The organism is Massilia litorea (assembly GCF_015101885.1).
Taxonomy (GTDB): Bacteria; Pseudomonadota; Gammaproteobacteria; order Burkholderiales; family Burkholderiaceae_D; genus Telluria; species Telluria litorea.
Genome location: NZ_CP062941.1, coordinates 1649937 through 1879871 on the forward strand (window position 1 = coordinate 1649937; position 229935 = coordinate 1879871).

Here is a 229935-nt window from a genome sequence, read left to right on the forward strand (position 1 = left end):
TGCCCTGGCAGCGAAAAAAGGCGAAGGTTCGGAAGCTGCTCCTGCAGCCGAAGAAACCGCTGCAGCGTAAGCGCAGCCCTTTTTCTCAAGTAACTGATCTGTACTACAAACACACACAAATCTGGAGTTTCAAATGGCAATTAGCAAAGACGATATCCTGAACGCAGTGAGCGAAATGTCCGTCATGGACCTGAACGAACTGGTCAAGGCATTCGAAGAGAAGTTCGGCGTGTCGGCAGCTGCAATGGCAGCACCGGCAGCTGGCGGCGGCGCTGCTGCTGCTGCTGTCGAAGAGCAGACCGAGTTCAACGTTGTTCTGACCGAAGTCGGCGCGAACAAGGTCGGCGTCATCAAAGCCGTCCGTGAAATCACCGGCCTGGGCCTGAAGGAAGCCAAAGACGTCGTCGACGGCGCTCCGAAGACCGTGAAAGAAGCCCTGCCGAAAGCTGACGCTGAAGCCGCCAAGAAAAAGCTGGAAGATGCTGGCGCCAAGGCCGAACTGAAGTAATCAAAAGCAATGGGCATCGCAAGGTGCCCAAAGCCGGAGTCAAAGCTTGCAAGCCCCGCCGGAAGGCGGTGCTGCGGCTTTGGCTCTTTTGTCGTCCCTGCGGCAAACGTAATACCCGGCAGTACGCGGTACGCAACACCGAACAAATCGTAGCACAGCAGTCGCTTGTCCTTTTCATCTGACGGAACAGCAAGAGAATTGAGGCCTTGTATGTGGTCGCTCCACCACTGGCAATCTCTGAATTCTCATCCTTTCTGTCACTCACGGAGTGTCCATGCACTACTCATTTACTGAGAAGAAACGCATTCGCAAGTCGTTCGCGAAGCGCGCCAACGTTCACAACGTTCCATATCTTCTGGCTACCCAGCTTGAATCCTACGAGAATTTCCTGCAGGCGGACGCTGGTCCTACCGTCCGCAAGAACGAAGGCCTGCAGTCGGCTTTCAGCTCGATCTTCCCGATCGTGTCGCACAACGGCTTCGCGCGTCTCGAATTCCTGTCCTACGTGCTGGGCGATCCTGCCTTCGACGTCAAGGAATGCCAACAGCGTGGCCTGACCTTCGCTTCTCCACTCCGTGCCAAGGTGCGTCTGGTGATCCTGGACAAGGAATCGCCAACCAAGCCGGTCGTCAAGGAAATGAAAGAGCAGGAAGTGTACATGGGCGAATTGCCGCTCATGACCGCCAACGGTTCGTTCGTTATCAACGGTACCGAGCGTGTGATCGTCTCGCAGCTGCACCGTTCCCCGGGCGTGTTCTTCGAGCACGACCGCGGCAAGACGCACTCGTCCGGTAAGCTGCTGTTCTCGGCACGTATCATTCCTTACCGCGGCTCGTGGCTGGACTTCGAGTTCGACCCGAAAGACATCCTGTTCTTCCGCGTCGACCGCCGCCGCAAGATGCCGGTGACGATCCTGCTGAAGGCCATTGGCATGACGCCGGAACAGATCCTGGCGAACTTCTTCGTGTTCGACAACTTCAACCTGCGCTCCGAAGGCGGCGAACTCGAGTTCGTCTCCGAACGCCTGCGCGGCGAAGTTGCGCGCTTCGACATCGTCGATCCGAAGACGGGTAAAACCATTGTCACCAAGGACAAGCGCATCAATGCCAAGCATGTGCGCGACATCGACGCGGCCGGCATCAAGGCCATCTCGGTTCCTGAAGACTACCTGATCGGCCGTATCCTGGCCCGCAACATCGTCGACGCCGACACCGGCGAAATCATCGCGTCCGCCAACGACGAGCTGACCGACGAGCTGCTGGGTAAGCTGCGCGACGCCAACGTCGACGCAATCCAGACCCTGTACACGAACGACCTGGACCAGGGCGGCTACATCTCGCAAACCCTGCGCACCGACGACACCGCCGACCAGATGGCCGCGCGCGTGGCGATCTACCGCATGATGCGTCCTGGCGAACCGCCAACCGAAGAATCGGTCGAAGCCCTGTTCAACGGCCTGTTCTACAGCCCTGAGCGCTATGACCTGTCGGCCGTCGGCCGCATGAAGTTCAACCGCCGCATCGGTCGCGACGAGCTGACCGGCGCGATGACCCTGTCGAACGACGACATCCTGGCCGTGATCAAGATCCTGGTCGAGCTGCGCAATGGCCGCGGCGAAGTCGACGACATCGATCACCTGGGTAACCGCCGCGTGCGTTGCGTGGGCGAACTGGCCGAAAACCAGTTCCGCGCCGGCCTCGTGCGCGTTGAGCGCGCCGTCAAGGAACGCCTCGGCCAGGCCGAAGCGGACAACCTGATGCCGCACGACCTGATCAACAGCAAGCCGATCTCGGCCGCGATCCGCGAATTCTTCGGTTCGTCGCAGCTGTCGCAGTTCATGGACCAGACCAACCCGCTGTCGGAAATCACGCACAAGCGTCGTGTTTCCGCCCTCGGACCTGGCGGCCTGACCCGCGAACGTGCCGGCTTCGAGGTGCGCGACGTGCACCCGACCCACTACGGCCGCGTCTGCCCGATCGAAACGCCTGAAGGCCCGAACATCGGCCTGATCAACTCGCTGGCTCTGTACGCCCGCCTGAACGAATACGGCTTCCTGGAAACCCCGTACCGCAAGGTCGAAGGTTCGAAGGTCACCGACAAGATCGACTACCTGTCCGCCATCGAAGAAGGCCGCTACATCATCGCCCAGGCGAATGCAGCGATCAACGAAGAAGGCCAACTGGTCGACGAACTGGTCTCGGCACGTGAAGCCGGCGAAACCATCCTGGTGTCGCCAGAGCGCATCCAGTACATGGACGTCGCGCCTGGCCAGATCGTCTCGGTCGCCGCTTCCTTGATTCCGTTCCTCGAGCACGATGACGCGAACCGTGCACTGATGGGCGCGAACATGCAGCGTCAGGCCGTTCCCTGCCTGCGTCCTGAAAAGGCGCTGGTCGGTACCGGTATCGAGCGCACCGTGGCAGTCGACTCGGGCACCACCGTGCAGGCTGTGCGTGGCGGCGTCGTCGACTACATCGACGCAGGCCGTGTGGTTATTCGTGTCAACGACGACGAGGCGCAAGCCGGTGAAGTCGGTGTCGACATCTATAACCTGATCAAGTACACCCGTTCGAACCAGAACACCAACATCAACCAGCGTCCGATCGTGCAGGTTGGCGACCGCGTTGCCCGTGGCGACGTGATTGCCGACGGCGCATCGACCGACCTGGGCGAACTGGCCCTGGGCCAGAACATGCTGGTGGCGTTCATGCCGTGGAACGGTCTGAACTTCGAGGACTCGATCCTGATCTCGGAAAACGTCGTCAAGGACGACCGTTACACCTCGATCCACATCGAAGAGCTGTCGGTTGTCGCGCGCGACACCAAGCTGGGCGCGGAAGAAATCACCCGCGACATCTCGAACCTGGCTGAAAACCAGCTGGCGCGCCTGGATGAATCGGGCATCGTCTACATCGGCGCCGAAGTCACCGCCGGCGACGTGCTGGTCGGTAAAGTCACGCCGAAGGGCGAGACGCAACTGACGCCGGAAGAGAAGCTGCTGCGCGCGATCTTCGGCGAAAAAGCGTCGGACGTGAAAGACACCTCGCTGCGCGTGCCTTCGGGCATGGTCGGCACCGTGATCGACGTGCAGGTGTTCACCCGCGAAGGCATCACCCGCGACAAGCGTGCACAGCAGATCATCGACGATGAGCTGAAGCGTTTCCGCCTGGACCTGAACGACCAGATGCGTATCGTGGAGGGCGACGCCTTCCAGCGTCTGGAGCGTATGCTGGTGGGTAAGGTCGTCAACGGCGGCCCGAAGAAGCTGGCGAAAGGTGCGGTTATTACGTCGGAATACCTGGCTGACCTGGACAAGTTCCACTGGTTCGACATCCGTCCAGCCGACGACGAAAGCGCCAACGCACTCGAAGCGATCAAGGAATCGATCAACGAGAAGCGCCACCAGTACGACCTGGCCTTCGAAGAGAAGCGCAAGAAGCTGACGCAAGGCGACGAGCTGCAGCCTGGCGTGCAGAAGATGGTCAAGGTCTACCTGGCCGTCAAGCGCCGCCTGCAGTCGGGCGACAAGATGGCAGGTCGTCACGGTAACAAGGGTGTAGTCTCGCGTATCGTGCCGGTGGAAGACATGCCGTTCATGGCGGACGGCACCCCGGCCGACGTCGTGCTGAACCCGCTGGGCGTTCCGTCGCGTATGAACGTCGGCCAGATCCTCGAAACCCACCTCGGTTGGGCGGCGAAGGGCCTGGGCCTGCGTATCGGCGAAATGCTGCAGAAGCAGGCAGCCGTCGAAGAAGTCCGTGGCTTCCTGGGCAAGGTCTATAACGAGACCGGCAAGAAGGAAGACCTGGACGGCTTCAGCGACGAAGAAATCATGGGCCTGGCCGGCAACCTGAAAAAGGGTGTGCCGTTCGCAACGCCAGTCTTCGACGGCGCGCACGAGACCGAGATTCACCGCATGCTGGACCTGGCTTACCCGGACCACATCGCAGCGCACCTCGGCATGACGCCATCGAAGAACCAGGTCACGATGTACGACGGCCGCACCGGCGAAGCGTTCGAGCGCAAGGTCACCGTCGGCTACATGCACATGCTGAAGCTGCACCACCTGGTCGACGACAAGATGCACGCGCGTTCGACCGGTCCGTACTCGCTGGTGACGCAGCAGCCGCTGGGCGGTAAAGCCCAGTTCGGTGGCCAGCGCTTCGGTGAGATGGAGGTGTGGGCACTGGAAGCGTACGGCGCATCGTACGTGCTGCAGGAAATGCTGACTGTGAAGTCGGATGACGTGAACGGCCGTACCAAGGTGTACGAGAACCTGGTCAAGGGTGACCACGTGATCGACGCCGGCATGCCTGAATCGTTCAACGTGCTGGTCAAGGAAATCCGCTCGCTGGGTATCGATATCGACCTCGAGCGTAACTAAGAAGGTAAGGGGAGGGGAGCCTTTCCTTCCCCGCATTACCCGATTGGTTTGGGACGCTTTAATTTAAAAGCGGCCCGAAATAGAAATTTAGTCACCTCTGGAGTGATACATGAAAGCACTGCTCGATCTATTCAAGCAAGTACAGCAAAATGAAAGCTTCGACGCCATCAAGATTGGCCTGGCGTCGCCCGAAAAAATTCGTTCGTGGTCGTTCGGTGAAGTCAAGAAGCCCGAGACCATCAACTATCGTACCTTCAAGCCTGAGCGTGACGGCTTGTTCTGCGCCAAGATCTTTGGCCCGATCAAGGATTACGAATGCCTGTGCGGCAAGTACAAGCGCCTGAAGCACCGCGGCGTGATCTGCGAAAAGTGCGGCGTCGAAGTCACGCTCGCCAAAGTGCGCCGTGAGCGCATGGGCCACATCGAACTGGCCTCGCCAACCGCGCACATCTGGTTCCTGAAGTCGCTGCCGTCGCGCCTGGGCATGGTCCTGGACATGACGCTGCGCGACATCGAACGCGTGCTGTACTTCGAAGCATATGTCGTGACCGATCCTGGCATGACCCCGCTGAAGAAGTGCCAGATCATGTCGGAAGACGATTACGCCGCCAAGTACGAAGAGTACGGCGACGACTTCACCGCCTACATGGGCGCCGAAGGTATCCGTGAACTGCTGCGCTCGATCGACATCCACCGCGATGCCGAAGCCCTGCGCGTGGAACTGAAGGAATCGAAATCCGAAGCCAAGATCAAGAAATACGCCAAGCGCCTGAAAGTGCTCGAGGCGTTCCAGCGTTCGGGCATCAAGCCTGACTGGATGATCATGGAAGTGCTCCCGGTCCTGCCGCCGGAGCTGCGTCCGCTCGTCCCGCTGGATGGCGGCCGTTTCGCGACCTCCGACCTGAACGACCTGTATCGCCGCGTCATCAACCGTAATAACCGCCTGAAGCGCCTGATGGAACTGCGCGCGCCGGAAATCATTACGCGTAACGAAAAGCGCATGCTGCAGGAAGCGGTCGACTCGCTGCTGGACAACGGCCGTCGCGGCAAAGCGATGACCGGCGCCAACAAGCGTCCGCTGAAGTCGCTGGCTGAAATGATCAAGGGTAAGGGCGGCCGTTTCCGTCAGAACCTGCTGGGCAAGCGCGTCGACTACTCGGGCCGTTCGGTCATCGTGGTCGGTCCGCAGCTGAAACTGCACCAGTGCGGCCTGCCGAAGCTGATGGCCCTGGAACTGTTCAAGCCGTTCATCTTCAACAAGCTCGAACTGATGGGTCTGGCGACGACCATCAAGGCGGCCAAGAAGCTGGTCGAAATCCAAGAACCGGTGGTCTGGGACATCCTGGAAGACGTCATCAAAGAACACCCGGTCATGCTGAACCGTGCACCAACCCTGCACCGTCTCGGTATCCAGGCGTTCGAGCCGGTCCTGATCGAAGGTAAAGCGATCCAGCTGCACCCGCTGGTCTGCGCGGCGTTCAACGCCGACTTCGACGGTGACCAGATGGCAGTCCACGTGCCGCTGTCGATCGAAGCGCAGATGGAAGCGCGTACCCTGATGCTGGCGTCGAACAACATCCTGTTCCCGTCGAACGGCGAGCCGTCGATCGTGCCGTCGCAGGATATCGTGCTGGGTCTGTACTACGCGACGCGCGAGGCGATCAACGCCAAGGGCGAGGGCATGCTGTTCCCGGACGTGTCGGAAGTCATCCGCGCCTACGACAACAAGGAAGTCGAACTGGCGACCCGCATCACCGTGCGTATCGTCGAGTACCCACGTGTTGCCGGCAGCGATGAGTTCGAGCGCACCGTCACGCGTTACGAAACCACGGTTGGCCGTGCCATCCTGTCCGAGATCCTGCCAAAGGGCCTGCCATTCAGCGTGCTGAACCGCGCCCTGAAGAAGAAGGAAATCTCGAAGCTGATCAACACGTCGTTCCGCAAGTGCGGCCTGCGTGCGACCGTCGTGTTTGCCGACAAGCTGATGCAGTCGGGCTTCCGCCTGGCGACGCGCGCCGGTATCTCGATCGCCGTCGACGACATGATGATCCCGGACGTCAAGAAGGGCATGATCGCGACCGCCGAAGCGGAAGTGAAACAGATCGAGCAGCAGTACAGCTCGGGTCTGGTCACGGCCGGCGAGCGTTACAACAAGGTCGTCGACATCTGGGGCAAGACCTCCGATGAAGTCGGCAAGGCGATGATGGACCAGCTGAAAGTCGAGCCGGTCACCCGTCGTGACGGTACCGAAGGCACCCAGGAATCGTTCAACGCGATTTACATGATGGCCGACTCGGGCGCCCGTGGTTCGGCAGCCCAGATTCGCCAGCTGGCCGGTATGCGCGGCCTGATGGCGAAACCGGACGGTTCGATTATCGAAACGCCGATTACCGCGAACTTCCGCGAAGGCCTGAACGTGTTGCAGTACTTCATCTCGACGCACGGCGCCCGTAAGGGTCTGGCCGACACCGCGCTGAAGACCGCAAACTCGGGTTACCTGACCCGCCGCCTGGTCGACGTGACCCAGGATCTGGTGGTGATCGAGGACGATTGCGGCACCACCAACGGCACGCACATGAAGGCGATGGTCGAAGGCGGTGAAGTCATCGAAGCGCTGCGCGACCGTATCCTCGGCCGCGTGACGGGCACCGATGTCGTCAATCCTGAAACCCAGGAAACCGTGTACCCGGCCGGCACGCTGCTGGACGAAGACATGGTCGAAGAGATCGAGCGCCTCGGCATCGATGAGGTGAAAGTCCGTACGCCGCTGAACTGCGACACCCGTTATGGCCTGTGCGCACATTGCTACGGCCGTGACCTCGGCCGCGGTTCGATGGTGAACAGTGGCGAAGCAGTCGGCGTCGTGGCAGCCCAGTCGATCGGTGAGCCGGGTACCCAGCTGACCATGCGTACCTTCCACATCGGTGGTGCGGCATCGCGTGCGGCAGTGGCCTCGTCGGTCGAAGCCAAGTCGAACGGCACGATCCGCTTCACGGCGACGATGCGTTACGTCACCAACGGCAAGGGTTCGCAGATCGTCATCTCGCGTTCGGGCGAAGTCCTGATCACGGACGACCATGGCCGCGAGCGCGAGCGCCACAAGGTGCCGTACGGTGCGACCCTGATCGTCAAGGATGGCCAGCAAGTCAAGGCCGGTACGGCCCTGGCAACCTGGGATCCGCTGACCCGTCCGATCATTACCGAGTACGCCGGTACGATCCGCTTCGAGAACGTGGAAGAGGGCGTCACCGTCGCTCGCCAGGTCGACGAAGTGACCGGTCTGTCGACCCTGGTCGCGATCGATCCGAAGCGTCGTGGCTCGGCCGGTAAAGTGCTGCGTCCGCAGGTCAAACTGCTGAACGAGCAGAACCAGGAAGTCAAGATCGCCGGCACCGAACACGCCGTGACGATCGGTTTCCAGGTCGGCTCGCTGATCATGGTGAAAGACGGACAAGCTGTCTCGGTGGGTGAAGTGCTGGCACGTATCCCGACCGAATCGCAGAAGACCCGCGACATTACCGGTGGTCTGCCGCGCGTTGCCGAACTGTTCGAAGCACGTTCGCCGAAAGACGCGGGCATGCTGGCGGAAGTCACCGGTACGGTTGCCTTCGGTAAGGAAACGAAGGGCAAGCAGCGTCTGGAAATCACGGACATGGACGGCAACAAGCACGAGTTCCTGATCACCAAGGACAAGCAAGTGCTGGTCCACGACGGTCAAGTCGTGAACAAGGGCGAGATGATCGTCGATGGTCCGGCCGATCCGCAGGACATCCTGCGCCTGCTGGGTATCGAAGCGCTGGCGCGTTACATCGTCGACGAAGTGCAGGACGTCTACCGTCTGCAGGGCGTCAAGATCAACGACAAGCACATCGAAGTCATCGTGCGCCAGATGCTGCGCCGTGTGGCGATCGTCGAAGCCGGCGACACCGACTACATCGTCGGCGAGCAGGTGGAGCGTTCGGAGCTGCTGGAAGAGAACGACCGCATGGAAGCCGCGGGCAAGCTGCCGGCAACCTACGAAAACGTGCTGCTGGGTATTACCAAGGCATCGCTGTCGACCGATTCGTTCATCTCGGCCGCATCGTTCCAGGAAACCACCCGCGTGCTGACCGAAGCGGCGATCATGGGCAAGCGCGACGGCCTGCGCGGCCTGAAGGAAAACGTCATCGTCGGCCGCCTGATTCCTGGCGGTACCGGTTTGGCATTCCACCGCGCCCGCAAAGAGAAGGAAGTGTGGGAGGCGGAAGAGCGCCAGGCACTGCTGCAGCAGGAGAAGGCGAATATGGCTGCCGAACTGCAGGCGATGGAAGACCAGCAGAATGCGGCGGCTCCGGCTGAGCATCATGGCGACGCCGAGTAATCGGTAGTTGGCTGACAAGACGGCACCTTCGGGTGCCGTTTTTTTTCGTCCATCGTCAGGCCGGTAAAGCGCTACCCGCAGTGGATGGCCTTCCGTCCAGATGCACGCTACACTGCAAAGATAGTTGCCTGATGTGCATTTAACGACCAGCCGATCCGCGATGACTCTCCCCAGTACAATCCGTCCCGCCACTTCCGCCGATGCCGAGCGCATCTGCACCATCTACAACCACTACATCGCCACCACGACGATTTCCTTCGAAGAAGAACCGGTAGAACCCGCCCAGATGGCCCAGCGTATCGCGGACGTCGCCTCTGCGAACCTGCCCTGGCTCGTCATGGAGGAAGGAGAGAAACTGATCGGCTACGCTTATGCCACCAAGTGGCGCGTCCGCGCCGCCTATCGTTTTGCCGTCGAAAGCTCGGTGTATCTCGACCCGGACCACGCCGGGAAGGGCGCCGGCACGCTGCTGTACCAGGCCCTGCTGGCCGAGCTGCGCCAACGCGAACTGCACCTCGTCATCGGCGGCATCGCCCAGCCGAACGAAGCGAGCGTGCGCCTGCACGAGCGGCTGGGTTTTACGAAGGTTGCGCACTTCAGCGAAGTGGGACTGAAATTCGGGCGCTGGGTCGATGTCGGCTACTGGCAGCTGAAACTCAACTGATCCACCAAGGACCCATGAACAAACCCTGCCTCATCATCATCGACATGCAAAAGGGCATGGCCGATCAGGCCGCGGGCCGCCGCAACAACCCGCAGGCGGAAGACAACATCGCCCGGCTATTGCAGGCCTGGCGCAAGGCCGGAGCGCCGGTCGTCCACGTGCGCCACATCTCGCGCTCGTCGACTTCCCTGTTCGCGCCCGGCCAATCCGGCGCCGAGTTCCAGGAAGCGTTGACACCACTGGCGCATGAACACGTGGTCGAGAAGAACGTCCCGGACGCTTTTATCAACAGCGCGCTCGAGCGCTGGCTGCGCGTGCGCGGGCTGAACGAGCTCGTGCTGGCCGGCGTCAGCACGAATAACTCCGTGGAAGCGAGCGCCCGCACGGCCGGCAACCTGGGTTTCAACACCATCGTCGTCTCCGACGCCACCTTCGCCTTCGCGCTGCGCGATTACGCGGGCGTGCAGCGCAGCCCGGATGAGGTGCACGCGATGGCGCTCGCCAACCTGATGAGCGACTACGCGACGATCAGGGACACCGACAGTGTGCTCGACGAACTCGCGAGGGCGCTGCACCAGTAAACCTCGCGCCGCGCGTGGGCGCCCCGTCCTACACTGCTCCTGCCGACGCGACGAAGGAGGGCGGCAATGAAGGACCGAGGCCATCTCAGCACGACTTATACAACGCGCAACGCCCACCCGCCGCCGTTCGAACCCGGCCTGCAAAAGCTTGGACTGGGCAGCCGGCGCGACAGTTATATCTATGTGCCGCCGCATTACCGCCCCGAGCTGCCGCTGCCCCTGGTGCTGCTGCTGCACGGCGCCGGCGGCCATGCCCACGACGGTTTGCGCATCCTGCTGCACCTGGCCGACAAAGCCAATTTGATCCTGGTGGCGCCGGCCTCGCACGCCTCCACCTGGGACATCATCGCCCGCCGCGCCTACGGAGCCGACCTCGCCCTGGCCGACCGCTCGCTCGACTATGTGTTCAAGCACTATGCGATCGACCCGGCGCATATCGGCATCGGCGGCTTTTCGGACGGCGCCTCGTATGCGCTGACGCTGGGGCTGGCCAATGGCGACTTGTTCACCCATGTGCTGGCGTTCTCGCCCGGCTTCATCGGCCCCATCGACGAGCGGGGCCGGCCGCAGATTTTCGTGTCCCACGGCGCCGGCGACACCGTGCTGCCGATCGACCCCTGCGGGCGCCGGATCGCGCAGCAGTTGCAGGCTGCGGGGTATGGCTTGACCTACCGCGAGTTCGAAGGCGGCCACGTGATTCCGCCGGAGGTGGCGCTGGAAGCGGTCGCCTGGTTCACCGGAGTGCGTCCCGATCGCTGAGCCGGTGCCGTGAGCCGGACTCCCTCATCGGTTCGAATGCACTACACTGATCCGGTTGGCCCGTTTCGTTCAATAACCGGATGACTGAAAGGGAGTGACATGAAAGCTCAATGGATCTGCGCATTGGTACTCTGCTCGAGCTACGCGGCGGCGGCCGTGCATGCGGCCGAGATGCGCGCGACGATGAATGCGGTGTCGGAGGTCGGCGTCGGCAAGTCGAGCGGCACCGTGACGATCAGCGAATCGAAATTCGGCCTGGTGTTCACGCCGGCCCTGACCGGCCTGCCGCCGGGTATTCACGGCTTCCACGTGCACGAGAACGGCAGCTGCGCCACCAACCAGAAGGATGGCAAGCCGGTGCCGGCAGGAGCGGCGGGCGCGCACCTGGACACGACGGGCAGCAAGAAGCATGGCCTGCCATGGGGAGATGGACACATCGGCGATCTGCCGGCCCTGTATGTCGAAAGCTCGGGGGCGGCGAACAATCCGGTGCTGGCGCCGCGCTTGAAACTCGCGGATGTGCGCGGCAAGGCGCTGATGGTGCACGCGGGTGGGGATAATCATGCGGATCATCCCGCGCCGCTCGGCGGGGGCGGGGCGCGGATTGTGTGCGGAATTATCGAGTGAGATAAGTAATCCGCGCGGCGCAAACAACAACGCCCGGTCAGCGATGACCGGGCGTTTTTAATTCAAACGAGCGGAATTACTTCGCCGCCGCGCGCACCCTGCCGAAGGCGTCGCCCGCTTTCCAGGCCGGCATCTTCGGCGAGTCGGCCACCATGCGGCCCAGGTTCAGCGTGAACTGCGCCTGCTGCACCATGCCGCTTAAATCCCAGCTCGGATCGTATTCGTCGTTGACCTGGTGGTAGCGAGCCCGATAGGCCTTGGCCTTGGCGTTGTTGGCCTCGACATCCTTGACCCAGGCGCTGCCGCCGCCCACCGAGAAGGCCGGGATGCCGGCTTTGGCAAAACTGAAATGGTCGCTGCGGAAGTAGCCGCCGGCCAGGTCCGGCTTGGCCGGCGCCACCGTCAGGCCCATCGCTTTTGCGGTCGCTGCCGCCATCGCGCCCAGCTCGGTGCGCTCGCTGCCGGAGACGCCGATGTCCTTGGCCGCTCCGACGAAATTCAGGCTGTCCAGGTTCAGGTTGGCGGCGGTTTTTTCGGCCGGCCACAGCGGACGGGCGGCGTAGGCCGCGCTGCCCAGCAGGCCTTGTTCTTCGGCCGCGACCCACAGGAACATCTGCGAGCGCTTGCCGGGATGGCGCGCCGCTTCCTGCGCCATCGCCAGCAGGCCGGCCGTGCCCGAGGCATTGTCGACGGCGCCGTTGAAAATCGTGTCGCCCTCGGTTCCCTGCTTGCCCATGTGGTCCCAGTGGGCGCTGTAGATGACGACTTCGTCCTTCAGCTTCGGGTCGGTGCCCGGCACAATACCGGCCACGTTGTATTCGTTCAGCGTACGCACCGCGGCGCGGGTCTCGCCTTTTACGCGCGCGTTCAGGGACACCGGTTTGAACGATTTGTCTTCAGCGGCGGCGCGCAGTTTGTCGAGGTCCTGGCCGGCAGCTGCAAATAATTTACGGGCGGCGGCGTCGGTCATCCAGCCCTGCATGCCGGTGCCGAGGTCGGCGTCGGCAAGTTGAAAGCGCTCGGCGGCGGCCCAGCTGTTCTGCACCACGCTCCAGCCGTAGGAGGCCGATGCATCCGTGTGGATCAGCAGGACGCCGGCCGCGCCCTGGCGCGCCGCCTCCTGCAGTTTATACGTCCAGCGGCCGTAATAAGTCAGGCCGGCGCCGTTGAAACGCTTCGGTTCCGCTGCGGTGGGTGCCGGATCGTTGACCATCATGACCAGGACCTTGCCCTTCGCGTCCAGGCCTTTATAGTCGTCCCAGCCTTCTTCCGGGGCCGTGATGCCGTAGCCGACGAAGACCAGTTCCGCGTCCATGCTGTGCTCCGCTTTCGCGTCGCCCGGCGCCCAGACCCAGTCCGCGCCGAAGCTCATCGGCAGCGCCTGGCCACCGGCAACGATCGCCACATTGCTTTGCTGCGGCAGCGGACGCACGCCTGCAATCTTGACCTCCTGGCGGTAGCTGCTGCCGTTGGCCGGCTTCAGGCCGGCGGCCATCGCTTGCGATTCCAGGTAAGTCACGGTCAATTCCCCGCCGCGCTGGCCGGTGCCGCGGCCCTCCAGGGCGTCGGACGCCAGGAAGGACAGGTGGCCGCGCAAGGGCGCTTCTTTTACCACGGCGGCTTGTGCGCTGGCGGGGGCGGCGTGGACGGGATAGGCGACTGCCAGGCTGCTGGCGAGGGCGGTGAGGGCGACGGCGGAGACGATCTTGTACATGGAATCCTGCTGCGGTGGTTGATGGGCGCGCACGGTCGGTGCGCGCTGTATTGTAGTGCAAGCGTGTAGTCCAGGCGGCCTCAGTAAAACCACAGCGTATCGGCCGCGATCGATTGCCCGCTCAGTGGCACCAGCGGCGTGGCCGCCGGTCGTGGCGGCAGCAGCCGTTCCGGCAACCCGGGCAGCACTTCCTCGATGCGCACCGCAAAAATCGGATCGGACAGCACCTCGATCCGGAAGTGCAGCAGGGTGTCCTCCATCCCGTACAGCACCATCGTCAGCGTCTTCGCTTCCTTGTCGAGCAGGGGGCGTCCGTTGACCGTCACCCGCGTCGGCCGCGCACCGGTCACCATCAAGCGCACCTGCGGTGCGCGGTTCTGCGATACCAGCGTGAAGTCGGCGTGGCGCTGCGGCGCCTTGCCGTTGCGCAGAATCCGCACGAAGGGGAACTGCAAACCGTCGCGCGGCGCCCAGGCATACCACTGGCGCGGACTGTCCCAGCCGAAGACGTTGACGAATGTGTAGGGTTCCTTCAGGTTGGCGAACAGCTGCCGCTCCCACGGGTCGAGTTCCCCCGCCGGATGCAGCCAGTAGGCGTCCCAGCTCGGCATGTCCTTGTAATAGACCAGTGCATTCGCCCGCAGCGGCGCCGGCTCCTCGATTTCATCTGCGCTGCCGGCCAGCGCCAGGCCGCCGAGGCCGCAGAGCAGCAGGGTGCGCGCCAGGTAGCGCCGCGCGCCGGACAGCAGCAGGGTCGACACGCCCAGCACCAGGGCCAGCATCGCGACCGGCACGTTCATGCGCTGCGGCGAGAGCACCAGGTAACTCTCGCGCAGCACCGGCAGCACCAGCACCACGGCCGGCAGCACGCCGCCGACCAGCACGGCCAGCCGCGCAACCCCCGGCCATGCCGCGACCCGGCGCGAATGCAGGGCGATGAACGAGGCCAGCGCCGCCAGCACCGGCCACAGGACCAGGTAGCTGGCGCCGGGCGCCAGCCAGCTCGCCAGCACCAGCACCAGCACGAGGCAGGCGAGGCCGGCCAGCATCGCCGCCGCCGTACCGGTCAGCCGCGCCAGTTGCCGCTGGGCGGCGATGAACACGGCGGCGCACAGCGCGCACACGGCAGCCAGATACAGCAGGGCATGGCGCGCAGGTTCGGGTGTAGCCGGATGCCAGGCGCGGTGCAGTTCCGGCACCTGCATCCACAACTGCCAGGCGCCGATGCCGAGCGCCACCGCGAGCGAGGGGACAATGAAAAAGGCCTGCAGCAGGGCCGGATAGCGCACGCCGGAGCGTTGCATCGCGATGCAGACCGCGCCCACCAGCAGCAGGCAGGTCAGGCGAGTCAAGGGCCAGACCAGCGCCCCGCTGTAATGCACGGTGCCGACGCCCGGCAGCGGGAAAACTACCTGGCCTGTCGCGGGCTGCGGATCGATGCGCCCGTGTCCATACTCGCGCGCCAGGCGCAGCATCGTTTCTCCCATCTGCTGCAGGGTTGCGCGTTCGTAGCGCTGCGGCGTGTCGAGGGCGCCGTCGCCGCCGAACGGACGGCCCGTATGCGCAAACTGCAGCACCGGTACCCCCAGCAGGCCAAGTGCGCGGATGCGCAGCGCGCCGGGCGCCAGCTGGTGGACCTCGTGCATCAGGGACGAGCCCTGGACCTCGGGCGCCGCGCGCAGCCAGCCGTCGATCGCCGCGGTATTTGCGCCCAGGGTGTTATACAGCGCAATCGGCCCGCCGCTGCCGCCGCCATCGAAGCGCAGCGCCAGCCCGACCTCGCGCGCCCAGGGGTGCTGCTCGGCGAAGGCCTGCATGCCGAGGCTGCCCACGTGCTCGCCGTCGGCAAACAGCACCAATACGTCATTTTCGAGCGCGGCGCCGGCACGCAGGGCGCGCAAGGTCTCGACCAGCGCCGCCACGGGCGCCGCGCCGCTGGCGCCGAGACTGGCGGGATCGCTGTCGATGTGGGCGACCAGCAGCAGGCTGGGACGGCGCAGGCGGTCGGGCGCGGTGCCGGGCAGGCGCACCAGCACGTTGTGCACGATGCCCATCGTCGTCTCGTAATTGGCGTTGTAGTCGACATAGTTTTTTTGCACGAGGGCGCGCTGGACCTGCGGTTCGAGGCCGATGGCGCGCAGGCGTGCGAGCAGATACGCGCGTGCGGCGTGGTTGGCGCTGCTGGCGATCGGACGCGGTACGCGCGCCAGCTCGTTCAGATCCCCCACCGCGCGTGCCGCCGAAAACTGTGCCGCCGGCGCGTTCACGGGAGCGGGTGCCGGCAAGGACGGCTGCGTGGGACCGAGCGCCAGCCAGGCGAGAAAGGCAAGCAGGATGGATGCCGCAGCGAAGCCGGCGGAGGAAGGCAGGGCTGAATCGGAAAGCATGGACCGCATCCTTGTGTGATCGAGGGCCGAACAGGGGCCTGCCAGCGCAGGCACAAAAAAACCCGCCAGGCTGAAGGTTGGCGGGTAAAACGGAAACGATTTACATTATTCGAGCGACCAGACGTAGGCGATCTGCGCCCAGCCGGCTTCGGGTACGCCGTTGTTCATGCCCGGCTTGAACTGGCACAGGCTGAGGGCGTTGACGGCGGCCCGGTCGAGATCGCGCGAACCGCTCGACTTCTGCACCCGCGAACTCGTCACACGCCCGTCGGTACCGACCAGCAGGGCCAGCGTCACGGTGCCCGTCTCGCCGTTGCGGGCGGCATTCGCCGGATAGTTCGGCTTGGCGCAGCCGTTGGCATCGGCCAGCACGGCGCTGCGCATCGTGCCCGGGTTCGACGATGGATTAGTCGGCTGGGCCGGCGCTTCGGACTGCGCCGGCTGCGCCGGTTCCTGGACCGGCGCGACCTCGGTCCTCGCCTGCACCGGGTTCTCGACCGGCGGCGGCACCTCGACTTCGACCTTCGGCACCACGACGTCCGGCGGCGCAAGCTTCGGCTTCACGGTCGGGGGTTCGGGCGGCGGCGGCGGCGGCACGACCGGTTCCGGCGTCATGAACACGGTCAGGTCTTTCGGCAGCGAAGGCAGTGAAATGACCTTGTTGTTCATCATGTTGACGACGCCGGCCGCGATCAGGGCGTGCAGACCTGCGACCAGGGCGAACTTGCCGGCTTTGCTGCCGCTATTCGGGCGCATGTGCGAGAAATGCATGGCGATCTCCTTGTTGTTATGCCCGGCGGACGGCTGACCGGGCTTTTGCTTACGGAAAGTGCTGCATATGTCTAAGGTGTGGAAACAATATATGCCATTAGGTAGCAATGCGTAAAGCGTTTTCTTGGCAATCGTGTATGCCATCCTGGCAATGAGCGGAGGATTTGCGGGCGCGCTACGGGGCAAGGGAGTCCTCGCTTCCTCCGCCGTTGTATGAAATAATCAACCCATACCTGATCCGGCTTCTGTCGGCTGGCACACATAACTGCCAGACATTGGTAAGCGGATGTAAGAAACGGAGAGAAGAGTGACAAACCCAAAAGCAATTCGCGTCATGCTGGCCGACGACCACCCGATCGTGATGACGGGGTTTGCGATGTCGCTGGCGGCCGAAGGCATGGATGTCGTCGCCCAGGCGCGCACCCCGAGCGAAGCCGTGGCGCTGTACGCCGAGCAGCAGCCGGACGTCGTCGTGCTCGACATCCGCTTCGGCACGGAATTGACGGGGCTCGACGCGGCCCAGAACATCCTGCGCGCCGACCCGCAGGCGAAGGTGGTCTTCCTCAGCCAGTTCGACCAGGATAGCCTGATCAAGGAAACCTACCGCATCGGCGCCCACGCCTTCGTGACCAAGGATTGCGACCCGGCCGACCTGGCGGCGGCGGTGCGCCAGGCGAACGCCGGCAAGCTGTATTTCCCGCCGCAGATCGCCGAGCGGCTGGCCAGCATCGCGGTGCGCGGGGACGTTTCGCCGCAGTCGCAGCTGGACGAACGCGGGCTCGAGATTTTCAAGCTGATGGCCGAAGGCCTGACCAACGGAGAAATCGCCGAGAAGCTGAACCTGTCCACCAAAACCATCAGCAATACCAGCCAGTCGATCAAGGAAAAGCTGGGCGTCGAGCGCCAGGCCCACATCACGAAACTGGCCGTGAAATATGGCCTGATCCAGCCTTGACGCGATGCGCCCGGCCTTGACACGCCTGCGCTTCCTCGCCGCGGCGCTGGTGCTAGTCGCCGGCGTCGCCGTTGCCGCGCCGGTGACACCCGCCTCCGGCTACCGCTTCCAGATCTTCACCGGCGACGACAGCGGCCTTACCGTGCGTATCGCCGAAGATTTATATAAACGCCTGGTGCCGACCTTCGCCGCCTTCCGCACCGAACTGGCCCAGCGGCGGCGCATGGTCTATGTGGCGATCGGCCCGGACGCGCTGCGTGAAGCCGCCGCACGCCGTTGCGACTGCGTGGTGATCTCCGCCTTTACCTCGAGCCAGGTCTGGCATGCGATTGTCGATCGCCTGCCTGCCGCCCGTGCGCGCATGATGACCGCGGTGTACGCCGAGCCGGCGCCAAGCGACCAGGTGCGCCTGGCCGCGCTGCTGTACCGGCGGCCGGTGCGCGTGGCCGCCATCCTCGGACCCGATACCGCCTTCCTGCAACCGGCACTGATCGGCCAGGCCGAGGTTTTGCAGGCCGGGCGCGAGGACGACCTGGGCGACGTGCTGGCGCGTGTCAAACGCAGCGAAGTGCTGCTGGCGCTGCCCGACAGTGCGATCTACAACCCCGAAAACATCCGCAACATCCTGCTCTCGACCTACCGCCGCAAGCAGGCCGTGATCGGTTTTTCGAGCGACATGGTGAAAGTGGGCGCCCTCGCCACGACCTATTCCGAGATCGAGGACATCAACGCCCAGGTGGCCGAAATGGCGGCCAGTTTTGTCGCGACCGGAGATTTGCCGCCGCCGCAATTCCCGCGTTACTTCCGTACCGCGATCAACGAAGGCGTCGCCCGCTCGCTCGACATCGCCGTCAGCGACGAGGCGCGCCGCTTTGCGCGTGCGCGGCCATGAGTTTATATTTCTGGCGCAGCTGGAGCATCGGCCTGCGCATGGCGTTCATTACCATGCTGCCGGTGGTGTTCCTGTTCGCTGCCTTCATGGGTTACTCCTGGTATGCGCACCGGGCGCAGGTGGCCGAAGAGCTGAGCGAGCGTGGCCGCATCCTGGCGCGGGCGCTGGCCGAAACCAGCGAATACAACGTCATCTCCGGTAATCTCACCGACCTGCGCCTGACCATCAACGGCCTGGTGCAGTCCGATAAAAGCATCTACCGGGTCGACGTGGTCGACGCCAGCGGCAAGCGCGCGGTGCGCGTCACCTCGGAGACGGCGCAGGACGCCGAGCCGCATTATTACGAAGCGCCGATCCGCAAGCAGGTCGTGTGGATCAACCTGTTCACGGACAACGGCACCCCCCACGTCTCGGCCTCGAGTGAGGCGCGTCCGCCCACGCTGACCACGGAGATCGTGGGCGCGGTGCGGGTGCGGATGTCGCCTTCGAACATGCTGGACAAGCAGGGCCGGCGCTTCCGGATCGAGCTGGCGATGGCTGCGCTGGCGCTGCTTGCTTCCGGCGTGCTGGCCTGGGTGCTGGCGCGCTCGTTGACGCTGCCCTTGAAAGAAGCGATCGGCGCGCTGCGCTCGATTCGCGGCGGCAGCTACCGGGTCGACCTGCCGGTGACGACCGGCGGCGAAGTAGGGGAGCTGCAGGCCTCGATCGGCGAGATGTCGGTCGCGCTCGACCAGTCGACCCAGGACCTGGAAAACAAGGTGACCGAGCGTACGCGCGACCTGGTCGCGTCGCGCAACGAGGCGCTGCGCGCCGACGCGGATAAACGAAAACTGATCCAGAAGGTGAACAGCATCATCGAGGATGAACGAAAGAGCATCGCGGTCGAGATCCACGATGAGCTCAACGCGTCGCTGATCGCGGTGCGGCTGGAGGCACAGAGCATAGTCACGCTCGCTTCGAAAGCGCCGCCGGCGCCGGAGATCGAGGACATCCGGACTAAAGCGCAAGCCATCACCAGGCTCGCGCTCGACCTGTACGCCAACGGCCGCCGCCTGGTGCGGCGCTTGCGCCCCGAGGTGCTCGACATGCTGGGCCTGCACGGCGCGGTCGAGGAGATGCTGCGCCATTACGACAGTTCCGGCTGCCGCTTCTCCTTCCACTCGGAAGGCGATTTCTCAAAGCTCGGCAACGAGCTCGCGATTTCCGCCTACCGCATCGTGCAGGAGGCGCTGTCGAACATCATGAAGCACGCGAGTGCGACGTCCGCCGAGGTGACGCTGGTGCTGGACCCCGCCAACGACATGCTGCGCATCGGGGTCGAAGACAACGGCCACGGCTTCGATCCGGCCAGCAGCTCCGAGGGCATCGGCATCATCGGCATGCGCGAACGCGTGTATGCCTTGAATGGCATGATCACCGTCCGTTCCGCGCCCGAACGGGGCACGACGCTGGCCATTGCACTGCCACTCATTGCAGCCCACCCTTAGGCGCATCTGCGCGCATTTGCTGTATCGTAGCGCCTTGATTCAATCTCCCCCGTTACCGCCATGTCGAACCCTTTGATGACGCCCTACGAACTGGGCAACCAGAACCAGACCACCACCCTGGGCGAATGCATCGCCTGGTACGAAGACCTCGCGCGCCGCTACCCGAGTGTGCTGCGCTTCGGCGTCGTCGGCACCTCGGATGCCGGCGTGCCGATCCACGCGGGCGTGGTGAGCAGCGACGGCGTGTTCGAAGTCGAGGCGATCAAGGCGGCCGGGCGTCCGGTCTTTTTTAATAACAACGGCATCCACCCGGGCGAGCCTGAAGGCGTCGATGCCTGCATGGCGCTGGTGCGCGATTTTTGTACCCAGCCGGAGCAGCTGGCGGCGCTGGGAAAAACCGTGTTCCTGTTCGTCCCCTTGTACAACGTCGACGGCAGCATCAATCGCGCGAACACCTCGCGCGTCAACCAGGACGGCCCCGAGCAGTTCGGCTTCCGCGGCAACAGCCGCCACCTCGACCTGAACCGCGACTTCGTCAAGTGCGACACCCTGACGGCCCAGACTTTCAATAAACTGTTCGCGACCTGGGACCCGGACGTGATGGTCGACACCCATACTTCCAACGGCGCCGACTACAGCTACACGATGACCCTGATCCACACCCAGGCGGATAAACTGGGGAGTGAGCTGGGCGGCTTCCTCACCGGGACCATGCTGCCGGCGCTGTACGCCGAGATGGAAGCGCGCGGCTGGCCGACCTGCCCTTACGTGAACCCGGTCAAGGACAGCCCGGACCACGGCATCGCCGAGTTCCTGGAGACGGCGCGCTTCTCGACGGGGTATGCAGCCCTGCACCACACGATCGGCTTCATGCCCGAGACGCACATGCTGAAACCTTTTAAAGACCGCTACGAGTCGATGCGCGCCCTGGTCGAAACGGCGCTCGATTTCACGGTCAGGCATGCGGACCAGATCCGGCAGCTGCGCCGCGCCGCGAAAGCTGCGGGCCGCACCCGCGCCGAATGGCCGATCCACTGGGTGATGGACGAAGAGAACACGTCGACCTTCCGGTTCAAGGGCTACGAGGCCAGGTACAAGCCGAGCGTGCTGGGCGACTATTCGCGCCTGTACTACGACCGTTCGAGCCCGTGGGAGCGCGACATCACCTACTACAACCGTTTCAAGGCCGACGTGACGGTCCCCGCAGCGAAGGCCTATATCGTCCCGCAGGCCTGGCGTGAAGCGATCGAACGCCTGGAACTGAACGGCGTACAGCTCGAGCGCGTGACGCAAGACCGCATGCAGGATGTGGCGTACTACCACATCGCCTCGGTCTCTTCCCGCCCGAATGCCTACGAGGGCCACATGTTCCACGACGACGTCCAGCTGGAAAAGCGCCGCGGCGCCGTGCAGCTGCGCGCCGGCGACGTGATCGTCTCCCTCGACCAGGACAAGGCGCGCTACGTCGTCGAAACCCTCGAGCCGCAGGCCCACGACAGCTTCTTCCGCTGGGGCTTCTTCAACAGCGTGCTGGAAAAGAAGGAAGCGTATTCGGACTACGTGTTCGAGGACGAAGCGGAAAAACTGCTGGCCGAAGAGCCGGCGCTGGCTGCGAAGTTCGCCGAGTGGAAAGCGGCCAATCCGGCCCTGCTGTCGAACCAGGAAGCCGTCCTCGACTTCATCTTCGCCCACTGCGACAAGTACCGCGAACCGGAATGGCGCCGCTATCCGGTCTTCATGGTCGAGTAATTTCCCGATAACACGCTTATGAAAAACTATCTCACCGCGATTGCCGCCGCCGTCACGCTCGCCGCGACGGCAAACGCCGCCCCGACGGCCGGCCAAACCTATTTCGACCAGAACTGCGCCAGCTGCCACACGGTCGACCCAGCGCAAACCTCGCGTGCCGGCCCCGGTCTGTTCAACCTCATCGGCCGCAAAGCCGCCGCCGTCCCTGGTTTCAATTACACCGACGCGCTGGCGAAGGCCGGCGCCGCCGGCAAGACCTGGACGAAAGAGGAACTCGACGTCTTCCTGCGCGACCCGAACAAGGACGTCCCCGGCACCGCAATGCCGATCGGCGTCTCCGACGCAAAACAGCGCGCCGCCCTGATCGACTTCCTCGCCACGCAAAGGGGCAAAGCTACGGCCGCGGCTGCAGGCACGAAGACCGCCGCCAGCGACAGTGCCGCCTGGACCGCCGACAAACCCGGCGACCTGCACCACATCAAGCCGGCCGACCTGGCCGCACCCTTCGCCAGCGAGAGCGCCGGCAACGGCCCGAAACTGGCGCCGCGTCCCGACGGCGCCATGCCCGCCGTCCCGAAAGGCTTTAAAGTCGGTGTTTATGCCGACAATCTCGGCAAGCCGCGCCTGCCGCTGCGCGCGCCGAACGGCGACATTTTTATTTCCGAAGCCGCCAAGGGCCAGATCACCGTACTGCGCTCGCAGGGCGGCGAGAAAGCCGAGACCAGCGGCGTGTTCGCCACCGGTCTCTCGCGTCCCTACGGCATGGCCCTGTGGCCGGCCGGCGCGCATCCGACATACCTGTACGTCGCCAACGTCAACTCGATCGTGCGCTTCCCCTACAGCGTCGGCGACCTGAAGGCCAGGGGCGAGCCGGAAGTCGTCGTGGATAAAATCAGCGACACCAGCGGCGGCCACGTCACGCGTACGCTCGCGTTCTCGAACGACGGCAAGACCCTGTTCCTGTCCGTCGGCTCGGCGACCAACTACGCCTCGAAGATCGGAGATAAACCGCCCCAGCCGCTGGCGCAATGGGAAGCCAAGTATGGCGTGGGCGCCGCCTGGGGCGAAGAGACCGAGCGCGCCGCCGTGCTGGCCTTCGACCCCGACGGCCGCAACCGCCGGCCCTACGCCAACGGCCTGCGCAACTGCGTCGGCATGCTGGTGCATCCGAAGACGGGAGACTTGTTCTGCAGCGTGAACGAGCGCGACGAACTGGGCGACAACCTGGCGCCGGACTACGTCACGCGTGTAAAAGCGGGCGGCTTCTACGGCTGGCCGTGGTATTACATCGGCGCCAACGAAGACCCGCGTCTGAAGGGTATCCGTCCCGATCTTGGAACCAGGGTGCTGGTCCCCGACACCCTGATCCAGTCGCACTCCGCGCCGCTGGGCATGGTGGTGTACCAGGCGCCGCCGGGTGCGAAGCACGCTTTCCCGAAACAGTACGAGGGCGACATCTTCCTGGCCCTGCACGGCTCCTGGAACCGCGCCACCCGCACCGGCTACAAAGTCGTGCGCGTGATGATGAAGAACGGCGTGCCGACCGGGCAATACCAGGACTTCATGACCGGCATGGTGCTGAGCGACCGCGATGTATGGGGCCGGCCGGCGGCGGTGGAAGTGGCGGCCGATGGCGCGCTGCTGGTGGTCGATGACGGCGGTGGCGTGGTGTGGCGGATCACGCCGGAGAAATAAGACCGCGGTGGCCCTTCCGGTAATTCTCAATTCTTAAGAGTTCAGCAACGATATACTTTAATCGTTCAGCAAAACTAACTAAGTAAAAGGGGAAAACATGAAGGGACTCGCATTGAAGCTGATCAGCGCGGTCATCGTGCTGATCCTGTTATTCGCCCTGGCGCCCTTCGGCACCGTGCCGGCGGGCCACCGTGGCGTGAAGACGACCTTCGGTAGCCCGAGCAACGAGGTACTGAGCGAGGGCATCCACTTCCGCTTCCCGCTGGCGCAGAAGATCAACCTGGTCAACGTGTCGATCCAGAAGGGAGAAGGCGAGGGCGATGCCGCCTCGCGCGACCTGCAGATCGTGCACACGCGGGTGGCGCTGAACTACCACGTCAAGCCGGAAGGGGCGGTCTCCGTGTTCCGCGACCTGGGCAACGAGCCCGGCGAACGGATGATCATCCCCTCGGTGCAGGAAGCCGTGAAAGCGGTGACGGCGCGCTTCACGGCCGAGGAGCTGATCGCCAAGCGTACCGACGTGCGCGACCAGATCGTAGCCCAGCTGCGCGAACGGCTGGCGCGCCACGCGATCGTGGTCGACGAGTTCTCGATCGTGAATTTTAATTTTTCGAAGTCCTTCAACGAAGCGATCGAGGCCAAGACCACGGCCGAACAGCTCAAGTTGAAGGCCGAACGCGACCTGCTGCGCATCGAGGTCGAAGCGCGCCAACGCGTGGCCCAGGCGCGTGCCGAAGCCGAATCGCTGGCGATCCAGCGCCAGCAGGTGACGCCCGAATTGATCCGACTGCGCGAGATGGAAAACCAGAGGCTGGCCATTGAAAAATGGGACGGCAAGCTGCCCAACGTGTCGGGCGGAGCGGTCCCCTTCATCAACGTGAAATAAGCCGGGATGCGGGGCCGCGCGCGGCCCCGCATCGATCGGTCCGGCTTTGACCTTACTTGGGCATCAACACGCTATCGACGACGTTGATGATGCCGTTCGACTGGTAGACATCGTAGGTGCTGATATTGGCCGTCTGCCCTTTTTCGTCCGCGACGGTGATGTTGTGCATCCCGTTCATCATGAACTTCAGCTTGCCGCCACTGGCCGTCGTCAGTTCCGCCGTTCCGTTCTGCTTCTTGATGGCTGCGCTGAGCGCCATGAAATCGTATTTGCCGGGGACGACGTGGTAGGTCAGGATCTTCGTCAGCGTCGCCTTGTTTTCCGGTTTGACGAGCGTATCGACGGTCCCGGCAGGCAGTTTGCCAAAGGCGGCGTTGGTCGGGGCGAACACGGTGAATGGCCCTTTGCCCTTCAGGGTGTCGACCAGGCCCGCAGCCTTGACTGCCGCGACCAGCGTCGTGTGGTCGGCCGAATTGACTGCATTGTCGACGATGTCCTTACTGGCCATCATGCTCTGGCCTCCGACCATGACGTCGGCGGCATGGGCATAGGCGCCGGCGCTGGTGGCGAAAAGTGCGGCGATGAGCAGTGTCTTCTTGAATGTACGCATGGCGATTCCTCGGTTGTTATAGGTTGTGGGTGGTCTTGCTAACCTATATACGTTGGGAATCGCCGATCGGATTCAAACTCCGCTCAAGAACACTTGCGCGCCTGATCGATCACTTCGACGCCGCGATCCAGCGATCCACCTTCTTCTCCAGCAGCGCCAGCGGCAGCGTCCCTTCACCCAGCACGATGTCGTGGAAGGCGCGCAGGTCGAACTTCGATCCCAGCGCGGCTTCCGCCCGGTGGCGCAACTCCAGGATTTTGAGGGAGCCGATTTTATAACCCAGCGCCTGGCCCGGCCACACCATGTAGCGCTCGATCTGGGCCCGCGAATCGGCCTCGCTGTAGCCCAGCGTGTCGCTGAAATATTGAATGGCCTGCTCGCGCGTCCAGCCCTTGGTGTGGATGCCGGTGTCGACGACAAGACGCGCGGCGCGCAGCATTTCGTCGTTCAGGTGGCCGAAATAATCTTCCGGCTTGTCGAACAGGCCCATGTCCTTGCCCAGGGTCTCGGCGTACAGCGCCCAGCCTTCCGTAAACGCGTTGTTGCCGCCGAATTTGCGGAAATTCGGCAGGCCCAGTTCCTGCACCAGCGCGATATGGAAGTGGTGGCCCGGTTGTCCCTCGTGCAGGAACAGCGTGACCATGCCGGTGCTGCCGTATTGGGTCGGGTCGTTCACGACCGACCAGAACACGCCCGGACGGGTGCCGTCCACCGCCGGCGGGGTGTAGTGGTCGGAGGCGGTGGCGCGGCTCAGTTCAGGCTCGAGGCGCAGGTCGAGCGGCGACTTCGGACGCAGGTTGAACATCGACGGCAGCTTGGTGCGCAGCTGGGCGTCGAGCTTGCGGTAGACGTCGATGACTTCCTGTTCCGTTTTAAATGGCTTGAACTTCGCCTGCTGCGACACCCAGGCCGGCAGGCCGGCCGCAGGGCCCGTGTAACCCATCTTCGGGCCGATGCGGCCGTATTCTCCCTGGATGCGTGCCACTTCCTTCAGGCCGATCTCGTGGATCGCTTCCGGCGTCAGGTCGGTCGTCGTCTGGCTCGCCACGCGCACCTTGTACCAGGCGGCGCCGTTCGGCAGCGCGTTCCAGCCGGTGCTGGTGCGCGCGGCCGGAATGTAGTCCTTCTCGATGAAGGTCGCCAGGCGGTTCAATGCCGGATTCAGTTTGCCGCCGATCGCATCTGCATACAGCTTGGTGAGCGCGCGCTTGTCGGCGTCCGAGAAACCGGCCGGGAAGTTTTTAATCGGCGTGTAGTAGATGCTGGCCTCCGGCGTGCTTGCCGCCAGCTGCTTGAACTGTGGCAGGGCCGACAGCATCACCGATTTCGGGTGCACGATGCCGCGCTTGATCCCTTCTTTCATGTTGGCGATCGCCTGATCGACCCACGGCCCCAGCTGCGTCAGGCGGCTGGCGTAGGCGCGGTAGTCCTGCACGGTGGAGAGCGGCTGGGCGCCCTGGCCGCTGGCGTAGTTCGCCAGCGTGACCGGCATGCTGTCCATCTGGTTCAGCGGCAGCAGGTGCTCGGGGAAGGGCTCGAAGCGCAGCGCCATGCCGAGCTCATAATCGAGGATGTCGTAGCTGGTCTGGTCGCGGCTGTTCAACTGCGCCCGCTTGATCGCATGCAGGCGCTTCTGGAAGGCCTTGTAGCGCGCGAACTGTCTGCTGCGCTCGACCGGGGAAATCGACATGCCGATCTGGTCGATGAAGCGGTTATCTCCACTCTCGCTGGCCGAGACCGGGTCGAAACGCGCCAGTGCATCGTAGTACTCGTCGGCGAGGACGTTGAGCTTCTTGCCGGCTTGCGGATGGGCGGCGACCTGTTTCGTTGGCGCTGCGGCCTGGTCGGCGCCGATGGCCGGTGCACAGGCGATGAGGGCGGCGGCAGCCAGTGCGCCGAGCTTGAAATGTTGGTTCATGTGATTGCCTTAATAACTAGCCAGTGGCGCCAGTGCGCCATTTTTAAACGTGTAGACGGTCACCGCCGTCTTTTTCAGGTTGCCCTTGTCGTCGTAGCCGTAGCTGCCGACCACACCCTGGTGGCTCGAGCTGCGCAGCTGCTGCCCGACCGCCGCCGGATCGAGGCTGTTCGCGGCCTTCATCGCCGCGGCGATGAACATGGTCTGGTCATAGAACGAAGGGGCGTAGACGTCAGGCTCGCGCTTGAAGCGCTCCTTGTATTTGGCAAGGAAGGCGGGACCGGCGGGCTGTTTCGCGATGATGGCGCCGGCCTGGGCGCAGCGCACATTTTCTCCGACGGCCGCTCCGCCGAGTTTGGCCATCTCCGGGCTGCACAGGGTATCGCCGCCGAGCAGCGGCACGTTCAGGCCGAGCGCCTTCATCTGGCGCACCATCGGCGCGGCTTGCGGCGCATAGCCGCCGAAGAAGATGGCGTCGACCTTTTTCGCGCGCAGCGCGGTGAGGATGGCCGCGAAATCGCTGGCCTTGTCGTTGGTGAACTCGTGGCCGGCGACCTTCATGCCGGCCGCTTGCGCCTGGCGCTTGAATTCGGTGGCGATGCCCGTGCCGAAGGCGGTGCGGTCGTCGATCACGCCGACGTTTTTCAGCTTTAATTCACGCGCGGCGTAATTCGCCATCGCGCCGCCGACCTGCGAATCGCTGGCGACAATGCGGAACACGCCCTTGTAGCCGCTTTGGGTGATCTTGGGATTGGTGCCGACGGTGGACATCAGGGCGCCGGCGTCGTTGTAGACGCGCGACGCCGGAATCGCGACGCCCGAGTTGTACGGTCCGAGCACGAATTTGATGCCGCCGTCGACCAGCTTCTGGGCCACCGTCACGCCTTGCTTCGGATCGCCGGCATCGTCTTCGGATTGCAGTTCGAAGCGCAGCGTTTTGCCCGCCACCTTGATCTTCTGGGCGTTGAGTTCCTCGACGGCGAGACGCACGCCGTTTTCGTTGTCCTTGCCGGCAAAGGCATTCGCGCCCGAGAGCGGGCCGGTCACGCCGATCTTGACTGCTTGTTCTTGCGCGAGCGCGGCATCCGACGCGCACAGCAGCGCGGCCAGCGCCAGCGGCGCCATAATGAATTTCGATGGCATCAGCCTGTCTCCGTTGATATACGAACGGCCTGCATCATCGCATAGAACGAAGGCCCGGTGCAGCTCAGCTCAGGCAGGCAACCCGTGCGCAATCAGCTCCAGCGGCAGGGCAGTCGTGCACTTGATCTGCTCCATCGAGAAGGCCGACGAGACCCCGCTCAGCTGTGCGGTCTTGATCAGCTTCTTGTAGAAGCGGTCGTAGCCGGCGATGTCGGTGGTGGCGACCTTCAGCAGGTAGTCGACGTCGCCGCTCATGCGGTGAAATTCCAGCACTTCGGGCAGGGCGACGACGGCGGCGGCAAAGCGTTCCAGCCATTTTTCATCGTGTTCGGGGGTGCGCACGCTGACGAACACCGTGACCGGCAAGCCCACCTTCTGGCGGTTGACGATGGTGACGCGGCTTTCGATATACCCCTCTTCCTCGAGGCGCTTGACGCGCTTCCAGCAAGGCGTGCTGGAGAGGCCGACCTTGTCGCTCAGGCCCGAAATCGACAGGGTTGCATCGGCCTGAAGTGCGGCGAGAATCGCACAATCAAACTTGTCCAGTGAATTCATTTTAGTTTTTCGTCACTAATAGAACAACTATGCTAATAACCTAGTTTTTGATAGCTTATTTGGAACGTGCTTTCCATCAAACCTTTGTAACATATTGCTTAACAATAACACGATCTCCGTTCGTGTTTACGCTTTTTGCAAATTATTATGCATAGTGAAATCTACCTCGACGCGAACGCCACTTCTCCCGTCCTGCCGGCGGCAATCCAGGCCGCGCAGGGCGCACTGCTCGCGTGTTTCGGCAACCCGAGCAGCAGCCACGCTGCCGGCCTGCGCGCCCGCGCGCTGCTCGACGATGCGCGCAGCCGCGCACGCCGCGTGCTGGGCGCCCCGGATGGACGCCTGCTGTTCACCAGCGGCGCCACCGAGGGCATCCAGACAGCCGTTTTGTCGGCCCTGTGCGCAGTGCGCGAGCGGCGTGCGGCCGGACTGCCGTGCGGCGACCTGCTGCTGTATGGCGCGACCGAACACAAGGCCGTCCCGGAAAGCCTGGCGCACTGGAACGCGCTGCTCGGCACGAACCTGACCATCAAGGCGCTGCCGGTCGACGCCGACGGCCGCCATCGCCTGGACACGCTGCGTGCGCTGGCGCCGCGCGCCGCCTTGATTTGCACGATGGCCGCGAACAACGAGACCGGCATCGTCTCCGACCTGGACGGCATCGCGGCCGTGCTGGAGGAAACCGCCAGCCCGGCGCGGTGGATGGTCGACTGCGTGCAGGCGCTCGGCAAGCTGCCGCTGGCCTTGAGCAGCACCCGCATCGATTACGCGCCGTTCTCCGGCCACAAGCTGTATGCGCCGAAAGGCATCGGCATGCTGTATGTCCGCGCCGGCGCCCCGTTCACGCCGCTGATGTGCGGCGGCGGCCAGGAAGACGGCCAGCGTTCGGGCACCGAGAACATGGCCGGCATCGCCGCCCTGGGCGCGGTACTGCGCGCGCTCGAAGAAGGGCGTACCTTCATGAGCCACGCGCAGATGGCCGCCGCGCGCGCGCGTCTCGCCGCCGCCTTATGGTCCGCCTTTCCCGGCCTCGTCTTCAATGCGCCTTTCGAACACGCGCTGCCGACCACGCTCAATTTCACGGTGCCGGGCCGCTCCGGTAAAGCTTTGCTCGACCTGTTCGACGCCGCCGGCGTGCGGGTCAGCGCCGGCTCGGCCTGTTCGGCGGCAAAGGCCGCGCCGAGTTACGTACTGCTGGCGATGGGGCTGCCGGAAGAACGCTGCGCGAACGCGGTGCGCATGTCCTTCGGCCCGCTGGCCGACGAAGCGTTCATCGACGCCGCCTGCGCCCGCATCGCGCGCTGCGGCCAGGCGCTGGGCACATTGCCGCCAGCGCCCTGTCCGGTGACGGGATCCGGGGCCGGCGCCGGCGCCGGCGCCGCGCCGCAACCGGCGCCGGCATCGACGGGCCTGATCCCGTGCGGGCTGGACGGCAACGCGCTGCTACGCTTCCTCGACCGCCATCCGGACGCGCTGCTGATCGACGTGCGCGAAGCCTGCGAGCACGCGCTCGGCACGCCGCTGCTGCATGGGCGCGCGGCCTACAGCCTGCCGCTGTCGCGCCTGCCCGATCACGCCGCCTGGCTGTGCCGGGAAACGCGCCCGCTGGTGTTCTTCTGCCGCAGCGGCAAGCGCAGCGCCGAGGCGGCGCAGATCGCCCAGCAACTCGGCCACGGCAACGTGCGCCACCTGGCCGGCGGCCTGGCCCTGCTGGCACCCTGAGCGGCCGGCGCCGGCGCGGCGCCCGGTGGCAAGCGTGCAAGCATCCGGCCGCTGCGTTCGCGCCGCTGCGTTCGCGCCGCTGCGTTCGTTAACGCACAGTCCCTCGACCGATGACGTTCTAGCATGGCATGCGACGTGTTTCGCATGCACGCTCATCATCGAGGCTCCTGTTGAACGACGAATTGCACACCAAGGCCGACGCGCCGCGCGCGGGGCATCCGCCCGTTCGCGACGCCGACGCCGCGGACGGGGCGCCGCTGCGCGCCGAGCGCTTCGATGCCGCGCGCATGGCGCAGCACGGCCGCAGCCTGGCTGGCCGCCATGGGCTGTCGGGCGCGCAGGACGATGCGCGCGCCGAGGACCTGCTGGCGCGCCTGGCGGACAACGCCGCCGCCATCGCCGCCGCCTGCACCTCGCTGACCCAGGCCGCGCGGGACGGCCGTACGGCCCCGGCCGCCGAGCGCCTGCTCGACGCCTGGCGCCTGATCGACGGCCAGGTCCGCACCGCGCGCCGCCACCTGCCGCGCGCCTACAGCCGTGCGCTGCCGCGCCTGGCCGTGCCACGAGAAGTCGCCGGCCAGCCGCGGGTCCACGCGCTGGCGCTCGAAGTCGTCATGCATGGGGACGGCCTGATCGACGAACCGAACCTGGCGCGTTTTATCAACGCCTACCAGGAAGGTGCGCCGCTCACGCTGGGCGAGCTGTGGGCGTTCCCGATCATGCTGCGCCTGGCGCTGATCGACAACCTGCGCCGGCTCGCCGTGCGCCTGCACGCCAGCCTGCAGCAGCAGGGTCTCGCCCGCGACTGGGCCGCCCGCATGCGCGAGACGGCCGAACGCCGCCCCGGCGACCTGGTCCTGCTGGTGGCCGACATGGCGCGCACCAATCAGCCCTTGCAACCCGCTTTCGTGGCCGAACTGGCGCGCCTTTTGGAAGGGCAGGGAGAAGCGCTGGCCCAGGTGCTGCACTGGGTCGGCGCCCGGCTCGCCGACGAGGGCCTGACGGTCGAGGCGCAGGCGGCGCGCGCCACCGAAGAGCAGGCCCTCGACGCGGCCTCGTTCACCAACAGCCTCGACAGCCTGCGCCGGCTCGAGCGCATCGACTGGCATGCCTTCGTCGAGACCGCGAGCGTGGTCGAGCAGGTGCTGCGGCGCGACCCGGCGGGCGTCTACGGCCGCATGGATTTCGCCACGCGCGACCATTACCGCCACACCGTCGAGCGCCTGGCGCGCCAGTGCGGCCAGCCTGAAAGCGAGGTCGCGGCGGCCGCCCTGGCGCTGGCCGAAGGCGGCCTCGATCTGCGCATGCGACATGTCGGCCACTACCTGGTCGGCGATGGCTTGCCAGTGCTGCGCGCGCAACTGCCGCCCGCACGCGGCATGCTGCTCGCACTGCGGCGCGCGGCGCGGCGCCGACCCCTGCTGGCCTACCTCGGCGCGATCGGCGGCTTTACCTTGCTGTTTACGGCGGCACTGCTGGTGCACGCCTACCGGGCCGGCGCCGGCGCCGGCTTGCTGGTCGTGCTCGGCCTGCTGGTGTCCTTCGGCGCCAGCCAGCTGGCGCTGACGCTCACCGATTTGATGGTCGCGCGCCTGGTGGCACCGAAACCCTTGCCGCGCATGGATTTCAGTAGCGGCATCCCGCCGGATGCGCGCACGCTGGTCGTCGTCCCCGCGCTGCTGGACAGCAGCGAGAACCTCAGGTCGCTGTGCGAGGGGCTGGAGCTGCGCTACCTCGCCAACCGCGACCCGCAGCTGCGCTTTTGCCTGCTCACCGATTTCACGGATGCGCCCGAGGAAACGATGTTCGGCGACGTCGAACTGCTGGCAGAAGCCCGTGCCGGCATCGCGGCCCTGAATGCGCGCCATGCCGATCAACCCTTCCTGCTGCTGCACCGGCCGCGCGTCTGGAGTACCAGCGAGCACGCCTGGACCGGGTGCGAGCGCAAGCGCGGCAAGCTGGCCGACCTGAACGCGTATTTGCGCGGCGGCGCGCGCGAACGCTTCATGCTGGTCGAGGGAAATACCGGCGAGTTGGAGGGCATCCGGTACGTCATCACGCTCGATGCCGACACCCAGCTGCCGATCGACAGCGCGCGCCGGACGGTGGCGGCGATGGCGCACCCCTTGAACCAGCCGCTGCTCGATGCGAACGGACGCCGCGTGATCGCCGGCCACGCCTTGCTGCAGCCGCGCGTGGCGACTTCGCTGCCCCTGGAGCGCGCCTCGCGCTACGAGCGCATGTATGGCGGCGCGCCGGGAATCGATCCGTACACCCGCACCGCATCGAACGTCTACCAGGACCTGTTCGGCGAAGGCTCCTTCATCGGCAAGGGCATCTACGAAGTCGACACCTATGTCCGTGTGCTGGCCGGGCGCCTGCCCGACAATGCCGTGCTGTCGCACGACCTGCTGGAAGGCTGCTACCTGCGCAGCGCTGTGCTCAGCGATACCCAGCTGGTGGAGGCCTGGCCGGCGCGCTACAGCGACGACATCGCGCGCCGCCACCGCTGGATCCGCGGCGACTGGCAACTGGCCGGCTGGCTGCGCGCGCGCGTGCCGTCCCGGGACGGGCAGCGCGAAGCCAACCCTTTGAGCGCGCTGGCACGCTGGAAGCTGTTCGACAACCTGCGCCGCAGCCTGGTGGCGCCGACCCTCGCCGCCACCCTGGTGCTGTGCTGGTCGCTGCTGCCGGGGCCTGCCTTCTGGAGCGCGGCGGGATTGTCGGTCTTCTTCCTGCCGGCCTTTTTCAGGATAGGCGTCACCCTGGTCGACAAGCCGCACGACCTGCTGTGGCGCCAGCATTTCACTCGCTGGGCCCATGGCGCGGCGGGCAGCCTCGCCCATGCCGTGACCGGCACCGCTTTCCTGCCGCACGAAGCCTGGTACAGCCTGCACGCGATCGCACGCACCGGCTGGCGCATGCTGGTCTCGCGCCGCCACCTGCTGCAATGGAAGGCGTCGAGCCTGATCCGCTCGAGCACCGACGTCGAATCGGCCTGGCGCAGCATGTGGTTCGCGCCGACGTTCTCGGTGCTCGTCGCCGTGCTGCTGACCTTCCTGCATCCCTTCGCCCTGTTCGCGGCCGCGCCCTTGCTGCTGCTGTGGTTCCTGTCTCCGCTGCTGGCCTGGTGGGTCAGCCTGCCGTTCGAGCGGCCGCCAGCGAAGCTCTCGCGCGAACAGGTGCGCTTCCTGGACAAGCTCGCGCGCCGCAGCTGGGCCTATTTCGAAGACGTGGTCGGCCCGGACAGCCACTGGTTAACGCCGGCCGGCATCCAGGAGCGCCCCGAACCGGCCATCACGCAGTCGACTTCGCCGAGCCAGATCGGCTTGTCCCTGCTGGCCAATCTGACGGCCTGGGACTTCGGCTTCGTGCCGGGTGCCACCGTGCTGGTGCGGGTGCGTGCCGCCTTCGAGAGCATGGCCCTGCTCGAGCGCCGCCGCGGCCATTTTTATGCCGGCTACGACACGCGCACGCTGGCGCCCCTGCCGCCGTTGCGGGTCGATACCGTCGCCAGCGGCAGCCTTGCGGCGCACCTGCTGACCCTGGCGACGGGCCTGGAGGGCCTGCTCGATGCGCCCATCGCCAGCGTACGCGCACTGGAGGGATTGCGCGCCACGCTGCAGGTGGTGGAAGAACATGCGCAAGGCGCACCGTCCGTCGTGCGCAAGGCGCTGGAGAGCTGCCGCGACGCGCTGGCGCCCGAGCGCTGCCGCAATGGCGAGACGCTGCCGGGCCTGGCCGACTGCCTGGGAGCGGCCCTACGCGCGGCCTCGATGCTGCTGGCGACGCTGCCGGACGAGGCGGACGCCCAGCTGCGCGACTGGGCCACGCGACTTGACGCCGACTGCCGCGCGGCGCGCGACGACCTGCTGGTGCTGGCGCCCTGGATGCGCGCGGTGCAGGAATACGTGCTCGATGCCGGCCTGACGCGGGTCCCGACCCTGCGCGAACTGGCGACAATGAGCAGGCCGGCCGCCGATGCGAGCGAGGCCGAACAGGCCCTGGCGCAAATGGTGGAGGAGGGCGCCGCCACGGCGCAGGCGCGCCTGCGCGAGATCGCGACCCTGGCCGCATGCGCGCGCGCATTCGCCGATATGGATTTCGGCTGGCTCCTGCGGCGCGACACGAATTCGCTGGCGCCGGGTTATGACCTGGCCGCGGACCGGCTCGAAGACGGCGCCTGCGATGCACTGGCCTCGACTGCGCGCCTGGCCAGCTTCGTCGGCATCGCCCAGGGAGGGCTGCCGCAGACGCACTGGACCGCCCTCGGCCGCCAGCTGTGCATCGTCGGCAGGGAACAGTTACTCCTCTCGCCGAACGGCGCCATGGCCGACTATCTGGCGCCGCAGCTGGTGATGCCGGCCTACCGCGACACCCTGCTCGACCGCAGCTGCCGCGCGGCCGTGCGCGTCCAGATCGCGTACGCGGCGCGGCGCGACATCCCCTGGGGCATGTCGGATGCGCTCTGCAACCGTTTTGACGGCAGCCTGCGTTACGAACGCCGCGCCTTCGGTGTACCGGGTATGGGCCTGGCGCGCGGCCTCGGCGACGAACTCGTGGTCGCACCCTATGCTTCGCTGCTGGCGCTGATGGTGGCGCCCGAAGCGGCCTGCGCCAACCTGGAGCGCATCGCCGCGCTGGGCTGCACCGGCCGTTACGGTATGTATGAGGCGATCGACTACACCGGCGCGCGCCTGCCGCGCGGCCAGCGTCACGCGATCGTGCGCGCCTTTGCCTCCGACCACCAGGCCATGGGCTTGCTCGCCCTGTCCTCCTTGCTGCATGGGCGTCCGATGCAGCGGCGCTTCGAGGCCGATCCGCAGTTGCGCGCGGCGCTGCTCCTGTTGCAGGAACCGGTGCCGGCGAGCGGCGCCATCCAGTCCGCCGCCTTCGAACTCGATGCGCAGCAGGGCGCGCCCGAGGCGCCTTTGCCGGTCCGTTCGGTTACGCGCGCCGGTGTGGCCCAGCCGCAGCTGCAACTGCTGTCGAACGGGCGCTACCACGTGATGGTGACGAGCGACGGCGGCGGCTACAGCCGCTTGAACGAACTGTCCCTCACGCGCTGGCGGATGGACGCAACCTGCGACGACTGGGGCTTGTTCTGCTACCTGCGCGACCTGGACAGCGGCGCGCTGTGGTCCGGCGCCTGGCAGCCGACGCTGGCCCAGCCCGAGCATTACGAGGCCGTGTTCGCGGAAGAGAAGGTGCAGTTGCGGCGGCGCGACCACGGCATCGAGCTGGTGACCGAGATCGTGGTCGCGCCCGAGGACGATGTCGAGCTGCGCCGCATGCGCATCAAGAATCTGTCCGGGCGGCCGCGCCGCATCGAGTTGACGAGCTATACGGAACCGGTGCTGTCCTTGCCGGCGCAGGACGACGCTCACCCCGCTTTCAGCAAACTCTTCGTGCAGAGCGAAATCGTCGAAGATCGCACCGCCATCCTCTGCACGCGCCGGCCGCGCGCGGAAGGGGAAGCGACGCCCTGGCTGCTGCATGCGATGGCGGTGCACGGCGTCGAGGCCGAAGCGGCCTCGTTCGAAACCAGCCGCGCCGATTTCATCGGTCGCGGCAATCGCAACGCGCTGCCCGCTGCCATGGCGACCGACAGGCCGCTCGATGGCGCGGCCGGTGCGGTGCTCGATCCGGCGCTGGTGATCCGCCGCGTGGTGACGCTCGCGCCCGACGAAGAGATCACGGTCGACCTGGTGCTCGGCGTGGCGGGCGAGCGCGACGCCGCCCTGCACCTGGCCGCCAAGTATGCGCAGCGCCACTGTGTCGAACATACCTTCGAGCTGGCCTGGGCCCAGGGCCAGGCATTGCTCCAGTCCCTGCATGCGAGCGAAGCGGACGCCCAGCTGTATGCGCGTCTGGCGGGCGCCGTGCTGTATCCGCAGCGCGGACTGCGCGCCGATCCGGCGCTCATCGCGCGCAATACCCGCGGCCAGTCCGGCCTGTGGCCATATGCGATCTCGGGCGACTTGCCGATCGTGCTGGTGCAGATCCAGGACGCGGCCCGGCTCGGGCTGGCGCGCCAGCTGCTGCAGGCCCATGCCTGGTGGCGCCATAAGGGTTTATTGGTCGACCTGGTGATCTGGTGCGGGGAGGGCGGCAGCGCGCCCCGTTCGCTGCACGCCCAGCTCCTGGAGCTCATCGCCGCCAGCAGTGCGGCCGCATTGCTCGACCGCCCGGGCGGTGTGTATCTGCAGGTGCTCGAGCAGCTGCCGCAGGAAGACCGGGTCCTGATCGCGGCGCTGGCGCGCGTGGTGCTGGTGGGCGAAGGCGGCAGCCTGGCCGAGCAGCTGCGGCGTGCGCAGGCGGCGCCCGGCACCGGCATGCCGGCGCTGCGCACGGCCGCGCCGCAGCCCGCGGCCGCTCCTGTGCCGGAAGCCGAATCGGAAACCGAAGCGCCCGCGCTCCTGCTCGACAACGGCATCGGCGGCTTCAGCCCCGACGGACGCGAATATCTCATCCGTATAAAGCCCGGGCGGCCGACGCCGGCCCCCTGGTCGAACGTGCTGGCCAGCCCGGATTTCGGCTCGGTCGTCTCTGAAAGCGGCCAGGCTTATACCTGGAGCGGGAACGCCCACAACCTGCGCCTGACGCCCTGGGAAAACGATCCGGTGGGCGACCGCGGCGGCGAAGTGTTTTATCTGCGCGACGAAGCGAGCGGCGTGTTCTGGTCGCCGACCGCATTGCCTGCGCCATCGGGCGGCGACTACCTCACGCGCCACGGCTTCGGCTACAGCGTGTTCGAGCACAGGGCGCACGGCATCCGCACCGAACTGACGCAGTTCGTGGCACACGATGCGCCGGTAAAATACAGCGTGCTGCGGGTACGCAATGACAGCGCGGTGCCGCGGCGCCTGTCGGCGACCGCTTATGTCGAATGGGTGCTGGGCGAGCTGCGTGCGGCATCCAGCATGCACGTCGTGACCGGACGCGATCCGGCCAGCGGCGCGCTGTGCGCACGCAATGCCTGGAACAGCGATGGCGCGGAGCATGCCGCCTTCTTCCACGTCGACGCGCAGGAAGCGGGCTTTACCTGCGACCGCATGGAGTTCATCGGCCGCGGCAGGCATCTGGGCGCGCCGCAGGCCCTGAGCCGCGCGGGGCTGTCCGGCAGCAGCGGCGCCGCACTCGATCCGTGCGCGGCGCTGCAGGTCGCCTTCGAGCTGGCGCCCGGAGAACAGAAGGAGCTGGTGTTCGTGCTCGGTGCCGGCGGTCCGGAGCGGGCGGCGCGCCATGGCGGCAGTACGGCGGCCCGAGCGGCAATCGAACGGGTGAACGCGTACTGGGACGAGACGCTCGGCGCGGTACGCGTCGAGTCGCCCGACCCCAGCCTCGACGTGCTCGCCAACGGCTGGCTCGTGTACCAGACCCTGGCCTGCCGCATGTGGGCGCGCAGCGCCTATTACCAGTCGGGCGGCGCCTACGGTTTCCGCGACCAGTTGCAGGACGCGATGGCACTGGTGCACACGCGTCCGCAACTGCTGCGCGAGCACCTGCTGCTGTGCGCCGGGCACCAGTTCGTCGAGGGGGATGTGCAGCACTGGTGGCATCCGCCTGCGAACGGCGGCGTACGCACGCGCTGCTCGGACGATTTATTGTGGCTGCCGCTGGCCACCTGCCGCTACATCCGCGCCACCGGCGATCTCGCGGTGCTGGGCGAGTCGGCTCCTTATCTGGAAGGGCGTGCGCTCGCATTCGGCGAGGAGTCGTATTTCGACCTGGCGCGCGAGTCCAGCCAGCGCGCCGACCTGTACGAACACTGCGTGCGCGCGATCCGCCACAGCCTGCGCTTCGGCGAACATGGATTACCCCTGATCGGCAGCGGCGACTGGAACGATGGCCTCGACCGCGTCGGCGCCAAGGGACGCGGCGAGAGCGTCTGGCTGGGCTTTTTCATGATCGAGGTGTTAAGCCGCTTCGCCGAACTGGCCGACCGCCGCGCCGACTACGGTTTTGCCACCACCTGCCGCGCCGCCGCGCAGGCGCTCGGCACCCAGCTCGAAAACCACGCCTGGGATGGCGAATGGTACCGGCGCGCCTGGTTCGACGACGGCACCCCGCTCGGCTCGAAAGACAGCGACGAATGCCGCATCGACCTGGTCTCGCAAAGCTGGAGCGTGCTGTCCGGCGCCGCCGGCCCGGAGCGCGCGGCCAGCGCCATGGCGGCGGTCGACACCCACCTGGTGTGGCCGGAATCGCGCCTGGTCCGGCTGCTCGATCCGCCCTTCGAGGCCGGCAGCCTGCATCCCGGCAGCCTGCGTGGCTACGCGCCCGGCGTGCGCGAGAACGGCGGCCAGGCGACGCATGCGGCGCTCTGGGGCGCGATGGCCTTTGCGCGCATGGGGAACACCGAGCGCGCCTGGGAACTGTTCGACATGCTCAATCCCGTGCGCCTGGCGGCCACGCCGGACGACTGCGCGCGCTACCGCCTGGAGCCGTATGTTGTTGCTGGGGATGTACACGCGGCCGCTCCCCATGTTGGGCGCGGCGGCTGGAGCTGGTACACTGGCTCAGCCGGATGGATGTACCGGCTGGTCGTCGAATCGCTGCTCGGCATCGAGCGCGTCGGCGAGCGGCTGGTGCTGGCGCCGCAGCTGCCTTGCGGCTGGCCGGGCTTCCGCCTGCAGTACCGCTATCGCGCCACCACGTATGCGATCGAGGTGCGCGTGCTGGATGCCGCCGCGCTGCGGGTCGATGGCGTCGATGTCGGCGGCGACACGCTGCAGCTGGTCGACGACGGCCAGGTGCACCGCGTCGAGCTGCATGTCGCGCGCCGGCAGGAGCCGTCCAATCAGGCAAAACGCGAGCAACCTCAGTCCAAGACCATTACATGACCAATAAAATCCTGTGCGCCGCCGGCGCTTCCCTGCTGCTCACCTGTGCCGCCGCCGGCGCCGCCGACTGGAGCGACACCTCGATCAGCTGGCGCTACGGCACCCGCTTCGCCGAGCCGTTCAATCCGGAGCCCATCAAGAAGCACATCTTCGCGCTGACCCACGCCAGCGGCTACAAGTACGGCAGCAACTTCTTCAACGTCGACCTGCTGCAGTCGGATAAAGCCGATCCGGCCTCGCTGACGCAAAGCGAAGGCGCCCAGGAAGCCTATATCGTCTACCGCCACACGCTCGACATCGGCGCCCTGCGCGGCACCGAAATGCGCTATGGCCCGGTAAAGGGTGTCGGCGCCACCTTCGGCTTCGACTGGAACACCAAGAACGACGTCGGCTACAACTCGAGGAAGCGCATGCTGGTCGCCGGCCCGACCCTGATGTGGGACGTGCCCGGTTTCCTGAACACGAGCGTGCTGCTGCTGCGCGAATCGAACGCGCCGAGCGGCGCCTTCCCGCCGATCTCGAACGTGAACGGCCGCTACACCTACGACACCCACGCCGCGCTGTCGGTCAACTGGGCGATTCCCGTGGTCGAGCGCGTCTCGTTCGAGGGTTTTGGCCTGTTCATCGCCGCCAAGGGCCAGGATGAAGTGGGCAACGGCACCGGCGCCGAGACCAACATCGACATGGCGCTGATGTACGACCTCAGCTCCCACTTCGGCCAGGCGAAGAACCGCCTGCGGGTCGGCCTCGAGTACCAGTTCTGGAACAACAAGTTCGGCAACACGCGCGCCACCACCGGCGGCCGCGGCCAGCGCGCCAGCACGCCGATGGTACGCGCCGAATACCATTTCTGACGAGATGATGTATCGGCGCAGGTGCCGCCTTCGCGCCGGCACCTGCGCCGGCATCAGGCTGCACCCGGCTGTCCTTTTGTCAAAAAAGATATAGTTAAAGGCAACTAACGCCCGGCCTGGCGCAAGGGCTGATCATGATGTAATTGCAACAATTGCATCATGAAAACCTTTATCTCTACTCCCTCCTGCTTCGCCCTGTTTCTGCTGTGCTGCTGCGCTCCCGGCGCCTTTGCAGCCATCGACGAACACAGCGAATTCGAAGCCACCTTGTTCGCCCCGTATCGGGCGCTTGACCCCGGCAAGGGCGACGCGCGTACGTTTACCCTCGCCTTCGATTATCCGAATGCGCGCCAGGCGCAAGTCGTCGGCTGGCAGCTCGAGCTGATCGGTCCGCGCGAGCTCGTCGTGCGCCGCTGGCAGGGCAGCACGCCGCTGGCAGACCAGCCGGTGTCGGTGCAGGTGGAATGGTCCGGCCAGGATGCCGGCAAGCTGGCCGCCGGCGTGTACCAGGTGCGCCTGCGCGCCGCCAGCCGCGCTGCGCTCTCGCATGCACCCTCGGCCGACGTCCACGAGCAGACCTGGCAGATCGAGCTCGGGCCGCCGCGCCTGGCTACCCTGCCGGCCTTTGCGCCGCTGCCGGTCGGCAGGCCGGGCCTGCGCCAGCCGGGCGCACAAGCCTCCACGGCGGCGCTGCCCTACACGGTCTACTTCGGTAACCTGCACAGCCAGACCAACCACAGCGACGGCGGCGCCGAACTGAGCGACTGCAAGGGCGCCCAGGATCCTTTAACGGCGAAATACGGGCCGGACGCCGCCTTTGCCTACGCCAGGAACCACGGCCTCGACATCCTTGTCGCGTCCGAGCACAACCACATGTACGACGGTTCGGACGGCACCGAACCGAATGCCGACCCGGCCGCGGCCAAGGCCCTGTACCGCAAGGGGCTCGACATCGCCGCCGGCTTCAACGCCGCGCACCCGGATTTCCTGGCCGTCTACGGCATGGAGTGGGGCGTCATCAACAAGGGCGGCCACGTCAACATTTTTAACAGCGAGCAGCTGCTGGGCTGGGAAAAGAATGGGCAAGGCGAGCTGCTGGCCGATGTCGCCACGCCGCGCAGCGATTACGCGTTTCTATACACGCTGATGCGCGAGCGCGGCTGGGTCGGCCAGTTCAACCATCCGTCAGCCAGCGGCCAGTTCACGGTGAATGGCACCGCCCTCGGCTACACCGCGGACGGCGACGCGGCCATGGCCCTGTGCGAGGTAGTCAACAGCACGGCCTTTTCAAGCAACGACAAGGAAGCGGAAACCCGGAGAAGCAATTTCGAGGCGGCCTGCAACAAGGTGCTGGAGGCGGGGTATCACGTTGCCTTCAGTACCAATCAGGACAACCACTGCGCCAACTGGGGCACGGCCTATACGAACCGCACCGGCGTGCTGATCCCGGACGGCGAGCCTTTGAGCCAGGCCAGCTTCATCGACGCATTGAAGGCGCGGCGCGTGTTCGCGACGATGGATAAAAGTTCGCAGCTGGTGCTGACCGCCAACGGCCGCATGATGGGCGAGCGGTTGACGAATAGCGGTCCCTTGAACCTGGTGGCGCATTTCGCCAGCACGGCGGGCAAGCAGGTGGCGTCGGTGGCGATCATGGAAGGGGTGCCGGGACGGAACGGGGCCGTCACGCAAATGGCGAGCGAGGCGAACGTCAGTTTTACGCCGTCGGTGGGCGCGCATTTTTATTATGCGAAGCTGACCCAGGCCGATGGCAACATCCTGTGGTCGGCGCCGGTGTGGGTGATGCAGGAGGCGGACGGCACAGCCGCCCGCCGGTGAAACTGAAATCCTTACTCGGCCATCTGGCTCTGCAGGTAATTCTGGATCCCGACCTTCACGATCAGGTCGAGCTGGGTCTCGAGCCATTCGATATGCTCTTCGGTGTCCTCGAGGATCTCGAGCAGCAGGTCGCGCGAGACGTAGTCGGCCGCAAGCTCGGCGGCGGCGATGCCTTCCTTGACCGTGATCTGGGCGCTGCGCTCGAGTTTCAAATCGGCGGCCAGCATCTCTTCGGTGTTTTCGCCGATCAGGAGTTTATGCAGGGCTTGCAGGTTCGGCAGGCCGTCGAGCATCAGGATGCGGTCGATCAGCTTGTCGGCATGTTTCATTTCGCCGATCGATTCGTCGTATTCCTTCTTGCCGAGCTTGAAGAAACCCCAGTGCCGGTACATCCGCGCGTGCAGGAAGTACTGGTTGACCGCGGTGAGCTCGTTGGTCAGCTGCGCGTTGAGCAGCCGGATGACGTTGGGATCGCCCTTCATGATGTGCCTTATTGTTGGTGTGCGTTGCCACCATCATAGCAAAAGGGCAGCAGCGCGCGGCCGGAACCGCGGCGCAAGCAACAGGTGGGATCAGGCCAGCTGGGAGGAGCGGAAGCTCAGTTCGGTAACCACGGTCTTGCTGTCGAGGGCTTCGTGCAGCACTTCGCGTGCATAGCTGATGCATTTGCCGCAATCGGTGCCCAGGCCCAGTTCCGCGCGCAGTGCGGCGATCGAGGTGATGCCGAGGTCGACGGCCTGGCGGATTTCACGGTCGGAGATGTTGTTGCAGACACAGACGATCATCGAAGCAGTCCCTGAAGTTTTACCTGAGTTGTCACTCGAATAATGAGAATCGTTCTCATTCGTGTTCTATTCTGCGTAAAATTTTCGACGAACGCAAGCGGTTTTGTCGTGTGATCAAAGCTGCAAATAGAAATAATTCGCATTTAGGTTTATGATGCTAGTATCTGTCTCATCAGCGCTACACCACCGGAACGCCGCCATGACCCTAGTCCCCACTTTGACCACACTCGACGCCCTCAAGGCCGGACAGAGTGCGACCGTGATCCACCTTGCGCCGCACGCACTGGGCGGTCAGGACGTGGCGCGCCGCCTGATGGAACTCGGCTTCGTGCCGGGCGAACGCATCCGCATGCTGAAACGCGGGCTGCCGGGCGGCCCGGTTGCCGTCAAAGTCGGCGAATCGACCTTCGCCCTGCGCAAGTTCGAGGCCGCACTCGTCTCAATCCAGCCGGAATAATCGATGGGCGTCATGGAACAACAGGTGGCGGCGCGCTCGCCCCTGATCGCTTTACTCGGCAATCCGAACTGCGGCAAGACGGCGCTGTTCAACCGCCTCACCGGCGCGCGCCAGAAGGTCGCGAACTACGCCGGCGTCACCATCGAACGCAAGGAGGGCAGTTTTACTTCGCCCGCCGGACGCGCGCTGCGCGTGCTCGACCTGCCCGGCGCCTACAGCCTGTCCGCGCAAACCCCGGATGAAGCGATCACGCGCGACGTGGTGGCCGGCCTGCGCGAAGGCGAAGCGGCGCCGGACGCCGTCGTCTGTGTCGTCAACGCCACAAACCTGCGCCTGAATTTGCGCCTGGTGCTGGAAATCCAGCGCCTCGGGCTGCCGATGCTGCTGGCCCTGAACATGGTCGACGTCGCAAAAAAACGCGGCATCGAGATCGATACGGCGAAACTGTCGCAGGAACTGGGCATGCCGGTGGTCGAGACGGTCGCGATCCAGGCCGGCGGCGAACAGGCCTTGTTGGAAGCGCTCGACCGCATGCCGCTCGAACCGGCCACGCCGCAGCCTTTATCCAGCATCGACGCCGTCCCGGTCGAGCAGACCCAGCGCGAAGTGCGGCGCATTCTCGCCGCCACCACCAACTACGCGCACGACAAGGGCAACCTGTCCGAGAAGATCGACCACGTGGTCCTGCATCCGGTGGTCGGTCCGATCCTGCTGGCCGCGCTGATGTTCATCATCTTCCAGGCCGTGTTCAGCTGGGCCGAAGCGCCGATGGATTTCATCACCAGCACCGTCGAGGGCATCGGCAAGTGGATCGGCGGCACCATGTCCGAGGGACCGCTGCGCAGCCTGATCGTGGACGGCATCATCGCCGGCGTCGGCGGCGTGCTCGTGTTCCTGCCGCAGATCCTGATCCTGTTCTTCTTCATCCTGATCCTCGAGGATTGCGGCTACCTGCCGCGCGCCGCTTTTCTCCTCGACCGCATGATGGGCGGCGTCGGGCTGTCGGGGCGCGCCTTCATTCCCTTGTTGTCCTCGTTCGCCTGCGCGATTCCCGGCGTGATGGCCGCGCGCACGATCCAGAACCCGCGCGACCGCCTGGTGACGATCATGATCGCGCCGCTGATGACCTGTTCCGCGCGCCTGCCGGTGTACGCGCTGATCATCGCCGCCTTCATCCCCGACCGTAAAATCGGCATCGTCAACTTGCAGGGCCTGGTGCTGTTCGTGCTGTACGCGCTCGGTATCGTCAGCGCCATGCTGGTGGCCTGGTACATGAAACGCCGCAGCGGCAGCGGCCAGCATCCGCTGATGCTGGAACTGCCCGCTTACCACTGGCCGCACCTGCAGACCCTGGCCCTGGGCCTGTGGGAACGCGCCAAGATCTTCCTGATGCGGGTCGGTACCATCATCCTGACGCTGATGGTGCTGGTCTGGTTCCTGTCGAGTTTTCCGGGGGCGCCCGAAGGCGCAACCCAGCCGCCGATTTATTACAGCGTGGCCGGCATGCTGGGGCGCGCCTTGTCGGTCATTTTCGAGCCGATCGGTTTCGGCTGGCAGATCTGCATTGCCCTCGTGCCCGGCATGGCCGCGCGCGAAGTGGCCGTCGGCGCGCTCGGCACCGTGTATGCGCTGGCCGGCTCCGGCGACGACGTAGCGAACACCCTCGGCCCGCTGATCGCCGGCTCGTGGTCGCTGGCGACGGCCTTGTCTCTGCTGGCCTGGTACGTCTACGCGCCGCAATGCCTGTCGACCCTGTCGGTGGTGCGCCGCGAAACCGGCAGCGCCAAGTATGCCTGGATGATGGCGGGCTACATGTTCGCGCTGGCCTATATCGCTTCCTTCATCACCTACCGCGTCGCGCTGGCGCTCGGCGGGGGCTGAGATGTGGCAGGAACTCGTCGTCGCGCTGGTCGTGGTAGGTGCCGCCGTCTACGTCGGCGCGAAATACCTGCCGGCCGCGTGGCGCATCCGCATCGTCAACCGCCTCTCGCGTGGCGGCACGGATTCGAAGCTGGTGCGCTGGCTGGATACGGCCGACAGCTGCGGGGGCGGGTGCAAGAGCTGTAATACCTGCGAGACGCCGGAGGAACCAACTGCGCCCGCTGGAAGTAAACATCGAGTAATCAAGCTGCACGAAAAGTAGGGTGGGCACTTGTGCCCACGCCGTCTTAACCTTGGGCACATGGCACTGTCGTCGGAACTCCGCTCCCGATGCGTCCCGATTGATTTAACCCATCCTCACCTACATGGCGCCGCATTACGATGCCGCACCATGTCACTGTGCGTCAATCGGTGTATCCAGAGGATTGGGGCGCGACACCGGAGATCATCGACATGTTGATCGAGTAGGCAGTAGTGGTATGCCGGAGTACGACCGCGTGGGCACAAGTGCCCACCCTACAACCCCAGCGCCCTTATCAGGCGCTGCGCGTCATACGGCGCATGCACCTTGATATCGTTATCGAAGTAGCAGTACACATCCCCATGTTTGCTCCAGCCGCGGATGCGTTCGGCCCAGCGCTCGGTCGCTTCGTCGTCGTAGCCGCTGGCGTATAACTCCTTGTCGCCGTGCAGGCGGATGTAGACGAAGTCGGCCGTCACATCGTCCATGTAGGGGAATTTGCCGGCCGTGTCGGCGACGACGAGGGCGACCTTGTATTTCCGGAGCAGGGCGATGAAGCGTTCGTCCCGAAAACTCTCGTGGCGGACCTCGACGGCGTGGCGCATCGGGCGTTTGGCATCCATCGCCAATGACACTTTCCCTTCCATGCGCGACTGGTAGTGGCGCGCCAGCGCCAAAGCGGCTTCCGTGTCCTGCGGCAGGATGCTGAGGAAGTGTTCGAAGCGCTCGGGATCGAATTTGACCATCGGCGGGAATTGCCAGAGGAAGGGACCGAGCTTTTCGCGCAGCTCGAACACGCCCGAGGCGAGCACGTTGGCCAGCGGCGCGTCGATGTCCTTCAATTTGAGCATGTGCGTGATGAAACGGTTGCCCTTTACCGCGAAGACAAAGCCGGGCGGCGTCGCCGCATACCAGGCGGCGTAGCTCTCGGGGCGCTGCAGCGAATAGAAGGAGCCGTTGATTTCGATCGTCGGCAGCTGACGCGAGGCGTAGTCGAGCTCGCGCGCCTGCGCCAGGCCGGGAGGATAGAATTTTCCGCGCCAGGGTGCGTAGCGCCAGCCGGAGATGCCGATGTGGATCTTGCCCATGCAGCCCATCATAGTGGGCGGGCGCGCCCGGCTCGGTGCGGTGCCGAACCCTGCCGCCAGGCCTGCCTTTTTGGAAAGCTTCAACAATGCTAAGCTAACGGTCTTATCCTACCGGCATGCGCCCATGATCACCGTCCATCACCTGAACAATTCGCGCTCGCAGCGCATCCTGTGGCTGCTCGAAGAACTGGGCCTGCCTTACGAGATCAAGAAGTACCAGCGCGACCCGAAAACGATGCTGGCGCCGCCGGAACTGAAGGCCGTCCACCCGCTCGGCAAATCGCCGGTGATCACGGATGGCGACACGGTCGTCGCCGAGTCGGGCGCGATCGTCGAATACCTGGTCGAATGCTACGGCAACGGGCGCCTCATTCCGGCCGCCGGTACGCCGGAAAAACTGAAGTACACGTTTTTCCTGCACTTCGCGGAAGGCTCGGCCATGTCGCCGCTGCTGATGAAACTGGTGTTCGACCGCATCGAGAACGGCCCGATGCCCTTCTTTGCGAAACCGATCGCACGCACCATCGCGCGCAAGGTCAAGGGCGCCCTGGTCGAGCCGAACATCAAGAGCCAGCTCGACTACCTGGAATCGGAACTGGCCACGCGCGACTGGTTCGCCGGGAGTGACATGACGGCCGCCGACATCCAGATGAGCTTTCCATTGGAAGCGGCCGCCTCGCGCGCCGGACTGGGCGCAAACTATCCACGCCTGAGCGCCTTCCTGGCGCGCATCCACGCCCGTCCGGCCTATGCGCGCGCACTGGAACGCGGCGGCAAGTACGACTACGCAAGGTAAATCGCATGGCCAAGCTGCTCGCGATCGACGGACTGAACATCGTGCGCCGGGTCTACGAAGCCAGCCCGGAGCCCGACTCCGATCTCAAGGCCGGCATCGCCCTGCGCCACGCGTTCTCGTCGTTTCGCATCCTGCTCGAGACGCATGCGCCGACCCATGTGCTGGCCGCTTTCGACTACGGCGGCCAGACCTGGCGCCATGCGCTGTACCCGCGCTACCGCGAGCATCGCGCGCCGATGCCGTCGGTATTGCGGGAGGCCTTGCCGGAATTCCAGGAGCGCCTGCGAACGGCCGGGGTGCCGGTGGCGATGCTGCCGGAAGTCGAAGCGGACGATGTCGTCGCCACCTGCGTCATGCGCTGGCTGAACGAGAACCGGGGAGAAGCGATCGTCGCCACCACCGACAAGGATCTGCACGTCCTGATCGCACAGGGCGCCCTGGTGTGGGATCATTTTAAAAACGAGTGGCACGACGACGCCTGGGTACGCAACAAGTTCGGCGTGGCGCCGGAACTGCTGCACGATCTGCTGGCGCTGATGGGCGACGCCACCGACGGCGTGCCGGGCGTCTCGAAGATCGGCATGAAGACGGCGGCGCGCCTGCTGAATGCCTACGGCAGCCTGGACGCCGTCATGGCCGGCGCCGGCATCCTCAAAACGCCGCTGGGCGAGCGCCTGCGCGCCGAGCGCGACATCCTGTACCTGTCGCGCCAGCTGGTGCAGCTGAAGACCGACGTGCGCCTTGGGGTCACGTGGAAGATGCTGGCCTACGAATCGCATTGAACGAGAAGGATCCGGAATGCTCAAAGCAGTGATAGTCGATTCGAACGCGATTTCGCGCGGCTTGTTGAATACGGTATTGATGGACGGCGGCTACGAGGTCGTCGCCCAGGCGCACACCGGCCACAGCGCGCTGGTGCAGGCGGCGAAATACCGCCCGCAGATCATGTGCATCGCGCGCGAGCAGGTCGAGGACGGCAGCAATGTCGTCGAGCAGCTGCGCGCGAACCTGCCGAAAACCCTGGTCTTCATGGTCTCGGGCACGCTCGACGCACCCACCATCGAAGCCGCGCTGGCGCGCGGTGTGCACGGCTTCATCGTGAAACCGTTCAAGGCCGACGCCGTACTAAAAACCATCCGCAATACCGTCATCGCCGTGGTGCGCAAGCAGCAGGCGGGCGGTCCACCTAGCGCCGCCTGATCTCCTCGGCGGCGATGGCCGTCAATTCGCCCAGCGCGCGCATTTCCCGCTGGCGCAGGCGGCGCGGCTCGCGGTCCATGACGCACAGGGCGCCAAGCCGGAAACCCCGCGCGTCAAGCAGCGGGAAACCCGCATAAAAGCGCAGGTGCGGCGCGCCGACCACCAGCGGGTTGTGCCGGAAGCGGTCGTCGAGCAAGGTGTCGGGCACGACCAGCGGCCCGTCCTGGGCGATCGTATGGCTGCAAAAGGCGTCCTCGCGCGCGGTCTGCGGCAGGTGGATGCCGATCCGCGACTTGAACCACTGACGGCGCGCCGTGACCAGCGACAGCAGCGCGATCGGGCACTCCGTGATCTGCGCGGCGAGCCAGGTCAGGCGGTCGAAGACGGCTTCCGCTTCGCTGTCGAGCAGGCCGGTGGCGCGCAAGGCGTCCAGCCGCGCGTGCTCCTGGCCGGGCAGGGCGCAGCCGGCGCCGGGGACGAAGTCTTCAGGATCGGCGCTGCCTGCCGACGGCTCCAGACCGGCACGTGCGCGCAGCAGGGCGCTGACGTCGGACAGGCGCACGCGCCGGTGCCCGCCCGGCGTTTTCCAGGCCGGCAGCACGCCGTTTTCGATCCATTGCTGCGCCGTGCTGACGGCAATCCCGAGCAGTTGGCCTGCTTCGCGCGTGGTGAGGATCGGATCGTCCCCCTGGTCGGCGCTGGATACATCCATAATTAAAGTTCCACTCAAGCAATAATTGATGAGCATTCTACTTCAGGAATCCGACAAAATGCCGAAATTGATGATGACAAGACCGTTTTAATTGCGTTTCGCCCACAATATGGTGTATTCACGTGTCAGTTCAGAATAATTTAGTTGACTGATGGAAATTTGACGATCAGAATGGGTTAATTCATCATTTTCGTCATATCCTCATGAGCCAACCTCCGCCGGTCCTGCTGGAAGCAGCCCGCCTCGACGCACTGCGCAAGCTCGACCTGCTCGACACGCCTCCCAACGAAGCGTTCGACCGCATCACGCGGATGGCTGCCCAGCTGTTCGGCCTGCCGATTGCGGCGGTGTCGCTCACCGATGTCGACCGCCAGTGGTTCAAGTCGCGCGTCGGCGTCGCGCATTGTTCGATCCCGCGCGACAAGGCGCCCTGCGGCGAAGTGGCGAACACGGCACGCATGCTGGTCATCCCCGACCTCCTGGTCGACGCCTGCTACCGCGACAGCCACCTGGCCGCGAGCGGCGTGCGTTTCTATGCCGGCGCGCCGCTGGTCACGCGCGACGGTTACAGCCTGGGCGCGCTGTGCGTCCTCGGCACCGAGCCGCGCACGATCAGCGAGACCGAGCGCATCGGACTTGCCGACCTGGCCTCGATGGTGATGGCGCAGGTCGAGCTGCAGCACGCGATCGGGCGCATCGATCCGGTCAGCGGCATCCCGAACCGCAACCAGTTCGTCGACGACCTGCTCGACCTCGCGCTCGAGCGCCCGGCGGGCGAGGCGCGCCTGGCGGCGCTGGTGAACCTGGCCACGCCCGAGCAGATGAGCAGCGCGGTGCGCGCGATGGGCGCCGGCTTTTACGAGGACATTGTCGGCGACGCGGTGCGTACGCTGCGTTCGGCGTTGGGACCGGCGCGCAGGCTGTACCACGTCGGTCCGACCCAGTTCGCTTTCCTGGCCGCACCGGGCGCGGACCTGGCGCGCTTTTGCGACTGGCTCGGCGCCTGGGTCGCGCTGCGCGCCGACAGCCCGACTGCCCGTTTCGTCACCACCGCCACCGTCGGTGTGTCTCCGTTCACGACCGGCCAGGCGGCCCCCCTGGACCTGCTGCGCGACATGTACAGTGCCGCCCACGATGCGATCGAGGGCTCACACCGGGTGCGCGTTTTCTCGGCCGAGCAGAATGCCGTGTTCATGCGGCGCTTCCGGATCGCCAACGAATTCGGCGCCGCCTTGAGCGACGACAGCCAGCTGCGCCTCGTGTTCCAGCCGAAGATCGAACTGGCGACCGGCCGCTGCATCGGCGCCGAGGCGCTGCTGCGCTGGCGCCATCCGGCGCTGGGTGAGGTCTCGCCGGGCGAATTCATCCCCGTGATCGAGCAGACCTCGCTGGCCCGTGCAGCCACGCGCTGGGTGCTCGAGCGCGCGCTGCGCCAGCTCGCAAGCTGGCACCGTGCCGGGCTGGCGCTGCAGGTGGCCGTCAACGTGTCGGCCGTGAACCTGCTCGAAGCCGACTTCTGCGAGCACGTGCTGTCACGCCTGCGCGCCCACGATCTCGCCCCCGGCGCACTGGCGATCGAAATCACGGAGAGTGCCTTGATGAGCAAGCGCGCGCTGGCCGCCGCGACCCTCGAGGGCCTGGCCGCGGGCGGCGTGCAGCTGGCGATCGACGACTTCGGCACCGGCTACAGCAGCCTGGCCTACCTGCAGAGCGTGCCGGCGAAAGTGATCAAGATCGACCAGAGTTTTATCCGCGACCTCGACCAGGACGAACGCAAGCGCGCTTTGGTGGCGACCATGATCAAGCTGTCGCACGACCTCGGCCAACTGGTCGTGGCCGAGGGTGTGGAGACGGCGCCGGTGGCGCAGTTCCTGGCAGGCGCCGGCTGCGACCAGGTGCAGGGATATTTGTACGCACGGCCGCAGGCGCCGGAACAATTCGAAGAGTGGATTTGCGCCGAGTGGACGCTGGCGCGCCCGCGCGGGACCAGGCAGGCAGCAGCGCTGGCCTGCGCCTGACGGGCAGAGGGTAAAAAAAGAAGGGTCGGCAATGCCGACCCTTCTTTTTACTGCACGCGCTAGCGGCGCTACCCGTTCACGGCGCTGGCGCCGTCGATGATGCCGCCGCCCAGGCAAATATCGCCGTCATACAGCACGGCCGACTGGCCCGGCGTCACCGCCCATTGCGGTTCAAGGAAATCGAGCGCGAAGCGATCCGGGCCATCGGCCGCAACCGTGCAGGCGACGTCGGCCTGGCGGTAGCGTGTCTTGGCCGACAGCGGGCCCGGGGCAGGGGCTTCGCCCGCGACCCAGCTGGCCTGGCCCGCTTCCAGGCGAGCGGACAGCAACCACGGATGGTCATGGCCCTGCACGATGTACAGGGTGTTGTTGGCGATGTCCTTGCGCGCGACAAACCACGGCTCGCTGGTGCCGTCGGCATTCCTGTGCGATTTTAAACCGCCGATGCCGATGCCTTTACGTTGGCCCAGCGTGTAAAACGACAGGCCGATGTGTTCGCCCACGGTCTGCCCGTTGTCGAGCTTCATCGGGCCCGGCTTGTGCGACAGGTAGCGATTTAAAAAGTCGCGGAACGGGCGCTCGCCGATGAAGCAGATGCCGGTCGAATCCTTCTTCGCCGCGTTCGGCAGCTTCAACTTTTCCGCGATCTTGCGCACTTCGGTTTTCGGGATTTCGCCGAGCGGGAAGAGCGACTTCGACAACTGCGCCTGGTTCAGCCGGTGCAGGAAATAGCTTTGATCCTTGGTGTGATCGAAGGCTTTCAGCAACTCGAACTTGCCCATCGAATTTTCGCGCACGCGCGCATAGTGGCCGGTGGCGATCAGGTCGGCACCGAGCTTCATCGCGTGGTCCAGGAAAGCCTTGAACTTGATCTCGGCATTGCACAGCACGTCCGGATTCGGCGTGCGGCCGGCCTGGTATTCGCGCAGGAATTCGGCGAACACACGGTCCTTGTATTCGGCGGCGAAATTCACGGCCTCGATGTCGACGCCGACCACGTCGGCCACACTGGCCGCGTCGATCCAGTCCTGGCGCGTCGAACAGTATTCGGAATCGTCGTCGTCTTCCCAGTTCTTCATGAACAGGCCGACCACGTCGTAGCCTTGCTCCTTCAGCATCCAGGCCGCGACCGAGGAGTCGACTCCGCCTGACATCCCGATCACGACTTTTTTCTTGCTCATATCAATTCCGGTCCATTGTCAGCGTTTCTTCAAACACCGACGGGTGGGTGTACAGCAGCGCCAGGTCGGTGCGCCGGCCGGCCAGGTAATCATCCACGCATTGCAGGACGATCGGGCTGCGGTGGCGGGAGCTGGAGGCGGCGATCTCGTCGCGCGTCATCCACAGCGTGCGCAGGATGCCGTCGTCCAGCGGCTGGTCGTACTGCTTGCCAGCGGTGCCGCAGAAGGTGAAGCGCAGATAGGTGATGTCGGCCTGGCGCGACTTCGAGTAATAGCGCGACATGTACATCCCGACCAGGCCGGTGGGGATGAATTCGTGCGCCGCCTCTTCCATGGCTTCACGCACGACCGCCTGCTCGAGCGACTCGCTCGGGTCCAGGTGCCCGGCCGGCTGGTTCAGCTTGATGCCTTCGCTCGTCTCTTCCTCGATCAGGAGGAAACGGCCATCCCGTTCGATGATGGCGGCAACAGTGACTGACGGTCTGAAGGTATGGGTCATGCGCGTCCTCGACAAATGAGCCGATATTCTACAGCGGTGCGCAAAGGGTTGCTTGCAAGTACCTGTGCAGTGCAACAAAAAAGCCTTAATTGCAGCGATTTGCTACAAAAGCCGTCATCTTTGTGGCGCCGGTGTCTCGGATTGACCCCTGAAGCATACGGCTGGGGTAGCCGCAGGCATGTAATGACAAAAGGGCCATGTTTACGTGTTAGATTGTGAACAGAACACCAACATGAAGGAGGAATGCATGAGAATCGGCATTCCGGCCGAAACACGGCCGGGCGAGACCCGCGTAGCGGCAACTCCGGAAACGGTCAAGAAACTGGCGGCTAAACACCAGGTCGTGGTGCAGTCCGGCGCCGGCCTGCATGCGGCGGTAACGGATGAGGCCTATGCCGCCGCCGGCGCCACGGTCGGCAGCGCAGACGATGCGTTTGCGGCCGACATGGTCCTGAAAGTACGCGCCCCCAACGAATCCGAGCGTGCCCGCATGCGGCCCGGCACGGTCGTGGTCGGCATGTTGAATCCGTTCGACAGCGAGAACACCGCCGCCATGGCGGGCAGCCGCCTCACCGCCTTCGCGCTGGAAGCGGCGCCGCGCATCACGCGCGCACAGTCGCTGGACGTGCTGTCCTCACAGGCGAACATCGCCGGCTACAAGGCCGTGATGCTCGCCGCCAACACGTATCAACGCTTCATGCCGATGCTGATGACCGCCGCCGGCACCGTCAAAGCGGCGCGCGTGCTGATCATGGGCGTCGGCGTGGCCGGACTGCAGGCGATCGCCACTGCCAAACGCCTGGGCGCCGTGATCGAAGCCTCCGACGTACGCCCGCCTGTGAAAGAACAGGTCGAGTCCCTCGGCGCCAAGTTCATCGACGTGCCTTTTATTACCGACGAGGAGCGCGAGATCGCGCAGGGCGTGGGCGGCTATGCGCGTCCGATGCCGGCCGACTGGATGCGCAGGCAAGCGGAACTGGTGCATGAACGGGCAAAACTGGCCGACATCATCATCACCACCGCCCTGATCCCGGGGCGGGCGGCGCCTGTACTCATCAAGGAAGAAACGGTCGCCGCCATGAAGCCCGGCTCCGTGATCGTCGACATGGCGATCGAGCAGGGCGGGAATTGCCCGCTCACGGAACTGGGCAAGACCGTGGTCAAGCATGGCGTCTACATCATTGGCGAGCCGAACCTGGCCGCGCTGGTCGCAGCCGACGCGTCGGCCCTGTACGCGCGCAACGTGCTCGATTTTCTGAAACTCGTCTTCGACAAGGAGGACAAGTTCTTCATCGACCACGAGGACGAGATCGTGCGCGCGACGCTGCTCTGCCACGAGGGTGCGAATCTTCGTGAATCGCTGCGCAAATAAGGAGACGAACATGGACATCAGCCACACCATCATCAACCTGATCATCTTCGTGCTGGCGATCTACGTCGGCTACCACGTCGTCTGGACCGTCACGCCGGCCCTGCACACGCCGCTGATGGCGGTCACCAACGCCATTTCCGCCATCATCATCGTCGGCGCCATGCTCGCTGCCGGCCTGACCGAAGGGGTACTCGGACAGAGCATGGGCACGGTCGCCGTGGCGCTGGCGGCCGTCAACGTCTTCGGCGGCTTCCTCGTCACCCAGCGCATGCTGGAGATGTTCAAGAAGAAGGAACCGAAACGCTCCGCCGATGCGGCCGCGCCGAAGACGGCAACGAAGGAGGCGGCATGAACTACATCAGCATGAATGTGGTCACGCTGCTCTATCTGGTGGCCTCGGTCTGCTTCATCCAGGCCTTGAAAGGGCTGTCCTCGCCTTCGTCGGCGCGCATGGGGAATACCTTCGGCATGGCCGGCATGGCCATCGCCGCGGTCACGACGGTTGCCCTGATTTTTAAATTGCAGGCGGAGTTCGCGGCCTCGGCCAACGGCGCGCGCGGCGGCATGGGGTTTACGCTGGTGCTGCTGGGCGTAGTGGTGGGCGGCGCGATCGGCGCTTATGCGGCGAAAAAGGTCGAGATGACCAAGATGCCGGAACTGGTCGCGGCCATGCACTCGCTGATCGGCCTTGCTGCCGTGTGCATCGCGATCGCCGCCGTGTCGGAGCCCTGGGCGTTCAATATTGCCACGCGCGGTAGCGCGCTGCCCTTCGGGAACCGGCTCGAACTGTTCATCGGCACCTTCGTCGGCGCCGTCACCTTCTCGGGTTCCGTGATCGCCTTCGGCAAACTGTCGGGCAAGTATAAATTCCGCCTGTTCCAGGGCGCGCCGGTACGCTTCGGCGGACAGCACATCCTGAACCTCGTCATCGCGATCGCCATCATCGCGCTGGGCTTGCTGTTCTGCTTCTCCGACGCGGTGGAACCGGCCTGGACGCCGTTCGCCATCATGGCGGCACTGTCGTTCGTGCTGGGCGTGTTGATCATCATCCCGATCGGCGGCGCCGACATGCCGGTGGTGGTGTCGATGCTGAACTCGTACTCGGGCTGGGCGGCGGCCGGCATCGGCTTCTCGCTGAACAACTCGATGCTGATCATCGCCGGCTCGCTGGTGGGTTCGTCGGGCGCCATCCTCTCGTACATCATGTGCAAGGCGATGAACCGCTCCTTCTTCAACGTGATCCTGGGCGGCTTCGGCGGCGAGGCGACCACGGCTGCGGCCGGCGCGCAGGAGCAGCGCCCGGTGAAGTCGGGTTCGGCCGAAGATGCGGCGTTCATCCTGCAAAACGCCGAATCGGTAATCATCGTTCCCGGCTACGGCCTGGCCGTGGCACGCGCCCAGCATTCGGTGAAAGAGCTGGTCGATAAACTGACGGAGCACGGCGTGAACGTGCGCTACGCGATCCACCCGGTGGCCGGGCGCATGCCGGGCCACATGAACGTGCTGCTGGCCGAAGCCGAGGTGCCCTACGACCAGGTAGCCGAGATGGAAGACATCAACGGCGAATTCGGCCAGACCGACGTCGTGCTGGTGCTGGGTGCGAACGACGTGGTGAACCCGGCGGCCAAGGATCCGAAGTCGCCGATTGCCGGCATGCCGATCCTGGAAGCGTATAAGGCGAAAAGCATCATCGTCAATAAACGCTCGATGGCCTCGGGGTATGCGGGGCTGGACAACGACCTGTTCTACATGCCGAACACGATGATGGTCTTCGGGGACGCGAAGAAGGTGATCGAGTCGATGGTGAAGGCGGTGGAGTAGGGAAGATTCACCACCGGCCGTTGCGTAACGTAGGGTGGGCACTTGTGCCCACGCGGTGCAAGGCCTCCCGATCGAAATGCGGTTTCGACTGTCACATGCCGCACCGCGTGGGCTCAAGAGCCCACCCTACGTTACTGGACAACGACCTGTTCTACATGCCGAACACGATGATGGTGTTCGGCGACGCGAAGAAGGTGATCGAGTCGATGGTCAAGGCGGTGGAGTAGGGTGGGGCGTTCGGCCCGCGCGGATGCGGGCCAAGATACGTAGGGTGGGCTCTTGAGCCCACGCGGTTCATCGGTCGATTAGAGACAACATCGTTTGCACACGTAGCGTCGAATCAACCGCCGTACCGCGTGGGCATGAATGCCCACCCTACAAAACCTTATGCGGCAGCAGCGCCGATCCGCTGCGCCGGCCGTACATCATCAATTCCCCGAGCAGCGTACGCGCCGGCTGCACCACATCGAGCGCCGCCAATCCCAGCCCGAGCACCGATTGCAGCGGCCCGCTTCCGACAAAGGCGCGCGCCATTGCGTCGGTCAAGGCAATCGTCAGCTTGCGGTCCTGGGCGCGCTCGTCGAGAAAACGTCCGATCCCTTCCGGCCCCGGACAGCGCGCCAGCAGTCTCGCCAGCACGGCCGCATCGCGCAGGCCCAGGTTCAGCCCCTGGCCTGCCACCGGGTGCAGGGTCTGCGCCGCGTTACCGATGGCGACCGTGCGCGTGGTGGCGCGGGCGTCGGCGTTCAGGCCGAGCGGGTAGGAAAAGCGCCGAGACACTTTGGTAAAGCGCCCCAGGCGGCCGCCGAAGGCTTCGCCCAGTTCGTGTAAAAACCGTTCTTCTTCCATCGCTTGCAGCGCTTCGGCGCGTTCGGGCTGTACGCACCAGACCAGCGCATACTGAAAGCCGTCGGCGCCTTCCTGCGGCAGCAACGCCAGCGGGCCTGCATCGGTAAAACGCTCGAAAGCGCGGTGCGCGATCGGACTGCTCGTTGACACGCGTGCGATCACGGCGCTCTGGCCGTAGTCGCGCGTTTGTCCTTTGTCTTCCTGCTGGCCGAACACGCCGCCTTCGGCGCCGACCACGACCTGTGCGGTGACGGTACGGCCGTCGTCGAGCGACAGGGCGACGTGCTCCGCCGTTTCGTCGAGCGCGGCCACGCGCGCCGGGCGGATCACCTGCACGCCGGCGCGGTCGACCGCGCGCGCCAGCGCATCGACGACCTCGCCGTAGCGCGTGACATAACCGAGCGCCTCCAGTTTGTGCTCGCTGCGGTCGAGCAGGCTGCGGCCCAGCTGGCCGCGGCGCGAGACGTGGATGGTATGGATCGGCGTGGACGGGAAGGGCCAGGCCTTGACTTCCTCGAGCAGCTGGCGGCTGCCCCAGGCCAGCGCGATCGAGCGCGGGTCCGAGATCGCCTGGCCCAGCGCGCGCGCGTCGATCAGGGCGATCCGCGATCCCGCGACGCCGCGCTGCACCAGCAAGGCCGCAAGCGCCAGTCCCACCGGACCGGCGCCGCAGATCGCGACGTCGACATTGTCGATGTGCTGCTCATTGCGCTCTTCCATTATCGCTCCGCCATCAGGGTTTCGATCTCGCGTACCGTCTTCGGCGCCGAACCGGACAGCACCCGCGCACCGGCTTCGCCGACGATGACGTCGTCCTCGATCCGGATGCCGATGTTCCAGAAGTGTTCCGGCACGCCCGGCGCCGGACGCACGTAGATGCCCGGTTCCACGGTCAGCGCCATGCCCGGCACCAGGGGCCGCGAAGGCTTGCCCTCGATGCCCAGGTCGCGGTAGCTGCCGGTGTCGTGCACGTCCAGTCCGAGCCAGTGGCCGGTGCCGTGCATGTAGAAAGGAGTATAGGCGCGCTCGGCCAGCACGTTGTCGACGCTGCCGTATTTCGCCTTGTCGAGCAGGCCGACGTCGAGCATGCCTTCTGCCAGCACCTTCAATGCCGCCTCGTGCACGTCGCTGTAGGGACGGCCCGGCACGATGGCACGCAGCGCTGCATCCTGGGCCCGCAGCACCAGTTCATATAATACTTTTTGCGCGTCGCTGAAGCGGCCGTTCACCGGGAAGGTGCGCGTGATGTCGGCCGCATAGCTGTCGAATTCGCAGCCGGCGTCGATCAGGACCAGGTCGCCGTCCAGCATCTGCGCATTGTTGGCGCTGTAGTGCAGGACGCAGGCCTTATCTCCGCTGGCGACGATCGGCGTATAGGCCGGGAACTGGGCGCCATTCCTGCGAAATTCGTAGAGCAGTTCGGCCTCGAGCTCGTACTCGAACATGCCGGGACGGGCCGCGCGCATGGCGCGCAGGTGGGCGGCGCCGGAAATCGTGGCCGCGCGCAGCATCAGCGCCTGCTCGCTCTCGTCTTTTACAAGACGCATCTCGTCGAGCAGCGCCAGCAGGTGGTGGGTGCGTGCCGGCGCGGCCACGCCCGCGCGCGACTGGGCGCGCACCGCCTTCAGCCATCCCGCCACCTGGGCATCCAGGGAGGGATTGTGGGCGAGGGCGTAGTACAGGGCCGGAACGTCGGCCAGCAGGCGCGCCATCTGCGCATCGAGTTCGCCGATCGGGTAGGCCTCGTCGAAGCCGAAGGTTTCACGCGCGGCGGACGGGCCATATCTGAAACCGTCCCAGATCTCGCGCTCGACGTTTTTCTCGCGGCAGAACAGGATCGAACGTGCCGGCGTAGCGCCCGAAGCGGCCACCATGACCAATACGCTTTCCGGTTCCGTAAAACTGGTCAGATAATAAAAATAGCTGTCGTGGCGGTAGGGGTAGTCGCTGTCGCTGTTTCTCGCCACCTCGGGCGCGGTGGCCAGCACCGCCAGCGCGCCCGGTTCCATGCTCGCCGCCAGGCGTGCGCGGCGGGCGGCAAACGGGCTCACGCGCCGGCCCTCTTCGCCATCGGCGCGTTCAGTTCCTCCAGCTGTTCGACGGTCCCGACATTGACCCAGGGACCGTGATAGATCTCGCCGCCCACGCGTTTCTGTTCGATGAACTTGCGCATCAGGGGACCGAATTTCAGGAATTCGCCAGCCTTGATACCGTCGAACATGTCAGGGCGGTAGACCCCGATGCCCGCAAAATTCCACTTCGGGTCGCCGTCATTGGCCAGCGTGTACATGTCGAGAGCAAAGTCGCCGGTCGGGTTGTGCCACGGGTTCGGCGTCAGGTACAGCCAGGCGATATCGCGTTGGTCGAACGGGATCGGTTGGCCGACCGCGTCGTTGTCGGGCAGGGCCTCGAGCGCCTGCGAAAAATCGAAGTAGGGCGCGTAGATGTCGCCCGACACGGCGAGGAAAGGTTCGTCGCCCAGCAGGTGCAGGGCGTTGGCGATGCCGCCCGCCGTTTCCAGCGGCGTCGGCTCGTGCGAATAGACGATGCGCGCGCCATATCGGCTGCCGTCGCCGAGTTCTTCCTCGATCATGTGGCCGAGATGCGAATGGTTGATGACAATGTCGACCAGGCCTGCGCGCACCAGATTCAGCACGTGCCAGGTGATGAGGGGACGGCCGCGCACTTTCAACAGCGGTTTGGGGCAGGTGTCCGTCAATGGACGCATGCGCTCGCCGCGGCCGGCGGCGAAAATCATGGCTTTCATGGGCTTCCCGGAAAATAAACTGAGTGAGCTCAGAAGGTGTAGCCGACCTGCGGCGCCTTGTCCTCGAACGCGTCGAGCAGACGGATCAGCGGCTTGAGTTCGGTGTAGCGGTTGGCGGTCTTGCGCACGTAGTCCATCACGGTCGGCAAGTCGCCCATGTAGATCGCCTTGCCGTCGCGGTAGTTCAGGCGGCAGAAGATGCCGAGGATTTTCAGGTGGCGCTGCAGGGCCATGAATTCGAAGTCGCGGTAGAAGGCGTCGATGTCCGGATTGACCGGCAGGCCGACCTGCTTGGCGCTTTGCCAGTAGCGCACGACCCAGTCCAGCACGATTTCTTCGTCCCACTGGATGTAGGCATCGCGCAGCAGCGAGCCGAGGTCGTAGGTGACCGGGCCGTAGACGGCGTCCTGGAAGTCGAGCACGCCCGGGTTGCCCTGGTCCAGGAACATCAGGTTACGCGAGTGGAAATCGCGGTGCATGAACACCTGCTGCTGGGCCAGCACGTTGGCGGTAACCGCCTCGAACACTTTATCCAATTGGGCCTGCTGGGCCTCGGTGAGGGTCACGCCCAGGTGGCGGCCCAGGTACCACTCCGGGAACAGGTTCATCTCGCGCAGCACGAAGGCGCGGTCGAACTCGGGCAGCACACCCGGCTGGCTGTGCAACTGGAACTTGATCAGGGCGTCGACCGCGTCCGAATACATGAAGGCGGCGTTGTCGGAATCGAGGCGGGCCAGGTAGGTGGTGGTGCCGAGGTCGGACAGCAGCAGGAAGCCGCGCTCGACGTCGCGCGCGACGATGGCCGGCACCGTGACGCCGGCCTCGGCCAGCAGTCCCTGCACATGGATAAAGGCGGGCACGTTTTCGCGCTCGGGCGGCGCGTCCATCGCGATCAGGGTGTCGCCGAGTTTGCCGCGTAGCGCCGGCGCCACATCGAGGCGGAAATAGCGGCGAAAGCTGGCGTCCGACGAGGCCGGGCGGCGCGAACCGACTTCCACCAGGTCAAGCGAGCTCAGCCATTCGGTAAGGAGCGCGAGGCGCGCGTCCTGCTCGGCGGAAGTGGGGGAGTTTTGATACAAAGAAGACATGGAACGTCCAGCGGAAACCGGTTGAGGGGGACAATTCCCATATAATAAGGGATTCAATCCAAAAAATCGCCCTTTATGGTGCTGCCACAGATTCCATGAGCTGGTTTACGGCCCTACCATTCCCGCGGCGGCGGGCAGTTGCCCTGTCCGCCCTCGTCACCGTGGCCTCGGGGCCCTTGCACGCGCAAGTCGCGCCGCCCGCGCCCCATCCCGACGAACAAGACCTTCCCGTTACCGTTCAGGCCGAGGAAATCGGCGGCCGTCCGGACCGCGAAATCAACCTCAATCGCAACGTCGAGATCACGCGCGGCCAGACCAGACTGACGGCCGACACTGCCTGCTATCGGCTGGTCGAGGACGAAGTCACGGCCGAAGGTAAAGTCAACATGTGGCGTTTCGGCGACCGCTACCAGGGCGACGCCCTGCAGCTGAATATGTCGACCGGGCGCGGCTGGGTGCTCCATCCCCAGTACAAGCTGCAGGTGAACAATGCGCAAGGTCACGCCGACCGCATCGACTTGCTGGGCGAAGACCAGGCCCTGGTCGCGGACGGCACCTACAGCACCTGCGAAGGACCCGATCCGGACTGGTACCTGAAGGCGAGCACGCTGCGCCTCGATTCGGGGCGCGACGTCGGCACCGCGGGCAAGACCATCATCTATTTCAAGGACGTGCCGATCCTGGGCACGCCGGCGATGTCGTTCTCGCTCTCGGGCGCGCGCCGTTCGGGCTGGTTGCCGCCTTCGGTCGGCTTCGGCTCGAAGGGCAAGTTCGAGTTCATGGTGCCGTATTACTTCAATATCGCGCCGAACCGCGATTTGACGGTGTTCCCGCGCGTCATGTCCGACCGCGGCCTGCAGCTGGGCGCCACCGCCCGCTACCTCGGCCAGACGGAGCGCGGGCCGTACGCCGGCGAGACCCATGTCGAAGGCCTGCTCAACGACCGGATCACGAAGACCAACCGCTGGCTGGTCAACTCGACCCATAACCAGACGCTGGCGCCGGGCTGGACCTACGGCTGGAACCTGCACGGTGCGTCGGACGACGAATACCCGAGCGATTTCTCGCGCAACGTCGCGGCCAGCGCCGAACGCCAGCTGGTGCGCGAGCTGTACACCGGCTACGGCACCCAGTACTGGAGCCTGACCGCACGCGCCCAGAACGTACAAGTGCTGCAGGAGCCGGCGGCGGTGGCCAATCCGGCGCTGGCGATCCCGCGTCCGTATGACCGCCTGCCGCAGATTAATTTTCACACCGGCCGTTACGATGTGAAAGGTTTCGACTGGGCGATCGACGCCGAAGCGACGCGCTTTTCGCATCCCACCTTCGACACCGGCAACCGCCTGCTGGCGGTGTCCCAGGTCAGCTATCCGTTTATCCGCCCGGGCTACTACATCACGCCGAAGGTGATGCTGCACGCGACCAAGTACAGCATGGAAACCAATACCCGGGGCGCGACCAGCCTGTCGCGCGCGCTGCCGATCTTCTCGGTCGACAGCGGCATGGTGTTCGAGCGCGATGCCAAGCTGTTCGGCAGCGCCGTGACCCAGACCCTGGAGCCGCGCCTGTTCTATGTGCGCACCCCGTACAAGAACCAGGACGAGTTCCCGATCTTCGACACCAACGAGGCCGGCTTCAGCTACGCCCAGCTGTTCAGCGAGAACCGCTTTGTCGGCGGCGACCGCGTTTCGGATGCGAACCAGCTCACGGCCGCCGTGGTGTCGCGCTTCATCGAGGCCGACGGCGCCGAGCGCCTGCGCATGGCGGTGGGCCAGCGGTTTTACTTTACCGAGCCGCGCGTGCAGATGCCGGGCCGCACCCAGGACCGGCAAGGCCGCTCCGACCTGCTGCTGGCGGCGTCGGGCCGCATTGTCAATAACTGGAACTTCGACAGCAGCGTACAATACGATGCGACCAGCACCAGCCTGTATAGCCAGAACCATGGCGTGCGCTGGACGCCGGGTCCGATGAAGGTGCTCAATGCCGAATACCGCTACGTGCGCGACAGCTTCCGCAATGCCGACGTGTCGGCCCAGTGGCCGCTCTCGAAGCGCTGGTATGGCGTCGGCCGCGTCAGCTATTCGCTGCGCGACCGCAAGGTGATCGAGAGCCTGGTCGGACTCGAGTACAAGGCCGATTGCTGGATCTTCCGCATGGGCGCGCAGCGCTTCGTGACGGCAGCCCAGGCGACCTCGACGCCGATTTTCTTCCAGCTCGAGCTCAGCGGCCTGTCGCGACTCGGTTTTGGTACCCCGCTCGAGTCGTTTACGAGGAGTATTCCCGGCTATACGCGGCTGAACAGCAACGTCGGCCGACCATAATAGGGTATCCCAATGAGGTATCCTTCTTGGTGGCGCCCCCGCAGGCGCGCCTCCAAGATCCGAACCACGGATGATTTTTGACCTGAATGAGTGCTTCCCAGACTATGCGTACTACCCGTTTGCATCACCTTAAGCTCGCAGCAACGCTGCTGTGCGCGCTCACGGCCAACGCCGCCCTGGCACAGGGTGCCAAGCCCGCGCCTGCAGCGGCGCAAACCACTGCCCCCGGCAGCGGTTTCCTGCCGCCCGCATCGAGCAGCGCCAATGTCATCGATTCGATCCGGGTCGTCGTCAACGACGAGGTCATCACCCGCAACGAAGTGCGCGACCGCGTCGGCCAGATCGTGCAGCGCCTGCGTTCCCAGAATGCCCAGCTCCCGCCGCAGGCCGACCTCGAGCGCCAGGTGATCGAAGCGATGGTCGTCGAGCGCGCCCAGCTGCAGCTGGCCAAGGAGATGGGCGTGCGCGTCGACGACCGCACGCTCGACGCCGCGATCGGCCGCATCGCCGAAGGCCAGAAGATGACAGTGCAGCAGATGCGCAACCAGATGGAAAAGGAAGGCCTGACCTTCGCTGCCTTCCGCGAAGAAATCCGCGGCGAGATCATGCTGCAGCGCCTGCGCGAGCACGAAGTCGACAGCAAGATCCAGGTCTCCGATGCCGAGGTCGACACCTACCTCGCCGCCGAAAAAGCCGCCGCCGCCGACCGTGTCGAAATGGACATCGCCCAGATCCTGGTCGGCATCCCGGCCAACGCCACGCCCGAGCAGATCGCCGCCCGCCGCGCCCGCGCCGACGAAGTCATGCGCCAGCTGCGTACCGGTGCCGACTTCGCCAAGATGGCCGCCACCTATTCGGACGCGCCGGACGCATTGAAGGGCGGCGCCATCGGCTGGCGCGACCCGGACCGCCTGCCGGAACTGATTTCCGAGCCGCTGCGCAAGCTGAGCCCGGGCCAGGTCACGCCTGTCATCAAGAGCAATACCGGTTTCCACATCATCAAGCTGATCGACAAGCGCAACCAGCAAACGGCGCCGGAACAGGCCGCCGTGGTCCAGCAGACCCGCGCGCGCCATATCCTGATCAAGGCCACGCCGGCCATGCCGGCCGCGCAGGTGAAAGCCAAGCTGGCCGAGCTGCGCGCCAAAATCGTCAACAAGAGCGCCACCTTCGAGGACCTGGCGCGCCAGAACGGCCAGGACGGTTCGGCCGCCAAGGGCGGCGACCTGGGCTGGCTGCAGCCGGGCGACGTGGTACCGGAATTCGAGACCGCGATGAATGCGCTGAAGCCGGGCGAACTGTCCGACGTGGTCGAGACGCCGTTCGGCTTCCACCTGATCGAGGTCCTCGAGCGCAAGAGCGAAGACCAGGGCAAGGAACGCGAGCGCCTGCGCGCACGCCAGGTGATCCGCGAGCGCAAACTCGGTGAAGCCGCCGAGGACTGGGCGCGCGAAGTGCGCGACCGTGCCTACGTCGAGTACCGCGAAGAGGCATAAGGCCGTGGGTAACACCGTGGCCGCGCCGCAGGCAGTGCGCCCGACCCTGGCAATCACCGTCGGCGAGCCGGCCGGCATCGGGCCCGAGATCGCGATCCGGGCCGCCTGGGCGCTACGCGACCAGGCCAATTGCGTGCTGGTGGGCGATGCCGCCTTCCTCGCGCTCACCGCCAGCCTGATCGACCCGGCCATTCGCCTCGCCGCGCTGTCGACCCAGGCCTTGCGCAACGGCGGCCTGCCGCATTTCGGCCGTGATCGCATCGCCGTGGTCGACGTACCGCTGGCGGCCCATGTCGTGCCGGGCGTGCTGGACGCGGAAAACGGCCGCGCCGTGCTCGCCACGCTGGACCTCGCGCTCGAGGGAATACAAGCCGGCTGGTTCGAGGCCATCGTCACCGCGCCGCTACAGAAAAGCACCATCAACCAGGCCGGCGTCGCCTTTTCCGGGCATACCGAATACCTGGCCGAAAAAACGAACACGCCGCAGGTCGTCATGATGCTGGCCGGGCAGCCGGCCGGCAGTGAACCCTATCTGCGCGTGGCGCTGGCCACTACCCACCTGCCGCTGCGTGCCGTGGCGGACGCGATCACGCAGGACGGCCTGGGCCGCGTCCTCGACATCCTGCACGCCGACCTGCGCGCCAAATTCGGCATCGCTTCCCCCCGCATCCTGGTCACCGGCCTGAATCCCCACGCCGGAGAAAACGGCTACCTGGGGCGCGAGGAAATCGAGGTCATCGAACCCGCGCTGGCGCAGGCGCAGGCGCGGGGCATCGATGCGCGCGGACCGTATCCGGCCGATACCCTGTTCCAGCCGAAATACCTGAGCGAGGCCGACTGCGTGCTCGCCATGTACCACGACCAGGGTTTACCCGTGCTCAAGCACGCCACCTTCGGGCGCGGCATCAACGTCACGCTCGGCCTGCCCCTGATCCGCACCTCGGTCGACCACGGCACCGCGCTCGACCTGGCCGCCCAGGGCCTGGGCCTGGCCGACTGCGGCAGCATGGAAGAGGCGATCCGCGCCGCCATGGCGATGGTAATCGCAAGCCGCGCACATTAAATCAAACGAAAGCACGAATGAAACACGTAGCACGCAAGCGCTTCGGCCAGAATTTTTTGACCGACAAGCTGGTCCTGAACAGCATCATCGAAGCCATCGATCCGCGCCGCGGCGAGGCGATGGTCGAGATCGGGCCGGGCCTGGCGGCGATGACGGCGCTGCTGATCAAGCAACTCGACCACATGCATGTGGTCGAGCTCGACCGCGACCTGGTGGCGCGCCTGGAAAAGGCGTTTCCGCCCGAGAAGCTGACCATCCACTCGGGCGACGCCCTGAAATTCGATTACGCGTCCATTCCCGTGCCGGAAGGGCAGAAGCTGCGCATCGTCGGCAACCTGCCATACAACATCTCGAGCCCGCTGCTGTTCCACCTGGCCGAGTTCGCGCACCTGGTCGAGGACCAGCATTTCATGCTGCAAAAGGAAGTGGTCGAGCGCATGGTGGCCGAGCCCGGCACCAAGGCGTATGGCCGGCTGTCGGTGATGCTGCAGTGGAGATATGACATGTCGCTGCTGTTCATCGTCCCGCCGACCGCCTTCGATCCGCCGCCGCAGGTCGAGTCGGCCATCGTGCGCATGGTGCCGACCCGTCGCAAGCTCGCCGTCGACGGCCCGACTCTGGAGGCGGTGGTGCAGAAGGCCTTCTCGCAGCGTCGCAAGGTGATTCGCAACTGCGTGGCCGGCATGTTCACCGAAGCGCAACTGGTGGAAGCCGGGATCGATCCGGGCGTGCGGCCGGAAAACGTCAGCCTGGAGCAGTACGTGGCGCTGGCGAATATCTTAAAGCCGGTGTAGGGTGGGCATGCCCACGCGGTGATACGTGGCGGCAAGATCGCCGAGCACGATAACGGAGCCCGCTCGTATCACCGCGTGGGCTCGAGAGCCCACCCTACGGTGCACCGCCGTCTCGACCTCATCCTTCTGCACCGCACAATCGGCTTTTTGCGCGCTTCATCGCGCGCTTTCCGCGTTTCGTCGCACGCCGATGGAAGCGCAAAGGGCCGCTTGCTAATCTACTCCCATCGAAAGCCCGAACGCAGACGCAAACGGGCCACCAACCACCGAAGGGAGCCTGAAATGAACGTCCTCAAACACATGGAATCGCTGTTCCTGGTCGCCGCACTCGCCGTCGTCGGCACCACCTACGCCAGCGCCCAAAGCTACAAGGCGCAAGTGCGCGCCGACTCGATGGTCTCGGTCGGCAGCGAGAAAGTGGCCGTCGTCAAGGTCAGCGGCAAGCGCCTGCCGGCTGCCACCAAGTTCGGCTGAGCCGGCCCCACGAAAACGCGGGCAAAAAAAAGCCCGCCGTTGCGGGCGGGCTAAATCCAATTCTTTTCTGAGGAGAGTTGGAGGAGACAGGTGCAATTATGCTGCACCACAACATATACGTCTAATTTTCTTTCAGAATGATCGACATAGGTGTTGTGAATGTCTCCTTCAGCTTGCTCAGCTCGGGTTGTTGACGCAATTGACCGTAATCGTGTCGACTGCGTTGTCACCCATGGTGCCGGCGCCGTTGGTGACGGTGCAGGTCTGGGTAGCAGGCTGCTTGTACACGGTGACGCCATAGGTCTGGCCAAAGGTCACGACGGCTGGGAACACGAACTTCGTCGGATACGTTCCGTCGGTACCCTTGGCTATCGTCACCGAACCGCCGGTGCTGCCGTTAATCAATTGCAAGCCATCGCTCGCCAGGCCGGTGATCGTTCCGCCGATCGTATTCGCCACCAGCGAGCAGCTGATCACGGCGTTGATCGTCGTCAGGCGACCGGCCGTATCGGCAGTGCCGCCGGCCGGCGTGCAGGTCTGGTGCGCGGGGTTCGTTTTCACGGTGACGCTGTACGCTTTGCCGTAGTCGACCTCGCCCGGGAAGCTGTAGTTGACGTTCTTGACGTTATTGCCGGCATCCAGGCCCGCCGGCTTGACCGCCAGGTCGTTCGTCAGGTTGTTCTGAAGGACGAGACCGTCGTACTGCAGGCCGATGACCGTTCCATCTATCGTATAGCTCGAGGTGCCGCCGCCGCAGGCCGCAAGGCCGGCTGCCAGTGTCAGCGCGCACAGCGCCAGGATCGATTTCTTCAAAATACTCTCCACAGGATGTGATTAAGGCGCGGTGCAGGTGACGTCGACGGTCGCGCCGGCGGTGGTCATCGTGCCGGAGCCGTTCGCGATGGTGCAGGTCTGGCCTTCCGATTTCAGCACGGCCAGGCCGTACACGGCGTCTTCGGCAATCTCCGTCATCTGGACGGTCGCATCGGTCGGCGCAACCACCTTGCGGTCCGCGCCATTGACGAGTTCCAGGGTGCCCGGGTGCGGGCCGGTGATGCGGGCCGTCAGCGGATAGGTCTGCAGGGTGCAGACGATGCGCACGGTCGAGACGTTGAAGACCGCCTTGCCGGTACCGGTCCCCTGGACCACCTTGCAGCCATCGGTGCCGCCCGGCGTCGACGGCTTCGTATTCGGGGGCGAGGCGACGACCTTCACGTTGTACGTGGAATCGGTTTCGACCAGATCCTTGAACACGAAACTGGTCGCGCCGGCAGGAACTTCCAGGCGCGGACCGTCGTTGTTCGTCAGAACCAGACCCGCCTTGGTGTTGCCAACGACGCTGCCGCCGACATACAGATTGCCGCTGCTGCCACCGCAGGCGGACAGGCTCAGCGCGCAGGCCAGCGCAAGGCCGGCACGCAGGGGGGAACGAATCATAATTTCTCCAAAAAAGGGGAGGGACAAGGCGCGCAACCCGAGGCACCCAGTCGCATGGCAGAAGTTTGCCCATCATTTTAGTGCATTTGACAAGCCTCGGGCTCATTCGGCTTCGTATCAAGCTGTAACAGCACGCTGCAAGGGTGGGCGCACCGGCGGCGCGTTTGCATTTCGCCGCTGGCCTCGCTATGCTGGGCCTCCATACACGACCGCCGCCGATGAAGCCTTCCTACCGCCGCCCCTGGCCCAAAGCCATCCTGTTCGACCTCGACGATACGCTGTGGCCGATCGCCCCCGTCATCGTGCAGGCCGAGCAGACCCTGTTCGCGTGGCTGGCCAGCAACGCGCCGCGCGTGGCCGAACGGTTTACCATCGATAGCCTGCGCCAGGCCCGGCTCGAGCTGCTGGCGCGCCGCCCCGAATTCCAGCTCGACCTGGGCGCGCTGCGGCGCGCCGGCCTGATTGCCGCCTTCGAACAGGCCGGCGAGGATGCCGACAAGGTCGAGCTGGCGATGACCGAATTCTTCGCTGCCCGCAACGCCGTGATTCCCTACGACGACGTGCTGCCCGGCCTGCTGCGCCTGAAGGGGCGCGTCCTGATCGGGTCGGTCACGAACGGCAATGCCGACCTGCAGACGATCGGCTTGAGCCACCATTTCCACGCCTCGGTCTCGGCGCCCGGTTTCGGCCGCGCCAAGCCCGATGCGGCGATCTTCCATGCCGCCTGCGAAGCGCTCGGGGTGGCGCCGCAGGACGCCGTGCACGTCGGCGACGATTTGTTACTCGACGTGCAGGGCGCGCAGCGCGCCGGGCTGCGCGCGGTCTGGATGAACCGCACCGCCAGCCGCAGGCACCTGGAAGAGGGCGTGCAGCCCGATGCCATCGTGTCGAACATGGATGGCCTCATCGACTGGCTGAAACGCGAGCACAGTTAGCGCCAGGCGGCGCGCTGAGTTCCCACACCGCAGGCTGCAAGGTGCATAATAGCCGTGCAACCATTCTGCGCGCCACCACTCCCCATGCAACTTGAACCCCGAGCCCAAACCCTGCTGAAAGCCCTCGTCGAGCGCTACATTGCCGACGGCCAGCCGGTCGGGTCGCGTGCGCTCTCGAAAATTTCCGGCCTCGACCTGTCGCCGGCCACGATCCGCAACATCATGGCCGACCTCGAGGAGATGGGCTATGTCGCCAGCCCCCACACCTCGGCCGGCCGGGTGCCGACGCCGCGCGGCTACCGCCTGTTCGTCGACACCCTGCTGACGGTGCAGCACCTGGACGGCCAGCACGGCGTCGACGCCGAGCGCATGCGCTTGTCCGTCCAGCAGCCGCAAAAGATCATCGCCAACGCGGCGCAGATGCTGTCCTCGCTGACGCAGTTCGCCGGCGTCGTCCAGAGTCCGCGCCGCGAGTCGGTGTTCCAGCAGATCGAATTTTTGCGCCTGTCCGAAAAGCGCATCCTGCTCGTGATCGTCGATCCGCGCGGCGACGTCCAGAACCGCCTGCTGCTCACCGAAGTCGACTACACGCCGGCGCAGCTGATCCAGTCGGCCAATTACCTGAACCAGAACTTCGCCGGCCTCACCTTCGACGAAGTACGCCTGCGCCTGACGGGCGAATTGCGCCGGCTGCAGGAAGACATCGGCGGCCTGATGCAGACGGCAGTGGAGGCGGGCAGCGAGGCGATGGCCGAGGGCAGCGAAGAGATGGTGATCTCGGGCGAGCGCAATTTGCTGTCGGTCTCCGACCTCTCTTCGAACATGAGCTCCCTGCGCCAGATGTTCGAGATGTTCGAGCAAAAGACCGGCCTGATGCAATTGCTCGACATGTCGAGCAAGGCGGGCGGCGTGCAGATTTTTATCGGCGGCGAATCGAAGCTGGTGCCGATGGACGAGATGAGCGTGGTCACCGCGCCGTATGAGGTGAACGGCAAGATCGTCGGCACGCTCGGCGTCATCGGCCCGACGCGGATGGCGTATGAACGCGTGATTCCGATTGTCGACATCACGGCGAAACTGCTGTCGAATGCCTTGAGCAGCTCATGAAAAACGGCGCCATCGGCGCCGTTGTTCATTGCGGTTCGGCCGCGCTCAGCTGCCGCCGCGGTGCGGGCAGGCCGGCTTGATGCAATTGCCGTAGATCGCCAGCGCGTGCTCGGCGATTTTGAAACCGCGCTCGCTGGCGATCTTGTTCTGGCGCGATTCGATTTCTTCGTCGAAGAATTCCTCCACATGGCCGCAATCGAGGCAGACCAGGTGGTCGTGGTGCGAACCGGCATTCAGTTCGTAGATCGCCTTGCCGGTTTCGAAGTGGTTGCGGTTCAGCAGGCCGGCCTGCTCGAACTGGGTCAGCACGCGGTAGACGGTTGCCAAGCCCACGTCCATGTTCTCGGCCAGCAGGATTTTATAGACGTCTTCCGCCGTCAGGTGCCGCACTTCACTGTTCTGGAAAATTTCCAGGATTTTCAGGCGCGGCAAAGTGGCCTTCAGGCCGCTCGCCTTCAGGTCGGTGGGACTGTTACTCATGTTTGTTACTCGTAGATAGGCGGAGTGCTTTATGATATAGCGTTTTGGAAGCTCCCGCTTACGTTTTGAGGTTACTTATGCGCGTCTTTGATGCCGTTGTTTATCGTGTAGTGCATCGTTCCCATGCCCGGGCTGCGCTTGCCGCCGGCCTTGCCTGTACGCTGGTCCTGTCCGGCTGCGCCTCGTGGCGCAACCAGACCAAGCCGGCCGCGCCGGTGAACACCTCCCCGGCTGCCATGGCCTCCGATGCCGGCAAATCGGCTTCGCTGGCGAATGCCGGTGCGCAAACGACCGAAGGCACGCGGCTGCAGAAATTCCTGTGGATCTTCTCGCCTTACCGCCCGGACATCCAGCAAGGCAACTTCGTCTCGCAGGAAATGCTGGACCAGCTGAAAGTGGGCCAGACCCGCGAGCAGGTGCGCTTCCTGCTCGGCACGCCCCTGTTGATGGACATGTTCCATGCCGACCGCTGGGACTATCCGTTTTATCTCGCACGCGGCAACGGCGAGCTGACCACCAGCCGCGTCACCGTGTATTTCAAGGGTGACGTGGTCGAACGTTTCGAGGGCGGCAACCTGCCGACCGAGCGCGAATACATCGACCGCATCGCCGGCCCGGCCAAGAACGTCGTCAAGGAAGCGAAAAAAGCGGAAAATGCCGCCGCCTCCCGTCCGGTCGCGCCAGCAACGAACGCCACGCCCGCCACTTCCACGACCACACCGTAAGACAGCCATGACGCAACTGAAAATCGCGGTCGCCGGCGCCAGTGGGCGCATGGGCCGCATGCTGATCGAGGCGATCGCCGCCGCTCCCGACACCGTCCTCGCCGGCGCCCTCGACGTCGCGGGTTCTCCCTTCATCGGCCATGACGCCGGCGCCTTCTCGGGCCAGCTGACCGGCGTCGTGATCGAGTCCGACCTGGCGCGCGCGCTGGCCGATGCGGACTGCCTGATCGATTTCACGCGTCCCGAAGGCACGCTCGGGCACCTGGCCTTCTGCGCCGCGAACAATGTAAAAATCGTGATCGGCACCACCGGCTTCGACGAGGCCGGGAAGGCCGCGATCGCCGCCGCCGCCGAAAAAATCGCCGTCGTCTTCGCGCCGAACATGAGCGTGGGCGTGAACGTGACCCTGAAACTGCTGGAGCTGGCCGCCAAAAGTTTTAACGAAGGCTACGACATCGAGATCATCGAGGCGCACCACCGCCACAAGGTCGACGCGCCGTCCGGCACCGCCCTGAAAATGGGAGAAGTGATCGCCGATGCCCTCGGGCGTGACCTGAAGGAATGCGCGGTGTACGGGCGCGAAGGCGTGACCGGCGAGCGCGATCCGTCGACGATCGGCTTTGCCACCGTGCGCGGCGGCGACATCGTCGGCGACCATACGGTGTTGTTCGCGGGCACCGGCGAGCGCATCGAGATCACCCATAAATCGAGCAGCCGCGTGACCTATGCCCATGGCGCCCTGCGCGGCGCGCGCTTCATCGCCGACAAGGCGAACGGGCTGTACGACATGCAGGACGTCTTGTCCCTGAAAGGGTAAGCCATGGCAGTGGCAGAACTGAACGGCGCCGCAATCGTCAACGAAGCGACTTTCCTGGCCGAGAGCCGGCGCGCGTTCGGCTTTCATACGGCGACCGGCGACACCATCGACACCTGGGTCGATTGCCTGAGCTACCTGCGCGACGACGAGAACATGACCAAGTTCCGCCTGCAGCCGGACGAGGTGCTCGAAATCGTCATCACCGACAGCGGCGCCCTGCGTTCCCGCCTGCCGGACCTGATCGACGAGATCGTGTTCTGCGTCGGCGGCATCAACGATCGCTACGAGGACTACGGCGAGAAGCCGGCGCTCGAACTGGTACTTCGTTAAGCGGTCCGCCCCGGCGTGGCGTCTCCTTCCGACCTGACCGCGGCCGACCTGCAGTCGATCGCCCGCTACGTCATGCCGATCCTGCCGCTGCGGCCGGCGAAGCTCGGCTTCCTGTTCGGCACGCGCCACGGCGTCGAGGCCTTCTGCCGCGAGACCTACCTACTCTGGCAGCGCGGGATGTTCGAGCGGCTGCTGGTCTCGGGCGGCGCCACGGCGGGACAGGAAACGCCGGAAGCGCTGGTCATCGGCGCACGGCTGGTCGAACTGGGCATGCCGGCCTCGATCCTGATCCTCGAATGCGCAGCGACCAACACCGGCGAGAACGTGATCCTCGGCCGGCGCAAGGCCGCTGAAACGATCGACCTGGCACGGGTCGACAGCCTGCTCGTGATCGGCAAGGTGTGCGCGATGCGGCGCTACCTGATGACGCTGGCGCGCCACTGGCCGGGCGTATCCGTCTCCGCCTGCGCCATCAATTATTTTGGCCTGCCGGCCGAACGCTGGCACGAGCACGCCGAATTCCGCGCCCGCGTGCTGGCCGAATTCCACAAGATCCCGGCTTACCTCGAGCAGGATTTTTTGCGCGAACTGGACGGGCATCCGCCTTACCCCGTGCTGAGCGCCGGCGCATGAGGCGCCTCGCCAGGGCGCTGCTGGCGCTCGCCGCACTGCTGCTGGTCTACCTTGCCATCGTCGCCTGGTGGGCGGCGGCCTCGGTCGACACGCTGCTGGCGCATCAATCCGCCGACACGGCGCCGCAACTGTCGCAAAGCCAGCTCGCCATCCTGCTGCGGATCGAGGACCCGACCTTCTTTTCCCACCGCGGCCTGAGCCTGGCCGACGGCCAGGGCGTGGCGACCATCTCGTCCGCCGTCGCACGCGACCTGTTTTTATATGGCCCACCGCTCGACGGTCCGAAAGGCGTGCTGCAACGCGTCTACCGCGCCGTGTTCGACTGTTGCCGCAAGGTCGACCTCGGCCGCGACACGATGGCGCTGGTGCTCGACGCCAGCGCCTCCAAAGCGCGCCAGCTCGACCTGTATGCCGGCGGCGTCTACATGGGGCGGCATGAGGGGCGCCAGCTGCGCGGCCTGGAGCAGGGCGCGCAAGCGTATATCGGCAAGCCGCTGGCCGCGCTCGACGACGACGAGATGGCGCGCCTGGTTGCCCTGATCAAGGCGCCGAACGAACTCCATCCGCTGCGCAACCGCCAGGCCTACGAACGCCGCCTGGCGCGGGTAAAAGCAGTGCTGGCAGGGCGCTGCAAGCCGGACGGCTGGCTCGACACCAACTACGCGCATTGCGCCCCCTGAGCGGCGCCATTGCGGCATCCAAGCAACAGCTATATATTTCTTTGTAGAAATAATAATTGGCCTGTGAGAAACTCTCGATCATCAGGCCGCATCGTCTTTTCCGGGTAGCGGCACCGTCCATTTTCGGGAGGGCAGCATGTTCATCGTCTGGGGAAAGAAACCCGTTTATCGCAGGCTCGGCTATGTTGCCCACTTCTGTCCGATCTGCCGCGGACCGAAGCCGTTCGAGATCCGGCGCGTCGGCTCGGCCGGCCACCTGTATTACGTCAGCTTCGGTTCCGGCGAACTGGTCGGTTACGAGCGCACCTGCCAGGAATGCGGCACGGCGCTGCAGGCGGAACCAGCCGACCACGCGGCGATCGCGCAGCGCCTGGCGCCGCTGCCCGAGCTGATCCGCGCAACCTTCCCCCAGCTCGAGCAGGTGTTCGCGGCCAGGCTGGCGCTCGAGGAGCAGGTGCGCTTCAACCCGGCAGCGCTGTCGGCGGACGACCGCCAGGCGCTGATCCGCGGCCCCTTCCTCCTGATGTCCGCCAAGGTGGACCAGCGCTTCGCCCGCACCCATATGGACATCGGCATCGGCCTGGCCATTGCGGGCGCCATCGCCCTGACGCTTTTCGGGCCGGGGCTGGTCCATCTGATCGCGCCGTCCACGGACGGCGGCAACCTGGCCCTGTCCTGCCTCGCCGTCGGCCTGGCTGCCATCGTCTGGCAGGCGGTCGCCTCGCGCCCGCGCTTCGTGCGCCGCGCCGTGCTGCCGGTACTGGCCCGGGCCCTGCGGCCCCTGAAACCGACGCAGCACGAGCTCGAAGCCATCGTCGCCGAGCTTGGCCAGCTCAAGCACAAGATGGCCAAGCGCATCGATGTCGCGGAGCTGCAGGCGCAGCTCGGGCCCAGGGCAGGGGCTTGACGAACATTGGTCCGCTGCCTCGTCCGTAGGGTGGGCACCCCGTGCCCACGCGGATTCGACATGCCGGCAACAGGCAGGCAACAGCCCGATGGGTGCGTGCATGCGATTTCAGGCGCACAGGGGCTATTGCCTGTGCTTCAAGCGGTTGACGTGATCCGCGTGGGCACGGAGTGCCCACCCTACGAATGAGGCCGCAGACGCGCTCATCGCGCCATCCCGCGCTGCTTCGCCGCAGTGCAAGATGAAACAGTATAATGTTCTGCTCCACCCTCTCCAATTCCGTCCGCAGAACATCATGCAAGATAAATATAGTCCCGCCGAAGTTGAACAGGCCGCGCAGGCGTACTGGAAGTCGATCGATGCCTATAAGGCCGTCGAGAACGACCCACGTTTCCCGAAAGGCAAGTACTACGCCTGTTCGATGCTGCCTTACCCATCCGGCAAGCTGCACATGGGCCATGTGCGCAACTATACGATCAACGACGTGATGTACCGCTACCTGCGGATGAACGGCTACAACGTGCTGATGCCGATGGGTTGGGATGCCTTCGGCATGCCGGCCGAGAACGCGGCGATGGCGAACAATGTGCCGCCGGCCGAGTGGACCTATTCGAACATCGCGCACATGCGCGGGCAGATGGAATCGATGGGCCTGGCCATCGACTGGTCGCGCGAGATGACCGCCTGCAAACCCGAGTACTACAAGTGGAACCAGTGGATGTTCCTCAAAATGCTCGAAAAGGGGATCATCTACCAGAAGACCGGTACCGTGAACTGGGACCCGGTCGACCAGACCGTGCTCGCCAACGAGCAGGTCGTCGACGGCAAGGGCTGGCGTTCGGGCGCGCCGATCGAAAAGCGCGAAATCCCGATGTACTACGTGCGCATCACCGATTACGCCGACGAGCTGCTCGACTTCGTCGACAACAAGCTGCCGGGCTGGCCGGAGCGCGTGCGCACCATGCAGACCAACTGGATCGGCAAGTCGGTCGGCGTGCGCTTCGCCTTCCCGCACGTGATCATGGACGACGCCGGCGAACTGATCAACGAAGGTAAACTCTACGTCTTCACGACCCGCGCCGACACCATCATGGGCGTGACCTTCTGCGCCGTGGCGCCGGAGCACGCACTGGCCCAGCACGCGGCAAGGAACAATCCGGAGCTGGCCGCCTTCATCGCCGAATGCAAGCTCGGTTCCGTGATCGAAGCCGACATGGCGACGATGGAAAAGAAGGGCATGCCGACGGGTCTCTTCGTCACCCACCCGGTCTCGGGCGAGCAGGTGCCGGTCTGGGTCGGCAACTACGTCCTGATCACCTACGGCGACGGCGCCGTGATGGGCGTGCCGGGCCACGACGAGCGCGATTTCGAATTCGCCAAAAAATACGATTTACCGATCAAGCAGGTGGTCGAAGTCGAAGGCCAGGAATATTCGCTGGATGCATGGCAGGAGTGGTACGGCGACAAGGAACACGGCCGTACCATCAACTCGGGCAAATATGACGGCCTCGATTACACGGCGGCCGTGAATGCGGTGTCGGGCGACCTCGCCGCCCAGGGGCTGGGCGACAAGAAGGTCACCTTCCGCCTGCGCGACTGGGGCATCTCGCGCCAGCGCTACTGGGGCACGCCGATCCCGATGATCCACTGCCTTGAGTGCGGCACGGTGCCGGTGCCGGAAGCCGACCTGCCGGTCGTGCTGCCCGAGCACCTGGTCCCGGACGGCACCGGCAACCCGCTGAACAAGGACGAAGCCTTCCTCGCCTGCTCCTGCCCGAAATGCGGCAAGCCGGCGCGCCGCGAGACCGACACGATGGACACCTTCATCGATTCGTCCTGGTACTACATGCGCTATACCTCGCCGGGCTCGAACGATGCCATGGTCGACGCCCGCAACGATTACTGGATGCCGATGGACCAGTACATCGGCGGCATCGAGCACGCCGTCATGCACCTGCTGTACGCGCGCTTCTGGACCAAGGTCATGCGCGACTTCGGCCTGGTGAAATTCGACGAACCCTTCGTCAACCTGCTCACCCAGGGCATGGTCCTGAACGAGACCTATTATCGCGAAGACGCCTCGGGCAAGAAGACCTGGTACAACCCGGCCGACGTCGAACTGACCTTTGACGACAAGGGCCGTCCGCAGAACGCGGTGCTGAAGGCCGACGGCCAGCCGGTCACCATCGGCGGCACCGAGAAGATGTCGAAGTCGAAGAACAACGGCATCGACCCGCAGGCGCAGATCGAGCAGTACGGCGCCGACACCGCGCGCCTGTTCACGATGTTCGCCTCGCCGCCTGAGCAGACCCTGGAGTGGTCGAACAGCGGCGTCGAAGGCGCCAGCCGCTTCCTGCGCCGCGTCTGGGCCTATGGCTACGCACAGCGCGAGCGCATTGCCGCCGCGCTGGCCGCGGGCGAATCGACTGCGGGCTTCGACGATGCCCAGAAGACCCTGCGCCGCGAAGTGCACAAGGTCCTGCAGCAGGCCGACTACGATTTGAAGCGCATCCAGTACAACACGGTCGTCTCGGCCTGCATGAAGATGCTCAACACCCTGGAGTCGGCAAAGCTGGCCGACGGTGCGGCGTCCGACGCGGTCATTGCCGAAGGCTTCTCGATCTTCCTGCGTTTGCTGAACCCGGTCGCGCCGCATATCACCCACGCGCTGTGGCAGGACCTGGGTTATGCCGGCGTCCATGGCGACATCCTGAACGTGCAGTGGCCGCAAGTCGACGCGCAAGCGCTCGAGCAATCCGAGATCGAGATGATGATCCAGGTGAACGGCAAGCTGCGCGGCTCGGTGAAGGTGGCCAAGGACGCCGACAAGGCGGCGATCGAAGCGGCGGCACTCAGCTCCGAGGCGGTCCAGAAGTTCATCGAAGGCACGCCGAAGAAGGTCATCGTCGTGCCCGGCAAACTCGTCAACATCGTGGTCTAAGACATGCGCGCTCACACCTCCTACTTTGCGCGCGCCTGTGCGGCGCTGCTGCTGGTCACGACGCTGTCCGCCTGCGGCTTCCACCTGCGCGGTTCGGACGGCGCGTACAACATGCCGTTTTCGAGCATCTACCTGGCCTTCGGCGAGACTTCGCCGCTGGGCAATGAGCTCAAGCGCAACCTGCGCGCGATCGACAAGGTCGTCATCGCGACCACGCCGAAGGATGCGCAGGCGCGCTTCGAAGTGATTTCCGAAGCGCGCAACAAGGCGGTCCTGTCGCTGAACAACCTGGGCCGCGTGCGCGAATACCTGCTGACCTACACGCTCGTATTCCAGGTGCGCGACGCGACCGGCAACCTGCTGCTGGGGCCGACCGAGATCACGCTGCGCCGCAATCTCGCCTTCAGCGAGGAAGCCCTGCTGGCCAAGGAAGGCGAAGAAGCGCTGCTGTACCGCGACATGCAGTCCGACCTGGTGCAGCAGATCATGCGCCGCCTGGCCGCGCTGAAGCCACAGTGAGAGCGTAATGCAATTGAGGCCCGAGGCGCTCGAGCCCCATCTCGCGAAGGGGCTCGCGCCGCTGTATGTGATCACCAGCGACGAACACCTGCTGGCGCTGGAAGCGGCCGATAAGATCCGCCGCGCCGCGCGTGCGGCCGGCCATACCGAACGCGACGTGCTCACCGTCGAGCGCACCTTCAAATGGGGAGAATTGCTGGCGGCGAACCAGGCTTTATCGCTGTTCGGCGACAAGAAGCTGATCGAGCTGCGCATCCCGAGCGGCAAGCCAGGCAAGGACGGCAGCGCCGCCCTGCAGGCCTATGCGAAAGACCTCAGTCCCGACAACCTGACACTGATCACGCTGCCCAAGCTCGACTGGCAGACAGCCAAGGCCTCGTGGGTGGCCTCGCTGCAGCAGGCGGCGGTCTACATCGAGATCCCGAACGTGGAACGCGCGCAGCTGCCGGGCTGGATCGGCCAGCGCTTGAGTGCCCAGGGCCAGAGCGCGGACCGCACGGCGCTCGACTTCATCGCCGACCGGGTCGAAGGCAACCTGCTGGCCGCGCACCAGGAAATCCAGAAGCTGGGCCTGCTGCACGAGCCGGGCAAGCTGAGTTTCGAGCAGGTGCAGGATGCGGTGCTGAACGTGGCGCGCTATGACGTGTTCAAATTGTCGGAAGCGATGCTGATGGGCGACCCCTCCCGTCTGGCGCGCATGCTCGAGGGTTTGAAAGGGGAGGGCGAAGCCTTGCCGCTGGTGTTGTGGGCCGTCTCCGAAGAAATCCGCACGCTGTTAAAATTGAAGGCCGGGATGGCGCAGGGGCGGCCGCTCGGCGCGATGCTGAAGGAATACCGCATCTGGGGACCGCGCGAACGGATGATGGATCCGGCCCTGCGGCGCATCTCCCTGAGTACGCTGGAGGCGGCGCTGCAGGAGGCGGCGCAGGTCGACAAGATGGTCAAGGGTTTACGGGCCAGAGCCTTTGCGGGCGATGCCTGGGATGCGATGTTGCAGCTGGCCTTGAAGGTGGCCAGGTAGGGTGGGTATTCATGCCCACGCGGTACGACGTCGGCATACTGCATCATCTGTTTCATACTTTGCGCTGCATCCTCCCGCTAACCCAACGCTCAACGCAACTGGAATCGACACGATGGACATCACCGACTACATGCACACGCTGGGCCGCCAGGCCCGCGCCGCTTCGCGTGCGATGGCGCGCGCCGACGGCGCCACCCGCAACCGCGCGCTGATCCTGATCGCCGAGGCCATCGAACGCGAGGCCGCGCAGCTGTCCGCCGCCAACGGGCTCGACCTCGACGCCGCGCGCGCCGCCGGCCTGGCGCCGGCGCTGCTCGACCGCCTGGCCCTGTCGCCGTCCGCGATTGCGACCATGGTCGAAGGCCTGCGCCAGATCGCTACCTTGCCGGACCCGATCGGCGAGATCTCGAACATGAAGTCGCGCCCGAGCGGCATCCAGGTCGGCCAGATGCGCGTGCCGCTGGGCGTGATCGGCATCATCTACGAAGCGCGCCCCAACGTGACGGTCGATGCGGCCGGCCTGTGCATCAAGAGCGGCAACGCGGCGATCTTGCGCGGCGGCTCGGAAGCGATCCACTGCAACCGCGCGCTGGCGAAACTCGTCACCGAAGGTCTGAGCAAGGCCGGCCTGCCGCTGGAAGCGGTGCAGGTGGTCAACACGACCGACCGCGCCGCCGTCGGCACCCTGATCACGATGCCGCAGTATGTCGACGTCATCGTGCCGCGCGGCGGCAAGGGCCTGATCGCGCGCCTGATCGAAGAGGCCACGGTCCCGATGATCAAGCACCTTGACGGCATCTGCCACGTCTACATCGACGACAAGGCCGACATCGCGAAAGCGCTGCCGATCGCCTTCAACGCCAAATGCCACCGCTACGGCACGTGTAATACGATGGAAACGCTGCTGGTCGCCCGTTCGGTGGCGCCGACAGTCCTGCCGCAGCTCGCTGAGCTCTACAAGACGAAGGAAGTCGAGTTGCGCGCCGATGACGAGGCGCGCGCGATCCTGGCCGGCTACCCGCACCTGACTGCCGCCGTCGAGGAAGACTGGAGCACCGAATACCTGGCCCCGATCCTTGCCGTGAAGGTCGTCGCTGGCATCGAGGAGGCGATGGACCACATCGACCGCTACTCGTCGAAGCACACCGAAGCCATCGTCACCGAAGACTACAGCGCGGCCTTGCGTTTCCTGCGCGAAGTCGACTCGGCTTCGGTGATGGTGAACGCCTCGACCCGCTTTGCCGACGGTTTTGAATATGGCCTGGGCGCCGAGATCGGGATCTCGAACGACAAGCTGCATGCGCGCGGTCCGGTCGGGCTGGAAGGGCTGACTTCCCTGAAATACGTGGTGTTCGGCCACGGCGAAGTACGCAACTAAGCATAAGAACAACTACAGGAACCCCATGTACCTCTGGATCAAGGCCTTCCACATCGTCTTCATCGCCTCCTGGTTCGCCGGCCTGTTCTACCTGCCGCGCATCTACGTCAACCTGGCGCAGGAAACCGACGCCGCCGCGAGCACCCGCCTGCTCGGCATGGCGCGCCGCCTGTACCGTTTTACGTCGATGCTGGCGCTTCCGGCGCTGCTGCTGGGCCTCTGGTTATGGCTGGGCTTTGACATCAAGGGCGGCTGGCTGCATGCGAAACTGGCGCTGGTGCTACTCGCGATCGGCTACCATCATGCCTGCGGCTCGATCTTGAAGAAATTCGAGGCCGGCGTGAACCAGCGCAGTCATAAATGGTTCCGCTGGTTTAACGAGGTGCCGGTGGTGTTGCTGACGCTGATCGTGATCCTGGTGGTCGTCAAGCCGTTTTAATGTTCGACCGAGAGGTCATCCGCGAGACGCATCCGTGCGTTGGCCGCCGCATAACGTAGGGTGGGCTCCGCCCACGCGGTTCACCGCATGACCACCGTCGGCTCGTCCGCAAGAACGCACCGCACAAGAACCAACCGGCCGGCAGCGCAGGCGCTCCCGGCTTTTACTTTTTTAATCAACGGACAAAGGGTACCCCCATGACCTCCTATTTTTGCCCCTGCCCCCGCGGCATGGAAGCGGCACTCGCCGAAGAACTCACTGAAATCGCGGCCGCCCACAGCCCCACCCTGAAAGTCCACAACCAGGTCCCCGGCGGCGTGCACTGCTCCGGTACCCTGGTCGACGCCTACCGCGTCAACCTGCACTCGCGCATCGCCTCAAGGGTGCTGATGCGCATGGGCCAGCGCAGCTACAACAACGAAAACGACATCTACGACCTGGTGCTCGAGCAGCCCTGGGAAGACTGGTTCGGCGTCGAGCACACGATCCGCGTCGACGTCACCGCCGTGAAGTCGCCGTTGAAAAGCCTCGAGTTCACGACCCTGAAAATCAAGGACGCGATCTGCGACCGCTTCCGCGACATGTTCAACAAGCGGCCGTCGGTCGACACGCGCGAGCCGGACATGCGCATCGTCGGCTTCCTCGACCAGCGCAATTTCATCATCTACCTCGACACCTCGGGCGAGGCGCTCTTCAAGCGCGGCTGGCGCGAAGAGACGGGCGACGCGCCGCTGCGCGAGAACCTGGCCGCCGGCATGCTGCGCGTCTCGGGCTGGAAGCCGGGCGTTCCCCTGTTCGACCCGATGTGCGGTTCGGGCACGATCCTGATCGAGGCGGCGCAAATGGTGCAGGGCATCCCGGCCGGCGCCCGCCGCCACTTCGCCTTCGAAAAATTCCATGACTTCGAGCGCGAAGCCTGGCAAGAGATGAAGGCCGCCATCAAAGCCAATCCGCTGCCGGGCGAGCCGACCATCTTCGGCTCCGACATCTCGGGCGACATGGTGGAAATGACCCGCCACAACCTGAAAATAGCCGGCATCCAGTTCGACGTGCCCTTGAAGCAGATCGAAGCGCAGCACGTCAGTCCACCGGTCGACGGTCCCGGCATCCTGCTGACCAATCCGCCCTATGGCGAGCGGATCGGCGTGCGCGGCGACTCGACGATGGCGCCGGACGAGATGGCGGTGTCCTTCTATTCCGCGCTCGGCACCACGCTCAAGCAGCGCTTCGCCGGCTGGACCGTGTTCCTGTTCACGGCCGACCTGTCGCTGCCCAAACTGCTGCGCCTGAAGGAGGCGCGCAAGACGCCGTTCTTCAACGGCGCCCTGGAATGCCGCCTGTTCCGCTTTGATATGGTGGCCGGCTACAACCGCCGCGAGGAGGCCAAGCCGAAACAGAGCCCGCAGGAATAAGCGATGCTGCCGCCGACCGATCCCGACCAGCTGCCGAAAGACCCCGTGGTCCCGGTGCCGCTGCCGGCGCCGCACAAGATCGTCATGCTGTCGGCCGGCGGCCTGGCGACCCTGCTGGCGGGATTGTCGATGCTCGGCCCGTTTTCCATCGACGCCTACCTGCCGGCCTTCCCGCAGATCATGGCGAACCTGCACGCGTCGAGCATCCAGGTGCAGCAGACGCTGACGGCCTACATGCTCGCCTTTTCCGGCATGGTGCTGTGGCATGGCGCGCTGTCGGACGCCTTCGGACGACGCAACGTGATCCTGGTGGCGCTGGTCGTGTTCGCGATCGGCACCTTCGGCTGCGCGGCGGCATCGACCGTCCACTACCTGTGGGTGTTCCGGATCATGCAGGGGGTGTCGGCGGGGGCGGGCGTCGTGGTCGGGCGCGCCATCATCCGCGACCTCTATTCGGGCGCGGGCGCGGCGCGGCTGCTGTCGATGGTGACGATGATCTTCTCGATCGCACCGGCCATCGCGCCCGTGCTGGGCGGCTGGATCGTCACCTGGTTCGACTGGCGCGCCATCTTCCTCGCGCTGTGCGCCTATACGCTGGTGCTGGGCTGGGTGTGCTGGCAGCACCTGCCGGAAACGGTACCGCAAGCGAAGCGCCAGCCCTTCAATCCGCGCTTCCTGGCGCAGAGCTATGGCGCGATCTTCAGTTCCTTCCTGTTCCACATGAAGGCGGGCGTCACCGCCCTGAATTTCGCCGGCCTGTTCCTCTACATTACGGCCTCGCCCGTGCTGCTGCCGGTGCACCTGCATCTGGGGCCGTCGCAATTCGCCTGGCTGTTCGTGCCCACCGTGAGCGGCATCTTCCTCGGCTCGATGGCGGCCAACCGCATGGCCGGCAAATACACCTTCGCGCGCCAGATCGGGATCGGGTTTGCCTTCATGCTCAGCGCCGTCACCTTCAACGTCGTCTACCACCTGTTCCTGCCGCCGGCGCTCCCGTGGACCGTGCTGCCGATGTTCTTCTTCACCTTCGGCAGCTCGCTGATCGCGCCAGGCGCGACCCTCCTCGCGCTCGACCTGTTCCCGCACATCCGCGGCACGGTCGCGTCCTGCCAGTCCTTCGTCTCGACCCTGCTGGGCGCGATCGTCGCCGGGGTGATTGCGCCGGCGCTGTCGCATTCGGTGCTGGCGCTGGCCCTCGGCCAGGCCGGCTTTGCCCTGGCGGCGCTGGCCTGCTGGCTGACCTCGCGCCAGTACCGCCGGGTGCTGGCACGCAGGGCCAGATAAACGAGGGCGATCCTTGTTGGCATCTGGGCAATAAAATGTTTCTTGCGTACATCAATCATCTAGCAAAAGTACATACTTTTTACAGAAAGTATTGTTCCTGATCAGAAATGTATATATGCTAAGACGGCTTTTTGATCTGGATCAACATTAGAAATTGGCTTCTGTTCCAGAGATGCATGATTGTCATGAAGTGGTAGCCCAGTCCGGGAATGCCACCCCGAAACCTTCGTACCGTGGCGTCGCTTGAGACAATGCACCAACCAGACCAGGATATTCGCAATCGCCTGCTGATTGCCCGGCTGCCGGCCATGCCGCAGATACTCGTCAAACTGATTGAGCATCTGCAGGCCGACGACCTGGGCATGCCGGAATTGGCCGCCCTGATCGCGAACGACGCGGGCATGACGGGCAAGATGCTTGCCGTCGCCAGCAGCTCGGCCTACCACCGCACCGGCCGCGGCGTGAACCTCGAGCAGTCGCTGATGGCGCTCGGCACCGACATGATCAAGACGCTGGTGATCAGCGACTCCGTCTTCCAGACATTTAACAGTTTTCCGCACTCGGGCAGCACCGACCTGCGCGGTTTCTGGAAGAAGTCGCTGGCCGCGGCCGTGATCGCGCGCGACATCGCGCGCCGCATGGATTATCCGCACCTGGAAGAAACCTATCTTGCAGGCTTGCTGCACAATGTCGGCCGCCTGGCCCTGCTGGCCACCGCGCCGAAAGAATACGCCTTTAACTTCACCGCGCTCGACGACGAGGACCTGTGCGCTGTCGAGCAGCGCACGCTGCAGATCACCCACGCCGAAGCCGGCGCCTGGCTGGTCGAGCGCTGGCAGCTCGATTCCTTCCTGGCCGACGCCGTGCTGTATCACCACGAGTCGAGCGAGCGCCTGGAATCGGCGCATCCCCTGATCCGCATCGTACGCCTGGCGCACCTGATGTCGAGCCACCCGGACGACGCCGCCGCGCTGGCCGACGGCGCCGCCCTGTGCGGGCTGGATGCCGCAGAACTCGACGCCATGCTGGTGTCCGCCGCGCGCCAGGTCGACAAGGCCGCCGTCCACCTCGGCATCGACCTGGCCGGCGCCGACGACATCCCGACGCCGCCCGCCTATGCCGCGCCCGTGCTCGACCCGGTCCAGCAACGCCTGCAGGAAGAGGTGCGCAACCTGGTGCTGGTGTCGGAAGTGGGGCAGACCTTCGCCCGCCAGCAGGGAGAATCGGACCTGCTCGAATCGATGACGCGTTCGGCGCGCATCCTGTTCGACTTCGATAACACCGTGATCCTGCTCGAGAACCCGACCGGGCAGACGCTGGTCGGCGCCCCGGGCGCCACCACCCAGCGCATCGCCGAATTCGCGATCCCGCTGAACAAGGGCGGCCCGGTCGCCACCGCTGCCCTCGACCGGCGCCCGGCCTATATCCAGCGCGAAGGCCAGCCCCTGGGGATCGCCGAGGAGCAGCTGTTTCGCATGCTCGGCACCGACAGTCTGGTCTGCCTGCCGCTGGTGGCCGGCAGCCGCTGCCTGGGCGTGATGGTGGGCGGCGTCAAGGCCTGGCAGGTCGCGCACTGCCAGAAGCGCGAGCGCTTCCTGCAGTCCTTCGGCGCGCAGGCGGCGACGGCACTGGAAACGGCGCTCTCGGAACGCGGCAACGCGCGCCGCCAGCTCGCCAGCGTGGCCGACGAATACCGCGAAGCCTCGCGCCGCGTGGTGCACGAGGTGAACAACCCGCTGTCGATCATCAAGAACTACCTGAGTGTCCTCGACAGCAAACTGGCGCGCCAGGAACCGGTCGCCACCGAAATGTCGGTGCTGAACGAAGAAATCGACCGTGTCGGCCAGCTGATCGGCGGCCTGGCCGAACTCAAGCCCGAGACGGGCGGCCCGCGTCCGCTCGACGTGGCGAAGGTGGTCGAGGATGTCGTGCGCCTGTTCCGCGCCGGCCAGTTCGTGCCGAGCAGCGTCCAGATCGCCACCGCCATGGGCGAGGATGCGCGCCTGGTCGAAGGCGACGCCGACCTGCTCAAGCAGATCCTGGTCAACCTGGTGAAGAACGCGGTCGAGGCCCTGGCCGGCAGCGGCGGCGGACAGATCGAGATCGTCAACCGCGGCATTGTCCACCGCGAGCGCAAGCTGTACGTCGAACTGGCCGTGCTTGACACCGGGCCGGGCCTGTCGGCGGAGGTGATGGCGAACCTGTTCTCGAAAGTACGCAGCACCAAGGATGGTGCGCACCGCGGCCTCGGTCTCTCGATCGTGCACGGTTTGGTTAAAAAACTGAACGGCCAGATCGCCTGCCGCAGCGGCAGGGGCGGCACCGCATTTGAAATTCTGCTGCCGGCATGGTCCGGCGCCAGCGCAACGCCGGCCTTGACGGCGCGCGCTGTGGGTTCTGTATAAGGTCATGATGAACGAGTATCGCGCCAGTGGGGAAGCGGCCTTGCCCACCTTGCATGGAGAGAGCGTCAACCTGCCGCGCCTGTTGCTGGTGGATGACGAGCCGCGCCTGCTCGCCTCGCTCTACGAGCTGCTGCGCGACCGCGGCTTCGATCTCACCACGGCCAGCTCCGGCAGCGAGGCGATCGCCCACCTGTCGCGCAGCCGGTTCGACCTGGTCCTGCTCGATCTGCGCCTGCCCGACATCGGCGGCCACGAGATCATGGATTTCATGAACGAGCGTGCGGTCGACGCCGACGTGATCGTGATGAGCGGCGAAGTCGGCATCGACGCCGCCATCGGCGCCCTGAAACGCGGCGCCTACGACTACCTGCGCAAACCCTACAGCCGCGAAGAGCTGATGAAAACGGTGGGGAATGCGCTCGAGCAGCGCCGCCTGGCCTCGGCCAACACCCGTATCGCCCAGCAGCTGGAAAACTCCGAGAAGATGTACCGCTACCTGGTCGACAGCTCGCCGGACATCATCTATACGCTGAACCATGAAGGCCGTTTTACGTTCGTGAACGACCGCGCCTATCAATTGCTCGGTTTCTCGCGCGATGAACTGATCGGCAAGCATTACTCGATCCTGGTGCACGACGAAGACCTGGAGCGCGCGCGCTATGTCTTCAACGAGAGGAGGGTCGACGAACGCGCCTCGCGCAACGTCGAACTGCGCCTGAAGTGCCGCGGCGCCAGGAGTAACAGCGGCGACCGCACCTTCAACAACACCCTGATGACGATCTCGCTGAACTCGATCGGCATGCACGTGCCCGACAGCGAAGTGCAGAAGCTCGAGTTCTTCGGCACCTATGGCGTGGCGCGCGACATCACCGACCGCAAGCGCGCCGAAGAAGTCATCTCCTACCAGGCCTACCACGACATCCTGACGGACCTGCCGAACCGGATCCTGTTCAAGGACCGCCTCGGCCTGGCCGTCATCCAGGCCAAGCGCAAGCTGACCGAACTGGCCGTGATGTTCATCGACCTCGATCGCTTCAAACTGGTGAACGACACGCTCGGCCATGTCAAAGGCGACGAGCTGCTGCAGCAGGTCGCGGTCAGACTGAAAGACTGCCTGCGCAAGGGCGACACGCTGGCGCGCCAGGGCGGCGACGAATTCACGATCGTGCTGCCGGAACTGCGCGACCGCGACGACGCGCGCATCATCGCCGACAAATTCCTGGAAAGCCTGCACCGCCCCTTCGACCTCGATGGCCACGAGGTGCACATCTCGGCCTCGATCGGCATCGCGATCTACCCGGGCGACGGCGAGTCGATCGACGAGCTGCTGCGCCACGCGGACATCGCGATGTACCAGGTCAAAGCGCTGGGCAAGAACGGCCACAGTTTTTATCACGACTCGATGCTCGACGTGTCGCATCAGAAGATCGCGCTGGAACAGGCGCTGCGCCGCGCGCTCGAGCACAACGAGCTGGAGATGTACTACCAGCCGCAGATCGATTCGACCAGCGGCCGGATCGTCGGCGCCGAGGCCCTGATGCGCTGGAACCATCCGACGCGCGGCCTGCTGTCGGCCGGCGAATTCTTGCCCTTCGCCGAAGAGAACGGCCTGATGCTGCCGATCTCGGACTGGATGATCGGCGCCCTGTGCCGCGACATGCTGCAATGGAACCTGGCCAGCGGCCAGGCGGTGCGGCTGTCTCTGAATCTCTCGCCGCAATACCTCGACCGCGGCGACTTCTTCGAGAAGATGCGCGGCGCGCTGGTGCGCTACGGGATTTCGCCGGCACAGATCGAAGTCGAGATCACCGAGAACATCTGCATTCGCAATCCGCAGTACGCGATCGAGCAGCTGAACAAACTCTGCCAGCTGGGCGTGTCGGTTGCGATCGACGACTTCGGCACCGGTTACTCGTCGCTCTCTTACCTGCACCGGTTCCCGATCCACACGATGAAGATCGACCAGTCCTTCGTCAAGGAGATCCACGACGCGGAAGGGCACTATCCGGTGATCCTGGCGATCATCTCGATCGCGCGCGGGCTGAACCTGCACCTGGTGGCCGAAGGGGTCGAGACCGAGACGCAAGCGAACTACCTGCGTTCCAACGGCTGCGAGACGATGCAGGGCTATCTGTTCCACCGCCCGATTTCGCTCTCCAACTTTATCGGCGTGCTGCGGCTGCAGGGGCCGATCGCCGGACATACGGCCGTCTTCCCCCCACCGCGCGCGCTGAGCGCCTGATCGCCCACCATGGACAGCGCGACCGTGCCTGAATTGCGTGACGGCGAACGCCACACGGACGCGCGTCACACAGCTGAATTCCTGCGCGTGAAGGCACAGGCCGAGCGCGGCGTCGCCAGCGCCCAGCACAGCCTCGGTTTCATGTACGTGAACGGGCAGGGCGTGCCGCGCAATTTCGAACTGGCCGTCGACTGGTACCGCAAAGCCGCCGCCGCCGGCCTGGAGCAGGCCCAGTACAACCTCGGCGTCATGTACCAGAAGGGGCAGGGCGTCCCCCAGGACCACGCCCAGGCGTTGTACTGGTACCGGCGCGCCGCCGAACAGGGGTATGCGCCGGCCCAGTACAACCTCGGCTGGCTGTACGCGAAGGGACAGGGCGCCGGCGTCGACGTGGCGCAGGCGCTGCACTGGTTCGGCCAGGCCGCCGCCCAGGGCGATCCCGGCGCCCAGCACAACCTGGGCATGATGTACGAAGGCGGCAAGGGCATTCCACAGGACCAGGCCGAGGCGCTGGCCTGGTACCGGCGCGCGGCCGAGCAGGGCTATGCGCGCTCGCAGTTCGCGCTGGCGCTGCGCTACGACAGCGGGCAGGGTGTCGCGCGCGACCCGGAGCAAGCGCTCGACTGGCTGCGCCGCGCCGCGCAGCAGGGCCACGCGCCGGCCCAGTTCAACCTCGCGCTGCGCTTCGACAAGGGGCAGGACGTCGCCCAGGACAGCGTGCAGGCGGTCGAGTGGTACCAGCGCGCCGCGCAGCAGGGCCACGCCAGTTCCCAGTTCAACCTCGCCCTGATCTTCGACAGCGGCCACGGCGTGCCGCGCGACGAAGCGGCCGCATTGACCTGGTACCGGCGCGCTGCCGAACAGGGCCACGCCGCCGCCCAGGACAACCTCGGACTGCGCTACGAACACGGCCAGGGCGTCGAGCGCGACCCGGCACAGGCGGCGCACTGGTACCGCCAAGCCGCGGACCAGGGTCTGCCGGCCGCGCAATACCACCTCGGTCAACTGTACGACGCCGGCACCGGCGTCCCCCACGACCCTGCGCAGGCGACCCACTGGATGATGCAGGCGGCCGAGCAGGGCCATTTGCGCGCCCAGTTCGATCTCGGCCTGCGCCACGAGGCCGGCACCGGCGCGGCACGCGATGCGGCGCGCGCGCTGTACTGGTACCGGCGCGCGGCCGACCAGGAATATGCACCGGCCCAGCACATGGTCGGCGTGCTGCTCGAACGCGAGGAGACGAGCGACCCGCGCGAGGCCGCGGCCTGGTACCGCAAGGCCGCCGAGCAGGGTCATGCCCTGTCCCAGTTCGCGCTGGCGCTGCGCTACGACAGCGCCCACGGCGTCGAACGCGACTACGAGGCCGCTCACTTCTGGTACCTGTGCGCGGCGCGCCAGGGGCACGCGCGGGCGCAGTTCAACCTGGGCGTGATGAGTGCGACCGGGCAGGGGGCGCAGCGCGATCTGCTCGAGGCCCATGACTGGCTGGCGCGGGCCGCGGCGTCCGGCATTCCGGGCGCGGCGCCCTACCTGAAACGGATCACGGCACGCATGAATGCCGAGGAGCTGGCGCTGGTGCACGCAGCCGCCGATTACGGATTGTAGTAACGTAGGGTGGACTCCTGAGTCCACGCGTTCGTGTCCCTGAACACACCACGAACACTGCAGAGCGCCAGCATATGCCTGATGTGATCCGTTTCGGTTGCTCAACCGTGCGTAACGCGTGGACTCGGGAGTCCACCCTACGGTGCGCTGCCGTTCCGGGTTCAGTCGATGCCGGGATTGATTGGCCCGCCTTTGTCCCGCCCCTGCACCCTCCCGCGCGTCGTCCATACCCGGACTGGTTTATACTGTACACCCATACAGTTTCTCCACTCCGATGAAACTTTCCGACAAGCTCGAAATCCTGGCGGACGCCGCCAAATACGACGCTTCCTGCGCCAGCAGCGGGGCGCCGAAGCGTGCTTCCGACGGCAATGACGGCGGCATCGGCGCGACTACCGGCATGGGCATCTGCCACAGCTACACGCCGGACGGCCGCTGCGTATCGCTATTAAAAATCCTGCTCACCAATTTCTGCGTCTACGACTGCCAGTACTGCGTCAACCGCCGCACCTCGAATGTCCCGCGCGCACGTTTTTCGGTCGCCGAAGTCGTCAAGCTGACCCACGATTTTTACCTGCGCAACTACATCGACGGCCTGTTCCTGAGTTCCGGCATCATCCAGTCGAGCGATTACACGATGGAGCAGCTGGTCGCCGTCGCGCGCACCCTGCGCGAAGTCCATCACTTCAAGGGCTACATCCACCTGAAAACGATTCCGGACGCCGATCCGCTGCTGATCGCCGAGGCCGGCCGCTATGCCGACCGGCTGTCGGTGAACATCGAGCTGCCGACCCACGACAGCGTGACCCGCCTGGCACCGGAAAAGAACGTCCACACCATCAAACTGGCGATGGGTTCGATCCGGCGCAAGCTCGATGAAAAGGCGGAAGAGCCGAAGGGGCCGAGTTTCGCGCCCGCCGGGCAAAGTACCCAGATGATCGTCGGCGCTGACGCCAGCGACGACCAGACCATCCTGAATACGGCCGAAACCCTGTACGGCAGCTATAAACTCAAGCGCGTGTACTACTCGGCCTTCAGCCCGATCCCGCAGAGCCCGGACAGCGTGCCCCTCGCCCCGCCGCCGCTCTTGCGCGAGCACCGCCTGTACCAGGCCGATTTTTTGCTGCGCGGCTACGGTTTTACGGCGGGCGAACTGATGCCGGCCGCCGGCAACCTGGCGCTCGACGTCGACCCGAAGCTGGCCTGGGCGCTGGCGAATCGCGAGCACTTCCCGATGGACCTGAACCGCGCGGACGCCGAGATGATTGCGCGCGTGCCCGGCATCGGCCTGCGCAACGCCAAGCGCATCGTCGACCTGCGCCGCCTGCGCCGGGTGCGCTGGGAAGATTTATCGCGACTGCGCTGCAGCATGAAGAAGATCGCGCCTTTCGTCGTCACCGCCGACTACAAGCCGGCCCAAGGTCTTGCCAGTTCCGACCTGCTGCGGCGCCACCTCGGTGCGCCGCAGGAGCAGATGAACCTCTGGCCCGAGCTGAAGGCGGCATGAACGCGGCGGCCGCGGTTGCGATGGTTGCCGCCGGCCAGCCGCTGGTGGTCTCCAGCTTTCTCGAGTGGCGTGCCGTCGCGCGCGAACTGCTGGTGCATGACGTGGCGCCGGAACTGGTCACCTGGAACCAGGTCGGCGTGCTCGATGCCGACCTGTTCTCGGGTGCGCCGGACTCTGCCCCTTCTGTCGATAATGTTCCTGCCGGGTTGACCCCCACAAAACCGGCACCGCACATTCCTCGCGCGCTGATGGACATGCTGCAGTCCGCCGCCTGCTGCCGCGTGCCCGACCGCTGGGCCTTCCTGTACCGGGTGATCTGGCGCTGGCAGCATGGCGAGCACGACGTGCAGTCGCCGGCCGACGCCGACGGCGCCCGTCTGCATGCGATGGTCAAGGCGGTGCGCCGCGAGGAGCACGACATGCACGCCTATATCCGATTCCGCGAGCGGCCCATCGAGGCCGGTCCGCCGCAATTTGCCGCCTGGTTCGAGCCGCGCCACGACGTGCTGCCCCAGGTCGCCGAACATTTCAAACACCGCATGGGCGGCGTCACCTGGATGATCGGCACGCCCGAGGCCAGCGTCATGTGGGACGGCGCGAGCCTGCACCATACCGGCCCCCTGATGTCGAGCGCGGCCGACCTCGACGATGCCGGCGAGGCCCTGTGGCTGACCTATTACCGCAGCATCTTCAATCCCGCGCGCGTCAACGCCCAGCTGATGCAAAGCCATATTCCGTCGCGCTTCTGGAAAAATCTGCCGGAAGGCGCGATCGTCCCGGCCATGGTCAGCAATGCCGAACTCGGCGCGCGCAGCACCGGCCAGGCCCAGGCGGTGGGCCGGAAAAGCGGCGCCACGATCCCGATCGCCCCCGCCGACGCCCAGCCCGAACGCCAGCAACCGTCGAAACTCGACGAATGCCGGCGCTGCGACCTGTGGCAGTACGCGACCCAGGCGGTAGGCGGAGAAGGGCCGAAGAAGGCGCAGATCATGCTGGTCGGCGAGCAGCCGGGCGACCAGGAGGATCTGGCCGGCAAAGCCTTTATTGGGCCCGCCGGCAAGCTGCTCGACCGCGTGTTCGAGGCCGCCGGCCTGGAGCGGCGCGAGATCTATCTGACCAATGCGGTCAAACATTTCAAATGGGAGCCGCGCGGCAAGCGGCGCCTGCACAAGACGCCGGCCCAGCGCGAGGTCGAGGCCTGCCACTACTGGCTGGACAAGGAGCTGGCGTCGGTGAAACCGAAGGTGATCGTGGCGCTCGGCGCGACGGCGCTGAAATCGGTCATCGGGAATGGCAATGCGAAGCTGGGCGAGTCGCTCGGCAAGGCAATCCGCCACGAAGACCGCTGGGTCGTCACCGTCTACCACCCCTCGTATATCCTGCGCGTGCCGGACGAGGAGGCGAAACACCAGGCGTTCAAGGTGATGGTCGATGGCCTGAAGCTGGCGCAGTCGCTGCTGGAACGGCCGCCGGAAGAACCGCCGGCGTAAAGCGCCTTACCGTCCCGGCATCACCGCCACGTCGAAGCGCACCATGTCCCCGGCGCTGACCTGGCGCGCGGCGCCTGGCGGCGTCATGGTCCCGATCGCAAATCCCGGCTGCACCTGCACGATCGACACCGTCCCGACCGGCGCCTCCACGGTGCCGAGCGGCACCAGCGGATCGGCTCCATACACCTGCTGGCGCGGGTCGAGCCGGTAGACGACGAGCTGGTCGCCCGGCGTCACCGAGGAGGTGCTGCCGGCGTCGATGACGATCCGTTCGCCCTGCACCTGCACCACCTTGGCCATGAAGGGTAATGCCGCGATATCGGCCGTGATGCCGGCGATGCCTTCGTCGAGCGCGCGCAGGATGGCGCCGCCGAAAGGCGTGGCGGCGAAGCTGGCGCTGCCGAAGGGTTTATCGCGGCCGACGCGTCTTTCTCCGACCGTTTCCACCAGCGCCGTGCGGCGTGCCAGCAGGACGCCGGTCAGCCCATCGTGGACGAAAAATTCGATTTCGATGCGGCGCGCGTCCTTGTTGATCAGGCCATAGAACGCCGGCTTGTCGAAATTACCGGCGTCGACGATTTCGCCCGAGACCACGAACTGGCTCTCGTACATGCCGGCGATGCGACGCACGGCCGCTGTGTCCGTGCTCGGGCCCTTGCTGCCCGGCGAGATGACATACGGACTTTCCTTGCCGAGGAACTTGCCGCCGGCCGTCATGCGGCGCAGCAGCTCCTGGGGCAGGCGGATCGCGATGTCGTCGACGTCGTCGAGCTGGGGCGAGCGGCGCACGTGGAAAGGCGTGACGACGATCTTCTTTTTATAGGCGAGATTCACGCTGCCGCGCGGACGCGCGTCTTCTTCTTTGACGGCGATGCGCACGTGCAGCACCTGGCCGGTCTGCCATTCGCGCAGCACCGTGTAGCGGTCGAAGTCAAAGGCTGGCTGGACGCGGCTGCTCTCAACCGTCTTGCCGCGGGTGGCGGTGCCGGCGGCGACATCGACGCGGGCGCCGCTGCGCAGGCCGAGCTGTTCGAGCGCATCGCGGATCGCGGCCTGGCGCGCGCCGGCGAGGTTGCCGCCGGCGATCGCGGCGACGCCTTCGGCCTCGGCCGGCGCGGCGCACACGGGAATAGACAAGCTGAGCAGCAGCGCCAGCAGGGCGCCGCCGAACTGCCCCAGCTTACTGGGCATGGTAGAACGAGGCGCCATAGGCAGCGCCGGGACCGGCGTTGCCCACCATGCTGCGCGCGTTCTTTGCCACTGCCTGGGTGGCACGCGGGGGAGTCTGGGAGGGGGCCGCATTGGTATCGAAATCCATCTCCACGGTCGTCTCGTAGCTGCCGTCTTCGCGCTGGGCGACTTTCGTCACGCGCGCGCCACGGATGAAGGCGTCAATATACACCTTGAAACTGTCGTCCTTGAGCGCGAGCGAGCCAACCGTGCTGCCGCCTTCGACGCGCAGGCCATACACCTGTTCGGCCATCGCGCGGTAGGCATCCAGGCGCGCGGCGCGCATGGCGAGCAGCTTGCGCTGGGCCGGCGAGACGCGGTCGCACTCGCCATTGCAGGCGGCGGTGTTGACGGCGCCGTAGCCGGTGGCGTTCAGGGTGACGATGACCGGCTGCGGCGCGGGCGCCTGGCGGGTGAAGGGCGTGTGCACGGTGCCGCAGGCGGACAGCAGCGATGCGGCGGCAAAGGCGAGGACAGCGACGAGTTTCATGACGGATCCGGTGTTGGTGGGCGCGCGCGCTCAAAGCGCGCTATCAGTCTGGATAACGGACGCCGGCGCCGGATCTTGATGGACGTACGGAAATATTTATGTCAAAAACCCGGCAATCCGCAAGCGAATTGGCGGGTTATCAAGCGCGATGCTTGATTCGGCAAGCCGATCAGGACGAGGACAAGACGAACTGGTTGCCGTCCGGATCCTTCATGATGGCGTAGGTACCCCAGGGCTGCTTCTGCGGTTCCGACACGAACTCGACGCCGCGGCTCAAGAGCTGGCGATAGGTCGCCTCGACGTCGTCGCAGGCGAGCGAACCGTTGAACTGGCTACCGATGCGGTCTTCCTGGCCCGGCGGCGTGAACAGGACAAAGCGCGTATCCGAAGCGCCGACGCGCAGCTCGATCCAGCGCTGGGGGCCGAAGGGCTGGTCGGTGATGACGCGAAAGCCCAGCTTCTCGGTGTAGAAGGCGAGCGCCGCGTCCTGGTCGCGGGTCGGGATGCTGACGAATTTGATATGGGTGATCATGCACGCTCCTGGTTGTTTGCCCGGCATTCTCGCACGGGATACCGGGCAGCTATAATCATCGTGACTATACTCTTCATGATGCCAGTGACCACCTTCGATCCCTATGTACTCGATGTGCTGATGCCGGACCTCGTCGGCCACGAAAAAGCGCCTTCGGCTTTCCTGATCTACGTGTATTTGTGGCACCGGATCGAGGCGGCCGGCGGGCGCGCCGTACAGCTCAGCTATGCGACGATCGCGCTCGAGGCTGGCCTGTCGCGCATCACGGCGCAACGCGCGATCGCCTTACTGCTGCGTCGGCAATTGATCAGCGCAACGAGCGCCTCGCGCACGGCGGTGCCGAGCTATCTGGTCCTGCGGCCATGGGCGGCGCGCAAGCGTCCCAGTGAGAATTCGTGATATTCAATATACATATGGCTCTTGTAACATCTTGTTTCTTGCTTATATCGCTTTGTGGCAACACAATACCCTTCAGCTAACAACCCGAAGGATGCACCATGCTGACACTGAAACGCCTCGTCTCCGCGCTGACCCTGTGCTTCCTGAGCTTGCCTGTGCTGGCACAGACCGAAGCCGGGCCCGCATCGCAGCCCGCCGCGCCGGCGGCACCGGCCGCACAGGCCGCACCGGCCGCACCGGCGCCGGACGACGCGGAAGCTGCACCGCAAACCATCCTCGTTTCCGGCAGCCGCCCGGGGCCCGGCCTGTGGAAGGTCTCGAAGGGAGATCACGTGATGTGGGTCTTCGGCACGTATTCTCCGCTGCCCATCAAGATGGAATGGCGCTCGCGCGAAGTCGAGAAGGTGATCGCGCAATCCCAGGAATACCTGAAGCCGCCCGGCTCGGGCGTCAGCGTCGGCTGGGGCGCCGTGACGGCCCTGCCGTTCCTGATCGGGGTCAAGAAAAATCCGGACGGCGCCGAACTGAAGGACGTATTGCCGCCCGAGGTGTATGCGCGCTGGCGGACGCTGAAACAGGTGTATTTCGGTGACGACAACGGCATCGAGCGCGAACGTCCCGCGTTCGTCGCCGGCCAGCTGTCCGACCGTGCACTCAAGCAGGCCGGCCTCACGAATGCCGGCGAGGTCACCAGGACCATCGAAAAGATCGTCGACAAGCACCAGCTGAAGATTACCGACCCTTCGGTTCACGTCCAGGTCAAGAACCCGGGCCAGGCGGTACGCGACTTCAAGAAGTCGCCCATGGACGACGTCCCCTGCCTGGCCAAGACCATCGAGCGCCTGGAGAGCGACCTCCTCATGATGCGCGCGCGTGCCAACGCCTGGGCCATCGGCGAGTATGAGGACATTCGCAAGCTGAACTACGGCGACCGGGCTGCCTGCATGCAAGCCGTGACCAACAGTTCGCTCTCGAAGACCCAGCCGGAATTGCTGACCTTGAACGAGCGCGCGCTGGCCTCCTGGGTCGCCGCCGCGGAGAAGGCGCTGGCGACCAACGCCAGCACGTTCTCGGTGTTGCAGATCAAGGAAATCCTGGACCCGAAAGGCGTGCTCGCCACGCTGCAGGCCAAGGGTTATACGGTCGAGCCGCCGAAGTAAGCGGACCTTTGCGGGCATTGATGCAAACTTGTCACTGCCGCGCAAACTCGCGTAGAATGCGTCGAGTCGCGGGTGTAGCTCAATGGTAGAGCAGAAGCTTCCCAAGCTTACGACGAGGGTTCGATTCCCTTCACCCGCTCCAAATAGGCAACAGTAGGCCGCTAGTTTTCTGGGGCCCGGCGACCATGCTCATGTGCTCGCGCCAACAGTATATCAAACTGCTCTGCAAGGAGCTTCTCCTGCGCCTGATTCGCATGCGCTAACTGTTGCAAGATCCCTGCTTCCGGCTCAAGACGCTGCAACGGCCCCCCTTCGTCGAAATCGAACACCGGACTTTTCCACAGCATCCGCAACTGAGCGTTATAGCTATAGAAAGAACCGTTGGACCAGATACCGCCACTTCCGTTGTACCACTCGCCACCGAAGCGAATGCTCCGAGGCGCCGGCTTGGCTGAGGCCAAATCAGAACCTTGCGACTCGATGCGAGCGTGTGCATTCCCATAAGCGCAATGCAAGGTCGGCGATATGTCGACGTGGCTGGTCGGACGCGAGATGACGATGGAATGTGCCAAGCGGGGGTCATAAATGACGAGCGGGACATGATAAGACGCCTCGTTTAGCACCACTGTTTTTAGAAATCCCGCTTCCTGCCTGGTGCGCAGGCCGTGATCGGCCGTGAGCACAATAACGGTATTTTCGCGTACCCCATGACGCTCAAGAGCAGCAACCAATTCACCGAGACTGTCATCGACAGTCTTCAGACGTCGGTAACCCTCTTCGTACAATGCTTCCTTGCTTGCGCCGGAAGCAAGCCAAGGGCCATGCGTGAGTTGTGGCAAATACGCGTATATAAACGGAGTGGAGGACTTTGCGCTTGCACCGATCCGGTCGATGAGCACACCAAGCAAGGCCTTGTCCTTGGCCAGGGGATCGCTCTCAATGTCCGTCGACACCACATTACCGCCTAACTGCCGCACGGCCCAGTCATCGACAGGATAACGATGAGTGACCGGGTCAAACAGGGTGAAGTCATACCCTTGACCAACCAAGGAGGAGAATGCGCTTCTGTAAGGATTGGACCGGTCCAGCTTGACTGTTTTCTCCAAACGATAGGGTGGATAGAGGCCCGTCAAAATGGAAAACCGGGCGTAACTCGTAAAAGGGTAAGTCGTAAAATGCTGCTGTGCGACCAATGCCTTGCTCTCGAGTGCCTCCATATTCGGTAGGCCTTTTTTCTTACCGAAAGAATAAAGTTCGTAGGGGATGGTTTCCATAAGGAAAAGCACGATATTGGGCTTGCTGCTGGCAGAAGCCTTCTTGGTTGTAAGTAGGCTATCTCCCTCGCAGGTGTAGTCAATTCTGCCAGCGACGATATCCTTACTGAGCGACGCGCTGCTGTCGCTACCAAATATTTCCGTTACCATCCTTGCAGCGACTGGAGCGTGATACAGGCCGCGCGGCGTTTGGTCGATGAGAACAGCACATGCGGCGATTGCACTGACCGTCACAGCAAAGAAAATTGCTAGCGGAAAGGCGGCATCGAAGCGTACGAATAAAGAACGATGTCGATAATGGTACAAAATGACAATCGTCGTAACGATCGCAGCAAATTTGCAAAGTGACCGAATCGATACGTATTCAAAAATACTGCTCGGCCTTTCTCTTGCCCACGCCAACATAGGTGCGATCTGATCCCACGTCAGGAACTTCCCAGTGGACGCTAATACATTCATATGGAGGAAGGCCAGGGCAGTCGACGCAAGTGCCAATACGTAGACTGAACGGGTCGTACCTCTTTCTCCAACGAATCGATAAAGAATCACCAAGGCCAGTGGAATACCGAGCAACAACAACCACAGGTCGGTAGCGAAAAAGCTGAGTTGCCAGAGAAAATCGATGCTCGTGGCGTCACGTCCAATTATCCGGCCCATGATCCGGTAGCCACCGTCTTCGAGCAGGTTATTTTTGATTGTTATAAGAAACGCAATCGCAATGAAATAAATCATGACGATTGCTGAATTGAGAGTTGGGAGACGTCGGAGCATGTTGCTTCGTTACCAATTTTAGACATGGAGGAGAGTGTAGGCCTTATCCTACACGATCTCTTCAATTGATATGTCTATATAGTAACAAAAGTTCTGGTTGTGTAATATTCAGCGCCTGCGGTGTATTTTTTTGTACACAAAGTAGTCGGCAGTGAATGCCCGGCAGTAAATCGCTCAATACTGAAGCGCACATGGCATCGGGCTGAGAGGCGATGCACAGCATGTCAGAACGGTTATCCAGAAATAGCATGCTGTGCACCAGTCTGACGTGGGTACTTTATTCACCAGCTACTGTGTGCTGCGTCTTTTTGACTTTGTTAAAACGGCAGGGGCATATCGCGCTCGGGCGCAGGCAGCGAGATGTCGATCTCCTCGAAGGCCAGCGTCTCCAGCTGCAGCAATGCCAGCAGTTCCCCAGTCTGAAACGGTGCATAGGCCCGGAAACCGTTGGGTTCGAGCGATACCAGCATGACCGGTTGTGCCGGAAAATGTTCAGTGACCTTTTTCAGTACCGGCTCGGCGGCGCCGCGCACGGTGAACGGGGAGTCGACGAGCGCGACGATGATGGGCGAGCCGTGCGGCGCGAATTGCGTGACCTGTATCCGCATCAGATCCGGTCGCTTTCCTTGCGCACCACGCGCCCGATGATCAGGCAGCTGTCGCCCTCGCAGGCGCGGCGGTAATAGGTGCGCTGGTCCGGGTTGTCGGAGGCCAGCCACCAGCGGCCGCCATCCTTCTGCATGCGCTTGACGACCGGCTCGCCATTAAAATTGACGGCAAAGACTTCGCCGACTGCCGGCTTCCGGTCGGCGGTATTGATGACGACGATATCGTCCTCGTACAAGGTCGGTTCCATGCTTTCGCCCTTGACGACGATCGCGATCAGCTTCGCCGGATTCAGCCGCTTGCGCTCGATCCAGTCGCGCCGCATGCCGACCGTGCCGCCATCGTGGTATTCCGGCTCGGTCTGGAAACCGGTGACCCCGGCGGACAGGCGTAATTTCACCATCGGTACTTGCACAAAGGTGGCGTCGATGGCGTCCGACACGACCACGCGCATCGCGCCGGGGAAGAGGGCAGCCGGGTCCGTTCCCCGCAAGCCGTCGATGATGGCGGCCGGCAGGCTTTTACCGGTCACCCTGGCAATCGCCAGCAATTGCTGCAGGCTGGGACTGTGTTTTTCGGTCTCCCAATGCGAGATGTTCGCCTTGGTATGGCCGCGCGCCGTACCGAGCTCGAACGCGAGTTTCGTCCCCAGCGCTTCGCCCGACAGGCCGGCCTCTTGCCGTGCTTCTTTGATCCAGTTGGCGATCATCGTTTTAAGTTCCATCGTGAAATTGTATAGCAACCCGGTTCGCACAAGTATAGAAATTCTCTACTAAAAAGTATAGTATTACTATACCGAGCTGAGGTATCTCAATGTACTGATGAGAAGAGGACGAGCGATGAAATGGAAAATGGTGGAAATCTCGAGCATTGCTGGCGCGCTGGCGTCGATCGGCGCAGCGGTGACGCTGGAACGGGCCGGTGTCGCCTTCGGTATCGTGACCGGCTTGACGACTTGCCTCCTGAACGTGTTCTATATGCTCAGGAAGGACGCCCGCGAACAGCGGCAAGCCGAGCTCGCCATCCGCGAGACCGAAGCCCGGCTGGCGGCACTCAAAGCGAAGGAGTGAACATGCAGCGCATTTCCAATGAACGCAGGACGCTGTTGGGTGCGATGCTCGCCGGCAGCGCCTGCGCGGCTGTGGGCACTTCACTGGCCGCGGCGCCGAGCCCGCTTGTCACAAGCCCGATCCTCACGCGCCCGATCCCGTCCTCCGGAGAGTTGCTCCCCGTCGTCGGCCTGGGCAGCTGGATCACCTTCAATGTCGGCGACGACCCCGCCGCGCGCGCCGCCTGCACGCAAGTCGTGCAGGCTTTCCTGGCCGGGGGCGGGAGGATGATCGATTCATCGCCAATGTATGGCTCGTCCCAGGCCGTGATCGGCCATGCGCTGGCGCAGCTGAAGCATCCGCCGATGCTGTTCGCGGCCGACAAGGTGTGGATCGGTTCCGGCGCCCGCGGCCCGGCCCAAGTAGAAACCTCGCGCAGGCTGTGGGGCGTGCGGCGGTTCGATTTGCTGCAGGTACACAACCTGCTGGCCTGGGAAGAACACCTGGCTACCCTGCAGCGCATGAAGGCTGCGGGACAGCTGCGCTATGTCGGCATCACCACCTCCGAAGGCCGGCGCCATGACGAGCTCATCAAAATCATGGAAACCCGGCCGCTCGATTTTGTCCAGGTCAGCTATAACGTGCTGGACCGTGAAGTGGAAAACCGGATCCTGCCGCTGGCGCGCGAGCGGCGCATCGGCGTCATCGTCAACCGGCCGTTTCGCCAGGGCGAGCTGACGCAGGCGCTGGCCGGCAAGCCGCTGCCGGGCTGGGCGGCGGAGATCGGCTGTACCAGCTGGGCCCAGGCGCTGCTGAAATTCATCATCGCCGAGCCGAATGTCAGCTGCGCCATTCCCGCTACCTCGAACCCTGCTCACGCGCGCGACAACATGCTGGCCGCGCGTGGGCCCTTGCCCGACGGGACGCTACGCCGGCGCATCGCCGCGGACGTGAAGCGGCTCACATGAGCGAGTGGTGGACGTACAGGCCGTCGGACCTGCTGATGTTTTCGAAGGCGACCTATTTTCGCCTGTTCGAACTGCAAAACCTGGCGCTGTGGCCGATCCACCTGCTCGCGCTCGGCGCCGGGATCGCGCTGCTGGTCTGCCTGGCGCAAGGCGGGGCCAGGGCGGGAAGGGCCACGGCGGTCCTGCTGGCGCTGGCCTGGCTGCATGTGGCCTGGCGTTATTTTGTCGAGCGCTATGCGACGATCAATACCGGCGCGCCATACTGTGCGCTCGGGTTTGCGCTGCAGGCCGTGCTGCTGTTCTGGCTGGCCAGCCGGAAAGATGCGCCGCGCCTGACGGAACCCGCCGGTTCGCTCGGCAAGCTGGCGCTCGGCATCGGATGCGTGGCGCTGGTGGTGTATCCCCTGCTGGCGCCGCTGGGCGGCCGTCGCCTGGCCGGGGCCGAGCTGTTCGGCCTCGCACCTGACCCGACGGTGGCCATGACCCTGGCGGCCTTGCTGTTGTGGCGTTCCGGCCCCTTCCTGTGGATTGTGCCCCTGCTGTGGTGCGCAGTCAGCGGCGCGACCTTGATGGAACTGCGCGCGGGCCAGGCCTGGTTGCTGCCGCTTTTAACCGTGCTGGCGGTCGGCGCGCGGCTGCTGGCCGCCAGGCGCGCCACGAATAAAACCTAGGAGCCGAGCAGGTTGCCGGCGCGGAAAGCGGTCGTGCCGGCGATCTTGCAGACGTGCATGCCACGCAGCAGGTGGCGGTGCGCCGTGCTTGCGAACAAAACGCCAGCGTGTTTCGCCCGCACCGGCGTCACCTGGCCGCTCACCGGATTGACGATTTCGGCCACCGCTTCGCCGGCCTCGACCTTATCTCCCAATGTTTTCAGGAAGACCAGCACGCCCGCGTGGGGCGCGGACAGCGGCTCCACCGCTTCCAGCGGCGTCGGCGCGCAGCGCGCTTCCGGCAGCGGCGTGATCGGCAGGTCGAGCACGCCGTTGCGCGCCAGATATTGCAGCAGGGCCTCGGCATCCCGCTTGGCCAGTTCGTAACGCACGTCGTTCTCGCCGCGCAGCTCGACCGTGATAGCGACGCCGGCCGGCGGAATCGCGACCTCCGGCCCGAAGTGTTCCGCCAGGTCCCACCACAGGCGGCTGCAGGCTTCATCGAAGGGTTCTCCGCCCGACTCGCGCGCCAGCAACAGCGCACGCGCGCCCATCAGGGTCGCCAGCGGCTGCACGGCGTCGGCCAGCGGTTCGCCGGCATACATGTGCAGCACCGCTTCGTTATCGCAATGCAGGTCGAGCATGATGTCGGCGTCGATCGCCATCGACAGCAAGGTTTTTTTGAGCAGCCCGCCGCTCGTCGTCGGCGCCCATTCTTCCAGCGATTGACGGGCATGGGCGCGGATCAGGGCGACGTTCGCTTGCGCGTCCGTGCCCAGCTTTCCTTCGAGCGATTTCTTCAGGTCGCTCGCCACATGTTTATAGGCGCGGTTGAAATTCACCCCGGTGGATAAATCGTAGCGGCCGAAGGGCGTGCCGTGGATGGTCTGCGACAGCCCGATCGGGTTGGCGGCCGGCACCAGGATGATTTCTCCCTTGACGCGGCCCTCGGCATCGAGCCGGTCCAGTTCCTGGCGCAGGAAGTGGGCGACCAGCATCGCCGGCACCTCGTCCGCATGGAGCGAGGCCTGGATGTACACCTTTTTTCCATGGCCCGGCGTGCCGTAATGAAAAGAGGTCAATTGAAAGGTGGCGACGTTGTCTTCGATCGCGATCGGGTGTTTGGTCGAATGCATCGGCGGGCCTTGGGAAAGTCGGTATGAAGTCCGATTATGGCGCAGATTGCCTTTCTGATCACACGCGAATGCGTCAAGGGCGTAGGCTATAATGTCCGCCGTTCTCTCCTCACTCTCATTTCCCATGTCCGAAGACACGCCCAACAACGGCCCGGCCCGTACGATGCTTTACGACCCTACCGAACACCGCATTCGCAGTTTCGTCACCCGCGCCGGCCGCTTGTCGACGGGGCAGGCACGCGCGTTCGAGGAATTCGGGCCGCAGTTCCTGATCGAGTACAAGAAGGAGATGCTCGACTACGCCGCCGCCTTCGGACGCCAGGCGCCGACCATCCTCGAGATCGGCTTCGGCATGGGCGACACCACGGCGCACATCGCACGTCAGATGCCTGACAAAAATTTCATCGGCGTCGAAGTGCACACGCCGGGCGTGGGCAGCCTGCTGAAACAGATCGGCGAGCAGGGCATCCAGAATTTGCGCCTGATCCAGCACGATGCCTTCGAAGTGCTGCACCACATGATTGCCGACGGCTCGCTGGCCGGCGTGCACATCTATTTTCCGGACCCCTGGCACAAGGCGCGCCACAACAAGCGCCGCCTGATCCAGCCGGCGTTCGTGAAACTGCTGTGCGAGAAGCTGGTGACCGGCGGCTACATCCACCTCGCGACCGATTGGGAAGACTACGCGGTGCAGATGCTGGACGTGCTGGGCGCCGAGCCGGCCTTGGCGAACACGGCGGAAGGGTATGCGCCGCAGCCGGCGTACCGGCCGCTGACCAAGTTCGAGAACCGTGGCCTGAAGCTCGGGCACGGGGTGTGGGATCTGGTGTTTACGAAGAAGTAAGCACAACGGCCAATTGTCGGGCGGGCGGGTCTCCCGCCCACCCTACGGGTATGCCATACACGTCACCCGGCCGCGCGTGGCCGCCGCGCAAAGATTCCGAAGCACAGGATGATGGCGTAGCACAGCGCCGGCACCGTCAACGCCATTTTCAGGCCGACCGCATCGGCCGCATGTCCCGTGATCAGGGGCACGATCGCGCCGCCCACGATCGCCATGCAGATCAGACCCGACCCCTCCGCCGCACGTTCCCCGAGCCCTTCGCTGGCCAGCGAGAAAATGGTCGGGAACATGATCGAATTGAACAAGCCTACCGCCAGCAGCGCCCAGCCCGACACGAGGCCGGACATATTCGCCGACACCAGCAGCAGCGTGATCGTCATGCCGGCCGCGCAAGCGAGCACTTTACCGGGCGAGAACATGCGCAGCAGCGCCGCGCCGATAAACCGTCCGATCATGGCGCCGCCCCAGTACAGGGGCACGTGCTTGCCGGCGCTTTCCGCATCCAGTCCCAGCACGTTCGCTTCCATCAGGTAGTTGACGATCAGCGAACCGACTGCCACTTCGGCGCCCACATACAGAAAGATGCAGGCGGCGCCGAAGGCGAAGCGCGGCTGGCGCAGCAGTTCGAAGGCGCGCAGCATGCTGACCTTCGGCGCCTTCGCTTCGACCAGCTTCTTGCGGTTGTGCCAGACCATGGCCGCGACGATCGCCAGCGCAATGGCGAGCCCGATATAGGTTTTCACGACGACGCGCGTCTCGGCGGCGCGGTAGGCGTCGAGCGCCAGGCCCGACAAGCTGCGCGGATCGACGGTGGCGAGCGAACCGAGGATCAGGATCGCGCCCACATACGGGAACACGGTCGTGCCCAGCGAATTGAAGGCCTGGGCGAAGGTCAGGCGGCTGTGCGCCGTGCTCGGAACGCCCAGCAGGGAAATCAGGGGATTGGCCACCACCTGCACGATCGTGATGCCGGACGCGAGCACGAACAGCGCGACCAGGAAGGTGGCGAACATGCCGGATGAGGAAGCGGGAATGAACAGCAGGCAACCGGCCGTCATGGTCAGCAGGCCGACCACGGCGGTGCGCATGTAGCCGATGCGGCGCACGATGGCGGCGGCCGGAATCGAGACCAGGAAATAGGCGGCGAAGAAGGCCGACTGCACCAGCATCGCCTGGGCATAGGAAAGGGTAAATAAGTCCTTCAGCTTGGGGATGATGACGTCGTTCAGGCTCGTGATGCCGCCGAAAATGAAGAACAGGGCAAAGACGAAGGTTTGCAGGCTGGCGGCATTGGCCGGCACGCCCTGGTTGGCCGCGGCCGCTGGAGAGTCGATGTGCATGATGAAGAGTAAAACGTGCCGCGGCGGGGCGCTACAGCATCTCGTTGATGATACCGACGATCTCGTCGCCGTAGGAAACCAGTTTCTTTTCGCCCACGCCGGTCACGCCGCGCAGCTGATCGAGCGAAGTTGGTTTGACTTTGGCGATCTCGCGCAGCGTCGCATCCTGGAACACGACATACGCCGGCACGCCATGCGCGCGCGCGGTCTCGACGCGCCACCAGCGCAGCTTGTCGAAGATCGCCTGTTCGGATTTCGACAGCTCCATTTCCTCGTAACCTTTGGAGGAGGAAGCGAAGGCGCGCTTCGGCTTGACCGGCTTCTGGTACTGGCGCAGCTGCACCTTCTGCCCGCCTTTTAATACAGGCCGCGCGGCGTCGGTCAGTTTCAGGGAACTGTAGGCTTCGTGGTCGACCGTGATCAGCCCGAGGGCGATGGTCTGGCGCACGATCGCGCGCCACTCCTGCTCGCTGCGGTCGTTGCCGATGCCGAACACGGACAGGGCGTCATGGTGCCACTGGCCGATGCGGTCGGTCTGTACGCCGCGCAGCACGTCGATGACGTGGCCGGCGGCGAAGCGCTGGTCGACCCGGTAAATGGTCGAGAGCAGCTTTTGCACCGGCACGGTCGCATCGAAACTCACAGGCGGGATCAGGCAGGTATCGCAATTGCCGCATGGCCCCGAGGCTTCGCCGAAATAGTCGAGCAGGCGCATGCGCCGGCAGGACAAGGTTTCGCACAGCCCCAGCATGGCGTCGAGCTTCACCCCCAGCACACGTTTGAACGTTTCGTCGGCTTCGGATTCGTCGATCATCCGGCGCTGCAGCACCACGTCCTGCAAACCATAGGCCATCCAGGCGCTGGCCGGCATGCCGTCGCGGCCGGCGCGGCCCGTTTCCTGGTAATAGCCCTCGATACTTTTCGGCAGGTCCAGGTGGCAGACGAAACGCACGTCCGGCTTGTCGATGCCCATGCCGAAGGCGATCGTCGCCACCATCACGATGTTTTCTTCGCGCAGGAACCTGGCCTGGTTCTCGGCGCGTTTGGCGTACTCCATGCCGGCGTGATAGGCCATCGCGCGGATGCCGTTTTCGTTGAGGAAGTCCGCCGTCTCCTCGACCTTTTTGCGCGACAGGCAATACACGATGCCCGAGTCGCCCGGATGCTCGGTGGTAATGAAGTCGAGCAGCTGCTTGCGCCCGGTGGTCTTTTCGACGATCGAATAACGGATGTTGGGGCGGTCGAAGGACGAGACGAATTTACGGGCGTCGTCGAGCTGCAGGCGATGCGCGATCTCGTCGCGCGTCTGCTGGTCGGCCGTGGCCGTGAGCGCGATGCGCGGCACGTCCGGGAAACGCTCGTGCAGGATCGACAGGCGGATGTATTCCGGCCGGAAATCGTGGCCCCATTGCGAGACGCAGTGCGCCTCGTCGATCGCGAACAGGGAAATGCGCGAATCCTCGAACAGGTCGAGGCAACGCTGGGTCATCAGGCGCTCGGGCGCGACGTAGACGAGGTCGATCTCTCCGGTGCGCACCAGGCGTTCGATGCGCAGGGTTTCCTCGAAGGTTTGCGTCGAATTTAAAAAGGCGGCGCGGACGCCGACCTCTTCCAGCGCATCGACCTGGTCCTGCATCAGCGCAATCAGCGGCGAAATGACGACGCCGACCCCTTCGCGCAGCAGCGCGGGGATCTGGTAGCACAGCGACTTGCCGCCGCCGGTCGGCATCAGGACCAGGGCGTCGCCGCCGCTGGCGACGTGATTGACGATGTCGGCCTGCTGCCCGCGGAAGGCGGGATAACCGAAGACGGTTTGCAGCAGATGAAGCGCGCGCGCTTCCAGTTCGGTGGTCATGGGGTTGCCTTCAGCTTATTCCGCCCAGTTCACCAGCCCGTAATGCGCGGTGACGAGGACGATCACGCCGAACACAATACGGTACCAGGCGAAGATCGTGAAGTCGTGCGAGCTGATGTAGCGCAGAAGCCAGCGCACGCACAGGAAAGCCGACACGAATGCGGCCAGGCCGCCGATGCCGAACATCGGCAAATCCGCCATCGACAGCAGCGCGCGTTCCTTGTAGACCGAATACACGGTGGCCGCCAGCAGCGTGGGAATGGCAAGGAAGAACGAGAACTCGGTGGCCGCCTTGCGCGACAGGCCGAACAGCATGCCGCCGATGATGGTCGCGCCCGAACGGCTGGTGCCCGGGATCAGGGCAAAGGCCTGGGCGCAGCCGACTTTCAATGCATCCAGGACCGTCATCTCGTCGACCGTTTCGATGCGCGAAGCATGCGGCATGCCTTGCTGCTTCTGGCCTTTCGGACGGCGCTCGACCCACAGGATCACCAGGCCGCCGATGATGAAGGCGAGGGCCACCGGCACCGGCTTGAACAGCTCGGCCTTGATCGCCTTGGCAAACACGAGGCCGAGCACGGCGGCCGGCAGGAAGGCGACGACCAGGTTGATGACGAATTTCTGCTGGCGGCGCTCGGTAAACATTCCACTCAGCACGCGCGCGATGCGCTCGCGGTACTCCCAGATCACGGCCAGCATGGCACCGGCCTGGATCGCGATCTCGAATACCTTGACTTTCTCGCCGGTAAAATCGAGCAAGCTGCCCGCCAGGATCAGGTGGCCGGTGGAGGAAATCGGCAGGAATTCGGTAAAGCCCTCGACCAGGCCCATGATGATTGCCTTGATGGCGAGAAGGATGTCCATGTGTGCTTCAGTTAGTAGTGGAAGAGTAGGGGGATGGCGGAACTGCGAGCGTGTGAAAAAATCCTCCATGGCCGCGTTGCATCGATTCGCCGTACTAGCGTACTGTCTTCAACGATGCGCCTTGCCCTGGAGGCACCCGCAAAGCGGGTGTCGATTTAATTTTTCGCGCGCTCTGCGCGGGGTCGAAGCTTACCACGACCGGAGGTGCTGCCGTTGAGCCGGCTTGCACGATATCGGCGCGAACTGCGTCACGGCGCCGGATCACGTGCTAGACTGGATTCATGATTCACTCTGCCGTACGACGATGAGTATTGTTGCAATCCTGGTCTTGCTGGCGGTTGCATGGTCCGCCCTTGCCATCGGACAGATCCCCAATCCTTTCCGTGCACGCACTTCCCAGGCCCGCTTGTGGCGCCGCGCCTTTCCTTCGGCCTCCAAGCGCCAGATCGGTGAATTCCTCTCCCTGTTTGCCGACGCCTTTTCCTTCCGCGCTATTGAAACCCAGAAGTTCCGTCCCGACGACCAGTTGCTGGGCGTGTATCGTGCCCTGAATCCTGCGAAATGGATTCCGGAATCGAAGGAAGTCGAGCGCCTGGCGAAGGAGTTGCGCAAGCGCTACGGCATCGCGCTGGCCGACATCTGGGACGATCGCATGACCTTGGGCGCGCTGTTTGCCCACGTGCAGCAAAAGAAGCGCAGCGTCGGTCACTGAGCCGCAGCCCTAGTCCGGTGCCGTGGCCCGCTCCAGGGCGTCGAGCCAGACCATCGCCTGCGCGCGGCTCTCTCCGCACATTTCCAGTGAAGGCTGCAGGCCGCCGCAAAACGCAGGCCGCTCCGGCTTGCCGAATACGCGGCAACGATTCTCCTCGTCCAATTGCACGCAGCGCACGCCAGCCGGCTTGCCGTTGGGCATGCCAGGAATCGGACTGGTGATCGAAGGGGCGGTGCAGCAGGCACCGCAATGGTCGCGGCAATTCATGGGCGAGGCGAAGAGAATGAACCGCACAGTATATAACGCTGCGTGCCGGCATGGTAGAGAACGAACCCTGCTTGACTACCCCCGAGCCCGGGTCTATATTCGATGACTTAATACTAAGTTGTCGGACAGAAGCATGGAATGCCCCTTTGACACCAAGCCGCGCTGGGAGCGCCGCAAGGATGCTCGTCCGCAAGAGTTGCTGGCGGCTGCGATCGACTTGTTCGTCGAGCGCGGCTTCGCGTCGACCCGCCTGGAAGACGTCGCGCGCCGCGCCGGTGTCTCGAAAGGCACCTTGTACCTGTATTTCGAGAACAAGGAAGAGCTGTTCAAGGCAGTGGTGCGCACCAGCATCGTGCCCGTCATCGGCGAGGCCGAGTCCTCGGTCGCCGAGTTCGAGGGCCACAGCGCCGACCTGCTGCGCAAGGTGATGATGGACTGGTGGGAGCGGATCGGCGCCAATAAAGTGTCGGGGATCGTCAAGCTCGTCACCGCCGAGGCGGGTAATTTCCCGGAACTGGCCAAGTTCTACCAGGATGAAGTGATCAACCGCGGTACGCGCATGATTTCCAGCATGCTCGAGCGCGGCATCAAGCGTGGCGAGTTCCGCCAGGTGAATATTACCCAGATGACCCAGGTGCTGATCGCGCCGATGCTGATGCTCGTCACCTGGAAGCATTCGATCGGTCCCTGCGAGCGCGGCGACCTCGAGCCCCCGGCCTTTCTGGCCACCTTCCTCGACATGGCCCTGCACGGGCTGTTGCCGGCCTGCGCCACGGCCGAGCCGACGGCTGCGTGACTGCCGAGATCGGCCGGCGCCGGATTCCCGGCGTTCACCCCCCTCAAACTGCAGACTGTCGCAATTTCGCGCGATCTGTTTTTCATACCGATAAGATGTGCGTCCAGAGAGCATTTCACACGCTCCGAGGCAGTTCAACGATAAAATATCGGATTATTTCTCATCCACAGAGTATCAAGATGAATATCGAACAAGCCCGCTTTAACATGATCGAACAGCAGATCCGCCCATGGAATGTGCTGGACCAGGACGTGCTCGACCTGCTGCATGTGGTCAAGCGCGAACAGTTCGTGCCCCAGGCCTACCAGAACCTGGCCTTTGCCGACGTGGAAATCCCGCTGCCGGGCGGAGAAGCGATGTTCAATCCGAAGATCGAAGCGCGCATCCTGCAGGAACTGAACCTCAAAAAGCACGAGAACGTGCTGGAAGTCGGCGCCGGCTCGGGCTACATGGCCGCCCTGATGGCCCATCAGGCGCGTCACGTCACCACCGTCGAGATCTCGCCGGAAATCAAGGCCCTGGCTGAGCAGAACATCGCGAAAGCCGGCATCCCGAACGTGAGCGTGGTCGAGGGCAACGGCGCCAACGGCTGGGAAAAGGATGCACCCTACGACGTGATCGTCATCTCGGGCGCCCTCGACAACCTGCCGGAAACCTTCCTGAAACAATTAAAAGTCGGTGGCCGCATCGCCGCCATCGTCGGCCAGGCGCCGGCCATGCAATGCGTGCTGGTGACGCGCGTCTCGGAAGCAGCCTACGACACGGTCACTCTGTTCGAGACCAACGTCAAGCTGCTGTCGGGCGCGCCGGCCGTGTCGCGCTTCACGTTCTGAGGACGCGACAATGCAACACATGACCGCGCCGGAGCTGGCGCAACGCCTGGCGGATGAGTCCAAGCCGCGTCCGCTCCTGCTCGACGTGCGCGAGAACTGGGAATTCGAGACCTGCCATATTGCAGGCTCGACCCAGATCCCGATGCACCTGGTCCCGATCCGCGCCGGCGAATTGCCGGACGATCAGGACATCATCTGCATCTGCCACCACGGTGCGCGCAGCATGCAGGTGGCTGCTTTCCTCGAACGCAACGGGTTCGAGAACGTAACGAATTTGACGGGCGGAATACACGCCTGGGCCGTGCAGGTCGATCCGGCGATGCCGACATATTGATCTGCTTTCCAAACCTTTGATGACTCCGACGGAGACCGCAATGCAGAAACCCCTCATCGCCGTGCTGCTGGCCAGCGCTTTCGTGTCGCTCAATGCGCACGCGATCGACCTGATCCAGGTGTACCAGCAGGCCCTGGCCAATGACGCCACCTTCGCCAGTGCGCGCGCTTCGCTCGCAGTCGGGCGCGAGCGCGTTCCCCAGGGGCGGGCGGGGCTGCTGCCGACGGTCGGTTTGTCGGGTTCCTACGGCAAGAACGACAGCGATGTCTCCCAGTTCAACCCGACGCAAAACGCTTTTATTGCCGGCGGCTCGAACCTGCGCACCAACCAGTACACGCTGGCGCTGAGCCAGCCGCTGTTCCGCTGGGACCGCTGGCAGACCTATGAGCAGAGCAAGCTGGCGCAGGCGATTTCCGAAGCCCAGTTCGCGCAAGCCCAGCAAGACCTGATCACCCGCGTGGCGCAGGCCTATTTCGATGTGCTGTCGGCCCAGGACACGCTGGAATCGACGCGCGCCCAGAAAAGCGCCGTGACCGAACAGCTTGCCTCGGCCAAGCGCAACTTCGAGGTCGGCACGCAAACCATCACCGACACCCACGAGGCGCAGGCGGCGTATGACCTGGTGGTGGCGCAGGAGTTCGCCGCCGTGAACGACCTGGACAACAAGCGCAGCGCGCTGCAGGCGATCATCGGCACCGATCCGGGCACGCTGGCGCCGCTGCAGCCGGGCGTCACGCTGGCGCCGCCGCAGCCGGCCACGGCCGACCAGTGGATCTCCTCGGCCGAGACCCAGAATTACGGCGTGACCGCCGCGCAACTGGCGGTCGAGTCGGCCAGGCGCGATATCTCGAAGAGCCGCGCCGGCCACCTGCCGACGCTGGACCTGGTCGCCAGCTCGTCACGCAGCGACGTCAGCGGCCGCAGTGCGGGCTCGGGCGACACCCGCAACAACGCCATCGGCGTGCAGTGGACGGTGCCGATCTTCAGTGGTTTTGCGGTAACCAGCCGCGTGCGCGAAACGATCGCGCTCGAAGACAAGGCGAGGAACGACCTCGAAACGACCCGCCGCAACGCCGCCCTGCAGGCGCGCCAGGCTTTCCTGGGCGTGAACAGCGGCCTGGCGCAAGTCAAGGCCTTGCAGGCAGCCGAAGTGTCGAGCCAGTCGGCGCTCGAATCGAACAAGCTGGGCTACCAGGTCGGCGTGCGCATCAACATCGACGTCCTGAACGCGCAACGCCAGCTGTACTCGACCCGCACCGACCTGGCGCGCGCCCGCTACAACACGATCCTGAACGGCCTGCGCCTGAAATCCGCCTCGGGCTCGCTGCGCGAAGCGGACCTGGTGCCGGTGAACAACCTGCTGCAAAAGTAAGTCGCATGGACTTGCATCCCGATCCTCGGATGCAAACAAATACGGCGCCTGTGTGGCGCCGTATTTCATTGTGGGATGCCCAACTCAGGCCTGTTGCTTGCGCCAGGCGATCAGTTCGGCAATCGTGAGGATCGGGAAGCCGCGTTCCTCGGCAAAGCGTTCGATGTCTGCGCCGCGCATCATCGTGCCGTCCGGGTTCATCAGCTCGCAGAGGACGGCGGCCGGCTGCAGGCCCGCCATGGTGGCGAGGTCGACGGAGCCCTCGGTGTGGCCTGCGCGCGCCAGCACGCCGCCCGGGGTGGCGCGCAGCGGGAACATGTGGCCGGGACTGACCAGGTGTTCCGGTCTGGCGTCCGGCGCAATCGCGGCGCGCACCGTGGTCACGCGGTCCTGGGCCGAGACGCCGGTCGTGACGCCGTCGCGCGCCTCGATCGAGATCGTAAACGGCGTGCCATAGCGGCTGCCGTTGTCGAGCGCCATGGGCGGCAGTTCCAGGGAACGCACCTTGTCGGCCGACAGGCAGAGGCAGACGATGCCGCTGCATTCGCGGATCATCAGCGCCATCGTTTCGACCGTCAGCTTGTCGGCGGCGACGATCAGGTCCGCTTCGTTTTCGCGGTCGAAGTCGTCGAGCAGAATGACGGGGATCCCCGCCCGGGTCGCGGCCAGCGCTGCTTCGATGCGGCCGTCCAGGTCAGGACTGTAGAGAGTGTGAGTGTTGACTAACATGTGAAACGCTCCTCGCGGTCAGTTGGCGAAAAACGCATCAGGGCAAGCGAAGGCACGCATGGAACACGGCAGCCGGCCATCAGGCAGGCTTGTGCTCCAAGCGCAATAACGCACATCTTCTTTCATCCGGACTATGACCGTCGGCTCTGGCATCAGACCAGATCTGCTGACCCTGCACTCGGGAGAGAACAGGCGCTCGCGGGCTCGACCGTTGCCGGTCCTACCGCCGGTGGGGAATTGCACCCCGCCCCGAAGACGTATTTGTTGCCTGGGAATCAGGCTCGACGATTGTAGCAGCATCAAGTCGATGCCGCGTGGGCAGCTTAGTTGTTCAGGCCGCCTGGAACCCCGTCATCCTTGCGCTGGATGAATTCGATCTTGTAACCATCCGGATCGGTGACGAAGGCGATCACGGTGGAGCCGCCCTTGACCGGACCCGGTTCGCGCGTGATGTTGCCGCCGGCGGCGCGCACGGCGTCGCAGGTGGCGTAGATGTCTTCGGCCGAGATCGCGATGTGGCCGTAGGCGGTGCCCATGTCGTAGCTGTCGGTGCCGTAGTTGTAGGTCAGCTCGAGCTCGGCGTGCTCGGGATTGCTGCCGTAGCCGAGGAAGGCGAGTTTATATTTGTATTCGGGGTTGTCGCTGGTGCGCAGCAATTTCATGCCGAGGACCTTGGTGTAGAAGTCGATCGAACGTTCGAGGTTGCCGACGCGGAGCATGGTGTGCAGGAAGCGCATGGTTGTTCTTTCTTGATGAAACGGAAAGGGGAATTTTATGCGGTCGTGGGGAATCTTGCTGAGGGCGCTGCGGACGTGGAGAGAACGCGTGGGCGGGAAGACCCGCCCCCTACAACTGACGCTCCAGTAAAACTTAGTTTTCCAGGCGCGAGCTCAAGGTGATCTCGGCATTCAGCAGCTTCGACACCGGGCAGTTTTCCTTGGCGGTCTGGGCTGCCTTGTCGAACGCTTCCTGGCTGGCGCCCGGGATCTTCGCGACCAGGTCGAGGTGGACGGCCGTGATCGAAAAACCGCCTTCGACCTTTTCCATCGATACCGTCGCCGTGGTGCGCAGTTCCTGGGCCGTCATGCCGGCTTGTCCCAGCTGGCCGGACAGGGCCATGGTGAAACAGCCCGCGTGGGCGGCGCCGATCAGTTCTTCGGGGTTGGTGCCGGGACCGTCCTCGAAGCGGGTATTGAACCCGTACTGCGCATCTTTTAACACTCCGCTACCGGTCGAGACGGCGCCCTTGCCGTCCTTTAAACCGCCGCTCCAGACGGCACTGCCGTTACGCTTGATGGTCATGATTTCTGTCCTTGTTCGTTGCTGGGACGCGGAACGGGCCGCGCCGTATCGTGATCGCGCATCGATTCATGGCGATCGGGTTGCGGATTGGCCTGGCCGGTGGCGCCGGCCTTGGGTTCGACCGCTTCGCTGATGCCCGGCGTATTGCGCAGGTCGGTATCGACAAGACCCTGCGCCAGGTCTTCGGCGGCCTGCTTCATGATGCCGCGCGGTTCCTGGTCCTGGCCGTCGGGCGATTCGTCGCGCTCGTGCGGCTGGCGTTTGACGCCGTCGTTTTCGATCTTCGCATCGGTATTGACGAAGCGATCTTTGGTTTCGATAACCATGGGGTTCTCCTCTGCTGACTCTTGCATGAATCCTAACGCGTCGTATCGTGCGCAGTCGCGCAATTGGATGATGCTTTTTTGCAATTAAATAGTTACCATTGCACTATTCGCCATCCTTGCCCGGAATCGCCGTGAAACACGACCTTCAGTTAGACCACGCCATCCACTGCCCGAATTGCGGCACCTCGATTGCCGGGGCTTTCTGCCAGGGATGCGGCCAGCCGGCGCACCTGCACGTGCCGAGTGCGCGCGAATTCCTGCACGAATTCATCGCGCACTATGTGGCGCTGGAAGGCAAACTGTGGAAATCGGTGGCGCTGCTGCTGTTCCGTCCCGGACGCCTGACGCGCGACTACATTGAGGGCAAGCGGGTGCGCTATGTCGAGCCGCTGCGCCTGTACCTGACGTTCAGCATCATCTTCTTCGCGATTTTCAAACTCAGCGGCAATCACTTCGGCAATGGTGTGACGCAAGCGCCTGCCGAGCAGCGCGTCGAAGCGTCGGCCCCGGCCAGTCCCGGCGCGGCCGAGGGCAAGACGGCCGTGCTGGTGCCGAAGGACGACGACCTCGACGAGGCAGCGACCGCCGCGGGCAAGAAAGAGAAAAAGAAGCATGCCAGCCTGATCGAACTCGATGACGGCGACGATCGATGGGTGCAAAAGAAGGCGGCGGCGATCCACCCCGCGCTCGGCAAGAAGGTCGAGCATTTCAGCAGCCTGGCGCCCGAGCAGCGCAATGCCTCGATGCAGCGCTCCTTCTCCAGCTACGCGCCGTACGCGATCTTCGCGCTGATGCCGGTCTTTGCGGCGCTGCTGAAACTGCTGTACCTCGGCTCGGGAAGGCGCTATGGCGAGCACCTGCTGTTTGCCCTGCACACGAACGCGTTCGCCTTCCTCATGCTCAGCCTGCTGCTGGTGCTGCCGGATGCCATTCCCTTGCTCGGCACCGGATTGATGGTGTGGCTGGTGTTCTACCTGCCGACCGCCATGCGCAAGGTGTACGGGGGCGGGCGCGCCATGACCGCGCTGCGCTGGATCGTGCTGATGACCATGCATCTTTTCTGCATCGTGCTCGCGATGGTGGGTGCCGCCGCGCTGGCCGTGATCGCCTGATCTTGCGGTATTCGGCCTACCGCATCTATACTGTTCATCTGTACAGTATTTGATGCGCGGCCGGGTGGCAGCGGCCGGGATTATCGGTTAATCTCCAGCGTGTTCGCCCATCCATCGCCGAGAGACCCTATGCCCCTTACACCCGAATCGCAGTCGACTATCGCGCTGGTGGTGCGGCAGAACACGGCCGGCATCGAAGAACCGGTGGCGAGCGTGGTCGCCTTCCTGCAGAAAGCCGGGCACCGGGTCGTGTTCGAACTCGACACGGCCGCGCACCTGGGCATGCCGGGCATCGAATCGATGACGGTCCCCGAGATCGGCGAGCAGGCGCAGCTGGCCATCGTCATGGGCGGCGACGGCACCATGCTCGGCATCGCGCGCCAGCTCGCGAAATACGATCTCGCCCTGATCGGCATCAACCTCGGCCGCCTCGGTTTTATTACCGACATTCCGGTCGAGCGCATGCTGCCGGCGCTGGGCGAAATCCTGCAGGGCAAGGCGACGGCCGAGAAGCGCACGCTGCTGGAAGGGCGCGTGATGCGCGGCGGCGAGATGATCTTTTGCGGCGTGGCCGTCAACGACGTCGTCGTGGCGCGCGGCAGCGGCGCCGGCATGGCGGAATTGCGGGTCACGGTCGACGGCCATTTCATGTACAACCAGCGTTCGGACGGCTTGATCGTCTCGACGCCGACCGGCTCCACGGCCTACGCGCTGTCGGCCGGCGGCCCGCTGCTGCACCCGAGCCTGCAGGGCATCGTGCTGGTGCCGATCGCACCGCACGCGCTGTCGAACCGGCCGATCGCCATTCCCGACACCAGCGAGATCGTGGTCGAGATCGTCAGCGGGCGCGACATCTCGGTGAATTTCGACATGCAGACCTTCGCCAGCCTGCAGCACGGCGACGAAATTTTCATTTCGCGTTCCCCGAACACGATCACCTTCCTGCACCCGGAAGGCTGGAGCTACTACCACACGCTGCGCGAAAAGCTGCACTGGCACGAATACCCGTCGAATGACGGAAAACTCAAATAATCCAGAAACCCGGGAGACTCCTTTTTTCATGCTGCGCACACTGACCATCCGCGACTTCGTCATCGTCGACGCCATCGAACTCGAATTCGCCCGCGGTTTCTCGGTTTTCACGGGCGAGACCGGTGCCGGCAAATCGATCCTGATCGATGCCCTGCAGCTGGCCCTGGGCGGGCGCGGCGACGCCAGCATGGTGCGCGAAGGCGCGGCCAAGGCCGACATCAGCGCCGACTTTGCGCTGACCGAGGCGGCCACCAGCTGGCTCGACCAGAACGAGTTCGCCTGCGAGGAGGGCGGGGCGCTGCTGCGCCGCGTGATCGACAACGCCGGCCGCTCGAAAGCGTATATCAACGGCATCGCGGCCACCGCGAGCCAGCTGCGCGAACTGGGGGAAATGCTGGTCGACATTCACGGCCAGCATGCGCACCAGAGCCTGTTGAAAGCCGACGCCCAGCGCGCACTGCTCGACAACCAGATCGCCGTGCGCGACCCCGCAGCTGCGGCCGAGGCCCAGGAAGTCGCCGTCGCCTGGCGTGCCTGGCGCGCGTTGTCGCGCCAGCGCGAGGAATACGAAACAAACGCGAAGAACGTATTGATCGAGCGCGAGCGCCTCGAATGGCAGGTGAGCGAACTCGATAAACTGGCGCCGAAAGCCGGCGAGTGGCTCGAGATCACCAACGAGCACAGCCGCCTGTCGCACGCCGCCAGCCTGATCGAGGGCGCGCAGGAAGCGCTGGCCGCGATCTCCGAATCCGACCACCCGATCCTGTCGCAGCTGTCCTCCCTGAATACCAAGCTCGGTAAACTGGTCGACGTGGATGCCGAGTTGCAGACCGTGCTCGACTGCATGGAGCCGGCCCGTATCCAGCTGCAGGAAGCGGTGTATGCGCTGAACAGTTATATCGACAAGGTCGAGCTCGACCCTGCGCGCCTGCGCGAAGTCGACGCCCGCATGGATGCCCTGCACAGCGCCGCGCGCAAATACCACGTCACGCCGGAAGAGCTGCACGAAGAACACGCCACCTTGTCCGCCAAGCTGCGCCAGCTCGCCGACGCCAGCGACATGGAAGGATTGAAACGCCAGGAAGCGAAAGCGGAAGCGGCCTACCGCAAGGTCGCCGAGCGCTTGTCTGCACGGCGCGTAAAAGCCGCCCGCGCCCTGAGCGAGCAGGTGACGAATGCGATGCAGGAGCTGAGCATGGGCGGCGGGCGTTTCGAAGTCGGCCTGAACGCCGGCGAGCCTGGCGCGCATGGCCTCGAGGTCGTCGAATTCCTGGTCGCCGGCCACGCCGGCGTCGTGCCGCGTCCGCTGGCCAAGGTGGCGTCGGGCGGCGAACTGGCGCGGATCTCGCTGGCGATTTCCGTCATCACCTCGAACGCGACCACGACGCCGACCCTGATCTTCGACGAGGTCGACAGCGGCATCGGCGGCGGCGTCGCCGAAGTGGTCGGGCGCCTGTTGAAACGCCTGGGCCAGGAGCGGCAAGTGCTCTGCGTGACGCACCTGCCGCAGGTGGCGAGCCAGGCCAACCAGCACTTCCAGGTGGCGAAGGGCACGACCGGCGAAGGCCGTACCGTCTCGCGCATCGAAGTGCTGAACAACCGCGCGCGCGTGGAAGAAGTGGCGCGCATGCTGGGCGGGATCGAGATCACGGAGACGACGCGCAAGCATGCGCGCGAGTTGCTGGCGTCCTGAGCACAGGGCGGGGGGCTGCGCGGCGTCTGCCTTGACCTTATTTATATCCGCTCGTCATCCCCTGCAGGAGCGGCAGCTGGACGGGCTCGATTTCGTACGCCAAATCGACACGGGCTTCGGCCACGTTGATCGTCTGGCCTGCCGGCGGATTGTCGCCGTCGACGCGTATCCAGGAGATCGAGAGCGTCGAAAAGTCCTTGATCTCCTGCTGCAATAATAGACCGACCAGGTCGAATTCGAGCCGGCCCGGGCCATGGTGGGACACCGCCGCGATCTGGAAGGCCCCCAGGGTGCCAAGGAAGGATTTGTTATACGCAGTCTTCGAATCGACGACGTCCGGCATGTTCAGGTAGAGCGCATAGTAATAGCCGCCCAGGCGTCCCGGATCGCTCATCCGCGCGCTGTCGACCACGAATTTGACCGACCCCACCCGTCCCCCGCCCGCGCCCTCGTGTCCCATCCGCCGCGATGCAATGATGGCCGCAATTTCGGCCGCGTCTTTCTGGTTGAAGCTCAGGCTGGCGGTATAGGACTGTTCGTCGAAGCTGACCTGGGCGGCGCCGCCCAGCGAGCGCCGGCTCGTCGAGATCTGGCGCGGCGGCGCCGGCGTAAACCGCTTGGAGGGCGGCCGTTGATTGGACGGCACTTGCGGCGCCGCCAGTTTCATGGCCTGGGCAGTTTGGGCCGCCCCAGGACGCGGCGGCAGCGCGGTCGGCAGCGTGTTGTCGGCGTAATCATAGCCGAGCCAGCCGGGATGATAGGTTTTCCAGCGTTCGACGCTCAGGCCGGACGCGTACACGTTGGTTCCAGCCCAGTAGGGGCTGCTGTTGGTGGACGAATAGGGCCACGCGGTTGGTGGAATGCCTTTGCCGTCGGGGAGGGCCCAGGCGTGCGTCAAGCGGTCGATATTCGCGTGATGCAGATAAAAGATCGGATCGAAGGGCGATTGCATGGTGGCCATGACGCCGCCAATGAGGTTGTGCACGGGATTATGGGGCGCGTTCTCCATCCGCACCTCGAACGCATCCGTCGTCCCGCGCTGGAAATTGAAAACCTCCGGCCCAAACGGCCATAAGGTCAGCGCATTGTAGACATTGACGCCGGCGCGCTGGACATACAGCGGATTGCTGGGCGCCGGATCGGTGAATTCGGCCGGCAAGGTCGGGTAGGAATAGTAATCCCAATAGGGCAGGTCCAGCGTCGGATCGCCCGAGGACAGTCGAAGCTGCTGCTCGAAACAATACAGATATCCGCGGTGCCAGGAAATGAAATACGGCACATCGTGCGGGCAATATGTCTGGTGGACGTTGACCCAATAATGCAGCGAGCCGGGATCGGCAGGATTGGTATTCCGACGCATGGCGGAAATTGCGTTCAGGAAGGACTGGTACTGGCTGGTTTGCTTGAACTGCTGCCACTCGAGGCGGACGCGCGCGCCGGCCCAGGCAAAGGCGAGATCGGGAATGCCCTGGATGGCAACGGCTCCTAAAATTCCCTTCATCAACTGCCTACGGTGCTGATCCGCGCGTTTCATATGGTTTCCTTTGAGTTAGCAACTTATGAAAGATGGTTAGCTCAAGTGTAGGAGAACGCGCGCGTGCCGCTAGCGGGCACGACCATGAAGCTTAATCAGGCTCAATGCCCAGTCTGTTTATTATTGCTCCTTATTACTTGTTTTCCGGCCATTAACGGAATGCGCACGGGTATGCCCGCTACCCCGCGACTGCCACCTTGGGGGCTGGCCGCAGCGGCTGCAGGTCGCTACCGTTGCCGGGCACGGCGGTAACCGGCTCATCGAATTGATAACCGTCCGCCGCATGCAGCTCCCATGCGCCTTCACCCGTCAGGTGCAGCACGTGGGTGTGGTGGCGCAGCACGGCGGCGCGGTGGGCGATGCTGATCAGGGTGGTTCCACTGTCGCGCAGGCGTCCGTAGAGCGAGGCTTCGTTGGCACTGTCGAGCGCGCTGGTCGCTTCGTCGAGGATGACGATGCCTGGCTGGTGCACCAGCACGCGCGCAAATGCCAGGCGCTGCTGCTCGCCGACCGACAGCAGCTTTTCCCAGTCCTGTACGGCGTCCAGGCCGCCCACCCGCTCGGCCAGGCGCGGCAGGTGAACCTGCTCCAGGATCGCCAGCAACTGTTCGTCGCTCAGGGATGAATGCGCGCTTGGGTAGATGAGCTGGCTGCGCAGGGTGCCCGACTGCAGATAGGGCTGCTGGGGCAGGAAGAAGAAATCTTCCAGCGGTGGATGGTGAATGGTGCCGCTGCCCGTATGCCACAAGCCTGCAATCGCCCGCAGCAGCGAGCTCTTGCCGCAGCCGCTGTCGCCGGTGATGAGCAGGGCGTCGCCCGGCTGCAAGGCCAGGCTCAGCTCCTTGATGAGCACCCGTTCGGATTGCGGCGGATGCAGCGTCACGGCTTCCAGCGCAAGGTGCGGCCCCGGACGCCGACCGATGCGTGGATGCGTGTCGACGGTACCGGCCTGCGGCTCCGCATTCGGCAATACCAGCTTCGACAGGGCCTGCAGGCGATCGATGCCCGCCACGAAGCGGCTCAGGCTCTCGAAGTTATCGACAATCACGCCCACGGCACCGAGCACGGCCGTAAACGCGCCGGCCGCCTGGATCGCGCGGCCTACTTCGAGTTCGCCCGACAGCACGCCGTTGGCCAGGATCACGCTCGGCAGCACCAGGGTCAATTGGCTGAAACTGCGCTGAAACAGGTTGAGGGAACGCTGCCGTTTAATTAACCTGGCAAAATTGTTGATCACTTTGTCGAGCTTGCTGTCGATATGGACACGCTCCTGGGCTTCGCCGCGGTAGAAGGCGATCGATTCGGCATTTTCGCGCAGGCGCATCAGGCTGAAGCGGAAATCCGCCTCGCGCCGCAGCTGCCAGAAATTCAGGTGGATCAGCGGGGTGCCGAATACCCAGAGGGCGATGACAGTGCCCGCCAGCGCGTATACCGCGAGTACGCCGACCAGCAAATGCGAAATCGACCACAGCACGGTGCTGAAGGCGACCAGCTGCATGAGCGAGCCCAGGAAGATCAGCAGGAAGTTGATCGAGCGCCCAGTAAACGTGTTGACGTCTTCGCTGATACGCTGGTCCGGGTTGTCGATGGCGTTGTCGGCACCGAGCTCGTAGTATTTGCGCCCGCTCAGGTAGCCGTCCAGGAAACGGCCGGTGAGCCAGCGCCGCCACTGGTTGGCGAACAGGTCGCGCATGTAATAGTAAAAGGCATACACCGGTACCGCAATGGCCAGCACGAACAGGCAGGCGCGCACCGAAGTCCAGAAGCGGTCGCCGTTCTTGGCGGCCAGCGCCGAGGTCATTTCGCCGGCCTGGTTGTTCAACATGACGGCCAGCTTGGTCTCAACCAGCATCAACACGATCAGGAGGATCAGCAGGCTCCAGGCCTTCTTTTTTTGATCCTCCAGCCAATACGGCTTGGCGACGTTGACGAATTGTTTCCATGCAGCGAGAGATAGGGGCGCGGCGCGCTGGCGCTTGGGCGGGGCCGCCGGCTCATCGGTGGCGGGTTTGGTGCTGGAGGTGGGCGTGTTCATGGTCGTGTAAATGCAGTAATCGGCAAGTCATGTCTGCCCGAGTGACATCGCAGCATACGGCGGGGAATGAAACCGTTCCGTGCGAAAACGGACATAGCGCGGACATGGCCGCTCGTTCAGGCGGGCGCGCTGCAAGGAAGCCATCTGCCACAATCTGTTTCCAACCCAACCACGGAGGAACGCATGAGCATCGACAAAGTCCTGTACCGCGCCAAGGCCACCTCGCAGGGCGGCCGCGAAGGCACGTCCCGCAGCGATAACGGCGTGCTGGACGTTAAACTGACGACGCCGAAAGAGCTGGGCGGCAATGGCGCCACCGGCACCAATCCCGAGCAATTGTTTGCCGCCGGCTATTCGGCCTGCTTCCTGGGCGCGCTGAAATTCGTCGCCGGCCAGCAGAAGGTGAAATTGCCGGAAGACTTGACGGTCACCGGCGAAGTCGGCATCGGCCAGATCCCGACCGGCTTCGGCATCGAAGTCGATCTCACCGTCCACGGTCCCGGCATGGAGCAGGGCCAGCTGCAGGATCTGGTCGACAAGGCCCACATCGTCTGCCCGTATTCGAATGCCACGCGCAACAACATCGACGTGCGCCTGAAGGTGACGACCTGAAGCTGAGCGTCCACGACATTGCCGAACGGCTGGCTTAGCTCGCCGTTCGTAAATATCCGCTCGAGGCTGCAATCGGCCCCCATATAATGGAGGCCCCTGCCGCCTCCCGTTTGCTCATGCCCTTCAGAAAAGAACCAGCCCACACCCACGGCACCGTTTCCCGCAGCGCGATTGTCCTCGTCAACCTCGGCACGCCCGATGCGCCGACCCGGCCGGCCGTGAAACGCTATTTGCGGCAATTCCTGTCCGACCCGCGGGTGGTGGAAATTCCGCGCCTGGTGTGGTGGTGCATCCTGAACCTGATCATCCTGCCCTTCCGTTCCGGCGCGTCGGCCAAGAAATACCAGACGATCTGGACCCGCGACGGTTCGCCCCTGAAGGTACACACGCAAAAGCAGGCGGCTGCCCTGGCCGCGGCCCTGGAAGACCGTGGCCACGAGGGCGTGCAGGTGCGCATGGCGATGCGCTACGGTTCGCCTGCGCTGCCCGAGGTGCTGGACGAACTCAAGGCGGACGGTTGCGACCGCATCGTGATCCTGCCGGCCTACCCGCAGTATTCCGGCACGACCACCGCTTCGATCTGGGATGCCGTTTTTGCCCATTACAAGGATGTGCGCAACGTGCCCGAACTGCGCCTGGTGAAGCACTACCACGACCACGACGGCTATATCGACGCCCTGCACGATACGGTACTCGCGCACTGGGACACGCATGGCCGCGGCCAGAAACTGGTGATGAGTTTTCACGGCGTGCCCAGGCGCACCCTGATGCTGGGCGATCCGTATTACTGCGAATGCCAGAAGACGGCGAGATTGCTGGCTGCGCGCCTGCGCCTGGCGCCCGACGATTACGTCGTCACCTTCCAGTCGCGTTTCGGCAAGGCCGAGTGGCTGCAGCCCTACACGGCGCCGACCGTGGCCGAGCTCGCGCGCCAGGGCGTGCAGCGGGTGGACGTGATCTGTCCGGGTTTTACCAGCGATTGCCTGGAAACCCTGGAAGAGATCGCGATGGAAGTGAAGCACGAGTTCGAGGCGGCCGGCGGCAAGGACTTTCACTACATCCCTTGCCTGAACGAGTCGCCGACCTGGATTGTCGGCATGGCCGAAATCGCCGAACAGCACCTGATCGGCTGGCCCACGATGATGAGCCCGTCCCAGCGCGACGCCGAGCGGCGCGATGCCGAACGCGGGCGCGAAAACGCATTGCGGCTGGGGGCATAAAAGCGCTTGCGTGGGTACCTGCACCCCTGCGTCAGTTCTGAATTTACCGATCCCCACCGGGCGGACAACAGTCCCCCGGACTATTGTCCCCCGCCCAGCCTCCCGGTCAGCTTCATTGACCTGCTAAAATGGCATGTTTTGACGGCGTGCCCTACACCCCGGCGTAGCAAATGCACGCTACCGCAAGCGCGGTGTAGACCACGACGGCGCTGCTGATCAACTGCAATCTCATGATGGCTCCCTTGGCCCTGGTTCTTGTTCTCGTCGCGCTGGAACGCGCGTTACGAGCATGGTAGAACTGTCGGCCCCGGAAAGAATCAGCTCATCGGTAAATGTTGTAACAAATGTTGTCAGACTTTCTGGTGGCGTCTGTTCAATACCCCTTGAATTTGTAGGAGATCACCCCATATGCGGCGCTGTACGTGGAGCAGTATCCGTCCAATTGTTCAGCCAAGTATTTGATTTCAGGAGTGTTTTCGATGCAAGATCAAGAAAATCCAGAGGTGATTCCCCAGCCGGAGGGCGAAGGCGCTCCCGCTGCCCCGGCAGCTGCCCCCCAGGCAGCCGCCGCCCCAGCCAACGGCGAACCCGGCCTCGAAGAACAGCTGAGCGCCACCGAAGCCAAGCTGGCTGAAATGCACGACGCGTTCATGCGTGCCAAGGCCGACGCCGAGAACATCCGTCGCCGCGCCCAGGAAGACGTGAGCAAGGCCCACAAATTCGCCATCGAAAGTTTTGCAGAGGCCATGGTGCCGGTGCGCGACAGCCTCGAAATGGCCTTGAAGGTCGAAGCGCCGACGGTCGAATCGATCAAGGAAGGCGTCGAGATGACGCTCAAGCAACTCACCAGCGCCTTCGAGAAGAACCGCCTGGTCGAAGTCATGCCGCAACAAGGCGACAAGCTCGATCCGAACAAGCACCAGGCCGTGGCCGTGGTGCCGGCCGACCAGGAAGCCAACACCGTGGTCAGCGTTTTGCAGAAGGGTTACATGATCGCCGACCGCCTGTTGCGACCGGCCATCGTGACCGCAGCGGCACCGAAATAAGAAAAATTTAAGTGTGCTGATCGGCAAAACCCTTGAAAGCACGCAGTTTTTCCCAATATTCCAAAACATCCGAAACTTAGCATCTAAAGGAAAATAATCATGGGCAGAATCATCGGTATCGACCTGGGCACCACCAACTCGTGCGTTGCGATCATGGAAAACGGCCAGCCTAAGGTCATCGAAAACGCCGAAGGCGCACGTACCACGCCGTCGATCATCGCTTACCAGGAAGATGGCGAGATCCTCGTCGGCGCACCTGCGAAACGCCAGGCGGTCACCAATCCAAAGAACACCCTGTTCGCCGTCAAGCGCCTGATTGGCCGCAAGTACGACGAAAAGGAAGTCCAGAAAGACATCGGCCTGATGCCGTACCAGATCGTCAAGGCCGACAACGGCGACGCCTGGATCAGCGTGCGCGACAAGAAGCTGGCGGCACAGCAGGTGTCGGCTGAAATCCTGCGCAAGATGAAGAAGACCGCCGAAGACTACCTCGGCGAAGAAGTCACCGAAGCGGTCATCACCGTGCCGGCCTACTTCAACGACTCGCAGCGCCAGGCAACCAAGGATGCCGGCCGTATCGCGGGCCTGGACGTCAAGCGCATCATCAACGAGCCGACCGCGGCGGCGCTGGCTTTCGGCCTGGACAAGACCGAAAAGGGCGACCGCAAGATCGCCGTGTATGACCTCGGCGGCGGCACCTTCGACGTCTCGATCATCGAGATCGCGGACGTGGAAGGCGAGAAGCAGTTCGAAGTGCTGTCGACCAACGGCGACACCTTCCTCGGCGGCGAAGACTTCGACCAGCGCATCATCGATTACATCATCGACGAATTCAAGAAGATCAACGGGCTCGACCTGTCGAAAGACGCGATCGCCCTGCAGCGCATCAAGGCCTCGGCCGAGCGCGCGAAGATCGAACTGTCGTCGTCGCAGCAGACCGAAATCAACGAGCCGTACATCGCCATGGCGAACGGCGCGCCGGTCCACCTGAACCTGAAAATGACCCGCGCCAAGCTGGAGTCCCTGGTCGAGGAACTGATCGCGAAAACCATCGAGCCATGCCGCATCGCCATCAAGGATGCCGGCGTCAAGGTTACCGATATCGACGACATCATCCTGGTCGGCGGCATGACCCGCATGCCGAAGGTGCAGGAAAAAGTGAAGGAATTCTTCGGCAAGGATCCACGCAAGGACGTGAACCCGGACGAAGCCGTCGCCGTCGGCGCCGCGATCCAGGGTTCGGTCCTGTCGGGCGAGCGCAAGGACTTGCTGCTGCTGGACGTGACCCCGCTGTCGCTGGGTATCGAAACCCTGGGCGGCGTGATGACCAAGATGATCCACAAGAACACCACGATTCCGACCAAGTTCTCGCAGGTGTTCTCGACCGCCGACGACAACCAGCCAGCGGTCACCATCAAGGTGTATCAGGGCGAGCGTGAAATCGCGGCCGGCAACAAGGGCCTGGGCGAATTCAATCTCGAGGGCATCCCGCCGGCAGCACGCGGCACCCCACAGATCGAAGTGACCTTCGACATCGACGCCAACGGCATCCTGCACGTCGGCGCGAAAGACAAGGCCACCGGCAAGGAAAACAAGATCACCATCAAGGCGAACTCGGGCCTGACCGAGGACGAAATCCAGAAGATGGTGAAGGACGCCGAGCTGAACGCCGAAGAAGACAAGAAGGTCAAGGAACTGGCCGAGTCGCGCAACCAGGCCGATGCGCTGGTGCACTCGACCCGCAAGTCGCTGACCGAATACGGCGACAAGCTGGAAGCGGGCGAGAAGGAAAAGATCGAGGCAGCCATTACCGACCTCGAAGGCTCGATCAAGTCCGGCGACAAGGCCGACATCGACAACAAGACCGCGGCCCTCACGACCGCTGCGCAGAAGCTGGGCGAGAAGATGTACGCCGACATGCAGGCGCAGCAGGCAGGCGGCGCGGGCGCCGAAGGTGGCGCACAGCAGGGCGGCGCGGAATCGTCGGCCCAGGCTGACGATGTCGTCGACGCCGATTTTAAAGAAGTGAAAGACGCGAAGTAATTTTCAGCGCGTAATACGGCCGAGCCGACGACCTATGGTTGGAGGCTCGGTTTTTTTGCTCAGACAGTTCGTTCAGTAGACAACAGCAAGGTGCCAAATGGCAAAGCGTGATTTTTACGAGATCCTTGGGGTCGCAAAAGGTGCTTCGGAAGAAGAGATCAAGAAGTCGTATCGCAAGCTGGCGATGAAATATCATCCGGACCGCAACCCTGACAACAAGGAAGCGGAGGAAAAGTTCAAGGAGGTCAAAGAGGCCTACGAGATGCTGACCAATCCGGAAAAACGCGAGGCCTATGACCGTTACGGTCACGCCGGCGTCGACCCGAACATGGGTGGCGGCGGAGGCGGCTTTGGCGCAGGCGGGTTCGGCGATGCCTTTGGCGATATCTTCGGCGACATCTTCGGCGGCGGCGGCCGCGGCCGCAGTGCGGGTGGTCCCCAGGTGTATCGGGGTGCCGACCTGCGTTACAACCTCGAAATCACGCTGGAACAGGCGGCCAACGGCTTCGACACGACCATCCGCGTGCCGAGCTGGGACAAGTGCGACACCTGCCACGGCAGCGGCGCCAAGCCGGGCACGCAGCCGGTCACCTGCACCACCTGCGCCGGCCACGGCCAGGTGCGCATGCAGCAGGGCTTCTTCAGCATCCAGCAGACCTGCCCGAAGTGCCACGGCAGCGGCAAGATGATCCCGGAACCCTGCCCATCGTGCAGCGGCGCCGGACGCATCAAGCGCAACAAGACGCTGGAAGTCAAGATTCCGGCCGGTATCGACAACGGCATGCGCATCCGCTCGACCGGCAACGGCGAACCGGGCACGAATGGCGGTCCGTCGGGCGACCTGTACGTCGAGATCCACATCAAGCCGCACGCCGTGTTCCAGCGCGAAGGCGACGACCTGCATTGCGAAATGCCGATCTCGTTCACCAAGGCAGCCATCGGCGGCGAAATCGAAGTGCCGACGCTCACCGGTAAAGTCTCGTTCACGGTGCCGGAAGGCACGCAGACGGGTAAAACCTTCCGTTTGAAGGGCAAGGGCATCAAGGGCGTGCGTTCCGGCTATGCGGGCGACCTGTTCTGCCACATGGTGGTCGAGACCCCTGTGAAACTCACCGACAAGCAGAAGGACCTGCTGCGCGAGTTCGACCGCCTGACCAACGAGGGCGGTGCCAAGCACAGCCCGCAAAGCAAGGGCTGGATGGACAAGGTCAAAGATTTCTTCGAGTAAGACCTTTCATGAAACCGCTGAGTGGCGCGAGCCCTCAGCGGTTTTTTTTGCGCCTGACCGTTTTTCGTGTTGCGTTTACAATACGCAAAGCTCACCAAATATCACAGAAGGGCGCGTCCTGCGCCTTTTCTTCAGCAGGAGAATTCAATGGCGAAAACACCGACCGGCCTGACGGCCGCCGACCTGTTCGAACGCAATCGCGACTGGGCCGCTTCACGGGTCGAAGAGGATCCTAATTTCTTTAAAGACCTCGCTTCCCAGCAAGCCCCGGAATACCTGTGGATCGGCTGTTCGGACAGCCGCGTCCCCGCCAACGAACTGGTCGGTATGGCGCCGGGCGAGCTGTTTGTCCACCGCAATATCGCCAACGTGGTCGTGCATTCGGACCTGAACTGCCTCTCCGTGCTGCAGTTCGCGGTCGACGTCCTGAAGGTCAAGCACATCATCATCTGCGGCCATTATGGCTGCGGGGGCGTGCATGCGGCGCTCACCAATACCCGCGTCGGACTGGCCGACAACTGGCTCGGCCACGTGCGCGACGTGCGCGAAAAGCACGGCAAATACCTGGGCAACGTGGCCGGCGTCTCGGCGACGAACCGCCTGGTCGAGCTGAATGTGGCCGAACAGGTGATGAACGTGGCGCAGACGACGATCGTGCGCGATGCCTGGGAACGCGGCCAGCCGCTGACCATCCACAGCTGGGTGTATGGCGTGCATGACGGCCTGCTGCGCGACCTCGGCATCACGGTCAGCAGCTTCGAGGAAATCGCCCCGAAACTCGCCGTCGTGCTGGACGGCTACCTCGATCGCGGCGAGGACCTGTGAGTGCCGGGGAGGGGCAGGGCAAGGTTGGCGACCTGGCCCGCCTGCGCGAACTGGTGCGCGTGTTCGTCAACGAGCGCGACTGGGACCAGTTCCACACACCGAAGAATTTGGCGTCGGCGCTGTCGGTCGAGGCGGCCGAGCTGCTCGAGCATTTTCAATGGCTGCAGCATGGCCGGCTCGAGGAACTCGGAGAAGGCAAGCTGGCCGAGGTGCGCCACGAGATGGCCGACGTACTGGTCTACCTCGTGCGCCTGGCGGATAAACTCGATGTCGACCTGATGGCGGCCGTCGAGGAAAAGATGGTCCTCAACCGCGCCAAATACCCGGCCGATAAAGTGCGCGGCGACGCGCGCAAGTACCACGAGTACAAGGACGCATAGGGGTGGGCGAGGCCAATGGCCTCGCCCACACTACGGCGATCAGAAGGTGACGATCCTCCCCCACGCGGTCGTACACTGGTGATCCGCATCGAAGGTGCTCAAGGCCTTCACACCGCCGCCGGATGCCACATCCAGCCCCAGTACCTTGTCCGGCCCCGTGAACGCCGGCCACTCCGCCGGTACCGTCCCGCCGCCGTTCGGATTCCCCGTCTTCGCGAAATTGGTCCAGTAACGCGTCATCGCGGTTTGCAGTTCGCGCCGCTCGGCATTGCCCAAGTCTCCCAGGTTGTACAGGTACTGCAAATCATAGGAGTGCGCGGCGCCCTGCGGGAAGCTCAGGTAATACTGGCCGTTGGCCACGCCGACCGTGGGCAGCGCGGTCTGGTCGCGGAACTCGTACATCCAGACCGGCGAACCCTGCGCGGCGATGCGCTGCGAGGTGCGCAGGGCCGGGCAGGAGAAGCCGAGGTCGGTCGCCAGGCTCGAGGCCGCCAGGCTCGGCTGGGTTGCCGGATTGCTGCCGTAATTGGCCAGCGGATAAAAATTGGCGATGATGTCGTTCACATTGATGCCGGTTCCCGCGGTCAGGCCGGCGATCGTCGGGGCATAGCCGGCGGCCGGCAGCGAGAAACTGGTGTTGGCCGGATCGAAGTTCGAGGCCGCCGCCCGGCGCCCGGCTTCGTTGATGGCGATGTACAGCGCGTATTCGTTTTCATTGGTGCCGTTGACAAGCGGCACCTTGATGTTCTCTCCGGCGGCGAAGGTCGCTTTCACCGACTTCGTCAGCACCTTGCCGTCCACCGAGGGCACCATGATCGGTAAGGCCGTGCTGATCGCGTTGGCGAGATAGGTACGAATGACCGGATCCGGCAGGCTGCGCAAACAGGCTGCCGTCACCGCGCCTGCCTCGCAGTTGATGCCGCCGACACCCGCCGTCTTCGCCGCAGTGATCGCCGTGTCGGCGATGGCTGCGCTGGCCGCGCCCATCTGCGCCGCGCTCAGCTGGCGGTCGTTGCCGTAGTTGCCGCTCTGGATCATGGCCTTGTTGAACAGGCCCTTCGAGCCAGGCGAGGCGAGGTGGGTCATCACGCTGAAGCCGCCGGCCGATTCGCCGAAGACGGTGACGTTGTTCTTGTCGCCTGCGAACTGGACGATATTGTCCTGCACCCACCTCAAGGCCGCCTGCTGGTCCATGATGCCGTAGTTGCCGGCGGCGCCGTCCTGTACCAGGGCCGGATGCGCTAGGAAACCCATGGCGCCGAGGCGGTAGGCGACGTTCACGACGATGACGCCCTTGGTCACGAGGGGAGAAGGGTCGGCATACACCGAGGTGCCGCCGGTATTGAAGGCGCCGCCGTGCAGGTTGACCATGACCGGGAACGGGCCGGTGCCGGTCGGCGCGTGCACGTCCAGGTAGAGGCAGTCTTCGCTGTCGCCGGCGAGCCGGAACGGGCTGGCGCTGGTCTGCAGGCAAGGCGCTGCCGACTTGGTGGCGGCCAGCGCCGTGCTCCATTTCGCCGGGGCCGCGGGCGGCATCCAGCGCAAATTGCCGACTGGCGGTGCGGCGAAGGGGATCGCGAAATAGCTGCGCATGCCGAGGCGGTCGACCGCCCGGACCTGGCCGCCGGCCGTTTCCACGACATCCGTGGCGCTGGTCGGGGGCGAATAGTTATCGCTACAGGCGCCAAGCAACAGGACGACGCCCGATGCAAGCAAGAACTTCATACGCTGGGGGTAGGGCGATGCATTCTTTTCCACTGCGTGTCTCCTTTTGTCGTTGGCTTCTTCTGGGCGACATGATCGGATGGGGAGTGGACAAGTGGATCGGTGTCCCGATTTGATCATGTGCAATTGATCATAGCGGGTAATTGAACAGTGCGGCGGGAATGCGCGCACCTACCACTGGTACATGCGCGCGAGAAAGTGTCAGGCCGGGGCGGCACGCGCCACAGGTGCCGAAGCCTGCTGCTGGTGGGCGCCACGCTGGCTTCTGGCCCCCTGGCCGGCGTCGGTGAGCGTAAAGGTGCCGACCAGCTCGCCGAGCTCGGTCGCCTGGCTGCGCAGGGTCTGGCTGGCGGCCGCTGCTTCCTCGACCAACGCGGCGTTCTGTTGCGTGACCGTGTCCATCTGGCTGATCGCCTGGTTGATCTGGGCAATACCCGACTCCTGCTCATCGGTGGCGAGCGCGATGTCGCGCATGATGGCATTGACCCGGTTCACGCTCGCGACGATGTCTTCCATCGTATTGCCAGCTTTGCCGACCAGTGTGGTACCGGCGGCGACATCGCGTGCCGAGGTTTCGATCAGGTCCTTGATCTCGTGCGCCGCGCTGGCCGAGCGTTGCGCCAGGTTGCGCACTTCGCTGGCCACGACGGCAAAGCCGCGTCCCTGTTCGCCGGCGCGCGCCGCTTCGACGGCCGCGTTCAGGGCCAGGATGTTGGTCTGGAACGCAATCCCGTTGATGACGCCGATGATGTCGGTAATTTTCCCGGCCGATGCGCTGATCGAGTCCATCGTTTCCACCACCTGCGCCACCACCGCGCCGCCTTGCGCCGCCACGCTCGATGCCGTGCTGGCCAGCTGGTCGGCCTGGCGGGCGTTGTCGGCATTGTGCTTGACGGTCGCGGTGAGTTCTTCCATCGACGAGGCGGTTTCCTCGAGCGAGCCCGCCTGCTGCTCGGTGCGCGCGGACAGGTCCTCGTTGCCCTTGGCGATCTCGTCGGAACCGATGACGATCGCACTGCTGCTGTCGCGCACTGCGCTGACGATGCGGAAGAGGTCGCCGTTCATCTTGTAGAGCGCGGCCAGCAGTTGCCCGGTCTCGTCGCGCGAGCATGGTTCCGAGTAGTTGCTCAGGCGCCCCGCCGACACATCGGCCGCCACCGCCGTGGCGCGCTGCAGCGGCCGGGTGATCGAACGGGTGACGAGCACGGTGCAGGCCAGCGCCAGCGCGAGCGCGGCGCTGCACATGCCGGCCAACAGGATTTGTCCGTTCTTGCTGTCCTGCGCGAGCTCCGCGCCGAGCGCGGCCGCCTTCTCGCGCTGGTGCTTGCCCAGCAGCTCGATGCTCGCGCCATAGGCGTCGCGTGCCGCATTCAGGTCCGCCATGCCGGCCTTGACCGCCGCGTTGTCGCCGGCGGCCTTTGCCTTCAGCAGCGACTTGCGCACGTCGCTGTAGCGCTGGCGCTTCTCTTGCGTGCCGGCCAGGATCGCCTTGCCCGAATCGCTGACCACCAGGCGCTGGAGTTGCTCCTGGATGAGGGATACGCGCTCGCTCGTCGCGCGTATTTTCTCCTCGGTGTCTTTCTGCAGTGCCGGGTCGTCGCTGAACAGTACCAGGGCGGTACGGGCGGCATTGAGTTCGGTGGCGTCGTGCCATTCCGTCACCAGGCGCTCCTTGACGAGGGCGTCGTTCATGATGAGGTCGGTGGAAGCGCTGAATTCGCGCAGCAGCCAGGAGCCCACGGCGGTGAGCAGGATCATCAGGAGCAGCAGGAGGCCGAAGCCCGCCCCGAGACGGGTACCGATTTTCGAATCAGACAATTTCATTTTAGACGTTGTAGTAATTTAACTAGACGGACGCGCGTGCTGACGCCAACGCCGCTTGTGGCGGCGCCGTCCTTGACTTCACCAGCGAGGGGCTTGGCTTGCGAGAGTGGCCCGGTCAAGGTCCAGGTAAGGACGCTGTAACCGATAGGCACATTGTAGTAGGACTACACCTACATGCGTAGACAAATTGTATTGACATGTGGAAATACTGCAACGCAGTATCAAACGCCAGCGTAGCCAGTGCTGGCGCTAGCCTCGCTCCCACCCCGGCAAGGTGTCCGTGCGGATGCCGAGTATGCCCATCAGTACCTCCAGCTCCCTGGCGAGCTGCTCCCGCGCGCCTGTTTCGGCCACCCGCCCCAGAGTCTTGCGCGACTGCTGGATGACCCAGAACCTGGTGGGATGTGCCTCCAGCCCGGCCAGCAGCGCGTCCACGAGTTCATCGAGCACGGCCGACAGCTGCGCTGCGACGACGGGATCGTCACCGAACTTCGCCCGCGCCCGGTACGCGCGCAAGGCATCGAGCACCCGCGGCACGATGAACAGGGGCGCGTCGATGGCATCGGCCGAGGGGGCGCGTATCACTCAGACGCCGCCCATGCAGATATATTTCATCACCAGGTAGTCGTCCATGCCATGGACCGAACCCTCGCGTCCCAGGCCCGACTGCTTGACGCCGCCGAAGGGCGCGACTTCGGTCGAGATCAAGCCGGTATTGACGCCGACCATGCCGGTCTCGATCTGCTCGGCCACGCGCCAGACGCGGCCGATGTCGCGCGAATAGAAATACGAAGCGAGGCCGAACTCGGTGTCGTTCGCCATCGCGATCACTTCGTCTTCAGTGCTGAAACGGAACAGGGGCGCCAGCGGCCCGAAGGTTTCTTCGCGCGCTAGCGCCATGTTCGAGGTGACGTCGGCCAGCACGGTCGGCTGGAAGAAGCTGTGACCGAGTTCGTGGCGCTTGCCGCCCAGTAGCAGGCGCGCGCCTTTCGACAGGGCATCGGCGATGTGCTGCTCGACTTTCACGACGGCTTTTTCTTCGATCAGCGGCCCCTGGTTGACGCCGGCCTCGACGCCGTTGCCCACCTTCAGCTTGCCGACGGCCGCGACCAGTTTCTGCGCGAATTCCTCGTAGACGCCGTCCTGCACATAAATCCGGTTGGCGCAGACGCAGGTCTGGCCGGCATTCCGGTATTTGGAGGCGATCGCCCCTTCGACGGCGGCGTCGATGTCGGCGTCGTCGAACACGATGAAGGAGGCATTCCCGCCCAGTTCCAGCGAAATCTTCTTGATCGTCGGCGCGCATTGTTCCATCAGCAGGCGGCCGACGGCGGTCGAACCCGTGAAGCTGAGCTTGCGAACTAGTGGATTGCTCGTCATTTCGCCGCCGATCGCTTTCGAGTCGCCGATCACGACGCTGAACACGCCTTTCGGGACCCCGGCGCGCTCGGCCAATACGGCAAGCGCGAGCGCGGAATACGGCGTCAGCTCCGCGGGTTTCAAGACGATCGGACAGCCGGCGGCCAGTGCCGGGCCAACCTTGCGGGTGATCATCGCGGCCGGGAAATTCCACGGGGTAATCGCTGCGCAGACGCCGATCGGCTCTTTCGTCACCACGATGCGGCGGTCGGGCCAGGGCGATTGCAGGGTTTCACCGGCGACACGTTTCGCTTCTTCCCCGAACCATTCGAAGAAGGAGGCGGCATACGCGACTTCTCCCTTTGCCTCGGCCAGCGGTTTGCCCTGCTCGGCCGTCATCAGGAGCGCCAGGTCGTCGGCATTCTCCAGCATCAAATCACTCCACCTGCGCAGCACCAGGCTGCGCTCGCGCGCGGTCTTCTTGCGCCAGGCAGGCCAGGCAGCTGCGGCGGCGTCGATCGCGCGCCGGGTTTCCTGCGCGCCCATGTGCGGCACCGTGCCCAGTTTTTCTCCGGTCGCCGGATTGATCACGTCGACCGTGGCGGCTTCATTGGCGTCGCACCATTGTCCGTCGATATAGGCTTGCTGGCGCAAGAGCGCCGGGTCTTTCAGAGTCAGCATGGGATCCTCTTAAGTTTCAGACAAGTTCTCACATGGTAGACCTTTTCGAGCGCACCCGCCGCGCCATGCAGGCGCTCAATTCCCCCGGTAGGTCGAGTAGCCGTAAGGGCTCAGCAGCAGGGGGATGTGATAGTGCTGGGTCGTATCTGCCACCTTGAATTCGATCGGGATCTGCTCGAAAAAGGTCGGCTGGCGCAGGCGTGCATAGTGTTCGCCGGTCTTGAACACGATACGGTAGGCGCCGCTTGCCAGCGCCTTGCCGGCCGGGTAGAGCGCACGCACGCGGCCTTGCGCGTCGGTGACGGCGCTGCCGAGGGCGCGCCACTCGCCCTTGTCCTGCTGCTCGAGCGTGACTGCCACGCCCGGGGTCGGCTGGCCGCTTTGCAGGTCGAGGATGTGGACGCTGAGCGGGTTGTCGGCGGCAAGGGCGTGCAGGCAGGAGCTCAGCAGCGCGGCGGCGAGGAACGAACGGCGAATGGTGGTGTGCATGGGTAATTCCTTTGTGCTTGGGTTGTTCAGGGAGCGCGCGGGCGCTCGAATGCGGGCACGGCGGCCAGGGCCGCGACGGCGCAGGCATGGTCGTTGACGGCGCCGCCGCCGCCGGCCACGCCGATGGCGCCGACGACGGCGCCATCGCTGCGCAGCGGAACGCCGCCGCCGAGCAGCAGCAGCTCGGGGAGGTTCGCCAGGTTGCGCGCGTCGGGATCAAGGGCGGCATTGCGGGCCAGGTCGAGCGTGGCGTTCCTGGTCGACAGCGCGGTATAGGCCTTGCGCCTGCTGGCCTCCGTATTGTGCGGGCCGACACCGTCGCCGCGCTGCACGGCGACCAGGTTGCCGCCGCGGTCGACGACGGACACAACGACGGTCCGGCCCTGCGCGCGGCAGGCGGCAATCGCCGCGGCGGCGACACGGTTGGCCGCATCGAGCGACAAGTCGGGCAGTTGCGGCAGGCCGGCCGCGGCCGTATTGGCCAGCAAGGCGGCGCCCAGCGCCAGGGCAGGCTTGATCATGGGTACTCCTCGAATAAATGAAGCCGCTACTCTACGCAGGGCCGGGCGACGCCAGCCTGACGCCCAGATGACAATCCCGTCATGTTGGAAGCGGCCTGCGCGGCTTAGAATGGCCGCCATGCACATCCTCATCATCGAAGACGAGCCCAAGACCGGCGACTACCTGCAGCGCGGCCTGCGCGAGTCGGGTTTCACGGCCAGCCTTGCGCGCAACGGGCGCGACGGCCTGCATCTGGCCAATGAGGAAGAGGTCGATCTCGTCGTGCTCGACGTCATGCTGCCGCGCATGGACGGGTGGGAAGTGCTGGCGGCCTTGCGTGCGCATGAGGCAACGGCGCGGCTGCCGGTCTTGTTCCTGACGGCGCGCGACGAGGTGCGGGACCGTGTCAAAGGGCTGGAACTGGGCGCCGACGACTATCTGGTGAAACCCTTCGCTTTCGTCGAGCTGGTGGCGCGCATCCGCACCCTGCTGCGGCGTGCGCCGCTGCGCGAGGACGATCTGCTGTGTATCGGCGACATGGAGATCGACGTTGTCGCACGCAAGGTCCTGCGCCAGGGTCAACCAGTGCTGCTGACCGCCCAGGAATTCAACTTGCTCCATTTGCTGGCGCGGCGCCAGGGCCAGGTGCTGTCGCGTTCCCTGATCGCCTCGGCCGTGTGGGACATCAACTTCGACAGCGACACCAACGTCATCGACGCCGCCGTGCGGCGCCTGCGCCGCAAGCTCGACGATCCCTTCGATCTGAAACTGATCCATACCCGGCGCGGCATGGGCTATGTCTGCGAAGCGGAGCCGCAAACATGAAGGGTTCGCTGACCCTGCGCGTCACGCTTGCCTTTGTCCTGATCGTGGCGGCCAGCGCGGCGGGGCTGGGCCTCTACCTGTACCACGCCTTCGTTGGCGAAATCGCGCGCCGCGACGACATCGCCCTGCTCGGCAAGCTGCGCCAGGTCCAGCAGCTGCTCGGCAGCCCGGGCGCCCAGTCCTTGTTGCGCGAGCGTCCGCAATATTTTCGGGACACGATGAGCGGGCAGGAAAATTCGCTGGTGCGCATCCTCGATGCCGACGGACAGGTGCTGCTCGACATCAATTCGCCGGGCGAACGCTATCCGCAGCCGCCCGCCGCTGATGGGGCGGGATACCCGCCGATCCTGGCCTGGACCAGCCGCGCCGGCGCGCCGGGCCAGGTCGTCTCCGGCACGGCGCGCCTGGGCGGACAGCAGCCGGTACGGATTACGGTGGCGCGGGTGTATGCCGACCGCACTGCCATGTTCGCGCGCTACCGCCGCCAGATCGTGCTGGCCTGCGCCCTCGCGGCGCTGCTGGCGGGCCTGCTGGCGGCCTTCCTGCTGGTACGCGGTTTGCGGCCCCTGCGTGCGATCGCCGCCCATGCAGCCCTGGTGCGGCCGGGCCGGCTCGACAGCCAGCTCGAGAGCGCGAACGCGCCGCGTGAACTGCGGCCCCTGATCGACGCCCTGAACGCCATGCTGGTCCGTCTGCACGACGGCTACACCCGCCTGTCAGGTTTTTCCGCCGACCTGGCGCACGAGTTCCGCACCCCGGTCAACAACCTGCTGGGGCAGACCCAGGTGGCGCTGGCGCAGCGGCGCAGCCCGGACCACTACGAGGACCTGCTGGCCTCGAACGTGGAAGAGCTGGAACGCCTGTCGCGCATGGTCGACAGCATGCTGTTCCTGGCGCGCGCCCAACAGGAAGACGTGGTGCCGGTGCGCGAGAACCTGGCAGTCGAGGACGAGTACGCCCGGATGGTCGAATTCTTCGAAGGCATGGCCGAGGAGCGCGGCATCGTGCTGGACTGCGCCGGCAGCGGGACCGTGCGGGCCGATCCGCAGTTGCTGCGCCGCGCGCTGGCCAACCTGCTGTCGAATGCGATCCGCCACGCCTGCCCCGGCAGCACCGTCACGCTGGCGGCCGCGACTGTCGCCGGCGCAACCGAACTGTCGGTCACGAACCGGGGCGATCCGATCGCCGCGCACGACCTGCCGCACCTGTTCGAGCGCTTTTACAGGGCCGACGCGTCGCGCAGCGCAGGCGCCGGTTCCACCGGGCTCGGATTGTCGATCGTCAGCGCCATCATGACCCTCCATGGTGGCCGGGCGGAAGTGCGTCCCGGGCCCGGCCTGACGCGCTTTGTCCTGCTGTTTCCCTGACCCGGGCGCCACCGACGAGGCAGCCGTGTTGGCATCCTTCTCCAGTTAACGTTATCCTTTTATTATGAAACCGCAGATTTATTAGCAGATCGGCACGATACGTGCGCGTTATATACGCTGTGTTTGATCTGGATTAATGGCTACTCGCGCTCGGACCAGATTGCTCGTATGATGGTCTCAGTGCGCTCACGACAAGGTAGAAACCATGCGCCCCATCGTAATCGTTCCAGCATGCACGCGTGACTTCGGCGAACACCCGTACCACGCGGCCCAGCACAAGTATGTCGACGCCATCGTCCTCGGCGCCGACTGCGCGCCCATGATCCTTCCCTCCCTCGGCAAGGACCTGGACCTGGAGACAATGCTGCAACTGTGCGATGGCATCATGCTCACCGGTTCGGCCTCGAACGTCCACCCCAGCTATTACTCGGAAGAAGTGCTCGACCCGTCGCTGCCGCAAGATCCGGCGCGCGACGAAACGACCTTGCCCCTGATCCGGGCGGCTGTCGGACGGGGCATTCCGATCATCGCGATCTGCCGCGGTTTCCAGGAGATGAACGTGGCCCTCGGGGGCTCGCTGCACCAGGCGGTGCAGCTGGTGGAAGGTAAATTCGACCACCGCGAAAACCCCGAACTCGGCATGGATGAACAATACGGCGACGCCCACAAGATTCAGTTGACCCCGGGCGGCATGCTGCACGCGATCGTCGGCGCCGACGAAATTCCCGTCAATTCGCTGCACGGGCAGGGCGTCAACGAACTGGCGCCGGGACTGGTGATCGAGGCCAGGGCCGAAGACGGTCTGGTGGAGGCGTTCTCGGTCGGCGCCGCGCCCGGTTTTACGCTGGCGGTGCAATGGCACCCCGAGTGGCGCATCACGCACAATCCGTATTCCATGAAGATGTTCGGCGCCTTCGGCCAGGCTTGCCGCGACTACCGCGCCAGGAAACAGGGGCGCCCATGACCGCCGCCACGCACTCGGAAATGCGGTGGGTGGCGCGCGCCGTCCCCTAGTTTGCCTCGTTCTCTCCCGCACGTGCAGGGCGCCCTGTTGCGCCCCTGCGACCACTGAACAACAGAGAGGCAATGATGGCAATCCGCGAGAATTTTTCCTATACCGACATGGACGAGTGGCTCAATGCCAAGCGCGTCACCGAAATCGAATGCCTGGTCCCCGACCTGACCGGCGTTGCCCGCGGCAAGATCCTGCCCCGGATTAAATTTACCGAAGAGCGAGGCATGCGCCTGCCGGAAGCCGTGCTCGGCATGACCGTGACCGGCAATTCCCCGATCGGCGACGACGCCTACGACCGCGCCATTTCCAGCACCGACCGCGACATGATCCTGAAGGCGGACCCGACCACCATCACGATGGTGCCCTGGGCCGTCGATCCGACCGCGCAGGTGATCCACGACTGTTATTTTGCCGACGGCAGCCTGGTCGACTTCGCTCCGCGCTCGGTGCTGCGCCGGGTGTTGAAACTGTATGCGGAGAAGGGCTGGACGCCGCTGGTCGCGCCCGAGCTCGAGTTTTATTTGACGGCGAAGAACATCGACCCGGACTTGCCGCTGGCCGCGCCGATCGGCCGCAGCGGCCGCGCCGAGACCAGCCGCCAGGTCTACAGCATCGACGCCGTCAACGAATTCGATCCGCTGTTCGAGGACATCTACGATTACTGCGACCTGATGAACCTCGACGTCGACACCCTGATCCACGAGATCGGCGCCGGCCAGATGGAAATCAATTTCCAGCACGGCGATCCGCTCGGCCTGGCCGACAAGGTGTTTTACTTTAAGCGCACGCTGAGGGAAGCGGCATTGAAACACGACATGTACGCCACCTTCATGGCCAAGCCGATGGCCGGCGAACCGGGTTCGGCGATGCACGTGCACCAGAGCGTGGTCGACGCCAAAACCGGGCGCAACATCTTCAGCGACGCCGACGGCAATGCATCGAAACTGTTCTACCAGTACATCGGCGGCCTGCAGCGCTATATGCCTTCGGCCATGGCGATCGTCGCGCCTTACGTCAACTCGTATCGCCGCATCGTGCGCCACACGGCCGCGCCGATCAACCTGCAATGGGGCATCGACAACCGCACGGTCGGCTTCCGCGTGCCGGTCTCGGGCGCACAGGACCGCCGCATCGAAAACCGCATCATCGGCGCCGACGCCAATCCGTATCTGGCGCTGGCGGTGACGCTGGCCTGCGGCTACCTCGGCATGGTCGACGCGCTCGAGCCGACCCCGATCGTCGAGGGCAGCGCCTACAAAATGCCGGTCGAACTGCCGCAGGGCTTGCCGGAAGCGCTGCAGCATGTGCGCGGCGAGGCGCGCCTGCGCGAAGTGCTGGGCGACCGTTTTATCGACGTGTACTCCGCGATCAAGGAACTCGAGCACCAGGAGTTCATGACCGTGATCAGCCCGTGGGAGCGCGAACACCTGTTATTGCACGTATGACCAACTAGGGATCTACAACCAAAAGAGGTGCCATCATGGCAACCGACGAAACGGCGGTGCTTGCCGCCAGCATCACTTCCTTGAACGCTTCCACCGCGGAAGCGTTCGACACGCGCGCCATCCAGGAACTCGATGCCGCGCACTTCCTGCACCCCTTCACCGACCACGCGGCGCTACGCGACAAGGGCGTGCGCGTGATGGTGCGCGGGCAGGGCGTCCACTTGTGGGATTCCGAAGGGCAGCAGCTGATCGACGGCATGTCGGGCCTGTGGTGCGTCAACGTCGGCTATGGCCGCACCTCGATCTCGCAGGCGGTCTACCGGCAGATGGAAACGCTGCCCTTCTATAACAGCTTTTTTAATACGACCAATGTGCCGGCGGTGCAACTGGCGGCGGAACTGGTGGCGCTGGCGCCGCCGCAGTTCAGCCACGTGTTCTTCACCGGCTCCGGCTCGGAAGCGAACGACACGATCGTGCGCATGGTGCGGCGCTACTGGGACATCCTCGGCCAGAGCGAGCGCCAGGTCGTCATCAGCCGCCAGAATGCCTATCACGGCAGCACGATGGCCGGCGCCTCGCTGGGCGGCATGGCGGGCATGCATGCCCAGGGCGGCCTGCCGATTCCCGGCATCCGCCACATCGGCCAGCCGAACTATGCCGAACACGGGCATGGGCTGAGCGAAAACGCGTTTGGTCTCGTGGCGGCAGGCTGGCTGGAAGACGAAATCCTGGCCGTCGGAGCGGACAAGGTCGCCGCCTTCATCGGCGAGCCGGTGCAGGGCGCGGGCGGGGTCATCATCCCGCCGCCGACCTACTGGCCGGAAGTGCAGCGCATCTGCGACAAGTACGGCATCCTGCTCGTCGCCGACGAGGTCATCTGCGGCTTCGGGCGGCTCGGCGCCTGGTTCGGTTCCGAACTGATGGGAATGCGGCCAGACCTGATCAGCTTTGCCAAGGGCGTGACTTCGGGCTATGTGCCGCTCGGGGGCGTATTGGTCGGTAAACGCGTGGCGCACGCGCTGGTCGAGAAGGGCGGCGATTTCAACCACGGTTTTACGTATTCCGGCCATCCCGTGGCCTGCGCCGCGGCGCTGGAAAACCTGCGCATCCTGCGCGAGGAGCGCTTGATTGAAAAGGTGGCGCTGGAAACCGGGCCGCATTTAAAAGCGGCGTTCACCGAGCTGGCGACGCATCCGCTGGTCGGTCACGCCGAGAGTTGCGGCATGGTGGCGGGGTTGAACCTGGTGCGCGCGAAAGGTACATCGGTGCACGACTGCGTCCGCTTCGATCCTGCGCTGCATGTGGGGATGGTATGCCGCGGGCACATGTTTGACAACGGCGTCATCATGCGCGCGGTGGGCGACCGGATGATCGTGGCGCCGCCGCTGGTGATGACGAAAACGGAGATCGACGAGATGGCGGCGCGGATCCGGGATTGCCTGGATTTGACGCTGGCCGATGTGCGCAGCCGTGGCTGGATGTGATCGCGCATGGTGGGCACGGGGTGTGTTTAGCACAGGGACATAGGTAACACCTGGCTAGGGACATGGGTAACACATGTGGTGTCATTCTAGCCGGGGTTTCGTAGGTCGATCATTCGTAGTTCCCGCTCGCAGAAAAACACCCTGTAGACGCCTTCCTCAGCCGTTGGACGCACGGCGACGAGTTCATCGAGCAGCCCCTCGCCGACAAAATAGTCGCGTCCGCGGAAGTGCAGCTGGCCATGCCGGCGCACTTTGCGCACGTCGTCTCCCTCGTCGTATTCGATAGGTGGCAGGCTCGATGGAAACGGTCTGGCGCTGGGTGTGTAGCGCGTCACTGGTGGGCGCTGTCCAAGCGCTTCGTGAGGACGGATGAGGTTGTACTGGTCACGCCAGCCGTTGAAGGCGCTCTGACATGAGTCGATGGTGTTGAAGCCTGAACGGTCGAGCAATTCGCGTTTAAGCGTGCGGTGAAAGCGCTCGTCCTTGCCCTGCGTCTGAGGATGGTAAGGACGGCTATGGCTGACGCGGATGCCCAGGCGCGTCAGCCAGATTTCCAGCTTGGAGAGTGTGCCATGCCCCGACGTTCCCCAGGGCGGACCGTTGTCGCATGTGATCCGTTGCGGCAAGCCGTAGATCAGAAACGCCTGGGTCAAGGCTGTTCGCACCTGCATGCCATCTTCGCCCGAGCAAGCAGCCAGACAGATTGCAAAGCGGGAGTGGTCGTCCAGGACGGTCAGCGGATGACAGCGCCCAGCGCGCTTGTCGGTCAACGCAATATGGCCTTTGAAATCCATCTGCCACAGTAAATTGGGCGCTTCGTGTTCGAAACGGGTGTGCGTTCGCTCGGTAACGTCGGCGTGGGGCACTAAACGACGGCCATTACGCCGCAAGATTGCGGCGATGGTGTTGTGATGCGGCTTGGCCATCCCGTCCGGTAGCAAGGCGGCCAGCTTGCGCCCACCCCAGCACGGATACTGGTCATGCAGCGCCAACACCTGAGCCTCGAGCTGAGCATCGCTCCGATTCGGCGACGTCAGGGGCTGGCGTGACCGGTCACTCAAGCCGGCCGGCCCTTCCTGGCGGTAGCGGTCCATCCACAAGTATGCGCTCTTGGGACTGACGCTGAATGCACGGCACAGCGCCCGTATGTTGGCTCCCGGCGCCGACGCCAACATCACGAATTCAAGGCGAGAAGACATTTTGGAACTCTCCTTCCAAGGCATCGCACGCTCCCAAAGTCAGCAGTGCAATGATCATAAAAGGTGTTACCTATGTCCCTAGCCAGGTGTTTAGGATGTCCCTGTGCTAAACAGGGTGCCCACCCTACGTCCTAACGATGATCACAGGTCCGCATGGGCACGGCGTGCCCAGCCTACACGCTCACGCCGATCGTTGGCATTCCCCCACCAGCGCGGACACTTTCGATAGGTATGATGTCCCTATCGGAGGAGTTACATGGCACGTGAAAGACGGTTGTTTTCAGAAGAGTTCAAGCGCGAGGCAGTCAAGCTGGTAGGCCAGCCTGGTGCAAGCAAGGCGGCGATCGCCCGCGACCTTGGCATTGGCGCCAATTTGCTGGGGCGGTGGTGCAGAGACGCCAACGTGGATGCAGAGGTTACGGGCGGGGGCGAGAAGGTATCGACCCAGGAATATGAGCGCATGCGGCGCGAGCTGGCAAAGGTCAAGACGGAGCGCGACATCTTAAAAAAGGCGCTCGGCTACTTCGCAGCCGACCTCAAGTGAAGTACGGCTTCATCGCCAAATATAGAGCCATCTGGCCAACGCGAACGATGTGTCGTCTGCTTGGTGTGTCGAGCAGTGGTTTTTACGACTGGCTCGGCCGACCAATAAGTGCGCATGAACGTGAGAATGCGCAGCTCCTCAAGGCGATCAAGCACAGCCACGAAGCCAGCGATGGCACATACGGTTCGCCGCGCGTAGTGCGAGACCTTATCGATGCTGGCTTTGCCTGCAGTGAGAACCGCGTGGCACGGCTGATGAAAGCTGCCGGCATCAAGGCCCGCCACAAGCGTCGCCGCGCACCTGGGCAGCTCGATTCGCCAGTCCACGCCATCGCGCCGAACCTGCTGGACCGGCAATTTGAAGCGCCAGGCCCGAACCAGAAATGGGCTGCTGACTTTACTTACGTATGGACTGGCGAAGGCTGGCTGTTTGTCGCTGTCGTCCTTGACCTGTACTCGCGGCGTGTGGTGGGCTGGTCGATGCAACCGACCATGACAGCGCAGCTGGTAATGGATGCCCTGCTGATGGCCATCTTCCGCCGCGGCCGGCCTCGGGCAGTATTGCATCACTCGGACCAGGGCTCGCAATACACCAGCGAAGACTTCCAGCGCTTGCTCGAATCGCACGGCATCGTTTGCAGCATGAGCCGTCGCGGCAACTGCTGGGACAACGCTGCAATGGAAAGCTTCTTTTCGACGCTGAAAACCGAGCGGCTGAGCAAAAAGCACTACCGGACCAGGGATGATTTACGGGCAGACGTGTTCGACTATATCGAAAGGTTCTACAATCCACGCCGGCGTCATTCCACTCTCGGGTATATCAGCCCGGTACAGTTTGAAAACCTAAAATGCGCCTAACGGAAGTGTCCGTGACGATGGGGGAAGGCCACGTCTTCGATTTTTCCGTCCGGTTCTTGAGCACCTGCGGCGCCAGCGAACCGGCGAACATGCCCGCAAACGCCGCCAACAAGCCGGCCAGCTGTCCCGGGAAATGCTCGCCCAGCGAGGAAATCTGCGGGAAGAACAGAATCCACACGAACAGCCCGGCACCGATCGAGAAGATCGCGCCCTGGGTCGTCGCCCGCTTCCAGTACAGGCCCATGACCAGCGGCACAAAGGCGGCGACCAGGGTGACCTGGTAGGCCGACGACACCAGTTCATAGATCGACGTACCCTCCATCGCGATCGCGTAGGCCAGCACCAGCGCCGCGAAGACGACGATGGTCATGCGCATGGCGAACAGTTGCTGCTTGTCGTTCATGCCCGGACGCAGGTTTTTCAGGATGTTTTCCGTAAAACTGGTCGACGGCGCCAGCAGGGTGGCCGACGAGGTGCTCTTGATGGCCGACAGCAGGGCGCCGAAGAACAGGATCTGCATGATCAGCGGCATCTTGGTCATCACGAAGGTCGGCAGCAGGCGCTGGTAGTCGTTCTTGGCGATGTCCATGGCGTTGTCGCCCATCACGACCACGGCGGCGGCGACGATGAACATCGGCACGAAGCCGAACAGGATGTAGCTGGCGCCGCCGATCACGGCGCCGGTGCGCGCGGTGGGCGCATCCTTGGCCGACATGACGCGCTGGAACACGTCCTGCTGCGGGATGCTGCCGAACATCATCGTGATGGCCGCGCCGAAGAAGAAAATGATGTCGGTAAAAGTCGGCTCCGGCCACAGGCGCCACAAATCCGCATGCTGGGCCATGTCGAACACGCGGCCGGCGCCGCCGGCGAGGTCCGCCGCGAAGAAGGCGATGATCGACATGCCGATCACCAGCACGATCATCTGGATGAAATCGGTCAATGCCACGGCCAGGAAACCGCCGACCACGACATAGATCAGCACGGCCAGGGTGCCGATCACCATGCCGGCGGCAGGCGCCATCGCACCGTTGGTCAGCACCGAGAATACCAGGCCGAGCGCCGTGATCTGGGCCGCGACCCAGCCGAGGTAACTGAGGATGATGGCGACCGAGCAAAAGATTTCGATGCCCTTGCCGTAGCGCTCGCGGTAGTAGTCGCCGATCGTCAGCAAATTGAGTTTATACAGCTTGGTCGCGAAAAAGAGACCCACCAGGATCAGGCAGGTGCCGGCGCCGAACGGGTCCTCGATGACCGCATTCAGGCCGCCCTGCACGAATTTCGCCGGGACACCCATCACGGTTTCGGCGCCGAACCAGGTGGCGAAGGTCGTCGTAATCACCATGATCAAAGGCAGGCTGCGCCCGGCAACCGCGAAGTCACTGGTATTCTTGATGCGCGTACCCGCCCACACTCCCAGCGCCAGCGTGCCCAGCAGGTAGAGCACGACACAGGTAATCAAGGTGTAGTTCATGGCAGTCACAGCTCCGGGGGAGTGAAAAATGTTCGGGCGGAAAATCGGCGATTATAGCGGCAGAACTTCGCCGCAGGATGGAGTCTGGTCCCTTTTTCGATGTGTTTTACTCACTTTGGAAGGAACGCTGGCATGTCCACAACACCTTGGCACGACCGCGCCGCCGCCCTGCGGATCGACGCCTGTGCATTCATCGATGGCGAACGCGTCGACGCCCGCTCTGGTGCGCGTTTCGATTGTCTCTCTCCGGTCGACGGCCGCAAGCTGGCCGAGGCCGCGCGCTGCGGCGGCGAAGATGTCGACGCGGCGGTAGCCAGCGCCCGTGCCGCCTTCGAGGACCGGCGCTGGGCGGGCAAGGCGCCAGCCGAACGCAAGAAAATCCTGGTCCGCTTCGCCGACCTGATGTTGACCAATCGCGACGAGCTGGCGCTGCTCGAAACCCTGGACATGGGCAAGCCGATCCGCTACAGCCGCAGCGTCGACGTCCAGCTCGCGCAGAATTGCATCCGCTGGTATGGCGAAGCGATCGACAAACTCTACGACCAGGTTGCGCCCACCGCCGACAGCAGCCTGGCCCTGATCACGCGCGAACCGGTCGGCGTCGTCGCCGCCATCATCCCCTGGAATTATCCGATGCTGATGGCGGCCTGGAAGATCGGCCCGGCGCTGGCCGCCGGCAACAGCCTGATATTAAAACCCTCGGAAAAGGCGCCCTTGAGTGCGCTGCGCCTGGCCGAGCTGGCGCTCGAGGCCGGCGTGCCGGCGGGCGTCTTCAATGTCCTGCCCGGATTCGGCGACGAAGCAGGCCGCGCCCTCGGCCTGCACATGGACGTCGACTGCATTGCCTTTACCGGGTCCACCCGCACCGGCAAGCAGATCGTGCAAATGGCAGGCCAGTCGAACCTGAAACGCGCCTGGACCGAACTGGGCGGCAAGTCGGCGAACATCGTCTGCGCCGATTGCCCGGACCTGGATGCGGCCGTGTCCGCCGCCATCGGTTCCATCTATTTTAATCAGGGAGAAAGCTGCAACGCACCTTCCCGCCTGTTCGTCGAAGCCTCGATCAAGGATGCCTTCCTCGATAAAGCATTAACAATGATCCCGGACTTCGCGCCCGGCGACCCGCTCGACGAAGCCACCGTGATGGGCGCGATCGTCGACCCGATCCAGATGAAAACCGTGCTCGGCTATATCGAGGCCGGCAAGGCGGAGGGGGCGCGCCTGCTGGCCGGCGGCAAGGCGGCGCGCGTGGAGAGCGGCGGCCTGTACGTCGAGCCGACCCTGTTCGACGGCGTCGACGCAAGCATGCGCATCGCGCGCGAGGAAATCTTCGGGCCGGTGCTGTCGGTGCTGTCGTTTACGAGCCTCGACGACGCGGTGCGCCAGGCGAATGCCACGCCCTACGGCCTGGCGGCGGCCGTGTGGACGGCAGATATAAGTAAAGCGATCCGCACGGCACGGGCACTGCGGGCCGGTACCGTGCACGTGAACCAGTACGACAGCGACGACATCACGGTCCCCTTCGGTGGCTATAAACAATCCGGCAACGGCCGCGACAAGTCGCTGCACGCCTTCGATAAATATACGGAGCTGAAGACGACCTGGATCCAGGTCGGGTAGGACGGCAGGGGCGGCGCTCCCTCCTGCGCCGCCGTGCTACATTGGCCGGCCTGGAATGCCGGGAGCCGAGATGAGCGCTGCAGTGCCCGATGCCATGCGCGATTTCCTGCGCGAGCACAACATCCACGAAGTCGAGTGCGTCATCGCCGACATGACCGGGATTGCACGCGGCAAGATCCTGCCGAAGGATTTGTTCCTGGACGGCGAACACATGCGCCTGCCGAAGAGCGTCCTGCTCAATACCGTCAATGGCGAGCAGCCGAACAATTTACCGTATGTCGGCGCCACCGATCCCGACATGGTCTGCGTGCCCGATGCGGCGACGATGCGGGTCGTGCCCTGGGCCTCGGAATCGGTGGCGCTGGTGATCCACGACTGCATGAATTTCGATGGCTCTCCCGTCGAACTCGCGCCCCGTTCCGTGCTGCGCCGCGTGCTCGGCCTGTATGCGGAGCGCGGCTGGAAGCCGGTGGTGGCGCCGGAAATGGAGTTTTATCTCGTTGCCAGGAATGTCGACCCGCACGTGCCGCTGATGCCGCCGATGGGGAGAAGCGGCATGACCGAACTCGGCCGCCAGTCGTATTCGATCGACGCCGTCAACGATTTCGATCCCTTCTTCCTGGAACTCTCGAGCTTCTGCAAAACCCATGCGCTGGGCGTCGAAACCCTGATCCATGAAGCCGGCGCGGGGCAGATGGAAATCAATTTCGCCCACGGGGATGCATTGGAGCTGGCCGACCGCGTGTTCCTGTTCAAGCGCGCCGTGCGCGAGACGGCGCTGCGCCATGGCATCTTCGCCACTTTCATGGCGAAACCGATGGAAACCGAGCCCGGCAGCGCGATGCACGTGCACCAGAGCGTGGTCGATGCACGCAGCGGAGAGAATATTTTTACGGCAGCCGATGGCGGACCGAGTCCGCTGTTCTTCCATTTTATCGGGGGCCTGGAGCGCTATGTGCCGTCGGCGCTGCTGATGTTCGCGCCGCACGTGAACTCTTACCGGCGCCTGTCGCGCTTCCAGTCGGCGCCGACCAACGTGCGCTGGGGCTACGACAACCGTACCTGCGGCATCCGCGTGCCCAATTCCACGCCGGAAAACCGGCGCGTCGAAAACCGGGTGCCGGGCGTCGACGTGAACCCCTATCTGGCGATGGCGGCCACCCTCAGCTGCGGCTACCTTGGCATGGTCGACGGCATCGCGCCATCCGAACCGACCGACGACAGTGCCGAGCACATCCACGACGACCTGCCGCGCAACCTGGAGGATGCAATCCTGCGCATGCGCCAGTGCCCGCCGCTATCGAACATGCTGGGAGACTTGTTCGTGCAGGCGTTTTGCGAAGTGAAAGAGCTGGAATTCGCGACGTTTAGCCGCGTGATCAGCTCGTGGGAGCGCGAGCATCTGATGCTGCTGGTGTGAAGCGTGGGCCGTAGGATGGCACTCGTGCCCACGCGGTGATACCTGACGGCGAGATCATTGAGCACGAAATCGGAGCCTGTCAGTATCACCGCGTGGGCGGAGCCCACCCTACGTTACGCAGCGGTTCCGTATTGCTGAATCACCGTATAGCCGCCGCCATTGCCGGGCTTCGATTCGACCAATGCATAGCCGTCGATCTTCCAGACCAGCGGCTCGGTCTCCGGCGGCACGACCACATTGTTGGCACGCCGCGCCAGCGTCACGTGCGGGCGATAGGTGCGCGCTTCCGGCTGCAAGCCGAGCGCGACCAGGGCAGACGATAAATTCGCATGCAGTTCGAGCAACTCGGGCGGCTCCTCGTGCGGTTCCAGCACGGCCACGCCATGTGCCCACAGTTTCGGCACGCCGATCGACAGCGTGAACGGGGTAAATGGCACCGCAAACCCGCGCTGCAGCTCCGGCACCCGCTCGCTCGGCAATTCGCCCAGGAAGTGCAGTGTCATGTGCAGTTTGTCCGTATGCACCGGGCTGGCGCCGCGCGGCCAGTCCCAGGCGTCACGCCGTTCACGCAGCGCGTGGCGGATCGCGGGATCCGGCCACAGCGCCAGGAACAGGCGGGTGCTCGGGACGCCGTCCATGTTTTACATTAAAAGCAGTGTTCCGGCGCCGGGAAGCTGCCGTCCTTGACGCCGGACACGTAGGCGCGCACGGCGCCTTCGATGCTGGTCTGGCCTTCCATGAAGTTCTTCACGAAACGCGCCTTGTGGCCTGGGAACACGCCCAGCATATCGTGCATGACCAGCACCTGGCCCGAGCAGTCGGGGCCGGCGCCGATGCCGATCGTCGGCACCTGCAGCAATTCCGTCGTCGCCTTGCCCAGCGCTGCCGGCACGGCCTCCAACAGCACGATCGCCGCGCCCGCCGCCTGCAGGGCCAGCGCATCGTTTTTCAGGCGCTCGGCGCCTTCATCGGTCTTGCCCTGCACCTTGAAACCGCCCAGCTGGTGGACGAATTGCGGGGTCAGGCCGATGTGGGCGCACACGGGGATGCCGCGCTCGGCCAGGAAACGGACCGTGTCGGCCAGCCAGGCGCCGCCTTCGATCTTGACCATCTGGGCGCCGGCGCGCATCAGCGCGGCCGAGCTTTCCAGGGCCGCTTCCGGGGTGGCGTAGCTGGCGAAGGGGAGGTCGGCCAGGATCAGCGCGTTCTTGTTGCCGCGCGCGACCGAGGCCGTGTGGTAGACCATGTCGGCAAGGGTCACCGGCAGCGTCGAGGAATGGCCGGCGCAGACCATGCCGAGCGAGTCGCCGATCAGGAGGATGTCGACGCCGCAGCGGTCCATCAGCGAGGCAAAGCTGGCGTCGTAGCAGGTCAGCATGGCGATCTTGGTGCCGGCCGCGCGCATCGCCTGCAGCGCCGGGATGGTGACGGGCTTGGCGACGGGTTTAGCCGGGGCCGGCGCGTCGCCGCCCGTCATTTCCTTGCCCTGCAAATAAGCGCTCATGGTGATCCTTTTGAAAACAATTAATTCGACGGCGTAGTGTAATCCGCCGGAAAAAAACCTGCCGGAGCAGCTGCTTTTTAGCTGCGGAAGATGAAATAGACGGCGCCGACCAGGCAGAGTGCGGCCCAGATGTAGTCGAGCTTGAACGGCTGGTCCATATAAAACATGGCGAAGGGGACGAACACGCTCAGCGTGATCGCTTCCTGCATGATCTTCAATTGGGCCAGGCTGTACTGGGTGGCGCCGATGCGATTCGCCGGCACCTGCAGCAGGTATTCGAACAGGGCGATGCCCCAGCTGATCAGGGCGGCGATATACCAGGCGCGGTTGTTCAGGCTTTTCAGGTGCCCGTACCAGGCGAAGGTCATGAAGACGTTCGACAGCGCGAGCAGGCCCGCGGTTTGGAAGAAGACAGGAATTTGCATGTTAGTCGAGGCGGACGATGGCCTGGTCGGCCACGCCCGGCAAATAATCGGCGGCGCGTCCGCGGCCGGGGATGAGGGTGTCGGGCGCAATTTCCAGCAGCGGCGCCAGCACGAAGGCGCGCTCGTGCAGGCGCGGGTGCGGTACTGTCAGGGCCGGGGTGGCGATGACCTGGTCGCCATATAACAGCAGATCGAGGTCGAGGGTGCGTGGCGCATTGCGATACGGCCGTTCGCGGCCGTGGTCGGTTTCGATGGCGTGCAGCGTCGCCAGCAGCGCGTGGGCGTCGAGGCTTGTTTCGATGACGGCCACGGCGTTGATGTAATCGTCGCCCGAGGAATCGATCGGCGCCGTGCGCCACAGGCTGGAAGAGGCCACCAGCCGGCAGCCGGATTGGCGCTCCAGGCGCGCCAGGGCGTCCACGACATTGCCGCGCGCATCGCCCAGGTTGGCGCCGATGCCGATGAAAGCGATCATTCCCGGATGTTGCTCACGGTCGGTGCGGAGTCGCTGGAGCCCGCGTTCGATCCCGCACCTGCATCGGCACCTTCACTGCTGCGGTTGCGCGGCCCACGGCGCGGCGCGCGCTTCTTCTTTTCGCCGGCGACGGGCGCCGGACGGTTGGCCTGGGTGACCAGGCGCTCGCGTTCGCCCGCTTCGGCCTCGTAGAAGGCGGTCCACCACTCGCCGATTTCCATCTCCAGCTCGCCCGACTCGCAGCGCAGCAGCAGGAAGTCGTAACCGGCGCGGAAGCGCGGATTCTCGAGCAATTTGTACGGCGCCTTGCCGGTGCGGCGTTCGAAGCGCGGCTGCATGGCCCAGATGTCGCGCATGTCGGTGGCGATGCGGCGCTGCAGGGCGAGATTGTCCGTTTGCGTTTCCAGCACGTCGTCGGCGGCCAGGTGCAGGGCCGGGATCGGCGCCTCACCGGCAGCCCGATACGCCGTCCATTTTTCGAGCACCTGGTGCCACAACAGCGAGGCGAACAGGAAGCCCGGCGACACGCCCTTGCCGGCTTTGACACGCGAATCCGTGGATTCGAGCGCAAGCGTCACGAACTTCATGCCGATCGGCTGCTCCAGCACCACGTCGAGCAGGGGCAGCAGGCCGTGGTGCAGGCCGGCCGAACGCAGTTCCTTCAGGCAGGCCAGCGCGTGGCCCGACAGCAGCAACTTCAGCATTTCGTCGAACACGCGCGCGGCGGGCACGTTGTCGATCAGGGGCGCCATCACCGGGATTGGCGCGCGCGTGGTCGGCTCGATCGTAAAACCGAGCTTGGCCGCGAAGCGCACCACGCGCAGCATGCGCACCGGGTCTTCGCGGTAGCGCGCTTCCGGCATGCCGATGATGCGCAGGGTTTTTTCGCGGATGTCGGCAATGCCGCCGTGGTAGTCCAGCACGCTTTGCGTGGCCGGATCGTAGTACATCGCGTTGATGGTGAAATCGCGGCGCGCGGCGTCCTCGTGCTGCGGTCCGAAATTGTTGTCGCGCAGGACGCGACCGTGCTCGTCCTTCGGCGCGTTGTTGCTGCCGTTGCCGCGGAAGGTCGTCACTTCCAGCAGCTCCTGGCCGAACATCACGTGCACGATCTGGAAGCGGCGGCCGATGATGAAGGCGCGGCGGAACAATTTTTTCACCTGTTCCGGCGTGGCGTCGGTGGCGATATCGAAATCTTTCGGTTTCACGCCCAGCAGCAGGTCGCGCACGGCGCCGCCGACGACAAAGGCTTTGAAACCGGCTTCCTGCAGGGTCTGCGTGAGCCGGATCGCGTTCGGCGACACGAGTTTTAAATCGATACCGTGTTCTTCCGGCCCGAGGACGACTGGTTCGGTAGGGTCGCGCTCGTCTTTCACGCCAAGGATTTTACGAATGAATTTTTTAATCATTGAAGAGATGGAGTAAAGGCCAGCCTTGGGCGTGTGCGTGGCTGGCGAGCGCGGCGCTCGGGTTGGTCGCGACCGGGTGGGAGACGATCGACAGCAGCGGAATGTCGTTGTGCGAATCGCTGTAGAAATGGCTGCTCTCGAAGCTGTCGAACGGACGGCCGAGACGCTCCAGCCAGGCGTGCATGTGGGTGATCTTGCCCGGCCCCGAGGTCGGCGTGCCGGCCAGTTTCCCGGTCAGCCGGCCGTCGGCATCGCGTTCCGGCATCGCCGCGATGTGGTGCTCGACGCCGAACAGCTTTGCGATCGGCGCCGTGATGGTGTGGTTGGTGGCGGTGATGATCGCCACCAGGTCGCCGGCCTCCTGGTGGCGCCTGACCAGCGCCAGCGCCTGCGGCTGGATCGCCGGTTCGATCACCTCGCGCATGTACCGCGCGTGCATGGCCGCCAGTTCGTCGGGCGCGAAACCGGCCAGGGTGCCGAGGGCGAATTCGAGGTATTCGACCGGGTCGAGCACGCCGGCCTGGTATTGCGCGAAAAATTCATCGTTGCGGCGCGCATAGGCGGCCGCGTCGACGGCCCCGATGCGCACCAAAAACTGGCCCCACTCGTAGTCCGAGTCGATCGGCAGCAAGGTGTGGTCGAGGTCAAACAGGGCAAGCTTGTTCATTGTTTAGTATCCGACTGCGTGGAGTCCGGCTGCGCAGCATCGGCCGGCGGATGTGAGAGCAGCAGGTCGCGCAGCAGGGGCAGCGTGACCGGGCGCTGGGTCTCGAGCGAGTACTGGTCGAGGGCGTCCAGCATCGTCGCCAGCGAGCGCATGTCGCGCTTGAAGTGAGACAGCAAATAGGGTAACACGCTGGCCGACAGGGTCAGGCCGCGCGCCTCGGCCGCCTGCGTCAGGGCGGCGATCTTCTGGTCGTCGGATAAACCGTGGATCAGGTAGATCAGTCCCCAGCCCATGCGCGTTCTCAGATCTTCGCGCACCGGCAGCACGGCCGGCGGCACCGGGCCGGTCGAGACCATGTAGGCGCCGTGTTCGCGGATCTGGTTGAACAGGGCGAACGCGTCGATCTGGGCGGCCGGGCCGAGGCGGTCGCAATCGTCCAGCAGGTACAGGGAAATGTCGGGCGAGTAGACAAAGTCGGCGGCCGGGGCGCTTGCTGCGATGTAGCGCGAGTTCGGGGTGCTCGCCAGCGCCTGCAGCAGGTGGGTCTTGCCGGCGCCTGTATCACCCCACAGGTAGGCGAAATGCTCGCGCGATGCACGCTGCGCGAACTGGTGCATCAAGTGCGCCAGTTCGGCATTTTCCCCGACCTGGAAGGTATCGAGGCTGTGCGCCGGCTCGGCGCCTAAATCGAGCACCAGCTGCTTCATGGCGATCGTCTCATCCTGGTTGTGTCATACGCATGCGGCATTATAGAAGCTGCCGGGCTGACAATGGAAACGCAGGCGTGGCGTGCTGCGCAGGGGCGGGCCTGGACGCTTCGTGCGGCTGCCTTCGGGAGCGCCGGCGCAAGGCGTGGCGGACTGTGCTCCAGATGGCGGGAAGAGGGCATGTTTTTCTTGTTATCTCGGTTTGGCGGGTAGGCCGGGCTGTTTTGTTAAAATAGCGAATTGACCGGAATCAGTGGTTGATCCCGTCCTCGCCTTCTATTTTACCGCCTCCGCTGCCAAATACCATGAGCCAACCATCTAATGTTTCTCTCTCCTACCGCGACGCAGGTGTCGATATCGATGCCGGCGACGCTCTGGTCGAAGCGATCAAGCCGTTTGCCAAGCGCACCATGCGGGAAGGCGTGCTCGGCGGCATCGGCGGTTTCGGCGGGCTGTTCGAGATCAGCAAGAAGTTCAAGGAGCCGGTCCTGGTCTCGGGTACCGACGGCGTCGGCACCAAGCTGAAACTCGCATTCGAGCTGAACCGCCACGACACGGTCGGCATCGACCTGGTCGCCATGAGCGTCAACGACATCCTGGTGCAGGGCGCGGAACCGCTGTTCTTCCTCGACTATTTCGCCTGCGGCAAGCTGGACGTGGCGACCGCGACCGCGGTAGTCAAGGGCATCGCCGAAGGCTGCGAACAGTCCGGCTGCGCGCTGCTCGGCGGCGAGACCGCCGAAATGCCGGGCATGTACCCGGACGGCGAATACGACCTGGCCGGCTTCGCGGTCGGCGCGGTGGAAAAATCGCAGATCATCGACGGCAGCAAGATCACCCCGGGCGACGTGGTGCTGGGCCTGGCCTCGTCGGGCATCCACTCCAACGGCTATTCGCTGGTGCGCAAGATCATCGCGGTGGCCAAGCCGGACCTGGAAGCCGATTTCCATGGGCGCAAGCTGTCGGACGTGCTGATGGCGCCGACCCGCCTCTACGTCAAACCGCTGCTGGCGCTGATGGCGTCGATGGAAGTGAAGGGCCTGGTCCACATCACCGGCGGCGGCCTGGTCGAAAACATCCCGCGCGTGCTGCAGGACAATCTGACGGCCGTGCTCGATGGCAAATCGTGGACCATGCCGCCGCTGTTCCAGTGGCTGCAGCAGCACGGCGGCGTGGCGGATGCCGAAATGCACCGCGTGTTCAATTGCGGCATCGGCATGACGGTCATCGTCTCGAAAGAGAATGCGGACGCGGCCATGGCCCAGCTGCAGGCAGCCGGCGAGACCGTCTATCGGATCGGCGAGATCCGTGCCCGCGAAGAGGGGCAGGCGCAGACCGTGGTGCTGTAAGCGTTTGTATGCTCCGAGGAAAAGGCGCCCGCAGGCGCCTTTTTTGTTGCTGCACCATATTTAACGTGCCAGGATCTTGTCGACCCTCGCCCCGCGCAAGCGGAACGCGTCCGGCATGCCGGAGCCGAGCAGGGGGCGCAAATAAAGCCGGAAGGCATCGGTCACATCGGTACCGCTCTCACTGATGAATTCGTCTTCCATGGTGCGCGTCTTGCCGGCAACCTGGTCCAGCGGCAATAACTCGTAGTCGACCGAATAAAAGCCCATGCGGCGGATGACGACCGAGCCATCGGCGTTTCCCCACATCGCGAACTGGACCGCCTTTTCGCCGACCTCTCTCGCCTCGCGCTGGTCGACGTCGGACACACAGCCGATGAAGGAGCGCTGCAGGTAGCCAAAGGTATCGCCGCGTACGCGCTTGATGCCGAGCCTGCTCTTGATTTCCTCGCACAGCAGGTCAGCCAGCGCGCCGGTGCCGGACAGTTGTACGTTGCCGTGCGCATCCTTTTCGATTTCCTTGGCCAGCAAGGTGATGATCGGCTCGCCGGCGGCGTCATGTACCCCCTCGGAGACGGCGATCACGCAGCGCCCGTAGCGTTCGTAGGCCGCCTTGACGTCGGCCAGGAAGCGCTCCAGCTCGAACACGCGCTCGGGCAGGTAAATCAGGTGCGGGCCGTCATCCGGGAATTTTTTACCCAGGGCAGAGGCGGCGGTGAGAAAACCCGCATGGCGCCCCATCACGACGCCGACGTAGACGCCGGGTAATGCCGCATTGTCGAGATTGGCGCCGGCAAAGGCCTGGGCGACGAAGCGTGCCGCCGAGGGAAATCCGGGCGTGTGGTCGTTGCCGACCAGGTCGTTGTCGATGGTTTTCGGGATGTGGATCGAGCGCAACGGGTAGCCGGCGGCACGCGCCTGCTCGCTGACGATGCGCACCGTGTCGGCCGAGTCATTGCCGCCGATGTAGAAAAAATGTTCGATCTCGTGCGCACGCAGGACATCGAAGATGCGCGTGCAATAGGCGGTGTCGGGCTTGTCGCGGGTCGAGCCGAGCGCCGAGGAGGGCGTGGCCGCCACCAGTTCCAGGTTGTGGCTGGTTTCCTGGGTGAGGTCGAGGAAGTCCTCATTGACGATGCCGCGCACGCCGTGCAGGGCACCGTAGATGCGCGTCACGTTGCGAAAGCGGCGCGCCTCCAGGGTCACGCCGACCATCGACTGGTTGATGACGGCGGTCGGACCGCCTCCTTGTGCAACGAGGATCTTGCCTGACGACATATACACCTCCTTGATCAAAGCGACGGATGACCTCCCGCCAGATTACTACTGAATCACTGTTGCGTCGCCCCCGAGCCGATGTTCTTGTCCAGGAATTTCTCGACCCGGCTCCAGAAATCGATGTTGTTTTTCGGCAGATAAAAGCCGTGGCCCTCGGCCGGGTATTCGATCCACTCGACGTTCGGGTTGTTGCGTTTGACGGCCGCGTGGAACTTGGTGCCATGGTCGATCGGTACGCGCAGGTCAGCGCCGCCATAGGCCAGCAGCAGCGGCGCCTTGATGCGCGCCGCCTGTTCGATCGGCGAGGTCGCCTTTAGCTGCGCCGCGTCCTTGACCTGGTCGCCGATCAGTTCCGGCATGCCGTAGCGCTTCCATTCGTCGGACATGTCGCTGCGGTGGTTGGCGCTGCTGTACATCAGGTTGATGTCGGTGACGCCGACCCAGTCGACGCCGCATTGATAGAGGTCGGGGTCGTTCACCAGGCCCATCAGGGTGGCATAGCCCCCGTAGCTGGCGCCGGCGATGCAGATGCGCTTCGGATCGGCAACCCCTTTTTCGATGGCCCAGCGCACGCCGTCGGCGAGGTCGTTCTGCATGGCCAGTCCCCATTGCTTGAAGCCGGCCTGGTAGTGGGCGGCGCCGAAGCCGGTGGTGCCGCGGAAGGAGGGCTCGAGCACGGCATAGCCGCGCGAGGCGAGGAACTGCGATTCCGGATTCCAGCCCCAGGTGCTGCCGCGCACCCAGGGGCCGCCATGCACCAGTACCACCAGCGGCAGCTTGGCCTGCGTGCTGCCTGGCGGCATGGTCAGCAGCGCCGGAATGTCGAGACCGTCGCGCGCCTTGTAGCTCAGCGCCTGCTGGCGGCCCATCTGTTTCGGGTCGATGCCGGGATGGGTGTCGCCGACCTTGTTGAGCAGCTTGGTATCGCGGTTGAACAGATAATAGGTCGACGGAATGGCATCGGAATAAGCACGTACCAGCAGCCACGGCGTCTGCGCATGCTGGGGCGGCGCGCCGAGCAGGTTGATCGTGGCCGGCAGCAGCTTGTCCACGGTTTCCTGCGCTGCCTTCATGGCCGGGTCGAACCATTCGGTCGAAGTGGCGTCGGTGGTGAACTGCATGCCCAGCACCTTGTCGCGGCTGGTGATGATCCTGCCGGAGAAATCATAGCCTTTGGTGCTCACCAGCGGTTCCGCGCTGAGCTGGCCGGTGGCGAGATCGAGTGTGTACACGGCGCTGGTGTCGCGGCCGCGGCGTGTGCTGACATACAGTTTGCCGTCCGGACCGAAGGCGAGGGGCGTGATGCTGTTCTCGGCGTCGCCGTACGCTTTATAACTGGTCAGCTTGCGCCATTCTTTCGTTGCCGGGTCGAGATAATGGATGGACACCATGTCGTCCTTGATGCCGACCGCAATCCGCGGCTCGCCCTTGTGGTCGAGCATCCAGCTGGTGACGTCTTCCTTCGGACGGCTCACTTCCTGCACCTGGCCGGTGACCGTGTTCAGGCGCAGCAGGCCGGTGCGCGCCGTGCGGTAGTCGGTTTTGAACGCCAGGTCGCGCACATAGACATAGTCGGAATCCTGGGCGCCGCGCCCGGACAGCATGAAGGTATGCCAAGGAAGCAGGCGAGGACCGGTGCGTTGTCCCGTGCGCTGGCCGGTCCGCACGTTGCCGGTCTCGGCCAGCTGTACCAGGTTGCTGCCGTCGCGGTTGACGGCAAACAGGCCCGGCGCATAGTCGTCGTCGCCCTCGGCAACCTTCTTGTCGCCCACGTTGAAGAGCAGGCGCTCGTTGTTCACCCATTGGAAGCTGCCGATGTCGGCATCGTTGTACGAGGCCACGATCTTGCCGGTATTGGTCTGCAGGTCGACCACGACCAGGTAGTCGCGCTGTCCCGGTGCACTGCCGCGCGCGGCAATCGCGCGACCATCCGGCGACAGCAGCCCGCCATTGAAGGCGGGACTGTTGAAGAAACGTTCGATCGGCGGCAGGGCGGGCGCGGCCTGGGCCTCGTTAATGGGAGCGGTCCACAGCGACAGGGCGAGCAGGCCGGCGTGGAAAAGGGATGTGTGAACGAATGACATGCTGGGATTTCCTGGTCGAGAGAAAGGGAGCAGCTATTTCTCAAGAATAACATTTATGCATGTCAAAAAACTATGCCCTATGGATATTTATTCCTCTATTCCGGTGCCCGAATGTGGTCGACCAGTGCATCGCTCGAGCGTGCCGGTGCCGGGCTCAGGAGACTGGCGATCACGACCGCGGCCAGGCCGGCCGGGACTCCAAAGATACCGGCCGACATCGGCGCGATGTCGAACCAGGCCGCGTCCAGCCGGCCGCCCAGGATCGGGTGTACCCGCAGCATGTAATACAGGCAGACCATGAAGCCGACCACTATCCCGGCAATGGCGCCCACATGGTTGGCGCGCTTCCAGAACACGCCCAGCACCAGCGCCGGGAACAGGGCCGAGGCCGCCAGCGAAAAGGCGGCGCCGACCAGAGAAAGGATGTCGGCCGGCTTTTGCGAGGCGGCATAGGCCGCAATGAAGGCCACCGCCAGCAGCAGCAGTTTCGAGATCGTCACCCGCTTCTGGGTCGAGGCGCCGGGATCGACGATCTTGTAATAGATGTCGTGCGAGAGCGCGTTCGAGATGGCCAGCAGCAGGCCGTCTGCCGTGGACAGGGCCGCGGCCAGCCCGCCGGCCGCCACCAGGCCCGAGATCACATACGGCAGGCCGCCGATCTCGGGCGTGGCCAGGACCAGCACGTCGCCGTCGATCGCGATTTCCGCCAGCTGCACCAGGCCGTCGCCGTTGATGTCAGTTACTTGAATCAGGGGATTGACCTTGTCGATATTTCCCCAGTACGAAATCCAGGTGGGCAGCGAACTGAAATCGCTGCCCACCAGGCTCGTATAGATGTCGTATTTCGCCAGGACCGCCAGCGCCGGGATGCTCAGGTAAATCAGGAGAATGAAGAACAGGGTCCAGAACACCGAAATCCTGGTTTCGTCCACCGAGGGCGTGGTGTACGAGCGCATCAGGATGTGGGGCAGGGCGGCGGTGCCGAACATCAGGCAGAACACGAGCGCCAGGAAATTGTTGCGGTGCGCATTCGATTCCGCTTCGGTGGCGCCGGGGAAGGGCATGGCATGCGGCTGCGGCGGCTGGGCGCGCGCAAGCAGGCGCGTGCGCTGTTCGCGCCACAGGGGCTCGGCGTCTTCCGCCGTCTTCGGGTAGGCGGCGAGGGCGCGCTCGGCGCTGCGCACGTCGGCCAGGGATAGATTGCGCAGGCGCGCCGCGTCGAGCCTGCGCTGCGCCTCCACCTTGCCCTGTTCCCAGGAACCGGGTAATGCCGCCAGGCGTGCGGCGTAGGCGTCGGCCTGCTGCTGGAAGTGCGCCCTAACTTCGCGCTCGCGTGGGTCGGCCGCAAGCTGGGCTTCGCGCTGGGCCAGCTTCGGCAGCACCGAGCCGTAGGCCACTTGCGGCAAGGGATTGTCGGCGTGCTTCGCTGACAGCCACATGGTCGGGATCAGGAAGGCGACCAGGATGATGATGTACTGGGCCACCTGCGTCCAGGTAATGCCGCGCATGCCGCCGAGAAAAGAGCAGACCAGGATGCTGGCCAGGCCGAGGAAAATCCCGACCGAGAAATCGACGCCGGTGAAGCGCGAGGCGATCAGGCCGACGGCATAGATCTGCGCGACCACGTACACGAAGGAGACGATGATGGTGGCACCGACGGCGAGCGCGCGCACCGGCCCGCCGCGCCCGCCCGCGCCGCCGCCGTAGCGCACGGCGAGAAAGTCGGGGATCGTGTACTGGGCGAACTTGCGCAGATAGGGCGCGATCAGCAGCGCGACCAGGCAATAGCCGCCGGTCCAGCCCATGATGTAGGCGAGGGCGTCGAAGCCGGACAGATACAGGCCGCCCGCCAGGCTGATGAAGCTTGCCGCCGAGATCCAGTCGGCCGCGGTGGCCATGCCGTTGAACAGGGCCGGCACGCGGCGTCCGGCAACATAGTATTCGGTCACGTTCGAGGTGCGGCTGATGACGCCGATGGTGGCGTACAGCACGATCGTGGCGAACATGAACAGGTGGCCGATCCAGAGCCGCGGCATGCCCTCGTTTTCCAGCACCGTCAGGGCCAGCAGGAAGCCGGCGAAGCAGACGCAGAACCAGGCGTAGTAGCCGGACAGGCGCCGGAAGTAGCGCTTCTGGCCGCTCATCCGCCGACCCCGGCGCCGCCCTGCATGGCGCGCGCAAGATCGCGGTCGAAGCGGCGCATGCGCCAGGCGTAGACGCCGATGATCGCCAGGCACACCAGCGATGCCCCTTGCGCCGCCATGTAGAAGGAGAGCGGCCAGCCGAACAGGGTGACGCGTGCCAGTTCGCGCGCAAAATACACGGTACAAAAACCGGTCGCCAGCCATAGCGCCATCAGGACGAAGGTCAAGCGGCGCGTGCGGCGCCAGTGGGCGGCGCGCGCGGCCAATAAACGGCGCTGGCGCTGCAGCTCAGGCTCGGACGAAGGCGCAGTCGAGGGCAAGGGTTCAGGCGGCATCGAAGTCGTCGTGGACAGGTGGTGGGAAGGTCAGGCGGAACAGGCTGCCTGGAAATTTGGCGGAGTGGCTGCGCGGATTATTGAAAATGTCGACCTCGGCGCCGTGCTGGCCGGCGATCTCGCGCACGATGGCCAGCCCCAGGCCGCTGCCGCTCGCGCTCGAGCCGAGGATGCGATAAAAACGCTCGAACACGTGGGCGCGCTCGTGCGGGGCGATGCCCGGCCCGGTGTCTTCGACTTCGAGCAGCGCCCGTTCGCCGTCGCGCCGCACCTGCACCGTGACGCTGCCGCCGGCAGGGGTGTAGCGCAGGGCGTTGTCGATCAGGTTCGACAGCAGTTCGCGCAGCATCAGGGCGTTGCCGGCGATGACCACGTCCTCGTCCTGCGCTTCGTAGCCGAGGTCGATGCGGTGCGCGAACGAGGCTTGCACCCAATCCTGCACCACGTCGCGCGCGAGGCCCGCCAGATTGATTTCATCGAAGGCGAGGCCGGCATGCGGCTGGTTTTCGGCGCGCGCCAGGGCGAGCAACTGGTTCACCAGGCGCGTCGCCGACTCCGAACTTTTCGCCAGCTGTTCCAGCGAACGGTGGATCTCGTCCGGATCGAGCTGGCGCAAGGCGAGCTCGGACTGCATGCGCATGCCGGCCAGCGGCGTCTTCATCTGGTGCGCGGCGTCGGCAATGAAACGTTTCTGCATGTCGATGGTCTGCGACAGCCGCCCCAGCATGTCGTTGAGCGAGCCGACGAGGGGAGAAATTTCCTCGGGCACCTGGCGCGAATCGATGGGAGACAAATCGTCGGACGGACGCGCGCGGATGCGCTCCTGGAGTGCCGCCAGCGGAGACAGGCCGCGCGAGAGGGCGAACCAGACCAGGGCCAGGATGATCGGCAGAATGATGAACTGGGGCAGGATCACGCCCTTGATGATCTCGTTGGCGAGCAGGGCGCGCTTGTCCAGCGTTTCCGCCACCTGCACCAGGGCTTTACGGGGGAAAACGGGCGAGCTGCTGTCGGGCGGGGCGAGCGGGTCGAGGTTGATGTACAGGTAAGCCACGCGCAGCGGCGTGCCGTGCAGCGTGGCGCTCCGGAAGTGCACCGCGCCATCCTTGTCGCCATCGCCGTCGTTATCGTGACTGCGCGGGCGCGGCAGTTCGGCGTCGCCGTCGACGTGGCGTCCGGCGGCGTCGCTCACCTGGAAATACACGCTGTCGATGTCGTCGGCGCGCAGGATGTCGCGTGCGCTGCCCGGCAAACGGGTATTGATGACGCCGTTTTCTTCGCGCACCTGCTGGGCCAGCACCGTCACCCGGTCTTCGAGCGCATGATCGAAGGGTTGGTTCGCGATCGATTTCGCGACCAGGTAAGTGATCACTATGCTCATCGGCCACAGCAGCAGCAGGGGCGCCAGCATCCAGTCGAGGATCTCGCCGAACAGCGAATGCTGGATGTTTTCTTCGGGCTCGGGATTCGGCGGGACGTACAAAGGCTCGGGCAGCCCCGCATCGGGCTCGATCAGGCCGGCATCACGTTCGTTCACTTCGAATCGAGGGCGTGCTCGGCACCGGCACGGGCTGCGTCCGAATATTTTTCGAGGCAATAGCCCAGGCCGCGCACGGTGGCGATGCGCACGCCGCCGACCTCGATCTTCTTGCGCAGCCGGTGCACATAGACCTCGATCGCATTGTTCGACACCTCTTCGCCCCATTCGCACAGGTGGTCGACCAGCTGCTCCTTCGAGACCAGGCGCCCGGTACGCGCCAGCAGGATTTCGAGCAGGCCCAGTTCGCGCGCGGAGAGGTCGAGCATCTGCTCGTTGATATACGCGCTGCGCCCGACCTGGTCGTAGACCAGCGGGCCGTGGCGGATCACGGTCGGGCCGCCGCCGGCGCCGCGCCGGGTGAGCGCACGGACCCGCGCCTCCAGCTCCGACAAGGCGAAGGGCTTGGCCATGTAGTCGTCGGCGCCCAGATCGAGCCCCTCGACGCGCTGCTCGACCGAGTCGGCGGCCGTCAGGATCAGCACCGGCAGCAGGGAAGAGCGCGCGCGTAGCCGGCGCAGCACCTCCAGGCCCGACATTTTCGGGAGCCCGAGGTCGAGGATCAGCAGGTCGAATTCCTGGGTCGAGAGGGCGGTGTCGGCATCCTGGCCGTTGCGCACGTCGTCGATCGCATAACCGGACTGGCGCAGTGAGCGCGTCAGCCCGTCAGCGAGTACGCTATCATCTTCGGCAAGCAAAATTCGCATAAGATTACCCTGTTATCGATTAGACCTTCCGGCTGAGCTTGCGAAAAAATCCTCCATGGCAGTGTTGCATCGTCTCACCGTACTCACGTACTGTCTTCGACGATGCGCCTGGCCCTGGAGTTTTTTTCACAACCCCATTGTGTTTGATATCGCGCAACAATGCGAGCCTTCTGCAACGTTCGAGTAAAATCCTGCTTGCCAAAACCACTGGATTTTTATACAGTAGTGGCTATTGAAAAGCGTGAGGGTACCCACACCTTGGTACCTCCAAGACTGAGAGAAAATTATGGACGACAAAAAAGTAGTACACAACGCCTCCGAAAAAGGCAAGGCGCTGGCCGCCGCCCTCGCGCAAATCGAAAAGCAGTTCGGCAAGGGTTCGGTCATGCGCATGGACGCGAATACGCCGGTCGAGGAAGTGCAGACCGTCTCCACCGGCTCGCTGGGCCTGGACATCGCGCTGGGCGTCGGCGGCTTGCCGCGCGGCCGTATCGTGGAAATCTACGGTCCGGAATCGTCGGGTAAAACCACGCTGACCCTGCAGACCATCGCGCAGATGCAAAAGCTGGGTGGTACCTGCGCCTTCATCGACGCCGAGCACGCGCTCGACGTGGGTTACGCGCAGAAGCTGGGCATCAAGCTCGACGAGCTGCTGATCTCGCAGCCGGACACCGGCGAACAGGCCCTCGAAATCACCGACGCACTCGTGCGCTCGGGTTCGGTCGACCTGGTCGTCATCGACTCGGTGGCGGCACTGACCCCGCGCGCCGAGATCGAAGGCGATATGGGCGATTCGCTGCCGGGCCTGCAAGCCCGTCTGATGTCGCAGGCACTGCGCAAGCTGACCGCGTCGATCAACCGTACGAACACCCTGGTCATCTTCATTAACCAGATCCGTATGAAGATCGGCGTGATGTTCGGCAGCCCGGAAACCACGACCGGCGGTAACGCGCTGAAGTTCTACGCCTCCGTGCGCCTGGACATCCGCCGTACCGGTTCGATCAAGTCGGGTGACGAGGTGATCGGTAACGAAACCAAGGTCAAGGTCGTCAAGAACAAGATCGCGCCACCATTCCGCGAAGCGCACTTCGACATCCTGTATGGAGAAGGCACTTCCCGCGAAGGCGAAATCCTCGATCTGGGCGCCGACAACAAGATCGTGGAGAAGTCCGGTTCCTGGTACAGCTATAACGGCGAACGTATCGGCCAGGGCAAGGACAACGCCCGTCAGTTCTTGAAAGACCGCCCGGCACTGGCGCGCGAAATCGAGAACAAGGTACGTGCGGCCCTCGGTGTGCGCGAACTGCCGCCGCCTGTCGGTGGCGACGCCGAAGACAAGGCGCCGAAGTTGAAGGCCGTGTCGGAGTAATCGGTCGGGGCCGCAGCTGTGGCCCCATCCGATCTGCTGTATCGCCATGCGCCAACCAGTACTGAGTCTGAAAGCCCGAGCCCTGCGCTTCCTCTCCATGAGGGAGCACAGCCGGCTCGAGCTCAAGCGCAAACTGGCGCGCCATGCGGAGGAGGGCGACGACATCGACGCCCTCCTCGATTTTCTGGAAAAGAACAACTGGCTGTCGCAGGAGCGTTTTGCTGAATCCTTGATTCATCGAAAGGCTTCCCGCTTCGGCAACAGCCGTGTGATGGCCGAGCTGCAAAGCCATGGCGTCAACGGAGAAGCGCTGGCCGAACTGAAGTCCGGCCTGGCCGAGAGCGAAACCGCGCGTGCGGTCGAGGTCTGGCAACGCAAGTTCGGCACCGTCGCGCAAGACGCGGCCGAGCGCAGCAAGCAGATGCGGTTTTTAATGGCGCGCGGTTTTTCGAGCGGCGCCGTGCGCACCGCCCTGAAAGGGGCGCCCGAGGACGACGAGTTTTAAGTAGCGCCGGCATCGCCTCGTTGCGACTGTCCCGCAGTCTTGTCTGCACCCCAAATCGGCTCGATCCATTCCCAGGCGCCAGCGTGGAGCGCCATCCGGCGATATGCGCCCGCATATTCCTCAACCCCGGATGACGCTGCACGCTGGTTTTTGCTTGCCCTAAAAGTTGTCATCATGAAAACGATACTCGTTCTCGCCCCACTGTTCGTATTGGCATCGTGCAGCCGTCAGCCCGTCGAGCCGACCGGGATCTATCGGCTCAGTACGCAGGAAAAAATGGTCGTGCTCGAGGTGCGCGCCAGTGGCGACTATATTCTCCAGATCGACCGCTCCGGCAGCATGACCGATGAAATCCGCGGGCGCTGGCAAGACGAGCGCGGCGCGGAGGTTGACGTCACCTTCCACGGCATAGTCTGGCACGGGAACACACCCGAGGCCGCCGCCGGTTTCTGGGCGGTCGCCTTCGAGCGGGATGGCGGCATTTGCCTCGACGGCAAAGAACTGCTGTGCTTCACGAAGGATGCCGCGGCCTGAGCCGGCAAATCCATTGTCGGGCAGCCAACGCCAAACATTGGCAAGCTTGCCACCTTTCCCAGCTGCCTACCCTTGACGGGTCGTCAAGGCGTCATGTTGCAGTGCAACCCGCTCCCATCCTGTGCTAAACTTTCACGGTTTAAGCAGCGCCGCATGAGCGGTTGTTGCCGCAGAAGCTGCGGTAACGTGCATCAGCACACCGGCTGCCCCACTGATTGCCGATCAACCGGCACGTTTGTTTTCTATGCCTCTGTCACCTCCCGCCCCGCGCTCCCTGCGGCATACACGCGCCATCACGGTCGAAGCGTACGCGCGCGACGATGGCCTGTGGGATCTTGACGCGCGTATCCGCGACATCAAGGCGCAAGACATCGTCCTCGCTTCCGGCAAGCGCCCAGCCGGCACGGCCGTGCACGACCTGAGCCTGCGCATCACCATCAACCGCGACCTCGAGATCGTCGATGCCGAAGCCGCATCCGACTCGGTGCCGTATCCCGGTTACTGCGACGTCATCGGCCCCGCTTACAAGAAGCTGGTCGGGCTGTCGCTCGTTAAACATTTCCGGTTGCACCTGAAAGACCGCCTCTCGGGCGTGCTCGGCTGCACCCACCTGACCGAACTGGCGCAGGTTTTGCCCACCGCGGCAATCCAGGCCTTCGCCGATGACGAGTTCGAGACACGCAACGCCGCCAAGGATGGCGAGGCTGCGCGTCCGTACGAAATCGACCGCTGCCACGCGCTGCGCGCCGACGGCCCCGCTGTGGCAAAGTATTACCCGCGCTGGGTAATCAAGGCCGTACAGGGTTGAGACCGATGTCGAAGTACTTCAATAAACCATCTAAATCAGTAACAGAAGAAGGGAAGCCAGCATGAAAATCCATGAGTATCAGGGCAAAGAAATCCTCCGAAAGTTCGGAGTGACGGTTCCGCGCGGCATTCCGTGCATGTCGGTCGAAGAGGCCGTCAAGGCAGCTGAAGAGCTGGGCGGCCCGGTCTGGGTCGTCAAGGCCCAGATCCATGCTGGCGGCCGTGGTAAAGGCGGCGGCGTGAAGGTTGCCAAGTCGCTCGAGCAGGTCAAGGAATACGCAGAACAGATCATGGGCATGCAGCTCGTGACCCACCAGACCGGCCCTGAAGGCCAGAAGGTGCGCCGCCTGCTGATCGAAGAAGGCGCCGACATCAAGAAGGAACTGTACGTGTCGATGGTCACCGACCGCGTGACCCAGAAGGTCGTGCTGATGGCCTCGTCGGAAGGCGGCATGGACATCGAAGAAGTCGCGCACAGCAATCCTGAAAAAATCCACTCGATCGCGATCGACCCGGCCGTCGGCCTGACCGACGCCGAAGCCGACGAGATCTCGACCAAGATCGGCATTCCTGCCGAATCGCTGGCCGAAGCACGCCAGAACCTGAAGGGCCTGTACCAGGCTTACTGGGACACCGATTCGTCGCTGGCCGAAATCAACCCGCTGATCCTGACCGGCGACGGTAAAGTCATCGCCCTGGACGCGAAGTTCAACTTCGACGCCAACGCCCTGTTCCGCCAGCCGGAAATCATGGCTTACCGCGACCTGGACGAAGAAGATCCAGCCGAAGTCGAAGCATCGAAGTTCGACCTCGCCTACATCTCGCTCGACGGCAACATCGGCTGCCTGGTGAACGGCGCCGGCCTAGCCATGGCCACCATGGACACCATCAAGCTGTTCGGCGGCGAGCCGGCCAACTTCCTGGACGTGGGCGGCGGTGCGACGGCTGAGAAAGTCACCGAAGCATTCAAGATCATGCTGAAGAACCCAGGCCTGAAAGCCATCCTGGTCAACATCTTCGGCGGCATCATGCGTTGCGACGTCATCGCCGAAGGCGTGATCACCGCATCGAAGGCCGTCTCGCTGAAAGTGCCGCTCGTCGTGCGCATGAAGGGCACCAACGAAGACCTGGGCAAGAAGATGCTGGCCGACTCCGGTCTGCCGATCATCGCCGCCGATACGATGGAAGACGCAGCCAAGGCCGTCGTCGCCGCTGCAGCTGGTAACGCCTAATTCGAAGGAATAAACAAATGTCGATCCTGATCAACAAAGATACAAAAGTCATCACCCAGGGTATCACCGGCAAGACCGGTCAGTTCCATACCCGCATGTGCCGCGACTACGCGAACGGCAAAGCTGCCTTCGTCGCAGGCGTGAACCCGAAGAAAGCCGGCGAAGACTTCGAAGGCATCCCGATTTTCGCCAACGTCTCGGAAGCGAAAGCTGCCACCGGCGCCACCGTGTCGGTCATCTACGTCCCGCCGGCAGGCGCGGCCGCCGCAATCTGGGAAGCTGTCGAAGCCGACCTGGACCTGGCCATCTGCATCACCGAAGGCATCCCTGTCCGCGACATGATGGCCCTGAAAGACCGCATGGCCAAGGCCGGTTCGAAGACCCTGCTGCTGGGTCCTAACTGCCCAGGCCTGATCACCCCGGACGAAATCAAGATCGGCATCATGCCTGGTCACATCCACCGCAAGGGCCGCATCGGCGTCGTCTCGCGCTCGGGCACCCTGACCTATGAAGCAGTCGGCCAGCTGACCGCACTGGGTCTCGGTCAATCGTCGGCAGTCGGCATCGGCGGCGACCCGATCAACGGCCTGAAGCACATCGACATCATGAAGATGTTCAATGACGATCCTGATACCGACGCGGTCATCATGATCGGCGAAATCGGCGGTCCGGACGAAGCCAACGCTGCTCACTGGGTCAAGGACAACATGAAGAAGCCAGTGGTCGGCTTCATCGCCGGTGTCACCGCTCCTCCGGGCAAGCGCATGGGCCACGCCGGCGCGCTGATCTCGGGCGGCGCCGATACCGCGCAAGCCAAGCTGGACATCATGGAAGAGTGCGGCATCAAAGCCACCAAGAACCCGTCGGAAATGGCACGCCTGCTGAAGGCCATGCTGTAATCCCGGACAATTCTTGTTCTTGAAAGGAGCCTGCGGGCTCCTTTTTTTTTCCATATGAACAGAAAATGCACGGTGGGTGACAAAATTTGTCAGCCCAGGGTGGGTAGGTGACAAGTTTCGTCGCTTTAATTGCCGTGAAATTAAGGATTCCGGGGTGAAATGGGCTGGCACGGCACTTGCAATAGGTAATGCGTGGCACGAAGCAATACCGAATACCGAAGCACCAACCCAATACAACTTACCCTTGGAGAACCACCATGAAATCGATGAAAATTGTTAAGAAAGCAGAAGCCGGCTTCACCCTGATCGAACTGATGATCGTTGTTGCCATCATCGGCATCCTGGCCGCTGTCGCCATCCCGAACTACCAGAACTACACCGCAAAATCGAAGTTCGGTGCTGCGCTGTCGGAAGTTTCGGCCGGTAAAGTGGGCTTTGATGCCAAGTTGAACGATGGCGAAACTATCTCGAAGCCTGAAGATGTCGGCCTGGCCGCGGAAGCCAGCCCAACCTCCAACTGCAAATTCAAAGCTGGCACCGATTCGATTACCTGCACCATTCAAAACGGTCCAGCAAGCGTGAAAGACCAGGACATCGTCCTGACCCGCGGTACTGACGGCGCTTGGAGCTGCAAGGCCGCTACGGTTGAAGAAAAGCTGATCGGCAAAGGCACCTGCGTCGGCAAAGCAGCAGGCGGCTAATTCGAGCTGAACTGGATTAAGAAGACCCCGCTTCGGCGGGGTTTTTGTTTTTGGCTGAGGTGCCGCAATCGTGCACTTTCAACCAAGGTTATCGTTCCGGACTGCTCAACTGACCGGAGGATCACCGTGACATGCATAAAAGTTGTTAGGAAGACCGAAGCCGGCTTCACCCTCGTCGAACTGATGATCGTCGTTGCGATCATCGGCATCCTGGCGACGCTTGCCATCCCGGCCTACCAGGACTATGTGGCGAGGTCGAAATTCGGCGTTGCGCTGGCTGAAGTGTCCGCAGGTAAAGTCGGCATCGACACCAGGCTGAACGACGGCGAGACCGTCAGCAAGCCGGAAGAAGTCGGCCTGGCCGCAGCCGACAAGCCCACCGCCAATTGCAAGTTCGGGGCAGCGGCCGACCCCGACGCCGCCAGCCTGACCTGCCAGATCGTCGCCGGCCCGGTCGGCGTCAAGGACCAGACCATCACCCTCACGCGCGACAAGGACACCGGCGCCTGGAGCTGCAGCGCCGCCACCGTCCCCCAGAAGCTGATCGGCCGCGAAGCCGTCTGCAAGGGCAAGGCCACCTGATCCCCCAAAAAAGAAACCCCGCCAGAGCGGGGTTTTTTGCATGCTGTGAACGGCCTCAGACGATCTTCTGCCGGTCCGCCAGCAGTGCTTCGTAGGTCATGTTCTGCAACAGTGTGTAATGCGTCGGATCGAGATCGATGAACTGCATCCCATATGTAAACAGGTCCGAGTCGTCGGCCGCCTTGGTGACGTTGACGTTACGAATCGCCGCGCGTGCGGAAATCCGCACTTCCTGGTCGTCGGGCGGCGCCTTCAGGGAAAACTGCAGCGCGATCTGCTCTTCGTCGGCCGGCAGGCGGCTAGGGGAGACGACCAGCGCGCCGCTGACCGACAGGTTCAGGATCGTGCAGGCCAGCAGCCCGCCATGGGTGCCGCTGCCGCTGATCGCGGCGGGCAGGTCGACCTTGACCCGCATCGCCGTGCGCAGGCTCGTTCCCTGCACCGTGGTCGGGAAGGACACATGGACATAGAACAGGGGCCGTGCAAACACGCGCTCGACCGTGCAGGCGAAGGAGCATACCTTGACGCCCGAGAACACCCGGATCGTCAGGCGCTCGCCTTCGGCCAGCGCGATCGGTGCACCATTTTCCATCGGAATCTTGAGGATGATGTACTCATCCTTGATATAGCCGATCAGGCTCGAGAAATGCTGGACCGGCTTGACGCGGCGATGCGTGATGAGCTGCAGGCGTGTGCCGACCTGGAGATTCATGGTCTCGAAATCGACGTCCTGCGGTTTGAGCTCGTTCGCCTGTCCGGCCTGCATGCTGTTCGTTGTGAAATGGCGGGCCGGCGGCCCTGCAAGGGCAGCATGATACCACTTCAATTAATGACCAAAAGCAAGACTTTAGCGATTGTCGTAAAAAAACCCGCGATCAGGCGGGTTTTGTGGGTCAAATCCTGGACATCACGGTTTCAAGTGCTGGTCCAGCCAGCCGATGACTGTGTGGTGCCAGAGCAGCGAATTCGCCGGTTTCAGCACCCAATGGTTTTCGTCCGGGAAGACCAGCAGCTTGCTGTCGATGCCACGGCGCTGCAAGGCGGTGAAGGTGGACAGGCCCTGGGCGGTCGGAATGCGGAAGTCGAGGTCGCCCTGGATCACGAGCATCGGCGTCTTCCACTTGTTTACGTGGAGCACCGGGTTGAAACGCTCGTGCTGCTGCGGTACGGCGAAATAGGCGCCGCCGTTTTCCCAGTCGGTGAACCATTGCTCTTCGGTCGAATAGGCCATGCCGCGCGTGTCGAATACGCCGTCGTGGTTGACGATGCATTTAAAACCATCGGACCAGTTACCTTCGATCCAGTTCATCATGTAGCCGCCGTAGGAAGCGCCCAGTGCGCAACTGCGCCCGCGGTCCAGCCACGGGAATTTCTTGACGGCCGCCTCGAGGCCCTTTTGCAGGTCGACCAGGGGTGCGCCGCCCCAGTCTCCGCTGATCGCATCGGTGAACTTCTGGCCGTAGCCGGTCGAGCCATGGAAATCGATGAAGACCGTGGCATACCCCGCGCCGGCATAGACCTGCGGGTTCCAGCGGTAGCTCCAGGCGTTGCCGAAACTGCCTTGTGGACCGCCGTGCACCAGGAAGGCGATCGGATATTTTGCGCCCGGTACCGCATTCCACGGTTTCATGACGTGGCCGTAAACGGTATCGCCGTTCGCGCCCTTGAACGAGAACTGTTCGAAGTCGCCGAAGCGCACGTCGGCCAGCTTGTCGGCATTGTTGCTGGTCAGCTGACGCGGTGTGCCTCCCGCCAGGGCCGTCGCGTACAGCTGGGCCGGCGAAGCCAGCGTGGCCTGGGTATAGGCAATCGTGTCGCGGCGCATGTCGAAGCCGCCGATCGAGCCCTTGTCGGTCAAGGCTGACACCTTGCCGCTGGCGACATCGATCGCGAACAGGCGATGCTGGCCGACGTCTTCTGCATCGACGACAAGCGACTTGCCGTCCGCGCTCCACTGCAGGGTGCCGGGGGAGCGATCCCATTTGTCCGCGAGCTTGCGCTTCTGGCCGCTGGCGACGTCCATCAGCATGATCTGGAAGCGGTCGGCCTCGAAGCCGGGACGCGCCATGGCGAGCCAGGCGAGGGTGCGGCCGTCCGGCGAGAACACGCCTTTGGTATCCCAGGCGGGATTGGCGGCCGTCAGGTTGCGCGGCTTGTCTCCGCCGGCGGCCGGCACGCTGTACAGGTCGAAGTTGGTCGACCAGGCTTCGGTCTTGCCGGCAATGCGGGCCGAGAAGACGATCGTCTTGCCGTCCGGGCTGAAGTGGTACTCCTCGCGGTCGCCAAACGGTTTCGAGGGGACGTCGCCATCGAGCGAGCCCGACAGGCTGACCGGCGCCGCGCTCACGCGCCCGCTGGCATCGATCGGCGCCGAGAACAGCACGGCGTTGCGGCCATCGGCCCAGGTATCCCAGTGGCGCACGAACAGCCGGTCGTAGACGCGGCCGCTTGCCTTGTTCTTCGCCTGGGCATCCATCCGGTCCCTGGTGCAGGCAAGGTCGGCGCAATCGCGGAACACGGCCATGCTCAAGGCAATGCGCTCGCCCGTAGGAGAAACGCGGAAATTGTCGACATCGAGCGGCAGGTTCGTCACCTGGGTCGGCTCGCCGCCGTTTGCAGGCTGGCGCCAGACCTGGGAGCTGCCCGAGCGGCTCGACAGGAAATAGACGGCATCGCCCGCCGGCGCCCATTCGGGATCGAGACTGCTGCTGTCGTGATTGGTCAGCGCCTTGGGAGCGGCGCCGCCGCGCAGGTCGGCGATCCACAGGCTCGTCTGGCCCCGGTTCTTGCCGAGATCGGTGCGGCGGACGGTGTAGACGACGCGGCTGGCGTCCGGCGACACCGCCGGGCTGCCGACGCGTTCCAGGTTGACCAGGTCTTCCACCGTAAAGCCGCGCGGCGCAGCAAGGGCATTGGCGGCAGCCAATGCCGTCGCCAATACGAGTAAACGTAATTTCATTGCATCCTCTTCAATCGTGTCTCGGATTTTTTACGCGCGCGGTTGTGCCGCGGCAATTCAGCAATTTAACACGGCATGGGTAGTCAGAAGCCTGATGACAATTTGTTCAGCCAAGGAGTACACTCGATGGTGCGCTGCACAATCCGGCGCACCATCCGATTCCGGTCATTCACCAGGAGAACAGCATCATGATCACGATGAGCGCATTTCCGAACGCGGCATTCCCCACCATGCCGACCCCGTTTTTAGGACTCTGGTCGAATGTCGCCGGTTTGTACCGCGACACCATGCGAACCAATATGCAACAGATGATGTCGAGTTCAGTGGGCATTATCCAGGAGCATACCTTGCGTGCATTCATCACTGCATCGCAAGCCTGTGCCGACGCGCTGGCGAAGAACGCCATGTCGGTACAGCAGCAGTCGATGGAGCGCCTTGCCGATGCAAACGGCAAGGCAGTCGGCATGCTGGGCCACGCGTTCACGCAGGCGTGGATGGGGAATGTGCAGCTGGCGAAATGAAGCCGTAATCGGGGCGGCGGCGCAGCTTGTTACAGCTCTGCCGTCCAGTCCCCGCTCTTGCCGCCATGCTTTTCCAGCACCCGCACGTTGGTCATGACCATCCCCCGGTCGACCGCCTTGCACATGTCGTAGATCGTCAATAGACCCACCTGCACGGCGGTCAGCGCCTCCATCTCGACCCCGGTCTTGCCGTGCAGTTCGACCTGCGCGCGGCAATGGACGCTGTTGTTGGCCGCATCGATCTCGAAATCGACGGCGACGCGGGTGATCGCCAGCGGATGGCACAGGGGAATCAGGTCGCTCGTGCGCTTGGCGCCCATGATGGCGGCGATGCGGGCGATGCCGAGCACGTCGCCCTTTTTTGCGGTGCCGGACTGGATCAGCTGCAAGGTTTCCGGCTGCATGCGGATGGTGCCGGCGGCAACAGCGACGCGATGGGTCTCGTTCTTGGCGCCGACGTCGACCATGTGGGCCTGGCCGGCGGCGTCGAAGTGCGTCAACTCGTGGGGCAGCTGGCCTGCGTCTGGCCTTGGATCGGATACGGTCATGGTATGTCGGTATGCTTGGGTAAGAAAGTGTTTCAGGGCGCGGCAAGGCGCCTGCGGATGGGGTTATCATAGCATCGTGAAATCGATGACTCCTCCTGCGCTGCCGTCCCTGCGTCCCCGCTGGCGCCGGTCGGTGGCCGCCTTGTTTGTGGCGGCCGCGGCCGGGTTCATGCCTGCGGTGGCGTCGGCTCAGTCCTTCAGCACCTCCCAGAGCGCCGCGCGCCTGCCGACCCTCGGCGACGCCGCGCGCGAAGATTTATCGCCCATCGTCGAGCGCAAGCTGGGCGAAGCCATCATGCGCGAGATCCGGCGCGACCGCGATTACCTCGACGACGATGCCATCGCCGAATACCTGAACAATTTCGGCGGCGCCCTGGTCGACGCCGCGCCCGGTGCGCGCGGCGAAACGAATGCAGATTTTTATTTCTTCCCGCTGCGCGACGGCTCGATCAATGCCTTTGCCCTGCCGGGCGGTTTTATTGGCATCCACTCGGGCCTGCTGCTCGCGGCCCAGACCGAGTCGGAACTGGCCTCCGTCGTATCGCACGAGATCGGCCACGTGTCGCAGCGCCACATCGCGCGCATGCTCGGCCAGCAGCGCCAGGATGCGCTGCTGCCGATCGCGGCGCTGATCCTGGCGGCGCTGGCGGCCAAGGCCAGTCCCGATGCCGCCATGGGCGTGATGATGGGCGGCCAGGGCCTGGCGGTGCAGCGGCAGCTGAACTTCAGCCGCGACGCCGAGCGCGAGGCCGACCGTGTCGGCTTCCAGATCATGAGCGCCGGCGGCTACGATACCTCGGGCATGGTGGCCTTCTTCAAGCGCCTTCAGAGCGTGAGCAAGGTGTATGGAGAAATTCCTGCCTTCCTCAGCAGCCACCCGCTGACGAGCGAGCGGATCGTCGACATCCAGGCGCGCATCAAGGAAACGCCGTACCGGCAGCGCCCCGACCCGATCGAGTTTTACATCGCCAAGGCCCGTGCCCGGGTGCTGCAGGATATGAGTACCACCGGGCGCCGCGACACGCGTACCGCTTTCCAGACGCAACTGGCCCAGCAGCACCGCCAGCAGCAGGCGGCGGCGCAATACGGCTTGTCCTTCCTGGCGCTGAAGGAGAGCGACCTGGCCGGCGCGCGCAGCTGGTACGACAAGGCGCGTGCGACCCTCAAGGCGAAGGAGGGGACCTTCTCGGCGGCGCCCGCCAACGACGGCGGCGCCCTGTTTGCCGTGCTCGACCTGGAAATCAAGCTCGCGCCCGGACAGCCGAAAGAGGTTGCCCAGCAAGCCCTGAAGGATGCCGAAGAGGCGACGAACCGCTTCCCCCTGTCGCGCGCCCTGGCGCGCCAGTATGCCGATGCGATGATCAATGCCGGCAAGTTTGAGGATGCGACGCGCTACCTGCGCGAGCAGGTGCGGCAGTACCGCGAGGACGCCAAGCTGTACGACCTGCTGGCGAAAGCGTATTCGAAGCAGGGCAAGATCGCGCTGCAGCACATGGCGCTGGCCGAATCCTATGTGCTGGCCGGCGCGCTGCCGGCAGCGGTCGACCAGCTCAATAATGCGCGCAAGGCAAGCGATGTGTCCTTCTATGATCAGTCCGTGATCGACGCCCGCGAGCGCGAGATCAAGAAGCGCCAGAAAGAGGAAAAGGAAGACGAGAAGGAGCGGTAAATCGTCGTTCAGGCCAGCCGTTCGACCGTGCCGTGTTTCGGCGTCGCGTTCTCGTGGAACAAGTCGGCCAGGTATTCCCCAAGTTCGTGTTCAGCGACGTCGGCCGGCACGATGAAATCGGCCGCGCGGCGCTTGCCGTCGGTGCCAGGATAGAACGCCTGCCATTCGCCGGCAGTGCGCGCGACGACGATCAGCGTGCCGAACACATTGAAGTGGTGAGCGTTCATTCCTGGGCCGGTGGCGCCGGCGTGCGCACGAATCCAAAACGTTCGGGCAGGGTGTCGCGCTCGATGCGTTCGACCGGCACCGCCTGCCCGCGCCAGCGCAGGATCAATGCGCCCGCGCCGTCGTCGAGCCAGCGCAGCAGCGCTTCGTCGCCGGGCGCCTGGCCGTTCAGTTCCAGTGCTTCGAACAATTGCGCCACGTCGCGGTCGTCGACCTGGGCGACGATCTCCCCCGCCTGCACGATCGCCACGCCGACTTCCGTCAGGTACAGGCGCTCGATGCTTGCAAGCGGCGCGCCGGTCTGCAGCACCAGTCCTTGCGCCGGATCGGTGCGCGCAACATACGGCGTCGCTTCCAGGTTCACGTAGACGCGCTGCGGGCCGTTCTGGAAATACCAGCGCCCGGCGTCGTCATGCGCGTAATTGCGGTTGATGAAGCCGACCAGCGTGGCGTTGTTCAGCTTGTCGCCGGCTGAATCGGCCTGTTGCGCGGCCTCGTCGCGCATGCGCCAGTTGCCGCGCGCATCGAGCGCGAGCCAGCCGTAGCAGTGCGGCACGTTCGGCCACTTGGCCATTGCCTGTTTTACGATGTCATCCATGCACGCCAGCTTCGCACAGTTCGGTGCCGGTCGGCGCGCCGCAGGTTCCCCCGGTCGCGTCGAAGAAGGACAGAATGCGCTGCGGCAGCCAGTCGATCCGGCCCGGGAAGGGGCCGGTGGGGAAGCCGACATGGCCGCCTTCCTTCGGATACTCGAGCGTCACCGCGCGCGCGGCGCTAGTCGGCAAATGTTCGCCGGGCAGGAAGGGATCGTTGCGGGCGTTGAGCACCAGGGTCGGCACGGTGATGTCGTGCAGCACGTGGCGCGCGCTGGCGCGGTGCCAGTAATCGTCGGTATCGCGGTAACCGTGCAGCGGCGCGGTGACGACGTTGTCAAAAGCGTAGAGGTCGCGCGCGGCCAGCAGGGCCTGGCGGTCGAACAGGCCCGGAAATTGTTCAAGCTTGGCGAGGCACTTGGGTTTCAGGGTCTGCAGGAACATGCGCGTATACAGCATGTTGAAACCGGAAGACAGGGCTTCGCCGCCGCGCGCCAGGTCGAGCGGGGCGGAAATGGCGGCGGCGGCCGTGACGAACTCCGCCTTGCTGCCCGATTCGCCGAGCCAGCGCAGCAGCGCATTGCCGCCGAGCGAGACGCCGGCGGCGTACAAAGCTCCGCTGGTGCGCGCCCGCAGACGGGCCATGATCCAGTCGATTTCGAGCGAGTCGCCCGAGTGATAGAAACGCGCCGTGCGGTTCGGTTCGCCCGAGCAGCCGCGGAAATGGGGTACTGCGCCCGACCAGCCGCGCGCTTGCAGTGCCGCCATCAGGCCGCGCGCGTAATGGCTGTCCGAGGAGCCTTCCAGCCCATGGAACAGCACGACCAGCGGCTTGTCCGGTTCGCCGTCGACGAAATCGACGTCGACGAAATCCTCGCCCAGGGTCGGGTGGTGGACTTCCCAGCGCTCGCGCCGATAGGCGAGCCCATGGGCGAGCGGTGGTTTACCGACGAGCGTGGCGGGGTAGATGGTTTGCAGGTGGCCGCCGGGCAGCCACCGTGGAGCGCGGTAAGTCATGGCGGTGCGCCGCCGACCGGATCAGTGGTGTTTGAAAGCCACGCCCGGGGCCAGGCGGTAGCGGGTGCCGCAGTAGGGGCACTTGGCTTCGCCGTCATGGTCGAAGTCGAGGAAGACGCGCGGGTGCGACGACCACAGCGGCATCGCCGGGTTCGGGCAGTGGGCCGGGAGATCCTTGGCCTCGAGTTCCACCACAGGCATCGTCTTGTCAGTCATTACTATTCTCCGTCACGCAAAGTTGGGCAAAGACAGGATTTTAACGGATTCAGGCGACGGTTCGGAATGATCGGTAGAATGGCGGATTGATCACGGATGGGCATGGCCCACCCGACAACATCTCGCCCTCGTTTCATGCCGCTCAGTCCTCGCTCTGCTCACGTATTCCCCTTATTGAATTGTTGCAGGAAGGCGACATGAACGCGCCCGATCCTGTCTCGCACAGCGCTGCCGTCGTCGAGCGCCATGATCCCGCACTCTGGCGCGAGGGGCTGCGCACGGGTGTGCCGAGCCTGTTCGGCATCGGCGCCTGGGGCCTGGTGGTCGGCATTGCGATGGTCAAGACGGGACTGACCGCGCTGCAAGCCACCGGTATGACACTGCTCGTGTTCGCCGGTTCCGCCCAACTCGCCTCATTGCCCCTGATCCTGGCGCATGCGCCAATCTGGGTGATTTTCGCCACCGCCCTGGTCGTGAACCTGCGCTTCGTGATCTTTTCCGCCTTGCTGGCCCCCCATTTCACGCATTTGCCCTGGCGCCAGCGCCTGCTGTACGGGTATATCGCCGGCGACTTGACGGTCGCCATGTTCCTGCAGCGCTTCCCGACGGCGGCGCCGGTGCCGGGCAAGCTGTCCTATTTAAAAGGGCTGGTGTTCCCGAACTGGGCGGCCTGGCAGATCGGTTCGCTGACCGGCATCTTCCTCGGCAGTGCCATCCCGACCGAGTGGGGCCTGGGCTTTGCCGGCACCCTGGCGATCCTGTGCATCACGGTGCCCCTGGTCGTCAACCGGCCGGCCCTGTGCGGGGTGCTGGTGGCCGGCCCGGTGGCCGTGCTGGCGAATGGTTTTCCCTATAAATTGGGCCTGCTGGCCGCCGTGTTCGCCGGCATGCTGGCTGCGATGACGGCGGAAAGCATCCTGGAGAAACGAAAGGCGCGTCATGGCTGAGTGGGAAATCTGGGCGGTCATCGTCGTGCTGGCGCTGTCGACGGCCATTACCCGCAGCGGCTTCTGGCTGATCGGGCACCGGGTGACGCTGCCGCCGCGGGTGCAGGACATGCTGCGCTATGCGCCAGCCTGCGCGCTGGCGGCCATCATCGCGCCCGACCTCGTGCTCGGCAGCGGCGGCCAGGTCCATCTCGGACTGAGCAATCCAAAACTGCTGGCTGGTATTGCCGCGCTCGGCTTTTATGTGTGGCGGAAGAACATGTTGCAGACCATCGTGTTCGGCATGTTGGTGTTTACACTGTTGCGAATCCTGCACGTGTTTGGTGCTTCTGCATAAGGGCCGTGGGGTAGAATATCGTTTTTTCACTATCTCACTGTTGAGCCGACATGGACGCCGTTCTCAGTTTCACCCGCTTGCAAGACCTGATCGATCGCGACGCGCTGAAAAACAAGCGCGTTTTCATCCGTGCCGACCTGAATGTGCCGCAGGATGACAACGGCAATATCACCGAAGACACGCGCATCCGTGCCTCCGTCCCCGCCATCCAGGCTGCCGTAAAAGCCGGCGCCGCCGTCATGGTGACTTCCCACCTGGGCCGTCCGACCGAGGGCGAATTCAAGCCGGAAGACACGCTGGCGCCGGTCGCCGTGCGCCTCTCCGAACTGCTCGGCCAGCCGGTGGAACTGAAACAGAATTGGGTCGATGGCGTCGATGTCGCACCGGGACAGGTTGTGCTGCTGGAAAACTGCCGCGTCAACAAGGGTGAAAAGAAGAACAGCGACGAGCTGGCCCAGAAGATGGCGAAACTCTGCGACGTCTACGTGAACGATGCCTTCGGCACCGCCCATCGCGCCGAAGCGACCACCCACGGCATCGCGAAATTCGCACCGGTAGTGTGCGCCGGCCCGCTGCTGGCCGCCGAACTCGACGCGCTCGGTAAAGCCCTGGGCCAGCCGGCCCGTCCGTTGTTGGCGATCGTCGCCGGCTCGAAAGTGTCGAGCAAGCTCTCGATCCTGCAAAGCCTGGCCGGCAAAGTGGACAACCTGATCGTCGGCGGCGGCATCGCCAACACCTTCATGAAGGCCGTCGGCCTGAACATCGGCAAGTCGCTCGTCGAAAACGACCTGGTGGGCGAAGCGAAGCAGATCATCGAGATGATGAGCGCGCGCGGCGCCTCGGTGCCGATTCCCGTGGACGTGGTCTGTGCGAAAGAGTTCTCGCCGACCGCCGCTGCGACCGTGAAGGACGTGGCCGATGTCGGCGACGACGACATGATCCTCGACATCGGCCCGAAGACGGCGACGATGCTGGCGGAACAGGTTGCCAAGGCTGGTACCATCGTCTGGAACGGTCCGGTCGGCGTGTTCGAATTCGACCAGTTCGCCGAAGGCACGAAGACCTTGGCCATGGCGATTGCGGATTCGAAAGGCTTCTCGATTGCCGGCGGTGGCGACACCCTGGCGGCAATCGCCAAATACAACATCGGCGACAAGATCGGCTATATCTCCACCGGCGGCGGTGCCTTCCTCGAGTTCCTCGAAGGCAAGACCCTGCCTGCGGTCGAGATCCTCCTGCAGCGCAGCGCGCAGTAATGTCGGCGCAGCCCAGGCTGCGCTTTGTTTTTTAAAAGGACAGCTCATGTACCGTGGCACCAAGATCGTCGCTACCATCGGACCGGCCTCGACCGACTTCGACATCCTCGTCAAAATGATCCGCGCCGGCGTCGACGTCGTGCGCCTGAACTTCTCGCACGGCAAGGCGCAAGACCACATCGACCGCGCCGCGCTGGTACGCCGCGCGGCGGCCGAATGCGGTCGCGAAGTGGCGATCATGGCCGACATGCAGGGGCCGAAGATCCGCGTCGGCAAGTTTGAGAACGGCAAGATCGAACTGGCCAACGGCGACAAGTTCGTGCTCGACGCGAAATGGGGAGAGAACGGCGAGCTGGGCAACCAGGAACGCGTCGGCCTCGACTACAAGGCGCTGCCGCGCGACGTGAAGCCGGGCGACAAGCTGCTGCTCAACGACGGCCTGATCGTGCTGGTCGTCGACAAGGTCGTCGGCCACGAGATCTGCACCACCGTCAAGGTCGGCGGCGAGCTGTCCAACAACAAGGGCATCAACCGCCAGGGCGGCGGCCTGACCGCGCCGGCGCTGACCGCCAAGGACATGGAAGACATCAAGACCGCGATGAGCTTCCAGGCCGACTATCTGGCGATCTCCTTCCCGAAGAGCGCGACCGATATGGAAATGGCGCGCCAGCTGGCGAACATCGCCGGCGAACCCTATCACCACAAGCCGCTGATGATCGCCAAGATCGAGCGCGCCGAAGCGATTCCCGTGCTGCAGGAAATCCTCGACGCCTCCGACGGCATCATGGTCGCGCGCGGCGACCTCGCGGTCGAGGTGGGCAATGCCGCGGTGCCGGCGCTGCAAAAGCGCATGATTCGCATGGCGCGTGCTTCGAATAAACTGGCGATCACCGCGACCCAGATGATGGAGTCGATGATCGTCAACGCCGTACCGACCCGCGCCGAAGTGTCGGACGTGGCGAATGCCGTGCTGGACGGCACCGACGCCGTGATGACCTCGGCCGAAACGGCATCGGGCAAGTACCCGATCGAGACCGTCGAGATGATGGCCGCCGTCTGCGCCGAAGCGGAACAATCCGAATACAACAAGCAGGACGCCGACTTCCTGAACGTGACGTTTACGCGCATCGACCAATCGATTGCCTACGCCACCTTGTTCACCGCCCATCACCTGGAAGTGAAAGCGATCGTCGCCCTGACCGAGTCGGGTTCGACCGCCCTGTGGATGAGCCGTCACAGCATCGATACCCCGATTTTCGCCCTGACCCCGTCACAAACGACGCAGCGCAAAGCTTCGCTGTACCGGAATGTGCAAGCTTTCTACTTGCAGCAGGAAGGCGGCAGCCACGCCGTGCTGCGCAAGGCGGAAGAGCTCCTGATGAGCGAGGGCATGGTCAAGAAGGGCGACACCATCGTCGTGACCTGGGGTTCGCCGATGGGCGAAGCCGGCGGCACCAACGCCCTCAAGATCGTGCGCGTGGGCGACACTTATAAAGATTAAATGGCGGCTTCCTTGTCGAAGTTCGTATACTGATTTCTTATTGTTTGGAGTACTACCATGGCACTCGTATCCCTGCGTCAACTGCTGGACCATGCTGCTGAAAACGGCTATGGCCTGCCGGCGTTCAACGTCAACAACCTGGAACAGGTGCAGGCCATCATGGCCGCGGCCGACGCCACCAACAGTCCGGTCATCATGCAGGCTTCGGCCGGCGCCCGCAAATATGCCGGCGAAGCTTTCCTGCGCCACCTGATCGACGCCGCCGTCGAAGCCTACCCGCACATCCCGGTCGTCATGCACCAGGACCACGGCCAGTCGCCGGCAGTCTGCATGGCTGCGATCCGTTCGGGCTTCAGTTCCGTGATGATGGACGGCTCGCTGGAAGCCGACGGCAAGAGCGTCGCCTCCTACGACTACAACGTCGAAGTCTCGCGCGAAGTCGTGAAATTCGCGCACTCGATCGGCGTGACCGTCGAAGCGGAACTGGGCGTGCTCGGTTCGCTGGAAACGATGAAGGGCGACAAGGAAGACGGCCATGGCGCCGACGGCACCATGACCCGCGAGCAGCTGCTGACCGACGTCGCGCAAGCGGCCGACTTCGTGGCGAAAACCCAGTGCGACGCGCTGGCGATCGCCATCGGCACCTCGCACGGCGCCTACAAATTTACCCGCAAGCCGACCGGCGACATCCTCGCGATCGACCGCATCAAGGAAATCCACGCACGCATCCCGAACACCCACCTGGTGATGCACGGTTCGTCGTCGGTGCCGCAGGAGCTGCTGGCGATCATCCGCGAATTCGGCGGCGACATGAAGGAAACCTACGGTGTCCCGGTCGAAGAGATCCAGGAAGGCATCAAGCACGGCGTTCGCAAGATCAACATCGACACCGACATCCGCCTGGCGATGACGGCCGCGATCCGCAAATACATGTTCCAGAACCCGTCGAAGTTCGACCCGCGCGACTATTTGAAGCCTGCGCGCGAAGCGGCGACCGAGATCTGCAAGGCGCGTTACCTCTCCTTCGGCTGCGAAGGCCAGGCGTCGAAGATCAAGCCGATCCCGCTGGAAAAAATGGCCGAGCGCTACAAGGCCGGCGAGCTCGCGCAAGTCGTCAAATAATCAAGACCGTGTAACGGGCTGCTGCGGCAGCCCGTGTTTCTTAACGGCGCGCCCTTTTCATCGGTCTCGCCGAGTCCGTTTCTCTGATACTCCTCCCATGAACAGCCTCTATAAAACCACGATCAAGTCCCTGCCACTGCTGGGCGTCGGCAAAGTGCGCGACAACTACGCCGTTGGCGACGACAAGATCCTGATCGTCACCACCGACCGCCTGTCCGCCTTCGACGTCGTCATGAACGAGCCGATCCCGGGCAAGGGCATGGTGCTGAACCAGATGAGCGATTTCTGGTTCGACAAGCTCGGCCACATCGTGCCGAATCACCTGACCGGCATTGCTCCGGAAAGCGTCGTGGCGCCTGACGAAGTCGAGCAGGTGCGCGGCCGTGCGGTCGTTGCCAAGCGTCTCAAACCGATCCTGGTCGAGGCGGTCGTGCGCGGCTACATCATCGGTTCCGGCTGGAAGGACTATCAGCAAAGCGGTTCCATCTGCGGCATCGAACTGCCGCAGGGCTTGCGCCAGGCCGAGAAGCTGCCGCAGCCGATCTTTACGCCGGCCGCGAAAGCCGACCTCGGCGAGCACGACGAGAACATCTCGTTCGCCGACATGGAAAGCCGCATCGGTCCTGAACTGGCCGCCAAAATGCGCGACGTCTCGATCGCCTTGTACACGGCGGCATCGGAATACGCGGCCACGCGCGGCATCATCATCGCCGACACCAAATTCGAATTCGGCCTCGACGACAACGGCGTGATGCACCTGATGGACGAAGTGCTGACGGCCGACTCGTCGCGCTTCTGGCCTGCCGACTCCTACGCGCCGGGCATGTCGCCGCCGTCTTTCGATAAACAGTTCGTGCGCGACTACCTCGAAACGCTGACCGAGTGGAAGAAGACCCCGCCGGCCCCGCCGCTGCCGCAGGACGTGATCGATAAAACCCAGGCCAAGTACTTCGAAGCCATCGAACGCCTGACCGGCGAAAAGCTGAAGGCCTGAGATGAGTAATGAAGTGAAACCTTTGGTCGGCGTCGTGATGGGTTCCTCGTCCGACTGGGACGTGATGAAGAACGCGGTCGACATACTGAAACAGTTCGGCGTGCCCTTCGAGGCGCAGGTGATTTCGGCGCACCGCATGCCGGACGAGATGTTTAGCTATGCCGAGACCGCCCGTGCGCGCGGCCTGCGCGCGATCATCGCCGGCGCCGGGGGCGCGGCCCACCTGCCGGGCATGATTGCCGCCAAAACCATCGTGCCGGTGCTCGGCGTGCCGGTGCCGTCCAAATACCTGCGCGGCGAGGATTCGCTGCTGTCGATCGTGCAGATGCCGAAAGGCGTGCCGGTGGCGACCTTTGCCATCGGCGAAGCCGGCGCCGCAAATGCCGCGCTGACGGCGGTCGCGCTGCTGGCCGCGAATGACGATGCCCTGGCTGCGCAGCTGGAACAGTTCCGCCTGGACCAGACCGCCGTCGCCAAGGCGATGACCTTGCCCGTGTGAAGGCGCAGTGAGTAAAAACCATGAGTAACAAGAGTCAATCGCAGGGAGGCGCCTTCCTGCCCAGCGCCAATCCGCCCACCTGGCTCGGCGTGATGGGCGGCGGCCAGCTCGGCCGCATGTTCGCCCACGCCGCCCAGGCCATGGGTTTTAAAGTCGCCGTGCTGGAACCGGCCGTGCATTGCCCTGCCGGCGAGGTTGCCGAGCGCCTGATCAACGCCGATTACACCGACAGCATCGCCCTCGGCCAGTTGTCCGCCCTCTGCGCGGCCGTGACGACCGAGTTCGAGAACGTCCCGGCCGACAGCATGAACCTGCTGGCGCACGGCAGTTTTGTTGCGCCCGCCGGCAGCTGCGTCTCGATCGCCCAGGACCGGGTGCTGGAGAAACGGTTCTTCGTCGAGTGCGCGCCGCTGTCCGGCGTGATGCCGGCGCCGCACAAGGTGATCGCCTCCAATGAAGACATCGACGCCATCGACGATGCGCTGCTGCCGGGCATCCTGAAAACGGTGCGCATGGGCTATGACGGCAAGGGACAAGTGCGCGTCAAAACCCGCGAGGACGTGCGCGCGGCCTTCGCGGCCATGAACGGTGTGACCTGCCTGCTCGAGAAAATGCTGCCGCTGGCCTATGAGGTGTCGGTGCTGACGGCGCGCGGTGCGGACGGGCAATCGGTCGTCTATCCGATCGCCGAGAACGTGCACCGCGACGGCATCCTGTTCACGACCACCGTGCCGGGACCGAATGTGACGGCCGAGTGCGCGCAACGCGCTCAGGATGCGGCGCGCGCCATCGTCGCCCAGCTCGGCTATGTCGGCGTGCTGTGCATCGAGTTCTTCGTGCTGGAGGACGGCTCGCTGGTCGTCAACGAAATGGCCCCGCGTCCGCACAACAGCGGGCACTACACGATCGACGCCTGCGTCACCAGCCAGTTCGCCCAGCAGGTGCGGGCGATGGCGAAGCTGCCGCTGGGCGATGTCCGCCAGCATTCGCCCGCCGTCATGCTCAACATCCTGGGCGATGTCTGGTTCGAGGGCGACCAGGTGCGCGAACCCGCCTGGGACCGCGTGCTGGCGCTGCCGGGCGCCTTCTTGCACCTGTACGGCAAGGACGATCCGCGCCGCGGCCGCAAGATGGGCCACGTGACCTTCGTCGCGCCGACCCTGGCCGAGGCCTCGGCGCAATTGCTGGCTGCCTGCGCCATCCTGGGAATCGCACCGTGAGCCTGCAGGAACTCGATCCGGCCGCCATCGAAGCGGCCGCGCGTGCGCTCGAGGCGGGGCAACTCGTGGCTTTCCCGACCGAGACCGTCTACGGCCTCGGCGCGGACGCGGAGAATCCGGCGGCGGTCGCCGCCATCTATGCCGCCAAGGGCCGCCCGCAGGACCACCCTGTGATCGTGCACCTGGCGCCGGAAGCGGAGATGGCGCACTGGGCCTGTGACATCCCGCCCGAGGCGCATGCCCTGGCGAACGCCTTCTGGCCTGGTCCGCTGACGATGATTTTAAAGCGCGCGCCGAACATTCCGGACGCGGTCAGCGGCGGCCAGGATACGGTCGGGCTGCGCTGCCCCTCGCATCCGGTGGCGATCGCCTTGTTGCGCGCTTTCAAGGGCGGGCAGGGCGGCGTCGCGGCGCCGTCCGCCAATAAATTCGGCCACGTCAGCCCCACGCTCGCAGAACACGTGCGCGACGAATTCGGCGCCGACGGGTCGGTCGCGATGGTGCTCGACGGCGGCGCCTCGCAGGTCGGCATCGAATCGACCATCGTCGATTTATCCCGCCTGGCCACCCACGGTCCGGTGCTGCTGCGTCCGGGCCATGTGAGCGCGGAGGCGATCGCCGCCGTGATCGATCAGCTGCCTGCCGCGCCGGACGTCGCCGCGCCGCGCGCCTCGGGCACGCTGGAGTCGCATTACGCGCCGCACACGCCGGTGGCGATGCAGGATACCGTGACGCTGGTGCAAACCCTGGGGCAGATGGAAGAAGCGGGCCGCAAGCTCGCCCTGATCCATTATTCCGACCTCTGGACGGCGCACGCCGCCATCCGCCTGCCGGCCACCCCGGAAGGCTTTGCGCACGCCCTTTATGCGGCGCTGCGCGCGATGGACGGGCAGGGCGCCGACCTGATCCTGGTCGAGGCGCCGCCGCAAGACGGCGCCTGGCTCGGCGTCAACGACCGCCTGCGCCGCGCTGCGCACGGCTCGACCGGAATCGTGCACGGCCTGCTCAACCGCGACGCAGGCGTATAACAAAGGCAAGCCGGGGCAATGCTTGCCTCGGTTCGCCATGCGATTGGCATATTCGTTCTCTATAACGTTGCATTCCTGCCTCTGCTTACCTTTTGAGATATTGCTCTTGGCAATGCTTGTTATAATCGGCGCACCCTGCCGGGCTTCTGCCTTGTCGGCTTTGGTTGACGCCATGACAATCAAAATTTCTATACAAGCGGAAAGAACACTGGCATATTAGTTCGGGATGCGAATAGCACGAGCGTTCGTTTCACAGAAAAATATCTTATCCTCTTAGGAGACACAATGCGTCAAATGAATTTCGCGCTCGCGCTGCTGACTGCAGCTGCGCTGGCTGCATGCGGCGGCACCGGCAGCAGTGGTGGCGATCAGACCCATGCGGTCAAGTTCACCCAGCAGGTGACCTTCGGCGACAGCCTGTCGGACGTCGGCAGCTACAACGTGGGCGCAGTCAACGTCGCTGGTGGCGGCAAGTTCACCATCAACGGTGACAACACCAGCACGAACCCTGTCCTGACCGGCAAGAACTGGACCGAAGTGCTGGCCGCGGAACTGCGCCTGCCGGCGCCTTGCGCCGCCCAGACCGGCCTGCAGGGCACCGACAGCACCGATCCGGCGCTCGACTTCAACGTGCCGATCGTCAACAACGCGAATTGCTTCAACTACGCACAGGGCGGCGCCCGCGTGACCAACCCGATCGGCCCTGGCAACCGCGCCGTCAAGCCGGAACTGGGCGAGATGACCCTGCCGGTGGTGAGCCAGGTCGCGAACCACCTGGCTAAAACCGGCGGCAAGTTCAGCGGCACCGAACTGGTCACCATCATGGCCGGCGGTAACGACGTCCTGATGCAGCTGGGCGGGCTGAGCGCAGGCGCCACCGCTGCCGGCACCGCTGCCGGCCAGAAGGCGTTCCCGACCCTGCTGATCGGCGGACTGGTCGCCATCGTGCCGGCTGCAAATCAGGCTAGCGCGCAGGCAAGCATCGGCCTGGCCGTCCAGACCACGGCAGCCGCCGGCGGTACCCAGACGCAAATCGCCGGCGCTGCAGCACTCGCCGCGATCCAGCTCGGCGCCGATCCTGCAGCCGCGCAAGCCGCCGCCGCCAAAGCCGGTACCGACGCGCAGGCAGCCGGTGCCAAGGCCGGTGCCGACTACGCCGCCGCGCAAGGTCCGCTGCTCGTTGCCGAACTGGGCAAGGCCGGCGCCGAACTGGCTGCACTGGTAAAGACGCAAATCGTCGCCAAGGGCGCGAACTACGTGGTCGTCAACAACCTGCCGGACGTCGCCAGTACCCCGTCGGGCAAGGCACAGTCGGCATCGACCCAGCAACTGATCGGCGCGATGGTCGATGCCTTCAACGCACAGTTGAAGGCCGGTCTGGGCAACGATCCGAAAATCGCCTACGTCGACCTGTATTCGATCAGCAAGGACCAGGTAGTCAACCCGGCCATCTACGGGCTGACCAACACCGCGCAGAAGGCCTGCACGACCGAATCGTCGCTGACCTGCACCGCCAAGACCCTGTCTGGTCCGGACGTAAGCCACTACATGTTCGCCGACGACATCCACCCGACTCCGTACGAGTACTGGCTGGTCACGCGCTATGTCCTGAAGGATATGGCTGTCAAAGGCTGGCTGTAATCATCAAAGAAAAAGCCTGGTTGCACTGCCTGTCCGCAGGCCGGTGCAACCGGTCGTAAAAAGAACTCAGGAGAAATGATGAAAGTACGTTTCAATAGCGTCGCCAAGACGCTAATCGCAGCCGCCGCGCTGGCATGCGCCGCGAGCGCTTCGGCCCAGTCGGCCGGCCAGTGGACCGCCAAGTTCGGCTTCAACCAGCTGACCCCGAAAGTCGAGAGCGGCGATATCTCGGCACCGGCCCTGCCGTTCACCAAGGGCGATGTCTCGCGCGACATCCAGCCGGTGATCGGCATTGCCTATGGCATCACCGACAACATCTCGCTCGAAACCGCGCTCGGCACGCCGTACAAGCACAGGATCCTCGGCGCCGGTTCGATCGCCGGTACCGGCGAGCTGGGTACGGTCGAGGCACTGCCGCCGACCGTGTTCGCGCAGTACCGCTTCTTCTCCCCGAACGCGACCTTCCGTCCGTTCGTCGGCATTGGCGCCACCTATGCCTACTTCATGAAGGAACGCGGTTCGGGCAAGCTGACGGCGCTCACCAATCCGGGCGGCGCACCGACGACCTTCAACATCGACAACAAGTTCACCTATACCGGCCAGCTCGGCGTGGCGATGAACTTCAACGAGCGCTGGTTCGCCGACGTGACCGTCAACAAGAGCCGCCTGCGCACCGACGTGCACTTCTCGACCGGCCAGAACCAGCACATGAAGCTGGACCCGGTCGCCGTGCTGCTGGCCGTCGGCTACAAGTTTTAATATACGTTTTAATTCGCGGCCGTTACGGCGCAATGAAAAACCGGCAGGGCGCAAGCCCGGCCGGTTTTTTTCGTTTTATCGAATGCTAATGCAGCGTCGCTGCGTAGCGCGCGAAATGCTCGCCACTGAGGGCGCGTTCGTATAAATATCCCTGGTAGACGAAGCAGCCGGCCTGGGACAGCCATTCGCGCTGGCCCTGGGTTTCCACGCCTTCGGCGATCACCTGCAGGCCCAGGCTGCCGCCGAGGGCAATGATCGAGCGCACGATCGAGGCGTCGTTGCGATCGGTCAGCACGTCTCGCATGAAGGAATAATCGATTTTCAGCTGGTCCAGCGGCAGTTTGCGCAGGTAGGCCAGCGACGAGTAGCCGGTGCCGAAGTCGTCGAGCGAGAAGGTGATGCCGAGGCGGCGCAGGGTTTCCATGGTCTCGACCGTGTGTGCGAAATCGGTCACGACCAGGGTTTCGGTCAGCTCGAATTTCAGGCCGTGCGGATCGACGCCGGTGGCGGCCAGGATTTCCTGGGTCATGGCGACGAAATCGGGCTCGACGAACTGGCGCGCACTCACGTTCACCGACAGCGACAGGTGCCGGGTGGCGGGATTCCTCTGCCACGAGGCCAGCTCGAGGCAGGCCGTGCCCAGCACCCAGCGCCCGATGTCGACGATCAGGCTGGTCTCTTCGGCCTGCTTGATGAATTCGGTCGGATACAGGATCTCGCCGTTCGGCAGGCGCCAGCGCAGGAGCGCCTCGGCGCCGATCACGCGGCTGTCGCCGTCGAGTTGCGGCTGGTAGTTCAGCATGAATTCATGGTTGCGCAAGGCGCGCCGCAGCCCGCTTTCGAGCTCGGAGCGGGCGGTCCACTTGGCCTGCATGTCGGGATCGAAGAAGCGGAAGGTGTTGCGGCCTGCGGCCTTGGCCTGGTACATGGCGGTGTCGGCCTGCTTCAGGGCCGACTCCACCGTGTCGAGGGCGCCGCTGATCATCGTCACGCCGATGCTGGTCGACACCGAATACATGAAGTCGGCGAGCTGGAAGGGCGCGCGCATGGCGGCGACGACCTTGGCGGCCACGGTCTCGGCATGGTGCGCCGCTGTTTCGATCGATTCCTCATCCGGCTGGACCAGGATCACGAACTCGTCGCCGCCGAGGCGCGCCACCATGTCGGCCTCGCGCACGCTGTGCTCGAGGCGGCGGGCAACCGCCTGCAGCAGCATGTCGCCGGCCGCGTGGCCGTGGGTATCGTTGAGGGTCTTGAAATTGTCGAGGTCGAGGAACATCAGGGCGCCGACCTTGCGCGAGCGCGCACTGCCGAGCAGGGCGCGGCGCAGGTGATCGAGCAGGCTGGCGCGGTTCGGCAGGTCGGTCAAGGCGTCGAAATAGGCGAGGCGGTGGATGCGCGCCTCGTTGCTCTTGCGCTCGCTGATGTCGGTGCTCATGACCAGGATCTTTTGCGGGATGCCCGAGGCCGGATCGGCCGGCACCACGGTCCAGCGCGTGTCGGCATGCAGGGGACTGCCGTCGCGCCGGTGCTGGTGCAGTTCGCCCACCCACTCGCCTTCGTCGAGCGCGGTTTTATACGCTTCGCTGTAGGCCGCGTGGTCGTCGCACAGCAGGTCGGACATGCGCTGGCCCTCGGCTTCCCTCGCATCCCAGCCGTAGAGCCGTTCGGCGCCCTTGTTCCAGTAGGTGATGCGCGAACTCATGTCCATCACGAAGATCGCATCGCGTGCCTTGTCCAGCAGCGAGGCCTGTTCCAGCGCCAGCAGGTCGGCGCGCCGCAAGACCGTGATGTCGGCAATGAAACCCTCGAGCGCTTCCACGTTGCCCTGCTCGTCGAACACGGCCGCTCCCTGTTCCCAGGCCCAGCGCAGCTTGCCGGCGGCGGTGGTGATGCGGTAGCTCAGCTGGAAGGGACGGCGTTCGCGGATCGCCGCATTGGTGTCGTCGGACACCTTCGCGCGGTCGTCGGGATGGATCAGGCTGGCATACGACATCGCATCCTCGCCGGTGAAGGCGGAAGCCGGATAGCCGGTCAGCTTTTCGATGCCCGCACTCAGGAAGATCATGGTCCAGCTGCTGTCGTTCAGGCAGCGATACACCACCCCGGGCAAGTTGCTCAACAATAGATCGAGCGACAGGGCGGAGGCGTCCTGGGAATGCAAATTGGTCGAGACTGTGTGGCCAGATGGGGGCATGTTCCGCGCGCTTGAGGTAGGTGGAACACTAGCAGGGCGATGCTTGATCTAGCACACATGGTAACGCGAAACTTGCGTCGATTCGTTACCGTATTGGCTCATTCTTTGATCTGTTGTCAAAAAGATACGAACTCGGATGCGCTGTTGCCCGGCTTGGGTAGCAGGCCGGGCAACAGCTGGGAAAAGGCTGCTTAAAAGGCGGCGATGCCGGTCTGTGCGCGGCCCAGGATCAGCGCGTGGATGTCGTGCGTCCCCTCATAGGTGTTCACGACTTCCAGGTTGACCATGTGGCGGATGATGCCGAACTCGTCCGAGATACCGTTACCGCCCAGCATGTCGCGTGCCGTACGGGCGATGTCCAGCGATTTACCGCAGGAGTTACGCTTCATCATCGAGGTGATCTCGACCGCGGCCGTGCCCTCGTCCTTCATCCGGCCCAGGCGCAGGCAGCCCTGCAGGCCGAGGGTGATCTCGGTCTGCATGTCGGCCAGTTTCTTTTGCACCAGCTGGTTCGCCGCCAGCGGCTTGCCGAACTGGTGACGATCGAGGGTGTACTGGCGCGCCGTGTGCCAGCAGGCCTCGGCGGCGCCGAGCGCGCCCCAGGCGATGCCGTAACGCGCCGAGTTCAGGCAGGTAAACGGACCCTTCAGGCCGCGCACGTCCGGGAAGGCGTTTTCTTCCGGGCAGAACACGTTGTCCATGACGATCTCGCCGGTGACCGACGCGCGCAGGCCGAACTTGCCGTGGATGGCTGGGGCGGATAACCCTTTCCAGTCCTTTTCGAGCACGAAGCCCCGGATTGCGCCTTCGTCATCCTTGGCCCAGACGACGAACACGTCGGCGACCGGCGAGTTGGTGATCCACATCTTGCTGCCGGTGAGCGAATAGCCGCCCTCGACCTTGCGGGCACGGGTCACCATCGAGCCTGGATCGGAGCCGTGGTTCGGCTCGGTCAAACCGAAGCAGCCGATCCATTCGCCGGTCGCCAGTTTCGGCAGGTATTTCTGTTTGGTTGCCTCGTTGCCGAATTCATGGATCGGCACCATCACCAGGGACGATTGCACGCTCATCATCGAGCGGTAGCCCGAGTCGACGCGCTCGACTTCGCGCGCGATCAGGCCGTAGGCGACATAGTTCAGGCCGGGGCCGCCGTATTGCTCGGGAATGGTCGGGCCGAGCAGGCCCAGTTCTCCCATCTCGCGGAAGATGGAATTGTCCATGCGCTCGTGGCGGAAGGCCTCGAGGATGCGCGGCTGCAGCTTGTCCTGGCAATAGGAAGCGGCGGCGTCGCGGATCATGCGCTCGTCGTCGGTGAGCTGGCTGTTCAGGAGGAGGGGATCGTCCCAGTGGAAGGCGGCTTTGGTCATGATGGTCCTGGTCTCGTTCTTGTTGGAGGCGAAAGCGCGCAAGCTTGCCGCGCCGGGCCAGGCCATTATAGGAAGGAGATGCAGGGCCATCTTTTCAAACTGCGACAGCCATTTTCATAATTGTCGTGAGGCAGACGACGATTCAGGCCGGGCCGGTCGTGCCGAAGCGCCCGCCATGAAACAGCAGTCCCGCCTGCGGCTGCACGTCGCATTCCTCGACTTCGCCGACGAAGATCACGTGGTCGCCTTCCGGATAGCGGCTGCGGTTATGGCATTCGAACCAGGCTGCCGCGCCCTTTAAAATCGGCAGGCCGGTACGCGAGAGTTCGTAGTCGATGCCGTCGAAGGGATCGGTCTCGGTGCGGCGCGAAAAGCGCATGGCCAGGTCTTGCTGGCCCGCCGCCAGGATGTTGATGACGTAATGCGAGTTGCCGCTGAAGACGGGCAGGCTGTTCGCGCCCACGCCCAGGCTCCACAGCACGAGCGGCGGATCGAGCGAGACCGAATTGAACGAACTGGCGGTCAGGCCGCGGAAGCTGCCGTCGGCAAGCCGCGTCGTGATCACGGTCACGCCGGTGGCGAATTGCGACAGTGCCTGGCGAAAATGCGCCGAGTCGAAACCGCGCGCGATGGCGCGGGGAGAGCGTGTGTTCATTGGTACCTTGGAAAGTTCCCGCTCATTATGCCACCGCCGCCCGCGGGCCGGCGCCACGGGGCGCATCTCGTCCGCTGTCATGCCCGCTGGCGCGCCTGCATTTAGTGCCGCTTTGCGTTAGCATCGGGGCATCGATACAACGACAATGGCGAGGCATGCAATGAGCGAGCAAGGGCGGCACGAGGTGGCAATTCTGGGCGGCGGCTGTTTCTGGTGCGTCGAGGCCGTGTACCTCGAGGTGCGCGGCGTCACGAAAGTCGAATCGGGCTACATGGGCGGCCATGTCGTCAATCCGACCTACGAACAGGTCTGCGGCGCCGGCACCGGACACGCCGAGGTGGTACGGCTCGAATTCGATCCGTCGGTCATCAGCTACCGCGACATCCTGCAGATCTTCTTCACCATCCACGATCCGACGACCCAGGACCGCCAGGGCAACGACGTCGGCCCGCAATACCGTTCCGTGATCTTCTTCGAGAACCCGGAGCAGGAAGCGACCGCGCGCCAGGTGATCGCGGAGATGGCGGCGGTCTGGGACGCGCCGATCGTGACCCAGTTGGTGCCGAGCGAGACCTGGTACAAGGCCGAGGAGTATCACCAGAATTACTATGCCCAGCATCCGATGCAGGGGTATTGCGCCTTTGTCGTGGCGCCGAAGGTGGCGAAGTTCCGCAAGACGTTTACGCACTGGATGAAGTAGGGCCCGCTAGCAGTCCGCGTGGGCACGGAGTGCCCACCCTACGAAACCTACGGATACATATATCGTCTCGACCAGGGAATATGGCCCGGGTCTTCCCCCGCCTTACCCCCCACGATCTGATACAGGCTGATCCAGTCGTGGGCAAACGCGTAGGCGCAGCCGGCAAGATACACGTGCCAGATGCGCAGGTGCTTCGCATCCGTCAGCTGGCCGATCGCATCGAAGCGGCTCTCGAAATTCTCGGTCCATAGCGCGCAGGTGCGCGCGTAGTGGCGGCGCAGGTTTTCGACGTCGCGCACTTCCAGGCCTCCCTGTTGCATCGCCTTCACCACGGCCGACAGGTGCGCCAGCTCGCCCTGCGGGAACACATATTGGTCGATGAATTCGCCGCCGCCATAGGGCGTGGCGCGGCCGGCGACGTCGGTGGTGGTGATCCCGTGGTTCATCACGACGCCGCCCGGCGCCAGCAAACCCTGGATCTTCTCGAAATAGGCCGGCAAATGCTGCACGCCGACGTGCTCGAACATGCCGACGCTGGTGATGCGGTCGAACTGGCCGTCAAGGTCGCGGTAGTCCTGCAGGCGGATCTCGACCTGGCTCTCGAGCCCGGCCTGCGCCACCCGTTCGCGCGCCAGGGCCGCCTGGTTTTCCGAGAGGGTGATGCCGACGCAGCGCGCGCCGAAGGCCTGCGCCGCCCGGATCGCCAGCGCACCCCAGCCGCAGCCGATGTCGAGCAGGCTCTGGCCCGGGCGCAGGTCGATCTTGCGCAGGATGTGGTCGATCTTTTTCAGTTGCGCACTGGCCAGGTCCTCGTCGCCGTTCTCGAAATAGGCGCAGGAATACACCATGTTCGGGTCGAGCCAGGCGGCGTAGAAATCGTTGGAGACGTCGTAGTGGTAGCGGATTGCCTCGGCATCCTTCTGGCGCGTGTGCGGCGACAGCAGGCGCAGCGGATTGGCTCGGCGCGCGGGCTTGCCGCTCGAGGCCGCCAGTTCGCTGCCGATGCGGATCATGTCGGCGGCGCGTCCGCGGATTTCGAGCTCGCCTTCGACATAGGCGGCCCCGAGCTTATACAGGCTGGGGGAGAGCAGGTAGCGCAGGCTCGACGGCCTGGGGACGCGGATGGTGACGCGCGGGGGATCGGGCGAGAGGTCGAACTGCTCGCCGTTCCACAATTCCACGCGCAAGGGGAGCGACAGTTTGCTGCGCACGCCTGTACTCCAGGCGCTGAGCTTCATTTCCGTGAACATGGTTTCCTCCGGCGGTGGCGCGCCGGCCGCACAGCGCCGACGCCGGACCCGTCGCGGCAGGAAGTGTCGATGTCCGCCGAAACAGGTCCTTACGGTTGCAAACGCTGCCGCGCCCAGCTTCCGTCTTCCTGCCGCTCGTAGACGATGCGGTCATGGAAACGCGAGCGGCGCCCTTGCCAGAACTCGATGCGCTCGGGCACCAGGCGGAAGCCGCCCCAATTGGACGGCCGCGCCGGCGCGTCGCCCGCTGTCGCGGCGACCGCTTCGTAGTTCCGTTCCAGGGCCGCACGGTTGTCGATCGGCGCGCTCTGCTGGGAGGCGATCGCCGACAGGCGGCTCTTCAACGGCCTGCTGTGGAAATACTTGTCGCTCTCTTCGGCCGAGGTCGTTTCGACCCTGCCCTCGATGCGAACCTGGCGTTCAAGTTCGCTCCAGAAGAATAGCAGTGCTGCATAAGGATTGGCGCGCAATTCCTGAGCTTTCCGGCTGTCATAATTGGTGTACCAGGTGAAGCCGCGCTCGTCGAACTGTTTCACCAGCACGATGCGCGAACTCGGCCGGCCGCTGGCGTCGACCGTCGCCACGTTCATCGCATTCGGCTCGTTGACTTGCGCTTTCAAGGCCTGCTCGAACCAGCGCGTGAATTGCAGCATCGGGTCCTCGAGGACCTCGTCCTCGTTCAGGCTGGCCTGGCCGTAATCCTTGCGCAAGCCGGCGACGGCGTCGCCGATCGCGGGCGCGGGCGTGGCCGGCTCCTGCCTGACTCCGCGCCGGCGCTGCATCGCCGCGCCCAGCTGCGCCATCTGCGCGGGCGAGAACAGGCGCAGCGCCATCGGCGCCATCGTGCTTTCCTCGCGCTCCATGTGGGAGGTGTAGCGCTGCACGAAGCGTTGCACGCTTGAGCTCGACAGCACGCTGGCGCTGCCATCGGCGATCGCCGTCAGCTGCTCGTGCAGGTCTTGCCAGAGCGCGTCCATCTCCTTGTGGTCCTGCAGGATGACCGGCGCCAGCGCCTGCAAGGTCGCCGCGTCTTCCCCTTGCGCCACCGCGCGCAGCATCGGAATCAGGTCCTGTTCTTCGTCGTCATGGTGCAGGTGCGCGGCCTTGTCGAAATACTTCAGCACGGCGCCGGCGGCCTGGCGCGCGGCGTCGTCGGCGCCGTGCTCGGGCAGGTGCGACAGGAGCCGTTCGAGCGTACTCAACTGCTTGCGGATGCGGCCGTGGCAATGCTTGAGCACGGCGATCGGCTGGTCGAAACCGGGTGCGGTGTCAGGAAGGAAATCGTTCATGTGCGTATTTTTGACAGAGGGAAGTTTTTTGATTGACAGAGCGATATTTTAGTGCGGACGCGAAAGACCGGTCCGGTAAAATGTCCGGATGAACTCGATCGACACCTCTTTCACCCAAACGCCGCACGGCGATGATATCGACTTTGCGCGCCGCTTCGGCGGCGTTGGCCGCCTCTACGGCGAGCGTGCACTGGAACGTTTTAAAACGGCGCACGTTTGCGTGATCGGCGTCGGCGGCGTCGGCTCCTGGATCGTCGAGGCGCTGGCGAGGAGCGCCGTCGGCCAGCTGACCCTGATCGACCTCGACAACGTGGCCGAATCGAACATCAACCGCCAGATCCAGGCTTTAACGGACACCATCGGCCAGCCGAAGATCGAGGCCTTGCGCGACCGCATTGCCCAGATCAATCCGTTCTGCAAGGTGAACCTGGTCGAGGATTTCATCGAGCCCGACAACATCGAAGAGATGATCGGCGGCAAGCGTTTTGATTACGTCGTCGACGCCATCGACAGCGTCAAGGCCAAGGCCGCCCTGATCGCGTTTTGCCGCGAGCACGCCATTCCCCTGCTGACCAGCGGCGGCGCCGGCGGCCAGCTCGACCCGACCAAAATCGAGGTGCGCGACCTGGCCCGCACCGAGCAGGAACCGCTGCTGAAAAAAGTGCGCAAGGTCCTGCGCGCGCAGTACGGTTTCTCGCGCGGCGAAAAGCAGAAATACCATATCGATGCCGTGTTCTCGATGGAGCCGCTGCGCTACCCGGAGGCGGATGATGCCTGCGAGATCGAGTCCAGCATTACGGGACTCAATTGCGCCGGCTTCGGATCGAGCATGGTGGTCACCGCCAGCTTCGGCATGATCGCGGCGGCCCACATCCTGCGCAAGATGGCCGAGGCGGCCGCGCACGCGGATGCCGGGGACGACGCGACGGCCACGCAGGCGGCGCTCGCCGGCGCCTGAGTCGCCGCTGTGCATCCCGGTCCGGGCTTGCTATCATGGGATATCGCTTGAAATCCTGTCATTGAAAGAGCCCTCATGATGCGTCGTACCACTTTATTGGCCGTGCTGCTCGCGGCCGCTGCCGCCGCTAACGCCCAGCAGGGCAACCCGGCTGCCGTCACCCCGGCAAATGCCCCCGCCAATCCTGCCGCCGCCGACCAGGCCGCCGCGACCGTGCGCCAGCAGGGCGTGCAAAGCGCTGCCGACCAGGCCGCCGCCACCTCGCAGCAGGCCGCCGGCCAGGCTGCCGCCCCGACCGACGCCGGCGCCGCCGCCCAGGCCGCCGCTGCCGCACAGGCGGCGCAGCCGGTGCCGCCGGCTCCCACGGGTCCCCAGCTCGAGATCGTCGACCGCGTGGTCGGCAAGGGCCGCGAAGCCAGCCTTGGCAGCACGGTGCGCGTCAACTACACCGGCTGGTTCCACAAGCCCTTGTCGAGCACGGGCCGCGGCAAGAAATTCGACTCCTCGCTCGACGCCGGCCGCGACCCGCTCGAGTTCCGCCTCGGCGCCGGCCAGGTCATCAAGGGCTGGGAGCAGGGCGTGGCCGGCATGAAGGTCGGCGGCAAGCGCACCCTGATCATTCCAAGCCAGCTGGCCTACGGCAAGCGCGGCGCGCCGGGCGGCATGATCCCGCCAGACACGGACCTGATTTTCGATGTGGAACTGCTCGGCGTAAAGTAAATCCAAAACACTGTCACGGGAGAACGGCAAATGCGTATCGCTAACGATGTCACTGAACTGATCGGCAACACCCCTCTCGTCAGGATCCGCAAGCTGTCGACCGGCGGCGCCGAGATCCTTGCCAAGCTCGAGTTCTACAATCCCGCGCACAGCGTCAAGGACCGCATCGGCCTGGCGATGATCGAGGCGGCGGAAAAGGCCGGCAAGATCGGGCCCGACACCGTCGTCGTCGAGCCCACCAGCGGCAACACGGGGATTGCGCTGGCCATGGTCTGTGCCGCGCGCGGCTACCGCTGCAAGCTGGTCATGCCCGAAACCATGAGCAACGAGCGGCGCATGCTGCTGCGTGCCTATGGCGCCGAACTCGTGCTCACGCCAGGCTCCGAGGGCATGCTGGGCGCGATCCGCCGCGCCGAGGAAATCGTCGCCGCCGATCCGCGCGCCTTCATGCCGCAACAATTCAACAACCCGGCCAACCCGGAAGTCCACCGCCGCACGACGGCCGAAGAAATCTGGCGCGACACCGACGGCAAAGTCGACATCCTGGTGGCCGGCATCGGCACCGGCGGCACCATCACCGGCGTCGGCGAGGTGATCAAGGAACGCAAGCCCGGCTTCCAGGTGGTGGCCGTCGAACCGGAAGCCTCGCCGATCCTGTCGAAAGGCACCAAGGGCCCGCACCCGATCCAGGGCATCGGCGCCGGCTTCGTGCCGGAAGTGTTGAACACCAGGATCTACGACGAGGTCATCGCCGTCAGCAACGACAATGCCTTCGAGACGGCCCGCGCGGCCGCCCGCGAAGAGGGGCTGTTGGTCGGGATTTCGTCCGGCGCCGCCTTGTGGGCGGCGATGCAGGTGGCGCAGCGGCCGGAGAATGCGGGAAAAATGATCGTGACGATCATCCCATCCTTCGGCGAGCGGTATCTGAGTACCGCACTGTTCGCCAATCTGGCTGGCTGATTACGGGAGTGGTGGGCACGCCGTGCCCACCCTTCAATGTTACGCCACCAGCGCGCAGCGATGCTGCGAGGTGCCTTCCTCGACCTGCAGCGTGCAGTGCCCGATCGAGAAATCGTGGTGCAGTTTGGCCACGATCGCATCGATCGCCGCGTCGCCCGGGTAACCGCCCGGCATCACCAGGTGGGCGGTCAGCGCCGTCTCCGTCGTGCTCATCGCCCAGATGTGCAGGTCGTGCACGCCCGACACACCGGGCTGATGCGCAAGGAAGCGCCCGATCGCCGCCGCATCGACCTTGTCCGGCACGGCCGCCATCACCAGGCGCAGCGACTCGCGCAGCAGCGACCAGGTGCCGTACACGATCACCAGCACGATGACCAGGCTGACGGCCGGGTCGAGCCAGGTCCAGCCGGTGCCCATGATGACCAGGCCCGACACCACCACCCCCAGCGAAATGGCCGCGTCGGCCGCCATGTGCAGGTAGGCGCCGCGGATGTTCAGGTCGCCTTTGCTGCCGGCCATGAAGAGCCAGGCCGAAAAACCGTTGATGGCCACGCCGATGGCCGCCACCACCGACACCGTCATGCCCGCGACGGGCGCCGGCGCCGTGAAGCGGTGCAGGGCTTCCCAGGCAATCGCACCGCAGGCCACCAGCAGCAGGACGGCATTGCCGAGCGCAGCCAGGATCGAGGAGCTGCGCAGGCCATAGGTATAGCGCGCGCTCGGCGCGCGTTTCGCCAGCACCGCCGCGCCCCAGGCCAGTACCAGTCCCAGCACGTCCGACAGGTTGTGGCCGGCGTCGGCCATCAGCGCCGTCGAGTTGGCGATGAAGCCGTAGACGAACTCGATCGCGACGAACAGCGAATTGACGCCGATCGCCAGCGCGAAGGCACGCCCGTGGCCGGCTACCGGCGCGTGGTGGTGATGGTGGCCATGCGAATGGCCGTGATCGTGATGGTCGTGATTCATGTGTCCAGTCCGTTGATGGGTTCGGCGATGTGCTCGAACATGGTGGCAAGCAGGGTGCTGATGTGGGCGTCGGCGGCGGCATAGAACACCTGCTTGCCCTGGCGCTCGGCCTTGAGGATGCGCGCCGCGCGCAGCAGGCGCAGGTGGTGGCTGACGAGCGAACTCGACAACGCAAGCGTGGCGGCAATGTCGCCGACGGAGGTCGGCTGCGTCAGGCAGGCCAGCACGATACGCAGGCGGGTCGCATCGCCCAGCAGGTGGAACAGGTCCGCCAGCTGGTCGATCGCATCGTTGGGATTGTCGAGTTTGTTCATCAGCAACATGTGAATAGTTGTTCACATGTTAGATCAAGACTGGACATTCGGCAAGTCAAACCAGCGGAAGCGGGGCGTAGGGGCTACTCGCATAGATTTTTTCTTGTCGGAAAAGTACTACAGGCACCCTCCCAATCGAACGGGGGCTAAAGCAAAGCGCGGCATATAATTGTCGGTGTATTAATAAATGGAACGGCTGGTGCGTGCAAAGCGTGCAACAAAAATAGCTCTTACGCTGGGCACCTCCTCTTCGAGGCACCGTTTTTGTCCGTCGTTCGTGGTTAACACGGAAATACACACTAGCGGCGCCGGTCCGGTCAGCAGGTGGATCGCGCCTCAGGACAACATCAATCAACAGTTAGGGATATAGACACATGAACAAGAAAATCGCCATTGTCGGCGCTGGATTTTCCGGAGCTGTGATTGCCAACCAGCTTGCCCAGGCAGGTTACACCGTCGAAGTGTTCGAATCGCGCTCCCACGTCGCAGGTAACTGCCACTCCGAACGGGATGCGGAAACGGGCGTCATGCTGCACGTCTACGGTCCGCACATTTTCCACACCGACAACGAGCGCGCCTGGGAATTCGTGAACCGCTACGCCGAGTTCAAGCCCTACGTCAACCGCGTCAAGGCCATCACCAAGGGCCAGGTGTTCACGCTGCCGATCAACCTGCTGACGATCAACCAGTTCTTCAATAAAACCATGGGACCGGCCGAAGCGGAAGAATTCCTCGCTTCGCTGGGCGACAAGTCGATCGAAAACCCGACCACCTTCGAAGAGCAGGCGCTGCGCTTCGTCGGCCGCGAGCTGTACGAGGCCTTCTTCAAGACCTATACGGTCAAGCAGTGGGGCCTGGAGCCGAGCGAACTGCCGGCCAGCATCCTGAAACGCCTGCCGGTCCGTTTCAACTACGACGACAATTACTTCAGCCACAAATACCAGGGAATGCCGGCCGAAGGGTATACCGCGCTGGTCGAGAACATCATCAATGTGCCGGGCGTGACCGTGCACCTGAACACCCGCTTCGACCCGGACCTGAAATCGGAATACGAACACGTCTTCTACAGCGGCCCGATCGACGCCTGGTTCAAGCACGCCGAAGGCCGCCTGCCGTACCGCACGCTCGACTTCGAAACCTTCCGCGCCACTGGCGACTACCAGGGCAACGCGGTCATCAACTACTGCGACAACGAAAAGCCGTATACGCGCATCACCGAACATAAACACTTCTCGCCGTGGGAAAAGCACGAGAAGACGATCTGCTACAAGGAATACAGCCGCCAGTGCGAAGAGAAGGACATCCCGTATTACCCGATCCGCCTGGCGCGCGACAAGCAGCAGCTCGAGCTGTACGTGAACCTGGCGAAGAAGGAGCCGAACGTGACTTTCGTCGGCCGCCTGGGCACCTACCGTTACCTGGACATGGACGTCACGATCAATGAGGCGCTGATCACGGCGGATAAATTCCTGGATGCGGCGCGCGACAAGGCCAAAATGCCCGCGTTCGTGATCGATCCGCTGGCCTGATCGTCGTTGAGGTAACGTAGGGTGGGCTCTCGAGCCCACGCGCTTGTGCGGATGCGTTGGCATAACGCATCCGTAGGCCGTTAACGCTTGCGAGGAAATTTGCAGGTTCGCATAGAGCGTACCGCGTGGGCTCGGAGAGCCCACCCTACGGTGCGCCGGCAGTCGGGTAGTTAACCCGGCAGTTGTCCCATTAATATGAGCGACACCGGTTTCCCGGTCTCCGGGTGCACCGGTTCGCGCAGGCTGGTGAGGCGCAGGCCGCTGTCGAGGAACAAGGTCACCCAGCTTTCCAGCGTGCGGAAATACCAGGGCGGGGGATCAGTGAAATCGGTGCTGAAGCCGGCCCAGCTGCCTGCGCGCCAGCCGTCGGCATAGGGCGCGTCGCCGCAGGAGACCAGCGGGTGCACCGTCTGCACGATCAGGGTGCCGCCGGGCCGCAGGTAACTCGGCGCGGCGCGCAGCAAACCGGCCGTCGACTCTTTCCCGATCAGCGAGAAATTGCAGATGGCGACATCGGCCGCCAGTTGCAGTTTGCCCGCCGCGATCTCCTCGTACGACATCACCTGAAAAACGCCGCCGCTGCTGCCCGCTGCCCGCGCCGCGTCGACCAGGCCGGCAATCGCGTCGACGCCGACCATGTTTACTTCCGGCAGGGCACGTACCAGCCAGCCTTCACCGCAGCCGAGATCGACACCGGTCTGCGGCGCGCAGGAGCGCACGGCGTCGACGATGGCCGCGTCGGTCACCAGCGCGCGGCTGGCGATTTCCCGGCCACGCACGGCGGCTACCCACGGGTCGCTGTTGCGCGACCAGGATTCCACGATTTTTTCGTCGCTCAGCATGCTCGTCCCCTCGCTCATTGGCGCAGTTGTCCCTCACTATCGCGCACCTCGACCGGCCCCAGTTTCAATTTGTCCAGCTGCGGCCCGATCTTCTTGCGTTCGCCCACGGCGACCACCATCAGGCGCTGCGGATCGAGATAGCGTTTGGCGGCCGCCTGTACGTCGGCCGCGGTGACGCCCGCCAGGCGCGCCGGCAGCTGGCTGTAGTAATCGAGCGGCAGGTCGAACACGAAGGTTTCGGCCAGGCTGGCGCCGATATCGCTGTTGGTCTCGAAATGATTCGGCAGCGACAGCAGCTGCGCATTGCGTGCGCCGGCCAGTTCCTGCGCATCGAGTGGCTGCTCGACCATCGCCTGCGCTTCCTTGAGTAATTCGTTCACCGAGGCGCCCGTGACGTTCGCGCGCACGCTGCCGGCGATGATGAAGGGGCCCGGCGTGCGGTCGTACCTGAAACCCGAGTAGACGCCATAGGTATATCCCTTGTCTTCGCGCAGGTTCTGGTTGATGCGGCTCGTGAACAGGCCGCCGAAGGCCGCGTTCATGACTTCCAGCGCCGGGAACTGGGCCGTCTTGCGATCGGCGCCGAGCATCGTCAGGCGCAGCGCCGTCTGGCCCGCGCCCGGCTGGTCGACCAGCACCACGCGCGCGTTCGTTGTGACCGGGGTGCCGGGCACGAGCGGCGGCACCGGGGCGCTCTTCCAGCCGAGGAAATGGGCTTCGGCCAGGGCCTTGAGTTCGGCGCGCGAGATGTCGCCCGAGACCACCAGCGCCGCATTGCCCGGCACGTAGTGGCGGCGCCAGAAACCCTCCAGGTCTTCGCGCGTCACGGCGCGGATCGCCGGCTCCGTGCCCAGCTGGCCGTAACCGTAAGGGTGGCGCGGGCCGTACAGGGCGCCGGCGGCGGCCAGCGCGGCGATGAGTTCGGGGTCGTCGCGCTGCTGCATCAAATCGCCCAGGCGGCTGGCGCGCTGGCGCTCGACTTCGGCGGTCGGGAAGGCGGGGTGCAGCACGACGTCGGCCAGCACGGCCAAGGCCGCGCCGAAGTTGGCGCGCAGCGACAGCAGCGAAACCGTCGACGCCGCCGTGCTGCTGCCGGTATCCATGAAGGCGCCCAGTTGCGCGATCTCGTCGGCGATGCGCGGCGCGCTGCGCGTCGCCGTGCCCTCCGTCAGCATCTGCGCCGTGAAGCTCGACAGGCCCGGCAGGGCCGCGGGATTGGCGTCCGACCCACTGCGCACCACCAGGTCGGCCGACACCAGCGGCAGCGCCGGATTGTAGTGGTGGATGACAGTTAAACCATTGGGCAGCTTGAAACTCTCGCCCTGCGGCAGGTTCATGCGCGGCGCCGGCCCGGCCTTCGGCATTTGCGCGCGCCAGGCCTCGGCTTCGTTGATGCCGCCCGGTCCCGCCTTGTTGCTGCGCGCCTTGGGCGGCTTCGGTGCCGGCGGGTCGGGCGGCAGATCCGGGATGCCGGGCACGCCGGCCACCACCACGCGCGACTTGCGTTGCAGCCAGGTGCGCGCGGCGCGCTGGACGTCGGCAGCGGTGATCTTGCGCAGCTGGGCCACGTCCTGGGCCAGGTAGCCGGGGTCGCCCGTGTACTGGTTATAGTGATTCAATTGGTCGGCCAGGCCATCGCCGCCCAGTTTTTCCAGCGAGCTGACGATCGCCGTCTCGATCTGGTTGCGGGCACGCGCCACCTCCTGTTCCGTCGGCCCCTGGTCGCGCAGGGCGGCGAGTTCGGCGTCGATCGCTTCCTCGATCTCGGCCGGGGTGTGGCCGGCGCGCGCCGTGACTTCGATCAGGAAGGTCGAGGCCAGTGCGCGCGAATCCTGGTCGGCATCGACGTCCTGGGCGATCTGGCGCCCGTAGACCAGAGACTTGTACAGCCGGCTCGATTTGCCGCCGGCGAGAATTTGCGCGGCGACCGCCAGTTCGGCGTCGCCCGGCTGGTAGGCGGGGGGCGTCAGCCAGCCCATGTAGACGCGCGGCAGTTCGACGCGGTCCGGCACCACCAGCCGGCGCTCGCTCGTGATCGGCGGCGTGACGACGTTCGGACGCACCACGGCCGGCCCGCGCCGCAGGCTGCCGAAATATTTCGCCACCAGGGCGCGCGTCCTGACCTTGTCGATGTCGCCGGCGATCACGATGCTGGCGTTGTTCGGGCCATAGTAACGGGTGAAGAACTCGCGCACGTCTTCCAGCCTGGCGTTCTGGATGTCGGTGTGCGAGCCGATCACCGAGGCCCGGTACGGGTGCTCCTCCGGGAACAGCGCGTGGTTCAGCGCTTCCTCGACGATGCCGTAGGGTTCGTTTTCGACCGTGTCGCGCCGCTCGTTGCGCACCACGTCCTGCTGGTTGGTCAGCGACTTCTGGTCGAGCACGTCGAGCAGGTAGCCCATGCGGTCGGCATGCACCCAGAGGGCCAGTTCGAGCTGGTTCGAGGGGACCGTATCGTAGTAATTGGTGCGGTCGTAGTCGGTGCTGCCGTTGCTGTCGCTGGCGCCGGCGCCTTCCATCAGGCGGTCGGCCATGCCGCGCGGCAGGTGCTTACTGCCCGCGAACATCATGTGCTCGAACAGGTGGGCAAAACCGGTGAGGCCGGGCGCCTCGTTGGCCGGGCCGACGTGGTACCAGACGTTGACCGCGACCAGGGGCAGGCGCTTGTCCTCGACCAGGATCACCTGCAGGCCGTTCGGCAGGGTGTATTTGTCGAAGGCGATGTTCGGGATGCCGGGCAGCTGGGTGTGCGGCGGCGTGCCCGCGGCGGCGGCGCCACCCCCGCCTTCTTCGGCGCCGGCGCCGTTCAGGGCGGCCATCAGCAGCGATGCGGCAAACAAGGGGCGGGTTTTCATGTGGTGCTCCAGAAGAATAAGGTCATGCTGATGAATCAATGGCAGCTCAGTGGCAAACGCCGCTACCGTGGTCCGGCGGCGAGGCATTCGGTAACTGAGGTGGGGTCGCTTCCAGGAATTCCCAGTCGTAGCGACCCGCATGCAGGCGCAGGCGCAGGACGCCGTTGCGGCTGGCGTCGCGGGTTTCGCTGTGCGCGAGCGGCATCAGGAAGGGCGTCGGATAGGCGCCGCCGGTGCCGACCACGAACTGGCGCAGGCCGCGGGGATCCAGGCGGCCTTCCGCATCCTGCGGCGCGAAACGCTCGTAATCGTGGTCGTGGCCGGATAACACCAGTTCCGCGCCGGCTCCCTGCAGCAGCGCCCAGGCCGCGCGCATGGTCGCCACGCTGCCGTGGCCGCCCGAACTGTACAGGGGATGGTGCCAGAATGCCAGCGTGCAGGGCGGCGTGCCGGCGCCGGCGGCGCTGGCCTTGTCCTGTGCCAGTTCCACCTTCAGCCAGGCCAGTTGCCTGGCCTGCGCAGCGCCCGCCAGGTTGCTGTCGAGCGAATAGATGCGCCAGCTGCCGAGGCGCAGGCTGTAGTAGCCGCGCCCGGCGCGCGCGCCGAAATAGGCAAAGTAGGGCGCCGCGCCCTGCATGTGGTATTCGTGGTTGCCGGGGGCGGGCCAGGTGCGCTCCTTGAAGCGGCCCCAGGTGGGACCGTAGCAGTTGGCGAATTCGGCCGCCGTGCCGTGCGGGTAGGTGTGGTCGCCCAGGGTCAGCACGACCGCGTTCGGGTCCGCCGCCAGGCCGGCCGTGACCACGGCGGCGGTATCGAACGCGCCCGACCAGCGTGGGTCGGGGTGGGTGCAGCGGGCGATATCGCCGACGGCGTACACGGTCTGGACCTCGGACTCGGTTTGAATGCCGGTAGCGGATACGGTGTCTGCCGCACAGCCGCCAAGCGCGCAGGCGAGCAGCAGCGCGGCGCCCTGCGCCGCCGCCGGCCGGCGGCGCCTCACTATGCGCGCCGTCCTATTCAATAAAGCGCAGCAGGCCGCGCAGCGCATGCGCCACGGTCTGCTCGCGCACGGCCGCGCGGTCGCCCTGGAACACGAGGCGCTCGGTATACGTCGTGTCGCCGCGCGCCCAGCCGAAGCAGACGGTGCCGACCGGCTTGCCCGGCACCGCGCCGGTCGGGCCGGCGATGCCGGTGGTCGAGAGGGCGACATCGGCGTTGCTGTTGGCCAGCGCGCCTTCGGCCATCGCGCCCGCCACTTCCTCGCTGACCGACCCGAACTGGGCGATCAGCGCCGCCGGGACCTCGAGCAGCTCGGTTTTCGAGGCATTCGAATAGGTCACGAACCCGCATTCGAACCAGCCGGTCGAGCCGGCGATCTCGGTGACGGCCTGCGACACGCCACCGCCGGTGCAGGATTCGGCCGTGGCCAGCACCAGGCGCCTGGCCTGCAGCGCCATGCCCACTTTCGTTGCAAGATCGATCAAATCGTTCGTCACGTGCAGCTCCTTCAGGTGGCGCCGGACTCGGCCGGCGGCGGCGACAGCGGGTGGTCGCGCGTGAGTTCATTCTAGCGCGCCGCGGCCCGGGCCGGTGTGGCAAACTTGCAAGGAAGCTGACACTCGCTACGCAAATGCGAAGGGAGCGGGTACAGTAGCTCCAACGTAGATCCAAACAGGAAATGTCCCGTGCGACACGAAGACAACCCGGTTTGCTATCCTGCATCGCGGCGACTTTCGCCGCGTTTCTTTTTTCCAACATACATGTTTATGCCGCATGCATTTTTCACGTGCTGCCGGGTAGGCTCGGTCCCATCGTGATGGCTTTCGCCGTCCGGGCCGTGCGCTCGGCGCACCTGTTCCTGTTCGCCCTGTGGCTGCTCGCCGGCGCGGCAGCGGCGCAGCCGGCGCGCCTCGAAGTCCAGGTGAAGGCCGCCTACCTGTATAAATTCGCCGGTTTCGTCGACTGGCCCGGCAGCGTCTTTGTCCGCCCCGACAGCCCGCTCGTGATCGGGGTGGCCGGCAACGATGAACTGGCCGCCCAGCTCGAGCAGGTAATCGCCGGGCGCAGCGTCGGCAGCCATCCGCTGGCGGTGCGGCGCCTGCGCCGCGGCGATTCGCCGGCCGGCCTGCATGTGCTGTACATCGGCGGCCCCGAGCGTTGGCCCGAGCTGCTGGCGAGCGCGCGCGGCCTGCCGCTGCTCACGGTGGGCGAGGGCGCCGAGGTGCCCGGCAACATGATCCGCTTCCTCGTCATCGACGAACACCTGCGCTTCGAAGTGGCGCTTGGCCAGGTGGCGCCGAGCGGGCTCAAAATCAGCGCGCGCCTGCTGGCCGCGGCCGTGCGCGTGACGGGGGCTTCGTGAACCGGCGCTCCTCGATCCGCAAAAAACTGGTGGTGGTCGTGATGGCCACCACCTTCGCCGCGCTGCTGGTGTCGGTCGGCCTGATCATCGGCTACGACCTGCGCAACTACCAGCGCTCCCTGATCAACGACTTGTCGACCCAGGCCGAACTGGTCGGCCACATGACCTCGGCCGCGCTGGCCTTCGACGACCCGCGCCTGGCGGGCGAGAATCTCGCCTTGCTGCGCACCCGGCCGATCGTCGGCGCGGCCGCCATCTACGACGAGCACGGACGCCTGTTCGCCTCGTATGCGGCGCCCGGCGCGCCCGGCGCCTTCCCGCCGCGTCCGGAAGCGCCGGGCGCGCGCAGCGAGGGCCGGCACGTCATGCTGTTCCGCCCGATCGTGGAAAACGGCGAGACCGTCGGCACCGTCTGGCTGCGCGCCGAGAACCGGATGCTGGCGCGCACGCTCGACTACCTGGCGATCGCCCTCGGGGTGATGCTGCTGGCGATGGGCACGGCCTACCTGCTGATGCGGCGCATGGGCCGCGTCATCACGGCGCCGATCGTGGCCGTCACCGAAATCGCGCGCGACGTCGTCGCCACGCGCGACTATTCGCGGCGCGCGCCGCGCGTCGGCAACGACGAGGCGGCGGAACTGGCCGACTCGTTCAACGCGATGCTGACCGAGATCGAGCAGCGCACGCGCGAACTGGAAGACTCGAACGGAGAAATCGTGCGCGAGGCCCAGGAGCGCTCGCGCGCGCAGCAGGAAATCATGCGCCTGAACGAGCAGCTCGAACACCGCGTCGACGAACGTACGCTGCAGCTGGCGCTGGCCAATGCCGAACTGGCGAACGCCATCGACGAGGCGCACAACGCCAACCAGGCGAAATCCGCTTTTCTTTCCTCGATGAGCCATGAGCTGCGCACGCCGCTCAACGCGATCCTCGGCTTCGCGCAGATACTGACCTCCGCATCGCTGCCGACCACCGACACGCAGAAGAAGGAATTCGCGAACCACATCCTGAAGTCGGGGCGGCACCTGCTCACCCTGATCAACGAGATCCTCGACCTGGCGAAAGTCGAATCGGGCACGATTACCCTGTCGATGGAACCGGTGGCGCTGGGCGAGATCCTTGGCGAGTGCCAGACCATGATCGAACCGCTGGCGGCGGCGCGCGGCATCCGCGTGCTGTTCCCGCAGCAGGTGAACGCCGTGCTGCTGGCCGACCGCACGCGCCTGAAACAGGTGCTGCTCAACCTGCTGTCGAACGCGATCAAGTACAACCGCGACGCCGGCGCCGTGGTGCTCGACTGCCAGCAGGCGAGCCCCGGGCGCATGCGCATTTCGGTGCAGGACACCGGCATGGGCCTGCGCCCCGACCAGGTCGACAGCCTGTTCCAGCCATTCAACCGCCTCGGCCAGGAAGCGGGCGCCCAGGAGGGAACCGGCATCGGCCTGGTGGTCACGCGCCGCCTCGTCGAGCTGATGAACGGCACCATCGAGGTCACCAGCAGCCCGAATGTCGGCAGCGTGTTTACGATCGAGCTGGGCACCACCGCGCCGCTGGCTTCGCAGGCCAGCGCCCTCGCTGCGGTCGAGGCCGCGCCGGCTGCCGGCGGCGACGGTGTGCCGCAGCTGGTGCTGTATGTCGAGGACAATCCGGCCAACCTGAAACTGGTCGAGGAGATCGTGCGCTTCCGGCCCGACCTGCGCCTGCTGGCCGCCGGCGACGGCCCGGGCGGCCTGGCGCTGGCGCGCGCGCATCATCCCGACATCATCCTGATGGACCTGAACCTGCCCGGCATGAGCGGCCTCGAAGTGCTGGCGCAACTCCAGCGCGAGCCGGCGACCAGGGACATTCCGGTGATCGCGCTGACGGCGAACGCGATGACGCGCGACATCGAACGCGGCATGGCGGCCGGCTTCTTCCGCTATCTCACCAAGCCGATCGACATCGACAAGTTCAACGAAGCGATCGACCTCACGCTGGCGCACCTGCGCGCAGGCAGGGCAACAGGAGGAACGGCATCGTGATCACGCCCGCCGAAGTGCGCCGCGCGCGCGTGCTGATCGTCGACGACCAGCCGGTCAATGTGCAGCTGCTGGAATATCTGTTAAAAACCACCGGCTACGAGAACGTCCACAGCACCAGCGACCCGCGCCAGGTGGTGTCGCTGCACCTGAAATACCGCTTCGACCTGATCATCCTGGATTTGCACATGCCGCACATGGACGGCTTCCAGGTGATGGAGGCGTTAAAACCGCTGGAAAGCGAATCCTGGCTGCCGGTGCTGGTGGTGACGGCCGAACCGGACAAGAAGCTGGCGGCGCTGGAAGCCGGCGCGCGCGACTTCATCGGCAAACCGCTCGACACGGTCGAGGTGATGACGCGCATCCGCAACCTGCTGGAAGTGCGCCTGATGCACCGCGAGTCGCGCGAATACGGCGCGCGCCTGGAGCGAACGGTGCGCGAGCGGACCGCGGCGCTGGGGCGCTTTCGCAGCGCGATGGACGCCACTACCGACGGCATCTTCCTGATCGACGCGGCCAGCCTGGCGCTGGTCGACGTCAGCGACGGCGCCTGCCGCATGCTCGGCTTCTCGCGTGAGGCGCTGCTGCGCATCGACCCGGTGGCGCTGGGACTGACCACCAGGGCCCAGCTCGAGCGCCACCTGGCCACCAACGGCGCGGCGCACGAGACCGACATCAACGAGACCGAACTGCTGCGCGCCGGCGGAGAAGGCGCGGTGCCGGTCGAGATCAGCTGGCAGTGGCAGGAGGCCGGTTCGAGCAAGCTGCTGATCGCGGTGGCGCGCGACATCAGCGAGCGCCTCCAGGCGCAGCAGCGCCTGAAGCACCTGGCCAGCTTCGACGGCCTCACCGGCCTGCCCAACCGCACCCTGTTCTTCCAGAACCTGCGCGAAGCGATCGAGCTGGCGCAGGATAAGGCCTGGCGCGTGGCGGTGCTGTTCATCACGCTCGACCGTTTTAAGATCGTCAACGATTCACTGGGTCCGGCGCTGGGCGATGAGCTGCTGCGCCAGTTCAGCGACCGCCTGGTGCGCGTGCGCGAACAGCGTGGCGCGGTCGGGCGCCTCGGCGGCGACGAGTTCGCCGTCATCCTCAGCATGACGCGCGAGCAGCAGGGAGAGGCGGCGCACGTCGCCAACGAAATCCGCGAATCGCTGCGCGCGCCCTTCGACCTGAACGGCCAGCATGCCGTGCTCACCGCCAGCATCGGCATCGCCATGTATCCGGATGACGCGGTCGAGCCGGAGACCCTGGTGAAATATGCCGATACGGCGATGGTGCGCGCCAAGGAAGCGGGGCGCGACGGCTACCGCTTCTTCACGGCCGGGATGAATGTGCAGGTCCTGGCCCGGCTCGACCTCGAGCTGGCGCTGCGCAGCGCGCTCGAGGGAGAACAGTTCGTGCTGCATTACCAGCCGAAGCTGGAGCTCAGTACGGGGCGCGTGTGCGGGGTCGAGGCGCTGCTGCGCTGGCACCGGCCCGGCCACGGCCTGGTGTATCCGGCCGAATTCGTGCCGGTGCTGGAAGAAACCGGGATGGTGGTGCGCATCGGCGAGTGGATCATCGACGAGGCCTGCCGCCAGATCGCCGAGTGGCAGGAGGAGGGCGTGCGCGAGCTGCGCGTGGCAGTCAACGTATCGAGCCGCCAGTTCGTCGAGGGAGACCTGGAGGGCGTGGTGCGCGCGGCGCTCGAACGCCACGGCATCGAGCCCGGACTGCTGGAGCTCGAGCTGACCGAAAGCGCGCTGATGACGAATGCCGAGCGCACCATCGAGGTGCTGGAACGATTGAAGGCGCTGGGCATCCGGATCGCGATCGACGACTTCGGCACCGGCTACTCGAGCCTGGCCTATCTGAAACGCTTCCCGATCGATAAACTGAAAATCGATATCGCGTTCGTGCGCGACATCGTCACCAATCCTGACGACGCCGCGATTGCGCTGGCCATCATCAGCATGGCGCACAGCCTGCACATGCAGGTGATCGCCGAGGGTGTCGAGACGCGCGCCCAGATGGCCTACCTGCGGCGCCACCGCTGCGACGAGATCCAAGGTTTTCATTTTTCGCGCGCGCTGCCGGCCGCCCAGCTGGCCCAACTGGTGCGCAAGAACCGCGAGACGCCGGACCGGCCCACCGCCGACGACAGCAACGTCCAGACCATCCTGGTGGTCGACGACGACGTCGATACGCTCACCGCGCTGCACCGCCTGTTCCGCCGCGATAACTACCGGGTGCTGACGGCGTCGACGCCGACCGAGGCCTTCGAGCTGCTGGCGCTGTACCGGGTGCAGGTCGTGATGTGCGACCAGCGCATGCCGGTCATGAGCGGCACCGAGTTCCTGAGCAAGGTAAAGGAGATGTATCCGGACACGATGCGGATCATCCTGTCCGGTTACACGGGCATCAACACCGTGCTCGAATCGATCAACCGCGGGTCGATCTACAAGTTTTATACGAAGCCGTGGAACGATGCGGAGTTGCGCGATAACGTGCGGCTAGCGTTCCGGCATTACTGGATGGAACACGGGCCCTACGATGACCGCAAGGTGCCCAGGACGGGGTGAGCGGCGTCAGCACGCGGCGCATGCGGTACGAGGCCGGATCATTGCCCGCTGAAGTGATCCCACCCCTGCACATCCATCTCCAGCGATTTACCGGCCGCGTCCACCAATCGTAAACCCGGCTGGGCATCGATGGTGCCGACGCGCGTCACCGGCGTACCGGCGGCCGCCGCCGTCGCGATCACGGCCTCGCGCTGGCTGGCCGGGGCTGTAAAACATAGTTCGTAATCGTCGCCGCCGGCCAGCGTAAACCGGCGCCGCAGCGCCAGCGACTGCCCGGCCAGCGCCGGTCCGGCGGGCAGTGCGTCGACATCGAGCGTGGCGCCGACCCGCGACGCTTCGAGGATGTGCCCGAGGTCGCCAATCAATCCGTCGGAAATGTCGAGCGCCGCGTGCGCGATCGGTACCACCGCCAGCGCGCGCCCGAGCTCGATGCGCGGCGTCGGCTGGTGCATGCGCAGGGCGGCGTGGGCCAGGGCCTCGCCATCGAGCGCGATTTCCTTCCAGTAGCCGGCCAGCGCCAGGCGCGCGTCGCCCAGGGTGCCCGAGATCCAGATGTCGTGCCCGGCGCGCGCGGCGTCGCGGCGCAGCGCGTGGCCGGGGGCGATTTCGCCGAACACGGTGATGCAGATCGCCAGCGGGCCGCGTGTGGTATCGCCGCCGATCAGTTCGCAGTCGTGCTGGTCGGCCAGCGCGAACATCCCGCTCGAGAAGGCTTCGAGCCATTCGGGATCTGCGCCGGGCAGCGACAGGGCAAGGGTAAAGCCGACGGGCTTCGCGCCCATCGCCGCCAGGTCGGACAGGTTCACGGCCAGGCATTTATGGCCGAGCATGCGCGGGTCGGCGCCGGCAAAGAAATGGCGGCCTTCGATCAGGAGGTCGGTCGAGACCGCAGTCTGCATGCCGGGCGTCGGGGCCAGCAGGGCGCAGTCGTCGCCGATGCCGAGGACGGCGTGGCCACTACGGGCGCGGCGGAAGTAACGTTTGATGAGGTCGAATTCGGAGAGCATGGGGGCAATTCTACCGCCCGCAGGCAGCACGGGGCGTGCAAGCCCGCTACCCCAAGCGAAGCGTAGCCTGGGCTCCCGAGCCCAGGACTTGGTGCAAGCATCATGTTTGCTTATGATGCACCCCCTTGTCGTAGCCTGGGCTCCCGAGCCCAGGACTCGATGCACGCATCATGTTTGCTTATGATGCACCCCCCTTGCATTAGCAAAACTTGTAGAATCACCAACGTGGAAAATACGTAGCCAATTGATAGCCGAATGAAAGAGTCAGTCTGATAAAATTGGAGGTTCCCCTCTAAGTTCAGGAAGGCTGCATAGCATGGATTCGTCATCGGACAAAAAAGAAGAACTGCGCCAACAACTGCGGGCTGCAGCGCTCGAATACCACCAGTTCCCCCGTCCGGGCAAGATCTCGGTGACCCCGATCAAGGGCCTGCTGAACCAGCGCGACCTGGCCCTGGCCTATTCGCCGGGCGTGGCGGCGCCTTGCGAAGAGATCGTCAAGGACCCGCTGGCGTCGTACAAATACACGTCGCGCGGCAACCTGGTGGCCGTGATCTCGAACGGCACCGCCGTGCTCGGCCTGGGTAACATCGGCCCGCTGGCTTCCAAGCCGGTGATGGAAGGCAAGGGCGTTCTGTTCAAGAAGTTTGCCGCGATCGACGTCTTCGACATCGAGATCGCCGAGAACGATCCCGACAAGCTGGTCGACATCATCGCTTCGCTCGAGCCGACCTTCGGGGGCGTGAACCTGGAAGACATCAAGGCGCCCGAGTGCTTCTACATCGAGCGCAAACTGCGCGAGCGGATGAAGATCCCGGTCTTCCATGACGACCAGCACGGCACCGCGATCATCGTCGGCGCCGCCATCCTGAACGGCCTGAAGGTCGTCAACAAGGACATCAAGAACTGCAAGCTGGTCGTCTCCGGCGCCGGCGCCGCGGCCCTGGCCTGCCTCGACCTGATCGTCGACCTCGGCTTCCCGATCGAAAACATTTTTGTCACCGACCTGGCCGGCGTCGTCTACAAGGGCCGCGTCGAGCTGATGGACCCGGACAAGGAGCGCTTCGCGCAGGATACCGCGCACCGCACCCTGACCGACATCATGCCCGACGCCGACATCTTCCTCGGCCTGTCGGCCGGCGGCGTCCTGAAGCCGGAAATGGTCGCGAAGATGGCGCCGAACCCGATCATCCTGGCGCTGGCCAACCCGAATCCGGAGATCCTGCCGGAAGACGCAAAGGCCGTGCGCAGCGATGTGATCATCGCCACCGGCCGTTCGGACTACCCGAACCAGGTCAACAACGTCCTGTGCTTCCCGTACATCTTCCGCGGCGCCCTCGATTGCGGCGCGACGACGATCACGCGCGAAATGGAAATCGCGGTCGTGCACGCGATCGCCGACCTGGCGCATGCCGAGCAGTCGGACGTGGTCGCCTCGACCTACGGCATCAACAACCTGTCCTTCGGCCCGGAATACCTGATCCCGATGCCGTTCGACCCGCGTTTGCTGACCCATATCGCGCCGGCGGTGGCCAAGGCCGCGATGGACGGCGGCGTCGCTGCCCGCCCGATCGCCGACCTGGCCGCCTACGCCGAAAGCCTGCAGCAGATCGTGTACCGCAGCGGCTCGTTCATGAAGCCGCTGTTCCAGGTCGCCAAGAGCGCCCCGCTCGAGCTCAAGCGCATCGTCTACGCCGAAGGCGAGGACGAGCGCGTGCTGCGAGCGGTGCAGGTGGTGGTCGACGAGCGGCTGGCGCGCCCGATCCTGGTCGGCCGCCCGGCCGTGCTCGAGCAGCGCATCCAGAAGTTCGGCCTGCGCCTGAAGCTGGGCGAGCATTTCGACGTCATCAACCCCGACTTCGACGAGCGTTACCGCGACTACTGGCAGACTTACCACCAGATGGTGATGCGCAAGGGTGTGACCGCGGACATGGCCAAGCTGGCGATGCGCCGCCGCCATACGCTGATCGGCGCGATGATGATCCACAAGGGCGACGCCGACGGCATGATCTGCGGCACCTACGGCACCACCTGGACCCACCTCGACTTCATCGAGAAGGTGCTGGGCAAGCGCGCCGGCGCCAAGGTCTACGCGGCGATGAACTTCGTCATCACCGAAGAGCGCCAGCTGGCGATGGTCGACACCCACGTCAACGAGAACCCGACGGCGGAAGAGCTGGCCGAGATCACGATCATGGCGGCCGAGGAACTCGAGCGCTTCGGCATCACCCCGCGCGTGGCGCTGCTGTCGCATTCGAATTTCGGCACCTCGGACAGCGAGCCGGCGAAGAAGATGCGCACCGCGCTGGCGCTGGTGCAGCAGAAGGCGCCGAACCTGGAAGTCGACGGCGAGATGCACGGCGACGTGGCGCTCGATGCGAAGCTGCGTGCGAAGCTGATGCCGCAATCGACGCTCAAGGGCGACGCCAACCTGGTGGTCATGCCGGACATCGATTCGGCCAACATCGCCTACAACCTGCTCAAGACGGCGGCCGGCAACGGCATCGCGGTCGGCCCGGTCCTGCTCGGCTGCGCCAAACCGGTGCACATCCTGACCCCGTCGGCCACGGTGCGCCGCATCGTCAACATGACGGCGCTGTGCGTCGTCGATGCCGTGTCGAATCGCTGACCAGCCTGGACGATCCGGGCTGATAAAAGTTCAGCCCGGATTTAACAATTCGCTCATCCATTGAGTGGACTCACAGGCGAGCGTGCTCGCCTGTTTTTTTGGGCAGCGACACGTAACAATCCGTAAGCGCTCCCCAGACAAATAGCATTTCGATCAATAATGCCGGCCATGGGCGCCTGTTGTTATGGCGCCCCTGCATCCGTAACAGGCAAAGTCCTCTGTTACAATATGGGGTTGTCAGAAAAGTAGTTGCCACTTGCGGCACTCATCCGGAATTTTCATATCGTGCAGAAAACAACAAAAAGAGCCGTCATCACTGGTATTACTGGTCAGGACGGCGCCTATCTCGCGCAATTGCTGCTCGAGAAGGGTTATCACGTCACCGGTACCTTCCGCCGCGCCAGCTCGACCAATTTCTGGCGTATCGAGGAACTCGGCATTCAGGCGCATCCCAACCTGTCGCTGGTCGAATACGACCTGACCGACCTGGCATCGAGCCTGCGCCTGATCCAGACCGCGCAACCGGATGAGGTCTACAACCTGGCGGCGCAAAGCTTCGTCGGCGTGTCCTTTGACCAGCCCTTGACCACTGCATCGATCACCGGCCTCGGCGCCGTCAACCTGCTCGAGGCGATTCGCCTGATCAATCCGAAGATCCGCTTCTACCAGGCGTCGACCTCGGAAATGTTCGGCAAGGTGCAGGCCATCCCGCAGGTCGAGGAGACCCCGTTCTACCCGCGCAGCCCGTACGGCGTGGCCAAGCTGTACGCGCACTGGATGACGATCAACTACCGCGAGAGCTACGGCATCTTCGGTTCCTCGGGCATCCTGTTCAACCACGAGTCGCCGCTGCGCGGCCGCGAGTTCGTCACCCGCAAGATCACCGATTCGGTCGCGAAGATCGTCCTGAACAAGCTCGACGTGCTCGAACTGGGCAACCTCGACGCCAAGCGCGACTGGGGCTTTGCCAAAGAGTACGTGGAAGGCATGTGGCGCATGTTGCAGGCCGACCAGCCTGACACCTACGTGCTGGCAACGAACCGTACCGAGACCGTGCGCGACTTCGTGACGATGGCCTTCAAGGCTGCCGGTATTACGCTCGAATTCCAGGGCAGCGGCGAAAACGAAACCGGCGTCTGCACCAAGAGCGGCAAGACCCTGGTGCGCATCTCGCCGAAGTTCTACCGCCCGGCGGAAGTCGAACTCCTGATCGGCGATCCGGCCAAGGCCAAGCGCGAGCTTGGCTGGGAACCGAAAACGACGCTCGAGGAGCTGTGCCAGATGATGGTCGACGCCGACCTGCGGCGCAACGAGCAGGGCTTTTCGTTCTGACATGAGCACCGTGCGCGATCCGCAGCCTGAGGCAGGCCCGCGCGAAGGCGAGGGCAAGCGTGCCCTGATCACCGGCCTGCGCGGCTTTACCGGCTATTATGTGGCACGCGAACTGGCGGCCGCCGGCTACCGTGTGTTCGGCACGGTCATGCCGGGCAACGATCTCGGCACCGACGTGCTGGCGGTCGACTTGTGCGACCGCGCGGCGGTCGGCGCCATGGTCGAGCAGGTACAACCGGACGTGGTCGTGCACCTGGCCGGGATCGCCTTTGTCGCCCACAGCGACGTCGAGCAGATCTACCGCGTCAACCTGGTCGGCACCCGCAACCTGCTCGAAGCGCTGGCGGCGCTGCGCCACAAGCCGTCGAGCGTGCTGCTGGCGTCCTCGGCCAACATCTACGGCAATGCCAGCGTGCCCGTCATCACCGAAGACGTCGCCGCGGCGCCGGCCAACGATTACGCTGTCAGCAAGCTGGCCATGGAATACATGGCGCGCCTGTGGATGGACAAGTTGCCTATCGTCATCGTGCGGCCCTTCAATTACACTGGCCAGGGGCAGGGCGACAACTTCCTGTTGCCGAAGATCGTCTCGCATTTCCGGCGCAAGGAAGCGCGCATAGAACTGGGCAACCTGGCCATTGCGCGCGATTTTTCCGACGTGCGCATGGTGGCGCGCAGCTACCGTAAATTGTTGGCCGCCGCGCCGGCGGGCGAGGCATTCAATGTGTGTTCCGGCCGCAGCCACTCGCTGGGCGAGGTAATCGATCTCGTTTCCGACATCGCGGGCTACCGCATCGAGGTGCAAGTCAATCCCGCCTTTGTGCGCGTCAACGACGTCCTGACTCTGTCGGGGAGCAATGAAAAGCTGGCCGCCGTCATCGGGCCGCTCGAACCACCGCCGTTGGTGGACACCTTGCGCTGGATGGTCGAGGGCGTGCCCTCGACAGGCTGACCATAAACCGGCCGGCGTCAGGGAAAGCGCCGGGTCCGGTCTGCGCACCCCGACGCCGGGCCCGTCCTTTTTCGATCGTATCTATGCGCGTCCTTCATTTCTACAAGACCTACTACCCCGACAGCGTCGGCGGTATCGAGCAGGTCATCCGCCAGCTGTGCGTCGGCACCGGCCGCCTCGGCGTGACCAACACGGTGCTGTCGCTGTCGCGCGAGCAGAACCTGGTGCCGATCGCCTTCGAGGGGCACACCGTGCACCGCGTGCCGCTCGACTTCGAGCTCGCTTCGAATGCCTGCTCGGTGGCTTCCCTCGGCGCGCTGGCGCGCCTGGCGCGCGAAGCCGATGTCGTGCACTACCACTTCCCGTGGCCCTTCATGGACCTGGCCCACTTCCTGGCGCGCGTGAAGAAGCCGACCGTGGTCAGCTACCACTCCGACATCGTGCGCCAGAAGAAGCTGCTGCGCCTGTACCAGCCCCTGAAACAGCGCTTCCTGCGCAGTGTCGACGCGATCGTCGCCGCCTCGCCCGACTACATGGAATCGTCGCCGGTGCTGGGGCGCTACCGCGACAAGACCCGTGTCATCACCTACGGCCTGGACCGGGACACCTACCCGCAGCCAGATCCGCAGCGCCTGGCCCGGTGGCGCGAGCGCTTCGGTCCGAAGTTCTTCCTGTTCGTCGGCGTGCTGCGCTATTACAAGGGCCTGCACGTGCTGCTCGAGGCGGTGGCCGGGACGAACTATCCGGTGGTGATCGTCGGCGCCGGGCCCGAGGAAGCACGCCTGAAAGCCCAGGCACTGAGCCTTGGCCTGAACAATGTGACCTTCGTGGGCGCCGTCGACGAGGAAGACAAGGTGGCCTTGCTGACCCTGTGCTATGCGCTGGCCTTCCCCTCGCACCTGCGCTCGGAAGCCTTCGGCATCTCGCTGCTGGAAGGGGCGATGTACGGCAAGCCGATGATCTCGTGCGACATCGGCAGCGGCACCACCTATATCAACATCGACGGCGAGACGGGCCTGGTGACGCCGCCGGCCGACGCGCCGGCACTGCGCGCGGCCATGCGCACGCTGTGGGACAACCCGGATATGGCGCGCGAGATGGGCGCCCGTGCCGGCGAACGTTTCCAGAAAGTGTTCACGGCCGAGCAGATGGCGACCAGCTACGCGGCGCTGTACCGCGAAGTGGTGGCCCGCCGTGCCGCCACGCCCGGGATGGTGACGCCGGGCGTCGCGCCCGGCGCCAAGACGGCGGATTAAACTTTCTCCGCCCAGCGCTCGCGCACGGTACGGATCGCCGGCAGCTGGGCCACGAACAGGTCGATCAGGGCCGGGTCGAAATGCTTGCCCTTCTGCTGCACCATGTGCTCGATCGCTTCCTCTTCGCTCCAGGCCCGCTTGTACGGGCGGACCGAGGTCAGCGCATCGAACACGTCGGCAATCGCCACGATGCGTCCCGTGAGCGGGATGGCGTCACCCACCAAGCCGTTCGGATAGCCGCTGCCGTCATATTTCTCATGGTGCGTCATCGCGATCTCGTGGGCCAGCTTCAGCATGCCGTCGCTGTGCTCGCCGATGATTTCGGCGCCGATGGCCGCGTGGCTCTGCATTACCTTCCATTCGTCGGCATCGAGCGGTCCCGCCTTTTGCAGGATGCGGTCGGGGATGCCGATCTTGCCGACGTCGTGCATCGGCGCCGCATGCAATAAATCGTCCGCTTCCTGTTCCGTCATGCCGGCCGCCAGGCCCAGGATCTGCGAAAAATGGCTCATGCGGATCACGTGCAGGCCGGTCTCGTTGTCCTTGTACTCGGCCGCCAGGCCAAGGCGCTGGACGATCGCGAGGCGCGAGGCTTTCAGTTCTTCCATCCGCACCAGGGAAAGGTGGGTGCGCACGCGCGCGCGCACCACCGGCGGGCTGACCGGCTTGGTGATGTAGTCGACCGCGCCGGCCTCGAAACCCTCGAGTTCGTCGGCCGTGTCGGACAGGGCGGTCACGAAGATGACGGGAATCGGCGCCGTCAGCGGATTGGCCTTCAGGGCCGCGCAGACTTCATAGCCGCTCATCCCCGGCATCATCACGTCGAGCAGCACCAAATCCGGTTTTTCCTTGTTGGCCAGCTCCAGGGCGCGCGCGCCGTCCTTGGCGAACAGCAGGCGGTAGTGGTCTTGCAGGATCTGGCGCAGCAACTGCAGGTTGCTCGCTTCGTCGTCGACCGCCAGGATCAGCGGCTTGTTACTGGTCATGCTCATTACATCGTTTCCTGTTGCTTTGGATTGTCGTTCAGGCGTCGTCGTGTTCGGCGAGCGCTTCCAGCGCGGCGTCGAGCTGCTGCTGGGCGAGGTCGAAGTCGAAGTCGGCCAGCGCCGCCTGGACTTGCGTGACGCGGGCGGCCACCGGATGGCCGGACAGCGCCGCAGCCAGGCCGGCCAGCGCGGCGTCGTCGAGCGCGCCGCGATTCAGGGCGTCGCGCAGCAGGCGGCCGGCGCGCAGGGCGCGCGGCAGGTCGACTGCGCTTTGCGGGGCGGCCGGCGCGTTGCTGGCGGCCGGGCGCTCGGCGCGGATCGCCAGGATCGCCGCGGCATGCGCCGCCTCGACCTTGGCCAGGGCTTCCGGCAGCAGTGCCACGCCGGCCAGCGCCTGGCCCTTTTCGCCTTCGGCCAGCTGTTCCAGCGCGGCCAGCGCATCGGCCAGCAATTCCAGGCCGATATTCGCGCCGACACCCCGCGCTTTATGCGCCAGCATGCGCAGCGACGGGTAGTCGGCGCTGGCCAGGAAGCCTTGCAGGAACTGCGGCAGCATCGCGTGCTGGCTGTGGAAGTGTTCCAGCGCTTCGCGCCAGGCGTCTTCCTTGCCGCCCCAGCGGTTCAGGCCGGCCACGCGGTTGAGCGCATGGCGTTCGAGGACCGGCGCCACTTCCGCATGCGGATTGCCGGAGCCGAGGCCGAGCACGCGCGCGATCTCGTGCGACAGCGTGACCCAGTCGACCGGCTTCGAAGCGAAACCGTCCATGCCGACCTGCACGCTGGCGCGGCGGTGTTCGGGGAGCACGCTGGCCGTCATCGCGATCACCGGCACCCGCGGGCGGCCGGTTGCCTGTTCCTGTTCGCGGATGCGGCGCGTGGCGGCGAGACCGTCGAGTACCGGCATCTGGAAGTCCATCAGCACCAGGTCGAATTCCTGGCGCCCGGCCAGGTCGACCACGGCGCCGCCGTCGGACACCGCCGTCATCGTATGGCCGCGGCGCGCGAGCAGCAACTGCAGCAGCTCGAGGTTCTGCGGCACGTCGTCGGCCGCCAGCACGCGCAGCGGCGGCAGGGCGGCGGCGGTGCGCACGCGCGCCTGCTGCGGCGCGAAGCGCGCCACCAACAGCGGCAGCACCACGTGGAAGGTCGTGCCTGCGCCGACGGTGCTCTCGGCCCAGATCTTCCCGCCCATCAGCTCGACCAATTGTTTACTGATCGTGGTACCGAGGCCGGTGCCGCCGAAGCGGCGCGTCATCGAGGCGTCGGCCTGGGTGAACGGGTCGAAGATGGCCTGCAGGCGTTCCGGGGCGATGCCGATGCCGGTGTCCTGCACGCTGAAGTGCAGCATGCCGTCCTGCTGTTCGGCGCGCAGGGTCACGCTGCCGGCGGCGGTGAACTTGATCGCGTTGTCGAGCAGGTTCGTCAGCACCTGGCGGATGCGCAGCTCGTCGCCGCGCAGGTTCGTCGGCAGGGCCGGGTCGTAATGGATGTCGACCTGCAGGCCCTTGGCGCGCGCGTTCGCGGCCAGCGTCGAGGACAGTTCGTCGATCAGGGACAGCAAATTGAAATCGTTGACCTCGAGTTCGACCGCGCCTTTTTCCAGTTTCGCGGTGTCGAGGATCTCGTTCAGCAGGCGCAGCAGCGAACGGCCGTTGCTGCGCACGGTGTCGAGGTGGCGCCGCTGTTCCGGAGCCAGGTCTCCGTCCAGCAGGACGTCGGTGAAGCCGAGGATCGAATTCATCGGCGTGCGGATTTCGTGGCTCATGTTGGCGACGAAACTGGCGCGCGCGGCGGCGGCCTGCTCGGCCGCGTCCTTCGCCTGGCGCAGCGCGTCTTCCATCGTGCGGCGTTCGCTGATGTCGAGGATCACGCCGTCGAGCCAGGTCAGTTTGCCTGCTTCGTCGCGCACGCCGGTGCCGTTCTCCCACAGCCAGCGGGTCGAGCCGTCGGCGTGAAGAAGGCGGTATTCGACCAGGTAGGGGCGGTCTTCCGCGAGCGCCGCCGCAATCGCCTCGGACACGCGCACGCGGTCGGCGGCGTGGATCAGGGCGCCGAAGCAGCGGCGCGGCGCTGTGTTGGCACCGTCTGCCGGCGGATCGCCCAGGAAATCACGCGCCGGATAGCCGGCCACGCGTTCGACGGCGTCGCTGATGAAGACCATCGGGTGCGCGCCTTCGATCCGGCTGCGGTAGGAAATGCCGGGGATGGTGCCGATCAGGGAGCGGAACTGCTGTTCGCTGGCGCGCAGGGCGGCCACCATTTCGCGGCGTTCGGAGATGTCGGTGACGAAGCAGACGAAGAGCTCGCGCTCCTGCATCCGCGCGTGGCCGACGGCGACGCGCAGCGGCACCAGGCTGCCGTCGCGGCGCACGGCATCGACTTCTTCATTGTTGGGCGCCGCGTGGGCGCTGCTGTCGCGCAGGTAGCCGAGCAGGCCGGCCTGCTCGTTGGCGCGCTCGGCCTCGGTCATCAGGAGGCGGATGTTGCCGCCGACGATGTCGGCGCGGCGCCAGCCGAAGATCTTTTCGGCCGAGGCATTGAATTCCTCGATCGTGCCTTCGCGGTCGATCGTGATCACGCCGTCCACCGTCGTGGTGAGCAGGGCGCGCATCCAGGCTTCGCTGCGCGAGAGTTCGAGGTACAGCTGGCGGTAGCGCAGCAGGCCGTTCGCGGCCAGTACGACGACCGTGAACAGCACCGTGATCAGGGAGATCGCCAGCGCCAGGAAGGTGGTGTCGGAGGCGACGGCGTCCTTGCCGACCGTGCCCACGAAACGCGCGGCCGCCATGGCGGTGTAGTGCATGCCGGTGACCGCGCAGCCCATGACGATGGCCGCCAGCAGCAGGCGCCGGCCTTCGCTCACGCGGCGCAGGCGCGCCAGGCCGAAACGCACCCACAGCGCCAGCGTGGCCAGCACCACCGCCACCACGATCGACAGGCCGAACATCAGGGGATCGTAGCGCAGGTCGAGACTCATGCGCATGCCGGCCATGCCGGAATAGTGCATCGCGCCGATGCCGGCACCGAGCAGCACGCCGCCCACCAGCAGGCTGGGGGTGCCGATCCGTTCGCGCGCGATCAGGCTCAGCGCCACGAAGGAGGCGCCGATGCTCGGCAGGTTCGACAGGATGGTGATCATCGGGTCGTAGGTAACCTGTGTGCACAGGTTAAAGGCGAGCATGCCGATGAAGTGCATCGACCAGACGCCGGCGCCGAGCGCCAGGCTGCCGGTGAGCAGGAACAGGGTGCGCTGGCGGGTCTGCTGGCGCGCCTGGCCGGCGATTTGCAGTCCCATCCAGGACGAAAAGATAGCCACGAGCAAGGACAGCACGACCAGTTTCGGGTCGTACACACCGTAACTGAGCAACGACGGATCGTCGGGCAACATGAAAAGCGACATGGGAGGTCCGGCAGAAGAGGTCGCCCGAACAGGCGACGTAATCGTCAGTATGACATTTTCCATACGGAAAGTCTTGTCTGGATTTGTCGAAATTGCCGAACATGCAAGCCTTTGTCGCGCGCATGCCACCATAAGGATGAGCATATTGCCAGGCCGCAGGCAAGGGCAGGCCGTTACGGTATGCTGCGTGGATGCGGGGCACTTTTCGCGCGCTTTTACATTGCCCAGGATGGGTGCACGATATGCTGATTCGACAATTTCGATGGGCGGCGCTGGCCATGGCCTGCCTGCTTGGCGCCGGCCCGGCAGGGGCGGATACGGACGCCGATGCAAGCGCGGATGCGGGTGCGCGGGCGGGCCGTCCCGGGGCGCTGTACATCACGACCGAGGCCGCGGCCCCGTCGAGCATGCTCGACAGCGAGGGCAGCGTGATCGGCATCTCGACCGACAAGGTGCGGGCGGCCCTGGACCGTGCCGGCATGGCCTACACGATCGAGCTGCTGCCCTGGAAGCGCGCCTATGCCGCCGCCCACGACCGGCTTGACGCCTGCGTCTACTCCACCACCCGCACGCCGGAGCGCGAAGCCTTGTTCAAATGGGTGGGGCCGATCGACAGCGCCGAATGGGTCCTGATGGCGCGCGCCGACCACCACTTCGCCCTGCGCACGCTCGACGATGCGCGCCCCTACCGGATCGGCACCTATAACGGCGACGCCCGCGAGCAGTACCTGCGCAGCCGCGGCTTCCGGGTCGACTCGGCGCCGAACGACCTGACCAATCCGCGCAAGCTCTTATTGGGCCGCATCGACCTCTGGGCCGCCGCCCTGCGCGTGGGTAGCCCCGTGCTCGAGCAGAACGGCTGGGCCGGCCAGATCGTGCCGGTGCTGGTGTTCAACCGCCTGGACGTCTATCTTGCCTGCCACCGCGCCATGCCGGACGCGCTCATTGCGCGCCTGAACGGGGCCTTCGCCGCGCTCGCGCGGGAGGGAACGATGCGCAAGATCGAGCGGGCCTACGATAACTGGTCGGTGCGGCAGCCGGCGAAATAGCCGCGTTGCGCGCCGCGTTGGCGGCTACATGAGAAAATCCTGGTGCGCGACGCCGCTGGCTTGTGCAGGCATGTTCACGGAAGGACGCACCTGGTTACGCCCCGTATTCTTGGCGTGGTACACGGCAGCGTCGGCCCTGGCCAGCAATTCAGCGATACTTTGCCCTTGCTCCATTGTTGAAACGCCAATCGACACCGTGACCTGCACGCGCGGCTTTTCCAGCAGAGGAGACTGCGCAATGCCCTTGCGAATGCGTTCCGCCACTTCGAGAGCGACGCCCAGGGCCGTCTGCGGCAGCACGACCAAAAATTCCTCGCCGCCGAAGCGGGCGCAAAAATCTCCCGGCCGCAAGTCAGCGCGTAACCTGTGCGCGAAAGCGCGCAAGACATCGTCGCCGACCATGTGACCCAGTTCATCGTTAATCTGTTTGAAGAAATCGATGTCGAGCATCAGGATGGAAAAGGGCTGGTAAGCGACGGTTTGCAGCTCGACTTGCTGCTTGAGGAAGTTGTCGAGTGCCCGGCGGTTCCACTGCCCGGTCAGCGCGTCGGTCGCGGCATCGAGCTCCACCTTCTGCAGCGCCGAGCGCAGCTGGGCAGCCAGTAATCCATTCGCATACTGCAAGCGAATGCCTTCCATCAGACGTTGTGCGATGGCGCGCGAATAGTAGGCGGTGAGGGCGATGAACACGCCCAGGCCGGCAGCGAAATCGAGCGCGCTTGGACTATTGGACGCGGTCAATAAACCCAGTACCGACACCGCCAGCTGGACGCCGATCTGCGAATAATAGGCCGATACGTAGGTACCGTAGACTTGGGCATTGATGGAGGTGACGCCGCACAGCAGGGCCATCAGGATGGCGTCCAGGACGGGGTCGTATCCGACCAGGAACCACGTCGACAAGCCCCATCCGAAGCCATCGAGCGCGGCGACCCAGTGCACCCAGCTGCGATGCACATCCACCTTCGAACCGGCGCCGATCACCCGCTGTAAAACGAACAGGCTGCCCGCCCAGACAAAGGCAGCCGTTGCCAGCCACGACACGATCGAGCCCAGCGGCACGCGGCCCCAGCAGAACCATACCGCAAGCGACCATCCAACCGGCGTCGTCGTGAGTGCGCGCCGCAGCGCGATCACGCATTCCGAAAAACCTTTGGCACGGGCAATGGCCGTGTCGGATTGGCTGATGGAGTCGATGGTGCTCACGGCCTGCCTGTACGCTTGGATAAAGGGTGGACTGGGAGTAAAACCTGCCGGTTGAGCAAGAAAATTATCCCAAGGCAATTGATTTAGTTGTCGAGGATAGCACACAAGTAGCCGCGAGATTGCTATCTGTTGGGCTGCAGGCACAGCGCTACAAAAGCAAAAACCCGCGTTCTCCAAAGAAGAACGCGGGTTTTTTATATTCATGCGTGTGGTGCCGGGAACCGGAATCGAACCGGTACGCCTCGCGGCGCGGGATTTTGAGTCCCGTGCGTCTACCTATTCCGCCATCCCGGCAACGCGCTCCGCATTATCGCTGATTTGGATTGCAGCGGCAACAGTTTCCCGGCTTGAAAGATCGGTGCGGCAGGTGGCGGGGACGGCGGGAGCGGTCGACGCGGCCGGTCCGGCCAGCGCCGCCTGCAGGGCGCGCAGGGTCGGGATCGGGCCGACGACTTCGAGGACATGGGGCTGGATGCGCACGCTGAGCGAGCGCGTGCGCCAGCCGCGGGCGGTGCTGGCGTAACGGATGCGGTCGGGGCCGGCGCATACCTGCGCGTAGCCGAGGTCGGCGAGCGCGCTGTCGAGCGTGGCGCGCAGGTGGCGCGCATCGAAGCGGGTGCTGACGTCGAGCCGGCCGGGGGCGGGCGTGCACAGCGGCAGGGCCAGGCCGGCCAGCACCGGCAGCACGATGCAGGCGAGCGGGGCGCCGGGATCGAGCAGGCGCAGGGCCAGCACCAGCAGCGGCGTGCCGAGCGCCAGCGTCAGGCCGTAGGCGGCCAGCGGCGACAGGCGGCGCGGTCCGGCACCGCGCGGTGCCCCGACGATTTCCGAGAACATTACGCTTTTCATGTTGTCTCCTCTTAGGGGCGAATCTGGATCGGCATGGCCTTTGTCATTGTCGGCCCCGCTTGCGCCCTGGAGTTGACGTGACTCAATAAATCTGCCCGGGCGCACGTCGACCCGCCGAACCACCGCCAACTTGCCGATGGCGACACCATGGAAACGACTTTTGTTCGTACCGGGAGCAGTACTCCTGGCCGTCCTCACGGGCGCACCGCTGGCTGGCGCTGGGCGCTCGACGGCGCCCGCGTCAAGACGCCGGAGGCTTTGCTGCGGGCGGCCATCGGCATATTCCACACTTAACGCGAACAGCGCCAAAAGAAAAGCCGCCCAAGGGGGCGGCTTGACGGTCAGCGGGCGCGCCGGTACAGGCGGAAGCGCTCGTCGCGGTCGGAGGCACGCCGGCCTTCCCACAGCAGCGTGGCGCCGCGCGTGCCCCAGGTGCGCGACAGGAGGCGGTCGTCGCGCGTCTTGACCCGGTCCTGCAGCAGCACGTAATCGCACTGGCCGCCTTCGACGCCGACAAACGGCAGGCGACCGTAGTAGGCGAAGGAGGCGCGCTGGGCCGCGCCCACGTTGGTGTCGATGCAGTTCGCGTCCGCCGGCAGCTTGGCGGCGAGGGCCTGTGCCACGCCGGCGTAGCTCTTGCTGTAGTTCAGGTCCTGCAGGAACAGGGTCATCAGCAGCACCCACAGCAGGATCAGGCCGCTGGACGACAGCACGACGGCGCGCCACAGCACCGTTCTCTGGCGCGACACGCGCCAGCGCACCAGCCAGATCCAGCCGATCGAGACGGCGGCCGCCACGGTGAAGGCGATGATGCCGAATTCCGGCACGAAGCCCGGCACCAGCTTGAGGGCATTGTGCGACAGCTGGGCCGGCCAGCCCGTCAGTTTGGCGATCCAGAACAGCCAGACCAGGGCGGCGAGGGTCGTCAGCGCCATCACCGAGAACCAGTCGATGGCGTTGATCGCGCCGCGCTTCATCGTCGGCAGGCCGAAGGCGGCCATCAGGGCCAGCGGCGGCAGCAGTTTCAGCAGGTCGCCGGTCTCGGGCGACGGGTCGCACAGGAACAGCGCGGTCAGGGCGCCCAGGAAGGTCAGCGGCAATACGATGTGCAGCATGTTTTCCTGGCGCCGCCAGGCCCAGATCGCCCAGCCGGCGAAGGGCCAGGCCGGCCAGAAGAACCAGACGCCGACCCGGAAGAAGGCTTTTGCCGAGGTCCAGCTCGGCACGTCGAACTGGCCCATGTGCGCGCCGAACCAGGCCGCCACCGGCGACTCGCCGTAGGGCTGCACCAGGGTCGCCGGCAGGATCCAGACCAGGGCCAGGGCCAGCGCCGCGACCGCCGCCACCGCCATGTGGCGCAGCGCGCTGGCGGCCGGGATGCGGAAGAAACGCGTGCATAGCAGCAGCGCCAGCAGCAGGACGACCGGCGACACCGGCCCGCGCGTGAGCGCCAGCGCGCCCAGCGCCAGGCCGACCAGGGCCGCGTTGCGGACGCTGGCGGTCTCGATATAGCGCACCGCGCGGTACAGGAAATAGGCGACCAGCGAGCCCTGCAGGGTGACGGCCAGGGTTTCGTGGCTGTACAGCAGCAGGCCGAGCGAGCCGAGGTAGACGAGGACGGTGGTGTCGGCCAGGGTGCGGCCATAGGCGTCGGGTTCCGGCTGGCCGCCGAAGGCCAGGCGCAGCGGCTGTGCTTCGGGCCGGCGGCCGAGGTGGAAAGCGGTGTACCAGAGCGACATGCCGCCGGTGACGAACATGCCGATGTTCGACACGCGCGCGGCCAGCACGTCGCCCAGCATCCAGCCGAACAGCTTGATGCAGATGGCGCCCAGCCAGAACACCAGCGGGCCATCGTCCGTGCTCGGGAGGCCGGCGACGTTCGGATACAGCCAGTCG

200 protein-coding genes, 2 tRNA genes and 1 riboswitch (2 of these 203 running past the window's edge) are annotated in these 229935 nt (G+C 64.6%); of the genes, 119 read left to right on the top strand and 83 right to left on the bottom strand.

Features of this window, described 5'->3' with window-relative positions; all coding sequences use genetic code 11:
- From rplJ to sodC, 8 genes are all read left to right on the top strand, one after another.
- Positions 1-70 carry the end of a 50S ribosomal protein L10 gene (gene rplJ, locus LPB04_RS07350; protein ID WP_193688064.1) on the top strand. The gene continues 461 nt to the left of window position 1, outside the view, so only the last 70 of its 531 coding nucleotides appear in the window; its start codon lies off the left edge, out of view; the stop codon is at positions 68-70.
- Positions 71-133: 63 nt separating this feature from the next.
- Positions 134-508 carry a 50S ribosomal protein L7/L12 gene (gene rplL / locus LPB04_RS07355; RefSeq protein ID WP_193688065.1) on the top strand — a complete coding sequence of 125 codons (375 nt, stop codon included), beginning with the start codon at positions 134-136 and terminating at the stop codon, positions 506-508.
- A 274-nt stretch (positions 509-782) separates the two neighbouring features.
- Positions 783-4892 (top strand): DNA-directed RNA polymerase subunit beta, encoded by a 4110-nt coding sequence (rpoB, locus tag LPB04_RS07360; protein WP_193688066.1) that lies wholly within the window; start codon positions 783-785, stop codon positions 4890-4892.
- Positions 4893-5001: 109 nt separating this feature from the next.
- Positions 5002-9252: a DNA-directed RNA polymerase subunit beta' gene (gene rpoC, locus LPB04_RS07365; RefSeq protein ID WP_193688067.1), complete on the top strand. Its 4251-nt coding sequence runs from the start codon at positions 5002-5004 to the stop codon at positions 9250-9252.
- A 160-nt stretch (positions 9253-9412) separates the two neighbouring features.
- A complete protein-coding gene (locus LPB04_RS07370) occupies positions 9413-9916 on the top strand; it encodes an arsinothricin resistance N-acetyltransferase ArsN1 family B (protein ID WP_193688068.1) in 504 nt (167 codons plus the stop codon).
- A 14-nt stretch (positions 9917-9930) separates the two neighbouring features.
- Positions 9931-10497: a cysteine hydrolase family protein gene (locus LPB04_RS07375; RefSeq protein ID WP_193688069.1), complete on the top strand. Its 567-nt coding sequence runs from the start codon at positions 9931-9933 to the stop codon at positions 10495-10497.
- Between the two features lie 66 nt (positions 10498-10563).
- On the top strand, positions 10564-11256 hold the full coding sequence (locus LPB04_RS07380) for an alpha/beta hydrolase (RefSeq protein WP_193688070.1): 693 nt from the start codon (positions 10564-10566) through the stop codon (positions 11254-11256).
- Between the two features lie 99 nt (positions 11257-11355).
- Entirely contained in the window at positions 11356-11883 is a 528-nt protein-coding gene (gene sodC, locus LPB04_RS07385) for a superoxide dismutase family protein (protein ID WP_193688071.1), read from the top strand.
- Positions 11884-11959: 76 nt separating this feature from the next.
- Here the strand turns inward: sodC and LPB04_RS07390 are convergent, their stop codons facing one another.
- The 3 genes from LPB04_RS07390 to LPB04_RS07400 form a co-directional block, all read right to left on the bottom strand.
- Positions 11960-13597, bottom strand: coding sequence for a M28 family peptidase (locus LPB04_RS07390; protein WP_193688072.1), 1638 nt, complete (start codon positions 13595-13597; stop codon positions 11960-11962).
- A gap of 80 nt (positions 13598-13677) precedes the next feature.
- Positions 13678-15984, bottom strand: a complete 2307-nt coding sequence (locus LPB04_RS07395; RefSeq protein ID WP_193688073.1) for a M28 family peptidase — start codon at positions 15982-15984, stop codon at positions 13678-13680.
- A 105-nt stretch (positions 15985-16089) separates the two neighbouring features.
- Positions 16090-16755 (bottom strand): energy transducer TonB, encoded by a 666-nt coding sequence (locus LPB04_RS07400; RefSeq protein ID WP_193688074.1) that lies wholly within the window; start codon positions 16753-16755, stop codon positions 16090-16092.
- A gap of 307 nt (positions 16756-17062) precedes the next feature.
- Here LPB04_RS07400 and LPB04_RS07405 point away from each other — a divergent pair, with 307 nt between their 5' ends.
- From LPB04_RS07405 to LPB04_RS07430, 6 genes are all read left to right on the top strand, one after another.
- Positions 17063-17710, top strand: coding sequence for a response regulator (locus tag LPB04_RS07405; RefSeq protein WP_227496650.1), 648 nt, complete (start codon positions 17063-17065; stop codon positions 17708-17710).
- A 16-nt stretch (positions 17711-17726) separates the two neighbouring features.
- Positions 17727-18602, top strand: a complete 876-nt coding sequence (locus tag LPB04_RS07410; protein ID WP_227496651.1) for a hypothetical protein — start codon at positions 17727-17729, stop codon at positions 18600-18602.
- The gene (locus tag LPB04_RS07415; RefSeq protein WP_193688075.1) at positions 18599-20089 is read left to right on the top strand and encodes a sensor histidine kinase; all 1491 of its coding nucleotides are present in this window, start codon (positions 18599-18601) and stop codon (positions 20087-20089) included. The genes LPB04_RS07410 and LPB04_RS07415 overlap by 4 nt, the downstream gene beginning before the upstream one ends.
- A 60-nt stretch (positions 20090-20149) precedes the next feature.
- Positions 20150-21838, top strand: coding sequence for a M14 family zinc carboxypeptidase (locus LPB04_RS07420; RefSeq protein ID WP_193688076.1), 1689 nt, complete (start codon positions 20150-20152; stop codon positions 21836-21838).
- Positions 21839-21856: 18 nt separating this feature from the next.
- Positions 21857-23533, top strand: coding sequence for a PQQ-dependent sugar dehydrogenase (locus LPB04_RS07425; RefSeq protein WP_193688077.1), 1677 nt, complete (start codon positions 21857-21859; stop codon positions 23531-23533).
- 97 nt (positions 23534-23630) lie between these two features.
- On the top strand, positions 23631-24419 hold the full coding sequence (locus LPB04_RS07430) for a prohibitin family protein (protein WP_193688078.1): 789 nt from the start codon (positions 23631-23633) through the stop codon (positions 24417-24419).
- A 52-nt stretch (positions 24420-24471) separates the two neighbouring features.
- Here the strand turns inward: LPB04_RS07430 and LPB04_RS07435 are convergent, their stop codons facing one another.
- The 4 genes from LPB04_RS07435 to LPB04_RS07450 all read right to left on the bottom strand — a co-directional run bounded on the left by LPB04_RS07435 (position 24472) and on the right by LPB04_RS07450 (position 28645).
- The gene (locus tag LPB04_RS07435; RefSeq protein ID WP_227496736.1) at positions 24472-24948 is read right to left on the bottom strand and encodes a fasciclin domain-containing protein; all 477 of its coding nucleotides are present in this window, start codon (positions 24946-24948) and stop codon (positions 24472-24474) included.
- Positions 24949-25138: 190 nt separating this feature from the next.
- Entirely contained in the window at positions 25139-26947 is a 1809-nt protein-coding gene (locus tag LPB04_RS07440) for a DUF885 domain-containing protein (protein WP_193688080.1), read from the bottom strand.
- 9 nt (positions 26948-26956) lie between these two features.
- On the bottom strand, positions 26957-28090 hold the full coding sequence (locus LPB04_RS07445) for a branched-chain amino acid ABC transporter substrate-binding protein (RefSeq protein WP_193688081.1): 1134 nt from the start codon (positions 28088-28090) through the stop codon (positions 26957-26959).
- A 69-nt stretch (positions 28091-28159) separates the two neighbouring features.
- Positions 28160-28645 (bottom strand): Lrp/AsnC family transcriptional regulator, encoded by a 486-nt coding sequence (locus tag LPB04_RS07450; protein ID WP_192055808.1) that lies wholly within the window; start codon positions 28643-28645, stop codon positions 28160-28162.
- 147 nt (positions 28646-28792) lie between these two features.
- Between LPB04_RS07450 and LPB04_RS07455 the strand changes: the two genes are divergently transcribed.
- The 4 genes from LPB04_RS07455 to LPB04_RS07470 all read left to right on the top strand — a co-directional run bounded on the left by LPB04_RS07455 (position 28793) and on the right by LPB04_RS07470 (position 41903).
- Positions 28793-30367, top strand: a complete 1575-nt coding sequence (locus LPB04_RS07455; RefSeq protein WP_193688082.1) for an aminotransferase class V-fold PLP-dependent enzyme — start codon at positions 28793-28795, stop codon at positions 30365-30367.
- A 170-nt stretch (positions 30368-30537) separates the two neighbouring features.
- Complete coding sequence (locus LPB04_RS07460; RefSeq protein ID WP_227496652.1) at positions 30538-39213, top strand: GH36-type glycosyl hydrolase domain-containing protein; 8676 nt, start codon at positions 30538-30540, stop codon at positions 39211-39213.
- Complete coding sequence (locus tag LPB04_RS07465) at positions 39210-40067, top strand: outer envelope protein (protein WP_193688083.1); 858 nt, start codon at positions 39210-39212, stop codon at positions 40065-40067. The genes LPB04_RS07460 and LPB04_RS07465 overlap by 4 nt, the downstream gene beginning before the upstream one ends.
- Positions 40068-40226: 159 nt before the next feature.
- On the top strand, positions 40227-41903 hold the full coding sequence (locus LPB04_RS07470; RefSeq protein WP_193688084.1) for a CehA/McbA family metallohydrolase: 1677 nt from the start codon (positions 40227-40229) through the stop codon (positions 41901-41903).
- 11 nt (positions 41904-41914) lie between these two features.
- On the opposite strand, the gene bfr is transcribed toward LPB04_RS07470, so the two are convergent.
- Entirely contained in the window at positions 41915-42385 is a 471-nt protein-coding gene (bfr, locus tag LPB04_RS07475) for a bacterioferritin (RefSeq protein ID WP_193688085.1), read from the bottom strand.
- A 90-nt stretch (positions 42386-42475) separates the two neighbouring features.
- Positions 42476-42688, bottom strand: coding sequence for a (2Fe-2S)-binding protein (locus LPB04_RS07480; protein WP_193688086.1), 213 nt, complete (start codon positions 42686-42688; stop codon positions 42476-42478).
- 199 nt (positions 42689-42887) lie between these two features.
- Between LPB04_RS07480 and LPB04_RS07485 the strand changes: the two genes are divergently transcribed.
- Genes LPB04_RS07485 through LPB04_RS07495 form a run of 3 tightly spaced genes read left to right on the top strand, consistent with a single transcriptional unit; the run spans position 42888 to position 45288 of the window.
- Positions 42888-43145 carry a FeoA family protein gene (locus tag LPB04_RS07485; protein WP_136221979.1) on the top strand — a complete coding sequence of 86 codons (258 nt, stop codon included), beginning with the start codon at positions 42888-42890 and terminating at the stop codon, positions 43143-43145.
- A 3-nt stretch (positions 43146-43148) separates the two neighbouring features.
- Positions 43149-45026: a ferrous iron transporter B gene (gene feoB / locus LPB04_RS07490; RefSeq protein ID WP_193688087.1), complete on the top strand. Its 1878-nt coding sequence runs from the start codon at positions 43149-43151 to the stop codon at positions 45024-45026.
- A gap of 1 nt (position 45027) precedes the next feature.
- Complete coding sequence (locus LPB04_RS07495; RefSeq protein WP_193688088.1) at positions 45028-45288, top strand: DUF6587 family protein; 261 nt, start codon at positions 45028-45030, stop codon at positions 45286-45288.
- Between the two features lie 254 nt (positions 45289-45542).
- On the opposite strand, the gene LPB04_RS07500 is transcribed toward LPB04_RS07495, so the two are convergent.
- Positions 45543-46355: a DUF72 domain-containing protein gene (locus LPB04_RS07500; protein WP_193688886.1), complete on the bottom strand. Its 813-nt coding sequence runs from the start codon at positions 46353-46355 to the stop codon at positions 45543-45545.
- A gap of 124 nt (positions 46356-46479) precedes the next feature.
- On the opposite strand from LPB04_RS07500, the gene LPB04_RS07505 reads away from it, so the two are divergent.
- From LPB04_RS07505 to LPB04_RS07515, 3 genes are read left to right on the top strand one after another with little or no spacing between them, the layout of a single operon-like run.
- Positions 46480-47151 (top strand): glutathione S-transferase family protein, encoded by a 672-nt coding sequence (locus tag LPB04_RS07505; RefSeq protein ID WP_193688089.1) that lies wholly within the window; start codon positions 46480-46482, stop codon positions 47149-47151.
- A 5-nt stretch (positions 47152-47156) separates the two neighbouring features.
- Complete coding sequence (locus LPB04_RS07510; RefSeq protein ID WP_193688090.1) at positions 47157-47933, top strand: 5'-3' exonuclease; 777 nt, start codon at positions 47157-47159, stop codon at positions 47931-47933.
- Positions 47934-47949: 16 nt separating this feature from the next.
- Positions 47950-48351, top strand: a complete 402-nt coding sequence (locus LPB04_RS07515) for an ANTAR domain-containing response regulator (protein WP_193688091.1) — start codon at positions 47950-47952, stop codon at positions 48349-48351.
- Here LPB04_RS07515 and LPB04_RS07520 read toward each other — a convergent pair.
- Positions 48338-49063, bottom strand: a complete 726-nt coding sequence (locus tag LPB04_RS07520; RefSeq protein ID WP_193688092.1) for a GAF domain-containing protein — start codon at positions 49061-49063, stop codon at positions 48338-48340. The two genes, LPB04_RS07515 and LPB04_RS07520, sit on opposite strands and share 14 nt — an antisense overlap.
- Positions 49064-49266: 203 nt before the next feature.
- Between LPB04_RS07520 and LPB04_RS07525 the strand changes: the two genes are divergently transcribed.
- A complete protein-coding gene (locus LPB04_RS07525) occupies positions 49267-51081 on the top strand; it encodes a putative bifunctional diguanylate cyclase/phosphodiesterase (protein ID WP_193688093.1) in 1815 nt (604 codons plus the stop codon).
- Between the two features lie 68 nt (positions 51082-51149).
- On the opposite strand, the gene mnmA is transcribed toward LPB04_RS07525, so the two are convergent.
- Positions 51150-52262: a tRNA 2-thiouridine(34) synthase MnmA gene (gene mnmA / locus LPB04_RS07530; protein ID WP_193688094.1), complete on the bottom strand. Its 1113-nt coding sequence runs from the start codon at positions 52260-52262 to the stop codon at positions 51150-51152.
- A 1-nt stretch (position 52263) separates the two neighbouring features.
- Positions 52264-52761, bottom strand: coding sequence for an NUDIX hydrolase (locus tag LPB04_RS07535; protein ID WP_193688095.1), 498 nt, complete (start codon positions 52759-52761; stop codon positions 52264-52266).
- Between the two features lie 247 nt (positions 52762-53008).
- On the opposite strand from LPB04_RS07535, the gene LPB04_RS07540 reads away from it, so the two are divergent.
- The 4 genes from LPB04_RS07540 to LPB04_RS07555 all read left to right on the top strand — a co-directional run bounded on the left by LPB04_RS07540 (position 53009) and on the right by LPB04_RS07555 (position 56181).
- On the top strand, positions 53009-54133 hold the full coding sequence (locus tag LPB04_RS07540) for a Re/Si-specific NAD(P)(+) transhydrogenase subunit alpha (RefSeq protein WP_193688096.1): 1125 nt from the start codon (positions 53009-53011) through the stop codon (positions 54131-54133).
- 10 nt (positions 54134-54143) lie between these two features.
- On the top strand, positions 54144-54485 hold the full coding sequence (locus LPB04_RS07545; RefSeq protein WP_193688097.1) for an NAD(P) transhydrogenase subunit alpha: 342 nt from the start codon (positions 54144-54146) through the stop codon (positions 54483-54485).
- Between the two features lie 5 nt (positions 54486-54490).
- Positions 54491-55954, top strand: a complete 1464-nt coding sequence (locus LPB04_RS07550) for an NAD(P)(+) transhydrogenase (Re/Si-specific) subunit beta (RefSeq protein WP_407943897.1) — start codon at positions 54491-54493, stop codon at positions 55952-55954.
- Positions 55955-56049: 95 nt separating this feature from the next.
- The gene (locus LPB04_RS07555; RefSeq protein WP_193688099.1) at positions 56050-56181 is read left to right on the top strand and encodes an NAD(P)(+) transhydrogenase (Re/Si-specific) subunit beta; all 132 of its coding nucleotides are present in this window, start codon (positions 56050-56052) and stop codon (positions 56179-56181) included.
- A 148-nt stretch (positions 56182-56329) separates the two neighbouring features.
- Here the strand turns inward: LPB04_RS07555 and LPB04_RS07560 are convergent, their stop codons facing one another.
- From LPB04_RS07560 to LPB04_RS07575, 4 genes are read right to left on the bottom strand one after another with little or no spacing between them, the layout of a single operon-like run.
- Positions 56330-57523, bottom strand: a complete 1194-nt coding sequence (locus tag LPB04_RS07560) for an FAD-dependent monooxygenase (protein WP_193688100.1) — start codon at positions 57521-57523, stop codon at positions 56330-56332.
- Positions 57523-58854: an aminopeptidase P N-terminal domain-containing protein gene (locus tag LPB04_RS07565; RefSeq protein WP_193688101.1), complete on the bottom strand. Its 1332-nt coding sequence runs from the start codon at positions 58852-58854 to the stop codon at positions 57523-57525. The genes LPB04_RS07560 and LPB04_RS07565 overlap by 1 nt, the downstream gene beginning before the upstream one ends.
- Positions 58851-59570, bottom strand: a complete 720-nt coding sequence (gene murU, locus LPB04_RS07570; RefSeq protein WP_193688102.1) for an N-acetylmuramate alpha-1-phosphate uridylyltransferase MurU — start codon at positions 59568-59570, stop codon at positions 58851-58853. The genes LPB04_RS07565 and murU overlap by 4 nt, the downstream gene beginning before the upstream one ends.
- A 29-nt stretch (positions 59571-59599) precedes the next feature.
- The gene (locus LPB04_RS07575; RefSeq protein ID WP_193688103.1) at positions 59600-60658 is read right to left on the bottom strand and encodes an aminoglycoside phosphotransferase family protein; all 1059 of its coding nucleotides are present in this window, start codon (positions 60656-60658) and stop codon (positions 59600-59602) included.
- Between the two features lie 95 nt (positions 60659-60753).
- On the opposite strand from LPB04_RS07575, the gene LPB04_RS07580 reads away from it, so the two are divergent.
- The 5 genes from LPB04_RS07580 to LPB04_RS07600 all read left to right on the top strand — a co-directional run bounded on the left by LPB04_RS07580 (position 60754) and on the right by LPB04_RS07600 (position 66806).
- Entirely contained in the window at positions 60754-62979 is a 2226-nt protein-coding gene (locus LPB04_RS07580) for an LPS-assembly protein LptD (protein WP_193688104.1), read from the top strand.
- A 104-nt stretch (positions 62980-63083) separates the two neighbouring features.
- The gene (locus tag LPB04_RS07585; RefSeq protein ID WP_193688105.1) at positions 63084-64475 is read left to right on the top strand and encodes a peptidylprolyl isomerase; all 1392 of its coding nucleotides are present in this window, start codon (positions 63084-63086) and stop codon (positions 64473-64475) included.
- 4 nt (positions 64476-64479) lie between these two features.
- Positions 64480-65538, top strand: a complete 1059-nt coding sequence (pdxA, locus tag LPB04_RS07590) for a 4-hydroxythreonine-4-phosphate dehydrogenase PdxA (protein ID WP_227496654.1) — start codon at positions 64480-64482, stop codon at positions 65536-65538.
- 17 nt (positions 65539-65555) lie between these two features.
- The gene (gene rsmA, locus LPB04_RS07595; RefSeq protein WP_193688106.1) at positions 65556-66332 is read left to right on the top strand and encodes a 16S rRNA (adenine(1518)-N(6)/adenine(1519)-N(6))-dimethyltransferase RsmA; all 777 of its coding nucleotides are present in this window, start codon (positions 65556-65558) and stop codon (positions 66330-66332) included.
- A gap of 282 nt (positions 66333-66614) precedes the next feature.
- Positions 66615-66806 (top strand): hypothetical protein, encoded by a 192-nt coding sequence (locus LPB04_RS07600; protein WP_193688107.1) that lies wholly within the window; start codon positions 66615-66617, stop codon positions 66804-66806.
- 177 nt (positions 66807-66983) lie between these two features.
- Here the strand turns inward: LPB04_RS07600 and LPB04_RS07605 are convergent, their stop codons facing one another.
- Together LPB04_RS07605 and LPB04_RS07610 are read right to left on the bottom strand one after the other, a co-directional pair.
- Positions 66984-67619 carry a hypothetical protein gene (locus LPB04_RS07605; protein ID WP_193688108.1) on the bottom strand — a complete coding sequence of 212 codons (636 nt, stop codon included), beginning with the start codon at positions 67617-67619 and terminating at the stop codon, positions 66984-66986.
- 21 nt (positions 67620-67640) lie between these two features.
- Entirely contained in the window at positions 67641-68243 is a 603-nt protein-coding gene (locus LPB04_RS07610; protein ID WP_193688109.1) for a hypothetical protein, read from the bottom strand.
- A gap of 218 nt (positions 68244-68461) precedes the next feature.
- Here LPB04_RS07610 and LPB04_RS07615 point away from each other — a divergent pair, with 218 nt between their 5' ends.
- Positions 68462-69178, top strand: a complete 717-nt coding sequence (locus LPB04_RS07615) for an HAD family hydrolase (protein ID WP_193688110.1) — start codon at positions 68462-68464, stop codon at positions 69176-69178.
- Between the two features lie 84 nt (positions 69179-69262).
- Complete coding sequence (gene hrcA, locus LPB04_RS07620) at positions 69263-70285, top strand: heat-inducible transcriptional repressor HrcA (protein ID WP_193688111.1); 1023 nt, start codon at positions 69263-69265, stop codon at positions 70283-70285.
- A 45-nt stretch (positions 70286-70330) separates the two neighbouring features.
- On the opposite strand, the gene fur is transcribed toward hrcA, so the two are convergent.
- The gene (gene fur, locus LPB04_RS07625) at positions 70331-70765 is read right to left on the bottom strand and encodes a ferric iron uptake transcriptional regulator (RefSeq protein WP_193688112.1); all 435 of its coding nucleotides are present in this window, start codon (positions 70763-70765) and stop codon (positions 70331-70333) included.
- Positions 70766-70842: 77 nt separating this feature from the next.
- Here fur and LPB04_RS07630 point away from each other — a divergent pair, with 77 nt between their 5' ends.
- The 18 genes from LPB04_RS07630 (at position 70843) to LPB04_RS07715 (ending at position 93100) form a co-directional block, all read left to right on the top strand.
- Positions 70843-71490, top strand: coding sequence for an outer membrane protein assembly factor BamE (locus LPB04_RS07630; RefSeq protein WP_193688113.1), 648 nt, complete (start codon positions 70843-70845; stop codon positions 71488-71490).
- A gap of 7 nt (positions 71491-71497) precedes the next feature.
- Positions 71498-72307 carry a 4-hydroxy-tetrahydrodipicolinate reductase gene (gene dapB, locus LPB04_RS07635; protein WP_193688114.1) on the top strand — a complete coding sequence of 270 codons (810 nt, stop codon included), beginning with the start codon at positions 71498-71500 and terminating at the stop codon, positions 72305-72307.
- A 3-nt stretch (positions 72308-72310) separates the two neighbouring features.
- Positions 72311-72637 carry a barstar family protein gene (locus LPB04_RS07640; RefSeq protein WP_193688115.1) on the top strand — a complete coding sequence of 109 codons (327 nt, stop codon included), beginning with the start codon at positions 72311-72313 and terminating at the stop codon, positions 72635-72637.
- Between the two features lie 15 nt (positions 72638-72652).
- Positions 72653-73270 (top strand): YdcF family protein, encoded by a 618-nt coding sequence (locus LPB04_RS07645; protein WP_227496655.1) that lies wholly within the window; start codon positions 72653-72655, stop codon positions 73268-73270.
- Entirely contained in the window at positions 73267-73950 is a 684-nt protein-coding gene (locus LPB04_RS07650; protein ID WP_193688116.1) for a transglycosylase domain-containing protein, read from the top strand. The genes LPB04_RS07645 and LPB04_RS07650 overlap by 4 nt, the downstream gene beginning before the upstream one ends.
- A gap of 136 nt (positions 73951-74086) precedes the next feature.
- Complete coding sequence (locus LPB04_RS07655; RefSeq protein ID WP_193688117.1) at positions 74087-74857, top strand: hypothetical protein; 771 nt, start codon at positions 74087-74089, stop codon at positions 74855-74857.
- Positions 74858-75152: 295 nt separating this feature from the next.
- On the top strand, positions 75153-77798 hold the full coding sequence (gene leuS, locus LPB04_RS07660) for a leucine--tRNA ligase (RefSeq protein WP_193688118.1): 2646 nt from the start codon (positions 75153-75155) through the stop codon (positions 77796-77798).
- Positions 77799-77801: 3 nt separating this feature from the next.
- A complete protein-coding gene (locus tag LPB04_RS07665; RefSeq protein ID WP_193688119.1) occupies positions 77802-78317 on the top strand; it encodes an LPS-assembly lipoprotein LptE in 516 nt (171 codons plus the stop codon).
- Between the two features lie 7 nt (positions 78318-78324).
- Positions 78325-79338, top strand: coding sequence for a DNA polymerase III subunit delta (gene holA, locus LPB04_RS07670; RefSeq protein ID WP_193688120.1), 1014 nt, complete (start codon positions 78325-78327; stop codon positions 79336-79338).
- Between the two features lie 112 nt (positions 79339-79450).
- The gene (locus tag LPB04_RS07675; RefSeq protein WP_193688121.1) at positions 79451-80716 is read left to right on the top strand and encodes a glutamate-5-semialdehyde dehydrogenase; all 1266 of its coding nucleotides are present in this window, start codon (positions 79451-79453) and stop codon (positions 80714-80716) included.
- A gap of 25 nt (positions 80717-80741) precedes the next feature.
- Entirely contained in the window at positions 80742-81155 is a 414-nt protein-coding gene (locus LPB04_RS07680) for a CopD family protein (RefSeq protein ID WP_193688122.1), read from the top strand.
- 197 nt (positions 81156-81352) lie between these two features.
- Positions 81353-82567 carry a THUMP domain-containing class I SAM-dependent RNA methyltransferase gene (locus LPB04_RS07685; protein WP_407943885.1) on the top strand — a complete coding sequence of 405 codons (1215 nt, stop codon included), beginning with the start codon at positions 81353-81355 and terminating at the stop codon, positions 82565-82567.
- A gap of 3 nt (positions 82568-82570) precedes the next feature.
- Positions 82571-83851 carry a multidrug effflux MFS transporter gene (locus LPB04_RS07690; RefSeq protein ID WP_193688123.1) on the top strand — a complete coding sequence of 427 codons (1281 nt, stop codon included), beginning with the start codon at positions 82571-82573 and terminating at the stop codon, positions 83849-83851.
- A 251-nt stretch (positions 83852-84102) separates the two neighbouring features.
- On the top strand, positions 84103-86256 hold the full coding sequence (locus LPB04_RS07695) for an HDOD domain-containing protein (RefSeq protein WP_227496656.1): 2154 nt from the start codon (positions 84103-84105) through the stop codon (positions 86254-86256).
- Between the two features lie 7 nt (positions 86257-86263).
- On the top strand, positions 86264-88498 hold the full coding sequence (locus LPB04_RS07700; RefSeq protein ID WP_193688891.1) for an EAL domain-containing response regulator: 2235 nt from the start codon (positions 86264-86266) through the stop codon (positions 88496-88498).
- 9 nt (positions 88499-88507) lie between these two features.
- The gene (locus LPB04_RS07705; RefSeq protein ID WP_193688124.1) at positions 88508-90103 is read left to right on the top strand and encodes a tetratricopeptide repeat protein; all 1596 of its coding nucleotides are present in this window, start codon (positions 88508-88510) and stop codon (positions 90101-90103) included.
- A 274-nt stretch (positions 90104-90377) separates the two neighbouring features.
- A complete protein-coding gene (locus tag LPB04_RS07710) occupies positions 90378-91610 on the top strand; it encodes a putative DNA modification/repair radical SAM protein (protein ID WP_193688125.1) in 1233 nt (410 codons plus the stop codon).
- On the top strand, positions 91607-93100 hold the full coding sequence (locus tag LPB04_RS07715; protein ID WP_193688126.1) for a UdgX family uracil-DNA binding protein: 1494 nt from the start codon (positions 91607-91609) through the stop codon (positions 93098-93100). The genes LPB04_RS07710 and LPB04_RS07715 overlap by 4 nt, the downstream gene beginning before the upstream one ends.
- Positions 93101-93106: 6 nt before the next feature.
- On the opposite strand, the gene LPB04_RS07720 is transcribed toward LPB04_RS07715, so the two are convergent.
- The 3 genes from LPB04_RS07720 to LPB04_RS07730 all read right to left on the bottom strand — a co-directional run bounded on the left by LPB04_RS07720 (position 93107) and on the right by LPB04_RS07730 (position 95352).
- Positions 93107-94291, bottom strand: a complete 1185-nt coding sequence (locus tag LPB04_RS07720; RefSeq protein ID WP_193688127.1) for a flagella assembly protein FlgT middle domain-containing protein — start codon at positions 94289-94291, stop codon at positions 93107-93109.
- The gene (locus LPB04_RS07725; RefSeq protein ID WP_193688128.1) at positions 94281-94820 is read right to left on the bottom strand and encodes an LPP20 family lipoprotein; all 540 of its coding nucleotides are present in this window, start codon (positions 94818-94820) and stop codon (positions 94281-94283) included. The genes LPB04_RS07720 and LPB04_RS07725 overlap by 11 nt, the downstream gene beginning before the upstream one ends.
- Positions 94821-94989: 169 nt before the next feature.
- The gene (locus LPB04_RS07730) at positions 94990-95352 is read right to left on the bottom strand and encodes a VOC family protein (protein WP_193688129.1); all 363 of its coding nucleotides are present in this window, start codon (positions 95350-95352) and stop codon (positions 94990-94992) included.
- A 75-nt stretch (positions 95353-95427) separates the two neighbouring features.
- On the opposite strand from LPB04_RS07730, the gene LPB04_RS07735 reads away from it, so the two are divergent.
- The 3 genes from LPB04_RS07735 to LPB04_RS07745 all read left to right on the top strand — a co-directional run bounded on the left by LPB04_RS07735 (position 95428) and on the right by LPB04_RS07745 (position 97053).
- A complete protein-coding gene (locus LPB04_RS07735) occupies positions 95428-95751 on the top strand; it encodes a helix-turn-helix domain-containing protein (protein WP_193688130.1) in 324 nt (107 codons plus the stop codon).
- A 98-nt stretch (positions 95752-95849) separates the two neighbouring features.
- Positions 95850-96911, top strand: coding sequence for a TraB/GumN family protein (locus LPB04_RS07740; RefSeq protein ID WP_193688131.1), 1062 nt, complete (start codon positions 95850-95852; stop codon positions 96909-96911).
- A gap of 68 nt (positions 96912-96979) precedes the next feature.
- Positions 96980-97053, top strand: a tRNA-Gly gene (locus tag LPB04_RS07745).
- A 19-nt stretch (positions 97054-97072) separates the two neighbouring features.
- Here the strand turns inward: LPB04_RS07745 and LPB04_RS07750 are convergent.
- The 3 genes from LPB04_RS07750 to LPB04_RS07760 all read right to left on the bottom strand — a co-directional run bounded on the left by LPB04_RS07750 (position 97073) and on the right by LPB04_RS07760 (position 100286).
- Positions 97073-98917 (bottom strand): sulfatase-like hydrolase/transferase, encoded by a 1845-nt coding sequence (locus LPB04_RS07750; protein WP_193688132.1) that lies wholly within the window; start codon positions 98915-98917, stop codon positions 97073-97075.
- Between the two features lie 356 nt (positions 98918-99273).
- Positions 99274-99564 (bottom strand): hypothetical protein, encoded by a 291-nt coding sequence (locus LPB04_RS07755; protein ID WP_193688133.1) that lies wholly within the window; start codon positions 99562-99564, stop codon positions 99274-99276.
- Positions 99564-100286: a S24 family peptidase gene (locus LPB04_RS07760; protein ID WP_193688134.1), complete on the bottom strand. Its 723-nt coding sequence runs from the start codon at positions 100284-100286 to the stop codon at positions 99564-99566. The genes LPB04_RS07755 and LPB04_RS07760 overlap by 1 nt, the downstream gene beginning before the upstream one ends.
- A 115-nt stretch (positions 100287-100401) precedes the next feature.
- Between LPB04_RS07760 and LPB04_RS07765 the strand changes: the two genes are divergently transcribed.
- Genes LPB04_RS07765 through LPB04_RS07775 form a run of 3 tightly spaced genes read left to right on the top strand, consistent with a single transcriptional unit; the run spans position 100402 to position 102250 of the window.
- Positions 100402-100632 (top strand): holin, encoded by a 231-nt coding sequence (locus LPB04_RS07765; protein ID WP_193688135.1) that lies wholly within the window; start codon positions 100402-100404, stop codon positions 100630-100632.
- Positions 100633-100634: 2 nt separating this feature from the next.
- Positions 100635-101579 carry an aldo/keto reductase gene (locus LPB04_RS07770; protein ID WP_193688136.1) on the top strand — a complete coding sequence of 315 codons (945 nt, stop codon included), beginning with the start codon at positions 100635-100637 and terminating at the stop codon, positions 101577-101579.
- A complete protein-coding gene (locus LPB04_RS07775) occupies positions 101576-102250 on the top strand; it encodes a DUF6064 family protein (RefSeq protein WP_193688137.1) in 675 nt (224 codons plus the stop codon). The genes LPB04_RS07770 and LPB04_RS07775 overlap by 4 nt, the downstream gene beginning before the upstream one ends.
- Here the strand turns inward: LPB04_RS07775 and LPB04_RS07780 are convergent.
- Complete coding sequence (locus LPB04_RS07780; RefSeq protein ID WP_193688138.1) at positions 102247-103365, bottom strand: succinylglutamate desuccinylase/aspartoacylase family protein; 1119 nt, start codon at positions 103363-103365, stop codon at positions 102247-102249. The two genes, LPB04_RS07775 and LPB04_RS07780, sit on opposite strands and share 4 nt — an antisense overlap.
- A gap of 163 nt (positions 103366-103528) precedes the next feature.
- Between LPB04_RS07780 and trmB the strand changes: the two genes are divergently transcribed.
- Complete coding sequence (trmB, locus tag LPB04_RS07785; RefSeq protein ID WP_193688139.1) at positions 103529-104209, top strand: tRNA (guanosine(46)-N7)-methyltransferase TrmB; 681 nt, start codon at positions 103529-103531, stop codon at positions 104207-104209.
- Between the two features lie 62 nt (positions 104210-104271).
- Here trmB and LPB04_RS07790 read toward each other — a convergent pair whose 3' ends face one another.
- From LPB04_RS07790 to LPB04_RS07800, 3 genes are read right to left on the bottom strand one after another with little or no spacing between them, the layout of a single operon-like run.
- A complete protein-coding gene (locus LPB04_RS07790; RefSeq protein WP_193688140.1) occupies positions 104272-105549 on the bottom strand; it encodes a sugar MFS transporter in 1278 nt (425 codons plus the stop codon).
- A gap of 31 nt (positions 105550-105580) precedes the next feature.
- Complete coding sequence (gene recQ, locus LPB04_RS07795; protein WP_193688141.1) at positions 105581-107404, bottom strand: DNA helicase RecQ; 1824 nt, start codon at positions 107402-107404, stop codon at positions 105581-105583.
- A 15-nt stretch (positions 107405-107419) separates the two neighbouring features.
- A complete protein-coding gene (locus tag LPB04_RS07800; RefSeq protein ID WP_193688142.1) occupies positions 107420-108268 on the bottom strand; it encodes an undecaprenyl-diphosphate phosphatase in 849 nt (282 codons plus the stop codon).
- Positions 108269-108491: 223 nt separating this feature from the next.
- On the opposite strand from LPB04_RS07800, the gene LPB04_RS07805 reads away from it, so the two are divergent.
- Entirely contained in the window at positions 108492-108980 is a 489-nt protein-coding gene (locus tag LPB04_RS07805; protein WP_227496657.1) for a hypothetical protein, read from the top strand.
- 9 nt (positions 108981-108989) lie between these two features.
- Here the strand turns inward: LPB04_RS07805 and LPB04_RS07810 are convergent, their stop codons facing one another.
- On the bottom strand, positions 108990-109247 hold the full coding sequence (locus LPB04_RS07810) for a YkgJ family cysteine cluster protein (protein WP_193688143.1): 258 nt from the start codon (positions 109245-109247) through the stop codon (positions 108990-108992).
- Between the two features lie 133 nt (positions 109248-109380).
- Here LPB04_RS07810 and LPB04_RS07815 point away from each other — a divergent pair, with 133 nt between their 5' ends.
- The 4 genes from LPB04_RS07815 to LPB04_RS07830 all read left to right on the top strand — a co-directional run bounded on the left by LPB04_RS07815 (position 109381) and on the right by LPB04_RS07830 (position 112582).
- Positions 109381-110043: a TetR/AcrR family transcriptional regulator gene (locus LPB04_RS07815; protein ID WP_193688144.1), complete on the top strand. Its 663-nt coding sequence runs from the start codon at positions 109381-109383 to the stop codon at positions 110041-110043.
- Positions 110044-110222: 179 nt separating this feature from the next.
- On the top strand, positions 110223-110876 hold the full coding sequence (locus tag LPB04_RS07820) for a protein-L-isoaspartate O-methyltransferase family protein (protein ID WP_193688145.1): 654 nt from the start codon (positions 110223-110225) through the stop codon (positions 110874-110876).
- Between the two features lie 10 nt (positions 110877-110886).
- Entirely contained in the window at positions 110887-111210 is a 324-nt protein-coding gene (locus tag LPB04_RS07825; RefSeq protein ID WP_193688146.1) for a rhodanese-like domain-containing protein, read from the top strand.
- Positions 111211-111250: 40 nt separating this feature from the next.
- Complete coding sequence (locus LPB04_RS07830) at positions 111251-112582, top strand: TolC family outer membrane protein (RefSeq protein ID WP_193688147.1); 1332 nt, start codon at positions 111251-111253, stop codon at positions 112580-112582.
- An 84-nt stretch (positions 112583-112666) separates the two neighbouring features.
- Here LPB04_RS07830 and ribB read toward each other — a convergent pair whose 3' ends face one another.
- The 4 genes from ribB to LPB04_RS07850 form a co-directional block, all read right to left on the bottom strand.
- Complete coding sequence (ribB, locus tag LPB04_RS07835; RefSeq protein WP_193688148.1) at positions 112667-113311, bottom strand: 3,4-dihydroxy-2-butanone-4-phosphate synthase; 645 nt, start codon at positions 113309-113311, stop codon at positions 112667-112669.
- Between the two features lie 110 nt (positions 113312-113421).
- Positions 113422-113572, bottom strand: a riboswitch (FMN riboswitch).
- Positions 113573-113634: 62 nt separating this feature from the next.
- Positions 113635-114048 carry a lactoylglutathione lyase gene (gene gloA, locus LPB04_RS07840; RefSeq protein WP_193688149.1) on the bottom strand — a complete coding sequence of 138 codons (414 nt, stop codon included), beginning with the start codon at positions 114046-114048 and terminating at the stop codon, positions 113635-113637.
- 133 nt (positions 114049-114181) lie between these two features.
- Complete coding sequence (locus tag LPB04_RS07845; protein ID WP_193688150.1) at positions 114182-114613, bottom strand: OsmC family protein; 432 nt, start codon at positions 114611-114613, stop codon at positions 114182-114184.
- On the bottom strand, positions 114610-114939 hold the full coding sequence (locus LPB04_RS07850) for a serine hydrolase family protein (protein ID WP_193688151.1): 330 nt from the start codon (positions 114937-114939) through the stop codon (positions 114610-114612). The genes LPB04_RS07845 and LPB04_RS07850 overlap by 4 nt, the downstream gene beginning before the upstream one ends.
- 131 nt (positions 114940-115070) lie before the next feature.
- On the opposite strand from LPB04_RS07850, the gene LPB04_RS07855 reads away from it, so the two are divergent.
- From LPB04_RS07855 to recN, 3 genes are all read left to right on the top strand, one after another.
- Positions 115071-116051, top strand: coding sequence for a DUF3667 domain-containing protein (locus LPB04_RS07855; RefSeq protein WP_193688152.1), 981 nt, complete (start codon positions 115071-115073; stop codon positions 116049-116051).
- Between the two features lie 129 nt (positions 116052-116180).
- Complete coding sequence (locus tag LPB04_RS07860; protein ID WP_193688153.1) at positions 116181-117083, top strand: NAD kinase; 903 nt, start codon at positions 116181-116183, stop codon at positions 117081-117083.
- 28 nt (positions 117084-117111) lie between these two features.
- A complete protein-coding gene (gene recN, locus LPB04_RS07865; protein WP_193688154.1) occupies positions 117112-118776 on the top strand; it encodes a DNA repair protein RecN in 1665 nt (554 codons plus the stop codon).
- Positions 118777-118813: 37 nt separating this feature from the next.
- Here recN and LPB04_RS07870 read toward each other — a convergent pair whose 3' ends face one another.
- Positions 118814-120310, bottom strand: a complete 1497-nt coding sequence (locus tag LPB04_RS07870) for a tyrosinase family protein (protein WP_227496658.1) — start codon at positions 120308-120310, stop codon at positions 118814-118816.
- A 178-nt stretch (positions 120311-120488) separates the two neighbouring features.
- On the bottom strand, positions 120489-122345 hold the full coding sequence (locus tag LPB04_RS07875; protein WP_193688155.1) for an ABC transporter ATP-binding protein/permease: 1857 nt from the start codon (positions 122343-122345) through the stop codon (positions 120489-120491).
- A 183-nt stretch (positions 122346-122528) separates the two neighbouring features.
- Between LPB04_RS07875 and LPB04_RS07880 the strand changes: the two genes are divergently transcribed.
- The 7 genes from LPB04_RS07880 to LPB04_RS07910 all read left to right on the top strand — a co-directional run bounded on the left by LPB04_RS07880 (position 122529) and on the right by LPB04_RS07910 (position 129699).
- Positions 122529-122957, top strand: a complete 429-nt coding sequence (locus tag LPB04_RS07880) for an organic hydroperoxide resistance protein (RefSeq protein WP_193688156.1) — start codon at positions 122529-122531, stop codon at positions 122955-122957.
- 116 nt (positions 122958-123073) lie between these two features.
- Entirely contained in the window at positions 123074-124177 is a 1104-nt protein-coding gene (gene hemH / locus LPB04_RS07885; RefSeq protein WP_193688157.1) for a ferrochelatase, read from the top strand.
- Positions 124178-124656: 479 nt separating this feature from the next.
- The gene (gene grpE, locus LPB04_RS07890) at positions 124657-125223 is read left to right on the top strand and encodes a nucleotide exchange factor GrpE (RefSeq protein WP_193688158.1); all 567 of its coding nucleotides are present in this window, start codon (positions 124657-124659) and stop codon (positions 125221-125223) included.
- 99 nt (positions 125224-125322) lie between these two features.
- Positions 125323-127266 (top strand): molecular chaperone DnaK, encoded by a 1944-nt coding sequence (gene dnaK / locus LPB04_RS07895; protein WP_193688159.1) that lies wholly within the window; start codon positions 125323-125325, stop codon positions 127264-127266.
- A 97-nt stretch (positions 127267-127363) separates the two neighbouring features.
- Positions 127364-128494, top strand: a complete 1131-nt coding sequence (gene dnaJ / locus LPB04_RS07900; protein WP_193688160.1) for a molecular chaperone DnaJ — start codon at positions 127364-127366, stop codon at positions 128492-128494.
- 147 nt (positions 128495-128641) lie between these two features.
- Positions 128642-129319 carry a carbonate dehydratase gene (can, locus tag LPB04_RS07905; protein WP_193688161.1) on the top strand — a complete coding sequence of 226 codons (678 nt, stop codon included), beginning with the start codon at positions 128642-128644 and terminating at the stop codon, positions 129317-129319.
- Positions 129316-129699 (top strand): nucleotide pyrophosphohydrolase, encoded by a 384-nt coding sequence (locus LPB04_RS07910; RefSeq protein WP_193688162.1) that lies wholly within the window; start codon positions 129316-129318, stop codon positions 129697-129699. Before can ends, LPB04_RS07910 begins: the two co-directional genes overlap by 4 nt.
- 39 nt (positions 129700-129738) lie before the next feature.
- Here LPB04_RS07910 and LPB04_RS07915 read toward each other — a convergent pair whose 3' ends face one another.
- From LPB04_RS07915 to LPB04_RS07940, 6 genes are all read right to left on the bottom strand, one after another.
- On the bottom strand, positions 129739-131457 hold the full coding sequence (locus LPB04_RS07915; RefSeq protein WP_193688163.1) for a carboxylesterase/lipase family protein: 1719 nt from the start codon (positions 131455-131457) through the stop codon (positions 129739-129741).
- Positions 131458-131625: 168 nt separating this feature from the next.
- Positions 131626-133248 carry a methyl-accepting chemotaxis protein gene (locus tag LPB04_RS24350; RefSeq protein WP_307727395.1) on the bottom strand — a complete coding sequence of 541 codons (1623 nt, stop codon included), beginning with the start codon at positions 133246-133248 and terminating at the stop codon, positions 131626-131628.
- 249 nt (positions 133249-133497) lie between these two features.
- Positions 133498-133833 carry a hypothetical protein gene (locus tag LPB04_RS07925; protein ID WP_193688164.1) on the bottom strand — a complete coding sequence of 112 codons (336 nt, stop codon included), beginning with the start codon at positions 133831-133833 and terminating at the stop codon, positions 133498-133500.
- Positions 133834-135288, bottom strand: a complete 1455-nt coding sequence (gene gabD, locus LPB04_RS07930) for an NADP-dependent succinate-semialdehyde dehydrogenase (RefSeq protein ID WP_193688165.1) — start codon at positions 135286-135288, stop codon at positions 133834-133836.
- Positions 135289-135363: 75 nt separating this feature from the next.
- On the bottom strand, positions 135364-135777 hold the full coding sequence (gene uraH, locus LPB04_RS07935) for a hydroxyisourate hydrolase (RefSeq protein ID WP_193688166.1): 414 nt from the start codon (positions 135775-135777) through the stop codon (positions 135364-135366).
- Between the two features lie 26 nt (positions 135778-135803).
- Positions 135804-136298: a GlcG/HbpS family heme-binding protein gene (locus tag LPB04_RS07940; RefSeq protein ID WP_193688167.1), complete on the bottom strand. Its 495-nt coding sequence runs from the start codon at positions 136296-136298 to the stop codon at positions 135804-135806.
- 118 nt (positions 136299-136416) lie between these two features.
- Between LPB04_RS07940 and LPB04_RS07945 the strand changes: the two genes are divergently transcribed.
- The 5 genes from LPB04_RS07945 (at position 136417) to LPB04_RS07965 (ending at position 142414) form a co-directional block, all read left to right on the top strand.
- Positions 136417-137103: a heavy metal response regulator transcription factor gene (locus LPB04_RS07945; protein ID WP_193688168.1), complete on the top strand. Its 687-nt coding sequence runs from the start codon at positions 136417-136419 to the stop codon at positions 137101-137103.
- Positions 137100-138470: a heavy metal sensor histidine kinase gene (locus LPB04_RS07950; RefSeq protein ID WP_193688169.1), complete on the top strand. Its 1371-nt coding sequence runs from the start codon at positions 137100-137102 to the stop codon at positions 138468-138470. The genes LPB04_RS07945 and LPB04_RS07950 overlap by 4 nt, the downstream gene beginning before the upstream one ends.
- Before the next feature lie 205 nt (positions 138471-138675).
- The gene (locus LPB04_RS07955; RefSeq protein ID WP_193688170.1) at positions 138676-139434 is read left to right on the top strand and encodes a gamma-glutamyl-gamma-aminobutyrate hydrolase family protein; all 759 of its coding nucleotides are present in this window, start codon (positions 138676-138678) and stop codon (positions 139432-139434) included.
- A 125-nt stretch (positions 139435-139559) separates the two neighbouring features.
- Positions 139560-140930: a glutamine synthetase family protein gene (locus tag LPB04_RS07960; protein ID WP_193688895.1), complete on the top strand. Its 1371-nt coding sequence runs from the start codon at positions 139560-139562 to the stop codon at positions 140928-140930.
- A 35-nt stretch (positions 140931-140965) separates the two neighbouring features.
- A complete protein-coding gene (locus LPB04_RS07965; RefSeq protein ID WP_193688171.1) occupies positions 140966-142414 on the top strand; it encodes an aspartate aminotransferase family protein in 1449 nt (482 codons plus the stop codon).
- Positions 142415-142500: 86 nt separating this feature from the next.
- Here LPB04_RS07965 and LPB04_RS07970 read toward each other — a convergent pair whose 3' ends face one another.
- Positions 142501-143637: an IS481 family transposase gene (locus tag LPB04_RS07970; protein ID WP_193688172.1), complete on the bottom strand. Its 1137-nt coding sequence runs from the start codon at positions 143635-143637 to the stop codon at positions 142501-142503.
- A 232-nt stretch (positions 143638-143869) separates the two neighbouring features.
- Here LPB04_RS07970 and LPB04_RS07975 point away from each other — a divergent pair.
- A protein-coding gene (locus LPB04_RS07975) for an IS3 family transposase (RefSeq protein ID WP_193686218.1) occupies positions 143870-145014 on the top strand; the annotation gives its coding sequence in 2 pieces (ribosomal slippage) (positions 143870-144128 and positions 144128-145014; 1146 coding nt in all).
- On the opposite strand, the gene LPB04_RS07980 is transcribed toward LPB04_RS07975, so the two are convergent.
- Positions 144977-146488, bottom strand: coding sequence for a sodium:solute symporter family protein (locus tag LPB04_RS07980; RefSeq protein ID WP_227496659.1), 1512 nt, complete (start codon positions 146486-146488; stop codon positions 144977-144979). The genes LPB04_RS07975 and LPB04_RS07980 overlap by 38 nt on opposite strands.
- Before the next feature lie 132 nt (positions 146489-146620).
- Here LPB04_RS07980 and LPB04_RS07985 point away from each other — a divergent pair, with 132 nt between their 5' ends.
- A complete protein-coding gene (locus tag LPB04_RS07985) occupies positions 146621-148108 on the top strand; it encodes an aldehyde dehydrogenase (RefSeq protein WP_193688173.1) in 1488 nt (495 codons plus the stop codon).
- A 70-nt stretch (positions 148109-148178) separates the two neighbouring features.
- On the top strand, positions 148179-149528 hold the full coding sequence (locus LPB04_RS07990) for a glutamine synthetase family protein (protein WP_227496660.1): 1350 nt from the start codon (positions 148179-148181) through the stop codon (positions 149526-149528).
- A 113-nt stretch (positions 149529-149641) separates the two neighbouring features.
- On the opposite strand, the gene thpR is transcribed toward LPB04_RS07990, so the two are convergent.
- The 7 genes from thpR to hda form a co-directional block, all read right to left on the bottom strand.
- Positions 149642-150166: an RNA 2',3'-cyclic phosphodiesterase gene (gene thpR, locus LPB04_RS07995; RefSeq protein WP_193688174.1), complete on the bottom strand. Its 525-nt coding sequence runs from the start codon at positions 150164-150166 to the stop codon at positions 149642-149644.
- Positions 150167-150174: 8 nt separating this feature from the next.
- Positions 150175-151032, bottom strand: coding sequence for a 3-methyl-2-oxobutanoate hydroxymethyltransferase (gene panB / locus LPB04_RS08000; RefSeq protein WP_193688175.1), 858 nt, complete (start codon positions 151030-151032; stop codon positions 150175-150177).
- A 77-nt stretch (positions 151033-151109) separates the two neighbouring features.
- Positions 151110-151457, bottom strand: a complete 348-nt coding sequence (locus LPB04_RS08005; protein WP_193688176.1) for a DMT family protein — start codon at positions 151455-151457, stop codon at positions 151110-151112.
- Between the two features lies 1 nt (position 151458).
- Positions 151459-151932, bottom strand: coding sequence for a 2-amino-4-hydroxy-6-hydroxymethyldihydropteridine diphosphokinase (gene folK / locus LPB04_RS08010; protein WP_193688177.1), 474 nt, complete (start codon positions 151930-151932; stop codon positions 151459-151461).
- Positions 151929-153341 carry a polynucleotide adenylyltransferase PcnB gene (gene pcnB / locus LPB04_RS08015; RefSeq protein WP_193688178.1) on the bottom strand — a complete coding sequence of 471 codons (1413 nt, stop codon included), beginning with the start codon at positions 153339-153341 and terminating at the stop codon, positions 151929-151931. The genes folK and pcnB overlap by 4 nt, the downstream gene beginning before the upstream one ends.
- Positions 153334-154008 (bottom strand): histidinol-phosphatase, encoded by a 675-nt coding sequence (locus LPB04_RS08020; RefSeq protein WP_193688179.1) that lies wholly within the window; start codon positions 154006-154008, stop codon positions 153334-153336. Before LPB04_RS08020 ends, pcnB begins: the two co-directional genes overlap by 8 nt.
- Positions 154005-154715, bottom strand: a complete 711-nt coding sequence (gene hda, locus LPB04_RS08025; RefSeq protein WP_193688180.1) for a DnaA regulatory inactivator Hda — start codon at positions 154713-154715, stop codon at positions 154005-154007. Before hda ends, LPB04_RS08020 begins: the two co-directional genes overlap by 4 nt.
- Before the next feature lie 305 nt (positions 154716-155020).
- On the opposite strand from hda, the gene purM reads away from it, so the two are divergent.
- On the top strand, positions 155021-156064 hold the full coding sequence (purM, locus tag LPB04_RS08030) for a phosphoribosylformylglycinamidine cyclo-ligase (protein WP_193688181.1): 1044 nt from the start codon (positions 155021-155023) through the stop codon (positions 156062-156064).
- A gap of 60 nt (positions 156065-156124) precedes the next feature.
- On the opposite strand, the gene LPB04_RS08035 is transcribed toward purM, so the two are convergent.
- The 6 genes from LPB04_RS08035 to LPB04_RS08060 form a co-directional block, all read right to left on the bottom strand.
- Positions 156125-157339, bottom strand: coding sequence for a 6-phosphofructokinase (locus LPB04_RS08035; protein WP_193688182.1), 1215 nt, complete (start codon positions 157337-157339; stop codon positions 156125-156127).
- A 53-nt stretch (positions 157340-157392) separates the two neighbouring features.
- Positions 157393-159423, bottom strand: coding sequence for an alpha/beta hydrolase family protein (locus LPB04_RS08040; protein WP_193688183.1), 2031 nt, complete (start codon positions 159421-159423; stop codon positions 157393-157395).
- A 95-nt stretch (positions 159424-159518) separates the two neighbouring features.
- Positions 159519-161567 carry a sodium:solute symporter family protein gene (locus LPB04_RS08045; RefSeq protein ID WP_193688184.1) on the bottom strand — a complete coding sequence of 683 codons (2049 nt, stop codon included), beginning with the start codon at positions 161565-161567 and terminating at the stop codon, positions 159519-159521.
- The gene (locus LPB04_RS08050) at positions 161564-161902 is read right to left on the bottom strand and encodes a DUF4212 domain-containing protein (RefSeq protein WP_193688185.1); all 339 of its coding nucleotides are present in this window, start codon (positions 161900-161902) and stop codon (positions 161564-161566) included. The genes LPB04_RS08045 and LPB04_RS08050 overlap by 4 nt, the downstream gene beginning before the upstream one ends.
- Positions 161892-163439 carry a sensor histidine kinase gene (locus LPB04_RS08055; protein WP_227496661.1) on the bottom strand — a complete coding sequence of 516 codons (1548 nt, stop codon included), beginning with the start codon at positions 163437-163439 and terminating at the stop codon, positions 161892-161894. The genes LPB04_RS08050 and LPB04_RS08055 overlap by 11 nt, the downstream gene beginning before the upstream one ends.
- Entirely contained in the window at positions 163436-164146 is a 711-nt protein-coding gene (locus LPB04_RS08060) for a response regulator transcription factor (RefSeq protein WP_193688186.1), read from the bottom strand. The genes LPB04_RS08055 and LPB04_RS08060 overlap by 4 nt, the downstream gene beginning before the upstream one ends.
- Before the next feature lie 286 nt (positions 164147-164432).
- Between LPB04_RS08060 and recA the strand changes: the two genes are divergently transcribed.
- The 8 genes from recA (at position 164433) to LPB04_RS08100 (ending at position 170775) form a co-directional block, all read left to right on the top strand.
- Positions 164433-165515: a recombinase RecA gene (gene recA, locus LPB04_RS08065; protein WP_193688187.1), complete on the top strand. Its 1083-nt coding sequence runs from the start codon at positions 164433-164435 to the stop codon at positions 165513-165515.
- A 46-nt stretch (positions 165516-165561) separates the two neighbouring features.
- A complete protein-coding gene (gene recX / locus LPB04_RS08070) occupies positions 165562-166020 on the top strand; it encodes a recombination regulator RecX (RefSeq protein ID WP_193688188.1) in 459 nt (152 codons plus the stop codon).
- 174 nt (positions 166021-166194) lie between these two features.
- The gene (locus tag LPB04_RS08075) at positions 166195-166554 is read left to right on the top strand and encodes a hypothetical protein (protein WP_193688189.1); all 360 of its coding nucleotides are present in this window, start codon (positions 166195-166197) and stop codon (positions 166552-166554) included.
- Positions 166555-166798: 244 nt separating this feature from the next.
- A complete protein-coding gene (locus LPB04_RS08080) occupies positions 166799-167362 on the top strand; it encodes a DUF2889 domain-containing protein (RefSeq protein WP_193688190.1) in 564 nt (187 codons plus the stop codon).
- Positions 167363-167423: 61 nt separating this feature from the next.
- A complete protein-coding gene (sucC, locus tag LPB04_RS08085) occupies positions 167424-168593 on the top strand; it encodes an ADP-forming succinate--CoA ligase subunit beta (RefSeq protein WP_193688191.1) in 1170 nt (389 codons plus the stop codon).
- Between the two features lie 17 nt (positions 168594-168610).
- Positions 168611-169492 (top strand): succinate--CoA ligase subunit alpha, encoded by an 882-nt coding sequence (gene sucD / locus LPB04_RS08090; RefSeq protein WP_193688192.1) that lies wholly within the window; start codon positions 168611-168613, stop codon positions 169490-169492.
- A 257-nt stretch (positions 169493-169749) separates the two neighbouring features.
- Entirely contained in the window at positions 169750-170193 is a 444-nt protein-coding gene (locus LPB04_RS08095; protein ID WP_307727396.1) for a pilin, read from the top strand.
- Positions 170194-170319: 126 nt separating this feature from the next.
- A complete protein-coding gene (locus tag LPB04_RS08100; protein WP_307727397.1) occupies positions 170320-170775 on the top strand; it encodes a pilin in 456 nt (151 codons plus the stop codon).
- 55 nt (positions 170776-170830) lie between these two features.
- Here LPB04_RS08100 and LPB04_RS08105 read toward each other — a convergent pair whose 3' ends face one another.
- Positions 170831-171541 (bottom strand): flagellar brake protein, encoded by a 711-nt coding sequence (locus LPB04_RS08105; protein WP_193688193.1) that lies wholly within the window; start codon positions 171539-171541, stop codon positions 170831-170833.
- Between the two features lie 141 nt (positions 171542-171682).
- Positions 171683-173734, bottom strand: a complete 2052-nt coding sequence (locus LPB04_RS08110) for a S9 family peptidase (RefSeq protein ID WP_193688194.1) — start codon at positions 173732-173734, stop codon at positions 171683-171685.
- 188 nt (positions 173735-173922) lie between these two features.
- Here LPB04_RS08110 and LPB04_RS08115 point away from each other — a divergent pair, with 188 nt between their 5' ends.
- Positions 173923-174255: a hypothetical protein gene (locus tag LPB04_RS08115; RefSeq protein ID WP_193688195.1), complete on the top strand. Its 333-nt coding sequence runs from the start codon at positions 173923-173925 to the stop codon at positions 174253-174255.
- Between the two features lie 29 nt (positions 174256-174284).
- On the opposite strand, the gene moaC is transcribed toward LPB04_RS08115, so the two are convergent.
- A complete protein-coding gene (moaC, locus tag LPB04_RS08120; RefSeq protein ID WP_193688196.1) occupies positions 174285-174803 on the bottom strand; it encodes a cyclic pyranopterin monophosphate synthase MoaC in 519 nt (172 codons plus the stop codon).
- An 85-nt stretch (positions 174804-174888) separates the two neighbouring features.
- Between moaC and LPB04_RS08125 the strand changes: the two genes are divergently transcribed.
- Positions 174889-176472 (top strand): M48 family metalloprotease, encoded by a 1584-nt coding sequence (locus tag LPB04_RS08125; RefSeq protein ID WP_193688900.1) that lies wholly within the window; start codon positions 174889-174891, stop codon positions 176470-176472.
- Positions 176473-176480: 8 nt separating this feature from the next.
- Here LPB04_RS08125 and LPB04_RS08130 read toward each other — a convergent pair whose 3' ends face one another.
- Genes LPB04_RS08130 through LPB04_RS08145 form a run of 4 tightly spaced genes read right to left on the bottom strand, consistent with a single transcriptional unit; the run spans position 176481 to position 178523 of the window.
- Positions 176481-176699, bottom strand: coding sequence for a DUF7661 family protein (locus LPB04_RS08130; protein ID WP_193688197.1), 219 nt, complete (start codon positions 176697-176699; stop codon positions 176481-176483).
- Positions 176696-177295, bottom strand: a complete 600-nt coding sequence (locus LPB04_RS08135; protein ID WP_193688198.1) for a DUF2946 family protein — start codon at positions 177293-177295, stop codon at positions 176696-176698. Before LPB04_RS08135 ends, LPB04_RS08130 begins: the two co-directional genes overlap by 4 nt.
- On the bottom strand, positions 177288-178307 hold the full coding sequence (locus tag LPB04_RS08140) for a YheT family hydrolase (RefSeq protein ID WP_193688199.1): 1020 nt from the start codon (positions 178305-178307) through the stop codon (positions 177288-177290). Before LPB04_RS08140 ends, LPB04_RS08135 begins: the two co-directional genes overlap by 8 nt.
- A 21-nt stretch (positions 178308-178328) precedes the next feature.
- On the bottom strand, positions 178329-178523 hold the full coding sequence (locus LPB04_RS08145; protein WP_193688200.1) for a zinc-finger domain-containing protein: 195 nt from the start codon (positions 178521-178523) through the stop codon (positions 178329-178331).
- A gap of 197 nt (positions 178524-178720) precedes the next feature.
- On the opposite strand from LPB04_RS08145, the gene LPB04_RS08150 reads away from it, so the two are divergent.
- The 11 genes from LPB04_RS08150 to LPB04_RS08200 all read left to right on the top strand — a co-directional run bounded on the left by LPB04_RS08150 (position 178721) and on the right by LPB04_RS08200 (position 189827).
- On the top strand, positions 178721-179470 hold the full coding sequence (locus LPB04_RS08150; protein WP_193688201.1) for an AzlC family ABC transporter permease: 750 nt from the start codon (positions 178721-178723) through the stop codon (positions 179468-179470).
- Positions 179463-179807: an AzlD domain-containing protein gene (locus tag LPB04_RS08155; RefSeq protein ID WP_193688202.1), complete on the top strand. Its 345-nt coding sequence runs from the start codon at positions 179463-179465 to the stop codon at positions 179805-179807. The genes LPB04_RS08150 and LPB04_RS08155 overlap by 8 nt, the downstream gene beginning before the upstream one ends.
- 50 nt (positions 179808-179857) lie before the next feature.
- Positions 179858-181063: a phosphoglycerate kinase gene (locus LPB04_RS08160; RefSeq protein ID WP_227496662.1), complete on the top strand. Its 1206-nt coding sequence runs from the start codon at positions 179858-179860 to the stop codon at positions 181061-181063.
- 46 nt (positions 181064-181109) lie between these two features.
- Positions 181110-182564, top strand: a complete 1455-nt coding sequence (pyk, locus tag LPB04_RS08165) for a pyruvate kinase (RefSeq protein WP_193688203.1) — start codon at positions 181110-181112, stop codon at positions 182562-182564.
- Positions 182565-182621: 57 nt separating this feature from the next.
- Entirely contained in the window at positions 182622-183686 is a 1065-nt protein-coding gene (gene fba / locus LPB04_RS08170) for a class II fructose-bisphosphate aldolase (RefSeq protein WP_193688204.1), read from the top strand.
- 97 nt (positions 183687-183783) lie between these two features.
- The gene (locus tag LPB04_RS08175) at positions 183784-184680 is read left to right on the top strand and encodes a phosphoribosylaminoimidazolesuccinocarboxamide synthase (protein ID WP_193688205.1); all 897 of its coding nucleotides are present in this window, start codon (positions 183784-183786) and stop codon (positions 184678-184680) included.
- A 1-nt stretch (position 184681) separates the two neighbouring features.
- Entirely contained in the window at positions 184682-185179 is a 498-nt protein-coding gene (gene purE / locus LPB04_RS08180; RefSeq protein ID WP_193688206.1) for a 5-(carboxyamino)imidazole ribonucleotide mutase, read from the top strand.
- A 20-nt stretch (positions 185180-185199) separates the two neighbouring features.
- On the top strand, positions 185200-186399 hold the full coding sequence (locus LPB04_RS08185) for a 5-(carboxyamino)imidazole ribonucleotide synthase (protein WP_193688207.1): 1200 nt from the start codon (positions 185200-185202) through the stop codon (positions 186397-186399).
- Positions 186396-187427 (top strand): L-threonylcarbamoyladenylate synthase, encoded by a 1032-nt coding sequence (locus tag LPB04_RS08190; protein ID WP_193688208.1) that lies wholly within the window; start codon positions 186396-186398, stop codon positions 187425-187427. The genes LPB04_RS08185 and LPB04_RS08190 overlap by 4 nt, the downstream gene beginning before the upstream one ends.
- 285 nt (positions 187428-187712) lie before the next feature.
- Positions 187713-189068, top strand: coding sequence for an SGNH/GDSL hydrolase family protein (locus LPB04_RS08195; protein ID WP_193688209.1), 1356 nt, complete (start codon positions 187713-187715; stop codon positions 189066-189068).
- A 75-nt stretch (positions 189069-189143) separates the two neighbouring features.
- Positions 189144-189827 carry an OmpW/AlkL family protein gene (locus LPB04_RS08200; protein WP_307727398.1) on the top strand — a complete coding sequence of 228 codons (684 nt, stop codon included), beginning with the start codon at positions 189144-189146 and terminating at the stop codon, positions 189825-189827.
- Between the two features lie 85 nt (positions 189828-189912).
- On the opposite strand, the gene LPB04_RS08205 is transcribed toward LPB04_RS08200, so the two are convergent.
- From LPB04_RS08205 to LPB04_RS08215, 3 genes are all read right to left on the bottom strand, one after another.
- Positions 189913-192024, bottom strand: coding sequence for a putative bifunctional diguanylate cyclase/phosphodiesterase (locus LPB04_RS08205; protein WP_227496663.1), 2112 nt, complete (start codon positions 192022-192024; stop codon positions 189913-189915).
- 191 nt (positions 192025-192215) lie between these two features.
- A complete protein-coding gene (locus LPB04_RS08210) occupies positions 192216-193391 on the bottom strand; it encodes an acyl-CoA dehydrogenase (protein WP_193685624.1) in 1176 nt (391 codons plus the stop codon).
- 142 nt (positions 193392-193533) lie between these two features.
- Positions 193534-194046, bottom strand: a complete 513-nt coding sequence (locus tag LPB04_RS08215) for a flavin reductase family protein (RefSeq protein ID WP_193688210.1) — start codon at positions 194044-194046, stop codon at positions 193534-193536.
- A gap of 160 nt (positions 194047-194206) precedes the next feature.
- Here LPB04_RS08215 and msrA point away from each other — a divergent pair, with 160 nt between their 5' ends.
- Entirely contained in the window at positions 194207-194746 is a 540-nt protein-coding gene (gene msrA, locus LPB04_RS08220) for a peptide-methionine (S)-S-oxide reductase MsrA (protein WP_193688211.1), read from the top strand.
- A gap of 47 nt (positions 194747-194793) precedes the next feature.
- Here msrA and LPB04_RS08225 read toward each other — a convergent pair whose 3' ends face one another.
- Together LPB04_RS08225 and pdxH are read right to left on the bottom strand one after the other, a co-directional pair.
- Complete coding sequence (locus LPB04_RS08225; RefSeq protein ID WP_193688212.1) at positions 194794-195996, bottom strand: SAM-dependent methyltransferase; 1203 nt, start codon at positions 195994-195996, stop codon at positions 194794-194796.
- 89 nt (positions 195997-196085) lie between these two features.
- Positions 196086-197285 (bottom strand): pyridoxamine 5'-phosphate oxidase, encoded by a 1200-nt coding sequence (gene pdxH, locus LPB04_RS08230; protein WP_193688213.1) that lies wholly within the window; start codon positions 197283-197285, stop codon positions 196086-196088.
- An 88-nt stretch (positions 197286-197373) separates the two neighbouring features.
- Here pdxH and tcdA point away from each other — a divergent pair, with 88 nt between their 5' ends.
- The 3 genes from tcdA to cysK all read left to right on the top strand — a co-directional run bounded on the left by tcdA (position 197374) and on the right by cysK (position 199923).
- Entirely contained in the window at positions 197374-198243 is an 870-nt protein-coding gene (tcdA, locus tag LPB04_RS08235) for a tRNA cyclic N6-threonylcarbamoyladenosine(37) synthase TcdA (RefSeq protein WP_193688214.1), read from the top strand.
- A gap of 75 nt (positions 198244-198318) precedes the next feature.
- Entirely contained in the window at positions 198319-198963 is a 645-nt protein-coding gene (locus LPB04_RS24355) for an FKBP-type peptidyl-prolyl cis-trans isomerase (protein ID WP_307727399.1), read from the top strand.
- A 30-nt stretch (positions 198964-198993) separates the two neighbouring features.
- Positions 198994-199923 carry a cysteine synthase A gene (gene cysK / locus LPB04_RS08245; RefSeq protein WP_193688215.1) on the top strand — a complete coding sequence of 310 codons (930 nt, stop codon included), beginning with the start codon at positions 198994-198996 and terminating at the stop codon, positions 199921-199923.
- Positions 199924-199962: 39 nt separating this feature from the next.
- On the opposite strand, the gene LPB04_RS08250 is transcribed toward cysK, so the two are convergent.
- Together LPB04_RS08250 and LPB04_RS08255 are read right to left on the bottom strand one after the other, a co-directional pair.
- Positions 199963-200889: a cation diffusion facilitator family transporter gene (locus tag LPB04_RS08250; RefSeq protein WP_193688216.1), complete on the bottom strand. Its 927-nt coding sequence runs from the start codon at positions 200887-200889 to the stop codon at positions 199963-199965.
- Positions 200886-201203, bottom strand: a complete 318-nt coding sequence (locus tag LPB04_RS08255; RefSeq protein WP_407943886.1) for an ArsR/SmtB family transcription factor — start codon at positions 201201-201203, stop codon at positions 200886-200888. Before LPB04_RS08255 ends, LPB04_RS08250 begins: the two co-directional genes overlap by 4 nt.
- Positions 201204-201577: 374 nt before the next feature.
- Between LPB04_RS08255 and glf the strand changes: the two genes are divergently transcribed.
- Complete coding sequence (gene glf / locus LPB04_RS08260) at positions 201578-202732, top strand: UDP-galactopyranose mutase (RefSeq protein ID WP_193688218.1); 1155 nt, start codon at positions 201578-201580, stop codon at positions 202730-202732.
- Between the two features lie 170 nt (positions 202733-202902).
- On the opposite strand, the gene LPB04_RS08265 is transcribed toward glf, so the two are convergent.
- The 4 genes from LPB04_RS08265 to LPB04_RS08280 are packed head-to-tail and all read right to left on the bottom strand — an operon-like array spanning position 202903 to position 207925.
- Positions 202903-203574, bottom strand: a complete 672-nt coding sequence (locus tag LPB04_RS08265; protein WP_193688219.1) for a class I SAM-dependent methyltransferase — start codon at positions 203572-203574, stop codon at positions 202903-202905.
- 14 nt (positions 203575-203588) lie between these two features.
- Entirely contained in the window at positions 203589-206429 is a 2841-nt protein-coding gene (locus LPB04_RS08270; RefSeq protein ID WP_227496664.1) for a M16 family metallopeptidase, read from the bottom strand.
- A gap of 46 nt (positions 206430-206475) precedes the next feature.
- Positions 206476-207429, bottom strand: coding sequence for a metallophosphoesterase family protein (locus LPB04_RS08275; protein ID WP_227496665.1), 954 nt, complete (start codon positions 207427-207429; stop codon positions 206476-206478).
- A gap of 13 nt (positions 207430-207442) precedes the next feature.
- Positions 207443-207925 (bottom strand): CinA family protein, encoded by a 483-nt coding sequence (locus LPB04_RS08280; protein ID WP_193688221.1) that lies wholly within the window; start codon positions 207923-207925, stop codon positions 207443-207445.
- 320 nt (positions 207926-208245) lie between these two features.
- Here LPB04_RS08280 and LPB04_RS08285 point away from each other — a divergent pair, with 320 nt between their 5' ends.
- The 3 genes from LPB04_RS08285 to LPB04_RS08295 are packed head-to-tail and all read left to right on the top strand — an operon-like array spanning position 208246 to position 213373.
- Positions 208246-208791 (top strand): YfiR family protein, encoded by a 546-nt coding sequence (locus tag LPB04_RS08285; protein WP_193688222.1) that lies wholly within the window; start codon positions 208246-208248, stop codon positions 208789-208791.
- Positions 208788-210812: an ATP-binding protein gene (locus LPB04_RS08290; protein ID WP_193688223.1), complete on the top strand. Its 2025-nt coding sequence runs from the start codon at positions 208788-208790 to the stop codon at positions 210810-210812. Before LPB04_RS08285 ends, LPB04_RS08290 begins: the two co-directional genes overlap by 4 nt.
- Positions 210809-213373 carry an EAL domain-containing protein gene (locus LPB04_RS08295; RefSeq protein ID WP_193688224.1) on the top strand — a complete coding sequence of 855 codons (2565 nt, stop codon included), beginning with the start codon at positions 210809-210811 and terminating at the stop codon, positions 213371-213373. Before LPB04_RS08290 ends, LPB04_RS08295 begins: the two co-directional genes overlap by 4 nt.
- 38 nt (positions 213374-213411) lie before the next feature.
- On the opposite strand, the gene thiL is transcribed toward LPB04_RS08295, so the two are convergent.
- Entirely contained in the window at positions 213412-214380 is a 969-nt protein-coding gene (thiL, locus tag LPB04_RS08300; RefSeq protein WP_193688225.1) for a thiamine-phosphate kinase, read from the bottom strand.
- Between the two features lie 316 nt (positions 214381-214696).
- Between thiL and LPB04_RS08305 the strand changes: the two genes are divergently transcribed.
- The 4 genes from LPB04_RS08305 to LPB04_RS08320 all read left to right on the top strand — a co-directional run bounded on the left by LPB04_RS08305 (position 214697) and on the right by LPB04_RS08320 (position 220549).
- Positions 214697-217009 (top strand): NADP-dependent malic enzyme, encoded by a 2313-nt coding sequence (locus LPB04_RS08305; RefSeq protein ID WP_193688226.1) that lies wholly within the window; start codon positions 214697-214699, stop codon positions 217007-217009.
- A 285-nt stretch (positions 217010-217294) separates the two neighbouring features.
- Positions 217295-218341, top strand: a complete 1047-nt coding sequence (gmd, locus tag LPB04_RS08310) for a GDP-mannose 4,6-dehydratase (protein ID WP_193688227.1) — start codon at positions 217295-217297, stop codon at positions 218339-218341.
- A 1-nt stretch (position 218342) separates the two neighbouring features.
- Positions 218343-219293: a GDP-mannose 4,6-dehydratase gene (locus LPB04_RS08315; RefSeq protein ID WP_193688228.1), complete on the top strand. Its 951-nt coding sequence runs from the start codon at positions 218343-218345 to the stop codon at positions 219291-219293.
- Between the two features lie 83 nt (positions 219294-219376).
- On the top strand, positions 219377-220549 hold the full coding sequence (locus tag LPB04_RS08320; RefSeq protein WP_193688229.1) for a glycosyltransferase family 4 protein: 1173 nt from the start codon (positions 219377-219379) through the stop codon (positions 220547-220549).
- Here the strand turns inward: LPB04_RS08320 and LPB04_RS08325 are convergent.
- Both LPB04_RS08325 and LPB04_RS08330 read right to left on the bottom strand, forming a co-directional pair.
- Positions 220546-221541 (bottom strand): response regulator, encoded by a 996-nt coding sequence (locus LPB04_RS08325; protein WP_193688230.1) that lies wholly within the window; start codon positions 221539-221541, stop codon positions 220546-220548. The genes LPB04_RS08320 and LPB04_RS08325 overlap by 4 nt on opposite strands.
- Positions 221542-221572: 31 nt before the next feature.
- Positions 221573-224935 (bottom strand): MHYT domain-containing protein, encoded by a 3363-nt coding sequence (locus LPB04_RS08330; RefSeq protein ID WP_193688231.1) that lies wholly within the window; start codon positions 224933-224935, stop codon positions 221573-221575.
- A gap of 242 nt (positions 224936-225177) precedes the next feature.
- On the opposite strand from LPB04_RS08330, the gene LPB04_RS08335 reads away from it, so the two are divergent.
- Positions 225178-225984, top strand: a complete 807-nt coding sequence (locus LPB04_RS08335; RefSeq protein WP_227496666.1) for a substrate-binding periplasmic protein — start codon at positions 225178-225180, stop codon at positions 225982-225984.
- A gap of 24 nt (positions 225985-226008) precedes the next feature.
- Here LPB04_RS08335 and LPB04_RS08340 read toward each other — a convergent pair whose 3' ends face one another.
- The 4 genes from LPB04_RS08340 to LPB04_RS08355 form a co-directional block, all read right to left on the bottom strand.
- Complete coding sequence (locus LPB04_RS08340; protein WP_193688232.1) at positions 226009-227394, bottom strand: GGDEF domain-containing protein; 1386 nt, start codon at positions 227392-227394, stop codon at positions 226009-226011.
- 5 nt (positions 227395-227399) lie between these two features.
- A tRNA-Leu gene (locus LPB04_RS08345) sits at positions 227400-227484 on the bottom strand.
- Positions 227467-228039: a hypothetical protein gene (locus tag LPB04_RS08350; RefSeq protein ID WP_193688233.1), complete on the bottom strand. Its 573-nt coding sequence runs from the start codon at positions 228037-228039 to the stop codon at positions 227467-227469. Before LPB04_RS08350 ends, LPB04_RS08345 begins: the two co-directional genes overlap by 18 nt.
- Before the next feature lie 341 nt (positions 228040-228380).
- Positions 228381-229935, bottom strand: the 3' portion of a protein-coding gene (locus tag LPB04_RS08355) for an ArnT family glycosyltransferase (protein WP_193688234.1). The gene runs 167 nt beyond the window's last position; 1555 of the gene's 1722 nt are visible here — the last part of the coding sequence; its start codon lies beyond the right edge, outside the window; the stop codon is at positions 228381-228383.

Bases quoted from the DNA above. Each gene is read 5' to 3' on its own strand.
- LPB04_RS07615 (WP_193688110.1), top strand. From the start codon at position 68,462: ATGAAGCCTTCCTACCGCCGCCCCTGGCCCAAAGCCATCCTGTTCGAC.
- LPB04_RS07790 (WP_193688140.1), bottom strand. From the start codon at position 105,549: ATGCACATCGACTCTCCAGCGGCCGCGGCCAACCAGGGCGTGCCGGCC.
- panB (WP_193688175.1), bottom strand. From the start codon at position 151,032: ATGAGCGCTTATTTGCAGGGCAAGGAAATGACGGGCGGCGACGCGCCG.
- LPB04_RS08250 (WP_193688216.1), bottom strand. From the start codon at position 200,889: ATGAATCACGACCATCACGATCACGGCCATTCGCATGGCCACCATCAC.
- LPB04_RS08305 (WP_193688226.1), top strand. From the start codon at position 214,697: ATGGATTCGTCATCGGACAAAAAAGAAGAACTGCGCCAACAACTGCGG.
- LPB04_RS07455 (WP_193688082.1), top strand. From the start codon at position 28,793: ATGCATAGTGAAATCTACCTCGACGCGAACGCCACTTCTCCCGTCCTG.
- LPB04_RS07780 (WP_193688138.1), bottom strand. From the start codon at position 103,365: ATGCATTCGACCAAACACCCGATCGCGATCGAAGACAACGTCGCCACC.
- LPB04_RS07750 (WP_193688132.1), bottom strand. From the start codon at position 98,917: ATGATTTATTTCATTGCGATTGCGTTTCTTATAACAATCAAAAATAAC.
- LPB04_RS07870 (WP_227496658.1), bottom strand. From the start codon at position 120,310: ATGAAACGCGCGGATCAGCACCGTAGGCAGTTGATGAAGGGAATTTTA.
- dapB (WP_193688114.1), top strand. From the start codon at position 71,498: ATGACGCAACTGAAAATCGCGGTCGCCGGCGCCAGTGGGCGCATGGGC.
- recX (WP_193688188.1), top strand. From the start codon at position 165,562: ATGCGCCAACCAGTACTGAGTCTGAAAGCCCGAGCCCTGCGCTTCCTC.
- LPB04_RS08200 (WP_307727398.1), top strand. From the start codon at position 189,144: ATGATGAAAGTACGTTTCAATAGCGTCGCCAAGACGCTAATCGCAGCC.
- tcdA (WP_193688214.1), top strand. From the start codon at position 197,374: ATGAACTCGATCGACACCTCTTTCACCCAAACGCCGCACGGCGATGAT.
- LPB04_RS07525 (WP_193688093.1), top strand. From the start codon at position 49,267: ATGAGCCAACCTCCGCCGGTCCTGCTGGAAGCAGCCCGCCTCGACGCA.
- LPB04_RS07465 (WP_193688083.1), top strand. From the start codon at position 39,210: ATGACCAATAAAATCCTGTGCGCCGCCGGCGCTTCCCTGCTGCTCACC.
- LPB04_RS07555 (WP_193688099.1), top strand. From the start codon at position 56,050: ATGCCGCACCGCGTGGGCTCAAGAGCCCACCCTACGTTACTGGACAAC.
- pdxH (WP_193688213.1), bottom strand. From the start codon at position 197,285: ATGAACGATTTCCTTCCTGACACCGCACCCGGTTTCGACCAGCCGATC.
- LPB04_RS07715 (WP_193688126.1), top strand. From the start codon at position 91,607: ATGAACGCGGCGGCCGCGGTTGCGATGGTTGCCGCCGGCCAGCCGCTG.
- LPB04_RS08135 (WP_193688198.1), bottom strand. From the start codon at position 177,295: ATGGATGACATCGTAAAACAGGCAATGGCCAAGTGGCCGAACGTGCCG.
- LPB04_RS07445 (WP_193688081.1), bottom strand. From the start codon at position 28,090: ATGCCATCGAAATTCATTATGGCGCCGCTGGCGCTGGCCGCGCTGCTG.
- LPB04_RS08150 (WP_193688201.1), top strand. From the start codon at position 178,721: ATGAACGCGCCCGATCCTGTCTCGCACAGCGCTGCCGTCGTCGAGCGC.
- LPB04_RS07990 (WP_227496660.1), top strand. From the start codon at position 148,179: ATGAGCGCTGCAGTGCCCGATGCCATGCGCGATTTCCTGCGCGAGCAC.
- LPB04_RS07770 (WP_193688136.1), top strand. From the start codon at position 100,635: ATGCAGCGCATTTCCAATGAACGCAGGACGCTGTTGGGTGCGATGCTC.
- LPB04_RS07535 (WP_193688095.1), bottom strand. From the start codon at position 52,761: ATGACCCATACCTTCAGACCGTCAGTCACTGTTGCCGCCATCATCGAA.
- LPB04_RS07640 (WP_193688115.1), top strand. From the start codon at position 72,311: ATGGCAGTGGCAGAACTGAACGGCGCCGCAATCGTCAACGAAGCGACT.
- msrA (WP_193688211.1), top strand. From the start codon at position 194,207: ATGAGCGAGCAAGGGCGGCACGAGGTGGCAATTCTGGGCGGCGGCTGT.
- bfr (WP_193688085.1), bottom strand. From the start codon at position 42,385: ATGAAGGGCGATCCCAACGTCATCCGGCTGCTCAACGCGCAGCTGACC.
- LPB04_RS07655 (WP_193688117.1), top strand. From the start codon at position 74,087: ATGTTCATCGTCTGGGGAAAGAAACCCGTTTATCGCAGGCTCGGCTAT.
- LPB04_RS07980 (WP_227496659.1), bottom strand. From the start codon at position 146,488: ATGAACTACACCTTGATTACCTGTGTCGTGCTCTACCTGCTGGGCACG.
- moaC (WP_193688196.1), bottom strand. From the start codon at position 174,803: ATGACCGTATCCGATCCAAGGCCAGACGCAGGCCAGCTGCCCCACGAG.
- LPB04_RS07650 (WP_193688116.1), top strand. From the start codon at position 73,267: ATGAGGCGCCTCGCCAGGGCGCTGCTGGCGCTCGCCGCACTGCTGCTG.
- LPB04_RS07685 (WP_407943885.1), top strand. From the start codon at position 81,353: ATGACCTCCTATTTTTGCCCCTGCCCCCGCGGCATGGAAGCGGCACTC.
- LPB04_RS07945 (WP_193688168.1), top strand. From the start codon at position 136,417: ATGCACATCCTCATCATCGAAGACGAGCCCAAGACCGGCGACTACCTG.
- LPB04_RS07415 (WP_193688075.1), top strand. From the start codon at position 18,599: ATGAGTTTATATTTCTGGCGCAGCTGGAGCATCGGCCTGCGCATGGCG.
- LPB04_RS07580 (WP_193688104.1), top strand. From the start codon at position 60,754: ATGAGCTGGTTTACGGCCCTACCATTCCCGCGGCGGCGGGCAGTTGCC.
- LPB04_RS08080 (WP_193688190.1), top strand. From the start codon at position 166,799: ATGCCTCTGTCACCTCCCGCCCCGCGCTCCCTGCGGCATACACGCGCC.
- LPB04_RS08050 (WP_193688185.1), bottom strand. From the start codon at position 161,902: ATGCCGCCTGAACCCTTGCCCTCGACTGCGCCTTCGTCCGAGCCTGAG.
- rpoB (WP_193688066.1), top strand. From the start codon at position 783: ATGCACTACTCATTTACTGAGAAGAAACGCATTCGCAAGTCGTTCGCG.
- LPB04_RS07675 (WP_193688121.1), top strand. From the start codon at position 79,451: ATGGACATCACCGACTACATGCACACGCTGGGCCGCCAGGCCCGCGCC.
- LPB04_RS07810 (WP_193688143.1), bottom strand. From the start codon at position 109,247: ATGAATTGCCGCGACCATTGCGGTGCCTGCTGCACCGCCCCTTCGATC.
- LPB04_RS08255 (WP_407943886.1), bottom strand. From the start codon at position 201,203: ATGAACAAACTCGACAATCCCAACGATGCGATCGACCAGCTGGCGGAC.
- LPB04_RS24350 (WP_307727395.1), bottom strand. From the start codon at position 133,248: ATGAAATTGTCTGATTCGAAAATCGGTACCCGTCTCGGGGCGGGCTTC.
- dnaJ (WP_193688160.1), top strand. From the start codon at position 127,364: ATGGCAAAGCGTGATTTTTACGAGATCCTTGGGGTCGCAAAAGGTGCT.
- fba (WP_193688204.1), top strand. From the start codon at position 182,622: ATGGCACTCGTATCCCTGCGTCAACTGCTGGACCATGCTGCTGAAAAC.
- LPB04_RS07695 (WP_227496656.1), top strand. From the start codon at position 84,103: ATGCACCAACCAGACCAGGATATTCGCAATCGCCTGCTGATTGCCCGG.
- LPB04_RS08285 (WP_193688222.1), top strand. From the start codon at position 208,246: ATGGCTTTCGCCGTCCGGGCCGTGCGCTCGGCGCACCTGTTCCTGTTC.
- LPB04_RS08160 (WP_227496662.1), top strand. From the start codon at position 179,858: ATGGACGCCGTTCTCAGTTTCACCCGCTTGCAAGACCTGATCGATCGC.
- LPB04_RS07375 (WP_193688069.1), top strand. From the start codon at position 9,931: ATGAACAAACCCTGCCTCATCATCATCGACATGCAAAAGGGCATGGCC.
- LPB04_RS07545 (WP_193688097.1), top strand. From the start codon at position 54,144: ATGGACATCAGCCACACCATCATCAACCTGATCATCTTCGTGCTGGCG.
- LPB04_RS08095 (WP_307727396.1), top strand. From the start codon at position 169,750: ATGAAATCGATGAAAATTGTTAAGAAAGCAGAAGCCGGCTTCACCCTG.
- fur (WP_193688112.1), bottom strand. From the start codon at position 70,765: ATGAGTAACAGTCCCACCGACCTGAAGGCGAGCGGCCTGAAGGCCACT.
- LPB04_RS08335 (WP_227496666.1), top strand. From the start codon at position 225,178: ATGCTGATTCGACAATTTCGATGGGCGGCGCTGGCCATGGCCTGCCTG.
- LPB04_RS07610 (WP_193688109.1), bottom strand. From the start codon at position 68,243: ATGATTCGTTCCCCCCTGCGTGCCGGCCTTGCGCTGGCCTGCGCGCTG.
- grpE (WP_193688158.1), top strand. From the start codon at position 124,657: ATGCAAGATCAAGAAAATCCAGAGGTGATTCCCCAGCCGGAGGGCGAA.
- LPB04_RS07725 (WP_193688128.1), bottom strand. From the start codon at position 94,820: ATGAAACTCGTCGCTGTCCTCGCCTTTGCCGCCGCATCGCTGCTGTCC.
- LPB04_RS08175 (WP_193688205.1), top strand. From the start codon at position 183,784: ATGAACAGCCTCTATAAAACCACGATCAAGTCCCTGCCACTGCTGGGC.
- LPB04_RS07800 (WP_193688142.1), bottom strand. From the start codon at position 108,268: ATGGACATCCTTCTCGCCATCAAGGCAATCATCATGGGCCTGGTCGAG.
- LPB04_RS07960 (WP_193688895.1), top strand. From the start codon at position 139,560: ATGGCAATCCGCGAGAATTTTTCCTATACCGACATGGACGAGTGGCTC.
- LPB04_RS07850 (WP_193688151.1), bottom strand. From the start codon at position 114,939: ATGGTTATCGAAACCAAAGATCGCTTCGTCAATACCGATGCGAAGATC.
- LPB04_RS08105 (WP_193688193.1), bottom strand. From the start codon at position 171,541: ATGCAGGCCGGACAGGCGAACGAGCTCAAACCGCAGGACGTCGATTTC.
- LPB04_RS07380 (WP_193688070.1), top strand. From the start codon at position 10,564: ATGAAGGACCGAGGCCATCTCAGCACGACTTATACAACGCGCAACGCC.
- mnmA (WP_193688094.1), bottom strand. From the start codon at position 52,262: ATGAGCAAGAAAAAAGTCGTGATCGGGATGTCAGGCGGAGTCGACTCC.
- LPB04_RS08325 (WP_193688230.1), bottom strand. From the start codon at position 221,541: ATGAGCATGACCAGTAACAAGCCGCTGATCCTGGCGGTCGACGACGAA.
- LPB04_RS07540 (WP_193688096.1), top strand. From the start codon at position 53,009: ATGAGAATCGGCATTCCGGCCGAAACACGGCCGGGCGAGACCCGCGTA.
- LPB04_RS07825 (WP_193688146.1), top strand. From the start codon at position 110,887: ATGCAACACATGACCGCGCCGGAGCTGGCGCAACGCCTGGCGGATGAG.
- LPB04_RS07740 (WP_193688131.1), top strand. From the start codon at position 95,850: ATGCTGACACTGAAACGCCTCGTCTCCGCGCTGACCCTGTGCTTCCTG.
- recA (WP_193688187.1), top strand. From the start codon at position 164,433: ATGGACGACAAAAAAGTAGTACACAACGCCTCCGAAAAAGGCAAGGCG.
- LPB04_RS07730 (WP_193688129.1), bottom strand. From the start codon at position 95,352: ATGATCACCCATATCAAATTCGTCAGCATCCCGACCCGCGACCAGGAC.
- LPB04_RS08075 (WP_193688189.1), top strand. From the start codon at position 166,195: ATGAAAACGATACTCGTTCTCGCCCCACTGTTCGTATTGGCATCGTGC.
- LPB04_RS08320 (WP_193688229.1), top strand. From the start codon at position 219,377: ATGCGCGTCCTTCATTTCTACAAGACCTACTACCCCGACAGCGTCGGC.
- LPB04_RS07560 (WP_193688100.1), bottom strand. From the start codon at position 57,523: ATGGAAGAGCGCAATGAGCAGCACATCGACAATGTCGACGTCGCGATC.
- LPB04_RS07720 (WP_193688127.1), bottom strand. From the start codon at position 94,291: ATGCCCAGTAAGCTGGGGCAGTTCGGCGGCGCCCTGCTGGCGCTGCTG.
- LPB04_RS08125 (WP_193688900.1), top strand. From the start codon at position 174,889: ATGACTCCTCCTGCGCTGCCGTCCCTGCGTCCCCGCTGGCGCCGGTCG.
- LPB04_RS08045 (WP_193688184.1), bottom strand. From the start codon at position 161,567: ATGAGCGGCCAGAAGCGCTACTTCCGGCGCCTGTCCGGCTACTACGCC.
- can (WP_193688161.1), top strand. From the start codon at position 128,642: ATGGCGAAAACACCGACCGGCCTGACGGCCGCCGACCTGTTCGAACGC.
- LPB04_RS07775 (WP_193688137.1), top strand. From the start codon at position 101,576: ATGAGCGAGTGGTGGACGTACAGGCCGTCGGACCTGCTGATGTTTTCG.
- LPB04_RS08225 (WP_193688212.1), bottom strand. From the start codon at position 195,996: ATGTTCACGGAAATGAAGCTCAGCGCCTGGAGTACAGGCGTGCGCAGC.
- LPB04_RS08215 (WP_193688210.1), bottom strand. From the start codon at position 194,046: ATGAACACACGCTCTCCCCGCGCCATCGCGCGCGGTTTCGACTCGGCG.
- LPB04_RS07495 (WP_193688088.1), top strand. From the start codon at position 45,028: ATGTGGCAGGAACTCGTCGTCGCGCTGGTCGTGGTAGGTGCCGCCGTC.
- LPB04_RS08185 (WP_193688207.1), top strand. From the start codon at position 185,200: ATGAGTAACAAGAGTCAATCGCAGGGAGGCGCCTTCCTGCCCAGCGCC.
- sucD (WP_193688192.1), top strand. From the start codon at position 168,611: ATGTCGATCCTGATCAACAAAGATACAAAAGTCATCACCCAGGGTATC.
- LPB04_RS08155 (WP_193688202.1), top strand. From the start codon at position 179,463: ATGGCTGAGTGGGAAATCTGGGCGGTCATCGTCGTGCTGGCGCTGTCG.
- LPB04_RS08270 (WP_227496664.1), bottom strand. From the start codon at position 206,429: ATGAAAACCCGCCCCTTGTTTGCCGCATCGCTGCTGATGGCCGCCCTG.
- LPB04_RS07395 (WP_193688073.1), bottom strand. From the start codon at position 15,984: ATGCTTTCCGATTCAGCCCTGCCTTCCTCCGCCGGCTTCGCTGCGGCA.
- LPB04_RS08205 (WP_227496663.1), bottom strand. From the start codon at position 192,024: ATGCCCCCATCTGGCCACACAGTCTCGACCAATTTGCATTCCCAGGAC.
- leuS (WP_193688118.1), top strand. From the start codon at position 75,153: ATGCAAGATAAATATAGTCCCGCCGAAGTTGAACAGGCCGCGCAGGCG.
- LPB04_RS08340 (WP_193688232.1), bottom strand. From the start codon at position 227,394: ATGAATATAAAAAACCCGCGTTCTTCTTTGGAGAACGCGGGTTTTTGC.
- LPB04_RS07765 (WP_193688135.1), top strand. From the start codon at position 100,402: ATGAAATGGAAAATGGTGGAAATCTCGAGCATTGCTGGCGCGCTGGCG.
- uraH (WP_193688166.1), bottom strand. From the start codon at position 135,777: ATGCACACCACCATTCGCCGTTCGTTCCTCGCCGCCGCGCTGCTGAGC.
- LPB04_RS08130 (WP_193688197.1), bottom strand. From the start codon at position 176,699: ATGAACGCTCACCACTTCAATGTGTTCGGCACGCTGATCGTCGTCGCG.
- LPB04_RS08060 (WP_193688186.1), bottom strand. From the start codon at position 164,146: ATGCGAATTTTGCTTGCCGAAGATGATAGCGTACTCGCTGACGGGCTG.
- thiL (WP_193688225.1), bottom strand. From the start codon at position 214,380: ATGCTCTCCGAATTCGACCTCATCAAACGTTACTTCCGCCGCGCCCGT.
- LPB04_RS07950 (WP_193688169.1), top strand. From the start codon at position 137,100: ATGAAGGGTTCGCTGACCCTGCGCGTCACGCTTGCCTTTGTCCTGATC.
- hda (WP_193688180.1), bottom strand. From the start codon at position 154,715: ATGAAGCAGCTGGTGCTCGATTTAGGCGCCGAGCCGGCGCACAGCCTC.
- LPB04_RS07860 (WP_193688153.1), top strand. From the start codon at position 116,181: ATGCCCCTTACACCCGAATCGCAGTCGACTATCGCGCTGGTGGTGCGG.
- LPB04_RS08005 (WP_193688176.1), bottom strand. From the start codon at position 151,457: ATGCAAATTCCTGTCTTCTTCCAAACCGCGGGCCTGCTCGCGCTGTCG.
- folK (WP_193688177.1), bottom strand. From the start codon at position 151,932: ATGATCGCTTTCATCGGCATCGGCGCCAACCTGGGCGATGCGCGCGGC.
- LPB04_RS07820 (WP_193688145.1), top strand. From the start codon at position 110,223: ATGAATATCGAACAAGCCCGCTTTAACATGATCGAACAGCAGATCCGC.
- LPB04_RS08040 (WP_193688183.1), bottom strand. From the start codon at position 159,423: ATGTCATTCGTTCACACATCCCTTTTCCACGCCGGCCTGCTCGCCCTG.
- purM (WP_193688181.1), top strand. From the start codon at position 155,021: ATGAGCCAACCATCTAATGTTTCTCTCTCCTACCGCGACGCAGGTGTC.
- recN (WP_193688154.1), top strand. From the start codon at position 117,112: ATGCTGCGCACACTGACCATCCGCGACTTCGTCATCGTCGACGCCATC.
- LPB04_RS07600 (WP_193688107.1), top strand. From the start codon at position 66,615: ATGAACGTCCTCAAACACATGGAATCGCTGTTCCTGGTCGCCGCACTC.
- LPB04_RS07710 (WP_193688125.1), top strand. From the start codon at position 90,378: ATGAAACTTTCCGACAAGCTCGAAATCCTGGCGGACGCCGCCAAATAC.
- LPB04_RS08115 (WP_193688195.1), top strand. From the start codon at position 173,923: ATGATCACGATGAGCGCATTTCCGAACGCGGCATTCCCCACCATGCCG.
- LPB04_RS07430 (WP_193688078.1), top strand. From the start codon at position 23,631: ATGAAGGGACTCGCATTGAAGCTGATCAGCGCGGTCATCGTGCTGATC.
- LPB04_RS07515 (WP_193688091.1), top strand. From the start codon at position 47,950: ATGCTCAAAGCAGTGATAGTCGATTCGAACGCGATTTCGCGCGGCTTG.
- hrcA (WP_193688111.1), top strand. From the start codon at position 69,263: ATGCAACTTGAACCCCGAGCCCAAACCCTGCTGAAAGCCCTCGTCGAG.
- LPB04_RS08110 (WP_193688194.1), bottom strand. From the start codon at position 173,734: ATGAAATTACGTTTACTCGTATTGGCGACGGCATTGGCTGCCGCCAAT.
- LPB04_RS07970 (WP_193688172.1), bottom strand. From the start codon at position 143,637: ATGCCTTGGAAGGAGAGTTCCAAAATGTCTTCTCGCCTTGAATTCGTG.
- LPB04_RS07450 (WP_192055808.1), bottom strand. From the start codon at position 28,645: ATGAATTCACTGGACAAGTTTGATTGTGCGATTCTCGCCGCACTTCAG.
- ribB (WP_193688148.1), bottom strand. From the start codon at position 113,311: ATGTTAGTCAACACTCACACTCTCTACAGTCCTGACCTGGACGGCCGC.
- LPB04_RS07480 (WP_193688086.1), bottom strand. From the start codon at position 42,688: ATGATCGTCTGTGTCTGCAACAACATCTCCGACCGTGAAATCCGCCAG.
- thpR (WP_193688174.1), bottom strand. From the start codon at position 150,166: ATGGACGGCGTCCCGAGCACCCGCCTGTTCCTGGCGCTGTGGCCGGAT.
- LPB04_RS07585 (WP_193688105.1), top strand. From the start codon at position 63,084: ATGCGTACTACCCGTTTGCATCACCTTAAGCTCGCAGCAACGCTGCTG.
- LPB04_RS07470 (WP_193688084.1), top strand. From the start codon at position 40,227: ATGAAAACCTTTATCTCTACTCCCTCCTGCTTCGCCCTGTTTCTGCTG.
- LPB04_RS07815 (WP_193688144.1), top strand. From the start codon at position 109,381: ATGGAATGCCCCTTTGACACCAAGCCGCGCTGGGAGCGCCGCAAGGAT.
- LPB04_RS07630 (WP_193688113.1), top strand. From the start codon at position 70,843: ATGCGCGTCTTTGATGCCGTTGTTTATCGTGTAGTGCATCGTTCCCAT.
- LPB04_RS24355 (WP_307727399.1), top strand. From the start codon at position 198,319: ATGATGCGTCGTACCACTTTATTGGCCGTGCTGCTCGCGGCCGCTGCC.
- LPB04_RS07510 (WP_193688090.1), top strand. From the start codon at position 47,157: ATGGCCAAGCTGCTCGCGATCGACGGACTGAACATCGTGCGCCGGGTC.
- LPB04_RS07735 (WP_193688130.1), top strand. From the start codon at position 95,428: ATGATGCCAGTGACCACCTTCGATCCCTATGTACTCGATGTGCTGATG.
- LPB04_RS07965 (WP_193688171.1), top strand. From the start codon at position 140,966: ATGGCAACCGACGAAACGGCGGTGCTTGCCGCCAGCATCACTTCCTTG.
- murU (WP_193688102.1), bottom strand. From the start codon at position 59,570: ATGAAAGCCATGATTTTCGCCGCCGGCCGCGGCGAGCGCATGCGTCCA.
- LPB04_RS07425 (WP_193688077.1), top strand. From the start codon at position 21,857: ATGAAAAACTATCTCACCGCGATTGCCGCCGCCGTCACGCTCGCCGCG.
- LPB04_RS07690 (WP_193688123.1), top strand. From the start codon at position 82,571: ATGCTGCCGCCGACCGATCCCGACCAGCTGCCGAAAGACCCCGTGGTC.
- holA (WP_193688120.1), top strand. From the start codon at position 78,325: ATGCAATTGAGGCCCGAGGCGCTCGAGCCCCATCTCGCGAAGGGGCTC.
- LPB04_RS07440 (WP_193688080.1), bottom strand. From the start codon at position 26,947: ATGAACCAACATTTCAAGCTCGGCGCACTGGCTGCCGCCGCCCTCATC.
- LPB04_RS07500 (WP_193688886.1), bottom strand. From the start codon at position 46,355: ATGGGCAAGATCCACATCGGCATCTCCGGCTGGCGCTACGCACCCTGG.
- trmB (WP_193688139.1), top strand. From the start codon at position 103,529: ATGCTTTACGACCCTACCGAACACCGCATTCGCAGTTTCGTCACCCGC.
- LPB04_RS07755 (WP_193688133.1), bottom strand. From the start codon at position 99,564: ATGCGGATACAGGTCACGCAATTCGCGCCGCACGGCTCGCCCATCATC.
- LPB04_RS07575 (WP_193688103.1), bottom strand. From the start codon at position 60,658: ATGTCTTCTTTGTATCAAAACTCCCCCACTTCCGCCGAGCAGGACGCG.
- sodC (WP_193688071.1), top strand. From the start codon at position 11,356: ATGAAAGCTCAATGGATCTGCGCATTGGTACTCTGCTCGAGCTACGCG.
- pyk (WP_193688203.1), top strand. From the start codon at position 181,110: ATGTACCGTGGCACCAAGATCGTCGCTACCATCGGACCGGCCTCGACC.
- LPB04_RS08035 (WP_193688182.1), bottom strand. From the start codon at position 157,339: ATGTCGTCAGGCAAGATCCTCGTTGCACAAGGAGGCGGTCCGACCGCC.
- LPB04_RS08265 (WP_193688219.1), bottom strand. From the start codon at position 203,574: ATGCTGAGCGACGAAAAAATCGTGGAATCCTGGTCGCGCAACAGCGAC.
- rplL (WP_193688065.1), top strand. From the start codon at position 134: ATGGCAATTAGCAAAGACGATATCCTGAACGCAGTGAGCGAAATGTCC.
- LPB04_RS07435 (WP_227496736.1), bottom strand. From the start codon at position 24,948: ATGGTCGGAGGCCAGAGCATGATGGCCAGTAAGGACATCGTCGACAAT.
- LPB04_RS07760 (WP_193688134.1), bottom strand. From the start codon at position 100,286: ATGGAACTTAAAACGATGATCGCCAACTGGATCAAAGAAGCACGGCAA.
- LPB04_RS07665 (WP_193688119.1), top strand. From the start codon at position 77,802: ATGCGCGCTCACACCTCCTACTTTGCGCGCGCCTGTGCGGCGCTGCTG.
- dnaK (WP_193688159.1), top strand. From the start codon at position 125,323: ATGGGCAGAATCATCGGTATCGACCTGGGCACCACCAACTCGTGCGTT.
- LPB04_RS07700 (WP_193688891.1), top strand. From the start codon at position 86,264: ATGAACGAGTATCGCGCCAGTGGGGAAGCGGCCTTGCCCACCTTGCAT.
- rpoC (WP_193688067.1), top strand. From the start codon at position 5,002: ATGAAAGCACTGCTCGATCTATTCAAGCAAGTACAGCAAAATGAAAGC.
- LPB04_RS07520 (WP_193688092.1), bottom strand. From the start codon at position 49,063: ATGGATGTATCCAGCGCCGACCAGGGGGACGATCCGATCCTCACCACG.
- LPB04_RS07680 (WP_193688122.1), top strand. From the start codon at position 80,742: ATGTACCTCTGGATCAAGGCCTTCCACATCGTCTTCATCGCCTCCTGG.
- hemH (WP_193688157.1), top strand. From the start codon at position 123,074: ATGCCCTTCAGAAAAGAACCAGCCCACACCCACGGCACCGTTTCCCGC.
- sucC (WP_193688191.1), top strand. From the start codon at position 167,424: ATGAAAATCCATGAGTATCAGGGCAAAGAAATCCTCCGAAAGTTCGGA.
- LPB04_RS07845 (WP_193688150.1), bottom strand. From the start codon at position 114,613: ATGACCATCAAGCGTAACGGCAGTGCCGTCTGGAGCGGCGGTTTAAAG.
- LPB04_RS07370 (WP_193688068.1), top strand. From the start codon at position 9,413: ATGACTCTCCCCAGTACAATCCGTCCCGCCACTTCCGCCGATGCCGAG.
- LPB04_RS07505 (WP_193688089.1), top strand. From the start codon at position 46,480: ATGATCACCGTCCATCACCTGAACAATTCGCGCTCGCAGCGCATCCTG.
- rsmA (WP_193688106.1), top strand. From the start codon at position 65,556: ATGAAACACGTAGCACGCAAGCGCTTCGGCCAGAATTTTTTGACCGAC.
- LPB04_RS07880 (WP_193688156.1), top strand. From the start codon at position 122,529: ATGAGCATCGACAAAGTCCTGTACCGCGCCAAGGCCACCTCGCAGGGC.
- LPB04_RS08350 (WP_193688233.1), bottom strand. From the start codon at position 228,039: ATGAAAAGCGTAATGTTCTCGGAAATCGTCGGGGCACCGCGCGGTGCC.
- gabD (WP_193688165.1), bottom strand. From the start codon at position 135,288: ATGCTGACTCTGAAAGACCCGGCGCTCTTGCGCCAGCAAGCCTATATC.
- purE (WP_193688206.1), top strand. From the start codon at position 184,682: ATGAGTAATGAAGTGAAACCTTTGGTCGGCGTCGTGATGGGTTCCTCG.
- LPB04_RS08145 (WP_193688200.1), bottom strand. From the start codon at position 178,523: ATGACTGACAAGACGATGCCTGTGGTGGAACTCGAGGCCAAGGATCTC.
- LPB04_RS08020 (WP_193688179.1), bottom strand. From the start codon at position 154,008: ATGAACAAGCTTGCCCTGTTTGACCTCGACCACACCTTGCTGCCGATC.
- LPB04_RS07400 (WP_193688074.1), bottom strand. From the start codon at position 16,755: ATGCATTTCTCGCACATGCGCCCGAATAGCGGCAGCAAAGCCGGCAAG.
- LPB04_RS07955 (WP_193688170.1), top strand. From the start codon at position 138,676: ATGCGCCCCATCGTAATCGTTCCAGCATGCACGCGTGACTTCGGCGAA.
- glf (WP_193688218.1), top strand. From the start codon at position 201,578: ATGAACAAGAAAATCGCCATTGTCGGCGCTGGATTTTCCGGAGCTGTG.
- LPB04_RS07420 (WP_193688076.1), top strand. From the start codon at position 20,150: ATGTCGAACCCTTTGATGACGCCCTACGAACTGGGCAACCAGAACCAG.
- pcnB (WP_193688178.1), bottom strand. From the start codon at position 153,341: ATGATTAAAAAATTCATTCGTAAAATCCTTGGCGTGAAAGACGAGCGC.
- LPB04_RS07985 (WP_193688173.1), top strand. From the start codon at position 146,621: ATGTCCACAACACCTTGGCACGACCGCGCCGCCGCCCTGCGGATCGAC.
- feoB (WP_193688087.1), top strand. From the start codon at position 43,149: ATGGGCGTCATGGAACAACAGGTGGCGGCGCGCTCGCCCCTGATCGCT.
- LPB04_RS07940 (WP_193688167.1), bottom strand. From the start codon at position 136,298: ATGATCAAGCCTGCCCTGGCGCTGGGCGCCGCCTTGCTGGCCAATACG.
- LPB04_RS08315 (WP_193688228.1), top strand. From the start codon at position 218,343: ATGAGCACCGTGCGCGATCCGCAGCCTGAGGCAGGCCCGCGCGAAGGC.
- recQ (WP_193688141.1), bottom strand. From the start codon at position 107,404: ATGACCACCGAACTGGAAGCGCGCGCGCTTCATCTGCTGCAAACCGTC.
- cysK (WP_193688215.1), top strand. From the start codon at position 198,994: ATGCGTATCGCTAACGATGTCACTGAACTGATCGGCAACACCCCTCTC.
- LPB04_RS07875 (WP_193688155.1), bottom strand. From the start codon at position 122,345: ATGAACACGCCCACCTCCAGCACCAAACCCGCCACCGATGAGCCGGCG.
- LPB04_RS08330 (WP_193688231.1), bottom strand. From the start codon at position 224,935: ATGTCGCTTTTCATGTTGCCCGACGATCCGTCGTTGCTCAGTTACGGT.
- LPB04_RS07485 (WP_136221979.1), top strand. From the start codon at position 42,888: ATGACCCTAGTCCCCACTTTGACCACACTCGACGCCCTCAAGGCCGGA.
- LPB04_RS07390 (WP_193688072.1), bottom strand. From the start codon at position 13,597: ATGTACAAGATCGTCTCCGCCGTCGCCCTCACCGCCCTCGCCAGCAGC.
- LPB04_RS08195 (WP_193688209.1), top strand. From the start codon at position 187,713: ATGCGTCAAATGAATTTCGCGCTCGCGCTGCTGACTGCAGCTGCGCTG.
- LPB04_RS08210 (WP_193685624.1), bottom strand. From the start codon at position 193,391: ATGACCAAAGCCGCCTTCCACTGGGACGATCCCCTCCTCCTGAACAGC.
- LPB04_RS08140 (WP_193688199.1), bottom strand. From the start codon at position 178,307: ATGACTTACCGCGCTCCACGGTGGCTGCCCGGCGGCCACCTGCAAACC.
- gloA (WP_193688149.1), bottom strand. From the start codon at position 114,048: ATGCGCTTCCTGCACACCATGCTCCGCGTCGGCAACCTCGAACGTTCG.
- LPB04_RS07830 (WP_193688147.1), top strand. From the start codon at position 111,251: ATGCAGAAACCCCTCATCGCCGTGCTGCTGGCCAGCGCTTTCGTGTCG.
- LPB04_RS07705 (WP_193688124.1), top strand. From the start codon at position 88,508: ATGGACAGCGCGACCGTGCCTGAATTGCGTGACGGCGAACGCCACACG.